General features: G+C 28.0%; 140 protein-coding genes and 2 tRNA genes (1 of these 142 running past the window's edge). 54 read left to right on the top strand and 88 right to left on the bottom strand.

Annotated features, from left to right (window positions below):
- Window positions 1–828: the beginning of an endonuclease gene (locus tag DAD81_RS12445; RefSeq protein WP_111708595.1), read on the bottom strand. 2,982 nt of this gene lie to the left of the window's left edge; only the first 828 of its 3,810 coding nucleotides appear in the window; its start codon is at window positions 826–828; the stop codon falls past the left edge of the window.
- A gap of 264 nt (window positions 829–1,092) precedes the next feature.
- A complete protein-coding gene (locus DAD81_RS12450) occupies window positions 1,093–2,301 on the bottom strand; it encodes an RsmB/NOP family class I SAM-dependent RNA methyltransferase (RefSeq protein WP_111708596.1) in 1,209 nt (402 codons plus the stop codon).
- A 93-nt stretch (window positions 2,302–2,394) separates the two neighbouring features.
- Between DAD81_RS12450 and recG the strand changes: the two genes are divergently transcribed.
- The 5 genes from recG (at window position 2,395) to DAD81_RS12475 (ending at window position 10,630) form a co-directional block, all read left to right on the top strand.
- Window positions 2,395–4,500 (top strand): ATP-dependent DNA helicase RecG, encoded by a 2,106-nt coding sequence (gene recG, locus DAD81_RS12455; protein WP_111708597.1) that lies wholly within the window; start codon window positions 2,395–2,397, stop codon window positions 4,498–4,500.
- A gap of 67 nt (window positions 4,501–4,567) precedes the next feature.
- Window positions 4,568–5,686, top strand: coding sequence for an SPFH domain-containing protein (locus DAD81_RS12460; RefSeq protein ID WP_111708598.1), 1,119 nt, complete (start codon window positions 4,568–4,570; stop codon window positions 5,684–5,686).
- Between the two features lie 183 nt (window positions 5,687–5,869).
- Complete coding sequence (locus DAD81_RS12465; protein ID WP_111708599.1) at window positions 5,870–6,973, top strand: DNA helicase PriA; 1,104 nt, start codon at window positions 5,870–5,872, stop codon at window positions 6,971–6,973.
- A 77-nt stretch (window positions 6,974–7,050) separates the two neighbouring features.
- Complete coding sequence (gene pheT / locus DAD81_RS12470; protein ID WP_111708600.1) at window positions 7,051–9,477, top strand: phenylalanine--tRNA ligase subunit beta; 2,427 nt, start codon at window positions 7,051–7,053, stop codon at window positions 9,475–9,477.
- A 115-nt stretch (window positions 9,478–9,592) separates the two neighbouring features.
- Window positions 9,593–10,630 carry a quinone-dependent dihydroorotate dehydrogenase gene (locus DAD81_RS12475; protein WP_111708601.1) on the top strand — a complete coding sequence of 346 codons (1,038 nt, stop codon included), beginning with the start codon at window positions 9,593–9,595 and terminating at the stop codon, window positions 10,628–10,630.
- On the opposite strand, the gene DAD81_RS12480 is transcribed toward DAD81_RS12475, so the two are convergent.
- Window positions 10,627–11,121: a GNAT family N-acetyltransferase gene (locus DAD81_RS12480; protein WP_111708602.1), complete on the bottom strand. Its 495-nt coding sequence runs from the start codon at window positions 11,119–11,121 to the stop codon at window positions 10,627–10,629. The two genes, DAD81_RS12475 and DAD81_RS12480, sit on opposite strands and share 4 nt — an antisense overlap.
- A 114-nt stretch (window positions 11,122–11,235) precedes the next feature.
- Between DAD81_RS12480 and DAD81_RS12485 the strand changes: the two genes are divergently transcribed.
- From DAD81_RS12485 to bshC, 7 genes are all read left to right on the top strand, one after another.
- Entirely contained in the window at window positions 11,236–12,099 is an 864-nt protein-coding gene (locus DAD81_RS12485) for a hydroxymethylglutaryl-CoA lyase (protein ID WP_111708603.1), read from the top strand.
- Window positions 12,100–12,446: 347 nt separating this feature from the next.
- Window positions 12,447–13,589 carry a hypothetical protein gene (locus DAD81_RS12490; protein WP_111708604.1) on the top strand — a complete coding sequence of 381 codons (1,143 nt, stop codon included), beginning with the start codon at window positions 12,447–12,449 and terminating at the stop codon, window positions 13,587–13,589.
- 108 nt (window positions 13,590–13,697) lie between these two features.
- A complete protein-coding gene (locus DAD81_RS12495) occupies window positions 13,698–14,312 on the top strand; it encodes an FMN-binding protein (RefSeq protein WP_111708605.1) in 615 nt (204 codons plus the stop codon).
- The gene (locus DAD81_RS12500) at window positions 14,312–14,803 is read left to right on the top strand and encodes a hypothetical protein (RefSeq protein WP_111708606.1); all 492 of its coding nucleotides are present in this window, start codon (window positions 14,312–14,314) and stop codon (window positions 14,801–14,803) included. Before DAD81_RS12495 ends, DAD81_RS12500 begins: the two co-directional genes overlap by 1 nt.
- A 57-nt stretch (window positions 14,804–14,860) precedes the next feature.
- Window positions 14,861–16,369 carry a bifunctional metallophosphatase/5'-nucleotidase gene (locus tag DAD81_RS12505; protein WP_111708607.1) on the top strand — a complete coding sequence of 503 codons (1,509 nt, stop codon included), beginning with the start codon at window positions 14,861–14,863 and terminating at the stop codon, window positions 16,367–16,369.
- 68 nt (window positions 16,370–16,437) lie between these two features.
- Window positions 16,438–17,907 (top strand): IMP dehydrogenase, encoded by a 1,470-nt coding sequence (gene guaB, locus DAD81_RS12510; protein ID WP_111708608.1) that lies wholly within the window; start codon window positions 16,438–16,440, stop codon window positions 17,905–17,907.
- Between the two features lie 315 nt (window positions 17,908–18,222).
- A complete protein-coding gene (bshC, locus tag DAD81_RS12515) occupies window positions 18,223–19,812 on the top strand; it encodes a bacillithiol biosynthesis cysteine-adding enzyme BshC (protein WP_111708609.1) in 1,590 nt (529 codons plus the stop codon).
- Here the strand turns inward: bshC and DAD81_RS12520 are convergent.
- The 6 genes from DAD81_RS12520 to DAD81_RS12545 form a co-directional block, all read right to left on the bottom strand.
- Window positions 19,809–20,078 (bottom strand): EF-hand domain-containing protein, encoded by a 270-nt coding sequence (locus DAD81_RS12520; RefSeq protein WP_111708610.1) that lies wholly within the window; start codon window positions 20,076–20,078, stop codon window positions 19,809–19,811. The genes bshC and DAD81_RS12520 overlap by 4 nt on opposite strands.
- Before the next feature lie 14 nt (window positions 20,079–20,092).
- The gene (locus DAD81_RS12525; RefSeq protein ID WP_111708611.1) at window positions 20,093–20,518 is read right to left on the bottom strand and encodes a hypothetical protein; all 426 of its coding nucleotides are present in this window, start codon (window positions 20,516–20,518) and stop codon (window positions 20,093–20,095) included.
- A 20-nt stretch (window positions 20,519–20,538) separates the two neighbouring features.
- Window positions 20,539–20,961: a hypothetical protein gene (locus DAD81_RS12530; protein WP_111708612.1), complete on the bottom strand. Its 423-nt coding sequence runs from the start codon at window positions 20,959–20,961 to the stop codon at window positions 20,539–20,541.
- A gap of 168 nt (window positions 20,962–21,129) precedes the next feature.
- Window positions 21,130–22,518 (bottom strand): dihydrolipoyl dehydrogenase, encoded by a 1,389-nt coding sequence (lpdA, locus tag DAD81_RS12535; RefSeq protein ID WP_111708613.1) that lies wholly within the window; start codon window positions 22,516–22,518, stop codon window positions 21,130–21,132.
- 134 nt (window positions 22,519–22,652) lie between these two features.
- Entirely contained in the window at window positions 22,653–24,428 is a 1,776-nt protein-coding gene (gene argS, locus DAD81_RS12540; RefSeq protein WP_111708614.1) for an arginine--tRNA ligase, read from the bottom strand.
- A gap of 53 nt (window positions 24,429–24,481) precedes the next feature.
- Window positions 24,482–26,005: a serine hydrolase gene (locus DAD81_RS12545; protein WP_111708615.1), complete on the bottom strand. Its 1,524-nt coding sequence runs from the start codon at window positions 26,003–26,005 to the stop codon at window positions 24,482–24,484.
- A gap of 71 nt (window positions 26,006–26,076) precedes the next feature.
- Between DAD81_RS12545 and DAD81_RS12550 the strand changes: the two genes are divergently transcribed.
- The 3 genes from DAD81_RS12550 to DAD81_RS12560 all read left to right on the top strand — a co-directional run bounded on the left by DAD81_RS12550 (window position 26,077) and on the right by DAD81_RS12560 (window position 30,135).
- Window positions 26,077–26,574 carry a YkgJ family cysteine cluster protein gene (locus DAD81_RS12550; protein ID WP_111708616.1) on the top strand — a complete coding sequence of 166 codons (498 nt, stop codon included), beginning with the start codon at window positions 26,077–26,079 and terminating at the stop codon, window positions 26,572–26,574.
- Window positions 26,575–26,641: 67 nt separating this feature from the next.
- Window positions 26,642–28,873, top strand: a complete 2,232-nt coding sequence (locus DAD81_RS12555; protein WP_111708617.1) for an amino acid permease — start codon at window positions 26,642–26,644, stop codon at window positions 28,871–28,873.
- A 62-nt stretch (window positions 28,874–28,935) separates the two neighbouring features.
- Window positions 28,936–30,135, top strand: a complete 1,200-nt coding sequence (locus DAD81_RS12560) for a hypothetical protein (RefSeq protein ID WP_111708618.1) — start codon at window positions 28,936–28,938, stop codon at window positions 30,133–30,135.
- A 1-nt stretch (window position 30,136) separates the two neighbouring features.
- On the opposite strand, the gene DAD81_RS12565 is transcribed toward DAD81_RS12560, so the two are convergent.
- Window positions 30,137–30,928 carry a 3-keto-disaccharide hydrolase gene (locus DAD81_RS12565; protein ID WP_111708619.1) on the bottom strand — a complete coding sequence of 264 codons (792 nt, stop codon included), beginning with the start codon at window positions 30,926–30,928 and terminating at the stop codon, window positions 30,137–30,139.
- Complete coding sequence (locus DAD81_RS12570) at window positions 30,921–32,150, bottom strand: exo-beta-N-acetylmuramidase NamZ family protein (RefSeq protein ID WP_111708620.1); 1,230 nt, start codon at window positions 32,148–32,150, stop codon at window positions 30,921–30,923. The genes DAD81_RS12565 and DAD81_RS12570 overlap by 8 nt, the downstream gene beginning before the upstream one ends.
- Before the next feature lie 8 nt (window positions 32,151–32,158).
- Here DAD81_RS12570 and DAD81_RS12575 point away from each other — a divergent pair, with 8 nt between their 5' ends.
- Both DAD81_RS12575 and DAD81_RS12580 read left to right on the top strand, forming a co-directional pair.
- Window positions 32,159–33,394, top strand: coding sequence for an FtsX-like permease family protein (locus DAD81_RS12575; protein WP_111708621.1), 1,236 nt, complete (start codon window positions 32,159–32,161; stop codon window positions 33,392–33,394).
- Between the two features lie 18 nt (window positions 33,395–33,412).
- On the top strand, window positions 33,413–33,865 hold the full coding sequence (locus tag DAD81_RS12580; protein ID WP_111708622.1) for a GNAT family N-acetyltransferase: 453 nt from the start codon (window positions 33,413–33,415) through the stop codon (window positions 33,863–33,865).
- A gap of 50 nt (window positions 33,866–33,915) precedes the next feature.
- On the opposite strand, the gene DAD81_RS12585 is transcribed toward DAD81_RS12580, so the two are convergent.
- Window positions 33,916–35,505 (bottom strand): peptide chain release factor 3, encoded by a 1,590-nt coding sequence (locus tag DAD81_RS12585; RefSeq protein WP_111708623.1) that lies wholly within the window; start codon window positions 35,503–35,505, stop codon window positions 33,916–33,918.
- Window positions 35,506–35,648: 143 nt separating this feature from the next.
- Between DAD81_RS12585 and idi the strand changes: the two genes are divergently transcribed.
- Both idi and DAD81_RS12595 read left to right on the top strand, forming a co-directional pair.
- Window positions 35,649–36,167 carry an isopentenyl-diphosphate Delta-isomerase gene (idi, locus tag DAD81_RS12590; protein ID WP_111708624.1) on the top strand — a complete coding sequence of 173 codons (519 nt, stop codon included), beginning with the start codon at window positions 35,649–35,651 and terminating at the stop codon, window positions 36,165–36,167.
- A gap of 5 nt (window positions 36,168–36,172) precedes the next feature.
- A complete protein-coding gene (locus DAD81_RS12595; protein ID WP_111708625.1) occupies window positions 36,173–36,583 on the top strand; it encodes a 6-pyruvoyl trahydropterin synthase family protein in 411 nt (136 codons plus the stop codon).
- A 72-nt stretch (window positions 36,584–36,655) separates the two neighbouring features.
- Here the strand turns inward: DAD81_RS12595 and DAD81_RS12600 are convergent, their stop codons facing one another.
- From DAD81_RS12600 to dapF, 8 genes are all read right to left on the bottom strand, one after another.
- On the bottom strand, window positions 36,656–37,246 hold the full coding sequence (locus DAD81_RS12600; protein WP_111708626.1) for a coiled-coil domain-containing protein: 591 nt from the start codon (window positions 37,244–37,246) through the stop codon (window positions 36,656–36,658).
- 22 nt (window positions 37,247–37,268) lie between these two features.
- The gene (locus DAD81_RS12605) at window positions 37,269–38,282 is read right to left on the bottom strand and encodes an adenosine deaminase (RefSeq protein ID WP_111708627.1); all 1,014 of its coding nucleotides are present in this window, start codon (window positions 38,280–38,282) and stop codon (window positions 37,269–37,271) included.
- 108 nt (window positions 38,283–38,390) lie between these two features.
- Window positions 38,391–38,864, bottom strand: a complete 474-nt coding sequence (locus DAD81_RS12610) for a hypothetical protein (RefSeq protein WP_111708628.1) — start codon at window positions 38,862–38,864, stop codon at window positions 38,391–38,393.
- 124 nt (window positions 38,865–38,988) lie between these two features.
- Complete coding sequence (locus tag DAD81_RS21145) at window positions 38,989–39,120, bottom strand: hypothetical protein (protein WP_262511276.1); 132 nt, start codon at window positions 39,118–39,120, stop codon at window positions 38,989–38,991.
- Window positions 39,121–39,958: 838 nt separating this feature from the next.
- Window positions 39,959–40,576, bottom strand: a complete 618-nt coding sequence (locus DAD81_RS12615) for a peptidoglycan-binding protein LysM (RefSeq protein WP_111708629.1) — start codon at window positions 40,574–40,576, stop codon at window positions 39,959–39,961.
- 205 nt (window positions 40,577–40,781) lie between these two features.
- Window positions 40,782–41,816 (bottom strand): endolytic transglycosylase MltG, encoded by a 1,035-nt coding sequence (mltG, locus tag DAD81_RS12620; protein ID WP_111708630.1) that lies wholly within the window; start codon window positions 41,814–41,816, stop codon window positions 40,782–40,784.
- A 1-nt stretch (window position 41,817) separates the two neighbouring features.
- The gene (locus tag DAD81_RS12625) at window positions 41,818–42,339 is read right to left on the bottom strand and encodes a GNAT family N-acetyltransferase (RefSeq protein WP_111708631.1); all 522 of its coding nucleotides are present in this window, start codon (window positions 42,337–42,339) and stop codon (window positions 41,818–41,820) included.
- A complete protein-coding gene (gene dapF, locus DAD81_RS12630; protein WP_111708632.1) occupies window positions 42,339–43,118 on the bottom strand; it encodes a diaminopimelate epimerase in 780 nt (259 codons plus the stop codon). Before dapF ends, DAD81_RS12625 begins: the two co-directional genes overlap by 1 nt.
- Before the next feature lie 164 nt (window positions 43,119–43,282).
- Here dapF and DAD81_RS12635 point away from each other — a divergent pair, with 164 nt between their 5' ends.
- Window positions 43,283–44,692, top strand: coding sequence for a trypsin-like peptidase domain-containing protein (locus DAD81_RS12635; RefSeq protein ID WP_111708633.1), 1,410 nt, complete (start codon window positions 43,283–43,285; stop codon window positions 44,690–44,692).
- Window positions 44,693–44,795: 103 nt separating this feature from the next.
- Here the strand turns inward: DAD81_RS12635 and DAD81_RS12640 are convergent, their stop codons facing one another.
- From DAD81_RS12640 to DAD81_RS12650, 3 genes are read right to left on the bottom strand one after another with little or no spacing between them, the layout of a single operon-like run.
- Window positions 44,796–45,953, bottom strand: coding sequence for a C1 family peptidase (locus DAD81_RS12640; RefSeq protein ID WP_111708634.1), 1,158 nt, complete (start codon window positions 45,951–45,953; stop codon window positions 44,796–44,798).
- Window positions 45,953–47,146, bottom strand: coding sequence for an alpha/beta hydrolase (locus DAD81_RS12645; protein WP_111708635.1), 1,194 nt, complete (start codon window positions 47,144–47,146; stop codon window positions 45,953–45,955). The genes DAD81_RS12640 and DAD81_RS12645 overlap by 1 nt, the downstream gene beginning before the upstream one ends.
- 18 nt (window positions 47,147–47,164) lie before the next feature.
- Window positions 47,165–50,863 carry a metallophosphoesterase gene (locus DAD81_RS12650; RefSeq protein ID WP_111708636.1) on the bottom strand — a complete coding sequence of 1,233 codons (3,699 nt, stop codon included), beginning with the start codon at window positions 50,861–50,863 and terminating at the stop codon, window positions 47,165–47,167.
- Between the two features lie 72 nt (window positions 50,864–50,935).
- Between DAD81_RS12650 and DAD81_RS12655 the strand changes: the two genes are divergently transcribed.
- On the top strand, window positions 50,936–52,141 hold the full coding sequence (locus tag DAD81_RS12655) for a Pycsar system effector family protein (protein WP_111708637.1): 1,206 nt from the start codon (window positions 50,936–50,938) through the stop codon (window positions 52,139–52,141).
- Window positions 52,142–52,153: 12 nt separating this feature from the next.
- On the opposite strand, the gene DAD81_RS12660 is transcribed toward DAD81_RS12655, so the two are convergent.
- The gene (locus tag DAD81_RS12660; RefSeq protein ID WP_111708638.1) at window positions 52,154–54,541 is read right to left on the bottom strand and encodes a GAF domain-containing protein; all 2,388 of its coding nucleotides are present in this window, start codon (window positions 54,539–54,541) and stop codon (window positions 52,154–52,156) included.
- Between the two features lie 235 nt (window positions 54,542–54,776).
- Between DAD81_RS12660 and DAD81_RS12665 the strand changes: the two genes are divergently transcribed.
- Window positions 54,777–55,616: a 1,4-dihydroxy-2-naphthoyl-CoA synthase gene (locus tag DAD81_RS12665; protein ID WP_111708639.1), complete on the top strand. Its 840-nt coding sequence runs from the start codon at window positions 54,777–54,779 to the stop codon at window positions 55,614–55,616.
- 476 nt (window positions 55,617–56,092) lie between these two features.
- Complete coding sequence (locus tag DAD81_RS12670) at window positions 56,093–56,704, top strand: fumarylacetoacetate hydrolase family protein (protein WP_111708640.1); 612 nt, start codon at window positions 56,093–56,095, stop codon at window positions 56,702–56,704.
- Between the two features lie 2 nt (window positions 56,705–56,706).
- On the opposite strand, the gene DAD81_RS12675 is transcribed toward DAD81_RS12670, so the two are convergent.
- Window positions 56,707–57,123, bottom strand: a complete 417-nt coding sequence (locus tag DAD81_RS12675) for a hypothetical protein (RefSeq protein ID WP_111708641.1) — start codon at window positions 57,121–57,123, stop codon at window positions 56,707–56,709.
- Window positions 57,124–57,225: 102 nt separating this feature from the next.
- Between DAD81_RS12675 and DAD81_RS12680 the strand changes: the two genes are divergently transcribed.
- From DAD81_RS12680 to ftsY, 5 genes are all read left to right on the top strand, one after another.
- Complete coding sequence (locus DAD81_RS12680) at window positions 57,226–58,470, top strand: competence/damage-inducible protein A (RefSeq protein WP_111708642.1); 1,245 nt, start codon at window positions 57,226–57,228, stop codon at window positions 58,468–58,470.
- 80 nt (window positions 58,471–58,550) lie between these two features.
- Window positions 58,551–58,790, top strand: a complete 240-nt coding sequence (rpmB, locus tag DAD81_RS12685) for a 50S ribosomal protein L28 (protein WP_111708643.1) — start codon at window positions 58,551–58,553, stop codon at window positions 58,788–58,790.
- 7 nt (window positions 58,791–58,797) lie between these two features.
- Window positions 58,798–58,983 (top strand): 50S ribosomal protein L33, encoded by a 186-nt coding sequence (gene rpmG / locus DAD81_RS12690; protein WP_111708644.1) that lies wholly within the window; start codon window positions 58,798–58,800, stop codon window positions 58,981–58,983.
- A 9-nt stretch (window positions 58,984–58,992) separates the two neighbouring features.
- Window positions 58,993–59,145 (top strand): DUF4295 domain-containing protein, encoded by a 153-nt coding sequence (locus DAD81_RS12695; RefSeq protein WP_111708645.1) that lies wholly within the window; start codon window positions 58,993–58,995, stop codon window positions 59,143–59,145.
- Window positions 59,146–59,327: 182 nt separating this feature from the next.
- Window positions 59,328–60,281 (top strand): signal recognition particle-docking protein FtsY, encoded by a 954-nt coding sequence (ftsY, locus tag DAD81_RS12700; RefSeq protein ID WP_111708646.1) that lies wholly within the window; start codon window positions 59,328–59,330, stop codon window positions 60,279–60,281.
- Between the two features lie 20 nt (window positions 60,282–60,301).
- Here the strand turns inward: ftsY and DAD81_RS20885 are convergent, their stop codons facing one another.
- The 3 genes from DAD81_RS20885 to DAD81_RS12715 all read right to left on the bottom strand — a co-directional run bounded on the left by DAD81_RS20885 (window position 60,302) and on the right by DAD81_RS12715 (window position 62,886).
- Window positions 60,302–61,339: a response regulator transcription factor gene (locus tag DAD81_RS20885; protein ID WP_111708647.1), complete on the bottom strand. Its 1,038-nt coding sequence runs from the start codon at window positions 61,337–61,339 to the stop codon at window positions 60,302–60,304.
- A gap of 98 nt (window positions 61,340–61,437) precedes the next feature.
- Entirely contained in the window at window positions 61,438–61,818 is a 381-nt protein-coding gene (locus DAD81_RS12710; RefSeq protein ID WP_111708648.1) for a DUF1573 domain-containing protein, read from the bottom strand.
- 135 nt (window positions 61,819–61,953) lie between these two features.
- A complete protein-coding gene (locus DAD81_RS12715) occupies window positions 61,954–62,886 on the bottom strand; it encodes a glycosyl hydrolase (RefSeq protein WP_111708649.1) in 933 nt (310 codons plus the stop codon).
- 109 nt (window positions 62,887–62,995) lie between these two features.
- Here DAD81_RS12715 and rimO point away from each other — a divergent pair, with 109 nt between their 5' ends.
- On the top strand, window positions 62,996–64,306 hold the full coding sequence (gene rimO, locus DAD81_RS12720) for a 30S ribosomal protein S12 methylthiotransferase RimO (RefSeq protein ID WP_111708650.1): 1,311 nt from the start codon (window positions 62,996–62,998) through the stop codon (window positions 64,304–64,306).
- Between the two features lie 85 nt (window positions 64,307–64,391).
- On the opposite strand, the gene DAD81_RS12725 is transcribed toward rimO, so the two are convergent.
- The 6 genes from DAD81_RS12725 to DAD81_RS12750 all read right to left on the bottom strand — a co-directional run bounded on the left by DAD81_RS12725 (window position 64,392) and on the right by DAD81_RS12750 (window position 74,583).
- A complete protein-coding gene (locus DAD81_RS12725) occupies window positions 64,392–64,715 on the bottom strand; it encodes an EF-hand domain-containing protein (RefSeq protein WP_111708651.1) in 324 nt (107 codons plus the stop codon).
- Window positions 64,716–65,160: 445 nt separating this feature from the next.
- Window positions 65,161–66,159: an L-glyceraldehyde 3-phosphate reductase gene (mgrA, locus tag DAD81_RS12730; protein WP_111708652.1), complete on the bottom strand. Its 999-nt coding sequence runs from the start codon at window positions 66,157–66,159 to the stop codon at window positions 65,161–65,163.
- Between the two features lie 125 nt (window positions 66,160–66,284).
- Window positions 66,285–69,194, bottom strand: coding sequence for an FAD-binding and (Fe-S)-binding domain-containing protein (locus DAD81_RS12735; protein ID WP_111708653.1), 2,910 nt, complete (start codon window positions 69,192–69,194; stop codon window positions 66,285–66,287).
- A gap of 68 nt (window positions 69,195–69,262) precedes the next feature.
- Window positions 69,263–69,604, bottom strand: a complete 342-nt coding sequence (locus DAD81_RS12740; RefSeq protein ID WP_111708654.1) for a tRNA-binding protein — start codon at window positions 69,602–69,604, stop codon at window positions 69,263–69,265.
- Window position 69,605: 1 nt separating this feature from the next.
- Window positions 69,606–74,108: an OmpA family protein gene (locus tag DAD81_RS21025; protein ID WP_157961124.1), complete on the bottom strand. Its 4,503-nt coding sequence runs from the start codon at window positions 74,106–74,108 to the stop codon at window positions 69,606–69,608.
- Between the two features lie 13 nt (window positions 74,109–74,121).
- Entirely contained in the window at window positions 74,122–74,583 is a 462-nt protein-coding gene (locus DAD81_RS12750) for an Mpo1 family 2-hydroxy fatty acid dioxygenase (RefSeq protein WP_111708656.1), read from the bottom strand.
- Between the two features lie 136 nt (window positions 74,584–74,719).
- Here DAD81_RS12750 and DAD81_RS12755 point away from each other — a divergent pair, with 136 nt between their 5' ends.
- Window positions 74,720–77,425, top strand: coding sequence for a TonB-dependent receptor domain-containing protein (locus tag DAD81_RS12755; protein WP_111708657.1), 2,706 nt, complete (start codon window positions 74,720–74,722; stop codon window positions 77,423–77,425).
- On the opposite strand, the gene DAD81_RS12760 is transcribed toward DAD81_RS12755, so the two are convergent.
- From DAD81_RS12760 to DAD81_RS12805, 11 genes are all read right to left on the bottom strand, one after another.
- Window positions 77,422–77,964, bottom strand: a complete 543-nt coding sequence (locus tag DAD81_RS12760; RefSeq protein ID WP_111708658.1) for a YfiT family bacillithiol transferase — start codon at window positions 77,962–77,964, stop codon at window positions 77,422–77,424. The genes DAD81_RS12755 and DAD81_RS12760 overlap by 4 nt on opposite strands.
- Window positions 77,961–78,656, bottom strand: coding sequence for a tetratricopeptide repeat protein (locus DAD81_RS12765; RefSeq protein ID WP_111708659.1), 696 nt, complete (start codon window positions 78,654–78,656; stop codon window positions 77,961–77,963). The genes DAD81_RS12760 and DAD81_RS12765 overlap by 4 nt, the downstream gene beginning before the upstream one ends.
- Before the next feature lie 84 nt (window positions 78,657–78,740).
- Window positions 78,741–79,436 carry a Crp/Fnr family transcriptional regulator gene (locus DAD81_RS12770; protein WP_111708660.1) on the bottom strand — a complete coding sequence of 232 codons (696 nt, stop codon included), beginning with the start codon at window positions 79,434–79,436 and terminating at the stop codon, window positions 78,741–78,743.
- Window positions 79,437–79,959: 523 nt separating this feature from the next.
- Window positions 79,960–80,892, bottom strand: a complete 933-nt coding sequence (locus DAD81_RS12775) for a peptidylprolyl isomerase (RefSeq protein WP_111708661.1) — start codon at window positions 80,890–80,892, stop codon at window positions 79,960–79,962.
- A 128-nt stretch (window positions 80,893–81,020) separates the two neighbouring features.
- Entirely contained in the window at window positions 81,021–81,170 is a 150-nt protein-coding gene (locus DAD81_RS20715; RefSeq protein ID WP_157961125.1) for a hypothetical protein, read from the bottom strand.
- Window positions 81,171–81,219: 49 nt separating this feature from the next.
- Window positions 81,220–82,092, bottom strand: a complete 873-nt coding sequence (locus DAD81_RS12785; RefSeq protein WP_111708663.1) for a nucleoside phosphorylase — start codon at window positions 82,090–82,092, stop codon at window positions 81,220–81,222.
- Window positions 82,093–82,094: 2 nt separating this feature from the next.
- Complete coding sequence (locus DAD81_RS12790) at window positions 82,095–82,445, bottom strand: translation initiation factor (protein ID WP_111708743.1); 351 nt, start codon at window positions 82,443–82,445, stop codon at window positions 82,095–82,097.
- Window positions 82,446–82,488: 43 nt separating this feature from the next.
- Window positions 82,489–82,659: a hypothetical protein gene (locus DAD81_RS20720; protein ID WP_157961126.1), complete on the bottom strand. Its 171-nt coding sequence runs from the start codon at window positions 82,657–82,659 to the stop codon at window positions 82,489–82,491.
- A complete protein-coding gene (locus tag DAD81_RS12795) occupies window positions 82,656–83,603 on the bottom strand; it encodes an isopenicillin N synthase family dioxygenase (RefSeq protein WP_111708664.1) in 948 nt (315 codons plus the stop codon). Before DAD81_RS12795 ends, DAD81_RS20720 begins: the two co-directional genes overlap by 4 nt.
- A gap of 33 nt (window positions 83,604–83,636) precedes the next feature.
- Window positions 83,637–84,335: a DUF6048 family protein gene (locus DAD81_RS12800; RefSeq protein WP_245949253.1), complete on the bottom strand. Its 699-nt coding sequence runs from the start codon at window positions 84,333–84,335 to the stop codon at window positions 83,637–83,639.
- Window positions 84,301–84,759: a DUF6452 family protein gene (locus DAD81_RS12805; RefSeq protein WP_111708665.1), complete on the bottom strand. Its 459-nt coding sequence runs from the start codon at window positions 84,757–84,759 to the stop codon at window positions 84,301–84,303. The genes DAD81_RS12800 and DAD81_RS12805 overlap by 35 nt, the downstream gene beginning before the upstream one ends.
- A 474-nt stretch (window positions 84,760–85,233) precedes the next feature.
- On the opposite strand from DAD81_RS12805, the gene DAD81_RS12810 reads away from it, so the two are divergent.
- Window positions 85,234–86,166, top strand: a complete 933-nt coding sequence (locus DAD81_RS12810) for a hypothetical protein (protein ID WP_111708666.1) — start codon at window positions 85,234–85,236, stop codon at window positions 86,164–86,166.
- Window positions 86,167–86,183: 17 nt separating this feature from the next.
- On the opposite strand, the gene DAD81_RS12815 is transcribed toward DAD81_RS12810, so the two are convergent.
- A complete protein-coding gene (locus tag DAD81_RS12815; protein WP_245949255.1) occupies window positions 86,184–87,908 on the bottom strand; it encodes an RluA family pseudouridine synthase in 1,725 nt (574 codons plus the stop codon).
- Window positions 87,909–88,063: 155 nt separating this feature from the next.
- Between DAD81_RS12815 and DAD81_RS12820 the strand changes: the two genes are divergently transcribed.
- On the top strand, window positions 88,064–89,884 hold the full coding sequence (locus tag DAD81_RS12820) for a DUF5060 domain-containing protein (RefSeq protein WP_111708667.1): 1,821 nt from the start codon (window positions 88,064–88,066) through the stop codon (window positions 89,882–89,884).
- 81 nt (window positions 89,885–89,965) lie between these two features.
- Here DAD81_RS12820 and DAD81_RS12825 read toward each other — a convergent pair whose 3' ends face one another.
- Complete coding sequence (locus DAD81_RS12825; RefSeq protein ID WP_111708668.1) at window positions 89,966–91,264, bottom strand: hypothetical protein; 1,299 nt, start codon at window positions 91,262–91,264, stop codon at window positions 89,966–89,968.
- 164 nt (window positions 91,265–91,428) lie between these two features.
- Between DAD81_RS12825 and DAD81_RS12830 the strand changes: the two genes are divergently transcribed.
- Window positions 91,429–94,770 carry a DUF5107 domain-containing protein gene (locus DAD81_RS12830; protein ID WP_111708669.1) on the top strand — a complete coding sequence of 1,114 codons (3,342 nt, stop codon included), beginning with the start codon at window positions 91,429–91,431 and terminating at the stop codon, window positions 94,768–94,770.
- Between the two features lie 125 nt (window positions 94,771–94,895).
- Here DAD81_RS12830 and DAD81_RS12835 read toward each other — a convergent pair whose 3' ends face one another.
- The 13 genes from DAD81_RS12835 to rlmD form a co-directional block, all read right to left on the bottom strand.
- Complete coding sequence (locus tag DAD81_RS12835; RefSeq protein ID WP_111708670.1) at window positions 94,896–96,557, bottom strand: MutS-related protein; 1,662 nt, start codon at window positions 96,555–96,557, stop codon at window positions 94,896–94,898.
- 48 nt (window positions 96,558–96,605) lie between these two features.
- The gene (locus DAD81_RS12840) at window positions 96,606–97,322 is read right to left on the bottom strand and encodes a VIT1/CCC1 transporter family protein (RefSeq protein WP_111708671.1); all 717 of its coding nucleotides are present in this window, start codon (window positions 97,320–97,322) and stop codon (window positions 96,606–96,608) included.
- 77 nt (window positions 97,323–97,399) lie between these two features.
- Complete coding sequence (locus tag DAD81_RS12845) at window positions 97,400–97,696, bottom strand: chaperone modulator CbpM (protein WP_111708672.1); 297 nt, start codon at window positions 97,694–97,696, stop codon at window positions 97,400–97,402.
- A 1-nt stretch (window position 97,697) separates the two neighbouring features.
- Window positions 97,698–98,567 carry a DnaJ C-terminal domain-containing protein gene (locus DAD81_RS12850; protein ID WP_111708673.1) on the bottom strand — a complete coding sequence of 290 codons (870 nt, stop codon included), beginning with the start codon at window positions 98,565–98,567 and terminating at the stop codon, window positions 97,698–97,700.
- Window positions 98,564–98,875, bottom strand: coding sequence for a phosphoribosylpyrophosphate synthetase (locus DAD81_RS12855; RefSeq protein ID WP_245949257.1), 312 nt, complete (start codon window positions 98,873–98,875; stop codon window positions 98,564–98,566). Before DAD81_RS12855 ends, DAD81_RS12850 begins: the two co-directional genes overlap by 4 nt.
- Before the next feature lie 275 nt (window positions 98,876–99,150).
- Window positions 99,151–100,644: a sensor histidine kinase gene (locus tag DAD81_RS12860; RefSeq protein WP_111708675.1), complete on the bottom strand. Its 1,494-nt coding sequence runs from the start codon at window positions 100,642–100,644 to the stop codon at window positions 99,151–99,153.
- A 310-nt stretch (window positions 100,645–100,954) separates the two neighbouring features.
- A complete protein-coding gene (locus DAD81_RS12865; RefSeq protein ID WP_157961127.1) occupies window positions 100,955–102,592 on the bottom strand; it encodes a serine hydrolase domain-containing protein in 1,638 nt (545 codons plus the stop codon).
- Between the two features lie 112 nt (window positions 102,593–102,704).
- A complete protein-coding gene (locus tag DAD81_RS12870) occupies window positions 102,705–103,715 on the bottom strand; it encodes a helix-turn-helix domain-containing protein (RefSeq protein ID WP_111708677.1) in 1,011 nt (336 codons plus the stop codon).
- Window positions 103,716–103,919: 204 nt separating this feature from the next.
- Complete coding sequence (locus DAD81_RS12875; RefSeq protein WP_111708678.1) at window positions 103,920–105,299, bottom strand: family 43 glycosylhydrolase; 1,380 nt, start codon at window positions 105,297–105,299, stop codon at window positions 103,920–103,922.
- 308 nt (window positions 105,300–105,607) lie between these two features.
- Complete coding sequence (locus DAD81_RS12880) at window positions 105,608–106,516, bottom strand: SMP-30/gluconolactonase/LRE family protein (protein ID WP_111708679.1); 909 nt, start codon at window positions 106,514–106,516, stop codon at window positions 105,608–105,610.
- Between the two features lie 180 nt (window positions 106,517–106,696).
- Window positions 106,697–107,653 (bottom strand): CorA family divalent cation transporter, encoded by a 957-nt coding sequence (locus DAD81_RS12885; RefSeq protein ID WP_111708680.1) that lies wholly within the window; start codon window positions 107,651–107,653, stop codon window positions 106,697–106,699.
- Window positions 107,654–108,123: 470 nt separating this feature from the next.
- Window positions 108,124–108,834, bottom strand: coding sequence for a TMEM175 family protein (locus tag DAD81_RS12890; protein ID WP_111708681.1), 711 nt, complete (start codon window positions 108,832–108,834; stop codon window positions 108,124–108,126).
- A gap of 666 nt (window positions 108,835–109,500) precedes the next feature.
- On the bottom strand, window positions 109,501–110,913 hold the full coding sequence (rlmD, locus tag DAD81_RS12895) for a 23S rRNA (uracil(1939)-C(5))-methyltransferase RlmD (RefSeq protein WP_111708682.1): 1,413 nt from the start codon (window positions 110,911–110,913) through the stop codon (window positions 109,501–109,503).
- 107 nt (window positions 110,914–111,020) lie between these two features.
- Between rlmD and glmM the strand changes: the two genes are divergently transcribed.
- Complete coding sequence (gene glmM / locus DAD81_RS12900) at window positions 111,021–112,406, top strand: phosphoglucosamine mutase (protein ID WP_111708683.1); 1,386 nt, start codon at window positions 111,021–111,023, stop codon at window positions 112,404–112,406.
- 94 nt (window positions 112,407–112,500) lie between these two features.
- Window positions 112,501–113,331 carry a hypothetical protein gene (locus DAD81_RS12905; protein WP_111708746.1) on the top strand — a complete coding sequence of 277 codons (831 nt, stop codon included), beginning with the start codon at window positions 112,501–112,503 and terminating at the stop codon, window positions 113,329–113,331.
- 255 nt (window positions 113,332–113,586) lie between these two features.
- On the opposite strand, the gene DAD81_RS12910 is transcribed toward DAD81_RS12905, so the two are convergent.
- On the bottom strand, window positions 113,587–114,474 hold the full coding sequence (locus DAD81_RS12910; RefSeq protein WP_111708684.1) for a lysophospholipid acyltransferase family protein: 888 nt from the start codon (window positions 114,472–114,474) through the stop codon (window positions 113,587–113,589).
- 104 nt (window positions 114,475–114,578) lie between these two features.
- Between DAD81_RS12910 and DAD81_RS12915 the strand changes: the two genes are divergently transcribed.
- Entirely contained in the window at window positions 114,579–115,220 is a 642-nt protein-coding gene (locus DAD81_RS12915; RefSeq protein ID WP_111708685.1) for a rhomboid family intramembrane serine protease, read from the top strand.
- A 35-nt stretch (window positions 115,221–115,255) separates the two neighbouring features.
- Here the strand turns inward: DAD81_RS12915 and DAD81_RS12920 are convergent.
- From DAD81_RS12920 to DAD81_RS12930, 3 genes are all read right to left on the bottom strand, one after another.
- Window positions 115,256–115,328: transfer RNA gene (locus DAD81_RS12920), tRNA-Gly, on the bottom strand.
- A gap of 322 nt (window positions 115,329–115,650) precedes the next feature.
- Window positions 115,651–115,723 (bottom strand) — tRNA-Gly (locus DAD81_RS12925).
- A gap of 58 nt (window positions 115,724–115,781) precedes the next feature.
- A complete protein-coding gene (locus tag DAD81_RS12930) occupies window positions 115,782–116,207 on the bottom strand; it encodes a GNAT family N-acetyltransferase (RefSeq protein WP_111708686.1) in 426 nt (141 codons plus the stop codon).
- Window positions 116,208–116,242: 35 nt separating this feature from the next.
- Here DAD81_RS12930 and DAD81_RS12935 point away from each other — a divergent pair, with 35 nt between their 5' ends.
- From DAD81_RS12935 to DAD81_RS12950, 4 genes are all read left to right on the top strand, one after another.
- Window positions 116,243–116,749, top strand: coding sequence for a GNAT family N-acetyltransferase (locus DAD81_RS12935; RefSeq protein ID WP_111708687.1), 507 nt, complete (start codon window positions 116,243–116,245; stop codon window positions 116,747–116,749).
- Complete coding sequence (locus DAD81_RS12940) at window positions 116,733–117,170, top strand: GNAT family N-acetyltransferase (protein ID WP_111708688.1); 438 nt, start codon at window positions 116,733–116,735, stop codon at window positions 117,168–117,170. Before DAD81_RS12935 ends, DAD81_RS12940 begins: the two co-directional genes overlap by 17 nt.
- Complete coding sequence (locus DAD81_RS12945) at window positions 117,167–117,877, top strand: M15 family metallopeptidase (RefSeq protein WP_111708689.1); 711 nt, start codon at window positions 117,167–117,169, stop codon at window positions 117,875–117,877. Before DAD81_RS12940 ends, DAD81_RS12945 begins: the two co-directional genes overlap by 4 nt.
- 109 nt (window positions 117,878–117,986) lie before the next feature.
- Window positions 117,987–120,047 (top strand): tetratricopeptide repeat-containing sensor histidine kinase, encoded by a 2,061-nt coding sequence (locus DAD81_RS12950; protein ID WP_111708690.1) that lies wholly within the window; start codon window positions 117,987–117,989, stop codon window positions 120,045–120,047.
- Window positions 120,048–120,112: 65 nt separating this feature from the next.
- On the opposite strand, the gene DAD81_RS20830 is transcribed toward DAD81_RS12950, so the two are convergent.
- From DAD81_RS20830 to DAD81_RS12965, 4 genes are all read right to left on the bottom strand, one after another.
- The gene (locus DAD81_RS20830) at window positions 120,113–120,277 is read right to left on the bottom strand and encodes a hypothetical protein (protein ID WP_179950056.1); all 165 of its coding nucleotides are present in this window, start codon (window positions 120,275–120,277) and stop codon (window positions 120,113–120,115) included.
- 276 nt (window positions 120,278–120,553) lie between these two features.
- Window positions 120,554–122,596: a hybrid sensor histidine kinase/response regulator gene (locus tag DAD81_RS12955; RefSeq protein ID WP_111708691.1), complete on the bottom strand. Its 2,043-nt coding sequence runs from the start codon at window positions 122,594–122,596 to the stop codon at window positions 120,554–120,556.
- 8 nt (window positions 122,597–122,604) lie between these two features.
- The gene (locus DAD81_RS12960) at window positions 122,605–123,027 is read right to left on the bottom strand and encodes a response regulator (protein WP_111708692.1); all 423 of its coding nucleotides are present in this window, start codon (window positions 123,025–123,027) and stop codon (window positions 122,605–122,607) included.
- Between the two features lie 18 nt (window positions 123,028–123,045).
- Window positions 123,046–127,290, bottom strand: coding sequence for a PAS domain S-box protein (locus DAD81_RS12965; RefSeq protein WP_111708693.1), 4,245 nt, complete (start codon window positions 127,288–127,290; stop codon window positions 123,046–123,048).
- Window positions 127,291–127,538: 248 nt separating this feature from the next.
- Here DAD81_RS12965 and DAD81_RS12970 point away from each other — a divergent pair, with 248 nt between their 5' ends.
- The 8 genes from DAD81_RS12970 (at window position 127,539) to DAD81_RS13005 (ending at window position 136,938) form a co-directional block, all read left to right on the top strand.
- A complete protein-coding gene (locus DAD81_RS12970; protein ID WP_111708694.1) occupies window positions 127,539–128,213 on the top strand; it encodes a response regulator transcription factor in 675 nt (224 codons plus the stop codon).
- A 3-nt stretch (window positions 128,214–128,216) separates the two neighbouring features.
- Window positions 128,217–129,464, top strand: a complete 1,248-nt coding sequence (locus DAD81_RS12975; protein WP_111708695.1) for a sensor histidine kinase — start codon at window positions 128,217–128,219, stop codon at window positions 129,462–129,464.
- A 66-nt stretch (window positions 129,465–129,530) separates the two neighbouring features.
- Entirely contained in the window at window positions 129,531–131,939 is a 2,409-nt protein-coding gene (locus DAD81_RS12980) for an outer membrane beta-barrel family protein (RefSeq protein ID WP_111708696.1), read from the top strand.
- A gap of 257 nt (window positions 131,940–132,196) precedes the next feature.
- Window positions 132,197–134,083 carry an LTA synthase family protein gene (locus DAD81_RS12985; RefSeq protein ID WP_317047325.1) on the top strand — a complete coding sequence of 629 codons (1,887 nt, stop codon included), beginning with the start codon at window positions 132,197–132,199 and terminating at the stop codon, window positions 134,081–134,083.
- 1 nt (window position 134,084) lies between these two features.
- Window positions 134,085–134,966, top strand: coding sequence for a diacylglycerol/lipid kinase family protein (locus DAD81_RS12990; RefSeq protein WP_111708698.1), 882 nt, complete (start codon window positions 134,085–134,087; stop codon window positions 134,964–134,966).
- Between the two features lie 88 nt (window positions 134,967–135,054).
- Window positions 135,055–135,273: a hypothetical protein gene (locus DAD81_RS12995; protein ID WP_111708699.1), complete on the top strand. Its 219-nt coding sequence runs from the start codon at window positions 135,055–135,057 to the stop codon at window positions 135,271–135,273.
- A gap of 269 nt (window positions 135,274–135,542) precedes the next feature.
- A complete protein-coding gene (locus DAD81_RS13000; protein WP_111708700.1) occupies window positions 135,543–136,217 on the top strand; it encodes a GDSL-type esterase/lipase family protein in 675 nt (224 codons plus the stop codon).
- The gene (locus DAD81_RS13005) at window positions 136,198–136,938 is read left to right on the top strand and encodes an esterase family protein (protein ID WP_111708701.1); all 741 of its coding nucleotides are present in this window, start codon (window positions 136,198–136,200) and stop codon (window positions 136,936–136,938) included. Before DAD81_RS13000 ends, DAD81_RS13005 begins: the two co-directional genes overlap by 20 nt.
- A gap of 83 nt (window positions 136,939–137,021) precedes the next feature.
- Here DAD81_RS13005 and DAD81_RS13010 read toward each other — a convergent pair whose 3' ends face one another.
- Entirely contained in the window at window positions 137,022–138,629 is a 1,608-nt protein-coding gene (locus DAD81_RS13010; RefSeq protein ID WP_111708702.1) for a tetratricopeptide repeat protein, read from the bottom strand.
- Between the two features lie 274 nt (window positions 138,630–138,903).
- Between DAD81_RS13010 and DAD81_RS13015 the strand changes: the two genes are divergently transcribed.
- From DAD81_RS13015 to DAD81_RS13040, 6 genes are all read left to right on the top strand, one after another.
- Complete coding sequence (locus tag DAD81_RS13015) at window positions 138,904–141,222, top strand: agarase (RefSeq protein ID WP_111708703.1); 2,319 nt, start codon at window positions 138,904–138,906, stop codon at window positions 141,220–141,222.
- Between the two features lie 33 nt (window positions 141,223–141,255).
- Window positions 141,256–143,079 (top strand): metallophosphoesterase family protein, encoded by a 1,824-nt coding sequence (locus tag DAD81_RS13020; protein ID WP_245949262.1) that lies wholly within the window; start codon window positions 141,256–141,258, stop codon window positions 143,077–143,079.
- A gap of 73 nt (window positions 143,080–143,152) precedes the next feature.
- Window positions 143,153–143,929, top strand: coding sequence for a sugar phosphate isomerase/epimerase family protein (locus DAD81_RS13025; protein WP_157961128.1), 777 nt, complete (start codon window positions 143,153–143,155; stop codon window positions 143,927–143,929).
- A gap of 13 nt (window positions 143,930–143,942) precedes the next feature.
- Entirely contained in the window at window positions 143,943–145,820 is a 1,878-nt protein-coding gene (locus DAD81_RS13030; protein WP_111708748.1) for a sulfatase-like hydrolase/transferase, read from the top strand.
- A gap of 9 nt (window positions 145,821–145,829) precedes the next feature.
- On the top strand, window positions 145,830–146,669 hold the full coding sequence (locus DAD81_RS13035; protein WP_111708705.1) for an SDR family NAD(P)-dependent oxidoreductase: 840 nt from the start codon (window positions 145,830–145,832) through the stop codon (window positions 146,667–146,669).
- An 81-nt stretch (window positions 146,670–146,750) separates the two neighbouring features.
- Window positions 146,751–147,449, top strand: a complete 699-nt coding sequence (locus tag DAD81_RS13040) for a ThuA domain-containing protein (RefSeq protein ID WP_157961129.1) — start codon at window positions 146,751–146,753, stop codon at window positions 147,447–147,449.
- 180 nt (window positions 147,450–147,629) lie between these two features.
- Here DAD81_RS13040 and DAD81_RS13045 read toward each other — a convergent pair whose 3' ends face one another.
- The 19 genes from DAD81_RS13045 to DAD81_RS13145 all read right to left on the bottom strand — a co-directional run bounded on the left by DAD81_RS13045 (window position 147,630) and on the right by DAD81_RS13145 (window position 167,504).
- Window positions 147,630–148,883: a hypothetical protein gene (locus tag DAD81_RS13045; protein ID WP_111708707.1), complete on the bottom strand. Its 1,254-nt coding sequence runs from the start codon at window positions 148,881–148,883 to the stop codon at window positions 147,630–147,632.
- A gap of 242 nt (window positions 148,884–149,125) precedes the next feature.
- Complete coding sequence (locus DAD81_RS13050) at window positions 149,126–150,235, bottom strand: alpha/beta fold hydrolase (protein WP_111708708.1); 1,110 nt, start codon at window positions 150,233–150,235, stop codon at window positions 149,126–149,128.
- A 462-nt stretch (window positions 150,236–150,697) separates the two neighbouring features.
- On the bottom strand, window positions 150,698–152,089 hold the full coding sequence (locus DAD81_RS13055) for a NosD domain-containing protein (RefSeq protein WP_218939706.1): 1,392 nt from the start codon (window positions 152,087–152,089) through the stop codon (window positions 150,698–150,700).
- A 133-nt stretch (window positions 152,090–152,222) separates the two neighbouring features.
- The gene (locus DAD81_RS13060; protein WP_111708710.1) at window positions 152,223–152,630 is read right to left on the bottom strand and encodes a hypothetical protein; all 408 of its coding nucleotides are present in this window, start codon (window positions 152,628–152,630) and stop codon (window positions 152,223–152,225) included.
- A gap of 116 nt (window positions 152,631–152,746) precedes the next feature.
- A complete protein-coding gene (locus tag DAD81_RS13065) occupies window positions 152,747–152,992 on the bottom strand; it encodes a DUF6090 family protein (protein ID WP_111708711.1) in 246 nt (81 codons plus the stop codon).
- 870 nt (window positions 152,993–153,862) lie between these two features.
- Window positions 153,863–154,555, bottom strand: coding sequence for a hypothetical protein (locus tag DAD81_RS13070; protein WP_111708712.1), 693 nt, complete (start codon window positions 154,553–154,555; stop codon window positions 153,863–153,865).
- Between the two features lie 169 nt (window positions 154,556–154,724).
- Window positions 154,725–155,243 (bottom strand): GNAT family N-acetyltransferase, encoded by a 519-nt coding sequence (locus tag DAD81_RS13075; RefSeq protein WP_245949264.1) that lies wholly within the window; start codon window positions 155,241–155,243, stop codon window positions 154,725–154,727.
- Between the two features lie 153 nt (window positions 155,244–155,396).
- Entirely contained in the window at window positions 155,397–156,698 is a 1,302-nt protein-coding gene (locus tag DAD81_RS13080; RefSeq protein WP_157961130.1) for a hypothetical protein, read from the bottom strand.
- A 170-nt stretch (window positions 156,699–156,868) separates the two neighbouring features.
- Entirely contained in the window at window positions 156,869–158,521 is a 1,653-nt protein-coding gene (locus DAD81_RS13085) for a serine hydrolase domain-containing protein (RefSeq protein WP_111708714.1), read from the bottom strand.
- Between the two features lie 258 nt (window positions 158,522–158,779).
- Window positions 158,780–159,670, bottom strand: coding sequence for a DMT family transporter (locus DAD81_RS13090; protein WP_111708715.1), 891 nt, complete (start codon window positions 159,668–159,670; stop codon window positions 158,780–158,782).
- A gap of 576 nt (window positions 159,671–160,246) precedes the next feature.
- Window positions 160,247–161,113 (bottom strand): DUF2911 domain-containing protein, encoded by an 867-nt coding sequence (locus tag DAD81_RS13100; RefSeq protein WP_111708717.1) that lies wholly within the window; start codon window positions 161,111–161,113, stop codon window positions 160,247–160,249.
- A gap of 143 nt (window positions 161,114–161,256) precedes the next feature.
- Window positions 161,257–161,721 carry a hypothetical protein gene (locus DAD81_RS13105; protein ID WP_111708750.1) on the bottom strand — a complete coding sequence of 155 codons (465 nt, stop codon included), beginning with the start codon at window positions 161,719–161,721 and terminating at the stop codon, window positions 161,257–161,259.
- 7 nt (window positions 161,722–161,728) lie between these two features.
- A complete protein-coding gene (locus DAD81_RS13110; protein ID WP_111708718.1) occupies window positions 161,729–161,971 on the bottom strand; it encodes a redox-active disulfide protein 2 in 243 nt (80 codons plus the stop codon).
- Between the two features lie 176 nt (window positions 161,972–162,147).
- Complete coding sequence (locus DAD81_RS13115) at window positions 162,148–162,636, bottom strand: AAA family ATPase (RefSeq protein WP_111708719.1); 489 nt, start codon at window positions 162,634–162,636, stop codon at window positions 162,148–162,150.
- A 10-nt stretch (window positions 162,637–162,646) separates the two neighbouring features.
- Window positions 162,647–163,018 carry a hypothetical protein gene (locus DAD81_RS13120; protein ID WP_111708720.1) on the bottom strand — a complete coding sequence of 124 codons (372 nt, stop codon included), beginning with the start codon at window positions 163,016–163,018 and terminating at the stop codon, window positions 162,647–162,649.
- 128 nt (window positions 163,019–163,146) lie between these two features.
- Window positions 163,147–163,884, bottom strand: coding sequence for a VOC family protein (locus DAD81_RS13125; RefSeq protein ID WP_157961131.1), 738 nt, complete (start codon window positions 163,882–163,884; stop codon window positions 163,147–163,149).
- Window positions 163,885–164,029: 145 nt separating this feature from the next.
- The gene (locus tag DAD81_RS13130) at window positions 164,030–165,277 is read right to left on the bottom strand and encodes a glycosyl hydrolase family 18 protein (RefSeq protein WP_111708722.1); all 1,248 of its coding nucleotides are present in this window, start codon (window positions 165,275–165,277) and stop codon (window positions 164,030–164,032) included.
- An 817-nt stretch (window positions 165,278–166,094) separates the two neighbouring features.
- Window positions 166,095–166,613 (bottom strand): hypothetical protein, encoded by a 519-nt coding sequence (locus DAD81_RS13140; protein WP_111708724.1) that lies wholly within the window; start codon window positions 166,611–166,613, stop codon window positions 166,095–166,097.
- Window positions 166,614–166,721: 108 nt separating this feature from the next.
- On the bottom strand, window positions 166,722–167,504 hold the full coding sequence (locus DAD81_RS13145) for a hypothetical protein (protein ID WP_111708725.1): 783 nt from the start codon (window positions 167,502–167,504) through the stop codon (window positions 166,722–166,724).
- Window positions 167,505–167,759: the final 255 nt, after the last annotated feature.

Consider the following 167,759-nt stretch of genomic DNA (forward strand, 5'->3'; position numbering starts at 1 on the left):
TGCTTCTGTATCAGGAGTTGTACTCCAAATTAGGGCAACATACTCAGGATGATCAATAAATGGGTTGGCATTCCCTTGTCTATTGTATATTGCTTTATTTCTTTTTGTTTCTGTATCACTAACAGGGTCATTTGTATGCCAGGTCATCAAAAGAGTTAGAAAAGAATCTGTAAATACCTGATCAGTTGTTCCATTAAACATACCATAAGATACTCCCCAAGTTGTTAAAACATTTTCATACCGAGTTGCAAAGTAAAAATACATTCTTGCAATATCACCTTTAAATTCATCTATTGGCTCAAAAACAGTTCCTGTATATCCACTAACAGATGAGGTACCCCATTTTGATCCATTTTTAGAAGGAGAAGAAGATGCTTGTGTTCCAACAGTACCATGCGGGTAGTTGGAACGATTACTATTTACTTTACCATCTGTAGGTACTACAAAATGAGCATCATTACGCATTGGTGAATTTTCTTTAAAAACAGATTGCGGAATTATATGTTCTCTGTTATAACAATCGCCTTCATCTGCATATATACCACATTTTTTTACTCCAAATGCATAATTATAGAGATCAGTACCAGAAGGGTTTTCAGAATACATATCTAAAATAGTATTGTCATTTTCATAATAAGTATCTCTATCAGAAGTTTCATAAGTATCATATAAACCATCATATCCAAAATCTGTATGATCTTTAATTATGTTATAAAGTTGGGTCTTTAATATATATCCACTATCTGTAGCAGCATCATAGTAATCTGCTGGAATTTGACTGTAAAGAGAAAATGATGTAAAAAAAAATAGGAGTAGTAATTTTTGCATATAAATGGGGTTTTACAAAAACAATAAATGTATTTAATTATTGTGGGATTAAACTAACTTTTACACTTATGAAAATATATAAAAAACCGAGCGGACCTATTTTAAATAGTTTATTTATATAAATTGGGGAATTGTAAAATTAGTTTATTTTTCACAAACTATTTACTTAATTCTTAATTTTTTTAAGGTATAAATAAATAGTATGCAAACATAATAATTAAATAGATTTTCATGATGTTTAAAACCTATTGTTTATGTGAAAATTTAACTGTCACATTCTAGTAAAGCCATATAAAAGCCATCATAACCTGTTTTAAATGGAGATACTTTATGATCTTTAATAATTCTAAAATTAGGATTATTCTTTAAAAAAGTTTTTACTTGTTTTTCATTTTCAGAAGGTAAAATAGAGCAAGTAGCATATACTAATTTACCTCCAACTTTTACAAGTTGAGAATAACGTTGTAATATATCGGCTTGTGTTTTAATAATGTTTTCAACAAACTCAGGTTGTAATTTCCATTTACTATCAGGATTTCTTCTTAAAACACCAATACCACTACATGGCGCATCAATAAGAACTCTATCTGCAGTGCCTTTCATTTTTTTAATTACTTTGGAGTTTTCAATTACTTTGGTAGTAATATTATGAGCTCCAGCTCTACGAGTTCTAATTTTTAGTTTCTTTAGTTTACTTTCGTAAATATCAGTAGCAATTATATTTCCTTTATTTTCCATTAAAGCAGATAAATGCAATGTTTTACCTCCAGCACCAGCACAAGTATCAATAACACGCATTCCTGGTTTAACATCTAAATAAGCTGCAACTAATTGAGATGAAGCATCTTGCACTTCAAATAATCCGCTTTTAAAACACTCAGTTCTAAATACGTTAGCACGTTCAACTAATCTTAAAGCGTCTGGATAACCATCAATAAATACAGTCTCTATACCTTCATCCGCTAATTTTTTTCGTAAAATAGCCTTATTGGTTCTAAGTGTGTTTGTACGTAAAATAACTTCAGCTTGCTTGTTTAGAGCTGTCATTTCTTTAGACCAATGTTTTTCGCCTAATTCTTTTATACATAATTCATCTAACCAATCTGGAATAGACTCTTTAAAAACACGTATTTTCTGAAGTTCATCAAATTTGCCTTTAATTCTTCTTTCAGGAACACCGTGTAATTGAGGCCAATCAGGTAAATCATAACCTTTTAATGTTGCAAAAACGGCAAAGTTCTTCCAAACATTTTCAGTAGAATAGTGATCTTTCGTACCTGCAATTTCATTGTACAATCTTTTCCAACGAACCATTTCATAAATGGTTTCGGCAACAAACTTTCTGTCTCTTGCTCCCCAACGTGCATCACGTTTTAACGCTTTTTGTACAACTTTATCGGCATATTCACCTTCATTAAAAATAAGTTTTAATGAATCCACAACCGTAAACACTAAATTTCTATGTAATCTCATATAAAAAAAATAAGTGTGCAAATATACGAAATTAGATGATAAGAAATTGTTATTTCCCTTTGAATTATTATCTTCGTTTTATTAAAAAAATGAATGCCTGTTTATAGCTTAAATACTTCAATATCATATTTAAAAGGTGTAGGCCCAAATAGAGCAGATTTATTAAAATCTGAACTAGGGATCTTTACATTTGGTGATTTGTTGAATTTTTTTCCAAATAGATATATTGATAGAACACAATTTTTTAAAATTAGTCAGTTACAACAAAATTCGGCTGAAATACAAATAGTTGGAAAAATCACTAATATAAAAACGGTAAAACAGAAGAGAGGAAGTAGGTTGGTTGCCACTTTTAGAGATGAAACAGGAGCAATGGAACTTGTTTGGTTTAGAGGAGCTAAATGGATTAAAGATACTTTAAAAATTAATGAACCTTATGTGATTTTTGGAAAAACAAATCATTTTAATGGCTTATTTTCTATGCCACATCCCGAAATGGAATTGGTGGTAGATTACAAAAAAAACTTAAGATCTGCTATGCAACCAGTGTATCCATCAACTGAAAAGTTAGTAAATAAAGGGATCTCTAACAGGGTAGTTTCAAAAATGATTCAAAGTTTATTTGAAGAATTAGGAGCTAAGTTTCTTGAGACGTTATCAACCCCAATGGTGGAAGAATTAAAATTAATTTCTAAAACGGAAGCTTTATTTAATATTCATTTTCCAAAAAATCAAGAACTTTTAACTAAAGCACAACGTAGGTTAAAATTTGAAGAACTGTATTTTATTCAACTTCAGTTAATACGGAAAAAATTAGTAAGAAAGGCAAAAATTAAAGGTTTCAACTTTACAGAAGTTGGCGAAAAATTTAATGGGTTTTACACTAATAATTTACCGTTTTCATTAACAAATGCTCAAAAAAGAGTATTAAAAGAAATTCGAAAAGATTTAGGTTCTAATGCTCAAATGAACCGATTATTACAAGGAGATGTAGGTTCTGGAAAAACAATTGTAGCTTTATTAACAATGTTAATTGCTTTAGATAATGGTTTTCAAGCAGCTTTAATGGCTCCTACAGAAATTTTAGCTGCGCAACATTTTAATTCAATTGAAGAATTGTTAAGTGGTTTAAATATTAATGTGAAATTACTAACTGGTTCAGTAAAAACAAAACAACGAAGAATAATTCATTCAGAATTAGAATCTGGTGAATTAGATATTTTAATTGGTACTCATGCATTAATTGAAGATAAAGTAAAATTTAAAAATTTAGGTATTGCAATTATTGATGAACAACATAGGTTTGGTGTAGCACAACGTTCTAAAATGTGGCAAAAAAATACGTTGCCACCACATATTTTGGTAATGACAGCAACTCCAATTCCACGAACTTTGGCAATGAGTGTTTATGGAGATTTAGATATTTCAGTTATAGATGAATTACCACCAGGTAGAAAAGAAATAAAAACGGCTCATAGATATGATTCAAATAGATTATCTGTTTTTAAATTTTTAAGAGAAGAAATTACAAAAGGGCGTCAGGTATATATTGTATATCCATTAATTAATGAATCTGAAGCAATGGATTACAAAGATTTAATGGATGGTTATGAAAGTGTTGTACGTGAATTTCCTTCACCAAATTATCAGGTAAGCATTGTACACGGAAAAATGAAACCTGCGGATAAAGAATATGAAATGCAGCGCTTTATTAAAGGTGAAACTCAAATTATGGTTGCTACTACGGTAATTGAAGTTGGTGTAAATATTCCCAACGCAAGTGTTATGGTTATTGAAAGTGCAGAGAGATTTGGATTATCTCAATTACACCAATTAAGAGGAAGAGTAGGGCGTGGAGCAGAACAAAGTTATTGTATTTTAATGACTAGTTTTAAATTATCGTCTGATGGGAAAACACGTTTAAATACAATGGTAGATACTAGTGATGGATTTAAAATAGCTGAAGTAGATTTAAAATTAAGAGGTCCTGGTAATTTAATGGGAACGCAACAAAGCGGGGTTCTTAATTTAAAAATTGCAGATATTATAAAGGATTCAGGAATTTTAAAAACAGCAAGAAGAATTGCTATTGAAACCTTAACTATAGACCCTGCATTAAATTCTTCAGAAAACTTACCAATAAGGCGAGCATATCAGAAAATTAGTAAAAACAGTACAATTTGGTCTAACATTAGTTGATACTACTATTTTTAAATATGTAACTATTTTGTAGATTTGAGTACTAACAAGTAAAAACAGAATTATTATGGGAATATTTGATGATATAAAGAAAAAGTTAAGTCACGAATTTATTGATATAATTGAATGGTTGGATTTTACTGATTCTACAATTGTTCATAGATTTGAACGTTATCAAAACGAAATAAAAAACAATGCTCAGCTTATTGTTAGAGAAGGGCAAACCGCAGTTTTTATTAATGAAGGTCAACTCGCTGATGTTTTTACACCTGGAACATATACGTTAAACACAAAAAACTTACCAATTTTAACAACTTTAAAAGGTTGGAAATACGGGTTTAATAGTCCGTTTAAGGCCGAAGTTTATTTTGTAAATACTCATTTGTTTACAGATGAAAAATGGGGAACAAAAAATCCAATTACTTTAAGTGATGATCGGTTTGGGTTGGTAGAAATTAGAGCTTTTGGAACTTATGCTTTTAAAATAAACGATGCCGGAAAATTTATTATTGATATAGTTGGAACAGATGCCAATTTTACAAATTATGAAATTAATGAACATCTTAAAAGTTTAATTGCAACTAGATTTACTGATACCGTTGGAAGCGCAAACCTACCTATAGAACTGTATGCAACCAATATAACTGAACTTTCAGAAACGTGTAAAGAAGTTATGCAACCCGAGTTTAATTCCGTTGGGATTTCATTGGAGAAGTTTTTTATAGAAAATGTTTCAATGCCAGAAGATTTAAAAAAGGAAATCTTTGAATACAGTAGAATTGATAAATTAGATTTAGATAAATTAACTAAATTTAAAACAGCCAAAGCAATTGAAGTTGCGGCAGCAAACGAAGGAGGAACAGCAGGAGCAGGAATGGGAATGGGAATGGGGTTTGCATTGGCTCAGCAAATGGGAGGAATGATGAATCCTGCAGCAACGCAGCAACCAAATATGGCTACTCCACCACCAATGCCGGTTCAAGTTCAATATTTTTATGCAGTAAATGGTCAGCAAATGGGACCTGTTTCTTTAGAGCAGTTAAAAGGTTTTTTTGCAAACCGAACAATTAATAAAGATTCATTAATTTGGAAACAAGGAATGTTAAATTGGACGGCTTTAAAAGATATACCAGAATTACAGTCCTTTTTAGGTGGTAGTATGCCGCCTCCATTACCAACAGTTTAAAATATATAGTATACCTAATTTATTAAAGTCATACAATTGGTCTTGCTGAACTTGTTTCCGCATCAATTAATAGGTGAAACTCAATAAAATTTTGATGAGACCCTTAAACAAGTTCGGGGTGACGATTGTTAAATGATTTATTACATACATTTTGAAAATATCTAAAATTGTTATTAGCAACAAATGGAAGAACTTAAAAAAGCAACTTTAGAGAATAAAAAATCTTGTTCCCAATGTGGGGCCGAATTATTATATAAACCCGGTTCTACCGTTGTACACTGTGATTATTGTGGAAATGATGAGGAAATTATAGTTAATGAAAACGGATTTGAAGAATTAGAACTCAAACCTTATTTAGAAGAGATGGGATCTTTATCCCATTCAGAAGAAATTTTAATGTTGCGTTGCAATAGTTGTGGAGCAAATCAACATATTCAAGATAATTATAAATCTTTGAATTGTGTGTATTGTACCATGCCGTTAATTCGTGATGATGCTAAATTGGAAAGCTGGATTTTACCCGGAGCTATAGTTCCATTTCAGTTAGAAGTTGAAAAGTCTCACAGTATATTTTCAAACTGGGTAAAAGGATTATGGTTTGCGCCAAATAATTTAAAAAAGGCAGCTTTAGATTTAGAAAATACCAAAGGATTGTATTTGCCTTATTGGACATTTGATGCTCAATTAAATGCGCAATATGAAGGTGAAAGAGGTGATTATTACTATGTAACTGTTTCGTATACTACTAATGAAAAAGGAAAAACAGTTAGAAAAACTAGACAAGAGCGCAGAACTCGCTGGACATATGCTTCAGGAACTATAAATGGATTTGTAGATGATACATTGATAAAAGCTTCAAACCAAAAAAAGAATACAATCCCTGCAAAAATTTCTAATTGGAATTTAAAAGAACTAAAGCCATTTAATTCTAATTTTTTATCTGGTTTTATTACTGAAAAGTATACAATCCCTTTAAAAGATGGTTATTTTACAGCTACAAAAGAAGCAAAACAAATAGCAAAAAGATGGGCTTGTAGAGATATTGGAGGAGATACTCAACGAGTTAGTAATTTAGATATGAAATTGAGTGAAGAGACATTCAAACATATTTTATTACCAATTTATATTAGTTCTTATAAATATAAAGGCAAAATTTATCAGTTTTATATAAACGGTCAAACAGGAAGTTATACAGGGTCAAGGCCTTATTCTTACTTCAAAATTGCGATTTTAGTACTATCTATTATAGTTGTAATTGCAATTATTGCAATGCTTAGTAAACAATAAAGAACTTTTAACTTCAAACTTTTAAGATTCAACTTGGTTTGATTATCTTTGCCATTCGAAAAAAATAATCATATAAAATGAAGATATCATACAATTGGTTAAAACAGTTTTTAAAAGTTGATTGGGAAGCTGAAAAAACAGGAGAATTGTTAACCGATTTAGGTTTAGAAGTTGAAGGAATTGAAACTGTTGAATCTATAAAAGGAAGTCTTGAAGGAATTGTAATTGGTAAAGTTTTAACTTGTATTCAACATCCTAATGCAGATAGACTTAAAATAACAACTGTTGATTTAGGCGATGAAGCACCAATTCAAATAGTATGTGGAGCACCAAATGTGGCTGCAGGACAAACTGTTCCTGTTGCAACTGTTGGAACGGTTTTATATGATGATAATGGTGAAAGCTTTAAAATTAAGAAAGGTAAAATTAGAGGTGAAGAAAGTCACGGAATGATTTGTGCCGAAGATGAACTTGGATTAGGAAAAAGTCATGATGGTATTATGGTGTTGGATGAAGCTTTAAAAGCTGGAACGCCTGCTGCTGAAGTATTCAATATTGAAAAGGATGAAGTTTTTGAAATTGGATTAACACCAAATAGAGCTGATGCAATGAGTCATTTTGGTACGGCAAGAGATTTACGTGCTGGACTTATTCAAAATGATGTTTCTTTAGAATTAATTTCACCTTCAGTTTCTAGTTTCCATATAGATGATAGAAGTTTAAGATTTGATGTTGTAGTAGAAGATGTTGAAAAAGCACCTAGATATGTAGGGGTAACTATTTCAGATATTACAGTAAAAGATTCTCCAGAATGGATTCAAAATAGGTTAAAAGCAATTGGATTAAAACCTATAAATAATATTGTTGATGTAACTAATTATGTATTACACGAATTAGGACAACCATTACATGCTTTTGATGCTGCTAAAGTAAAAGGAAACAAAATTATTGTTAAAACATTACCGGCAGGAACAAAATTTGTAACTCTTGATGAAGTTGAACGTGAATTACACGAGGAAGATTTAATGATTTGTAATGGTAATGAAGAGCCAATGTGTATTGCAGGTGTATTTGGAGGCTTAAACTCTGGTGTTACAGAAAATACAACTACAATATTTTTAGAAAGTGCTTATTTTAATCCAGTTGCAGTTCGTAAAACAGCAAAAAGACATGCTTTAAATACTGATGCTTCTTTTAGATTTGAAAGAGGAATTGATCCAAATATTACTGAATATGCTTTAAAGCGTGCGGCAAATTTAATTATTGAAATTGCTGGAGGGAAAGTTTCTTCTGAAGTAATGGATTCTTATCCAACTAAAATTGAACCAAATCAGGTTTTTCTTTCTTTTGAAAAAATGGATCGTTTAATTGGAGCTAAAATTCCAAGAGAAATGGTTAAAAATATTTTAGCATCTTTAGATATTAAATTTAATAGTGTAACTGATGGAGGTATTGGATTAACAATTCCTGCTTATAGAGTTGATGTTACAAGAGAAGCAGATGTTATTGAGGAAATTTTACGTGTGTATGGTTATAATAATGTTGAATTTTCACATAAATTAAATACATCAATTGCATTTTCAGATTTTGATAATGTAAAAATAGAAAATGTAATTTCTAACCAATTAGTTTCTCAAGGTTTTAATGAAACTATGGCAAATTCATTAACAAAAGCGGATTATCTTTCTTTAACAACAATGTTAAATGAAGAGCATAATGTAGCTATGTTAAATCCTTTAAGTAATGATTTAGGTGTTATGCGCCAATCAATGTTATTTAGTGGTTTAGAATCTGTTATTTATAATATTAATAGAAAAAACAGCTCAGTAAAATTCTTTGAATTTGGTAAAACATACCACAAATTTGAAAGTGGATATTCAGAAGATAAACATTTAACTTTATTTGTTTCTGGTAATAGAACTAAAGAACGATGGAATGTAGCTTCAAAAACTTCAGATTTCTTTTATTTAAAAGGAATTGTAGTTACTATTTTGCAGCGTTTGGGAATTCAAAAAGTAAAAACTACACCAACTAAAAATGATGTTTTCTCTGAAGGAATTACATTAAGCCTAGGGAAAATTAAATTAGTTGATTTAGGTGTTGTTAAAAAATCTATTAATAAAGAATTTGGAATTAAACAAGAAGTTCTATTTGCAGATTTTAATTGGGCAAACCTTATAAAAGTTGGAGGGAAATCTTCAATAAATGTATCAGGTTTACCTAAATTTCAAGCTGTTAAACGTGATTTTGCGTTGCTTTTAGATAAAGAAACTACTTTTAGTGAAATTTACAGTTTGGCATTTCAAGCTGAAAAGAAATTATTAAAAGATGTTGATTTATTTGATGTTTACGAAGGTGATAAATTAGAAGAAGGTAAAAAATCTTATGCCGTTAGCTTTTTATTGCAAGACGAAAACAAAACCTTAAATGATAAACAAATTGATAAAATAATGCAAAAGTTACAACAAACATTTGAAAAGAATGTTGGAGCTAGTTTAAGATAAACAATTAAAAACTGCCTAAAAAGTAAATTTACGTCTACCTGAATTTATTTCAGAATGACGGGCTTCAAAACTTTTTAGGCAGTTTTTTTTACTAATTTTGCACAAATATTACCATATGTACAAAAGTATTATTCGTCCTTTATTTTTTCTTTTTGATCCAGAGAAAATCCATCATTTTATATTTTCATTAATAAAAACGCTTTCAAAAATCCCTGGTGTTTCTTCAATATTTAGAAGTTTATTTCAAATAAATGATAAAAAATTAGAACGTAAATTATTCGGCTTAACATTTAAGAATCCTGTTGGTTTAGCTGCTGGTTTTGATAAAAATGCAGTTTTATATAATGAATTGGGCAATTTTGGATTTGGATTTGTAGAAATTGGAACTGTAACCCCAAATGCACAAGAAGGAAATCCTAAAAAAAGAATATTTAGGTTAAAAGCAGACAATGGCTTAATTAATAGAATGGGTTTTAATAACGGTGGTGTAGAAGCAGCTATTGAAAAATTAAAACAGAATAAAGGCAAAATTATTATTGGAGGGAATATAGGTAAGAATACGGCTACAATGCCTGAAAATTATACAAAAGACTATTTAGAGTGTTTTAAAGCACTTCACCCATATGTTGATTATTTTGTTTTAAATGTTAGTTGCCCAAATGTTGGTAGCCACGCAAAACTTAATGATAAAGATTATTTGTTAGAACTGATTACGGCAGTTCAAAAAATGAATAAAACTTTTGATATTCAAAGACCAATTTTATTGAAAATTGCACCAGATTTAAATGAAATTCAATTAGATGAAATTATAGATTTGGTTGATGAAACTAAAATTGACGGTATTATAGCCTCAAATACCTCAGTAAACAGAGAAGGATTAATAGCATCTAAAGAACAATTAGAAACTATTGGTAACGGAGGTTTAAGTGGAAAACCAGTAAAAGATAGAAGTACAAAGGTTATTAAATATTTAGCTGAAAAATCGAACAAAGCATTTCCTATTATTGGTGTAGGTGGAATTCATTCAGCTGAGGATGCTCTTGAAAAATTGAATGCAGGAGCAGATTTGGTTCAAATTTATACTGGGTTTATTTATGAAGGCCCAGGATTGGTTAAGGAAATTAACAAGGCTATTTTAAATGATTTAAATTAGTTAACAGTTAATTCTAAGATAAAATCATCCATAATAAATCCATTTCCAATATCAGTTTTTACAGTATCGGTTTTAATAAATCCAAATTTGTGATACCATTTTATGGAATTGGAATTATACCTATTTACAGTTAACCATATTGTTTTAAAACCATTTTCTTTAGCAAACTTTATTGTAAAATTTAAAAGTTGTGCTCCAAAACCAGAACCTTTTTTATTCTGGTCCACATAAATTTTACTAATCATTAATTTTTTAGATTCAGGATTAGGAACTATACCTATATAACCAACAGGTTTAAGATTATTAGAAATTATATAATAGTCATATCCTGTATTTAATTGATTGGAAATGGCTTTAAAATTTTGAAATTTGTTAAGCATATAATCAACTTGTTCTTGTCCAATAATAGGAGTGTAGTGTGCATTCCAAATTTCAAAAGCTAGTTTTTCAACAGCTAATATATCAGTTTTATTAATTACTTTTTTTATCATGTAAAAACCTTTTTTGAAGAATTAAAAGTAAAAAGTAAATCCCAAATATAATAGCATTAATGTATTTAAATTGAAAGTAATTTATATCTATTCAATTTGTATATTTGGAGTTGTATGAATAAGGTGAAAATCATAGAATGTCCTAGAGATGCTATGCAGGGAATAAAAACTCATTTTATACCTTCAGAGGCAAAAGCGCAATATATAAATGCCTTATTAAGAGTAGGTTTTGATACTATAGATTTTGGAAGTTTCGTTTCTCCAAAGGCTATTCCTCAGATGAGAGACACATCTAAAGTACTTTCTTTACTAGATTTATCTAAAACAGAAAGTAAATTGTTGGCTATAGTTGCTAATTTAAGAGGGGCTCAAGATGCTTCTAAATTTGAAGAAATTAATTATTTAGGATATCCGTTTTCTATTTCTGAGATATTTCAAATGCGTAATACAGGAAAAACTATTGCGGAATCGGTAGTTATATTGAACCAAATTTTAGAAATAGCAGATAAAACTTCAAAAGAGGTAGTTGCGTATTTATCTATGGGTTTTGGGAATCCTTATGGAGACCCTTGGAATGTTGAAATTGTTTCTAAATGGACAGAAAAACTTTCAGAAATGGGAGTTAAGATACTTTCATTATCTGATACAATTGGAAGTTCTACACCAAATGATATAGGACATCTTTTTTCTAATTTAATTCCAAAATACCCAAATATTGAATTTGGTGCACATTTACACACAACACCTAATTCTTGGTTTGAAAAAGTTGATGCAGCTTACAAAGCGGGTTGTCATCGTTTTGATGGAGCTATTAAAGGGTATGGAGGTTGCCCAATGGCAAAAGATGAACTAACTGGTAATATGCCTACAGAAAAGTTAGTTTCTTATTTTAATCAACAAAAAGCCTATACAAATGTAAATGCAATGTGCTTTGAAAGTTCTTATAATGAGGCTTTAAAATTATTTAATTCTATTTAATAATCTAATCTTTTTTATTATCAAATTTAGGATTAAAACCTTGTAACTACATAATAGTAACTTTAGTTTCAAAAACTTTTTTCATTATTCTTGTTATTTCTGTAAAAACGGAATCCATTTTTTTGTGAGTACTCTTCCTAAGTTTGAATCACAACCGTTTATCTCTATAGAACTCTATTCTTTAAAAAAATATACACTTCAAATTTAAAAAGTTGTTTAATTATTGAATATATGACATCTGTCATACTATTTATAGTAATTCTAAATAAGCTATTGTTATGTTACTATAGTTACATATATTTGCTGCGTAATTTAAAATAAGTCTAAATAAGAATAACTAAGTAAACATGAAAAATTTAAAATTATTAGTAGTAGCATTATTAATTGCAGTAGTAGGTTACTCACAAGATCAACAAACAAATTTATATCAAAATTCGGGAAATAGATTATTAAACAACCAAACACAAAACGGAATTACAATTGGTGGTTATGGTCAGATTGATTATAATGAGGGAGATGGTTCTAAAGCTGGAAATTTAGATGTACATAGGTTAGTTTTATTGTTTGCCTATAAATTTAATGATAAGGTTAGTTTTTTAACTGAAGTTGAATATGAACATGTTAAAGAAGTTTATGTTGAACAAGCTTTTGTAAAATATAGAGCTACTGAGAGTTTAAATGTTTTAGCTGGTTTAATGCTTGTACCCATGGGAATTGTTAATGAATTTCACGAGCCAACAACTTATTATGGTGTGGAACGTCCAAATGTTGATAAGTATATTGTACCAACAACATGGAGAGAATTAGGAATTGGGGTTTCAGGAAGAATTGATAATGCCTCTTTAAAATATCAAGCATATTTATTTAATGGATTTAAATCTTTTGGTGATGGAGCAGGAGTATTAAGAGGATCAGATGGTTTAAGAAAAGGTCGTCAAAAAGGAGCAGAATCTGTAATTAACTCTCCAAATTTTTCTGCTAAATTAGATTATTATGGAATTAGAGGATTAAGGGTAGGTTTGTCCGGTTATTTTGGAAATACGCAAACAGATGATGCTTTAGTAGATGATTCTACTGTTGGTGTTTCTATGATTGGATTAGATGCCAGATATAAATATAATAATCTTGAATTAAGAGGCCAATATATAAATACAAGTTTATCGGATACCGAAGAATATAATTTGTTAACTGGTAAAGATTTAGGTTCTAAAATGAATGGTCTTTATGGTGAAGTTGCTTATAGTTTTGATTTGAAAGGTGTTGAAAAATTAACTCCTTTTTTAAGATATGAGAAACACAATACACATGCAGAAACTGAAGGAAGTTTAGTTGCAAATGAAGCATATGATAGAGATGAAATAATTTTTGGATTAAATTATAAAGTTGCAAACGGTGTAGCCTTTAAAGCTGATTATCAATTAATGAACAATGCTCTTTCAGGAAGTGATACATCAAAACAGTTTAATGCAGGTGTTGCAATTTGGTTCTAATTTAATATTCAGTTTTATGTCATATTGAGTTTATTGAAATATTTTAAGTTCGATAAGCTCAATTTGACAATTATTTATTTAAAAAATAGTATTATTACATTTCAATTTATGAAACGAGCATGCGAAAAAGTTTATTCTTCAAAAGAAACGATAAATAGTAAACAAGATGTATTTGTTGGGAAAAAAATATATGAACACATGAAAAAAGTAATTTTTATAGCGGTTTTATTGGTTGTTTTTTCTGGATTTAAATCTTTAAATAGAGTAGATAAAATAATAGCTAAGGAAATTAAAGAGGTTTTTGAAATTGAGAATTTTAATAAAGAGATAGTTGAAATTCCAATTGAAGTAAATTCTTCTTTACCTGTAAAAATATCAGAAACAAATTTTTATAAACTGACTGCAAATCAAGAATATATTGGTTATTATTATTTCGGGCAGGCATATGGAAAAGCTGATTTTTTCGATTTTATTGTAATTTTGAATAAAGATTTAATAGTTTCAAAAGTAAAAATTATTACCTACAGAGAAGACCATGGAGGAGAGGTTGGAAGTAAGCGTTGGCTTAAACAATTTATAGGTACAGATTATAATCAAGAGTTAAAATATCAAAAAGATATTGCTGCAATATCAGGAGCAACAATATCGGCAAAATCAATGACAAATCAGGTAAACAGATTTCTGAAGACAATAAGTATGTTACATAACAAAGAGCTTTTATAATGGAATTTCATGGTTTAATTCACTTATTTCCAAGAGAAGTAAAAGTTGTTATTGCTGCTTTTATTTTAACACTTAGTATTGGGTTTTATGGAGGTTTAAGTTTTGTAAGATCAACAACATCAATGTCTTCAGACGGAATTGAAACCCGCTACTTGGGTAATGAAGATGATGAGAACGCTGATGTTATGAAATTTAAAAAAAGTAAAGGAGAGATTCTTACTGTAGTTCATAATCATATTCTTTCTTTGTCTGTAATTTTCTTTTTATTATCATTAATTCTTTCAACAACTTCAATAAATAAAAAGCTTAAGTACTTTTTAATGATTGAGCCATTTTTTTCATTGGTACTTACCTTTGGAGGTATTTATTTATTATGGAGTGGTATTATTTGGTTTAAGTATATAGTTGTTTTTTCTGGTATATTAATGACACTTAGTTTTGTATTGGCTACTATTTCAATATTACACCAGCTTTTCTTTTCAAAATCATAAAGTAATTTTTAGTTTTCTAGAATTATCTTGTATTTTTAAGGTTCAATAAATTGAATCATGAAAAAAATCACTTTTTTATTATTTTGGGTTTCACTTATTTTGATTTCTTGTACAAAGAAATCTGAAACTATCAATTTTACTTTTATTCAGCTAAATGATGTTTATGAAATAGCACCTTTAGAAGGAGGGAAGGTTTGTGGAATGGCTAGAGTTGAAAAATTACATAAAGATCTTTTAAAAGAAAATCCAAATACGTTTATGTTTCTTGCAGGTGATTTTTTAAATCCGTCGTTATTAGGAACTTTAAAATATAAAGGAGAACGCATTAAAGGACGCCAAATGATTGAAGTTATGAATGCTATGAACTTTGATTTAGTGGCTTTTGGAAATCATGAGTTTGATTTAAATGAAAGTGATTTACAAAAAAGATTGAATGAATCAACGTTTCAATGGATTGCAACTAATCAAGTTCATAATGTAGGAAATTTGACAGAACGATTTGCAGTTATTAAAAATGGTAAAAAAGTTGAAATACCTAAGACTGTTACTTTTAATGTTAAAAACAAAAGTGGGAATTCAATAAATATTGGTTTTTTTAGTGCTTGTTTAAATTCAACACCTAAAGATTATGTTGATTATGGAGATTTTTATGAGTCAGCAAAATTTGCATACAATAGTTTAAAGCCAAAAACAGATATTGTTTTTGGACTGACTCATTTGGCAATTGAACAAGATAAATTGGTTGCTCAAATGTTACCAGAAGTACCCCTAATTATGGGAGGTCATGAACATTTAAATATGTCGGTTCCTGTTGGGAAAGGCAAAATAACAAAGGCAGATGCAAATGCAAAAACTGTTTATGTTCATAGAATTTCATTTAATACCAAAACCAAAGAAACTACAATAAATTCTGAATTAGTTCCTATAACTCCAGAAACAGGTGAGGATGAGAAGGTTGCAGGAATTGTTCAGAAATGGAATATACTTTTAGATGATAAAATTAAAGAAATTTTACCTGATCCTAATGAAGTTATTTATGTGGCAAAAGAACCATTAGATGGTAGAGACACTCCTGTAAGAAGTAAACAAACTAATTTAGGTGCAATTATTACAAAAGCAATGGCTTATAGTTTTAATAATGATGTTGATTGTGCTATTGTAAATGGAGGTTCCATAAGAATTGATGATCAATTATTTGGAGATATTACTGGGATTGATATTTTTAGAGTATTACCATTTGGAGGTGAAGTATTAAAAGTAGAACTTAAAGGAAGTCTGCTAAAAAAAGCATTAAATTATGGTCGTTTAAAAGCAGGTAAAGGGGCTTATTTACAAATGTATAATGTTAATTATGAGAAGGATAATAAAAAATGGTTGGTAAATGAAGTTGAAATAGTTGACAGTAAAATTTACAAAGTAGCAGTAAGTGATTATTTAATGAAAGGATTTGATATTCCATTTTTAAAGCCAAGTAATAAACAAGTTATAAAAGTTTATAAAAATAATGGAGGTGATTTAGCTAAGGATATTAGAAAGGCTATAATCAGTTACTTACAAAACTTATAAGATAATTTTAGGTATTTAATTTAAATAGTCTAAATTTGCACGCAATTAATTTCTAAGTTGATTGCACCATGATTTCAGACACTTCAAAATTTGTAGGAGAAGGATTAACCTACGACGATGTACTATTAATACCAGCATATTCGGAAATACTTCCAAGAGAAGTAAATATTCAAACTAAATTTTCAAAAAACATAACTATAAACGTGCCAATTGTTTCGGCAGCGATGGATACTGTAACCGAATCGGAAATGGCAATTGCTATGGCTCGAGAAGGAGGAATAGGTGTTTTGCATAAAAACATGACTATTGAAAAACAAGCCAATGAAGTTAGAAAAGTAAAACGTTCAGAATCAGGAATGATTTTAGAACCTGTTACAATAACTAAGGAGGCTACTGTTTCGGAAGCTAAAAGTATCATGAAGGAGTATGGTATTGGAGGTATTCCTGTTATAAATGGAGAAGGAACACTAATAGGAATTGTTACAAACAGAGATTTAAGATTTGAAGGTAACAATTCAAGAAAAATAGAAGAAGTAATGACTTCTAAAAATTTAGTTACTGTTTCTAAAGGAACTTCTTTAAAACAAGCCGAAATTATATTACAAGATAATAAAATTGAGAAATTACCTGTAGTAGATAAAAACTATAAATTGGTTGGTTTAATTACTTTTAGAGATATTATAAAAGTAAGTGAAAACCCAAACGCAAATAAAGATACTTACGGGCGTTTAAGAGTTGCAGCAGCTTTAGGAGTTACGGGTGATGCTGTTGAACGCGCAGAAGCCTTAATTAAAGCTGGTGTTGATGCATTAATAATTGATACAGCACACGGACATACAAAAGGTGTGGTTTCAGTATTGAAGAAGGTAAAAAGTAAATTTCCTAATACAGATATTATTGTAGGAAATATTGCTACAGGAGCTGCCGCTAAATATTTAGTTGAAGCAGGAGCAGATGCCGTAAAAGTTGGAATTGGACCAGGTTCAATTTGTACAACACGTGTAGTTGCAGGAGTTGGGTTTCCGCAATTATCTGCAATTTTAGATGTTGCTGAAGCTTTAAAAGGAAGTGGAATACCTATAATTGCTGATGGAGGTATTAGATATACCGGTGATATTCCAAAAGCAATAGCAGCTGGAGCAGATACAGTTATGTTAGGTTCATTATTAGCTGGTACAAAAGAATCTCCAGGTGAAACTATTATTTTTGAAGGTAGAAAGTTTAAATCTTATAGAGGAATGGGATCGGTAGAGGCTATGAAACAAGGTTCTAAAGATCGTTATTTCCAAGATGTAGAAGATGATATTAAAAAATTAGTACCTGAAGGAATTGTGGGGCGTGTACCTTACAAAGGCGAAATAGGTGAAACAATGCATCAATTTATTGGTGGTTTAAGAGCCGGTATGGGATATTGTGGAGCTGTAAGTATTGAAGCTCAAAAAGAAGCTCAATTTGTGAAAATTACTTCAGCAGGGATGAGAGAAAGTCATCCGCATGATGTCACTATTACCAAAGAAGCGCCAAATTATTCAAGATAGTATTTGAAACATATTATAATAAAAAAATCCAGTGTTATACTGGATTTTTTGTTTTATGAAACCTTAAATGTTCTATAGTTTGTTTTATTTAAAAAATTAAACTAAAAATATATAAGTCAAAATAAATTTTCCTTTAAGTTGAAGTTTTAGGTCCTAAAGTTTAATGTAAATAAAAAAATAGTTAAAAATTTGTTAGATGTTTTAGTTACTACCGACGAAGCATTTAATTTTACTATTTTTATAAAATAATAGGAAGTTACTATAATTAGTAAAGAAACATATTTAAATCTTATTTAAAAGAATTAATAAATTTTAATGAAAATACATACCATACCATTTCAAGAAACAGGTTATTTTTCTAGTTTAATAGGTGATTATTTAAATAAAGATGGAAAAATAAGTGATTTTTACGGAAATTTTCCAGACATAGTAGGTTTTAAAAATCAAATAAAACTTAAAGAAAATTTTCTTTCTGAAAAAAGGGAACAATTGGTTAATACACTTAATAAACAATGCAAAAGCATAAATTTAAGTGAGAAATCGCAAAATAATATAGACGCTTTAATAAGTAGTAATACATTTACAATTACTACAGGGCATCAATTAAATATTTTTACAGGGCCACTTTATTTCTTGTATAAAATTGTTTCTACAATAAATTTAGCTGAGCAATTAAAAACTGAATTTCCTGAAAATAATTTTGTCCCAGTTTATTGGATGGCAACTGAAGATCACGACTTTGAAGAAATAAACTACTTTAATTTTAAAGGTAAAAAAGTTGTTTGGGATAGAGCTAGTAGTGGAGGTGTAGGAAGGTTAGATACAGAAGGTTTTGATATTGTATTTGAATCTTTTTCTGAAGAATTAGGAAACTCTAACAATGCGAAGTTTATTAAAAATTTATTTAAGGAAGCTTATCTTCAACACAAGAATTTAACTGAAGCTACACGATATTTGGTAAATAAACTTTTTGGACAATACGGTTTAGTAATTGTTGATGGAGATGAAAAAGAATTAAAAAAACAATTTTCTCCAATTGTAAAAGATGAATTATTAAATAAAACCTCTTTTGCAGAAGTATCTAAAACTAATGAAAGGTTAGGTGAAAATTATAATATTCAGGTTAATCCAAGAGAAATTAATTTATTCTATTTAAAGGATAATCTTAGAGAACGTATAGTTTTTGAAAAAGAATTATATAAAGTTAATAATACAAATCTTGTATTTTCAGAAGATGAAATTATTAATGAATTGAATAAATACCCAGAAAGGTTTAGCCCTAATGTAATAATGAGGCCAGTTTATCAAGAAACAATTTTACCAAATTTATGTTATATTGGTGGAGGTGGAGAATTGGCTTATTGGTTTCAATTAAAGGATTATTTTAATAAAATTGACACTCCGTTTCCTATATTGTTACTTCGTAATTCTGTGTTGTTGGTATCAGAAAAACAAGTAATAAAATTAAAAAAGCTGAATGTTTCAATATTTGAGTTATTCAATAAACAAGAGTTATTGGCTGATAAAAAAGTAAAAGAAATTTCTAATATTAAGATAGATTTTTCTGAACAGAAAGAAGCTTTAAATAAGCAATTTGAAAAATTAAAACAAATAGCAAAGTTAACTGATGCTTCTTTTATTGGAGCCGTGTTGGCACAAGAGAAAAAACAAATTAATGGCTTAGAAAAATTAGAAAAAAGACTTTTAAAAGCTCAAAAAAGAAAATATATTGATACACTAGACCGGTTAAAAATAATTCAAGATGAATTGTTCCCAAACCAAAGTTTAGAAGAGCGTACTAGAAATTTTTCAGAGATTTATTTAAATTTAGGAGAAAAATTAATACCAATGATATTTGATTCTTTAGAACCATTAAAATTGGAATTTACAATAATAGAATATTAATCTTTAATCTCTGCAACAGCTTTTTTAAACTCTTTCCAACTAATTAGCCCGTCGCCATCTTTATCATATCCCTCAATTAATTTTGTAGAGACAAAACCTCGTATAAATCCATTAATTTCTGCTTGTTTTAATAAATTTACAATTTCAGTTTTAGATAACTTTCCACTTCCTTTTTTATCAAAAAAGTTAAAAGCATCTTCAGGAGAATCAAATTGATTGGTTATTAATATTTGAATTTTCTTTAAAATTTTCTTTTTAGAAGCCATTTTATAAATGTTTATTAAATTGTTTTAAGAGGTAAAGAAAGCGTATTTAAGTTAAAAAGAATTGTTTCAACCTTTATAGTTTTAATTTTATCTGCTTCAGATTCGTTTAGTTCAAAATCAATTTCTGTATAATATATATTAGTACCTTTTATTTTATTTGATTCAATATCTGTATTATCAGAATTTAATTTAAGAATGTCATTTTTATTAAAATTAAAGGAAAGGGTACATCCAATTCTTTTAATTTTAACAGAAGTATCACCAATAATTATAGTTTTTAAATAAGGGAATCCTCCAAGTTCTTCAATATCCACATATGCTATATTACTTTCATTTAATGCATATTTTGTACCACCTTGAAAATCGAGTTTATCTAGTGTTTCTAAATTTACAATAGTTGGAGTTTTTGATTTAAATAATTTTGAAATTGAGAATGCCATTTTATTTTATAAAATTAAAATTAGTTATTATGATATGCTGAGTTGTGGGCTAATTCATTTCCACATGCTTTGCATTTTTCAGCCGATCCAGCACCTCCTGGGCAACCATTACTACAAGTATAATGAAATACTCCTTGAGCATTCTGAATTGGTGAAGGAGCTGTTGCATTTAGGTTTTCATTTTCAATTGGTATGTTACTTTTCACTTTTAACGGACCATTTTTTAATAAATCGTTATTGTGAAAAGCTTGATTGTGCACATACGGTGTTTTGCAAGTAGGACAAATTGCTTGAACATCTCCACCGCTATTTTCACACTTATTGGCACAAATATAATGTTTTTCTTTTTTTACAATTTTTCTAGAATTTGTTTTAGGTTTTTCCTCTTTACAAGAAATAATTAGAGTAAATACAAGCAATAAAAATATTTTAAATGTTTTCATAAATTGTTGTTATAATTTATAGGGAAAAAAAATTATGTTCAAATATAATAAATTAATTTTTTTATCTATACCAACTTTATATATTCTATAAAGTTACTTGATTATTCACTTTAAATAAAAAAGCTCAAACAACTAAGTTTGAGCTTTTTAATGTATGTTTAATTAATTTTATAAGTGAATTACTTCATCATATGCGGCAGCAACAGCTTCCATTACAGCTTCACTCATAGTTGGGTGAGGGTGAATAGTTTTTAACACTTCGTGTCCTGTAGTTTCTAATTTTCTACCTAAAACAGCCTCAGCAATCATATCAGTTACACCAGCACCAATCATATGACAACCTAACCATTCTCCGTATTTTGCATCAAAAATTACTTTAACAAAACCGTCTGGAGTTCCAGCTGCTTTTGCTTTTCCTGAAGCAGAAAAAGGAAATTTACCAACTTTAATTTCGTAACCAGCTTCAATCGCTTTGGCTTCAGTTAAACCAACACTTGCAATTTCTGGAGATGCATAAGTACATCCAGGAACATTTCCGTAATCTATTTTTTCAGTATGTAAACCTGCAATTTTTTCTACACAAGTAATTCCTTCAGCAGAAGCAACATGTGCTAAAGCTTGTCCAGGAACAACATCACCAATTGCGTAATAACCAGGTATGTTAGTTTGGTAATAATTGTTTACTAATATTTTATCTCTATCAACAACAATTCCAACATCTTCTAATCCAATGTTTTCAATGTTAGATTTTATTCCAACTGCAGATAAAAGGATATCTGCTTCTAAAATTTCTTCTCCTTTTTTTGTTTTTACAACAGCTTTTACGCCTTTTCCTGAAACATCAACTGATTCAACAGAAGAATTGGTCATTACTTTAATTCCAGATTTTTTTAGTGAACGTTCAAATTGTTTTGAAATATCAATATCTTCAACAGGAACAACATTTGGCATAAATTCAACAATAGTAACATCTGTTCCCATTGAATTGTAAAAATGTGCAAATTCTACACCAATTGCACCAGAACCTACAACAATCATTTTCTTTGGTTGTTTTGGTAAATTCATTGCTTGGCGATATCCAATAACTTTTTTACCATCTTGTGGTAAATTAGGTAATTCACGTGAACGAGCACCTGTAGCAATAATAATATTGTTGGCACTATATTCAGTTACTTTTCCATCAGCATCAGTAACATCAACTTTTTTACCATTTTTAATTTTTCCAAAACCGTCAATAATATCAATTTTGTTCTTTTTCATTAGGAATTGAACTCCTTTGCTCATTCCTTCAGCAACACCACGACTACGTTTAATAATAGCTTCAAAGTCTTTATCAATAGCTTCTGCTTTTAAACCATACTCATCAACATGTTTTAAATAATCATAAACTTGAGCACTTTTTAATAAAGCTTTTGTAGGTATACATCCCCAGTTAAGACAAATTCCTCCTAAATGCTCTTTTTCTACTACTCCAACTTTAAATCCAAGTTGAGATGCTCTAATTGCAGTAACATATCCTCCAGGACCACTTCCAATTATTAAAATATCGTATTTCATGTTTTAAATTTTATTTTTTATAAATAATTGCTGATTTAATACAGCAAATTTAATTATTTTTTGCGTGAATTAGTTTGAATATATCTCAATTCTTTGACTGTTAAATTTTTAATTCTTTAAAATTTTCACAAATCCTACATTCTTTCAGGTACATCAATACCTAATAGACGAAAAGTTGTTTTAATAATTACAGAAACTTTTGAAGAGATTTGAGTTCTAAATATTTTTTCATTTTCATTTTCACATCCTAAAATAGGAACTGTTTGGTAAAATGAATTATATGTTTTTACTAATTCATAAGAGTAATTTGCAATAAGTGCAGGACTATGATTTTGAGCTGCATTTTGAATTACTTCAGGAAACAATTGTATTTGTTTTATTAATTCCTTTTCTTTTTCGTGTAAAGAGAATTGATCAGAATTTAATGTAATGCTATAATCAAAATTAGCTTTTCTTAAAATAGACTGTATTCTTGCATATGTATATTGTATAAAAGGACCAGTGTTTCCAGCAAAATCTACAGATTCTTCAGGATTGAATAAAATTCGTTTTTTAGGATCTACTTTTAAAATGTAATATTTTAAAGCACCTAAGCCAATTGTATTGTAAAGTTTTTCTTTTTCTTCGTTAGAATAACCTTCTAATTTTCCTAGTTCTTGTGAAATATCACGTGCGGTATTTGTCATTTCAACCATTAAATCATCAGCATCTACAACAGTTCCTTCTCTCGATTTCATTTTACCGCTTGGTAAATCTACCATTCCGTAAGATAAGTGATATAAGTTTTTAGCCCAATCAAAACCAAGTTTTTCTAATATTAAAAATAGAACTTTAAAGTGGTAATCTTGCTCATTACCAACAGTATATACTAGTTCTTGTAATTCAAAATCTTTAAAACGTTCAATTGCAGTACCAATATCTTGCGTCATATAAACGGCAGTTCCATCTGAACGTAAAACAATTTTCTCATCCAATCCTTCATCGGTAAGATCTATCCATACAGAGCCATCTTCTTTTTTATAAAAGATGCCTTTTTCTAAACCAGTTGCAACAACATCTTTACCTAATAAATAGGTGTTACTTTCAAAATAGTTTTTATCAAAATCTACGCCTAAGTTTTTATAAGTTATATCAAACCCATCATAAACCCATTGGTTCATTGTTTTCCATAAAGAAACAACTTCATCATCTCCAGATTCCCATTTTCTTAACATGGCTTGAGCTTCTAATAAAATTGGAGCTTCTTTTTTAGCTTCTTCTTCTGTTTTTCCTTCTGAAATAAGTTGAGTAATTTCTTTTTTATATTCTTGATCGAATTTCACATAATAATTACCAACTAATTTATCTCCTTTTAGTCCGGTACTTTCAGGAGTTTCTCCATTTCCAAAACGAGACCAAGCCAACATACTTTTACAAATATGAATACCACGATCATTAATAATTTGAGTTTTGTATACTTTTTTACCTGAAGCTTTAATAATTTCAGCTACAGAATAACCTAATAAATTATTTCTAATATGGCCTAGGTGCAAAGGTTTATTAGTGTTGGGTGAAGAATATTCAACCATTACGGCTTTATCATTTTCATTTGGTGAAATAATTCCAAAATCTTTTTGATTATTTATTGAATTAAAGTCATTAATAAAATAAGAATCAGAAATAACTAGATTTAAAAAGCCTTTTACAACGTTAAAATCGGCAATTTCTTCAACATTTTCTTTTAAATATTCTCCAATCTGAGTTCCAATCTGTACTGGATTTCCTTTTACATATCTCAAGAATGCAAAAACTACTATGGTAATGTCTCCTTCAAAATCTTTTTTAGTTGCTTGAAATTCAACAGATTCAATGTCGGTTTTAAAAATTTCTTTAAAAGCTTTTTTAACCGCTATTTCTAAATTGGTTTGCATATTTTTTCGCTAAATTATTTCGAAGTGCAAAAATACTAAATTCAATATTATTTTCACTGCTTTATAAACTCAAATTCTGAGAAGTCAAAATCTGGATTGGGAACATGAATATGAAGTTTAGATACTAAACCATTTTTATTTAAATCAAACCATAATTTACCTTGAGGTAAAGAAGTTAAGTTTTTGTCAAATCTAAATGTAAATATATTGTTATTCCAATGGTATAAATCTGCATTATAAATTGGAGTTTTATCCATTGAAAAATGAAGTTGATTATTTTTAATACTTACTGAAACCGTACCGTATATTTTGTCTTTAAAAATTCCTGTATAATTTTCTAATTTTAAATGATTTGGGTTTAATTTACCTCTTAATTTATTATTTTTGATCAACTTTATGTTTTGAATACTATCTTGTTTCTTTTTAAAAGTATAGTAATCTGCCGACCAATCTTTTCCTTCCAAATTATTGGTTAACAAAACATCTAATATTTTATTTTTTAAAATACCAGCTAGCCAGTTTAAGTTATTAGTTAAAATAACTACACCTATTCCTTGTTCTGGTAAATAAAAAGTCTTAGAAATCATACCATCATATCCACCTCCATGAGAAACTACTTTAGCACCATAATAATCTTGTATGTACCAACCTAATCCATAAGATTTGAAATGTACATTCTCATTTTTACTAGGGAAAGGTATATTTATATGAGGAGTTGTAATTGTTTCAAAACTATTTTCAGAAAAATATTCTTTATCATTTAATTTTCCTTTATTAATATTTAATTGAAGCCATTTTGAAAAATCATTTACTGAAGAAATAAGTGCGCCTGCAGGAGCAATATTATCCCAATTAAGCCATTTTAACTCATTATTTTTTCCATTTTCATAATAATAAGGTGTAGCAATATTATCAGTTTTATTAAGTTGGTTAGTACTTGTTAGCGTTCTATCCATTTGTAATGGATTTAAAAATGATTTTTGAATATAAGTTGACCAATCTTCTCCTGTAACTTTTTCAATTATCTGTCCAGCAGCTAAAAATGCTATGTTTGAGTATCCAAAAGTGGTTCTAAATTCTGTTTTGGGAGTTAAATATTGTTGTGAATTAATAATTTCTTCTGGGGTTTTTGTTGTACCAAACCATAATAAATCACCACTAAAAGTCGGTAATCCACTTCTGTGGCACAATAAGTCTTCAATAGTAAAATGATTGGTTACATAATCATTATACATTTTAAAATAGGGTAGGTAATCAATAACTTTATCGGTCCATTTAAGCCTGCCTTGTTCAACTAATTTAGCAATTGAAGTAGCTGTAAATGCTTTTGAATTAGAAGCTAAAGCAAATAAAGTGTTTTCATCTACTTTTAGTTTTTTTTCAATATTTGCAAACCCATAACCCTTGCTAAAAACAATAGAATCTTTGTTAACAATTGCAATTGCCATTCCTGGAATATTCCATTCTTGTAAAGATTTATTAAAATAAGAATCTAAATGTTTTAATTGCTGAGCATTTTGACCAAAACTAATTGATGTAAATAAAAATAGACCAATTAGAATTTTGATAAGTTCCATATTAATTTTTTTACGAATTTAATAATAATTAAACATTACGCATAAAATAATTAACATTTATATATTTGCATATGGAAAAATTTCTAAAAGAATTACCAGAATTAGCTGAAGAAAAATTAATTGAAAATAAAAAATACTTTCAAAAATTAAAGAAAAGGACTCCAAAAAAATTGGATCTTATAATGAAAGAATTACATGATAAAGAATTTAAAAAAACAGATTGTTTAACATGTGGTAATTGTTGCAAGACAACTAGTCCAATTTTTACGGATAAGGATATTGAACGAATTGCTAAACACTTAAAAATGAAGGTTGTTAAATTTATAGCTCAATTTTTAGAGCGAGATGCAGATGATTTTTACATTTTAAAATCGGCACCTTGTACATTTTTTGATTCAAATGATAACACTTGTTTTATTTATGACGTGAGACCAAAAGCTTGTAAAGAATATCCTCATACAAATAGAAAAAAGTTTATTCAAATTACAGATTTAACCATTACAAACGCAAGTATATGCCCTGCTACATTTAATATAATTGAGGCTTTAAAAGAAAAATTACCTTTATAATTATTTTTATAAAAGGTAATAATAATAGTTGTACTTTCGATATAGAAAAAATATAGATAATTATACTATGAGTAAATCATTAATTTCTACAAAGGCAAACTTTGGTACTTTGCCGGTGTTTTTAACAGCTATTTCAACTATTTTGGGGGCTGTAATGTTTTTACGGTTTGGTTTTTCTGTTGGGTCTGTTGGGTTTTTAGGTACGCTAGCCATTATTTTTATAGGTCATTTAGTTACTATACCAACAGCTTTAGCATTGGCTGAAATTGCTACCAATCAGAAGGTTGAAGGAGGAGGGGAATATTTTATTATTTCTCGTTCTTTTGGTATTAATATTGGAGCAGCAATTGGTATTACATTGTATTTATCGCAAGCTATTAGTGTTGCTTTTTATGTAATTGCATTTGGAGAAGCTTTTGAAGCAATAAAACCTTGGGTAGCTGAAACTTTTGGTTACGAATTATACGATAATCGTTTATTTACAATTCCTGCATTATTACTATTAATATGGTTAATGGTTACTAAAGGTGCTGATTTAGGTATGAAAGCCTTATATATTGTTGTTGCTATTTTAGCTATTTCATTAGTATTATTCTTTTTTGGATCAACTTCATATTCTGAAGTTTTTGACTCAAGTCTTTTATTTAAAAAGGCAGCTTCAAATAAAGATTTCTTTTATGTTTTTGCCATTATATTTCCTGCATTTACGGGAATGACAGCTGGTGTGGGATTGTCTGGGGATTTAAAAGACCCTAAAAAATCTATTCCATATGGAACATTGTCTGCTACTATTATAGGAATGGTTATTTATGTTTTTATTGCCTTGAAATTAATTTCATCTGCAAGTCCAGAAGATCTAGTGAACGACCAATTAATTATGAGTAAAATAGCACTTTGGGGACCAATAATTCCTATTGGGTTGGCTGCTGCAACAATATCATCAGCTTTAGGGTCTTTAATGGTTGCGCCAAGAACTTTACAAGCTATTGGTGGAGATGGTGTTTTTCCAAATAGTAAATTAAATTATTGGTTATCAAGAAGTACTTCAAAAAATAATGAACCTAGAAATGCAACTATTTTAACTAGTTTTATCGCCTTATTTTTTGTTTTAATGGGAGATGTAAATGCGGTAGCAGAAATAATTTCAATGTTTTTTATGGTTACCTATGGTTCTTTATGTTTAATATCTTTTATGCAACATTTTGCTGCGGATCCATCCTATAGACCTTCATTTAAATCAAAATGGTATTTTTCATTATTGGGAGCCGTTATGTGTGTGTTTTTAATGTTTAAAATTAATACAACGTATGCTTTTTCAGCCCTTATTTTAATGACATTAATTTACTTTTATATAACTATAAAAAGTAATACAGAAAAAGGAATGGCTACTATTTTTCAAAGTGTTATTTACCAATTTAGTAGAACTATGCAGGTGTTTCTTCAAAAAGCAGAAAAAGAAAAAGTATTAGAATCATGGCGCCCAGGTGTGCTGTGTTTATCTAAAGATAGTTTTGAAAGATATGGTGCTTTTGAAATGATGAAATGGATTTCTTATAGATATGGTTTTGGTTCATTTATTCATTTTGAAAAAGGTTATTTTTCTAAAGAATCTAAATTGATTGCAGAAAATAAATTGAATAAATTAATAAAGAAAGCCTCTGAAAGTAATTCAAATGTATTTTTACAAACAATCATTTCACCTTCAAATACAGCCGCAATTGTTCAGGCAATTCAGCAACCAGCTATTTCTGGACAGGCAAATAATATGATGCTTTTTGAATATAAAAGAGGTGAAAATGAATGGCTTTCTACAATTATAGATAATTATAGTTTGTTAAAAACTGCAAATTATGATTTATGTATTTTAGATAGTTCAGACAAAGGTTTTGGCTTTAAAAAAGATATACATGTTTGGATAAGAAAACAAGATTATGAAAATGCAAATTTAATGATTTTACTGTCCTATATTATTTTAGGCCATCCAGATTGGAAAAAAGGTAAAATTAAAATATTTGCTACTTTCCCTAAAGAATCTATGGCTATTGAAGAGAAAAATTTAATAGATTTAACAGCTTCAGGAAGGTTACCAATTTCGCCAAATAATATTAGAGTATTACCATTGGATCATGATAAAAGTTCAAAAGATTTAATTAATGAATATTCAGCAGATGCAGATTTAACATTAATTGGTTTTCATGAAGCTGCTTTAAAAGCTGAAAATTCTATTGAAATATTTGGAGGATATTCTATTGGAAATATACTTTTTGTAAATACTTTAAAAAGTAAATTTATTAAATAGTATCCAAATTAAAATTGAATAAAAATTAAAATTAATTTAGATAGAATAAAGAATAAAAAGAGATGAAAAAAATTAATAAAAGTAACAAGGGTTTAAATTCACAAAAAATTATTTATTTAATAATGGTACTATGTTTTCCGTTATTTATAAATGCTCAATCTGTACTTTATGTATATGGTGATGTTTCTGCAGATGGAGATATACCTTCAGGAGATAAAGCTCCGTTTCAACAAATGCGTTTAAATGACAATGGAAATGAAGGGATGAGTCAATTTTTAGAAGCTTTGGAAGAAGTGAAATTAAAAGTTTCGGAAGTTTACGATCAAGAAATTGAATTTACTTCAAAAAGATTAAAAAATGTTGATGTGTTAATTTTAGCGTCAAATCAACGAATGTTTTCTAAAGACGAAGCCAAAGCTGTATATAATTGGGTTAAAAAAGGAGGAGGATTGGTTTGTTGGTCCGATAGTGCTTTTGGAGGGAAATATGATGTTGTTGGAGTTGATAATCCTTTAGGAAGAGATTCGGACAATATAATTATGGAACAATTTGGAATGCATTTTTTAGTAGATAATGGCGCTGGAAATTATTTAGTAAAAGATTATACTCAAAATCACTTTTTAAATGCCAATAATAAAGATGGTGGAGTTAGGTTTAGAGGAGAAGGTGTAAGTTTTGTACGTGTTTCGCCTCCAGCTATAGTATTAGCAAAAGCCCAAGAAGGAGGGTTAGGTGGCAAATTATGGGTAAATAAGAAAGACGGTAAATTAAATATTGAAACGGACGCTGCATTGGCAATTGCAAAAAAAGGAAAAGGTAGAGTAGTGGGTTTATTTGATAGAAATTTATTTTGGAATGCAGGAGGTGGAACGCGTATAAGTCATTCAGATAATAAAGAATTTACACAACGTTTAATGTTATATGCAGCGGGAATTGAAGATGAAAATAGAATTCCTTCAAGAAAGAATAAAGAAAATACAGGAGTTAATAATCCGCCAGAAATTTCAATTGATTATGATTTAATTGAAAATACTTTTGTAAAGGTGACAACTATTATTAAAGATAAAGATACAGATCAAATTACTCCTGAAATTAATTGGAAACAAATTGAAGGACCAGCTGATGGAATTTTTGAAAATAACAACCCAAATACATTAACACCAGTTATTGAATTACCTGAAAATGGAATGTATAAATTTCAGGCAACCATTAATGATGGTGAATTTCATTTTACAAAAAACATTAAAATAGAAAGGAATTAATTTAGTTTAATTCCTTAATTTTTATATTTTTAAAAAGTACTCCTTGTCCTTCAGATTGTAAACCAATATAACCTTCTGTTAATGCTTTTCCATCAATTTTTATAGCTGGATCGAAATTTTTAACCACTTTTCCACCAATAAAAGGTTTACTGTATTCTAAAACTACTTTGTCATCTACCAAGTGTTTTATTATTGAATCTTTATAAACAATAATTTCACCTTTTACCCATTGTGTACATGGGTATGTTTTAGAAGAAGAACTAATACAGTGTCTAGGTGAAATTTCACCTTTATAATATACTTCAGTTGCAGGAGAACACATATTTCCCGTTGGTCTATCTCCTTCATCAGCATCAGCTAATAGTTGATATTCTATAGAAATTGGCCAGTTCTGATTTTTTAATATAGTTTTAGGATCTTGAGAATGAAACATAACACCACTATTTCTAAAAGTATGAATTGGACCATCTTTTAACCATTCATCTGTAAATTTATATTCAAATTGTAAATGAAAAGAAGAGAAAGATTTTTTATAAAATAAATGTCCAAATCTATCTTCTAATTTCCCATTGTAACCGTCATAATTAACTTCTATTACTCCGTTATTTACTCTAAATGTATTGGCAAAATTAACTCCTAAATCATAATTGTAGATTTTTGCAACCCAACCATCTAAATTTTTACCATTAAATAAATTTTCCCATTCAGATTTTTCTTTTTTTGTTGAAACCGATGAACAAGAATTTAGGATTAAGGCTAGGCCTATTATAAATGCAATTTTAAGATTATTCATATAGTAAATATTTTTTTCTAATTAATTTGAAATTTTCAATTTTAGGTTGCCAAGACTTTCTAATTTCTTCAGCTGACTGTCCATTTTTTATTTGCTGTTCAAGTTTAGTGTTTCCTGCGTGAATAGTAAAAGTATTTCCAAAGAATTTTTCGTTTTTTGGTGTTTTATTATGGGCATCAATTAAATAATCTAAATTCACAGCATTTAAATAGTTGGTGTTATTTAAATTAACACCATAACACAATTTACCATTATGCTTTGGGTATTTAGAGCCAAAATTAGGTTTTGGAGTAAATTTAAATTCACTTTTAGGAAAAAAAGGTGCACCATATTGCTGAAATTGATTTTCAGTTCCTCTTCCTGCGTTTATAGTTGTTCCTTCAAAAAAACCTAAACTGGGATATAAATTTATAGCAATCTCATTGGGAAGATTAGGTGAAGGTCTAATAGGTAATTTGTATTTACTTTGGTGAGTGTAGTTTTTTAATGGAATAACTGTTAAATTACATTGAACGCCATTTTTCAGCCATTTTTCACCATTTATCATTTGTGCATATTCACCTATTGTCATTCCGTAAACTAGCGGTACCGGATGCATTCCAACAAAACTTTTATGCTCTATTTCTAAAGTAGGACCATCTATATAATGTCCGTTAGGATTTGGTCTGTCTAAAACTAAAACAGGAATATTGGCTTCTGCGCAAGCTTCCATAATATAGTGCATTGTAGAAATATAAGTGTAGAAGCGCACTCCAACATCTTGAACATCAAAAACTATCAAATCTATTCCATCCAATTGTTCTTTTGTAGGTTTTTTGCTTTTTCCATATAAAGATATTATTGGTATACCTGTTTTTAGATCAACACCATCTGCAATTTCTTCACTGGCATCAGCTTCTCCTCTAAATCCATGTTCAGGGGAAAATACTTTTGAAATATTAGCATTTAGTTTAAATAAGCTGTCAACCAAATGTGTATATCCATTTTTGTTAAATATTACTGTTGTTTGGTTTGCTATAAGTGCAATTCTTTTATTTTTAAAAAGTTTTAAATAAAGTGATGTTTGTTGTGAACCAGTAAGAATTTCGTTTGAAATTTTTTGAGTTTTATTTGTTATAGTTTTAGTTTTATTTGTGGGTTTAGGTTGACCACAGGAAATGAAACTAAAAAACAATAAAAAAACCAATAAGAAATATGTATTTTTGAACGATATTGAAATCATAAATTAAATTGAATTACGAATTATTTATTGCTAAAAGGATTATTGCTGCTAAAGAATATAAAAGTAGTATATCATCACCAATAATAAAAATTGCAATTATAGCTATTTCATTAGGAATTATAGTTATGATGATTGCAATTGCTACTGGTTTTGGATTACAACAAAAGATTCGTGAGAAAATATCAGGTTTTAACGGCCATATAAAAATTACAAATTTTGATAGTAATAACTCTAAAATTACTTTAAGTCCAATATCAAAAAATCAAGACTTTTATCCAAGTTTTAAGAATATCAATAATATTAAAAATGTACAAGTATTTGCTACAAAAGGTGGGATTATTAGAACCCCTACAGATTTTGAAGGCATTATTTTTAAGGGAGTTGGGAGTGATTATGATTGGACATTTTTTAAGGAATACCTTGTTGAAGGTGATATTCCAAATTATAAAAATGAAGTTTCTAATGAAGTTTTAATCTCAAAAGAAATTTCAAACAGATTGAATATAAATTTAGGAGATAAGTTTAATATTTTGTTTGTAAAAGACCAACCAACAAAAGCGCCTTGGTTAAGAGTAGTTACGGCTGTTGGTATTTATAATTCAGGTTTTCAGGAGTTTGACGAGAATTTTGTAATTGCAGATATTCGTCATATTCAAAAAATGAACAGATGGGAAGAAGATGAAGTAGGAGGGTTTGAGGTGTTGTTAAATAATTTTGAAGATATAAATACTAAAAGTAGTGAAATTTATTCTGAAACTGCATCAACCTTAAATAGCCAAAGTATTATTGAAAGTTATCCAGGAATATTTGAATGGATTAGTCTTTTTGATACCAATATTTATCTGATTATTGTAATAATGATTTTGGTTGCAGGTATAAATATGATTACGGCTTTATTGGTGTTAATTCTTGAACGGACCCAAATGATTGGTATTCTAAAAGCTTTAGGAAGCTCCAATGTTAGTATTAGAAAAGTATTTTTGTACAATGCAGCTTATTTGGTATTGAAAGGTTTATTCTGGGGGAATTTAATAGGATTAGCCATTTTATTTATTCAAAAGTATTTTGGGGTAGTTACTTTAAATCCAGAAACTTACTATGTTAATGAAGCTCCAGTATATATTGATTTTTGGTATATTTTTATACTAAATGTAGGGACCTTATTATTATGTTTATTAATGTTAATTATTCCATCATTAATAATTTCTAAAATAAACCCTGCAAAATCTATAAAATTTGAATAACTACTTTAACAAAAACAAATGAAAATAAGAAGAGCAACAGAGAATGATCTTTTTAAAATAGTTGAAATTCTTGCTGATGATGAACTTGGTAAAAAAAGGGAAGTATTAAAAACACCTTTGCCAACCACTTATTTTGAGGCGTTTAAAGTAATTAATTTAGATAAAAATCAGGAGTTACTTGTAGTTGAAGATGGCAACCTTGAAATTATTGGAACCTTTCAATTAACATTTATTCAATATATTAATTACAATGGAGGTTTAAGAGCACAAATAGAAGCTGTTCAAGTAAGGGAAGATAAACGAGGTTTAGGAGTTGGAAAGTTAATATTTGAATGGGCCATTAATAAATCTAAAGAGAAAAATGCTCATTTATTACAATTAACTAGTGATAAAAAAAGGCCAAAAGCTATCAAATTTTATGAGAATTTAGGATTTATAGCTTCACATGAAGGAATGAAATTACATTTATAAAAAAATAGAGTAAGAATTTCTTACCCTATTTTTTTTATAAAATCTTACAGCTATTTAAATTCACTAGTAAAGTGCAATTTAACTGTAGGATATTTACTCTGTGTCATTTGAATTGTAAATGCTGAATCTGCTAAAAACACTAATTGACCTTGTTTGTCTTTGGCCATAAAACGTTGTTTAACACGTTTAAATTCTTTAAATTCTTCGTTTTTAGGGTCTTCAGGTTCAACCCAACAAGCTTTATGTACGGGTAAGTTTTCGTAACTACATTTAGCACCGTATTCATGTTCTAAACGGTATTGAATAACTTCATATTGTAATGCACCTACTGTTCCAATAACTTTTCGTCCATTTAAATCTAAGGTGAATAATTGAGCCACACCTTCATCCATTAATTGATCTAAACCTTTAAATAACTGTTTAGATTTTAAAGGGTCTGCATTATTTACATAACGGAAATGTTCTGGAGAGAAACTTGGGATCCCCTTAAAGTTTAAATTTTCTCCTTCTGTTAATGTATCTCCAATTTTAAAGTTTCCAGTATCTTGAATACCAACAATATCACCAGGGAAAGATTCATCTACAATCTCTTTCTTTTCTGCAAAAAAGGCATTTGGACTAGAAAACTTCATTTTTTTGTTTAAACGAACGTGTAAATATGGTGAGTTACGTTTAAAAGTTCCCGACACAATTTTTATAAAAGCTAAACGGTTACGATGATTAGGATCCATATTAGCGTGTATCTTAAATACAAAACCAGATAATTTTTCCTCTTTAGAATCTACCAATCGCTCTTCAGATTTTTTTGGTTGTGGAGAAGGAGCAATTTCAATAAAACAATCTAGCAATTCTTTAACACCGAAGTTATTTAATGCAGAACCAAAAAATACAGGTTGTAAATCTCCATTTAAATATTCTTCTTTGTTAAATGGCGGGTATACTTCTAGTACTAATTCTAATTCTTCTCTAAGTGTTTCGGCTGCTTTGTTTCCAATTATTTCATCTAATTCAGGAATCGAAATATCTGTAAATTCAACTCCTTCAGAAACAATTTGTTTTTTATCACCTGAAAAAACATTTAATTTTTTTCCGTAGATATTATAAATACCTTTAAAATCGTACCCCATTCCAATAGGAAAACTTAATGGGGTTACTCTTAAACCTAGTTTTTGTTCTACTTCATCTAATAAATCAAAAGCATCTTTACCTTCTCGGTCTAATTTGTTAATAAAAACAATCATTGGTATTTTACGCATTCTACAAACTTCTACCAATTTTTCAGTTTGTGTTTCAACACCTTTTGCAACATCAATAACAACAATTACACTATCTACTGCAGTTAAAGTTCTAAAGGTATCTTCAGCAAAATCTTTATGTCCAGGAGTATCAAGAATGTTTATTTTTTTGTCTTTATATATAAAAGCTAATACAGAAGTAGCAACAGAAATACCACGTTGACGTTCTATTTCCATGAAATCGGAAGTAGCTCCTTTTTTAATTTTATTATTTTTTACAGCTCCAGCTTCTTGAATAGCACCACCATAAAGTAATAATTTTTCAGTAAGTGTTGTTTTACCCGCATCAGGATGTGAAATAATACCAAAAGTTCGTCTTCTCTTTATTTCTTCTAAAAAATTCATTTGTCAAATTTTGAGGTGCAAATATATGGTATTCTAATTAAAAGATTAAAGAATAACACAATTCAAAAGTGTTGTAGATTTCAGTTTTTAAATTATTAAAAATTGAATAATCTTTTTGTAAATTTGTAACAATTGAAAAAATAATGAAAGAAGAAAAGGTTATATTAGTAAACGAAAACGATGAGCAAATAGGATTAATGCCAAAAATGGAAGCTCATGAAAAAGCGATGTTACACAGAGCCTTTTCAGTTTTTGTATTTAATAATAAAAATGAATTAATGTTGCAGCAAAGGGCAGGAGATAAATATCATTCTCCTTTGTTATGGACAAATACATGCTGTAGCCATCAAAGAGATGGAGAAAGTAATTTAGAAGCAGGGAAAAGACGTTTACAAGAAGAAATGGGTTTTGTTTGTGAGTTAGAAGAAAAAACTTCATTTATTTATAAAGCACCATTTGACAATGGTTTAACAGAACATGAATTGGATCATGTTATGGTTGGTTTTTATAATGAAAATCCAATTATAAATAGAGATGAAGTTGAAAGTTTTAAATGGATGACTTTAAAGGCTGTAAAAAATGATATTGAAAATAAGCCTGAAATTTATACAGAATGGTTTAAAATTATTTTTGATAAGTACTATGAATTTATAAATAAGTAATTGCAATGAAAGTAACAGTTAATAGAAAAGCACATTTTAATGCTGCCCATAGATTATACAATGCAGATTGGACAGATGCTCGTAATGCAACTGTTTTTGGAAAATGTGCAAACCCAAATTATCACGGTCATAATTATGAATTAATAGTTTCTGTGAAGGGAGAAATACATCCAGATACTGGGTTTGTTATGGATATGAAGGTTTTAAAACAACTAATTGAGACTGAAATAGAAGATCAATTTGATCATAAAAATTTAAATGAAGAAGTTGAAGAGTTTAGAAAATTAAACCCAACGGCTGAAAATATTTCAGTAGTAATATGGAATAAATTACGTTCTAAAATAGATGCTAATTTGGAGCTCTCAATTACATTATACGAAACACCAAGAAATTTTGTAGTCTATTCAGGAGAATAGACGAGAGTTTTATAGACATAAAAAAGCCTATTCAATTTTGAATAGGCTTTTTTATGATATATAAGGAAGAAATTAATCTTTTTTCTGCTTATTTAATTCATCTTGTAATTTACGCATTGCTTTTTGTTCACGTTCTAATGCTTTTCTTCGGTGATCATCATATTCTACTTCTAATTCTTTAAAATCTTTTTGAGATTGTTTAGTTACAGTATTACTACTTTTAAACTTTGAAATAAACAATGCCAATAACAATATTAAAACACCTATTATAGAAAACATAATTGTTTTAAAAAGATCTTTTTCTACTTGAATCCCAAGCAAAGAAATGCTTTCAATTTTACTGTTTAAGGTTGTTATTTCATTTTTTGAATCAGCTAAAGAAATATTTAAACTGTCAATTGTTTTTAATTGGCTGTTTATGGTATTGGCTGAACTTAAAATTTCTTTTTTAGAAGCAACTAATGAATCATTAATGTTCCCTTTTAATTTTAAAAGAGAGTTAAGTTTTATAACTTTATAATCTTGATATTTGTTTGAACTATTAATTAAGCTCTCAAACTGATCGTTTACTGTGCCAGTAGGATTAAATTTATTTTTAGTTTGACAAAATGTAATATTCGATATGAATAGAAAAATTGTAAAGATTAATACAGGTATTTTCATTGGGTTATAATTTGTTTTGGGTTCAAAGGTCTATATTTTTATTGTAATAAACTTCTAAATCATTTAAATATTGTTCTTTTTTATCATCATTTAAAAAAGAATATTTAAATGAATTTTGAGCCATACCATATATATCAAGCTTAGACAGGTTTAAAGCTTGTTGAATTTTCTGATAATTTTTATTAATATGTCCACCAAAATATGCTGGATCATCAGAATTTATGGTAATATTAAGTCCTAATTGAAGCATTTCTTTTAAAGGATGATCTTCTAAGTTTTCAACAACTTTAAGTGAGATGTTTGATAGCGGGCATATTGTTAATGCTATATCTCGTTTAATTATTTCATTAACTAAGTTAATATCTTGTAAGCAATTATTACCGTGGTCAATACGTTTAATCTCAAGTAGATTAAGTGCTTCCCAAATATAATCGGAATTACCTTCTTCACCAGCATGAGCTACAGGTATATATCCTTCCTTTACAGATGCTTTAAATACATTTTGAAATTTTGAAGGAGGATTGTCTTTTTCTGAAGAATCTAAACCTACAGATGTAATTAATTCTTTGAATGGTAATGATGATTGTAATGTTTTAAATGCTTCATTTTCACTTAAATGGCGTAAATAACTCATTATTAAAATAGAAGTTACACCTAGTTTTTCTTCAGCCATATCACAAGCTCTTGAAATTCCACTTATTACAGTTTCAAACGTAACTCCACGATTTGTATGAGTTTGTGGATCAAACATTATTTCAAGGTGTTTTACATTTTGTAAAGCACTTTTTTCAAAATAAGAATAAGTTAAATCAAAAAAATCATTTTCTGTTATTAAAACTTTAGCTCCTTGGTAATAAATGTCTAAAAAATCTTGTAAACAATTAAAATCATAAGCATTTTTAATCTCATTTATAGTTTTATAAGGTAATTTAATGTTATTTCTGGTAGCTAGTTTTAGTAGTAATTCAGGTTCTAGGGTTCCCTCAATATGCACGTGAAGCTCAGCTTTTGGTAGGTTATTTATAAATGTATCCATCGGGTAAATATAAACTTTTGAATAAATTTTAGCTTATAATTTTTAACAAAATCTATTTTTAGAAAAAAAATCGAAAAATAGAGAATATTTTTTGTATTTAATATAGTGTTAGATTTTATCAGTAAAATTCATATTCTCATCCATTTCTTTTTTTAGATCTACTGCTTGAATATAAATTGACATTTTACTTCTAAGAAAATATAAGATTACCATTATTAAAACAGCAATTGGAACAGTGTAAATAAATTCAATTTCATCAACATATAGTTCACTATCATTTATAACGGCTATTAATTGAAATAGGTAAACTGAAATAGGGATTATTAAGACATGTACCCACCAATGCTTATTGGTAATAAACCAAATTATTAAAAATAAAAAAGGAACAAATTTTCCAAAAAAAGTATATAAAAAACTTTGTACATCTCCATAATATCCGCCTTTTAAGGTGCCGAAAAACATATCATATGTTTCAATATTAGGAGGGATTGCTCGGTATAGATATAAAAGATATGGGGTTGATATTATTAAAAGAATAATGAAACTTCCTAATAATAAAGATTTTCTCTTTTGATTTTTCATTATTAAATTTTACACTTTTTATTTGAATCAAATATAAATAAAAAAACTAGATTTAAAAGATAACAACAAAAAAACCATAATATTAATATATTATGGTATATGATTTAAAAGAGATTAAGTAATATTATCCTTGTCTAGGTATAATTATTTTATCTTTTCTAATTGCTTGATTGTCTGAAGAATTATTAGTCATTGCAATAGTTGCGAAAAATCCTGCAACTAGTAATATTCCGAAAATTAATTTTATGTTTTTCATTTTGCTAAGGGTTAAATAATTAATAATAGTTCAAATATATAAATATTTTAGATATAAGCATAGAAAATCCTACTCTATTTTTAAAATTTTTTAAAAATAAAGACACTAGGGCTTTTAAAAAACTGTAATACAGTGATTTAAAGCGGTGAAATTTTATTTAATAAAATTCCTATTTTGGAGAACTTTAAAAGCAATACTAAATTTTTAAAAAATGAATGATATTTATGTTTTTTAGCGAATTACAAATTCTCTCCGTAACAATTTGTAATTATGGGGAAGGCTTTTAATAATGCAAAGATATTGAAAAAAATAAATAAAAAATCTATTCTTTTGGGTAAATTATGCGTTTTATTTCAAAGCTAAACCTTATGTTTTCTATTTATTTTAGTATTATTAGGTGAAATGTGATTGGATTTAGTAAATTCATATTAGTTTATTTAAGTTTTTCTAATTTATTAACTTTTTGAGTAGTTTTATAAAGCGAGAATGTTTCTCTTTCAATATTTATAGCTTTTTAATATAGTGTAGGAGCGTAGTGAAAGTAAAAGTAGCACTAGCATAGAGAAAACTAATTGTAATAAAACAATAGTTATAGGTTAAAATGAAAAAAACCACAATAGTAAGTATTGTGGTTTATGATTTATGAGACTTAAAAACCAGCCATTTCCTAAATGGATGATTTTTATAATAGCTTAATCACTTAATATGCTGTTGCTTAATGTAATTATTGAGATAAATTTAACAATAAGTCTAATTCCAAAAATTAATTTGGTATTAAAAAAAGCAACTTTTATAAAATAAATTAGCTGCTATAATAGCTACATTATATAAATAAAGGTTAAACTACTGGTTTTTGATTTGCTTCAATAAAGCTAGTATCAAAACCAGAGAATTCTTTTAAATAATGTTGAAGCGAAGAGCCGTAAGCATCTTTAAATGTATTTTGTCCGTAACTTCTCAAATATTTTTTCACATTACCAGCGCCTGCTAAGTGAGCTGCAGCTAAAATACCAGATTCTGTAATTTCTACTCCGTTTATTTTTTTTCCAACACTTCTCTTAATGTCTTTTCTTAATATCCATTTGTTTAATGAACACAAAGCAACAAACGCCTCTTCTTGTAATTCAGGATTGTTAAGAAATGTTGTTGTGTTGTAAATTTTGAAACGTTCTAATGTAGATTTTCCAAATTGATACTTTCCTAAATAGCCTAATGTGTTTACTGTTTCATATTTACCTTGTGATTCTTTAAAGCCAACAGCTTCTCTAAAACCATTAAATGAATTTCCGGTAAATGGTATGTTAATAGATTCTGAATTACTTTCGTCTTCGCTAGGAACTGAAGATTTGTAAAAATGAACATTTTTTGAATTCAAATTAAAAGTTTTGCTTTCTGAAAAACTAGAAACAAAAACAATTAATAGAAGTAAACTTAATAATATTTTTACTTTTTTCATAATTTAAAGGTTTTAATATCCTTGTAAATTTAAGCCTGCAAAATTAACATAAATATTAATACCTGCAACAAATACCTGTTAAAATATTTTTTGTTAATACATATTTAACAAAACTCCTTAGTTATTGTGAATTATTTAACATATTGTGGTTGAAAATTAAAAATTTCAAAAAAAATATAAATTATTTATTTGAGAAAACTATAATTTATCTATTAACACCTTGTTTGTTTAACCAATTTTGATATTTAAACGCATTTTTGTTGTGTTGTGATAACGTTTTCGCAAATTCATGTTTACCTATATTGGTAACGCTTGCGCACATAAAATAGTATTGGTGTATTGCAGGATTTAGAACTGCATTTATAGATGAAATATCTGGCATTGAAATTGGGCCAGGAGGAAGACCTTGATTTTTATAGGTATTATAAGGGGAGTCTATTTCTATATCTTTTGTTAAGACTCTTTTAATAACAACAGTATTGCCTAATTTTTTTTTCAAAGCAAAAATTATTGTTGGATCTGCCTGTAAAGGCCATTTACCTTTAAGTCTGTTTAAATATAAACCAGCAACTATAGGTCTTTCGCTTATATCTGCTGTTTCTTTTTGAACTATAGAGGCTAAAGTTATTACTTCAAATTTAGATAAATTTAGTTTTTTTGCTTTTTGTAATTTTGAAGGACTCCAAAAATGATTAAACTCTTGAAGCATTTTTTTTCTAAATTCATTAGCAGATGTATTCCAATAAAACTCGTAAGTATTAGGAATATACATGCTTAAGGAATTATTTTTATGAAACCCATTTTTAATTATAAAATCAGTTTCTGTGAAAGAATTTAATAATGAAATTGAATCAGCTTCAATTTGCTCAGAGATTCTACCTGCTAATTTTTCAAAAGAGTCTTGATTGTTGAATGATAATTTAACTGTTGTTTGTTTTCCGCTTCTTAAAAGGTTTACTAAATCATTATTATTCATTCCTTCCTTAATGTGATATTTACCAGGTTTTATAACATTATGGTAATTTTTTTTATTTGCAACCCACGTAAATGGTTTTACTCTTTTAAGAAAAGGACGTAGTATATTTTCAATATCTTGGTAATTACTATTGGTAGGAATGTATACAAAACCATCTTTTACAGTATTTGGTTTGTATATTTTAGTGTAATAATTAAAAGCTAAAACTCCACCAATAATTAGTAATAGACTAATTATTAAAATAATAATTCTTTTTAAGTTCATTTTATTTTTTAATTAATTGGTAAAGGATTTCATCTTTATAGGTTGAATTAGAGAATATCCAATCTTTTTTTACACCTACTGGTTTGAAATTAAATTTTTCAAAAAGGGTTATGCTCGTTTTATTTTCAGAAGTAATATTAGCAAATATTTGATGAACATTTAAATACACAAAAGCATAGTCAATTATTAGTTCTAAAGCTTCTTTACCAAACCCGTGGTTTTGATAATTAGGTAAAATTAAAATTCCTATACCAACTCTTTTATGCTGAGGGTCAAAGTCAAACAAATCAATCATGCCTACAGAATTGCTATCAGTATCACAAATTACAAAACGTAATTGTTTGGCTTCATAAATATCTTGATGTGCATTTTCTAAATATCTTTTCAGAATATATCTAGAAAATGGTGCTTGAGTACTGCTAACTTCCCAAAAGTCCTCATTATTTTCAGTTGAAAATAAGAAGTCAATATCTTCGGGCTCTAGAGCTCTTAAAACAATATTTTCACCAACTAGTATAGACATTAAATATTGATTTCCGCTTCAAAAACAAATTTTGCAGGTCCTGTTAAATAGACATTTGTATAAGTGTTTTCATTTACATCAAATGAAACCTCTAAATTTCCACCTAATACTTCAAGTTTTATTTGATTATTAGTTGTTATGTTTGTTTTGTGAGCTGCAATTGCAACTGCCGTTACTCCAGTTCCACAAGCTAACGTTTCATCTTCAACACCTCTTTCATAAGTTCTAACTTTAAAAGAATTTGAATTAGTTTTTTCAGCAAAATTTACATTTGTCCCTTCCTTAAAATAAGGAGCACCATATCTTATTTGAGCGCCTAATTCTTTTACATTAATATTAGAAACGTTATCACAAAAACTAATGTGGTGTGGTGAACCTGTATTTAAAAATGAATATTCTTCTGATACTTGAATGGTGTTTACATCAATCATTTTTAAACTTACAATGCCGTTTTTAATTGTTGCGTGATGTAATCCATCAATAGCATCAAATGTGGTATTCTCGTCTATGATATTAAGCTGTTTTGCAAAAGCAACTAAGCATCGTCCGCCGTTACCACACATACTACCTTCATTCCCGTCAGCATTAAAGTATACCATCGTAAAATCTTCTTTTTTAGAAGGTTCTAATAAAATTAAGCCATCAGCTCCTACACCAAAACGTCTATCACATAAACTATTTATAAGATTTACGTTCTCTTTTGGAAATGACAAATCTCTATTATCAATCATGATAAAATCATTTCCTGTTCCCTGGTATTTATAAAAATGTACATTCATTGTTGCAAATGTAATAAATTCAACTAAATTATTTTAGGTAAATTATTAAGAGAAATCTATTGGTGTTAAAATCAGTTAAATGAGCGTTAACAAAGAGTTAAAGCAGTTTTGTGAATAGAATAATTCTTTAATTTTGAGTGTTAATTTATAAAAAAACCATAACAATGAAAAAAATATTAAGTATTGTGCTGTTTTCGGCACTGGGTGGAGCTTTAACTTTAGGGTCTTATAAATTATTTATAGAAAAACCTCAAGTTGTATTAGAAAATACTATGGAAACAAGTCCGGTTACTGTAGCAACTAATTTCACAAATACAAGGGCAACATCAATTGAAAATACGGATTTCACTGTCGCTGCAGAAAAAACTTTAAATGCAGTTGTTCACGTAAAGAACACTTCTTATAAAACTGTAAGAGATCCTTTTGCAGAGTTATTTTACGGGCAGGGGAGTGGAGCTAAAAAATATTCACAGGTAGGAACAGGAAGTGGAGTAATTTTCTCTTCAGATGGATATATAATTACAAATAATCATGTTATTAAAGGAGCTACAGATATTGAAGTAACTTTAAATGATAAAAAAGTGTACAAAGCTAAATTGGTAGGTTCAGATTCTAATAATGATATTGCATTGTTAAAAATTGATGAAGATGATTTATCATATATAACTTTTGCAAATTCAGATAATGTAAAAGTAGGTGAATGGGTATTAGCTGTTGGAAATCCTTATAATTTAACTTCAACAGTAACAGCTGGGATTATAAGTGCAAAGGGTCGTGATTTAAAAGGAAATGGAAATATTACAGATTCTTTTCTACAAACAGATGCAGCCGTTAATCCAGGAAATAGTGGTGGAGCACTTGTTAATTCAAAAGGAGAATTAATTGGTATAAATACTGCAATTTCTTCAACTACGGGATCATTTGTGGGGTATTCTTTTGCAGTACCTTCAAATATAGCTAAAAAGGTTATTGAAGATTTAATGGAATTTGGAAATGTTCAAAAAGCAATTTTAGGTGTTCAAGGAGGAGAGTTAAATGGTAAAGTTGCTGAGAATTTAGATATTGATTTAGCTGAAGGATTCTATATATCAAGCGTAATTGAAGAGTCTGGAGCAGAGAAAGCAGGCTTAAAGAAAGATGATATTATAATTAAAGCAAATGATGTGAAAATTACTTCATATGCAGATTTAACAGGTTTTTTAAACACAAAAAGACCGGGAGATTCAATTAAGGTAACTTTTGTGAGAGATGGAGCGGAGAAGAGTACTAATGTAGTTTTAAGTAAAAACGAAATGAGCAAGGTATCTTCTTTAGGTTTAGAATTGAAAAATTTAAATAAAAAAGAATTAAATAAGTTAGATATTGAAAATGGAGTGAAAATTTCTGATATTACAAATAAAGAGTTATTGTATTATGGAGTTGAAAAAGGATTTGTAATTATAGCTATAAATGGAGAAAAAGTTCATACTGTTGATGATGTAAATGATATGATTACTGGGAAATCTGATGGTGATGTTTTAAGAATTGAAATGTTAAATAATGATGGAGAATTAGAACGCTATATTTTTAGATAAATCATAATTTATAATACACTACGTTTATTAAAATAAAATAACTCAGGATTGAATTCAATCCTGAGTTATTTTTATTCAGACATTTTATGTGATAATTTAGAAGTTAAATATTTAACTCTTTTTTTAAACTCTTTTTTAATCCATTTTTATGAACAAATATTGAGATGGTTTTTAACTTAAAGAAGGCTTTACTCATATAAACATAACCATTGTTCCCAATGCGTTCACTATTACCTCCCCAAGAGTTTTTAACCTTATAGTATTCATTCCCTTTTTGATCTTTTACCATACCAACAATATGCATTAAATGGTCATCTGTAGTATTATAATTTTCAAATTCATGTTGTCTAAACTCCGGAGTAATTTCTTTTTCTTTTACAATATAAGTCAATCCTTTTTTATTGTTTTCTGGATTATTTGGAATTATAGCAATACCATTTTTTGGAGAAAATGTTTTTTCTGATACATCACAATCTAAAGCAATAGTAAATCCTTTTTTTAGAGCTCTATCAGTAATTGATACCAATTCATTTAAAGGGATATTGTAAAACATTCCGTTTGAAAAATTATCAGGAATATTTAGAATAAAGCTACTATTATATGGTTGGTGTAAAAAAGAAGTTAACGTAACATAATCAGTTGTTTTTACTTTAGTTTTTTTAAGGAATGATTCAGGGGTATAAGTAATACCATTGTAAACAAAAGATTTAGGTACGTTTCCTAAGTGGCTATTTAAAATAGAATCTACAGATGATTTCCAATCAGGGTATTTAGAATTACTACCATTTTTTATGTAAGCATCTAACACCTCTTTTATTGCAGGTACAATTAAAGAATGGTCATATTTTGTTGCATTATTTTTTAAACCTGTAAAAGCATTTTGAGGAACTAAACCATAATTTTTAACAGAATTAAGAACATCATGAGCTAAACCTCCTTCGCTAAATTGAATTTTTCCTTGGCGCATTACATAATCCCAAGCTTTTGTTGGGTAGGTTTGTCTTACAGTATACATTTCTGAAAGATCAATTAATTCACCTGTGTTTCTAAAAATTTCAGATTCTAGAAAGGATGAACCAGAAAAACTCCAGCAAGTTCCCGTATTTCCTTGGCTTTTTACGGCAGATGCTTCAATATCTACAACAGTAGTAAAATTATATTTTTGTGCTGATGGTAAATTTACAGTTACTGCATTGTCTTCTTGAGCGTAAAATAAAAATGAGTTTAAAAATAAAGCGAGTGTTAAAATAGTATTTTTCATTAGTTTTCGTTTGGGGTTTCTTCAATATAAGTACCATCTCTTTTTTGCAGTACTCTTTCAATGTTTTCGTAATAGCCATCAGAATTTGGATCTCCTTTATGAAGTTTCATATATCCACTTTTAAAATAACGTAAGGCCATTTTATATTTTTTACCTGTTTCATAATATCTACCAATATAATAGTCTCCAATGGGAGAATCTGGATGGAGTCTATTAATCATTTCTCCAAAACTTTTTAGATAATCACCATTTTCTTTATCTAAAATAATAGATTCTATTACAAATATATCCTTTTCTCTAATTTTTAAATTACTTCCGAACAAGTAATCTATTTCAACATATTTTTTTTCTAAATAAGCAATTGCATCGGCAGGGGAAAGGTCTTTAATGTTCTGATCAAATTCTTCTTTTGAAATAGAAGAGTACATTTCAAAAATAAATGCCAAGGCTCCGGGTATTGATTTTCCAATAGATTCTGTTTTAGTTGAGTTTTCAAATTTTTCGTATTTGTATCTGAAATTTTTATTATTTAAAGAATCTAACAAAGAGTTTGCATCATCAATAATGGTACTGTATTTTTTAGGATTGTATTCTCCATTACTTAAATAATAGTAAAAATTTTCATTTTTTATTGAATTTGCTTTTCTGTTAAGCATTAACGGAATATCCAATCCATAATATGGGTTTATATTTATGAAAGCATTAAAAGTAGGATACTCTTCAATAAAAAAGTAATTTGTGTAATTAGCTGTTAAGGTATTACCAACAATGGTTTTAAAAGGAGATATTCTATAATTTTCTTCTAAATAATCCATTAATTCAAGTTTAATAAACTGATAAAAGGCTTCTCCATCACTTGTTGGTAAGCTATTTTCATCATTGTATGAGCAATCTTCATAGCGTTCGTTATTTTGGTTTTGATTTATCCCAACAATTATTTGCTCAGGTGCGTTGTCCTTGGCTGAAAAAAGGATTGAATTACCAACATAAAGATTAAATAAAAGTTCTGCATCCATTACAATTGTTAGCGGATACATTTCCGATCCTTCACTAGAATAACCAGGTGGAACATATATTTTTAAAGATCGTTCAGTTTGCAGTATTTCAGAATTAATTTTTCGCGTTTTAATATTCTGAGAGAATACTTGAGTTGAAATAAATACAAATAGAGATACTAAAATAAAATTTTTCATAAATTAATTTTCAAGTTTTTAAAAACCAAAGCCCAAACCAAATTTAAAATAAGGACCTTCAGTAGAGTTAAATACACCTATATTAAGGTTAATCATATCAGCGCCAACCATCCATAAGCCGCCACCATATGAAGTTTTCCAATCATTAGATTTTTCATTATCTAACCATACTCTTCCATAATCAAAGCCACCATAAAAACCAAGTTGAAGAGGTACTAATTCGGTTTTTACTTTTCTTAAATCAAATCTTAAATCAGTATTTTGATAAAAAGATTGATTACCAATAAATCGTTGATTTCTATATCCTCTTAAGCCATCATTTCCTCCAATACTTGCCGCATTATAAAACTCAAAAGTATCACCAATTATTATGTTACTTTTTAGTTTAGTTGCTAAAACAAGTTTTCCGCTAGGAATTAATTTATAATTAAAGCTTAAAGAGGGGGTAATATATCCATTATTTTCTTTAGAATTGTTGATGTTTGTTTTCCATCCTGCTTTTAGAGAAATACTCATTCCTAAGGTTGAAAATGCTTTATTATTGCTGTTTTCAAAAAGATAGGAAGTGTACAATCCTGCATATGTTTTATGTTGTTCAATAAAATTAGGTATTATATTAATGTATCTATTTTTGGTGTTTTCAGGTTCAATATCTTTAATTGAAGCTCCTATTTTAATTTGAGCTCCCATTCTACCTGTCCATTTGGCAGACATTTTTATTTCTTTTTGACTGATTTTTACACGGTGGTAATTATCATTAAAAATTTCTTCATAATTTATAGTTTCATTTCCAAAGCCATAATGATTAATACTAAAGTTAGGACTTGTGAACCGAGATTCGAACAATAAGTTCCAATTTTTAAATACGTTTGCAATTTCAACATTGTAATTTAGATCAAACCCACTTGTTGCAAAGTAATATTGAGCATTTAAGGTGTGTTGTTGTGTAAACGGATTTCGATCAAAACCATACACGGTATAAATATTGTTAATTCCAATTTTAAATCCATCATCTGGATTTGAACCTATAGAAGGAATTAGTTGATTTTGACTGTATTTAATTTTTTTATAATCGTAAATATTCGTTTTATAGTTGTTTGTTAATCGTTGTTTTGCGTTATTAATTTTAAACGTATTTTGTTTTGATTTGTAATCGTAAATTGTTATACGTTTTCCATTTTTTATTTGGTAAACATCATTGTTTTGACCGCCAACAATTTTTATTGGTATTAAATTGTTTTTAACTCCAGTAGCAATAAAAGTATCTTCATCATCAAGACCATAAATCCAAATTTCGTTAGTTTCTTTTTTGAAATAATCTTTTTCAAATGTTTTAGTGCCTTTTTCTCCTTTTTTAATATTAAAAATTTTAACGTTTGTTACTCCATTTTCAAGTCTTGTTATTTCAAACCAATTATCCTTGTCATTTCCTTTAACAACAGCATACTTAGAAAAGTATTTATAATATGTCTTTGCTGTTTTTTTAAGGTTTTTTAAACGTCCTTTTAATTTTGTTTTAATTTCAGTTGTTGTTTTGCCAATAACCTCAGGTGGCATTTGATTTATGGCATTATTAATAACTTCATCAGTAATATTTTTTTGAATATACTCAGCTTCTTTAAGCCAATCTTTATAGGTAGATTTGTTAATAAGTGAAATATCTAATGGATAAGGTTCTAAATTAAACCACTTTACATTTCGTATTTCACTATCATACACCTGCATTAATTTTAATGCAGGAATAGCTCTGGTTAAAAAGCCTAAAATTAATCCATCATTTTTAGAGAATGCCTGATCTCTATCTCTAGGAACTGGTTTGTAAATAGTTTTTTTACCATCTTTAAATTCAGCCCAACGCCATTGATCTTCATGTCTGTCCCAATCACCAATTACCATATCAAATAAGCGGGCTCTTATATATGTTTTTTCATCAACACTATTATCGTCAGATTTTCTTAATTCTTTAAGTAAGTCATCAGTACTTATTAAATCTTTAGAATACCCAAAACTTGCTAAATCACTATGCCCTTTAGTTGTTCTTTCTTCAATCATATATAACTCGTTTCCAAACTCATTATTAAATTGTTTTAAGGCATTTTGCTTTGGAATATAATATAATTTAGGGTTGGTATGGTAAATATCAATGGCATCTGCTAAAGTACCAATGGTAAAAGGAGCGTAAGGATGTGCAGCTGTGTAAATATCCAACAATAAACTTTCGGCATAAGTATCATCAAACTGACCTTCAATATATTGGTTTTTAAATGCAACGGCTTGCATGTATTGTGTTGCGCTTTTTCTTAAGGCTCTCATTACATATTCCTTTCCATTTTTATCTTCTAAACGTATTGATCTGGATTGGTTTCCTCCTCCTTTTCGAGTTGGTGTTAAGCCTCCCATTAATGTATCTAAGTTAACCGTTTTTGCAGAAATTTTTGAACCATAATAATTTCGGTAATGATCTCCCCAAAAGAATTTGTGAACGGCACTTTTATTAATTTCTTTTGTTGTGTAAATTGAAGAATTAATAGTATCTGAAAATTGTTTTGGGTAATTTATAAATTCAGTGTCCTCTGAAGGAGGGAAAATTTCAGTTTTGTAGATTATTTCTTGTTTGTTGTTATTTACGGCATAAAATAAAACTTGTGAAGCGCCATTTTTATACTTTACTAATTTAGCATATCCTTTTCCTCCGTAAGAAAATAAACCACCATTTATAGTTCTAGCAGCATTTATTTTAGAGCCACTACCACTTATAATTTGTGGTTTTCCGTCTTTTTTAATATACTGTAAGTTATGATCATGCCCAGATATAAAAATAGTTTTTGAGGCTTTTTGAGATATAGTAACCAACCGTTTTTTTAATTCTTGATAAATAGGATTGTTTATGTCTTGAGGTGAAATACCACTCGTTTTTCTTATAACGTTTATTAAAGAACCTATTATAGGTAATACTATTTTGTTATTTATTGGGTACAAGTGTTTTTTTATAGAATATTGTCCGCCATGTGCCCCATTTGTAAACATTGGATGGTGTAAAGCAATTAAAACAGTTTTTGATTCATTTTTTTTAATTAAACTTTCAAATTCATCAAAAAAGGCAGCTCTAGATTTAATATCACAATCATCGTTTATTGTAGGGTTTTTGTCCCAATCTTCTAAATACCATTGAGAATCAACAATTATTAGAACTGTTTCATCAGATATTTCTACTTTTTTTAAGGGACATCCATCTTTTGGAAGAAACGTATTTTTGCCAAGATGCTTAGTTATGTACTCTTCTTGTCGTTTTAATCCTTTAATTCCATTTGAATAATAATCATGATTACCAGGGATAAAAATTGTATTTCCTTTATAATTTTTAACTAAATCAAATTGAACATTTAATCTGTGTTCTGCTAACTCTCTATTAGGGTTGTCTTTTTTTACAAGCCCATTTGGGTATAAATTATCTCCTAAAAATAATACAGTTGAGTTTTTAGAAGCTTCATTTAATTCATTTTTAAGAATGTGTAGATGAGAAAGTTGTTCATTAAAACTAACATTACCAGCATCACCAATTAAATAAAAAGTATGTTCAATATCTGAAGAATAAGAAGGGGTGTTGGAACTCCAATTTATTTCATTTTTATTATACTGTGCATCATAGGTAGCGCACCCATATAACAAGATAAATAATGTTAAAATTGAAAGTTTATCAATAAAATATCGACTCATGTTTTACTATTCATTTAAAAAATTTAAAAGTACATAAAATTATGTACTTTTGAATAATACTATTTTTGAAATATGTTAGAAAATAATTTTTTTAAGGAAGTAAAAACATTTGTGTTTAATACTTTTAAAAAGGAACTGCCCGTTGAAGCAGTTTATCATAATTATAATCATTCTGTAGAAGTTGTAAAAGCTGCAAGTGAAATAGCAAACGCATTAAATATTTCTGATGAGGATAAGGAAGTTTTGTTTCTTGCTTGTTGGTTTCATGATATTGGAATTATAAATGGAGCGGAAAAACATGAAGAGGTTAGTAAAAAAATTGCTTCAAAATATTTAAAAGAAATTAAATTTTCGGAGACTAAGATAGCCAAAGTTTGTTCTATTATTGATGCTACAAAAATGCCTCAAAAACCAAAATCTCTACTTGATGAAATTATTTGCGATGCAGATTTGTTTCACATAGGTACAAGTGATTTTAAAGAAAAAACAAGTTTATTAAGAGTTGAATGGGAGCAGTTTTGTAATAAATCGTTTACAGATGTTGAGTGGTTGCAACAAAATCTTAAATTTATTGAAGAGCATAAATATTTTACAGATTATGTTTATAATAAATTAAATAAGCAAAAGATCTCAAATTGGTTAAAAATAAAAAAAGATCTTAAAAGAGAAGAAGATCTGAAAAAGAAAAAGAAACAAAAAAAGAAAGAGATAAAACGTAAAAAAGAGAAAGATGAGCGTCCTGAAAAAGGGATAGAAACAATGTACAAGGTTACATTAAGAAATCATATTAAACTTAGTGATATTGCAGATACAAAGGCAAATATATTACTATCTGTAAGTGCGATTATTTTGTCTATTGCTCTTTCAAATTTATTTCCAAAACTTGATAAACCTGATAACGCTTATTTAATAGCTCCAACTTTATTGTTTTTGGTTATAACTGTTATAACAATGATATTTTCAATTCTTTCAACAAGGCCAAAAGTAACTTCAGGAGAATTTACTAAAGAAGATGTTGCAAATAAAAAAGTGAATTTATTATTTTTCGGAAACTTTCATAAAATGCCAATTGAAGAATTTCAAGATGGTATGAATGAATTAATGAAAGATAAAGAATACCTATACAAATCACTAAATATGGATTTATATTATTTAGGATTGGTATTGCAGAGAAAATATAAATTACTAAGAATTGCTTATAATATTTTTATGGTAGGTATTGTGTTATCAGTAATTTCATTTATTATTTCTTTTGCATATTTAAATAGTGCTTTATAACCTAATTACTATTTAACTTTTAGGTTCAGAAATAGTCTCTATTAAATCGTCAATTGAAGTTTCACTTTTATTTACTTGATTATAATTTACATTAACACGTATTGCTTTTAAACCTGTTATACCTTGTAGGTCTTGTAAATCTAAAAATTCAATAGGATCGGATTTTAAGAAATTATTTGATTGTAAGTAGTTAATGTACTTCAAATATTCTTGAACATCTTTATGCTGGCTGTAAACAATTGCAATTTTACCAGGCTGGGTTAAACGCTCTTTTGTTCCTTTTATTAATGCTTTATCAATACGTTTTTTAATTATTTCGTAACGAATATTGTAAGCGCCATCAACATCAAAACGTTTTTCATCCATTCTAAATTTAATAGCTAGTGGTGTGCTATGTATTAAAATTAAACTAGCTACTTCTAAAGGGTGTTGTAATTTAGATTGTAAATTAAAGGCAACATTTTCTAGTTCGCACATCATTTGTAATTGCCACAAACGAAGGTTTTCTAAATATATAGGATTATAGGTTTTATCTTTAACTAATGATTGGCCTATGTACATATTATAATCTACACCATCGGTTTTATAACGTTCAAAATAATGAGGGAACATTTCTTGAGCTTCATCCTGCTTTTGATCAATAAATTTAGCAAGTTCCTCATTTAATTTATTTACGCTTTTTTCATAATCTTTTCGTTTCTCATAAACAACATGGATATCAGGATCTATATGAGACATATAATCGTTAACAACATCTTTAAATTTAGGGTCTAAATCTTTTAAATGATTAAAAGCAGGATAAATATCTCTTTGTAAAAAATCGGTTAATGAAACTTCATCACCAGAATTTAATCCTTTTCTTATGTTTTGTAAACACTCATTTATTCTAAACAATAAATCATTATAAATAGGTAGGTTGTAAGTTATTTTAGCTTTTTCAATAACTTTTGAAGCTAATTTTAATTGTTTAACTAAATCAAGTTGAATTGCTTCATTTCTTGCTGTTGATGAACCTTTAATATCTGATTGACCATATAAAGGCACAACATTTTCAAAAATAATATCTTTTAGGTTAATTTCTGCCTTTGGATTAGAATCTAATTTATTAAGGTAATCTTCAACTTCTTCAAAAAACTTCCATTTTACTGAAGGATGTAAAGAAGTATAATTTTCTTGAATTATAGATTCCAATTTATTCTCATATTCCTCCATATAGCGTTCAACCGCAATTTTAAAAACAGGAACAACATCTTCTAATTTATTGGCATTTATAGAATTTAATTCATATTTTTTGGTAGAAACTAATTCTAAAATTCCCATAGTATTATATTTTAACTTAATGGGAACTAAAATAATGCTTTCAATTAATTGGTCTTTTAAACTTTTATAAAATTTATTGTAATTAGTACTTTTTCCGTAAGTTTCAATATTAGAAATAGCAAGAATTTCGTTTTTTTCAAAAACATTACCAATAATAGCATCACAGAAAAATTCTTCACATAAATCACTACATTCATTATGCTTTATAAAACTTTTTTCGGTTTTATGATGGTCAAAATTCACTTTATTCTGACCAATACTATAAGTAGAAAAACCTAATTGAATAGTTTGAGAATTATATAGCTTTGAAATACTTTTTTCAAGTTCTAAAAATGTATTTTCATCAACACGTAATAAATCTTCCTTAATTTTTGAAATGGATTGATCGGCTGAAACATCAAATAAATTCATAATTCCAAATCCTTCAAATAAATAACTATCAGGAGGGAATTTTTCTAACCATAAATCAATATTGTCAAAATTATCCATTAAAAGTGCAATATCCTCTTTTGTGATTTTCGGAGCATTTTTAAGCGGTGTTACTTCAAAAAAATCTCCATTATAAAGTGATCTATAACATTTTTCTATTCCGTTTTTATCTGGAATTTCATAATAAAACGGTCTTCTAAAATCTATATTTGTATCGTAACAATAGGCTAAAATAAAAGTACAGGACATGATAAATACCTGAGATTCATCATAATTTTTAACTTTAAATTTATAATTTTCACCAGCTTCATTAATTATATTTTCAAAACGTTTAGAAAGTTTAAAAGAAGTAAAGTCAAAAGGAATGGTTACAGCCTTTATTTCATTTGTTTGTAAAATATCTGGAAACAAAACATCTAATAATCTGTCAATTTGGCTGTTATATTTTTCTAAAATAGATATATCTTCAAATCCCTCCTTTAAGATAGGGTAGGCTTCCATTTCTTCTAATAAGTTTTTAGCTGATGCTTGTAGGTAATGTTTTTTATCTTTAGAAATAATTTCTAAATAATTAAAAACAGCCTTAAAACTTACTTTCATTTTTAAAGGTAACTCCCAATCACGGTTATATGCAGACTTTAATACTTTCATTCAAATGTGTTGTAAATAACAGGTTAGTCGTATTTATTCGACAAAGTTACTATTTTATTTTTTTTTCTTAGTTTCCATCTAATTTATTGGTCAAAAAAGAAGGGCTAGAAGCGTTTATTTTACTTATAGATTCCCTTTTTTTTAATTGGTTGCTTCTCATTTTTTATTTTTTCAAAAAAATTGACTTTGTTAAAGAATAAATTAGATTATTTTTACATCTAAAATTATACCAAATATGAGCGATATTAAATGGAAAATAGTTAAAGAATTTGAAGATATAACTTATAAAAAAAGTGGAAATGTTGCACGTATAGCATTTAATAGACCAAATGTTAGAAATGCATTTAGACCAAAAACAACAAGTGAATTGTTAGAAGCCTTTCATGATGCGCAAGAAGATTTAAATATTGGAGTAGTATTGTTAAGTGCTGAAGGGCCAAGTACAAAAGATGGTGTTTATAGTTTTTGTAGTGGAGGAGACCAAACAGTAAGAGGTCACCAAGGTTATGTAGGTGAGGATAAATATCACAGATTAAATATTTTAGATGTACAACGTTTAATAAGGTTTATGCCAAAAGTTGTAATTGCTGTGGTACCAGGTTGGGCCGTTGGTGGTGGACATAGTTTGCATGTAGTTTGTGACATGACATTGGCAAGTAAAGAACATGCTATTTTTAAACAAACTGATGCTGATGTAACTAGTTTTGATGGTGGTTATGGGTCTGCATATTTAGCCAAAATGGTTGGGCAGAAAAAAGCACGTGAAATTTTCTTTTTAGGTAGAAATTATTCTGCACAAGAAGCTTTTGAAATGGGAATGGTAAATGCAGTTGTGCCCCATGATGAGTTGGAGGATACAGCATATCAATGGGCGCAAGAAGTTTTAGAAAAATCACCAACATCTATTAAAATGTTGAAATTTGCTATGAATTTAACTGATGATGGTATGGTAGGGCAGCAAGTATTTGCGGGTGAAGCAACACGTTTAGCGTATATGACAGAAGAAGCTAAAGAAGGTAGAAATGCCTTTTTAGAAAAACGAAAACCAAACTTTGAAAAGAAATATTTGCCGTAGGGTAGTTTGTTTATTATGAAAAATTAATTGTTAAAAGAGAGGATTATGATTGTACAATTAGTTGATTAGTAGAAAAGAAAAATGAAGTAGGTGCCGAAATTTTAATTAATAAAATTAGCAAAAAAATATAAAATTTCATAAGAGTATTTAAACATATAATATAATTTATCATTGCGGTAAAGTGCCTATTTCTATTAATTTAAGCCATTGCAGCTCTCAATAACTTAAAGTAACAAATTTAAATTTATTGAAAAAATTAAAGATTTTAACATAAGCCAAATTCCAAAAAATTAGAAAGAGACATAGAATAGAAATAAAGTTGAAAGCAATTTAAAATTTATATTGAGGTTTAGCATATTTATAAATTTCATGAGTTGTTTTTTAGTAAATATTTTATTTACTAATTTAGATGTTTAAAACTTTTTAAACAAAACAATTAAACTTTTTCCCTTCGGAGAAATTAAAAAAAGTGAATTATGAAAATAATTTGTATTGGTCGTAATTATGCCAAACATATAGAAGAATTACAAAACGAAAAACCAGAAAACCCAGTTATTTTTTTAAAGCCAGATTCGGCAATTTTAGCAAAAAAACAACCATTTTTTATACCTCCATTTTCAAATGAAATTCATTTTGAAGTAGAAGTATTGGTAAAAATAAATAAAGTAGGTAAATATATTGATGAACGATTTGCACATAAATATTATGATGAAATTGGTTTAGGAATTGATTTTACAGCTAGAGATTTGCAAAATCAACTTAGAGAAAAAGGATTGTCTTGGGAAAAATCAAAAGCTTTTGATGGCAGTGCAGTAATAGGTGATTTTTATGCTAAAGAAAACTTAGGAGATTTAAACAATTTAGAATTTACATTGCATCAAAATTCAACTTTAGTGCAGGAAGGAAATACAAATGCAATGCTTTGGAAAATAGACGAATTAATAGCCTATGTCTCTCAATTTTTTACATTAAAAAAAGGAGATATATTGTTTACCGGAACACCAGCAGGTGTTGGAAAAGTTTATGAAAATGATATATTAACTGGAACTATTTCAAAAAATGAAGCGTTTTCAGTAAAAATTAAATAATCTTAAAAATTAAATAAAATAGGACCATTATATTCAGGAGTTTTTTCACGATGCTCTTTCAATATATTATAACCATAATGTGTTTTTACTAAGTTTTTAAAATTATATCTTAACCTTGGAAAATCACGTAATATTTTCTCAAAACTAGCATTCTTAGTTGTATTTTGAATGAAATAATATAATATCTCAGTGTAGGCCTTAGTTAAAGTGTAGTTAAATTTATCATTATGAAGGGCATTTTTATAATAGTTTTCTTTAATTTCAATGTTTTTATTTATGGCTTCTTCAATGCCATATTTTTTAATTAAAATATAAGAAAGTCTTAAGAGAACTTCGTGTGTTAAATAAGTAGGGCTCAAGGAGCAATCAATAATATTTTCAAGCAGTTCATTGTCAGATAATTCATTTGGTGAAATCATAGCGGTATCAATTTTATAATTAGTCTGTTATTCATTAGATGTTTATGAAGGCAAAAGGTTGCGTGAAAAAAGAAATAATTAATAAAAAATATTTATATAATAATGCAGGCAGAAATAATTACAATAGGAGATGAAATTTTAATTGGTCAGATATTAGATTCAAATTCAAAATGGATAGCCGAAGAATTAAATAAAATTGGTGTTTCCGTTTATCAAATAACTTCAATTCAAGATAATAAAGAGCATATTATTAGCGCATTAACTCAAGCACAGTTAAACAGTGATATTATTATAATTACAGGAGGTTTAGGACCTACAAAAGATGATATTACAAAGCTAACCTTGGCTGAGTATTTTAATGATCACTTAGTTATAAATGAAGAGGTAATTGAAAATATTAAAGCTATGTTTGCTAAGTTAAATTATCCCTTTTCAAAATTAAATCGTGATCAGGCATTGGTTCCCTCAAAGTGTATTCCTTTAAAAAATAATTGGGGAACTGCTCCAGGAATGTGGTTTACAGTTAAAAACAAAGTAGTAATTTCATTACCTGGCGTACCAAATGAAATGAAAGGGTTAATTAAAGATAGTGTCTTACCTAAAATAGTTAAGACATTTAAATTGCCTTATATAATTCATAAAACCATTTTAACCTATGGTATGGGGGAGAGTTCACTTGCTTTAAAAATTGAAGATTGGGAAGATCAACTTCCTTCAAATATTAAACTTGCGTATTTACCAAATTATGGAAGGGTAAGATTGCGTTTATCTGCTAAAGGGCAAAATAAAAGTATACTAGAAAAAAGTGTTGAAGATGAAGTTGAAAAATTAAAAAAAATTATTCCAGAATTAATTATTGGTTATAATGAACATGATACAATTGAAGTAGCAATAGGCAAGTTATTACAAAGTAAAAATGAAACATTAGCTACAGCAGAAAGTTGTACGGGAGGTAATATTGCTAAACTTTTAACGGCAATTCCGGGAGCTTCAACATATTTTATAGGTTCTATTGTAGCTTATAATTCAAGAATTAAAGTTTTAGAATTGAATGTAGATGAAAAATTAATAGAAAAATATTCAGTAGTTAGTGGAGAAGTAGCTGAGGCCATGGCGAAAGGAATTCAACAAAAATTTAATACAGATTATGCAATTGCTACCACAGGTAATGCAGGCCCAACCACTGATTTAACAGATAAAACAGTAGGCGTTGTTTTTATTGCAATTGCAACACCAACTAAAGTTTTTTCTGAAGAATTTTATTTTGGAAAACCTAGAGAAAGGGTAATAGATAGAGCTTCTGTGAAGGGGTTGGAAATGCTTAGAAAAGAAATTTTAAAAAACTAGTAAAATAAGTTTGTTTATTTAGATTTAAAGAATTAATTTTGCATCTCGTTTTGAGAATACATTAAAAAAGGTACAGAATTATGTCTAGAGTTTGTGAACTTACTGGAAAAAAAGCAATGGTTGGGAACAATGTTTCTCACGCCATGAATAAAACAAAAAGGAAATTTGACGCGAATTTAATAAAAAAGCGTTTTTACATTCCTGAAGAAGATAAGTGGGTTACTTTAAAAGTATCTACATCTGCTTTAAAGAATATTAATAAAAAAGGAATCTCTGCAGTTGTTAAAGAAGCAAGAGAAAAAGGTTTCTTAAAAAAATAATTAGGTAATGGCAAAGACTAAAGGAAATAGAATTCAGGTAATTTTAGAGTGTACAGAGCATAAAGCTTCTGGTAAAGCAGGAACTTCTAGATACATTACTACAAAGAATAAAAAGAATACTCCTGATAGAATGGAAATTAAAAAATTCAATCCTATCTTGAAGAAAATGACTGTTCATAAAGAAATTAAATAATATAGGATCATGGCAAAGAAATCAGTAGCATCATTGCAAACAGGAGCAAAAAGATTAACAAAAGCAATAAAAATGGTTAAGTCTCCAAAATCTGGAGCTTATACTTTTGTTGAATCTATTATGGATCCTGCCAACGTAAAAGCTTTTTTGAGCAAAAAATAAATTTTGCTTTCAAAATAATTTATAAAGCTACTTTCAATTGCATTGAAAGTAGCTTTTCTTTTATATATTTACAATGCTAAATTGTATGAAACATCTTTTATCAATATTTTGAAAACTTTAATAAGTTTAATTTAAGATGTTCTATGTGACATTAAGGGAAAAATAAAAAATTGACACATAAAATGAGTTTATTTAAAAGAATATTTTCAAAAGAAAAAAAAGAAACATTAGACAAAGGTCTTGAGAAAAGTAAAACTTCATTTTTTTCAAAGTTATCAAAAGCAGTTGCGGGTAAAACTAAAGTTGACGATGATGTATTAGATAATTTAGAAGAAATATTGGTTTCTTCAGATGTTGGTGTTGAAACAACTTTAAAAGTAATTGATAGAATTGAAAAACGGGTTGCTAAAGATAAATATTTAGGAACTGATGAATTAAATTCTATCCTTCGCCAAGAAATAGCAGGTTTATTAGCAGAAACAAATGTTGGTAATGATACCGAATTCACAATTCCTGAAGGTAAAAAACCTTACGTTATTATGGTTGTTGGTGTTAATGGAGTTGGTAAAACTACAACAATTGGTAAGTTGGCTTCTCAATTTAAAAAGGCTGGTAAAAAAGTTGTTTTAGGTGCAGCAGATACATTTAGAGCTGCCGCAATTGATCAATTACAAGTTTGGGCAGATAGAGTAGATGTGCCAATAGTTCGTCAAGAAATGGGAAGTGATCCTGCTTCGGTTGCATTTGATACGTTAAAATCTGCAGTAACACAAAACGCAGATATAGTTATTATTGATACAGCTGGAAGATTGCATAATAAAGTTAATTTAATGAATGAATTAACTAAGATAAAACGAGTGATGCAAAAAGTTGTTGACGATGCGCCTCATGAAGTTTTATTGGTGTTAGATGGATCAACCGGACAAAATGCATTTGAGCAAGCAAAACAGTTTACATTGGCTACAGAAGTAACTTCGTTAGCCGTTACTAAATTAGATGGAACCGCTAAAGGTGGTGTTGTAATTGGTATTTCAGATCAGTTTCAAATCCCTGTTAAATATATTGGAGTTGGAGAAGGAATAGATGATTTACAAGTTTTTAATAAAATAGAATTTGTAGATTCTTTTTTTAAGTAAAAACTACAATTAAGTTGTTTCTAAAAGAATTGACTAATATCCTTTCTTGAATTTATTTTTAGTTTTGTGTAAATATTATTTATATGAGTTTTAACGGTACTTATACTAATAAATAAGTTTTCTGCTATTTCTTTATTAGCTAAACCTTTATTCATTAATTCAAATATTTTTTGTTCTTGTTTAGAAAGTAATTTTCTATAATCTATAGTGTTCTTTTTATTTTTTCTTAAAATTAAAACTATAAAGGCTATTAAAATTGCTATTAAAAATACAAGTAAACTCACAAGATAAGAACTTTTCTTAGCAATATGGTAATGTTCATCCAGTAACAAATCATTTTCAAATTGAGAAGTGTAAATTGAAGTTGGGTATTGTTCTTTAAGTCTGCTTAGTAAACTATTGTAATAATTAGAATTTTTTAAATCCTTAATGTATAATTCTCTTGAAAAAGAAGTTCTACTAGCGTATAATTGATATGCATAAAGTTCTGTAAGTGGTTCATTTAGTGAGAAGCTAAAATTTTGAATTTTTTTAATAAATTCATTAAATAAGATTTCTCTTTGTTTTTCATTTCTAGAATCTTGTAAATTGTATAGAAGTACCTCTTTTACTGAATCAATTTTTTTTATTGCAATATTTTGGGTTCTGGAGAACTCTAAAGAGCAAAACATTTGATCAATATTATTTAAAGGAAAATAAATAGTATCGGAATTATTTGCAATAAAAATAATAGAACTACTATCAGCACAATTATTTAATAAATGTTTATAATCACTAATGCTATTATTGCATTGATCAATATGAATTTTATAAAATTTATTTTGATTGGATAGAAAATTACCTGAAAATTGAAAAAATCCTAAGCTATCAACATTTGTTTCTTGAATAATTTGATCAGTTAAAAAAAGATTACCTTTTTTATAATCATCAATTAGAATTAAGTAGGCTTTTGTTTCAAAGAAATCATTATTTACCTGACCTTTAAATTTAAACTGGCTAAATGTGTTTAAACTGAAAAGGAAACAACAAAGAAAGATTATTCTATATTTTTTAAACATTGATGTAGCAATTTAAACAAAAATAATTGAGTAAAAACCAGTTTAAATAAAGTGTAGATAATTAAAGACATTTAAACTGGTTTTTAATGTTAAAGACACTACTTTGTTGAAGCAATTACATTACCTTTTATTCTTAATACTTTTACCTTCTCTGTTGCATTTGAGTATAAGGAAACAGATTTTGAAAACTTACCAATATTTTTTGTGGCATATTTTACATCAATTTTAGCACTTTTCCCGGGAAGTATTGGTTCAGATGGTTTAGTAACAACTGTACATTGGCAACTTCCCTTAACCTTATTAATTGTAATAGGTGTTTTACCAATGTTTGAAATTGTAAATGTACGTTCACCGTTAGAGTTTTGAGCAATGTCTCCATAATCTATAATTTCATTCTCAATTTTTAAAATACCTTTTTCTTCTTGAGCAAATAAAACAAAAGTTGAAAGGAAAAGTGTAATCATCATAAATTTTTTCATAATTATAATATTTAAAGTTAATAGTGATTCAAATATCAATTATTCAAAGGATAAAATATTTATTTAGGGAGTGGAATTAGGGTCTAGTACTAGGTTGAAATAATATTTACCCTTGATTTCACAATGTCTTTGGAATCATTTTTTAAGTCTAGATAGAAATAATTGACCTTCAGTTGTAAATGAATTTCCATCTGAAGTGATTTTATTTTTAGCATTTCCTACTATATTATGATTTAATGAAATAGTAACTTTAGGATGATTTTCAATGAAATTCGCTAAACTATCAAGTGCCGAATAATAATTTATTTGTGAACTATGATTTTGATTTCCATATTCTGTAATCCATAATTCCTTAGATCCTGTTCCGGCAGTATTGATAATTTTATTAAATTCTAATTTTCGAGATTTAAAAGTACCATTTTTGGCAATATAAACATGGTAAGTGTAGGCGTCAATCACATCTTCAGTTCCATTTATCACTTTTAAGTTCCATTCATTAAATCTCCTGTTTTTGGATTTAGAGTTTCTACATTGTAATACAGCAGAAATTTTAGCATTTGGGTACTTTTCTTTTAATTGTAATGTCCATTTTTTAGCTTTTTCGGCATATTCTTTTCCAGAAGGAAATTTTTGAACGTAATTTTCATCTTTTGAATAAAGCTCATTTCCTAATTCAATATATTTAATTGCCAAGCCTAATTCTTTAATAGAATTTAACATTAATAATTGATCATCAATAGTACTATGTACAATATCTAAAACATAAATCATTTCAACATTTGTGGCATCAACTAACTTTTTTATATCTTCTATAGGATGCGTGTTTGAATTATTAAGCCCTTTCTTTTTACCTGTTTTCCAATTCCATTTATGAGTAAGCGTTCCTCCAGGATATCTTATCATTTCAGGTTTTAAACTTTTGATGTTTAATAGTAGATTGTTATCTAATTTTGGTAAAAAAGCCCAGTTTTGATTAAAGCCAATAATTGAATTTTTTAATGCATAATTTTTAAAACTAAGAAATGATAGAATTATAAAAAGTACTATAACAAAAGCAAATTTTTTCATTAAGAGTATATTTAATTGATATTATGAAAGATAGTATTTTATTTAGACTCTGTTGAATTAAAATGGTTTAACTACTTTTGCAGAAATTAAGAATTCAAAATTATTATTTGTGCGTACAAAATCAAAAAAAGAAAATAAAATTAATGTTGTTACCTTAGGTTGTTCTAAAAATATATACGACAGTGAAGTTTTAATGGGGCAATTAAAAGCAAATGACAAAAATGTTGTTCACGAAGATGAAAATGACGATGGAAATATTGTTGTGATTAATACTTGTGGTTTTATTGGAGATGCCAAAGAAGAGTCAATAAATACTATTTTGCATTATGTAAATAAAAAGGAGCAAGGTGAAGTGGATAGAGTTTATGTTTCAGGTTGTTTAAGCGAACGATATAAACCAGATTTGCAAAAGGAGATTCCTAATGTAGATGAATATTTTGGAACTCACGATTTACCAAACCTTTTAAAAGTTTTAGATGCTGATTATAAACATGAGTTGGTAGGAGAGCGTTTAACAACTACACCAACACATTATGCTTATTTAAAAATTGCAGAGGGTTGCGATAGACCATGTTCATTTTGTGCTATTCCATTAATGCGAGGAAAACACGTTTCAACACCAATTGAAGATTTAGTTATTGAATCTACAAAGTTGGCTAAAAAGGGTATAAAAGAACTTATTTTAATTGCTCAAGATTTAACCTATTACGGATTAGATATCTACAAAAAAAGAGCCTTGGCAGATTTACTAAGAGAATTGGCTAAAGTAGAAGGTATTGAGTGGATTCGTTTGCATTATGCATTTCCAACAGGTTTTCCGTTAGATGTGTTAGAAGTTATACATAATGAGCCAAAGGTTTGTAATTACTTAGATATTCCATTACAGCATATTAATGACGATATTTTAAAGTCAATGCGAAGAGGAACTTCTCATAAAAAAACAACTAATTTAATTGCTGAATTTAGAAAATCAGTTCCAGATATGGCCATTAGAACAACCTTAATAGTTGGTTATCCTGGTGAAACTGAAGAAGCTTTTCAGGAGTTAAAAGATTGGGTTAAAGATATGCGTTTTGAACGTTTAGGTGCATTTGCATATTCTCACGAAGAAAATACACACGCAGCAAATTTAGAGGATGATGTTCCAGAAGATGTAAAACAACAACGTGTTAATGAAATAATGGATATTCAAAGTCAGGTTTCTTTTGAATTAAATCAAGAGAAAGTAGGTAAAACTTTTAAAGTTTTAATTGATCGAAAAGATGGAAACGAATTTGTTGGAAGAACAGAATTTGATTCTCCAGATGTTGATAATGAAGTTTTAATTGATGCTACCAAACATTATGTACAAATTGGTAAGTTTGCAAATATTAAAATTATATCAGCTACAGAATTTGATTTATACGGAGAACCAGTGTAATTTCAAATTTTATTTTATATAAAAAAAGGCTGTTTTCAAAGTGAAAATAGCCTTTTTTATTTAAGCAAAAAGTTAAAAAACTATATTATTCTTGTACTTTTTTAGCTTTTTTGCCTCCTTTTTTTTGATTGTTTCTTTTGTCAATCATTGTTTGTAATTCAGATTTAGAAATCTCACCATTTTTATCAGCATCAACTTTATCGAATTTTTTAAAAATACTTTGGTTTTTATTTGCTTCTGCTTCCGCTTTGTTAATTGAACCGTTTTTATCAGTATCAAAATTTTTCAATAATTTTTCAGGTGTTGGAGCTGGTTTTACTTTTTTTACAGCATCTTGTGCGTTTACAGAAATAGCCATTGAGAAAACTCCTGCAAATAAAATTCCTTTAATTAAGTTTTTAGTCATCATATTTATTTTTTTTAATTCAGTTTTTTAATTCAACGTATTTGAATTTGCATTTAGACCATTCTGAAATTAAAAGGTTTAATTTAAGTTTAAAAATATATTAAAGTAAATTAAATAATTTTTTATATAATTGATAATCAGTGTGTAATAATTCAAAATAATTAATAAAAACTTTTGTTAATTTTTATGTTTTAAACTTATTATTACCTCAGATTGAGAAATATTGAGTGAAAAATAGTATTTAGAACTATCTCTTTTAACCAAAAACTATTTTAGGTTTTATTTTTTTGTCTAAAACAACTGAAATTCACTATAATTAACATAATACCAGTGGAATAACTAATAGTTAACTAAAGAAATATTTAAGCTTTTGTCATAAAAATAAAAAACCTAACACGTTTTTAAAACGTGATAGGTTTAAATAAATATTTGAGTTAGGAGAAGACTTTTATTTTAAGATACCTTCAATTTTTTGTAATTCTTCTTTATTGAATTTAGTGTTTTCTGTAGCTTTTAAACTATCTAAAATTTGTTCAGTTTTACTGGCTCCAATTAATACCGAAGTAATTCTATCGTCTTTTAAAATCCAAGCTATTGCCATTTGAGCCAAACTCTGTCCTCTTTCTTTTGCAATTTCGTTTAATGCTCTAATTTTATCTAATTGGGTATTAATTTGGTCAGTTTTTAAATAACGACCATCTTTTACGGCTCTAGAATCTTCAGGGAAGCCATTTAAATATTTATCAGTTAACATTCCTTGTCCTAAAGGAGAAAAAGCAATGGTACCAACACCTTCATTTCCTAATAAATCTAACAAACCACCTTCAACCCAACGATCTAGCATACTATATCTTGGTTGATGAATTAAACAAGGAGTTCCTAAATCTTTTAAAATTTTAAAAGCTTCAGCAGCTCTTTCAGGTCTGTAATTTGAAATACCAACGTATAAAGCTTTTCCTTGACGAACAATCAGGTCTAAAGCTCCCATAGTTTCTTCTAGAGGAGTATCATTATCTGGACGATGGTGATAAAAAATATCAACATAATCCAATCCCATTCTTTTTAAACTTTGATCTAAACTAGAAACCAAGTATTTTTTAGAGCCTAAATCGCCATAAGGTCCAGGCCACATATCGTAACCAGCTTTTGAAGAAATAATTAACTCATCTCTATACTTTTTAAAGTCCTTTTTTAAGATTTTACCAAAAGTAGTTTCTGCAGAACCATAAGGAGGACCGTAATTGTTGGCTAAATCAAAATGTGTAATTCCATTATCAAAAGCACATTTTAATAAGTTTCTAGCGTTTTTAAAATCATCATTTCTACCAAAGTTATGCCATAAACCTAGCGAAAGTTCAGGTAATAATAAGCCGCTATTACCAGTTCTACGGTAATTCATTTTCTCGTAACGAGATTCGTTTGCGATGTATTTTTTCTTTTTACTCATATTCTATATCTTTTTACAACGTCATGCTGAAATCGATTCAGGATCTCATAAACTCAACTATGATATAGTGAGATACTGAAACAAGTTCAGCATGACGTAGGAATTATTTTTATTTATAATATTCATTATTTTAAAGCCTCTTTTAACAAAGTAATTGGGTGTTTGCTCTGTTTTTTTGTTCCATCTTTAATTTGATGTCTACAACTTGTACCTGCAGCTGAAATTTCAATTTCTTCAGTTAGATTTCTAATTTTTGGAAACAGTGTGTCTTCACCAACTTGCATAGAAACGTTGTAATGTTCTTTTTCGTAACCAAAACTTCCTGCCATTCCGCAACAACCTGTATTTAATATGGCAGGTTTGTAGTTTTTAGGAATATTAAGCATTGTAAAAGTAGCTTCTGTGGTACTTAGAGATTTCTGATGGCAATGTACGTGAATTTTAATTTCTTTGGAATTATTGTTGAAATCAGAACTTTTAATTTTTCCTTTTTCAAATTCAGCTTTTATAAACTCTTCAAAAGTAAAAGTATTTTTAGAAATATTTTTTGCTGCAATTTTATCATCAGCCAATCGAATATATTCATCTCTAAAGCCTAAAATAGCTGAAGGTTCAATACCAATTAGCGGTTTTTCTTCTGAAATTAAATTCTTGAAAACTTCAATATTTTTATCAATTACTACTTTTGCCTTGTCTAAAAAACCTTTTGAAATTGCACTTCTACCACTTTCTTCGTGATTAACAATTATTGCTTTATAACCTAATTTGGTTAATAGTTCAATGGCGTCAATTCCAATAGTAACATCATAATAATTAGTGAATTCATCACAAAATAAATATACTTCACCATTTTTAAAATCTTTGGAATGCAATTGATTTACATGCTGTTTGTACCATTTTTTTAGTGTGGTTTTATATAATTTAGGAATGCTACGTTGTGTTGCAATTCCTAGTGTTTTTTTAGTCACATAATTATCTAAAGCAATATTAGTTAGGGAAGGGAATATGCTTCCTAGTTTGTTGTATTTAACATTGTCTGCAAAAAGCTTAGTTCTTAAAGAAGGATTATTGGTTTTGTAATATTGGTGTAAGAATTCAGCTTTTAAAGCTGCAATATCAACATTGCTAGGGCATTCACTAGCACATGCTTTACAACTTAAACACAAGTCAAAAACATCTTTTAGTTCTTCATAATCAAACTTATTAATTTTATCAGAATTTGTTAGAAACTCACGCAAAGCATTTGCTCTGGCTCGTGTGGTGTCTTTTTCATTTTTTGTTGCTCTATAACTAGGGCACATAGTTCCTCCGGCAGAAACTGGCTTTCTGCAATCTCCAGAGCCGTTGCATTTTTCGGCAACACGTAAAATACCTTCACTATCAGAAAAATCTTGAATGGTTTCAATTTCAGGTTCAGTTCTATCAATTTTATAACGAAAGCTTTTATCCATAGGAAAAGCATCTACAATTTTTCCTTGGTTAAAAATATTGTTCGGATCAAAAGTTGCTTTTATTCGTTTTAGCAATTCATAATTGTTTTGGCCAATCATTAATGGTATAAATTCAGCGCGCAGAATTCCATCTCCGTGTTCACCACTAAAAGAACCTTTGTACTTTTTCACCAACTTGGCAACTTCGGTAGTTATAGTTCTAAATAGTTCAACATCTTCATTCTTCTTCAAATTTAAAATAGGGCGTAGGTGAATTTCGCCAGCTCCGGCGTGTGCATAGTAGACTGCATTTTGACCGTATTTTTTCATCATTTTAGTAAATTCTGAAATGTAATTTGGCAAGTCGCTTACAACAACGGCTGTATCTTCAATACAAGCTACGGCTTTTTTATCGCCAATAATATTACCTAATAATCCTAAACCAGCTTTTCTTAGGTTTACAGCTTTTTGAATTTCGTTGCCTTTTAAAATAGGGAAAGCATATCCAAAATTGTTGTTTTGTAAATCGTTAATTAATTCTTGAGCAAGATTTTCAACTTCTTTTTTTGTAGCGGCCTTAACTTCTAACATTAAAATTGCAGCAGGATCACCTTCAACAAAATCTCTGTTTTTAAGTTGTTCTCGGTTATTTTTTGTGCAATCTAAAATGGTTTTATCCATTAACTCGCACATATATAAATTGTGTTGTATAGTTACAACAACAGCTTTCATACTTTCTTCAATACTGTTAAAATGAGCAGCAACCAATATACTTTCAGCAGGAGGTAAGTTGTCTAGTTTTAGAGTGATTTCAGTAGTAAAAGCCAAAGTTCCTTCACTTCCACATAGTAGTTTTCCAATATTTAATTTTTTTTCAGAATTTCCAAAAACATTGGTTTCAATTAATTGGTCAATAGCATAACCTGTATTTCTTCTGTGAATTTCAGGTTTTGGAAATTCGTTTCTAATTTCTTGTTGAACGGCTTCCGAAGAAAGCTCCTTATAAATAGTTTTATAAATATTACTTTCTAATGAATTACCTGCTTTTTTAAGATTGAATTCATTTTTGGAAACTTCATTAAAAATAGCTTCAGAACCATCACTTAAAATGGTTTTTAGCTGAATAATTTTATCTCTTGTTACTCCATAATTAATAGAGGTTGTTCCTGATGAATTATTACCAACCATACCGCCAATCATACACCTATTGCTAGTTGAAGTATTTGGACTAAAAAAGAATCCGTATGGTTTTAGAAATAGATTTAACTCATCTCTAATTACTCCTGGTTGAACCGTTACTGTTTTATTTTTCTTGTTAAGAGTAATAATTTTTGTGAAGTGTTTTGAAACATCAACCACAATTCCATCACCAACACATTGTCCGGCTAATGAAGTTCCTGCAGTTCTTGGAATGAGTGTAATCTTATTTTTGGTTGCAAATTGAATAAGGGTTTTTAAATCTTCAATATCTTTTGGAAAAGCAACGGCTAAAGGAATTTTTCTGTATACAGAAGCATCTGTTGCGTAAATAGTTTTATGTAAATTATCGAAAACTAACTCACCGTTTAGTTCTTTAGAGAGCGTTGTTAATTGTTGTTGAATCACAAATTTTATTTTAGTAATTCAAATATAAAGAATAGGTAGAAAAAAAACTTCTTTTTGGTTAAATCTATTTAAGAAACTTGTTCACCATTTTTTATTTCAATTGTTGAAGATTGCAATAAAACAACTTCGTTTTTAGAATTATAAATTCCTAAGACCAAACATTCACTAAAAAAGTTAGCTATTTGTTTCTTTTTAAAATTAACAACTGCTGTAATCTGTTTGTTTACTAATTCTTCTTTGCTATATAAGTTTGTTATTTGCGCACTTGAATTTTTTACACCAAGCGCTCCAAAATCTATTTTAAGTTGATAAGCAGGAAATTTAGCTTTTGGAAAATCATTAACTTTAATAATTGTCCCAATTCTAATATCTACTTTTTGAAAATCTTCAAATGTGATTTCTTTTTTCATTTTAAGGAATAACTATAAATTCTGTTCTTCTGTTTAATTGATGTTCTGCTTCAGTACATCTTACTCCATTTGAACACTTATTTAATAATTTAGTTTCCCCAAAACCTTCACCTGTAATTCGGCTTGAATCTATACCTGTTGAAATGATGTATTTTACAATTGATTGTGCTCTGTCTTCTGAAAGTTGTAAATTGTAACCATCTGGAGCTCTACTGTCTGTATGTAGATTAACCTGAATTTTTAAAGTTGGATATTTTTTTAAAGTTGCAATTACTTTTTCTAATTCAACCGTTGCTGCTTCTGTAATATCTGAATTATCAAGGTCAAAATAAATTGGTTTTGTTTTAATACTTTTAATGTTTTCTGCTAATTCAAAAACTTCTTCAGCAACTAAAAGAATAGTTTTGCTAGATGTAATATTAAACTTAGATACTTTATTTATATTCCATACAAATGTTTTATAATTAGTTGCTGAAATTTTTATAGAATATGAAAGGTTACACTCAAGCTCAGTTTCAAAACTTCCATTTTCATCTGCAGAAATTGATTTTATTTTATTTTCTTCATTGAAAATGTTAATTTTTGTATTCGGAATAGGTAATTTAGTAAGGTTATCAATTACTTTACCTTTAGCAATTTGCGAACATTTAAGAGGTGTAAGGATAATAGATTTTTCTATTTTTTGATTTAGAGTTTCAGAAGTTGTTATTTCTATTTTAGAGCTTTTATAATTAGCTTTTTCTACCAAAAGATAATAGTTACTATTGCATTCTAAAACAAAATTAAATTTTTTGTTGTTTACGGTTAAACTTTTTGTTTTAATATCATTTTTAAATAGTGAAACTTGTAAGTTATTTAACTGAATATTAGTTTGTTCATCAATAATAACTCCTGAAATAAATTGATTACAAATAATAGGTTTTAAAAGTATATTTTTAATACTTTTATTTTTATCTGTTGAATCTGTACTTACTTTTATTTCAGCGTTTTCAAAACCATCTTTTTCAGCAACTATTTTATAGTTTTCATTGCAAACAACATTAAAGTTATATTTATCTTTAGAATTTATGATTTGCGAATTAATTTCTTCATTATTTTTATATAGTATAACTTTTACATTACTTAATAATTCTGTTGTAGTACTGTTTTTAACAGTCCCAGAAATAAATTGATTACAAGGAATTGGTTCTAAATTAATCAATTTTTCAAATTCTAAATCACGTTCTTTTGAAGTGGTCAAATCAATTTGTACAGTTTTAAAACCATCTTTTTGTGCTGTAATTTTATATGGTTTATTACACTCTAATTTAAAAATGCTCTTTTGAGCACTTCCAATATTTTGGGTTTTAATTGCTTTACCATTTAAAAATAATTTCAATACTACATTAGTTAATGCAACATCTGTTAATTTATTATTAGCTGAAATAGAAATTTGTTGATTACATTCAAAAGGAATAAGTGAAATATTCTGAGTATTAGTAAAATCAGGTTTATTTTTTGTTGAGAAACTTATTTCTGAAGATTTAAATTCATCTTTTTCAGCAACTATTTTATAGTTTTCATCACAAACTACATTAAAACTATATTCCCCTTTTGAATTAATGATTTGAGAATCAATTATTTCATTGTTTTTATAAAGTATAATTTTAACGTTATTTAATAATTCTGATGTATTGCTATTTTTAATTGTTCCGGTAACTAATTGATTGCAAGAAATTGGTTCTAAATTAATTAATTTATCAAATTCTGAATCATGCTCTTTTGAAGTGGCCAAATCAATTTGAGCAGTTTTAAAACCATCTTTTTGTGCTGTAATTTTATATAATTTATTACACTCTAACTTGAAATTGATCTTTTTAGAACTTCCAATATTTTCGGTTTTAATTGTTTTATCATTTAAAATTAATTTCACCAATACATTTGTTAGTGCATCATTTGTTAATTTGTTATTCGCTGAAATAGAAATTTGTTGATTACATTCAAAAGGAATAAGTGAAATATTTTGAGTATTATTAAAATCAGGTTTATTATTTGTAGAGAAACTTATTTCAGCAGATTTAAATTCATCTTTTTCAACAATTATTTTATAGTTTTCATCACAAGACACATTAAATTTATAAATGCCTTTAGAATTAGTATTTTTAGAATCTACTATTTCATTGTTTCTGTAAAGTGTAACTTTTACATCTTTTAAAACGTTTTTTGTATTACTATTTATAATAGTTCCAGAAACTATTTGATTGGAAGTACAAGGTGCTAATTCAATAGATTCTGAAAATTTTAAATAACGTAAAATGGAAGTGTTAATTTCTAAGTTAGTTGATTCAAAACCTCTTTTTTCAGCACTAATTACATAGATCGAATTACATTCAAGTTGAAAGTTTATTTTTTTACTATCGGTAATGTTTTCAGTTTGAATTACTTTTCCCTTTTGACTTAATTTTAAAGTGATATTATTTAATGATTCTTTAGTTAATTTATGAATTACAGTAATAGTGACTAATTGGTTGCAATCTAAAGGATCTAATGCCAGGTTTTGTGAAATTGTGAAATTGTTTTTATTATCAGTATTAAAATCCTTTTCATAGGGTTTATAATCTTTATTGGTAGCCATTATTTTATAAGTTTCATTACACTTAAGTTTAAAACTATATTTATTATTACCCTCAATAATTTGAGTTCCAACTAATTCATCATTCTTATAAAGAGTTACTTTTACATTTGAAATAGACTCATCGGTTTCCTTATTAAAAACCGTACCTGTAATTAATTGATTGCAGTCTACAGGAGTTAATTCAATAGTTCTTGTCAATTCTAAATTGTCTTTATCTTTAGTGGTAAATTCAATTTCAATTGGCTCAAAATCAGTCTTATTAATTAATAATTTATAAGTTTTGTTGCAATTGAGTTTAAATTTAAAAGTTGAAGTATTGTTTAGTTTTTCGGTTCTTATAATTTTATCATTTTCAATTAATTTAATGGTAGAATTAATTAAAGGTTCTCCATTATTTTTATTAACTAAATTGGTAATTAAGAACTGAGAACAAGTTTGAGGTGTTAATTCAATATTTTGTACTTGTGCTTCTCCAAAATTGCTAGTTGTTTTAATTTTTATTTCTGAAGGTGAAAAACCAATATTGTCTGTAACTAATAAATACTGACTAAAACATTCTAAGTCAAACTTAAAACTTCCATCTTCAAGAGATTTAATTGTCTTTACAACTTTACCTTTTTTTAATAATTTTATAGTTTTATTTTTTAAAACTTCTTTGGTATTTATATTTGTAACAAGCCCTTTTATTGTTTGATTACATTCTAACTCTTTTATTTGTAGGTTTTCATCTATTTCAAAACCATCTTTATCATTAGTATCAAAATTATATTCTAAAGAAGTAAAATGTTCTTTCTCTACAATTATTTTATAGTTTTTATTACATTCTATTTCAAAAATATATCTTCCATTTTTAAGTGTAGTAATAGAAGATATTAACTTATTTTCATCGTTGTATAATGAAACTGAAGCATTACTAAGTTTCATTTTTTTATTTAAAACTAAACCACTAATAAATTGAATACATTTAATTTCTTTTTCAACAAGATTAAAACCATAAATATCTGCATCACCTTTTCCACCTCTGCGGGCTGAAGTAAAAAAACCCGATTTTTTATTTGTATCTATTACAAAAGCAAAATCATCAGATTTTGTATTTATTGGAGATGGTAAGGTAGTTGCTTTTTTAAAATTACCATTTTTAAATTCACTTTTAAAAATGTCAAAACCACCTTTAGAGTTATGACCGTAAGAAGAAAAGTAAAGAGTATTATTAGAATCAATAAAAGGAAACGATTCTGTTTTATCAGTATTTACATTAGGGCCTAAGTTTCTTGGTTTTCCATAGGTTCCGTCACTATTTATATCAACAACATAAATATCGGTATAACCATAACCGTTAGGCATATCCGAAACAAAATAGAGCTGTTTACCATCTGCACTTATTTGAGGTTGCATTACAGAATAATCATTACTATTAAAAGGTACATTTTTAATGTTTGAAACTTCTAAGTTACTATTAACATTAGCTTTTACAATATGTAATGTTTTCCATTCTTCAGAATCTTTTTTACTTGTGGAATTGTAAAAATTATTCCAAGTAAAATAAGTTGATTTTAAATTTTTAGAAAATGTTATATCTGAAACATAAAACATATTGTCTATGTCATTTGTTAATCGTTTTGATTGAATAATATCACCGTCTTCATTTATAACTCCCTTATATAGATCAACATATAGTTGTTGGTTGTTACTTTTGGGATTTTTATTAAAGTTTTTTTCTTGATTTGTTTTTTTAGATGAAGCAAAAATCACATTGTTTGCATCAATATAAGTAACACCTAATTCTGCATACCTAGAATTTATAGATGTATTAAATGTTTTGTATTCATATTGCTGTGAAAACATATGAATAGTTGATATTAAAAAAAGAAATAAAATATTTTTTTTCATAGTATAGTAAGAACTATTTTTTTGATATTTTTTCAAACACCCAAGCTGGGCCAATTAATAAAAATTGTAAATCCTTAAGAAAGGACGGTTTTTTACCTTCTAATTTGTGGCCATAAAATTGGCCTATCCAGGCTACAATAAAAATTATTAATGAAGTGTAAAATAACGGAAATAAATTGGATATAAAGTAATTACCAACTAAACAAATAATTGAAAATGTAAGCATTTTTACAAAGATTGAAAATGACAGACGAATGTAAAAAATCATTATAATAAGTAATATTAGAGCTGCCCAATTTTCAATAAAAGGATTATTAATATTTAAAAATGTTGAAATTATTTTTGAAGGAATACTCATAAAAAGTCCAACAATACTAAAAAATATTGCAGGTACACAAATATAATGAATCAGTTGATTCGTTTCATTCTGGTGACTTTCAGAATATTCATTAAACCATTCTTGTTGTTTTTTCATGAATTAAGGAGTGTTAACAAACGTTAACTAAAATCATTTAAATTTATTGTTTTTTTATTGCAAATTTGCGGTTAGATAATTAAGAATAAAATATAAATATAACCTTTTATTTATTGTTTAAAGAAAACGAAAAACCATGATTAAATATTGCAAAGAAATAAAAATTATTTTCCATTTTTTTATGTTACTATTTTTAGTACAAGTATCATATTCTCAAAATGTTAAAGGAATTGTTGTAGATGAAGATAAATTACCTTTAGAATTTGTTTCTGTAGCACTTTTACAACCATCAGATTCTTTATTGGTAAAATATACTTCAACTGATGCAGATGGTAAGTTTGATATTTCAGGTTTTAAGGAAGGTAATTATATGCTTCAAATATTTTTAATGACCTACCAAACAAGTCAGAAAGTATATTCATTTTCAAAGGAAATGAAAGATTTAGGAACTATAGTGTTAAAAAAAGATGTGAATCTTTTAAATGAGGTAACCATAAACGCAGTTATTCCAATAAAAATAAAACAAGATACTGTGGCTTTTAATACAAAAGCTTTTAAAGTAAAGCAAGATGATAATGTTGAAGATTTAATAAAAAAATTACCAGGAATTCAAATTGGAACAGATGGAACTGTAAATGCTCAAGGTGAAGATGTAACAAAAATTTTAGTAGATGGGAAAGAGTTCTTTAGTAATGATATGGCTATTGCTTTAAAAAACTTAAATGCAGATGCAATTAAAAGTGTTCAAATAATTGATGAGGAAAGTGATGATACTAGAACAACCGGAATTAAAGATGGTGAAAAAAGTAAAATTATTAATTTGGTTTTAAAAGAAGGTAAAAAGTCTGGATATTTTGGGAAAGTTGGTGCAGGAATTGGTACAAATGATAGGTATTTATCGGAATTTGATATAAATAGATTTACTAAAAACACACAATTAGCCGTTTTTGGAAAATTAAATAATATAAATAATACCGGAGCAACTGTTTTTAGAAGAGATGGAAGTAGAGGTGGAAACAGTGGGTTTTTAACAACTGGTACTGCAGGGGCAAATTATAATTATGAATTTAAAAAAGATTTAAATTTTAATTTAGATTATCATTATGGTTATTCAGATAGGGAGGAACAGGAATCTTCAACAAGAACACAATTTACTCAGGATAAAATTTTCACTTCAAAAAAGGAAAATGATAACCAAAATATATCAAACAATCACAATATAAATTTTAGTTTACGAGATAGATCACAAGAAGGAAAATATTTGGTTTTAAGAGGTAATTTTAAAAATGATTCAAGAGAATCGGATAGTAATGCTTCTACCAAGTATTTTGATGAAAATGAAAATTTAGACACCAATAGTGATAGAACTACCAGAAGTGAAGATTTGAGAAATAACGGAAGTTTAGCACTTTATTATAGTAAGAAATTAAATGAAAAAGGACGAAATTTTAGGGTGAAAAGTGGAATTTCATTTTCTGATAATTCAGATTCAAATTTTCAAAGGTCATTAAATAAATACAATCTTTCAGATAGTTCTAGTATTTCAGAATCTAATGAGGAAACCAAAAGAGAAGAGGATAATAAAGGATTAAACTATAATGTTTCAATTAGATATATGGAACCTATAATTGAACATCATTTAGTTAGTTTTTCAACTGAATTTAAAAACCAAAATAGTGATGAAAAATTAGATCAAACTAAAAAAATTAATAGTATTGACCAAATTCCTTTTATCTATCAATTAGATTATAACAAGCAATTTATTGAAAATCAATTAGGCTATGTTTTTAGCAAGGATAAAATTCAACTTTATGTTTCTGGAAAATTGGAAAGTATTAAGCAAGAATTGGATGTAGATAATACGTCTTATATTAATAATAAATTTGATAATGTTTTACCTAGAGTATCTTTTAGTTATGAATATAAAAAAGGGAAAAGGTTAAGATTTAAATATGAAAAGGAAATTTCTTTACCAAGTTCTAACCAAGTTACTCCAATAGTTAATGACTTTAATCCGTTATTTATTACTGTTGGTAATAGCAATTTAACACCAGAAAAAAATTCTGAATATTCTGTGATGTTTTATTCTCATGAATTTAATAAAGCAACTAGTTTCTTCTCATATTTAGGATTTACTAAAACTACCAATGCTATAATAACAAATAGAAGTATAGATGATAATTATGTACAACTTTCAACTTTTGAAAATTATGGAGATAAAAGCAGGTTTAGAGGACATTTAAATTTTAGTAAAAAAATAAGTACTATTGGATTACGTTATAATTTAAGACTAGGAGGAGAGATTAACGAATACAATACTATTATTGATAGTGATTATAATGAAACAAATAGCAAAGGTTATAATTTTGGATTAAGTTTTAGTAATGAAAATAAGAATAATGTTGACTTAACAATAGGTGCAAAATACGATGTTAATAAAACAACGTATTCTTTACAAAATACAGATAGAGACTATTTTAAGCAAAATTATTATACAAAATTTGGATTGGATTTAACCAATAGTTTAACATTTAATACTCAGTTTGATTATTCCTTATATACCGATAATAATTTTGATTCTCAAAATGTACCTATTTGGAATGTTTCGTTAGATTACGCTTTTTTAAAAGGGAAAAGAGGGAATTTAAAATTACAAGTCTTAGATATTTTAGATAAAAATGTTGGGATAGAAAGAACTAGCTCAGATAATTACTTTGAAGAAACAATTCAGGAAAACCTAGGAACTTATGCTATGTTAAGCTTTACATACAGCTTAAAACCTCCTACGGGTAAAAGTAGTAAAAGAGGAGGCGATAGCGGAAGAAGACGTTATCATCATTAAGAATTAGTAATCCAGTTTTTACTTTTCATTAAGTTGTAAATATGTGCATAATGGTGGTTGCAATGCCAAGCATAAATACCAATATTTGTTTTTAATGAAATATAGTTATTTCCTTCTGGATGAATAAATTCTTTATTTAAATCTTGGTCTGAAAGACCTCTTAACAAATAAACCCATTTAGCGTGTAATGCTGAAAGCATATTAATAGAAAGATTAATAGGACCGGATTTACCATCAAATAATTCGGCCCACCTTTCTTCATAATATGCTTTTATTACAGGAGTATCTTCTGTTAATGTCCATTTAAATCTTGAATAACTATTATGGTGACTGTCTGCACAATGATGAATTACTTGTCTAATTGTCCAACCATTTTGTCTATATTTTGAGTCTAATTGTTCGTTACTTAAATCTTTAACAAGGGTTTCAAGCTTAATTGGAAATTCCTCAATTGTACTAATCCATTCTTTAATGTGAACTTCTGAAATTTTTGTAGGAATATTAGCTTGGCCTATTGGATATTTTAGTTTTTCAATCATTTAGTAGTGATGCTGTATTTATTAATAAATTTTTTAGCCCTTTTATTTCCAGAATCTATAGCTAAAGATTTTTTATAATATTCTATAGCTTTAATTGTATCGCCTGACTTTTTTAGCGCATCAGCATAACTATCATAAACATTAGAGCTGTTAGGATGTAATTTCATGTTAATTTTAAAAATACCCAACGCTTTAGTGAAATTATTGTTATTTAAAGCTCTATAACCAAGTTTGTTGAAGTTTTTTTCACTTACGGACTTATCTAATGAATCATTTTTTTGAATGGTTAAATAACCTTCAAGTGCTTTATTAAAATTACCTTCCTTTAAAAAATCATTGGGAATTTTTTCATCCTTTTTTAGCTTTCTAAATTTAAATTTAATGGAATCATTTTCTTTTTTAGGAACTAAAATTATATAATTTTCTTCAGTTTCATAATTTATTGAAAATTGAATTTTTTCATTCATTTCTTTAATAAAAAAAGTATTTTCATTAATTATTAGAGGTTTTATTTTTGTTGCACCTCGCCATTTTAAAAACATATCATTTTCAATAAAGAAAACTTCTAATGTTTCATCAGAATTGTATAAGTATTTACCTGTTACAGCATTTATAAATTTGGGACTATTAGTAGGAGAGGAACACGAAATAAGATAAAATGAAAATATTGAAAGTAATAATTTTAGTCTCATAGTATTAAATTTCTAAATGTAAATATAGAAAAAACGTATAAATGAAAGCATTTAGACGTTGTGAAATGATATTTTAAACAGTAATTATCCCAATTTGCTAATTTGCTGTAGTTTATTTAGATCTAGAATCTCAATATGTCTATCGGAAACTTTAATTATATTTTCTTTGTTAAATTTAGACAAGGTGTTAATTACACTTTCTTTAGAATATCCCAGCATATTAGCAAGTTCTTTTCTAACCATTGGAATTATAAAAGAATTTGAATTGTAAATTTTAGCAAAATCTAATAAAATAATTGAAAGTGCCCCATCAATATTTTTCTGTGAAAGTGTTGTAATTCTATGAAAAATAGCATTGGAAACTCCAGACATATGCTTCATTAGATCCAAAGCAAAATCCCCATTAGTTTTAATGAAGTTTTCAAATACTTTTTTATCTATAAAACTCACTTTTGATTTTTCTAAAGCAGTGGCAGTAAAATCAATATTTTCAAAAGCGAAACAGCATATTATACCAATAAAAGAATGAGGCTCTATTAAGCCTAAGGAACAAGGAGTACCATCATTAGAAATTTCTAATTTTACGAGACCTTCATTTAAGTATAGAATGTTATTCACGTCCATACCGCGTTTAATTATAGTTTCACCAGATTCAAATTCAATATCAGATTTATGCTTTACCAATTCATTCTTTTCTTCAATGGTTAGCTTATTTAAACAGCCTTTTGCATTTAGTAAAGTATATTTAAGATGGTTCTCTTTATTTAAAAAATCTGGCATAGAATTTAATTTAAAATAAAACTACATTTTTAGTAATGTAAAATTACATCATAAAGAATAAAAAATACCTTTATAAAGTTGTTTTTTAAACAAAAGAGTGTAACTACATTTACATAAGAATTATAGTTGGTTTGTACTTTGAAATATAAATAGAATTAAATTAGAGGTTTAATTTTTAAATTGAATTATTAGATAAACATTATTAAAATTATTGATTGTACTTTCACTTATAATATTTGTTGATATATTATTTAAGTTGTTTTTGTTTGTACAAATTGTTTGGTTGGGTTTTAAAATGAATTTCACCAATTTACTATTGGTAAAGTTGTGATGTTTTCTTCAATCTTAACAATTATGTTTTTGTAAGGTTATAAATTAAAGTTCGTTTAATTATAAAAAAATTCAATATTAAAAGTTAATATTTATTAATCGATTCTATTTATATTTTTAAGTATTTATTATTCAAAAAAAAAGCATTGAAATTATTTCAATGCTTTTTTACTTTTATATGTTTAGAGAATTTTTATTTAACTCCCACTAATTCTACATCAAAAATAAGTGTAGCATCTGGAGGGATAACTCCACCAGCACCTTGTGAACCATATGCTAAGTTAGAAGGGATTACTAATCTGGCTTTTTCACCAACTTTTAATAATTGAATTCCTTCGTCCCATCCTGGTATTACTTGACCAACACCAATTGTAAAATCAATAGGTTCTTTACGTTGGTATGAAGAATCAAAAACTTGACCATCAACTAATTGCCCTTTGTAGTGTACAGAAACCTTACTTCCTTTTGTAGCAGGTTTTCCCTCAGCAGTTTGTAGTATTTTATAACGTAATCCGCTTGGAGTTTCATCATAACCAGCAGCTATTTTATCCATAGCTTCTTTTACTGCATTTTTAGCTTCTTCTTCACGTTTAGCTCTAGATCCTTCAAAAACTCTAAAAGCTTCTACAGCATTAAAGTTTTCAGCATCAGCACCAACTCTTACAATTTCTAAAGTTTCAAGTATATCATCTTGAGCTATTGTATCAACAATGTCTTGACCTTCAACAACATTTCCAAAAACTGTATGTTTGTTATCTAACCAAGGAGTAGCAACATGAGTAATAAAAAATTGACTTCCGTTTGAAGCAGGTCCAGAGTTTGCCATTGATAAAATACCAGGTCCACTATGTTTTAAATCTGGATGAAATTCATCATCAAAACTATAACCAGGAGAACCAGTTCCAGTTCCTAGAGGACAACCACCTTGAACCATAAAATCAGCAATTACTCTATGAAATTTTAAACCATCATAATAAGGTGTACCTTGTGGTTTAGATTTGTTTTCTAAATTTCCTTCAGCTAAAGCAACAAAGTTACCAACTGTTCCAGGAGTTTTTTCAAATTCTAAGTTTACTAAAATAACACCTTTTGAAGTGTTAAATTTTGCGTATAATCCGTTATTCATTTTCTTAAATTTTATTGAAGGCAAATATACATACTTTCATTTGAAATAAAAGCATTATAATATTTTTGTATAAAACAAAAAAAAATCTGATAAAAACCAGATTTTTAATAATTTATGAAATTTATTAATTATTCAGCTTCAGCTACAATAATTGATTCATTTGTAATATTTTCAATTTTTGAATTATCACTTGTTAATCCACAACCTTTGACAGATTTGCAAGAGGTACATAATAATGTAAATGTAATTGCTAGTATGGTAAAAGTTATTTTTTTCATTTTATTAGGGGTTATTTTGAGATTTATTAAAGGGGAAATATACAAAAAATTATGAACAAAGTTTATTTAATGTATAGATAATTAGTTCTTCTACAGGTTTATAAGGGTCTTCGCTAAAAGTTCCATTTGCTCTGTTAGCTATAATTGCATTCATAGAACAAGCCTCATGTCCTAGTAATTTAGATAAACCATAAATTGCTGAAGTTTCCATTTCTAAATTAGTGATTCTAAGTCCATTATATTCAAAACTATCAATTTTATTGTTTAATTCTGGATCTTGAATTGGTAATCTTAAAACCCTACCTTGTGGTCCATAAAAACCTCCTGCAGTAGCAGTTACACCTTCAAAAACCCCATTTCCAGATAATTTCATACCTAATGTTTTACTATTCTTTACAATATAAGGTCTTGCTTTTCTTGGGCTCCAGTTTGTATGTTTAATTAGCGCATCTTCAAAATCTGGTTCTAATATGTGTTCACATTTATAAGAGTGAAGCATACCATCTAATCCTAAACCATATTTTGCAAGTACAAAACTATCTACTGGAATATCATTTTGAAGTGAACCAGATGTTCCTATTCTAACAATGTTTAAGGAAGTGTGATTCTTTTTAATAGTTCTGCTTTCCAAATCAATATTTACCAAAGCATCCAATTCATTCATAACAATATCTATATTGTCTGGTCCTATTCCGGTAGAAATAACTGAAATTCTTTTTCCTTTATAAACACCTGTAATTGTTCTAAATTCTCTTTTTTGAGTTTCAAATTCAATAGAATCGAAATAATTAGAGATTTTTGGAACTCTATTTTGATCACCTACAAAAATAATATCTTGAGCAATATTTTCGGGTTTTAAATTTAAATGGTAAACACTACCATCAGGATTTAAAATAAGTTCTGATTCTGCTATTTTTTTCATATTTATCCGCCAACGCGTTTTACATTATAACCATCCTTTTTAAGGATTTCCATTATTTTATCTCTAAATTTTCCTTGAATAATAATTTCACCATCTTTAACACTTCCTCCAACTCCACATTTTTGTTTCAACATTTTCCCTAAAGATTTTAATTCATCTTCAGAGCCTTCAAAACCAGTAATAACAGTTACTGTTTTACCTCCTCTTGCTTTATTTGAAAAATGGGCTTCTAAATGCTGTTGGTTGGGTTTAAGGTTTTCTTGTTGATTTTCTTTTTCGTATTCAAAATCATTATTGGTTGAAAATACAAAACCACCTAAACTATCTAAACTATTTAATTTTTTTTTACCCATTGTTAAATTGCGAATTATTAGTACAAAGCTACTTAAAATGTATTTATTTTTTAAGTTTATTCCAGATAAATACAAGGGCAGCCAAAAGTTCAAAAACTAAACCAATTGCCATAATTAAATTTGCTTGTGGATTGTTTGAGAATTTTAAAATTGCACCTGCTATTAATAAAAAAACACCAAATGTAAATATTGATATAACTTTTTTTGAGATCATTTAATAAGGCCTAATTCTTTTAAACGTTCATTTAAAAATTCACCTGCAGTAATATCATCGTATACTTTTGGACGCACATCATCAATACATTCTTTTAAACAATTTAAAGGCATTTCACTTATAGGATGTGTGAAAAAAGGTATTGAATATCTTGGTTTATCCCATTCTTCTCTAGGAGGATTTACAACTCTATGTATAGTAGATCTTAATTTATTGTTTGTTAACCTTTCTAACATATCTCCAACATTTACCACTAATTGTTCTGGTAATGCGGTAACAGGAATCCATTCACCTTGTTTATTTTGTACTTCTAGGCCAGAAGCTGAGGCTCCCATTAAAAGAGTAATTAAATTAATATCTCCGTGGGCTGCAGCTCTAACAGCACCTTTTGGTTCTCCTTTTATAGGAGGGTAGTGGATTGGGCGTAAAATACTATTTCCGTTAATTACATAATTGTCAAAATAAAATTCATCTAAACCTATATAAAGGGAAAGTGCACGTAATACGTATATTGCTGTTTTTTCCAAATTTTTATATGCTTCCATTCCTATAGAATTAAAACCGGGAACTTCATTTACAATTACATTTTTTGGATATTCTGCTTTTAATTTATCATTACCAACTACTTCTTGTCCAAAATGCCAAAACTCTTTTAAATCTCCTACTTTTTTTCCTTTAGCACTTTCTTTACCAAAAGATGTATATCCTCTTTGACCTCCAATTCCTTCTATTTCATAAGATTCTTTAATCTCATCTGGTAAATTATAAAAATCTTTAACTTTAGCATACAAATTGGCAGTTAAGTCATCTGATAAGAAATGACCTTTTAAAGCAACAAAGCCAATTTCTTCATATGCTTGACCGATTTCTTTTATGAATTTTTGTTTTTTTTGTGGATCATCAGATAAAAAATCTGATAAATCTAAACTTGGAATATTTTTCATTTTCTAGGTTTTGGAACCTAAAATTAACAAAATTTATTTGAATTTATTAATTAAAGGTATGTTATAGCTTAAAGTATAAATAAACCCAATTCCCAAATCATTTGAAAATACACGATTAAAGCCAGGAACATATAAGCTTTTAAAGTTTTCAGGATCATCTGCACTCATCATTTTATTAATACTTACTTGAGCTCCTAAATACAAGTTGTTAAGGGTTTCAACCTTCATTCCAAATACAAATTCAAGCCAATGGGCATTTAAGTCTTTATATTCTGTTCCAACTTCAATTGGTGATGAAGTAAAATAAGTTCCATCTGCATTAGGAGTATAATCAATAAGTGTTTGTTCATAAAAACTTAAACCGTAACGTAAACCAAAAAATATTTCGTTATCCATTCCTTTCCAGTTTTCATAAGCATTATAATTAACCCCTACCTTTAAATAAGATCCTTTAGCAGAAAAATTGAAATAATCTTCTTCTCTGGTTACATCATCAAATCCAAATTCAAAGGCAGCATAATAATTAGTAGCAACTTTTAAATCACCTACCAAAGCAAATCCTTTTGAATCTTCATCAAAAAAAGAAATTACAGGTTTGCTAATATCGGCACCTACTCTTAATCCATAGCTTACTTTTGTTTTAATTGTATCTTTAGTTTTTTCTTCTTGAGAAAATGAAGAAAAACTAAGTAATAAACTAATGGAGAATATTAATATGCGAAATGGTGTCATTATCTATAGTTGTATTATTAATATTAAATCCTTTAATCCAATGGTTTGTTGTGCTTTCTATTTCTAAATCTTCAAAAATGGTAATATAACCACAAGATCTTGAAACAAAAACATCATTTCTATGATAGTTAAATACAATAGTGTCTGAAGTACCATTAGATGAAATTTTATAAGTTGTTGTGTTTTCATTAAAGTCTAGCGGAATGCTAATAGAATCCAACGAAGAAGCCTGAAAAGACTCAATATCGTAGGAGTTTAAAGCTCTAATACTATCAATAGTAATCTCTTTAATAATAGTGTCATTTTCAAAACTAACAAATTTCAACACTAAATTTGGTGTTGTGTCTTCTAAACATATATCATCTTTATCACAACTAATAACTAGAGTGAAAGATAAAATTATAACTAAAATATATTTTTTCATATTGAGTTAACTCAAATTAAATTACCTTTTTATAAGGTATGTTTCAAACATTAAAAACAACAATTTATTGCTTATTAAACTGATTAAATAGGATTAAGACTGTTTTATTTATTAAGTGTCTTAGGTTATTTTTTATTTGAGCAAATATAGGAAAGAAAAAGTAAAATTTATAAGTAGAAATTTAATAAATAAACAACGTTATTTTTTATGGTTAAGGTTCATTTTTAATACCATTTTCATTGTTTTTTAAAGAATAGTTATTATTGAAAATAGATTAATATTTGAAGATTTAGACTTTCTTATTTAGTCTTTATTTGGTGAAGAGTTTGTAATATTTAATAGTGATTTGGTTTTATATAAATAAATTCATTATTTTTTATTTAGCTATATATTAGTATCTTATGAGTGTGTTTGTTGGTGGGGATCTAAATTAACTGATTTTTTGTATTTAATTCATATTAAAAAGAATGTCGTATGAAGCATAAATTGAAAGAGCAAGAGGTGGCAGACCGAAGTCGTCCTGCAATGGTGAAAAGTACGCGTTCACGTGGAGTTTTATATCGTAAGATTAGTAATTTACTTATGATCTTTTTTTTCATATTTCTTATTAATTCAACGTCATTAATTCCCTTTTTTAATGTGCAAAATCCACTTTATGATTTGGTACCTATACCCAAACCTTTATTTATTTTATTAGCAATACTCAGTGTTTTAGGAGTTATTATCTTAAGAAAGAAGGCACGTAGACACAAATCGCCTCGTTTTGTTAAACTTGAATCTGCACCAGGAGTTCTTTTTTTACGCCCATTTTCTGAAGACACAGATTGGAAAGTTTATTACAGTTGGGGAAGAGATCGAAGACCAACAGCTTTTTTGGAGCTATTAAAAGTTCAAAAATTTGAGTTAAAATTATGGTTAAGAGGTCTCCGAAGACAAGAAAATTATGAGTTTGGAGAGATTTTGTCAGAACTCACACTTAGTTTTGGTAATATAGCTGCTATTGGAGAGCCAGGATCACCACCTATAATTGGAGCAGATAATGTTTATGTCTCAGATGATAACTGGAAAGAAGAGGTTTTACAAATGGCCAGAAATGCAAATCTAGTTATTTTAACAGTTGGAATTACGCCAGGTGTTATTTGGGAAACAGAAAATATGATTCGTTTAATTCCTCCATCTCGTTTATTGCTAAATATTCCGGGAGGAACTCCTTCAAAAAGAAGAAAAAATTATGCAGAGTTTCAATCTGTTGCGGGAGATTTATTTCCTGCTGGATTGCCAAAAAAATTGAAAACTCGAGCAATCTCATTTAAAGAAGATTGGTCTACTATTGAAGATACCAAGAGGCAGCCACTTGTGGGTAGTTCTGCTCATGTTGCTTGGTGGATGTCTCGTGTATTACCTTAGAAAAATTAAATATTCTATTAGAATTCAGCTTCTTTATAGAATGTCATTTTTTCTTTAGTTATTGGATGTTTAAATTCTAATGTATCAGCATGTAAATACAATCTATTAGATTTTTTACCATATAAATCATCACCAATAATAGGAATATTTAATCCTAAAGAATGGGAAGCATGTACACGTAATTGATGTGTTCGCCCAGAAATAGGGTAGAAGTGTATTTTTGTTTTTCCGTTTTTCCGTTCAACAACTTCCCAATTTGTTTCAGCTGGTTTTCCATGTTCAAAACAAACCAATTGTCTTGGCCTATCATCTAAATCAACCCGAAGTGGTAAGTTAATTGTTCCATTATCATCAGTTACAATACCATCTAATAAAGCCGTGTACCTTTTTTTTACGGTTTTATTTATAAATTGACTTTGTAAGTTTTTGTGTGCTTTTTTGTTCTTTGCCAAAACTAATAATCCAGAGGTAGACATGTCTAACCGATGCACAATAATTGGACCGGTAATATTTTTAACTTGTTGTTTAATTCGTGTATAAACCGAGTCTTGAATGTGAATTCCAGGAACCGATAAAAATTCGGCAGGTTTGTAAACCACAATTAAAGATTCATCTTCAAAAATAGTTTCTAGCTCCTTACCAATTGCCGGATTTTGTAACATCGGGTTTGTATCCATTTCAATTCTAGCCAACATATGAGTTAATATTGGTTTGCACTTTCCTTGACAAGCAGGATAAAATTGTTGGTGTTTTCTTATTTCTTTGTTTGGTGATTGTCCCCACCAAAATTCAGCCATTGCTATCGGTTTTAAATCGTGTAAAAATGCATATTGCAATAATTTTGGAGCTGTACATTCTCCAGAGCCTGCAGGTGGTTTTTGTTCAGTAGTATCAATAAATAATTGAGATAAATTTTTGACTTCTTTTTTTGAATTGAGAAACTGATATTGTTCAAATAAATATTGTTGTAATGCTGCTGATTTTGTTTTACGTTTATCTTTTAATAGTTCTATTTTATTGGTGAAAACTGATAGTTTTTCTTTAACAGATTTTAAGGTATGTTTCCAATAACGATTTACATTATTAAAAAAATATTTTGTTTCTAAACTCTCTTTGCTTAAAGTCTTTTCAAAAAGAGTATAATCTTCTAATGATAATTCTAATTTTGCTTTTTCTCTACGTGAATTCCTGTCTTTTTTAGCAGCTTTTAAGGCTTCTTTTTTTTCTTGAATATCAATATTTGCTTTTTTATTTTCTAACTTTTCTTGTGCTAGCAATACTAAATATTCAGTGTTATTTTCTAATTTTTCTATTTCTAAATTAATGTTATTTAAAATCGTTTCTTCTTTTAGGAAATAAGAATCCTTTGTAAGCATATCATAAACAGGAGGGACAAACTTTTTATGCTTATTTTTTTCTGCCAACTTGCCTGAAACTGCTGTAATATATCCAATTTCATTTTGCTGGTTTTTCACTACCAATACACCAAACATTTTTCCAATAACCAATCCTTTTTTAGAAATGTCTAAGCCAAAATTATGTTCAAAATCGGTTTGATTTTTTAAGTAATTTTGAACTTCAGTTGCAGCTAATTCACATAATGGGTGAGGCTCATAGTAAAAGGGGAATGTAAATTTACTTGGTAATTTTATATGGTTTATGGTAGTTGAGAAGTGTTGAAAATGTGTTTGCACAATAAATTGGGTAAAATTTTGAGCAAATATACTTTTTTTGAAATTCACTTTTTTAGAATAAGAGTCAATTTATATAATCATATAGAATACAATTAGTTTTTGTTTATTATTATTCAAATTACTTTTTGGAGCACTAAAATAATTTGTAAATCATAAAAAGTATTATCTTTCGGAGAGAAAAAATAAACCGAAATATTTTAATAATGAAAAAACAAATCTCTTTACTAATTCTTTTTATATTAACTGTATTTATTACTGAATTGCAAGCTCAAAAAATAGATGGAGAATTAAAAAAATGGCACAAATTAACATTAGTTTTTGATGGTCCGGAATGTTCTGAAAATGATGAGTTTAATCCGTTTTATAATTACAGATTAGATGTTTCTTTTAAACATAACAAGACAGGGAAAACATATTTAATTCCTGGTTATTTTGCAGCCGATGGAAATGCAGGACAAACTTCAGCAACTTCAGGGAATAAATGGAAAGTTCATTTTTCACCAGATGAAATAGGAGAGTGGTCTTATAGTGTGAAATTTATTAAAGGTAAATGGGCTGCAGTTAGAACTCGTGAAAAAGGTGCCCCATCTGGTAAATTTATGGACGGTACAAAAGGAAATTTCACAATTAAACCTACGGATAAAGTTGGTAGTGATTTTAGAGGGAGAGGTAGATTGAAATATGATGGTACCCCATATTTAAAACTAGCAGAAAAGGGAGAGGTATTTTATAAGTGCGGATCTGATGCTCCTGAAAATTTCTTATCATATTATGCTTTTGATGGTGATTTTGCATCGGATGGACATAAAGATAATTTGGTAAAAAAATGGTCAGCGCATCTTAAAGATTGGAAAAATAATAATCCTATATGGAAAGACGGTAAAGGAAAGGAAATAATTGGAGCAGTAAACTATTTGGCCTCAAAAGGTATGAATTCAGTTTCCTTTTTAACAAATAATATATCTGGAGATGATCAGAATGTGTTTCCATATATAAACTATGATACTTTTGATCGTTTTGATTGTTCAAAATTAGATCAATGGGAAATTGTTTTTGAACACGCACAGGAATTAGGAATATTTTTACATTTTAAAACCTTAGAATATGAAAATCAAGGATTGTTAGATGCTGGAGCAATTGGAGGTTTAACTAAACTATATTACCGTGAATTAATAGCGCGATTTGGACATCATTTAGCTCTAAACTGGAATTTATGTGAAGAAATTGGAGATTGGGGTAATTATGATAAAATCCCTACAATGCCATTAGATGATTATCAGCGAAGAGCTTTGTCTGAATATATTTATAGTGTTGATGCTTATCACCATCATATGGTAATTCACAATGGTAATTGGTATGATGCTATGTATGGAAATAAATCAAAACTAACAGGAGCTTCATTACAAACTAATAAAGCTGATTTTAGTAAAGTTCACGAACAAGTTATTAAAGTTTTAGCAGAAGCTAAAGCAGCAGGTAAAGTTTGGGCGGTTGCTTGTGATGAGCCTGGTGATGCACAGCATTCATTAATAACAGATGAAGAAGATCCTGAACATTATTTTGCTAGAACCAATGGATTGTGGGGAGCAATGTTAGCTGGTGCTTGGGGAACAGAGTGGTATTTTGGTTATAAGCACCCACATTCTGATTTGTCTTGTGAAGATTATCGTTCACGAGATAAGTTTTGGGAAATGGGTAAAATATGTTTAGATTTTTTCACTAAGAATAATTTACCTGTAGATAAAATGACAAATAATGATAGTTTAATTTCTAACAAAAATGATTATTGTTTTTCTTTAGAAGGTGATACTTATGTAATACTTTTAAAGAAAGGTGGAGAAGCCAAGTTGAATTTAAAATCTTATTTAGGTGAATATTCTATACAATGGTATAACCCTAGAATTGGAGGTGAACTTCAAAATAGTAACATAAAAACCGTAAAAGGTGGAAATTTGCAGTCCTTAGGAAATCCACCAAAAGATATGGATAAAGATTGGGTTGTTTTGGTAAAGAAAATATCCTAATCAATTAAATAAATTCAAAAAAATAACTGTTTAGAATTATCTAAACAGTTATTTTTTTTGTGTAAAATGTAGACTAATAATTTATGGTGTTGATGAAAAATCATAAACGTAAATAGGTCCCTTATTTAAATCTTTTAATTCAATAAAATCTAACATTCCACAACCTTTAAAAATATTTTCAATTCCTACAATTTTACCATTTGTGGTATTGTAAATATATTCAAAAATTAATTTATTATTTATATAAATTTTTACTTTTTTGTTTTTAACAATAACATTAAATAAATTCCAATTTTGGGTGTCAAGTTTAAAAGAAGAAAGGTTAGTATCCATTCCGTTTATTACTTTTTCACCAATTTTAACTCCAGAATATTGCGAACAACCATTTTCCATTAAACTGAAATAATTTGTTTCATTGGTACAAAAAAGTTTCAAATTAAAATTATAACAAGTTATCCCTCCAATATCTTCGGTGTTTTTAAATCTCGCTTTTAATTCAAAATTATCTCCATCAATTTCAAATTGTTTAAAGAGTCTATTTACAACATAAAATACAGGATCATTAAAACCATTGTTTCTAATTCTTTGAGGGCTGTAATACAATGAACCATTTTCAGAATGCGATTCAATTTTACGATTTATCCAAAATGTTTGAGAATCTTTTTCAGGCATTATATAACTATCCCAACCATCGGATAGGGCAAGAACTTTTTTTGAATTTATAGTTTCACCATCAACTTTTAAATCTACCTGATAATAACCTGGTATTTGATATGTGAAATTGTTTATAAACTTAGATTTATTTAATTTGGTTGTACGAGGGCCTCTAATTGGGTTTTTAAAATTATAATCAACAATTATACTATCTGTGTTTATTTCGCTTATATTATAATTTATAGATATTGTATAGGGTGTTAAACCAATTGAGTCTTTTAAATCAAATTTAAAATTGTTATTTATTTTAAAAGCTTGGGGAGAAATAAAAACCATATATAAAAATGCAATAACCAAAATACTTACAGAAATTAAAACGAGTTTTAACCAATTTTCACTTAGAGTATATCTTTTCGGGTTGTTTTTGTTTTTAGAATTATCACTATTAATAGAAATTCTTGTTTCTATAAAATCATCCCAATTTTTGAATCCAATAAAAATAGACAAAGCATCTTTTGTAGCCTGTTGTGGGTTATAGGATTTTACATATTTTATTTTACCAAAAAGACGTTTTAATGTATGTGAACTAATTGAAATATTAGATTCAGCTGAAATGATTTCAGATAATTTTATAAAATCTCGATCTTTCCATAAGTTTGGTTTATCCCAGTTAAGTTTTTTCTCAATTTCAATTAAACAATATTTTAGATAATCCTTATCATTCATATGAGGTTAAAAATAGAAAAACTTTAAATAAACTTTGCACAAAGTTTGCAAAAACTTTGAACATAAGTCTGTGGAAGGAAATTAAACTTTAATTGCTAAATTGAAAAAGCAGTTAGTCTTCTGCTTTTAATTTTAAACTAATTATTTAACCAAATATAACTTTTATGAAATTTATTAAACCATTAACAAGTTTTTTAATGTTGCTTTTTATAAGCACATTATTTGCACAAAAACAATCTGTAAAAATTAAAGTTTTTAAAAAGAATATTCCTACTTATGATATGGGAGCAGATGATCCTAATGCTTATTTAAAGGATTTTAAAATTGAGGGCTTAAAATATTTTAGGGATAAAAGATCTACGTATCCATATTCATTTCAGAATGATTATAAACCAACAAAAAAAGAGGTAGAATATGAAGTTGTTCGTTTAGAAAATGATTATATATATGTGGATATAATTCCGCAATTAAGAGGAAGAATACAAGGAGCTGTTGATAAACGAAACGGGTGGGATTTTTTATATTATAATAATGTTATTAAACCAGCAGAAATTGCAGTGCGCTCGGCATGGTTATCAGGAGGGTTGGAATACAATCATCCTGGAGGTCATGGATATACTCAAATGAATAAAATAACTTATGATATTAAAGAGAATTCAGATGGTAGTAAAACTGTGATAGTTGCAGAAATAGAACCTGTGAGAATGATGAAATGGGAGTATGAAATTATTTTAAGACCAGATGCATTGTTTGTAGAAACTAAAGGAAGGTTTATAAGTACGGTTCCTTATATGGTACCATTTGTATCGTCTAATAATGCGGCGATGCATGCTACAGATGAGATGGAATTAATCTATCCTCAAGAAACATATGCAACTGGACATGGAATTAGTAATTTAAAAAAATGGTCTGAATATTCAAAAGATGGTACAGATTGGAATTGGGTAAAAAATGTAAAACATTCACTTTCTGCTTTTACTGATGGTACAGGAACGGTTATGGATTATTGGGGAGTTTATTCCCATGATAAAGGTATTAATGCTGGTTCAGTTGTTGTTGCAGATCATAGAGTTGCTCCAGGAAAAAAATACTTTACTTGGGGAACTTCAGAAAGTGGTAAACAATGGGATACTTTTTTAAGTGATAATGATGGTGGTTATATTGAGCTGCAACATCAGGCTTTTAATGAAAGAATGAATCACGGATACGGTGTGTTACAGCCATTTGAAGTTAAAGAATTTTCTATTTTTTGGTACCCTATTAAAAATACTTCAGGATTTATAAAAGCAACAAAAGAAATTGCCGTTAATTTTAAAAGAATTAATGATAATAATTATAGATTGGATCTAGCACCAACACTTAATTTGCCAAGCTCAGTAATTACTATTTTGAAAAATGGTAAAAAGATTGAAGAGTTGAATTATGATTTTAAGGTAGGTGAAATTTATAACAAAAATTTAAATCTGAAATCAATAGAATCAGATACTTTAGAATTGATAATTGTAGACAATACTAAAAAACCATTTTTTAAATATGTAAATAAAATTAAATCAGAACTACCTGTTCATCATAAGATTTTAGAAATAGATAAAAAAGAATTGACTATAGATCAGCTTTATACAAAAGCAATGTCTAATTATTTTGATTTTTATGGTACAGATGCAGATGAATATATTGAAGAAATTTTATTAAGAAATCCAACAGAATCAAGAGCTCTTAGGTTAAAAGGAACTATTCAAGTTAAGAGAGGTGAGTATAAAAAAGCCAATGAAACATTTGCAAAGTCATATATAACGGGTCATTTTTACGGTCGTTCAAGAGCTGATTTTTTAAATGGTTATGCATATATTCAGTTAGGTGAACTTGATAATGCTCATAAATATCTTGCTAAATCTTCTAGAAATAGGGGAGATTTGGATAATTCATTGTTTTATTTGGCGCAGGTTGAGGTTTTAAAAGGTAATTTACATGAGGCATTGAGAAGGTTAGAGGAAGTTCCTTTATCATATCTTACACATCCTAATATTTATAATCTTTTCACTTATGTTACAAGAAAATTGGGTGATAAAAATAAAGCTCAATTTTATCTTGCAAAATCATTTGAAAGAGACCCACTTAATTTTGTGGGTTATATAGAAAGAATGGAATTAGAAGGAGCAACCGAGCAGCTAATTGATAAAATTAATTTTTTATTCGATAGAAAAGATAAACTTTTTCTTGGTTCACAAAATTATATGGAGACTGCAATATTCTATATGAATTTAAACGATTACACTGAAGCCTTGAAAGTTTTAAGAATTGCAGAAGAAAATTATGCTTCACAAAAATCTATGTATCCAATGGTAAATTACTATTTGGGATATTGCTTAATGCAAATGGGGGGAAACACAGAAGCTTTAAATTATTATAAAAAGGCATCAGCAACAAATACTAATTATGTGTTTCCGTTTAGGGTAAGTTCTGTTCCAGTTTTAAAAGATGTTTTAAAAAACAATCCTGAAGATGATATTGCAATGATGTATTTAGGAGACTTGTTATATCATTTAAGACGTCATAAAGAAGCCATAACATTATGGGAAACTTCAAATAAATTAAATCCGAATAATAGTAGAGTAAATCGAAATTTAGCAATAGGTAGACATGTTGAGAAAGTTGATGATGTTGATGCTACAATTTATCTAATGGAGAAGTCTTTTGCAAATTCAAATAATAGTTTAAGAACGTTTAGTGAATTAGAGTTTTTATATATAAAAAAAGGGAATAATAAGAAACTAGAAGAGCATTATGATAATAATCTAGAGTTATTGTATCGTAAGGGGGAATCTGCACTTAATGCTGTTGATTTTTATAATAAAGTTGGAAGGTATGTTGATGCTCAAAATATATTGAAAAATTCATATTTTAGTGCGGTTGAGAAATTATTGGGTATACCGTTTCGTCATGTGCGTTATTCAGAAGCATTAATTGGGAACGGTAAAAAAATGATGGAAGAAGGTAATTATAAGCAAGCAATTGAAGAATTTCAAAAATCTTATTTATACCCAAAATACTTAAATGAGGTTATTGTAAATCATCCAGTTTTCACTCGAACAGATTATTATGTTGGGTTGGCTTATAAGTTGGATAAGCAGACCGAAAAAGCAAAAAAGTATTTTAAGAAAGCTATAAATCAGAATATGAACCCTATTTCTGTTGCTACAGTTTTTAAAGCAAAAGCATTAAAAGAGCTAGGGCGTAAAAAGGAAGGTGATAAAATTGTTAAGAAGCTGATTAGTGAAATAGAATCAATGATTAAATTGAATGAAGAAGAAACCCTTTTAAATGAACGGGGAGGTAATAATGCTGCTGTTAATGATTATATTTTATCATTGTCTTATAATTATTTAGGTGAAAATGATAAAGCCCAAAAAATTATGGAATTAGCTTTAGAAAAGGATTATAATGTAGCATATAATGCTATGTTGGCTTCAGTTCATATATATGCAAGAAAATTCACATTAGAATAATTTTACTAGTGAATTAATTTAAAATTATTTCTAAATTATTCTAAGGTTTAAAGTAAAATTTCAGTAGTGAAGACTTTAAAAAAAAGGTTTTTATTACTGGAGTTTTCTTTTTTGTTTATTGAATATTAACCAAAATTATTTTGAACTGTTTTTCTAGCATCAATGATAATTTCATCTGGATAATCATATAATTCTAAAATTTTAATAGCATTTCTAGTTTTTAGTTTACCCGGTTTTAATTTGTGATCAAAAATTAGTTTTCCGTTTTCAATACTTTCGTTAAAATGATATAATTCGTAACTATCGTTTTTAAGTAGTTCAGTTAATTCTACATCATGAGTTGAAACTAATACAATGTGATTTTTTTTATTTATAAATGTTAAAATTGCTTTTCCACCAGAAATTCTTTCAATTGTATTTGTTCCTTTAAAAATTTCATCAAGCACAAATAAACAAGGATTTTTATCTTCAGAAGCTTTAATAAGTTCTTTAATTGTTAATACTTCTTTTAAATAATAACTGGTATCATCCAGTAAATCATCAGTTATTCTAATTGAAGAATATACCTTTAAAAAAGGAGCTGAATATTCTTTAGCAAAACAAATATTTAATGTTTGAGCTAAAATAGAATTTGTTGCAATGGTTCTAATAAAAGTAGTTTTACCAGACATATTTGAACCCGTTAACAGCAAACTTTTATTAATTAGATTTAAATTATTTGGAATACAATTTTTAATTAAAGGATGTTTAATTTCTTTGGTAGTAATTTGTTTGTTTAAAGTGAAATTAGGAGCGCAAGTTTCTACCTGGTCTGCTTTTAATGATGCCACTGAAATTGCAGCGTCAATTTCTCCAATAAATTGAAATAGTTTATCAATACTTTCTTTTTCTTTTGAAATATCATCAACAAAACTATAAAAAACAAGATATTCAATCATAAATAGAATTTTCAACAATTCAATAACAAACCAAAAGAACAATGCATATTCATTACTTATTTGTTTTTCAAAAGCAATAAATTCAGTTTTATTTTTTATTGTACTTACTTTTTTTAGAAAGGACACATCTGAAAAATAGTTATTTATTTCTTCAATTTTAGAAAGTTTTTTACCAACTGTTAAAGCTTTAGAAAGTTGATTTACGGCACTAATATAATAAGTTATATTTTCTTTATTTTTATAATGAAAAACGGTATTTATAAAAAATACGGGAATTAAAAAAAGGAAAAATATAGGATTAAAAAAGCCAGAAATAATTAAGAGAATTGATGTTAAAGAAGAAACGTAAATAAGTTTTAAATAGGTAGGTTTTTCAATTGGTTTATCATTTATTAAATTTTCCAAATCATAAGCATTGTTAGAATTTAGTTTAGATAAAATTAATTGACTTTTAATTCTTAATGTTTTATTATTTAAGAACAAATTACTTAATGTGTCAAAATTTTTTAATTTTTCAATAGTACCAATTGTTCTAATTTTATAATAAAGATATTGTTGACCAATTTTAGAAGTTGTTCGGTCTATAAATTTAAAAATTTCATCTATATCTAAATCTTTACTTGTTGGTTCAGTTATTAAGTGGAATGATTTATTTTTATGAATACTATTTTTAAAGTATTGTTTAATACTATAAAAATTAAAATATTCGTTTTCTTTTGGCTTTCCCCAATTTATTAGGAGTGTATTTTTTAATCTTTTAATTCTTTTTTTTCTTGAATAACTACTAATTATTGAAATTAAAACAAGAATAAAAATTATTATAGTTAAAATAAATATTTTATTTTCCATTGTTTGTTTAAGGGAATGGTTTGATTGAGGATTTAAAAGTATGGTTAATTAACCAATATTCACATTAAACAAATAACCAACTGCAGCTGTTAATCCCATTGCAATTGTTCCCCAAAAGGTAATTCTTATAATTGCTTTTCCAATATTTGATCCACCAGTTTTAGCTGATAATGCTCCTAAAATTATAAGAAAGAATAAAGAAAAACCATAAAGTGAAAATTCCATGCTTTTTAAAGGTAAAAAGATTGTGACTAAAAAGGGTAGGAGTCCTCCAATAGTAAATGCTGCACCTGAAGCCATTGCCGCTTGAATGGGATTTGCTTCATTTATCTCATTAATTCCTAATTCATCTCTAACATGAGCTGCTAAAGCATCTTTTAAAGTAAGTTCTTTAGCAACAATTAAGGCAGTTTCTTTTTTTAGGCCTCTTTTTTCATAAATGTCTGCTAAACGTTGTAATTCAATTTCAGGCATTTCTTCTAATTCTATTCGTTCTCTTTCAATATCTGCCTTTTCTACATCAGTTTGCGAACTTACCGAAACGTATTCTCCGGCTGCCATGGATAATGCTCCGGCAACTAATCCTGCTAAGGTTGCTAAAATAATAGGTTCTCTTATATCAGTTGCCGCAGCAACACCAATAGCAATACTTGCAGTAGATAAAATTCCGTCATTTGCTCCAAGAACTGCAGCTCTTAACCAATTGCTTCTATGTATGTAGTGATTATCTAAATAATTATCTAATTCTTCTGAATTTTCGTTCATTTATTTCTTTAATTGTATTAAAAATCTAATTAAAAGTAACGTTTTGTTTTTGATTAGTACCTCCATAAAAACAGAATTTAAATATTTTCATATAAGCCTAGTCTGTTTTTTAAAGTCTTAATTTCTTCTCGCAGTGCTTTTTCGTTTTTTAAAAGATTAAATACTACATCAATACCTTCTATATTTACATTTAACTCGTTATGAATTCTAATTATTTTTTCAAGATCTCTTATTTTATCTTGTTGAATGAATTTATTATGTTCATATATTTCAATTTTTATAAGCCCTATTTTATCTAAAGCATCAAAAAATGAAAGTTCTATTTTATACTGTATACAAAGTTTTTCTATAAGTATTAAATCTTGTAAAGCCATTTTATTGTAATTTTTGTAATTCAACAAACAATTCTTTTTCCTTATCATTTAAATTGGTAGGTATTTTAAGCTGATAAGTGATTATTAAATCACCAAATTGATTGTCTTTTTTGTAAATAGGAAAACCTTTTCCTTTTAATTTTACTTTTGTAAGATTAGCGGTTTCGGGGGCAATTTTTAATTTTACTTTGCCTTTAAAACTATCAATAGTAATCTCTCCTCCTAAAATAGCAGTGTATAAATCTAAATCTACAAATGCATATAAATTGTTTCCTTCTCTTTTAAATTTAGTATGATTTTTTATAGAAAATTTAATATATAAATCTCCATTAGGTCCTCCATTTATTCCTTCTCCACCTTTTCCTTTTATTTTAATAACCTGGCCATTTTCTACTCCAGCAGGTATTGTAAGTCTTATTTTTTTATTATTAATAGTAAGTACTTGTTTATGAGTTTCAAAAACATCTTTTAAATTTAAGTGAAGCTCAGTGTTAAAATCTTGCCCTCTATATTTTCTATTTCCTTGTTTATATGATGAGCTATTTCCACCAAACATAGAGCTAAAATAATCAGAAAAATCTTGTTCTGAATATCCTTGCTGTCTTTGGGAGCTTTGGCGTTGTTTTTCTTTTTCAAACTGTTCACTATGTTTCCAATCTTTACCGTAATTGTCGTATTTTATTCTGTTTTCAGAATTACTTAACACTTCATTAGCCTCATTAATTTCTTTAAATTTTTTTTCGGCTTCTTTATTGTCGGGATTTAAATCGGGATGGTATTTACGCGCTAACTTTCTATATGCTTTTTTAATATCTTTATCAGTTGCGGTTTTTTCAATACCTAATATTTTATAATAATCTACAAATGTCATTTAGCAATTTGTTTTATGGTTCTTATTAATTCAACATTCTGATTATGTTTTGCACTATAGGACATTACCATTGTTCCTTTTGTACCATCATTAGCAATTATAGCAAAAAGTTCCGTATCATCTTCTGGACTGTCCATGCCGTCAAAACGATAGGTTTGGGTAATTTTAAGTTCTTTTGGTAAATATTCTTTTTTAGAATAGAGAGCTACAATAGTTTTCTCTTCAGCTTTAAAATCTTCAGTAAATCCATTGTTGGTTAAAGAATCAACAGCTTGTGAAAGTGTATCAAAATTTATAGTGCCCATCATTTTTAAATTTAATTCAATAATTACGCTTAAAACTAATGAATAAGTAATACCACAGTTTTTTTGAATAATAAAATTAGTTTGTTATGATACTTGTATTATTAATAACATATTAAAGTTACAAATAAATTATAACTATTGAAGTTAATTATTATTCAATTTTTAAAGCTTTTATTTGCTTTGTAAACTCTTTATTATTGGGTAATATTTATATTAAATTAATTTGAAAAAGATAATTGAGTATTAATATTATTAATTATTTTTAAAAGTAGTTTTAATCATTTTAAAGGTAAAGTGAATTTAAAATTACTTCCCTTGCCTAATTCACTCTCAACCCAAATTTTCCCTCCTTGGTTTTCTATAAATTCTTTGCAAAGTATTAAGCCTAAACCAGAACCTTTTTCATTTGCTGTTCCAACTGTTGTTTCATTGGATTGAAATTCAAATAATTTATTTAAAGTTTCTTTATTCATTCCAATTCCATTATCTGATACCGTAATTTCAATAAAATTATTTTTTTCCAAAGCACTAACTTCTATGCAACCTTCTGAATTAGTGAATTTTATAGCATTAGTAATTAAATTTCGAATTATTATTTTTAGCATATATTGATCTGCAAAAACCTCAAGACCATTACTTTGAAAATGTTTTAATGTTATGTTTTTAAGTTCTGCGGCTGGATTTAAGACCTCAATTATGTGCGTTATTAATGGTTGTAAATTTAATTTTACAGGATTAAACATAATTTGCCCCGTTTGTGATTTTGCCCAATTTAATAAATTATCAAGTAAGGTAAGTGTGTTTAATGCTGCGGAATTTATATAGGAGCTAAATTTTTCAACTTTTTCAGAATCATAATTTTGTGTATTGTTAGCTAACAAATTTGAAAGACCTAAAATTGTATTAAAAGGGCTTCTTAAATCGTGCGCAATAATGGAGAAAAGCTTGTCTTTTGTAGCATTTAGTTCTTTTAATTTTTTTTCACTTTCTTTTAATTCTTCTTCTTTTAATTTTTTTGAAGTAATATTCTGAAAAGAACCTTGAAGCATAACTATATTCCCTTTATAATCTCTTACAGCTTTGCCAGTAGTACGTACCCATATTTTATTTCCCTTAGCAGTTGAAATAATCATTTCTTCATCGTAGGGAATTCCTAATTCTAAACAATCTTGGAATACTTTTGAGATTTTATCACGATATTCTGGTTCGTAAGCTGCGATTCCGCTTTTTAAATCAGGAGAAAAACCTAATGGTTCTTCTCTCATAATTGCAATTTCATCACTCCAATGTATTTTTTTTTCTGCTACATTATAATTCCAGCCTCCAAATTTTGCAGTTTCACCTGCAATTCTAAGCAAAGAATAATTAAATTTAAGTTTTTCTTCTGCTTTTTTCCGTTGAGTAATATCACGTACATTAAGAACTATAGATTTTATTGCAGTATTTTTTAATTGATTAGTCCCAAAAGCTTCTAGATAAACCCAACTACCATTTTTATGACGATGGCGGTATTGCTCACCACCATTTGTTTTATTTTTAACAATATTTAAAAAGCCTTTTAATGCGGACTCCCGGTCATCTGGATGAATCATTTTCTCAATAGCAGAAATATTGATTAACTCTTCTTGCTTATAACCCAGTATTTTCTCACATGACTCACTAATATATTGCTGAACTCCTTCTGAATTTAAAAGAACAATCATATCAAAAGAATTTTTGATAAGTTGTTTAAACCTTTTGTCTTCACCAAATAAATGGTCTTCTTTTAACATTTTGATTTTTATTTATTGTTCAAAATATAGAGCTTTCACGTACTATGTGAATGTCATAAAGGGTAAATATAATTCTTTTGATTAATAAATTACAAAAAGGTTGAGTTGCTTTAGTTTTATGATAATATTTATGTTAGAAAGTGCTTTGTTTATTCTTAATGTATTTCTTAAAAATTTTGGTGTAAAAAGATTATAAAATAAATCTTTAGAAGAGAATTTATTAAAAACTAGGGATACCTTTTTAAAATAATTATTGATATAAATGAGTTTTTAATAAATTCGTTAAATGTGTTAGTTCTTTGTATGAGTATTATTTTTTAAATATTATATTCTTAAAGTTTTGTCCTGATAATTTAAAACCTTCAACAAGGCCTTTTTCGTTATAAGTAAAATCTAATTTTCCTAATTCTGAAGAATAAAAGCTTTTTAAAGTAAGTGGATTTAAAATAATAGTATTTCCAAAAGTACGCTTAAGGTTAAGTTTGTTTTCTACTATAAATAATTCGTAAATTATATTGTGTTCTTTATTTATAAATACTCCTGTTAAATTAGTTAAGTCTATTTCATCTAATTTTGGCTGTTGTATTTTGGTTTTAAAACATTCATAGGTGAAATCTGCAATGCGAAAATCAAATTTATTATCAGAAAAAATAAATTTAGAATATGGAATGTATGGAAACTCAAAAGTGTTTTTATCTAAAGAAGGTAGTGGGCTTTTGGTTTTTGAACCAAATTCCTGAAAATATAGAGTGTCTTTTTCTGCAATGATATTAAAATAAACTCCTGGTTGAAACTCATAAGTTCCTTCATATTTTTTTAGTTGTTTTATACTAGGTATTGTTACTTTTTTAGAAGCTTCTATTGTGTAATCTTTTAAAAGGATATCTATTGTACGGTACACTAAATCTAGTGCTGAAAAATCGTTTGTATTGGCTAAAATTATAATTGAAAGTTTGTGTTTTGGTACATGTAAAATATAAGAGCGGTAAGCAGCTGTTCCACCTCCATGAAATACAATTTCTACCCCTTTGTAAGAATCAAATTGAAGTCCTAAACCATAATTAATTATTTTACCTGAATTAAGTAATGTTGCTTGCTCCATTTTGTTATAAAATGATCTACTACCAATAATTGGGTTTTGATAGTTTTTTGCCCATATAATCATATCATTAATAGTTGTATTTATGCCAGAAGAACCTATTGTGGATAATTTCACAGGATAATTTTTGTAAGTGTTATTTATTAATTGATAAGAGTAAGCTTTATTAGGAACTACTATATTTATATCATCAATTGCTTTTGAATGATTCATACCAAGAGGTGCAAAAATTCTTTGTTGTAATTGATCTTTAAATGGCTTTTTTTCAATACGTTCTATAATTTCAGAGAGTAAAATATATCCTGTATTATTGTATTCATATTTGTCCCCAACTTTAAAATTAGTCTGTTTAATGTTTAATAACATCCTTACTACTTGTTGATGAGTCATTTTTCCATTGGGTAAAATACCTTTAAGATATGCCAACTCATCAGTATTTGGCAAACCATGTGTATGAGTAGTTAAATCTTTGATTGTTATTTTGTTGGGTAAGTGATTTAATTCTGGTAAATAAGTTTTAATATCATCAGAAAAAGAAAGTTTGCCCTCTTGTTCTAAAAGAAGTGCTAAATAGGTGGTGAATTGTTTGGATATTGAAGCAATATTAAATACTGTAGAATCAGTTATAGGTAAATGATATTCTACGTTTGCCAATCCCTTAAATTTTTTATAGGTAGTTTCTCCATCTTTAATTATAGTAAATGCAGCACCTGTTGTATTAGATTTGTAATGTGAATTGAATAATGAATCAATTTTAGAATAAGATTGTTGTTCTAGACTATTTGTTTGACCCGAAACAAATATTGATTGGATAAATAGAATTGAGATAATAACGATTTGATGTTTCATTTTTATTATTTTTTGTTCCAGACAAAAGTGAAACATAAAATCAAGTAAAGAGTTTGACAATAGGAAATCGGACTGATTTTATAGCTAAAAATGTGTTCGACTTTAAATCGGACTATCCTAGTTCTGCTGATTTTCTATATGCGGTAGGCGTTTGATGGGTTTCTTTTTTAAAAGCTGTATAAAACGATGATTTTGAATTAAAACCTATTTTATAAAGTATTTCTAAAACGGTTAAGTGAGGTTGATCTTTTAAAAGAGTTTTAGCATCATTAATTCTAAATTCATTAATATAATCAAAAAAATGTTTTCCAATATGTTTATTAATGAGTTGCGAAAGTTGTTTTTCTGGAAGGTTTAAACCTATTGCTAATTTTTGCAAACTAAGTTCTGGGTCTAAATAGGGTTTTTCGGTAGTTAGATATTCAGAAAGTAATTGTAATGTTTGTTCCGTTTCTGCAGTTAAGTTTTTAACAGTTTTAATTGTGGTTAAATTTTTGTCAATTCCTAAAAATAATTTTGGTTGATATAAAGCTTTTAAAACAAACCAACAAATAACAAATAAAGCAAAAATACTTATTAGTAAGTTTATGTTTGCCAACATAACGCTGTTTTGCTCTGGAAGCAAAAAAGATCTGAATAGTACAAAACAATTTCCTATTAAAAATAAAATGGTAATTTGAAACAACCATTTATGGATTATTTTATGGTTGGTGGCATAATTTTCTTGATACAGTTTTTTAAAATGACTCAATGTAAAAAAGACAGCGATTATATAATAGTAATATTGCACTTTAGCTATAATTTGAAAAATATCATAGCTTTTTTCAGAAACTTGGGTTACAAATAGTACAATAAATAAACCGATAAACAGAAGTGTATGTAAAAGGTGCTTTCTTTCTAGTTTAAAATTAAAATAACAAACTGATTTTACATATAAATAGTATAATGGCATTTGAAGTAAAACAGATGCTATTTTTAAGCTATTTAAAGTGTTATTAGGAATTTTTAATAGAAACATTCCTGAAAAATGAAAAGCTGTAACTAAAAGAAATGCAGCAAATAAATAGTTAGATAGTTTCTTGGTAGATTTTACAGTAATTAAAAAAATGGATAATAATATCATTAAAAAAACAATGATTTTTCCAATGTCATTAATCAGTAATGTAGTTGTCAAATTAGTTTAATTTTTTATGATCCAACGAGTTTTTGTATTGTTAATATAAATTTTTAAAAAACCAATTTAGTAAATAAAAACCATATAGAAAATCTCCTAAGTATTTTTACAAGTTTGTTAAAAGAAAAATGTAAAATAGAACCAGTTTTTTAGCTATTCAACAATTACACTTTTAATTATCCAATCTGCATTTGTTTTACTAGGTACAGGTTGAATAGCTAATTGATGAAGATGTTTTTTTCGTGTTTTAAATTGTGATAAAGGAATGATAATTTCTTGCCATTCATCAGTAACTTCAACTTTAGAAGAAACCCATTCTTCGGAGCTCCAATCAACTTTCTGAGGTGCAACACGTGTAAAGCGGGTTGGATCATCGTATCCGTTTAAGGCTAATTTAATAGAATTAGTTCCACTTATATTTTTAGTAACAATTTTTACCTGATTACATAAATAAATTGGAGTATGAATAAATGGTGTTGTAGCAATAATAGCTCCTTTAGACTCTGATTTACCATAAATATAAACAGGTTCTTCATTTCGTATTAGGTCAGTTCCTTTTTCACTTCTCCAACCTTGTGTAGTATATTTAAAGTTATATGTACGCCCAGGTAAAGGGTATTCAAAATTATTTTCAGGAATATAAACTGTATTATCATTGTTAAAATATAGAGGTCTTATTTGTACACCACGATAAAAGGCATTGGTTTCGTGATTTTCCTGAATGCTATACCATTGATCTTTCCAAACAAACGCACTACCATGACCACCATCTATATAATCACCTTTAAATGTGTAAGGTCCTTTTAAGTTCTTAGACATAGAATATTTATTACCCCAAAATAGATAATACCATTCACCACGCTTAAAAATTGCAGGTTTATCTCCAGTTGGTTTTCTGGAGCCATCATCATTTAGCACCATTAGTTTTTGTGGTTTATCTGCTAAGGAAACCATATCATCTCCCAGTGTGGCAATGTAATATTGTCCAGCACCAAAAATGATATTATATACTCCGTTTTCTTCGTAAACTTCTGGGTCGTAAGACTTTGTAGGGGTAAGGGAATCAGGTAAAAGAGGTTTTCCTAAAGCATCTTTCCAAGGTCCATTCATTGTAGGAGCTTCCATAACCCCAGTATTAAAGTTACGATTTGAAAAGTACCAGTAATATTTACCATCTTTAGTAGCAAGGTCGCCTGCCCAACAATTGTCTTGATTTCCAATATAGGTTTGAGTTGGTAAAATATTTAGTTTGTGATCCCAATCTGTAAGGTTGTTAGAAGCCCAAAGTTCCCAATGATCCATTCTACAAAAATCAACAATATTCCAATCACGATCGTGTCCACACATAGCGTATATACTATCACCTACAATAATAACATGTGGATCAGCAAGTCCTCGGTCCGGAGCAATAGAGTTAACTGAAATAGCACTTGGGTTGTAACCAGGAATCTTATTTTCAGCTGTTTTTTCTTTAGTGCTACAGGCGTAAAATAAAATGATTGATAAACTCAAGGTTATTAAAGAATGTTTCATATAAATTGTTTTATAAGTTAGATAAAATATACTAACTATTTTGCGTATGGTTTTCAATGATTTTTAAACTACTAATTTAGCAAATAAAACATTTGTAGATACTTAAATTTAGCGAAAATATTTATCGAAAAAAATTACATTAGCAAGATAACTGAACTTTAAAATTAAAAACTAATGAGTAACCATTTGTTAATAACGGATTGATTTTAACATATGATGAAATATTTTTGAAGGAAAAGGAAAGCTTTGGAATACTGAAAACCTTCAATGGAATTGTTGTTGTAGACGGCAGGTTTTTAGAAATGTTTTTATTTTGAATTTATTATAGGGACATTGACCCGTTTCAATTTTTTATCGGCAGTAATATAAAGTGTTTTTCCATCGGCTGCTAAAATACAATTAGACGTAAGTGGTCCAGTAGAGATGGTACCTATAGCGCTTCCATCGGAGCTTAAGACCAACAAAAGATCTGATTTGTATAAAGCTAGAAAAACCTTTCCATCTTTTGCTATAGCCATACCATCAGGACTTTGAAATCCCATTTTTCCAATATCGGCAAAGAGTTTTAGCTTCCCTATCTTTCCCTTTTTAATTTTTGCATGGTAAAGTTTATTGCTTCTATCCCCAATAAAAAGTCTACTCCCTTTTGGAGAAATTGCTATACCGTTTGGGCTTATAAAATCGAATTTAAGGGTATCTAAGTGTTTGTTTTTCATATTAAAAGAATAGACACGGTTTTGAAAAATCTGACGTGTTGTTCCTGTATCTTTATGAATGTTTTGTAGCCAAAATTCGCTAAAAAATATGGTTTGATCTGTCACTGTAATATCATTGGGAGAACCTAAACTGTCTCCTTTATAGGTGCTAACTAATACTTCTCGTGATTTTGGACCTAATTTAAGATTGTATCTGACTATAGATCTTCCAAGAGCCTCACAAGCGTAGAGATAATTATTTTTTATAAAGAGTCCATTTGATCTACCACTTTGGTTTTGCCAAACCTTAGTATTGTTGGTAAGGGGATTAAACTTGATGATTTTTCCGTTGTCCATATCTGAGAAAAAAAGTGTTCCATCAATTGCTAAAGCCGGACCTTCTGTAAAGCCATAACCTTCAGATACGGTTTCTATGGGCCAGTCCAATTTGGGGATTTGTGCTCTTAAAAGCATAATAGAACCCAAAAAACAAGCAACAAACATAAAGACAATACGATTCATATTTATATGGAATAGATTTTTTAAAATTAAATTATGCTATAAAGTTATATTAAACTAAATATAGATGGAACTTTTTAGTTGTTTTAGAATTGTAATTTTCCGATTGTAAGTTTTGTGTAATAAAGTTAATTAATTATAGTTTTATGGAACAAATTTAGTTGTTACAATTTTTTTATAATCTCATTTAATCCATTTTTTATTTTTAAAATAAACAATTGCAATTATGAAGCATAATATCATTAATCCTATAGCTATTGGATATCCAAACTTCCATTCTAGTTCAGGTATGTTTTTAAAATTCATTCCGTAAATTCCAGCAATAAGTGTTGGTAAAGAGATGCATACGGTAATAATTGTTAATGTTCTAAATATACTATTTTGTTCTAAATCAATTTTACTATTTATATTTTCCTTTAAATCATCTAGCCTATTAAAATTAAATTGAATGTGGTCTGAAATTACTGAAATATCATTAAGTTCTAAATTTATTTTACTTGTTATTGTCTTTTCTTCAAATTTGTTTTGTTTTAGTAAAACTAGGATTCTTTGAAAATTACTGATTGATTCTTTTATCAATAGATTATTATAATTTAAAATCATTATTAAATTTAAATCTTTTGAAATAAAATCTTTTGAATTTAAAATATCTTCATAAAATTGTTTTATTTCTTTCGTTATTATTTCTGTCAAATCTGCATAATAATCTGAAATAATACCTATTTGAAATACAAAATGTTCTAAATGAGAATTAAAATTTATACTACTTAAGTCATATCTAGTTTTTGATAGATTTATGAAATTTTTATCAATGTATGAAGTTAAAAAGTAATAGACTACTTGGTTTTTTATTATTATAAATATTTCCTCTTCTTTAAATAATGTATTTGAATTGTAATTGGGTATTGAAAAATTAAAAGATAATTGGTCGGATAATTTTAAGTAATGAGAACTTATTTCAATATCTCCCTTTTGATTAAAAATTGATAAGTCAATACCAAATTTATCAGAAATATTATTTAATTCTTTTTCAGTAAAATCAATTATACGAACATTAAATATGTCTTTAGCCTTATACTTGATTTCGCTTACTAAATTTAGTTTTTCTAATTTGTTACTTTTCAAATATAATTCTATCATAATCTTTACAGTTGTTTAAAAATGGTTAGTCTTAAATTATGACTACAATTTAATATACTAAAACAAGCGTTTTTTAAAACACCTTTTTTGTATATCTAAATATAATGTGTTTGTATTTCCAATCTTTTGTGTAAAATGTTTTTTTGTGAAAATCCTCAGGTCTAGGTTAGAAATTGTTTTTTTATCTTTTACTAATCACTAAATTTTATATTTAGCAGACTTTAATTAATATCACAGAACTTTTGTTTAGAACAAACGAGCAATGTTTTTATATGTTTTGCATACCCAATATGGATTTATTTTCCTTACGAAAATAAGGAATTAATCAATAGGGGCAAGTACCTAATAAACATTAGTAATGGCTAAAACCTTTAATAATTTACAAGATTACAACTCGTACGCTTGAATTGAATATGGCTAAAAAATAATCATACAAGGTATTGGTGTTATTTGTACTCCTAAAATAAGTATTATTTATTTTTTTTATAAAACCGATTGATAAAAGTAACAGTTATTGGAATGGTGAGATAGGTTAAAACAGACCATAAGGCTAAATTTTCAGATAATATAAGGGCTAAAAAAGTAGCAACTAACCCAGTAAAGGAAACCGCTGCCAATAGGGTAATTTTATTTTTTGTTTTATGAACTTCAAATTTATTCAATTTCAGAAAAATTCTTTTAGAGTATGCGCGTAAGTACAAAAGTGATATTATTCCTGCCATTGCAAAAAGGCCAATACCGTAAATAACAAATAATCCAATTAGTTCACTTTTGCTTTTAACTTCAAATGTTGAAGGAAACCACCCATTACTTAACCAAGCAAAAAGATTGGAGAAAATTAACCGAAGTGGATACATATATATAAGTAAAATAAATATTAAACTAATACTTAAAAAAATGGTATTCTTATCTTCCAAACCATATCTTCTGCTCCAGGTTCTATGGCTTAACCAAAAAGTCATTATGATAAAAAAGCTACACACAAATGCCGGAATTTCTTTTAATGAAATTATTAATTCGGGATAATTTTTAGGTATTGTTCCCACAGAAATAACTAACATAGTCATTGCAAAAGCAAATGCGGCATCCATAAATGTTTCTAACCTAGTAATTTGAGTTCCACGCATCTTAAAATCTTCACTACTCGAGAGATTTGTTTGTTTACTTTCAGATTTAGTCATAATTGTTTTTTGAATTCTATAAACTCTAAAATATTTAAACTTCAATATAATAAGATTTAGGTTAAGTTTTATATAAATCTAAATTTTGAAAAGATTATTTCTTTTAATATTAACATTGTAGGGTAAGTTCCTCTGTTGTTTTGAGTATAAATTTTTCAATGAAAGATTAAGTTAGAGTAGGAGCTTTTTTGAAAACGTAATTTTCAGGTGTATAAAATATTGTTTAAAAAAATCAATTTATGCTCTCGCATTTTCGTAACTTTTAAATGGTGTTTTTCTTTTGAATTAATTGTAAAAGATATAAATATATTAAAGTTAAAAGCGTGAATAAGTTCTCATAGTTTATTTTGTAAGTATTTAACTTTCTATATCCTAATAAAATAAACTTTTGCCTTTTTAAATTTGTAGAGTAAAAAGTAGTGAAGGTCTTATTCCATAAGGGCAAATTGAAAATAAATTCAATAGTATAGCCCTTTTTGGAATAAAATTGTAATAACACGTAAATTTAATTATTTCGATAAATATGATTGATGATTTTTTGTATAATTAACAGAACTTATTAACAAAAATATAAGGTGATTTAAACAGAATTATTAAACCTCAATCTCTCAGTAAATTATGAGAAATTGAGGTTTATTAAATAGTTTTTTAATATAAGTGATTTGTTTAAGCTTTTAGCTCAAGTAAAACAACATTCTCTACATGGTGTGTTTGTGGAAACATATCAACAGCTTGTGTTTTAATAATGTTGTATTGGTCTTTCATTAAAGATAAATCACGTGCTTGGGTAGCAGAATTACAACTTACATAAACAATACGTTTAGGTGCAATTTCTAATATTTTGTTAACCACATTTTTATGCATTCCGTCTCTTGGCGGATCTGTTATTATTACATCTGGCTGACCGTGCTTAGCAATAAAGGCATTGTTAAAAACATCTTTCATATCACCAGCATAAAACTCAACATTATCTATGTTATTAAATTTTGCATTTAATTTTGCATCTTCAATTGCTTCAGGAACAGATTCAACACCAATTACCTTTTTTGCTTTTTTAGCAACAAACTGAGCAATGGTTCCAGTTCCTGTATAAAAATCGTATACAGTTTCGTTTCCAGATAAATTTGCGAAATCACGTGTTATTTTATACAATTCATATGCTTGGGTAGAATTTGTTTGATAAAATGATTTTGGTCCAATTTTAAATTTTAACCCTTCCATTTCTTCAAAAATATGATCTCTACCTTTAAATAATATAATATTCTGATCGTATAAAGTATCGTTTCCTTTTCCGTTAATTACATATTGTAAAGATGTGATTTCAGGGAATTTAGCTTCAAGAGCATTTAATAAACCTTCTCTTTTTTCTTTATCTTCTTTAAAAAATTGAATTACCACCATTATTTCTCCTGTTGAAGAAGTTCGTAACATAATAGTACGTAATAAACCAGATTGTTCTCTTGGATTGTAAAATTCCAATCCGTTTTCAATTCCGTAATTTTTTATAAAATTACGAATGTCGTTTGAAGGATCTTCTTGTAAATGACATTTAGTAACATCTAAAATTTTATCCCACATTCCAGAAATATGAAAACCACAAGCATTTCGGTTATCAATTTCTTCATCTGAATTTATTTCTTCCAACGTTAGCCATCTACTATTTGAAAAAGAAAATTCCATTTTATTTCTATAGAAATATTGTTTTTCACAACCTAAAATAGGTGTAACCTTTGGCAATTCTAAATGTCCAATTCTAATTAAGTTATTGGTAACTTCCTTTTCTTTATAAGCTAATTGGTGTTCATAGCCCATATTTTGCCATTTGCAACCACCGCAGTGTTCAAAATGTTCGCAAACAGGTTCAGTACGTTTGTCTGAAAGTTTATGAAATTTTATGGCTGTACCTTCAAAATAAGCTTTTCTCTTTTTTCCGGTTCTAATATCAACAACATCACCAGGTACAGTGTTTGTTAAAAAAATAACACGTCCGTCTGGGGCCTTCGCTACAGTTTTACCTCTTGCTCCTGCATCTATTACTTCTATATTCTCAAAAATGAGTGGTGTTTTTCTTCTTGCCATTTTGCAAATGTACTATTTATATAGAAAAAAACACATCTTAAATTGGATGCCTTTTTTATTTTAATAATGAGCAATATAAATTAACTTTGGCACACTTAAATTTACATATGGCTTTAATAAAATCAATTTCAGGAATAAGAGGAACAATAGGAGGGACAGTAGCAACAAATTTAACACCAATTGATACTGTAAAATTTGCAGCAGCATATGGTATGTGGCTTAAATCTCAAACAAATAAAGAAAAATTAACGGTAGTTGTAGGTAGAGATGCTCGTATATCGGGTAAAATGGTTAGTAGTTTAGTTTGTAATACACTAGTTGGATTAGGCATTAATGTAAACGATATTGGCTTATCTACCACACCAACGGTTGAAGTTGCGGTGCAAATGGATGGTGCTGATGGAGGTATAATTATCACAGCGAGTCACAATCCAAAACAATGGAATGCGCTAAAACTATTAAATGGTAAAGGTGAATTTTTAAATGGAGAGGCAGGAGAAAAAGTATTAGAAATTGCCAAAGATGATGCTTATTTGTTTTCTGAAGTAGATGATTTAGGAAACTATAGAAAGAAACAAGGATACATAAATAAACATATTAAAGAAGTTTTAGCTTTAAAATTAGTGGATGTTGAAGCTATTAAAAAAGCAAACTTTAAAGTGGTTGTTGATGCGGTAAATTCTACAGGAGGAATTGCCATACCAGCTTTGTTAGAAAGATTAGGGGTAGAATGTATAGAATTGTATTGTGAACCAAACGGACAATTTCCTCACAATCCAGAACCTTTAAAAGAACATTTAACTGATATTTCGGAATTGGTAGTTAAAGAAAAAGCCCATTTAGGGATTGTTGTGGATCCTGATGTAGATCGTTTGGCAATTGTAAGTGAAGACGGATCTATGTTTGGTGAAGAATATACATTGGTTGCTTGTGCAGATTATGTGCTTGGTAAAACTAAAGGGAATACAGTTTCTAATTTATCATCTTCAAGAGCTTTAAGGGATATTACTGAAAAACACGGTGGCAACTATCAAGCAAGTGCAGTAGGAGAGGTGAATGTGGTTGAATTAATGAAAGCTTCAGATGCTATTATTGGTGGTGAGGGAAACGGTGGGATTATTTATCCAGAATCGCATTATGGTAGAGATTCATTGGTTGGTGTTGCATTGTTTTTGTCACATTTAGCAAATCTTAAAATAAGCTGTAAAGAATTAAGAGATAGTTACCCAAGTTATTTTATGAGTAAGAATAAAATTGAATTAACACCAGAAATTGATGTAGATGCTATTTTAGAACAAATGGCTGCTAAATATTCAAATGAAGATGTAATAACTATAGATGGTGTTAAAATTAATTTTGAAAGTGAGTGGGTACATTTAAGAAAATCTAATACTGAACCAATTATTAGAATATATACAGAAAGTACATCTCAAGTAAATGCAGATGAATTGGCTGTTAGGGTTATTAATGAAATTAAAGAAATTTCAAAATAAAGTTTTATGAAACGGGCATGTCTAATTTTGGCACGTATTGGTATGGCTAATAATAAACAAAATGTGTCACCTTATTAAAATAAAATTTAAACAAATGAAAAATATATTTACAACACTTTTAGTGTTGTTATCAATTGCAGGTTATTCTCAAGAAGAAATTAATTATAATGATGCGGGCGCTAACAAAGGGAAAATGTTTGCTTATTGGGGTTGGAATAGAGGTCATTTTAGTAATTCGGATATTACATTTAAAGGAGATAATTATAATTTCACATTATCTGATGTTGCAGCAAAGGATAAGCCAAAGCCTTTTGGAATTTATTATTTTAAACCAGATGAGGTTACTATTCCTCAAACAAATTTTAGAATTGGTTATTTTTTCAAAGAAAACTATACTGTTGCTATAGGTGTAGATCATATGAAATACGTAATGACAAATAATCAAACTGTAAAATTTAATGGAGATTTACCATTAGGAAGTAAAATTTATACTTCAACAGGAAATAATATAAATTTAACAGAAGATTTCTTAACCTTTGAACATACCGATGGTTTAAACTATGTAAATGTTGAAGTGAGTAGATTTGATAATTTAGATAACTGGTTAAAATTTCCAATTAAAAATATTGATATTAACTTAACCGAAGGAGTAGGAGTTGGTTTATTGTATCCAAAAACAAATACAAAGTTGTTAGGAAAAGAACGTCATGATGATTTTCACGTTTCTGGTTATGGAGTTTCTGCGCACGTAGGATTAAACTTAACTTTTTTCAAATACTTTTTTATTCAATCTAATTTAAAGGTTGGATATATAAATATGGGTGATATTAGAACTACAAAAAGTAATAGTGACTCAGCTTCTCAGCATTTTACTTTTTTAGAAAATATGTATGTATTTGGAGCTAGATTTAATATTTCAAAATAATAATTATATAAGCTATTATTTTAATCAATAATGAAGAATCTTACTGATTGCTAAATCTAAGATTCTTCATTTTGTTATAGAATACATTCAGAATTACAGATTACACGAGTCTTTTTGAAAGATTGTTCCAAAGATTAATATAAGTTGGTTACAACGAAGTGTTTCCACATTAAAGTAAATAGATGCATAATTTTGTAAAAACTGCATTTATAATAAGTTACAATTGTCATTATATGAATAGCAGGGCAGAAGAAATTAAACTTTAGGAGCTTTATCTTTATGTTTAAAGCGCTTGTGTGTCCAAAAATAATATTCAGGTTGATTTCTTACTTGTTTTTCAACCAAATCTGAAAATATATCAGTTAGCTTATAATCATCATACGCAGTGGCATTATCAGTAATTAAACTAAAAGTAGTTTCATAATAGCCTCGTTTTACTTTTTTAGTGTTCATAAAAACAACATTCATATCAAAACGTTTGGCTAGCATTTCAGAACCAGTATGAATTGGAACATTTTTTACACCTAAAAATTCACCCCAATAATAGGTTTTTTTAAGTTGAGGTGATTGATCACTAAGCAAGCCATATATAGATTGAATATTATTTTTTTTGTTATTTTTCATTTCAGAAATAATTTTTGAAGTTTGAACTAAACTAGTACCAAATTTAATTCTAGACTTTAAAATAGTATTGTTGAAATAATGGTTATTTACTTTAGTAAAGGCTGCATATCCTTTATACTTAACAAAAGCCTCTAAACTCATAATCCATTCCCAATTAGCATAATGTGCACCAGTTAAAATAACACTCTTACCATCTTTAAACAACTCTGTAAAAAAATCTATATTGGTGAATTTATAACGTTTAAAAACTTCTTCTTTGGAAACCGTAAAAGATTTAATCATTTCAATAAAAACATCAACAAAATGATGATAAAATTTCTTACGTATTAAAATATTCTTTTCTTTTGAGTTTTCAGGAAACACAAGCTCTAAATTATGTAGAACAACTTTTTTACGATATCCTATTACATAATATAATAACAAATAAATTATGTCAGATATAAAATATAAAACACGAAATGGTAGTATTGACAAAAACCAAATTAAAGGGTAAACAAGTATGTAGACTAATAAATTCATAATATAGATTGCAAATATCGTATTTAATTTTTGAATGATTATTAAACTTTAAAATCATTATCATCATTTTTTTATACATTCGCTACAACAAAAAATAGTAATAAATGAATATTGATAAAATACTTTTAATTATAATTGTTGCAAACGTAATAGCATCTATTAAAGGATTTAGTGATCGTCTTTTTTTTGATAAATATAAATTTCAAATAGGCGCCATAAATAGGGGAGAGAAAATAAGAATGTTAACTTCAGGTTTTTTGCATGTAGATTATATGCATTTAATTTTAAATATGTACGTTCTCTTTATATTTGCACCAAACATTATTGCAAAGCTTGGAATTGTAAAGTTTTTAATAATTTATTTTGGAAGTTTAATTACAGGTAGTTTATTAACACTTTTTTTTCATAAAAAAGAATTGTACTATACAGCAGTTGGAGCATCTGGAGCAGTTGCAGGAATAATTTATGCTGCAATATTACTGGAACCAAATATGAGTTTATTTATGTTTCCATTACCATTTCCAATTCCTGGTTATATTTTTGGAATAGGGTATTTATTATATTCAATTTATGGAATGAAAAAGCAACTTGGCAATGTTGGTCACTCAGCTCATATAGGAGGTGCTATTGGTGGTTATACACTAATTTTATTAGTATATCCTCAAGTATTTACTATAAGCTTATCTACGGTTATTATTCTGGGAGTTCCAATAGTACTTTTATTACTGTTTGGAAATAAATTATAATAAAAAAAGCCAAACAAATGTTTGGCTTTTTTTTGAGCGAGAGACCGGGCTCGAACCGGCGACAGTCAGCTTGGAAGGCTGAAGCTCTACCAACTGAGCTACTCTCGCAATTGGTGCTGCAAATATACAATCCTTTTTCACTTCTGCAAGACTTTATTGATGTTTCTATTACTATTTTTAATTATTGGTTTTGTTTTTGTAATTTAAAAAGAACTTAGTAATGTTGGTTATCTATCGTATTTAGTTGGGTAATTGAAGGTTAGGCGCCCGTTTTGTTATTTTTTCGTCTGGAATTTTTTTCAAGTATGTTTACCGTAATTATTTTTGTAGTTTAAATAGTATTTATTCTTGATAAGAAATAAGTTAAAATAACTATTAAATAGAGAGTGTAGAAATAAAAAAAGCCAAACAAATGTTTGGCTTTTTTTTGAGCGAGAGACCGGGCTCGAACCGGCGACAGTCAGCTTGGAAGGCTGAAGCTCTACCAACTGAGCTACTCTCGCAATTGGTGCTGCAAATATACAATCCTTTTTTACTTCTGCAAGACTTTTTTACATAAAATTAAAAATATTTTATGTAGTGATAACCTAGCTTTTTGTAACCCTCATTTTCATAGAATTCATGTGACTTCACGTTAGAGATATAAGTGTTTAATTCAGAAGCTTCATAACCAATACTTTGTGCGTAATTATAAATCCAATTGAACAAGATTTTACCCAGTCCTTTGCTTCTATATTGTGAAGTAATTATAACATGATCTGGCTCTAAAATTTTTCCACAATAAAGTCTTGTTAAAAACCAAAGTCCCGAAATTCCAACTAATTTATCAAAATGATAGACTCCAACACACTTATAATTTTGAGATGTCATATCTAATAATCTAATTTTAAGTATATTTTTTTCAATTTTCGGATTCAATTCTTCTAAAAGAGGAAGAATAATTTCAATTTTATCAGATGGTATAATTTTAATTTCAATATTTTCCATTTAAATAGTAAATTAGCATTGCAGAGCTCAATATTATGAAAATTATTTTAGAAACGAAGCGGTTGTATTTGAGAGAATTTGAATCTTTAGATGGGGTTCATTTTTTTCATTTGAATAATAATCCTGAAGTTTTAAAGTATACAGGTGATTCTGCTTTTAAAAATATTGATGAAGCAAACAAGTTTATAAATAATTATTCAGATTATAAGTTAAATGGATATGGTAGATGGGCAGTTTGTTTAAAAGATACAAATGAATTTATAGGTTGGTGTGGTTTAAAGCTTGATAATTATGAAGTAGATTTAGGTTTTCGGTTTTTTCAAAAATATTGGGGGCTAGGGTACGCTTCCGAATCTGCAAAAGCTTGTGTAGAATATGGATTTTCTAAACTAAAGATTAAAAAAATAATTGGAAGAGCTTATATAAAGAATAAAGCTTCAATAAAAGTATTACAAAAATGTAATTTAGTATTTGAAAAAGACTTTGTATATGATGGTAAACCAGCAGTTTTATACAGTATAAAAAATGATAAGAATAGTTAAAATAGAGACTAAAGATACTTACGCTATAAGAAAGGAAGTTTTAAGAAAAAATATTCCATTACCTTTTATGTTTAATGGGGACGATGCAATTGATACATTTCATCTTGGAGCATTTAAAAAGGATAAATTAATAGCTGTATCAAGTTATATGAAAGTTGAAAACAAAAACTTTAAAGGCAATCAATATCAATTAAGAGGAATGGCTACTCTAGAAAATTTTCAGGGTTTAGGAGCTGGGAAGTTAATGCTGATAGAGGCTTTTAAAATTTTAAAAGAATTAAATATTGAATGTTTTTGGTGTAATGCTCGTTTAATTGCGGTAAAGTTTTATGAAAAACAAGGATTATCAACTTTTGGTGAGAAATTTGATGTAAAGCTTATTGGTGAACATTATGTAATGTATAAATATTTAAATGAATGATTAAAAAATTTATTTGCTTTTTGTCTGCGATTCTTGTTTTTGGAATTGCCTTTTCTCAAAAAAAATATTCTGTTAATGCTTTAACAGGACAAGGAGACATTGAATTTATTGGGAAAACTGTAAAGTTGCAAAAGGAAACGTATAATGCTTTTGAAAAAATGAAAAAAGCAGCATTAAAAGAAGGAATAAATTTAAAAATTGTTTCAGGATATAGAAGTTTTAATAGTCAGAAAAATATTTGGAATAGAAAGTATAATAGATTTATTTCACAGGGTTTTTCTCCTAAAAAATCAATAGAAAAAATAGTAGAATATTCAACATTACCTGGTACGTCTCGTCACCATTGGGGAACTGATATTGATATTATAGATGGTTCAATAAAAATTCCAAAATCAATTTTAGTTGAAAGTAATTATGAAGGAAATGGAGTTTATTCTAAATTAAAAAAATGGATGGATGATCATTCACAAAGTTTTGGGTTTTACTTGGTTTATACAAAAGATAAAATTAGAAAAGGTTTTAAATATGAACCTTGGCATTATAGTTATAAGCCGTTATCTAAGAGTATGTTATCTCAGTATAAGGAAATAAAATTAGATGATTTTTATAAAAAGACTAAACTTAACGGGAAGAAATATATTGATGCAAAATTTTTAAATATTTATACTGCAGAGAATATATCATCTATTAATCCAGCACTAGATTAATTTAATATTCTAAAAAATAGTGTTACGTTTGTAGCGTAAATATTTGAAAATCTGAAGAGAAGGAATTTCGAACACTTATTAACCCCAGTTTAACCCCAATTTACCCCCTATGAAAAGAATTATTCTTTTTTTTCTATCGGTGTGCTTTTCCTTTGCAGTCTTTTCGCAGACTAATAAAACATTTCCGGATGAAAAAACATCCAAATTACTCATTAAAAGAATTGATACTTTACAAGTTGAAATATTATTAGAAAAAGCAAAAGTATTTTTTAATAATAAAGAACTAGACTCTGCAAATATTTATTATAAAAAGGCATTAGTAGTAGCGAAAGGCACTAAATCTAAATTACATATTGCAAATTGTTTGTTTTGGATTGGTGATTTTTATCAGGGCATAGACAGCTATAAAGAGGCAATAATTTATTATATTAAAGCTATTGAGGTTTATAGTGAAATAGGAGATGTAAAAGATGTGGCAGAGGTTCAAAATAAAATTGGGTCGAATTATATTAGTTTATATGAAGAAAATAATGCCATAACATATTTTTTTAAATCTTTAAAAAATTATGAAAGTCTTAATGATATGAATGGAATTGCAGTTAATTATATTGACATAGGAAATTTATATTACGAAATTGAAAATTACGAGTTTGCTAAGAGATATTTTACTGACGCTTTGAAGATATGTGAAGAATTAGATGATAAATATGGTATTTCAACTTGCTATACAAACCTAGGTAATGTTAGTGCAGATTCTGGAGATAGATTAAATGGCGTAAAATTCTATTTAAAATCTATTGAAATTGAAAAAGAACTTAATAGAAAAGATGCTTTTGCTGCAAATTATAATAATATTGGTGATTGTTTTTTAATTATGGGTAAGCTAAATAAGGCTAAAACTTATTTTTTTAAATCATTAAAAATTATTAAAGAAATTGATGATGCAGAGTTAGAAGAAATAGTTTACTTAAACTTAGCTGATTTATTTATTAGAAATAAAAATTTTCAAAAATCCATTCATTATGCAAAAAAAGGATTGGAGTTAGCAAGAATTAAAAAGTCTTTAGATATTCAATTAGAGTTATTAGATTTTTTAGCTTTGGGTTATGAAAAACTGGGAGATAAATCTATGTCTCTTCAATTTTTAAAAGAATGTAAAAAATTAAATGATAGTATTAATACTGTAGATAAGATTAAAAAGGTTCAATTGTTTAATACATTAAATGAATTAGAAAAGTCTAATTTTAAAATAGATGAACTTTCAGAAAAAAGTGAGTTAGCAGAATTAAGGTTGGAAAATGAAAAGAAATTTAATTATTTTCTGGTTATTTCAATGGTGGGGTTTGCGGTGCTAATAATTATATTATTATTTCAGCATACTTCTATAAAAAAGGCCTATAATTTGTTAGAATTTAAAAATCATCAAATAAACAAAATGAATGATGAAATTAAAACTCAAGCAAATAATTTAGCGAAAATCAATCAAACAAAGGATAAGTTTTTTTCAATTATTGCTCATGATTTAAAAAACCCATTCAATTCTATTATGGGGTTTACAGATTTGTTAATGGAAAACATAAGAAATTATGATGAAGAAAAAAGATTGAAATTTTTAAAAATCATTAAGGGATCGGCTACTAAAGCTTCAGATTTATTAAGTAACTTATTAATTTGGGCAAATTCTCAATCTGGTAATTTAAAATTTAGTCCTGAAAAAATAGAAATTGTTAAACAAGTAGCTGATGTTATTTCGCTTTTAGAAATTCAGGCAATTAATAAGGATATTTCAATTTATAATAATGTGCATCATAATATGTTTGTTGCTGCAGATAAAAATATGCTTAGTACAATTTTAAGAAATTTAATTTCAAATTCAATTAAGTTTTCCAATCCTGGAGATAGTATTACTATTTCTACTTTTTTGGATAAAAATAGTGTGAACGTTTTAATACAAGATCAAGGTGTAGGAATGAGTGAAGAAACTATAGGTAATTTGTTTAATGTTGAAAGTAAAGACTCTAAGATAGGTACGGCAAATGAGCAAGGGTCTGGTTTAGGGCTTGTTTTATGTAAAGATTTTGTAGAAAAACATGGAGGAGAAATATCGGTAACATCTACAATAAATAAAGGGAGTTTATTTAAGTTTTCATTACCAAAATATGAAGAGTAAAGTATTATATATTTTTTAATATTAGATTATTTTGAATTAGAAAAAATACTTATACTAAGATAATACTATTCATTAGATTTAGCTTTTAGCTCATGCATCTTTTTAACCATTTCTTTTAAACGGTTCTCACGAGCAATTTTATCATCACGTAATTTGTTGGTTTTTCTAGCCATTAATTTAGAATGTTTTGCCTTGTTTTTTGTGTTTTTGGGAGACCCTTTTTTAGCCATAAAGAAATTTTAATTTTAAAACTATAAAAATACTAAAAATAAAAGAATATGAATTTTATTTATTACGTTAAGTTATTGAGTAAAGTATTCTAATTAAGAAAGAGTTAAAATGTTTTTTGAATAAGGTTTACAAAACTTAATTTTATTTACAGATCAATATTTTCAATGCTTTTTTTATAATTTAAAAAATTAGTTATTTAAATATAAAATTAGAAAATTGTATGATGAGATTTTTAGATAAAAAGGCGATTTATTGCTTTTTAGGATAATATTAATTTAGTTGATTGGAACAGTAAAATAAAATGAAGAGCCTATATTTTCAGTAGATTCAATCCAAATCTCTCCTCCAAACATTTTTACATAAGATTTTGAAATAGATAAACCTAAACCAGAACCTTGATGTACCTGCCCACAGGGTAAATCTACTTGAATAAATCTATCAAAAATTGAGGATTGTAGAACTTTAGGAATTCCAATTCCGGTATCAGATACATTAAAAATTAAATAACCGTCTATTAATTTTACCCCAAGTTCAATACTACCAGTATTTGTGAATTTTATAGCATTTTTAATTAGATTACTTAATATGGCAAACAATTTATCTCTATCTATATTAATTATTATTTTATTTATCTCTTTTGGTTTTATTAATTTTAGTTGCAAGTTTTTATTGGATGCTTCTGGCAAAAAGAATGAATGTAAAATTTCTAATTCTTCATTAATATTAGTGTCAACATAATTTAATTGTACTTGTCCGGTTTCAAGTTTAGAAATATCCATTAAATCATTTAATGTATTTAACATACGTTCACCGCTTTTTACAATAATATCTATAAAAGATCGTTGTTTTTCTTCAGATAAATTTGGGTTTTTTAACAAATTTGAAAAACCTAGAATACCATTCATAGGTGTTCTAATTTCATGACTCATATTGTGTAAGAAAGCGGTTTTTAATTTATCGGATTCTGTTGCTTTTTCTAACGCTAAAATTAAATCTTGTTCTATTTTTTTATTTTGAATAGAAAGTCCAATTTGATCTGATATAAAAACTAATAAATTTTTATCATCCTCAGTGAAAACAACATTTTTATTATAGCTCTGTACAACAATAACTCCAGTAATTAGTTCTCCAATTTTTATTGGAACACCTAACCATTGTTTTGGTAAAGTACCTGAGATTTTTAATTTTTTATCATTTTCTAAAGCTTTTAGCTCATCACCAGAAACTAACAAAGGTTTTTTACTTTTTACTATATATTCTGTTATTGAATTTTCTACAAGAATTGTGTTAAAACCATCCTGTTCATCTTGAAAAAATGGAAGTTGTATATGTTTTTCATCAGCATCAAATAAAGCAATATAAAAATTTGTAGTATCTATAATGCTATTTAGTTCATTTTTAATAAATTTAATTAGTTGTTGTATATTTTTTGTAGAATTTACAGCATTAGATATTTGATATAATACATTTTGAATTTTTTGATTTTTAAGTCTTTTAGAAATATCACGTTGAATAGATATAAACCCAATTAGTGTATCATTAGCATTAATAATTGGTTCAAATGAACTTTCAATTTGAATTAAAGATCCATCTTTACATTTATTTATATGATTATATCCAGAAACACCTTTTTTATTTAAAAGTGCAGTCCATATTTTATTAAAGTCAAAATTATTAGGACCATCAAACTTTAAAATACGAGGAGTAACTTTGTCTATAATTTCTTCAGGTGAATAACCATACAGTTCAGTAAATTTAGGATTTATAAAAGTTATAATTCCATTTATATCAGTCATAAAAGTTGCATCATTTGAATTTTTAAAAATCATATTCATTTTTAAAAGATCTTCTGAAGTTTCTTTGTTGATTCTTATTTCTTTTTTTAATTCGGCTGTACGCTCATCAACTAATTTTTCTAAATTTTCATGGTATTTATTTAATTCTTTTTCAGACCTATAACGTTGTAGCGTGTTTTTTACGGTCATTGGAAGCATTTTTAAATAAAAGCCATCAATATCTTTAATTAAATAATCGTAGGCACCCATTTTTAAGGCATTTACGGCAATCTCCTCGCTTCCTGTTCCTGTTGTAACAATTATTGGAATATCTATTTTTAATTCAAGAATTTCAAAAGCATTCCCATCACCTAAAAAATAATCGGAAATTATGGCATCAAAGTTTGTAGTTTTAATAGCATTTTTTGCATCTTTTATTGAATGCACTAATTCATATGTATAATTAAACTCAGATTTTTCTGCAAATCGTTTAATGGCCATTTGATCTACTTCGTCGTCTTCAATAAATAAAAGATGCTCCATATAAAAAATTAATTTCTATTAGCTAATTCACTCAATGTCCAATACAAGTCTATTGTTTTAATTACTTCAACAAACTGTAAATAATCAACAGGTTTAATCATATAACCTGCAACGCCTAATTTATAACTTTCAATTTTATCTTGTTCGGCTTTAGAGGTTGTTAAAACTATAACGGGAATTAATTTTAACCAATCTATTTTTTCACGTTCTTGTAAAAATTCTAAGCCATTCATTTTTGGCATATTTAAATCAAGTAAGATAATACCAGGAGTTTTATTACTAGCATTATTAAGGAAATCTAAACCTTCTAATCCGTTTTCACATACAGTTAAAGGGTTTAATATTTTTAGCTCTTTAAAGGCTCTTTTAATTGTTAATACATCAATCTTATCATCTTCAAGTAATAATATTGATAGTTTAGAGTTTTTCATAGAGTTACAATTTATAAATTATTTATTAATTGGTAAAGTAAAAAAGAAAATTGTTCCCTTGTCTATTTCAGATTCAATCCAAATTTTACCTCCATAAATTTGTAAAATTCTTTTAACTAAAGTAAGGCCTACACCAGTTCCTTCTTGATTATCACGAGATTCTAATCTTTGAAATATTTGAAATATTCGGTCAAAATATTTTTCTTCAATTCCTGGTCCATTATCTGAAACATAAAATTGCCAATTTTTATTTACTTGCTTGCATCCAATATTTATTATTCCTTTTGGCTTGTTGTTAAATTTAATGGCATTATTAATTAGGTTTTGAAATAATTGACCAAAACGTGTAGGATCTCCTAAAATTTGTGGTAATGTGTTTTCTAAAGTAATGGTGATATTATTTGGAGGGTTAAGATCTGTAATTACATCATTTACAATAGTATCTAAATTAATTGCTATTTCTTTTTCACGTGCTTTACCGGCTCTAGAATATTGAAGTACGCCTTCAATTAAATCGTCCATTCGTTTTACTCTGCTAACTAACATTTTTAAATATTCTTTTCCTTCAGCATCTATTTTATCTGAATAGTCTTCGGAAACCCAATAGCTTAATTGACTAATGGCACGAAGAGGAGCTTTTAAATCATGTGAAACAATTTGAGCAAAATCTCGTAATTCACCATTTGAAAATTCTAATTGTGCTGTTCTTTCTTTTATTTTTTCTTCAAGATCTTCAGTATATTTTAAAATTTCACTTTTTAAGTTATTTTGTTGAATAAGAATAGCAAGTTGGTTTCCAATTTCTCTAATTATTTGAACATTACTGTCTGTAAATATTTTCATTGATTTTGAAAAAACAGCAAGTGTTCCAACCATAATATTTTCTGAAATAAGAGGGAATATCATAAAAGATTTTAGTCCAAAATCTACGGCTTTTTTCACTAAATCCGATTCAATATTGTGTTTACTTAAATCTTCAATAATTTGAGTTTTACCTTTAAATAAAATGTTGAAATCTAAAAAATTAAAATTAGACGCTGGTATAATATGTAGAGGAAGTTTAAAATCAGGAATAATTGTATTTACACTAATAAATTTAAAAGCATCAATATCTTTAGAATATTCAGTTATTGAAATATGGCTAAACGGTATAATTTTTTTTAATTCATTTAAAACATTATCAGCAATCTGATTAATGTTGGTTACATTTAAAATGGCCGAATCTATATCATGTAATATTTTAAGTCTGTTATTATATTCAATTAATTTTTCTTTAGCAATTTGTTTTTCGGTAATATTTTGAAAAAAGATGGATATTCCATTTTTAGAAGGAATAAGTCTATTTTCTACCCAAATATTTAAAGTTTTAGAATAAGCTTCAAAAACTATTGGTTTTTGAGTTTCTAATGCTTTATGAATATTTTTATGAATAGGTTGGTTAATTGCTTCAGGAAAAACGTCCCACATATTTTTATTTAGAAGATTATTTGAGTTTTTCCCTAATAAATTAGACGCTTTTTTGTTTACAAAAATATAATTGCTATTATAATCTAAAGAAACAAAACCATCATTCATGTTTTCTAAGGTGTTTAATAACATGTCTTTAGTTTTGTTAAGATCATTTTCTGTCTTTTTCTTTTCTGTAATATCTAGCCCAATTCCAATTTGTGTTCCATTTTTTAATTTAATATTTGTCCATTCAACATTCTTTATTTTACCAGATGTGCTTGATACAGGAAATTCTTTCCACTCATTAGGTGCTTTATCCATAAAGTCTATAGCTTGTTCTCTAATTATTTTGTCTGGATAAAACAGTTTCATGAAATCTATTTGAGAAGCTTCTTTTGCAGTAATTTCTAGTTTTTTTTCAAATTCCTTATTTAAAAAAAGTAGATTAATTTCTGGATTATAAAGTGTTATTAAAATCGGAATATTATCAATAATAGCTTTTAACTGCGTTTTTTCATTAAGTAATTCTGTTTCAAGTTCTTTGCGTTCGGTAATATCTTTTACCAATGCTAGTAGGTTACCATTGGGCATTGGAGTAACACTTACTTCAGCGGAAAAGATAGAGTTGTCTTTTCGTTTAAATTGCCAAACTCTAAAATAAGAATTATCGGAGTTTATAATATCAAGCGCTGGTTCTATATGTTCAATTTCTGTTGGAATTATAATATTAGAAGCATTTAAACCAATTAATTCTTTGTGGGTTAAGCCTAACATTTTACATATGGCAGTATTTGCATCAATATAATTACCATCTGCATTTGCAATTAATATTCCTTCAGGAGCATACTCAAACAGTGTTCTATATTTTGCTTCATTTTCTATCAGAATTTCTTCAGTTTTTTTACGCTGTGTAATATCTTCACCAGAACTTAATATTGTTTTAATATTTCCTTGGTCATCTAAAATTAAAACATTGGTCCAAGCAATTAATCTTTTATTCCCATCTTTGGTAAGTATTTCATTTTCATAGTGCTTTAATTCTTCAATATTACCTTTTTTTATTTTTTTTAAAACTTCTTTAATATTATTTGAGTTAAGTTTAGGAATAAAGTTATCGAACCAATTTTTCCCAACTATTTCATCTTCGTTATAACCTAGTATTTCACATCCTTTAGGATTTATCATTTGTATAATCCCTTCAGTATTAATACTAAGTAGCATTACTCCAGCTACATTTAAATAATTTTGAGCTTTATTTTTTTCCTCCTTTAATTTGTCTTGAATTATTTTAGAATCAGTAATATCACGAACATTTACAATAAAACCGGTAATTTTTTTATTTTCATTATAAAATGGAGTATATCTTGCATCCATATATTTATCTTCAGAAGCAGGAAATTTAACCCATTTTTTAGATTTTACATATTCCCCATTAAGGCAGCGATCAGCTTCTGGTTTAATAATATGTTCAAAAAAATCTTTCCCAAATACATTTAATGCATTAAAACCGATAATTTTATTTTTGGTTAAATTAAAAGCTTTAGCATAGGCATCATTTACAGTTAAGTAGTTGAAATTCTCGTCTAAAAAGGCTATCATATCTAAAGATGATTCAACAATTAAAGCATATCTTTTTATGTCTAATTCTTTTTGTAAACGAATTGTAATATCCCTAGCCTGAGCAAAATATAACATTTCATTTTTCCAAGAAAATACTCCAAAATTAATTTCAACGGGGAATGAAGAGCCATTTTTATTTTTATGATTACCATAAAAAATAGAGGGTGCGTTTTGCTTGGTTTTTGCCCATTCTAATTGCGCCTTATTTAAATTAAAATTTGTTTCAATATCGGCAACATTCATTGTTAATAGTTCTTGTCTTGTATATCCCAAGCTTTTACAAGCACGTTCATTTACATCAACAAAATTTCCATTATAATTATGTACAAAATAAGCGTCAGAAGCTTGTTCTACAAGTGTTTTAAATCGTCTTTCATTTTCTTTTAATTCTTTTGATTTAGAAATATTTTCTTCATAAATATGTTCATATTTTTGTCTAAATGTTAGCGTGTGAAAAATATCTTTAAAAGCATTAACATGATTGTTAATTAATAGACTTTCTTTTTTTTCATTATATTTTAAATAAAGCGTAAAGATTATAGTATAAATAATTGCTGCTATATTTTTGGAAACTAATCCCGCAATTAAGATTCTTTGAGCTTTTCCAGTACCATAAAAAGCAAGAAAAGCAAAAGCTATGGAATCTAAACTTAATATTGTTATTGTAGTAATTAGAATTCTTAAAAAAAGGAATTTTGTATATTTTGAAACAAATTCATAAATAAAAATAATTAGAAAGGCGTCTATAAATAAAAGTAAGGCACCAGAAACTGAAATTCTAAAATTTTGAGTAAAAAGATCTCTAGGTAAATTATAAATGTTTAAAATTCGGTCTTCATTAAACCCTAAACTAATAGTTCCTTGTAAAATTATTAATGCAATATTTGCTGAAATAATTGCATAAATTAATTTTCGAGCTTCTTGTGTATCTTCTTTAATATATACCATTAAAATAGCAAATAAACTACCTGTGAATAATATGGATGATCCTGATGATACATAAATTCCTTCAATAATTTCAAAATACAATGTATTGGCCAAAAATACTTGCATATATTGAAAAACCCCTAATACTGTAAGTAATAAACTCAAGCCAAAAACTGTACGTAATCTAAATAAGGATAGTAATAAAAAAGCGACAATTACAGATTGAAATATTAAAAAAAGAATCTGATCAAAATATATATTTGGCATAAATTTGGGGTATTCTTAGAATTATTATTTAATATAAGATAAAATTAGTAATTATTTGGCTAAAATTATCATAGTTATTTAACTCTTAATAAATGTAAATAATACAATCATAGGTAATAAGAGTATATTTATTGGTAGTAAAGAACAAAAAATAGCTACACTTAATTTGTTTAAATTAAATGGTTTTTTATGATCTTTAGATTAAATTAAGAATCTTATTATACTTTTATTGTATTAATTTTATAGCGATGAAATATCTAATAGCCGAAGACGAATTTGATTTACAACAATCAATTGTAACATATTTGCAGCGAGATGGAAATGTATGTGAAGTTGCTTCAAATTTTGAAGAAGCATTTGAAAAAGTTAGCATCTATGATTATGACATCATTGTTCTTGATATAAACCTTTCAACCGGCAGCGGACTAGATATTCTTAAAACTATTAAAAAAGAAAGAAAACGAGCGGGAGTAATTATAATTTCTGCAAACAACTCTTTAAATGATAAACTAGAGGGGTTAGATTTAGGAGCGGACGATTATATTACAAAACCTTTTCATTTGGCTGAACTTAATTCAAGAATTAATGCAGTGTTAAGAAGAGGTAAGTATGGAGGTGAAGAGGTTATTGAGTTTAATGAAATTAAAATAAACACAAAAGCAAGAGAGGTTTATATAAATGATAAGTTAATAGCACTTACTCGAAAAGAGTATGATTTGCTTGTTTTTTTTATTTCAAATAAAGGCAGGGTATTATCTAAAGAAATTATAGCAGAACACCTTTGGGGAGATAATAGCGATTTATTGGATAATTTTGATTTTATTTATGTGCATATTAACAATTTACGAAAAAAATTGACTGCCGAAGGTTCTAAATATATTAAAACAACTTATGGTAGTGGTTATAAATTTATTGAAGAATAATACATGGCTAACAAAATAAAACTTATAAAAAAAATGTCTAAAATCTTTCTTGTAACAGGGTTGGTTTTGGCAATTTTAAGTGTTGTTTTACTTTATTTTTATACTAAAAATTTACTTCAAGATGAAGTTGAAGAAGAGTTGTTTTCAACAGAAGCAAGAATAGTAAGTGCATTAGAAAATGGAGAAATTGAGTATTCATTGCAGCCAGTAACAGAGGTGAAAAGAGTATCTGTACTGAAATCTCTTATCTTAAAAGATACCATAATCTATGATCCCAGTCAAGATGAAATGGAACTTTTCAGGGAGCTATCTACATTTAAAAATATTAATAAAATAAATTATAAAATTACAGTTAGAACACTTGTTGTAGAATCTGAAAACATACTTATAGCTGTGGTTGTAGCTTATTTAGTGGTTTTTTCATTGGCTTTTTTATTTTTATATTATTTAAATACATCACGAAATTTAAAATTATGGAATCCTTTTTTTCAGAATTTAGAGCAAATGAAATCTTTTTCATTATTATCAAATAAACCTTTAAACTTGGTTGAAAGTGATATTTTAGAATTTTCTGAATTAAAAAATGAAATAGTAACCTTAACAGAAAAGGTAAAAGCAGATTACGAAACATTAAAACAATTTACAGAAAATGTTTCGCACGAAATACAAACTCCATTAGCAGTTATACAAGCCAAAATAGATAATATTATTAATGGTAGTTCTATAAGTGAAGTTCAGTTTAAGCAAATAACTTCAATACAAAAAGATATACAACGTTTAAAATCATTGAATAAACGGATTACTTTGTTATCTAAAATAGATAACAATCAATTTGTAAAACTGGAGCAAATAAATTTAAATTCATTCATTAGCAATAGTGTAGAAAATTTTAAAGAGTTACATAACTCTAATATTTCGTTTGATTTTAATAACGATTTAATTGTTTCTATGGATTCTTATTTGGTTGAAATTCTTTGTAATAATTTAATTTCAAATGCAATTAAATACAGTACTAATAAAGATTGTATTTTAATTAAAATTAAAAATCAGACACTTACCATTTCTAATTTTGGGGAGGAGCCTTTGCATAACCCAGAAAAATTATTTCTTCGTTTTTATAAGGAAACAAACAACAAACAATCTACGGGACTAGGACTTGCAATAGTGAAAAAAATTTGTGATTTGTATGGTTATAAACTTACTTATTATTACAAAGAGCATAAGCATTTCTTTTCTGTAAAATTTAAGTAGTAAAATTATTAAAACTTAAGATTAACTTAAGATTTTAAAGGTATTTTAGTCGAAAATTTAATTCAAATGCTAAAAAAGATACTTTTAATAATAACGGTTATATTATTTTCTACAACCGTATTTTCTCAAAAAAGTGTAGCCATTTCTGGAACTGTAATAGAAAAAAACACTCAAAATTCAATCCCGTTTGCAAGTGTGGTTCTTAAAACAAAATTAGAAAATGTTTTTGTAACAGGTACAGCAACTAATGAAAACGGACTTTTTATTTTAGAAAACACAAAACCGGGAAACTATATTTTAGAAATATCTAGTGTGGGTTTTATTACCCACAAACAGCCACTTTTTGTAGGTAGTTTGTCTAATTTTTTGGGTATAAAAACCATTGAACTTAATGATGATGTAGCGAGTTTAAAAGAGGTGGTTATAAATACAAAGCAAGAAGAAGTAAGTGTAAAAATGGATAAAAAAACGTATTCATTAAGAGATAATATCAATCAAAGTGGAGGTTCAGTTTTACAAGCCATGCAAAATTTACCAAGTGTAACGGTACAAGATGGTAAAGTTAAATTACGAGGTAATGATAAAGTAGTTGTACTTATAGATGGTAAACAAACAGCACTTACGGGTTTTGGGAATCAATCTGGTTTAGATAATATTCCGTCTTCTGCAATTGATAGAATTGAAGTAATTAATAATCCATCTTCTAAATATGATGCCAACGGAAATGGTGGTATTATTAATATAATTTACAAAAAGAATAAAACGCAAGGTTTTAATGGGAAGGTTGGTTTTACAGGAGGTTTGGGTGCTTTATGGGAACGAAAAGAAAACCTACCAACTATAAGACCTCAATACACGGCAACACCAAAATTAAATCCATCGTTGTCTTTAAATTATAGAAAAGATAAAATAAATGTCTTTTTTCAAGGAGATTATTTATACACCGAAACCTTAAATAAAAATGAGTTTGTAACTAGAACTTATAATGACGGAACTGTTATAAAACAACAATCTAAACGAAATAGAGATACAAAATTTACAACACTAAAATCTGGAATAGATTGGAATTTAGACGAGAAAAACACTATTAATATTTCAGGATTGTATGGTACTGAAGTTATTATAGATAATGGAGATCAACCTTTTTTTAATGAAGATTTAAGTGAACGTTTACGTCTTTGGAAATTTTTGGAAGACGAAGTAAAAATAACAGCGATGGCAACGGCTAGTTATTTGCATAAATTTAAAGAAGCTGGACATAATATTACTTTTGGCTTTAATTATACATTTCATAGAGAAGATGAAAAGTACTTTTTTGATAATATTTTACCTAACGAGCCAGTTAGCGAAAACTCATTTAAATTACTTTCAGATGAACAGGTTTATGATTTTAATATTGATTATGTGAAACCATTAACCTACGGAAAACTTGAAACAGGTGTAAAACTTAGAAAAAGAAATATTCCTATTAATATGCAATTCTTTCCGGGAACAAACACACCGTTAGATATAGATGCAGGTGGTGAAGCAGAATATAAAGAAATTATACCAGCAATTTATGGGAATTATATTTTTGAAAATGAAAAATATGAAGCTGAAATTGGTTTACGTGTAGAATATGTGAATTTAGATTATTATGTAAATCCTGACCACAACACATACAAAAGCGGAGGTTATGATTATTTTGAACCTTTTCCAAATGTTAGATTAGCCAAAAAGATTGATGAAAATAATAAAATTTCTATTTTTTATAACAGACGTGTTGATAGACCAAACGAAGTTGATATTCGTATCTTTCCAAAATATGATGATGCAGAAATTATTAAGGTTGGGAACCCAAATTTACGTCCGCAATTTACTAATTTATTAGAGCTAGGTTACAAAAATAGTTGGGATTCGGGGAGTTTATATTCCGCTATTTATCACCGTTTTGCAGATGGTACTATTACAAGGATTTCTAGTACGGTTGGTAACGATCCTTTAATTTATGCTATTTTTCAAAATGCGGGTAAAAGTTATAACAGTGGTGTTGAGATGGTTTATGAGCAAGAAGTATCAGATATCTATTCCTTCAACTTAAATGTCAATGCTTATAGGAATAAAATAGATGCTTTTTCTGTAGTGAATTTATATCCTAGTGAAAATACTTTTTCAGCAGATGAACAAAAAATAACTTCAGGAACTATAAAATTAAATAATACATTTCATTTTATTAAAAAGTTTGATGCGCAACTTACTGCAAGTTATTTAGCGCCAGATATTATTCCGCAAGGTAAGCGGGAATCTATGTTTTCTTTAGATTTAGGTCTTAAAAAGTTAATTCAAAAAGGTAAAGGAGAATTGTTTTTTAACGCTACAGACTTATTAAATACTATGGTTGTTAAAAAAACAATTGAAGGAGAAACGTTTAATTATACAAGTAATAATTATAATGAAACACAAGTAATTCGATTAGGTTATACTTATAAGTTTTAAACATGAAAATCACTATTTTGAGATTGGATTATTAATGAAAATAAAATAAAGAATGGATAATTTTATTCATTTTTTATTTTCTAATAAGATGTTGAGAATACTTTAAAATTTCTTTAGAATTGAATACTAATTTTGTAAGGTTCAATAATTGAATTTAATATTTGATGATCATAAAATTATTTCCTTCTCGTTTTAAATTGTTAAAGATTTTTATAATCTTATTTTTACTTATATCGTTTTTAGTAAGATTGAGTTTCTTGTTTTGGAACTTTTCAGAAATAGATAAAGGGGTATTTAAATTAGGTAATACTTTTTTTATAGGTTTCCTTTTTGATATTGCAACTATTTCCTTTTTTACCGTACCGTATCTTATATATCTTTTAATAATTCCTAAAAAATTATATGGTACTTTATTAGACAAGGTGCTTACTTATTTTGGGTTTTCCCTTGGAGTGCTCATTTTATTCTTTTCTTTTTTTGGTGAAGTTACTTTTTGGGATGAATTTGAAAGGCGTTATAATTTTATTGCGGTAGATTATCTAATATATACCTATGAAGTTGTAAAAAATATAAATGAGTCGTACCCTTTGCCATTACTTATTTCTGCAATGTTAGCTCTAGTATTAGCTAGTATTTTTATTTCCTATAGATTAGGTTATTTTCGCAAAACATTTACAAGCGAAACAGGTTTTATGGCTAAAGCTATTGCTTCAATTCCTTGGTTTGCAATGGTAATTATTTGTAGTTTATTTATTACCAATAAACAAGCTGATTGGTCTGGAAATAGATATAATAATGAACTTTCAAAAGCAGGAATTTACTCATTCTTTGCTGCATTTAGAAATAATGAATTACCGTATAAAGATTATTATAAAACCATACCCAAAGAGCAAGCTTATAAAACGGTTAAGTTTAGTTATGAAAATACGGAAAATACATTTTTAAAACCTAGTGAAGATAAGATTTATAGAAGCGTTATAAATTCAGATAGTATAAAAAAACAATTAAAACCAAATGTTGTTTTTATTTGTATAGAAAGTTTAAGTGCTAAATATTTAACAACATTTGGAAGTAAGGCTAATATAACTTCCAATCTTGATGCATTAGAGAAAGAGAGTTTGTTTTTTACTAATTTGTTTGCAACAGGTACACGAACCGTTCGTGGTATGGAAGCTATTACTTTATCAATTCCACCAACACCAGGACGAAGTATTGTTAAGAGAAAAGATAATCAAGGTTTATTTACAATTGGTGAAGTGTTTAAACAACAGGGGTATAGCCGTAATTTCTTTTATGGTGGTGACGGTTATTTTGATAATATGAACTCTTATTTTGGAGGTAATGGTTTTGATATTATTGATAGAGGTCGTGGATTTTTATTAGATGCTAGTATTAAAACAAGCCGAACAAATATTGAAGATAATGAAGTAACCTTTGAAAATGCTTGGGGTGTTTGTGATACAGATATTTATAATAAAGTTTTAAAAGAGGCGGATAAAGCTCACGAAACTGGAAAACCGTTTTTTGATTTTGTAATGACAACATCTAACCATAAACCATATACATATCCAGAAGGTAGTATTGATATTCCATCAGGAAGTGGTAGAAATGGAGCAGTAAAATATACAGATTTTGCAATTGGTGAATTTATAGCAAAAGCAAAGAAAAAACCCTGGTTTAAAAATACTGTATTTGTTATTATGAGCGACCATTGTGCTAGTAGTGCTGGACGTTGGGAACTTGATATACAAAACTATCATATTCCAGCATTAATTTATAACTTACCAAATATTAAGCCAATGAGAGTGAATAAATTATGTTCACAAATAGATATTTATCCAACGTTATTTGCATTATTAAGCTGGGATTATAATTCTAACCTTTTTGGTTTAAATATTATGGATTTAAAGCCAAAAGAAGAACGAGCTTTTATAGGTAATTATAGAAAATTAGGTTACTTAAAAGATAATAAAGTTATGGTGCTTGATGAACAATCTAATGCTAATTTTTATGATTGGAATCCAATAGATAATAGCTTAAAGACAAGAGAAATTGACAATAGATTTTTAAATAAAAGTATTTCGTTTTACCAAGTAGCTGATGATTTGTATAGAAATAACGGATTAAAAATTAAGAACAAATAGTTTGATAGATATTCATTTTATTGTAAACCCAATAGCTGGTTCAGGAAACCATAATTTTTCAGAAACTTTTTTTCATAATTATTTTGAAAGAGATACTTATAAAGTAACAGTAAAAAGTTCTAAATATAAAGGTCATGCAATAGATTTAACAAAGGAATCAATTAATCAAGAAGCAACAATTATAGTTGCTTGTGGTGGAGATGGTACTATTAATGAAGTTGCATCAACCTTGGTTGGTATTAATATTCCAATGGGAATTATTCCTGTTGGTTCCGGTAATGGTTTAGCTTCAAATTTAAAAATTCCTCAAAAAATTAATAAAGCGATTGAAGTTGTAAAAAATAATGTTCAAACTAAAATAGATGTTGGCTGTTTAAATAACCATTATTTTTTCAGCAATACAGGTTTTGGTTTTGACGCCAGTGTTATTGAAAACTATGAAGCTTCTACTAAAAGAACATTATATTGTTATTTAAAAGCTACCTTAAAATCTTATAAATATTTTTATAATAAAAAGGTTGTAGCCATTGAGATAGATGAGGTTGAAACTATTTTTAATCCTTTTTTAATTTTTATTTCTAACTCTAATGAAATGGGGTATGGTATAAGTTTAACTCCAAAAGCGTTATTGCAAGATGGTTTGCTAGATGTTGTTATTGTGCCTAAATTAAATAAGGTTAAAATGTTGTTTTTTGGAATTTCAATGCTTTTTAAAAAACCTGATTTATTAAATAATGTTAGGTGTTATCAAACAAAAAACATTAAACTTTATAAAAAGAAAGGTGATTTTTTACAATCTCAAATGGATGGTGAGGTTTTAAAAATTAAGGATGATTTTGTAGCTATTTCATTAAAAGAAAAATCGTTATTAGTTATTGTTTAGTAGGTTTTAAATAGATGTTTTTACTTAAAGATTTCTTTAGAATTCAATATTAGTTTTGAGGTTTTAAAATAAATTCTATTAATTACTTATGTATTTAAAAAGCCTTTTAATTTTCTTTATAGGTTTAATTTATTTAAATACTAATTTGGTAAAAGCACAAAAATCTACAATAGAAACAATGGGTGATATTGGGCTTATTGTAGTACCTCTAGCGGCAGTATCTACAACCTTCATTAAAGGTGATAGGCAAGGTTCTTGGCAATTTACAAAAGGGTTTTTATTGAATCAAGTACTTACCAATCATTAGTGAAATTAGGAATTTCTACAATTTCATCGGTTTTAAAATTATAGTAGGAGTTATTTCCGCAATTAAGATTTTCTGCAATTTCTATAATTATACTTGACTTCAAATTTGTTTTTATTTATCATTATTAAATTAAAATTAATAACTTTTTTGGTTAAAGTAGCAATTTGTAGTTTAAAGTTAACTCTTTGTTGGGGTTTTCTTTCGGTTTATTAGTATTTAGTAATTTTAAAATTTTATATTTGGCTAATAATTTAAAGAAAATTTAATTCATGTTTTGGTTTCATCAAGATTTAAAAGGGTTAGAAAATCAAATTCAAGAATTAGAATATGATCCTAAATTGGTTTTTTATGGTAGTTCTACATTTACTTTATGGAGTGAATTAACAACTATTTTTAAAAAACACAAACCTATAAATTTAGGTTTTGGAGGCTCAACTTTAGCTGCGTGTACTTGGTTTTTTGATCGTGTTTTTAAAAATATAAAAGATATAGATGCTATAATAATTTATGCTGGAGATAACGATTTAGGAGATGGAAGACACCCTGAAGAGGTGCTGTTATTTTTAGAGAATTTATTATTAAAAATAAGAACAAAATATGGAAACATAAAGTGTACTTATATTTCTATAAAACCTAGTATTGCTCGTGAAAATCTGCTAGAAAGTATTCATTACACAAATTCAAAGATAAAAGAATTAGTATTTAAAGATGATAATTTTTATTATGTAAATATTTACGATGCTTTATTAGATGAAAATGGAAATCCGGATATAAAATATTTTAAAGAAGACGGACTACATTTTAATACTAAAGGCAACCAAATATTGGCAAAAGCACTTAAATTACACCCTGAAATTTTCCCTGAAAAAAATGCTCGAGAAGATCTAAAAAAACAGTATCTTACTAAAAAGAATTGTTTTTTGCATGAAAAGAGAGTATCATAAATGGTATAGTCATAATCTTGAAGAAGAAATGGAACTTCTTGTATTTGGGTTTGCAGGTGAAAAAGTTTTATTTTTCCCTCCAAGAATGGGACGTTTTTTTGATTATGAAAACTGGAATGTTATTGCAGCTTTAAAAGAGGAAATTATAAATGGAGAATTGCAAATATTTTGTGTAGATAGTGTAGATTTGGAATCTTTTTATAATAGTTTTAAGCATCCTGGATATCGTATTTATAGACATATTCAATACGAAAATTATGTTCTTGAAGAAGTGCTTCCGCTTGCCAATTCAATTAATTCAAACAAAAATGTTATATCTGCAGGTTGTAGTTTAGGCGCATATCATGCAGTAAATATAGCAATGCGGCACCCTCATTTATTTTCTAGAGTTGTGGGAATGAGTGGTCGTTATGATTTAACTAAATCTAGTGGCTATTTTGAAGATTTATTAAGTGGTTTTCATAATGATTTTGTTTATTTTAATATGCCAAATCAATTTTTAAAAAATTTAAATGACCCTGTTCTCATTCAAAAATTATGTAATATGGATATAATATTAGCTATTGGGAAAGAGGACACATTTTTAGATAGTAATTATGAACTATCTAATATATTTAATGAAAAGGGAATTCCTCATCAGTTGTTTGAATGGGATGGTGAAGCACATAAAGCATATTATTGGAGGAAAATGGTGAAAATCTATTTAAAATCCAATTATTAAAAACATAAGTGCCTTCCTTATAAAGTGGTAAACATTTAAAAGCTTAAGAGTATAAAATTATTTTAGTTGCAAAAAAACAAGTATTATAGTGTTGCCATAAATTTTGAAAGATTTATAGAGTTATCTAAATTCATTTTTTTTCGTAGACGATACCTCGCAGTATTTACACTTTCCATTGATATACCTAAAAGTTGAGATATTTCTTTACTTGAAAAGTTTAGTTTTATTAAGGCGCATAATTTATGATCTCTCTGTGTTAGCTCAGGATATTGTTCAGATAATGTTTTATAAAACACTTTGTTTGTAGATGTAAACCGAGCATTAAACTCAGTCCAATCCTGAGTTTTATTAATTCTTATTTTGGTTAAAATTTGATTGATTATTTTGTTTTCAGAACTTTTTAACTGAATTAAATTATCTTTTATGTTAAGTATTAATTCATCTTTTTGAATTAATTGGAGGGCAGAAGTAGTTAGTTCCTTGTTTTTAAAGTTTAATAATTCTTCATTTTTTTCCTTATTTAGTTTTTGTTTGTTTTTAAAAAAAAGTTGCTCAGATTTTCTTCTTTTGTACAAGCCCCATATAATTATTCCTGATATTATTAATAAAGAAATAAATGAAATAGTTAGTAACATATTTCTTAAAAAAAGATTTTCTTGTTTTTGTTTTAATTCGTTAATTTTAGTTGCATTTAAAACCTTTTTTTGTTCTTCTCGTTCAATTCTGTAGGTATCTTTTATTTCAAGAATACCACTGTTTTTTTTACTTCTAGCGCCAAAAAGTTCATCATTTAAAATCTTTGAAATTTTAAGGTTTTTATAAGCCAAGTCCATTTTATTCATTTTAATCTGTACGTCTCCTAATTTTTCATATACATTAGGCACGTAGTTTTGATGACTTTTAAATTTGTCTGAAATTTTGAGCGATTTTAAGTAACTTTTTTCGCTGTTAATGTAATCACTTTTCTTAAAATAAATATCTCCTAAAAATGAATAAAAAATTACTAGATATGTGGGGTTTTTATTTATAAACTGTCCTTCAAGACTGAGTAGAATTTCCAGAGCTTGGTCATTTTTGCCAAGATGATGTAATATATATGCTTGTTCTGCATCTTTAAAATGGAAATTACCAGATCCATATTCTTGTTGTCTAATAATTGTACAGCTATCCAAATATTTTTGAGCTATACCATAATTTCCATTCTCCCTATTATGACTTGCTAATAGATGATAAGTATTACTCAGCGCTTCGTATTGTTTTTTAGAAGTAATTGGATGTTTTTTTTGAAGTGATAATGATAGATTAAAATACTTTTCTGCTTTCAAGTTTTTTCTGAATACACTGTAAAGCATACCTAACTCCGTATAAATGCGATGAGCATATGTATTGTCTTCAATATTATTAGAATAAATTAAAGCCTCCCAGTAACCGTCATACGATTTAGAGTAGCTACCCGTATTGGCAAGCGCTCGTGATATTTCAATAATTGAACTTATAGCCTTTAAAGTATCACCATTCTTTAGATATTTTAGTTTTTCTAGTTGAAGTTTTGATATTGAACTGTCAGAGTATTTTAAAATAAATTGCTTGGGAATTTCTTTTTTGTAAGTGCTATTTTTAATGTTTTGAGCATTAACACTAGTAAAGTAAACGGCAAATAGGATAGTCAATAATAAAAGGTATTGTTTCATTCTGTTTTAAATTAAATCCATGTATCAAAAGTAGGTATAAATTAATTGTTGAAGTTGATTTGTTTTTAAATAGTTGATATACATAATTATATATGTTTTGTTATATAGCTTTGTCTATATGTAATCTATAGGTTTTACTTGAATGTCTATATTATAGCTATACGGAAATTTAGTTTTTTTTGATTTAAATTCTCAATTTTGATTTAAATTATTTTACAAGAATAGTCTTTATAAGATTAGTGAATGTTTTTGTTTAACCAAAAAAATATAAAATATGAATTATAGCTTGAGAATTATTTTAATTACTAGCCTTTTATTAATTGGGTTAGTAACTAAAGCTCAAAACAATGAATCAATCTGGGATGGTCAAAAACAGTTGGTAGTAACTGATTTTGAAAAATCAAATTCATTGTCAATTATTCAAGAAATTTCTTCAGAAGTACAAATAATAACAAAGAGAGGAGTTACTAAAGGTAAAAAAGCTTTGAAAATTAATTTTAAAGAGGACATTGAATTTTCTGGAATTGAGATTAAACCAAGAAAACCTTGGGACAACAAAAATCTTGATAATTATTGTTTAGTTTTTGAAGTTACCAATCTTTCAGATATTTCGGTACATTTAAGAGCAAGTGTTAATAATGTTAAAGGTGTTGGGTTTTCACGAGGAACTTCAATTGCTGCAGGAATAACAAAAACTTGTTTTTTTGAAATAAAAGGTGAAAATGTTGGTATAGATAGAGGTTTAAGAGATGATCCTTCACCTTGGGTTACTGAAGATAATCGAATGATTATTCAAGGAGGGAAAAGTTCTGGAGATTTCAGTGTAATTTCAAAATTAAGAATTTCTGTAAAAAATCAAGATAACCCTAAAACTGTTGTTATAGATAATATTCGTTTTGTTAAGAATCCAGAATATAATGCAAATTACTATAAAGGAATTGTAGATAAATTTGGGCAAAATAATAAAGTTGATTTTGCAATAAAAGTTCATTCAGATAAAGAATTGAAAGAAATTGCAGAAAAGGAATTACGTGAGTTAGCAGTTTCAAAGCCTATGGCAGACCGTAGTTTATTTGGAGGTTGGAAAAACGGACCAAAATTGAAAGGAACTGGATATTTTAGAACAGAAAAAGTGGGTGATAAATGGGCAATGGTAGATCCTGAGGGTTATCTTTATTTTTCTACGGGGATCGCAAATGCGCGTATGGCAAATTCAACAACTTTCACCGGAATTGATTATAAAGATGAATCTATAAAATATCGTGACCCTGAAGATTTAACTCCCGAAGATTCAAAAAATTTGGTAACGTTGTCTAAAGAGGTAACCAATACCGCTTTTAGAGCTTATCCTAAGCGTGCTGATATGTTTGAAGGTCTTCCAACATATGATGATCCTTTGGCAAATCATTACAGTTATAGAAGAGAATCACATAAAGGACCAGTGCCAAATGGAGAAACATATAGTTTTTATCAAGCAAATTTAGAACGCCGTTATGGAGAAAGATATCCGGGTTCTTACATTGTAAAATGGAAAGATGTTACCATAGATCGTATGTTGGATTGGGGATTTACTTCCTTCGGAAATTGGGCAGCGGAAGATTTTTTTCAAAATAAACGAATTCCATATTACGCGAATGGTTGGATTATTGGTGATTTTAAAACAATGAGTTCTGGTTATTGGGGACCAATGCCAGATCCTTTTGATCCTGAATTTAAGCGTAGAGCTAAACAATCTATTGATGTAGTTGCAGATCAAGTTAAAAATGATCCTTGGTGTGTGGGGATTTTTATAGATAATGAAAAAGCTTGGGGAAATATTAAATCAACACAATTAAGATTTCACATTGTAATAGATGCTTTAAAGCATAATGCTTCAGCGTTACCAATGAAACGTGAAATTGTAAAAATGTTGAAGAATAAATACAACAGTGTAAATGAAATTTCTAAAGCTTGGAATGTGAAAATTGCATCTTGGGAATCTTTTTCAGAAGGAGTTGAAGTAGATAAATCAAAAAAGTTCAGTAAAGGACTTAAAGATGATTTAGCTGATATGACTGTTATGTATGCAGATAAATATTTTAGTATTGTTAATACAGCATTAAAAGAAGTATTACCAAACCATATGTATATGGGGGTTCGTTTTACAAAATGGGGAATGACACCAGAAGTTCGTAAGGCAGCAGTTAAATACATTGATGTGTTTAGTATTAATTATTATGAAGAAACCATAGGTGAAAAAAACTGGGAGTTTTTGAAAGAGTTGGATATGCCTGCTATTATTGGAGAATATCATATTGGCGCTTTAGATTCTGGATATTTTAATCCAGGAATTATTCACGCTTCAAATCAAGTTGATCGAGCAAGAATGTACAAACGTTATACGGAAAGTGTTATAGATAACCCATATTTTGTTGGAGTTCATTGGTTTCAATATACCGATTCACCTATTACAGGTCGCGCTCACGATGGTGAAAATTACAATATAGGTTTTGTTTCTTCAACAGATATACCATATCCTGAAATGGTAAAAGCGGCAAAGGAAGTTCACAAGAACTTATACCAAAGAAGATTCGGGAATTTAAAAAAAGATTAGTTTACAAATTTATAGAATATGAAAACATTTAGTATGAGATTAATATGCGTTATAATTGGCGTTATTTTTTTTCAAACTGTTTCAGCACAAAGAGAAGAAATTCTGAAACTACCAGAAAATATTAAGCCTAAAGATAGAATTGCATTTGCGTTATATACTGTTCATGAAAACACAGTAAAAATTACTGCACAGTTTTATCCAATTCATAATATGGAGCCTTTTGAGGCAATATTAGAGATAAAAGAGAATGGAAAATGGATGGTTAAAAAAACTTCAGATATTCTTTATCCCGGTTATACAGCTCATTTTAGAATAGATAATTGGGATGATACTAAAGATCAACAATATAGAGTTGTTCATAACCGGAAGGCGTTTTTTGATGGGATTATTAAAAAAAATCCAAAGAATAAAGAAAACTTTGTAATGGCATCATTTTCTTGTATGTCCATTTACCCAAAACACGGAGGACAAGAATCTACAGATGATATTGTTGAAAATTTGAAAAAATTAAATCCAGATTTACTATTTTTTGCAGGTGATCAAGTGTATGATCATAGTCAACATTATTTGTATTGGTTAGAATTTGGTAGAAGATTTCGTGATGTAATGAGAAATACACCAACTATAACAATTCCAGATGATCACGATATAGGTCAAGCAAATATTTGGGGAGCAGGAGGGAAAAAGGCTACTGCACGTAATGGAATGTCTGGAGGTTATTATATGCCTGTTGCTTATGTGAATGAAGTACAACGTGCACAAACTTGGCATTTACCTGATGCTTATGATCCAACACCTATAGAACGTGGAATTACTGTTTATTATACAGATTTAAAATGGGGAGGTATGAGTTTTGCTATTTTAGAAGATCGCAAGTTTAAATCAGGTTTAGAAGGCGTTATAGAGCAAGTTGGACCCCAGTTAGATGCTGTTTTAATTCCAGGAGTAGACCCAAAACAATTTGATGTAGAGGGAGCAACACTTTTAGGTGAACGACAATTAAAGTTTTTGGAAGATTGGACAACTGACTGGAAGGATGCTAGTATGAAATCTGTTTTGTCACAAACCATTTTTACGTATGCAAGTACGTATTCTGGAGTTTACGGTAAACAAGTTTATGCAGATTTTGATACAAATGGTTGGCCTCAAACAGGAAGAAATAAAGCATTAGCGGTTATTAGAAAAAGTTTTTCTACTATGGTAGCTGGTGATCAACATTTAGGTTCTGTTATTCGTCATGGTATTGATGATTGGGGTGATGCTGGTTATTCTTTTGCTACACCTGCAGTTGCAAGTTATTGGGTGCGTTGGTGGGAGCCAAAGCAACCAGCCATAAAATCGATAAAAGGGAAACCTAGTTATTGTGGAGATTATTTAGATGGTTTTGATAACAAAATTACAATGTTAGCAGCTGCCAATCCAATATCAGCAGATAAAAGCAGTAAAACTGAATTGTTGAATTCACGTGGAGCAGGTTGGGGTATTGTACGTTATAATAAAAAAGAACGTACTACTACTTTTGAATGTTGGGAACGTAATGTGGATGTTACAGCACCAGATAGTAAACCATATGAGGGCTGGCCTATTACAGTTAATCAATTAGATAATTTCAATATAAAAAAGGGATATCAACTACCTAAATTAACTATTTCAAAAGAAAACCAAGTAGTTACTATTCGTAAGAGCAGTGATAGAGCAGTGATTTCATCTATTAGAATTAAGGGAATATCTATTCAACCTAAAGTACTTACAGAAGGAAACTACACTGTTGAAATTGGTGAAGGAGATAATAAGCAGTTATTTTACAATGTTAAGGCTCTAAAAAAGAATAAAAATAAATTGGCAGTTAGCCTATAAAATATATCATATTAATATGAAAAAAACACTTTTAATAGTTTTATTAGTCTCTCAATTTGTATCAAATGCACAATTGAAGAACGGAGCGGAAAAACTTGGGTGGACTCTTTCAGTTCATACGGTCAGTTTTTCAGAAAAAAACACCATTGAAAAATCACTCGATAGTATTAAAGCTATTGGGCTAACTCAAGTTGATACTTATCGCGGTAATCAGTATGTGGGAGGTGACATTGACACCCTTCATTACTGGTTGGATAAGAAAAAACTGGATAAAGTGAAAATGCTTTTTAAAGATAAAGGTGTTGAGTTAAATCATTTTGGTGTTATTCAAGGTGAAGACGAAAAAGAATGGCGTGAGATATTTGAGTTTGCAAAATATATGGGTGTTAAAATGCTGATTAGCGAACCTCAATACGAGCACTTAAAACTAGTGGATAAACTGTCGCAAGAATATGGCATACCGGTAGGTATTCACAATCATCCAGCACCAACAAAGTATTGGCATCCTAACACATTTATGACCTATGCAAAAAACCTAAAACTCAGCAAAAACATAGGAATATATCCTGATATTAACAATTGGGTTTATTCGGGTTTAAACCCAGTTGAAATGTTGAAGTTATGTGAAGGTCGGATTATTGGAATTCAGATTAAAGACCATATTGATGGAATTGGAATGGTGCAATGGGGAACGGGAACGGTAAATGTTCCGGGAATTTTTCACGAGCTGAAACGTCAAAATTTTAAAGGTAATATCTCTTTTGAGTATTTTGGAGATTTCAGCAAGGTAGATTACATATCAAAATCAATTGATTACCTCAATTTTTTCAGTAAACAATTCAATAAGTAAAATATATTTAGATATGAAAAAAACACTAGGTTTAATTTTGACACTTTGTTGCTTTCAAATTATTCAAGCTCAAAAGAACCAAAAGTCTGTAGCGAGCAGCTTATCCAACCCAAATATTTTATGGATAATTACCGATGATCAAAGAGCTGATGCTCTAGAAGTATACAATAGAGAAACCATAGGTAAAAGTGAAAGTAGTTTAGGGTATGTAATGTCTCCTAATATTGATAAATTGGCTTCCGAAGGAACCTTATTTACAAATACGTATTGTAATTCCCCAATGTGTGCAATTTCAAGACCATCAATGCATATGGGGCGTCACGCCTTTCGTTCAGGACACTATAAGTTTTTTTCTCACCAAGAAGCTGATATTTCAAAACCATTTCTTTCTCAAATTTTAAGAAAAGAAGGTTATGGAACTGCTGTATTTGGTAAAACCCATTTTGCAACACAAAGTAAATTGAATCCTAAAGAGCGAAAACCAAATGATATGTTTGATTTGGTTGTTGAGTTTAAAAGAGATTTAAATAATAAAGGTTTTGGAAGTATTTTTACAAGTGGTGCAAAACAAATATTTATTGATGGTGTTTTTCAATTAGTTAACAAGCACGAAACAGCTACGTATCCTGATGGAACTAAATATGTCTATATGACAAATAATAGTGAAGGTGAAATTCCAAAGGAAGATAAAAAAATGTTTGACAAGGTGAATAAAGATTTTAATATTTTGCGTGCCAGAACACGTTTACATAATACCTTGATTATTGGAGGAGAAAATCCTAAAAAAGCTGGTGAAACAGTAGATGGTTATATAGTTAAAGAGTTCAAAAACCACCTTTCAAATGCTAATAAAAAATATAAAACATATGGAGGAAGAACTGTAAATGGAGTAGATACAACTAAACCAGCGTTTTTAAATTTGAGTTTTCATTTACCTCATACACCCGTTTTACCTCCTAAAAAGTTCCGTGATATTTTTAAAAATAAAAAGTATAAATTACCAGAATTTACTACAGATGAACTTTCAAAATTTCCTCCACAATTAGTAATACTTTATAACGAATGTAAAGCAGATAGATTAACAAATGAAGAAAAACAGCAGGCTATTAGAGATTATTATGCCTTTTGTGCATATGGAGATTCATTAATTGGTGAGTCTGTAGAGGCTTTTAAAAAATATTGTAAAGAGAATAATCAGGAATATTTAATTCTATTCACTGTTGGAGATCACGGTTGGCATTTAGGTGAGCAAGGAGTAATGTCTAAATTTGGTCCTTGGAAACAGTCTGTGCACAATGCTACTATTGTAGTTTCTTCTAATAAAGATGAATTTCCGGCAGGAGAAGTGTGTGAAGAAATTACAGAATATGTAGATTTTGCACCAACTATGTTAGCTGCCGCAGGAGTAGATATTAACCAAAAAGAATATGATTATTTAGATGGTTACGATTTAAATAAAGTACAAAAGGGTACAACTACACTTCGTGAATATGCGTTAGGAGAACAAAATATTGTGTGTGGGCATAGAGCATTTATGCGTAATGGTGTTTTTGCTTTTTCAATGCGTACACGAGATGAATGGGATTATTTTAAAGCACCAGATCTAAATAAAAACATTACGTGGGCATTAACTTGCGATCGTCCAAAAGCAGATATGGCTTTGTATGATTTAAGAGTAGATCCGCTTGAGAAAAATAATGTAGCTAATGATAAAGATTATGTAGCATTGGCAGATTGGTTTCGAAACAAGTTAGGAACAATTGTTTTAGGAGATAGACGTGTAGAAGCAGATTGGACAAAACTAAACAGTTATAATGTTAGTAGTTTTGCTAGGGGAGCGGATGATAAAAAATTAGATATTCCACAAGAAATTATTCCTAACGTAAAATAGTAATATAAAATGGCAAAAAAAATAATTGTAATCACAGGAGCATCGGGTGGAGTTGGAGGAATGTTAGCACTAGGTTTAGCTAAAAAAGGAAATCACATTGTTTGCTTAGGTCGTTCTAAAGAGAAATTGATTAAAATTTACAATAAAATTAATAGTGAATTAAAAGAATTTGGTGGAAGTGCCTCATATGATGTTGTTGATATGATGGACGATAATAATGTAATAGCTATAGGTGAAAAAATTAAAGAAGAATTTGGCAAGATAGATGTTTGGATAAATAATGTAGGTGTAAATAATCACAATGCCATTGGCCCAACATGGGAAATTGAACCGAAAAATTGGAGAACTGAAGTTAAATTAAATTTTTATACAGCCTTTATTGGTACTCATACAGCAATTAATTTGATGAAACAAAAAAATTATGGTTACATTATCAATTTAGGTGGTGGAGGAGTTCAGGAACCTAAACCGTATGGGTCGTCTTATGGTGCTGCGAAAACGGCTATTGTGAAATTTACAGAAACTGTGAATATTGAATTAGAAGAAGAAGGTTTGAATATTAAAGTTTTTTCATTCAATCCAGGTTTTATAAAAAATGATCGTACTGAAATGCTTGTTGAATCTGATGTAGCTAGAAAGTATATGCCAAAATTGGAGCAGATTTTAAAATATGGTAAAATGTCAGAAGCCCAAGATTCTATCGATTTGATTGACGCTTTAATTAGTGGTAGGGCAGATAATCTAGCAGGAAAATACTTTTTCTCGGATGATAAAAATATAGAGGATGCCATTAAAAATAGTAAAGATTTTATAAAACAAGAAAGAAATTTATTAAGAGTTAAGTTATAAATTATTCAGAAGAATATGAGAGAAAAGAAAATAATTTATTTTTTGCTATTGACCTTTATAATGGTATTATTAACTTCCTGTATGTCCAGGGAACAAGAAGATTTATCAGTGTTGGTAGTTCGTGGAGGACATCCATATGATACTCCAGAATTTGAGGAAATGTGTTTAAGCTTGGAAGGTATTAAGGCAGATCTAGTTCTTACTTCCCATATGGAAAGAATGAAGGCTGCTGAAATTAGTAAGAAGTATGATGCTATTTTATTTTTAAATCAAAATAAGCATTATACATCGTATGATTGGAATAGAAAACAATATATGGATCTGGCAAAACTAGGTGTTGGAATGGTATTTTTACATTTTACATTGTCGTCGCAACCAGAATGGGATGAATATCATAAATTAGTAGGAGGTAAGTGGTTTTTGAAGAATTATACAGAAGATAAAAGTTTACACTCTACTTATTTTACAGATCTTACACTTGATATTGAAGTAAAGGATGTAAATCATCCAGTAACAAAAGGATTGAAAAATTTTAGAATGACAGATGCTTTTTATGGGAATATTTACATTGAACCAAACGTACATGCTTTGCTGGGTACAAATCATGCTGGTATTTCAGAAACAATTGCTTGGACACACAAATATGACAATTCGAAGGTAGTTTATGTAATGCCTGGATATACAAAAAAAGCTTATAAAAATAAACATTATAGAAGGTTGATTACCAACTCGTTAAATTATGTTGCAACAGGTGTATATCTTGAGCAAAAAGTGAACTGATTTAATAATGTTTACCAGGGAAAAATAATGTATTCATTCGTTTAAATTGAAACCAACTTTTGGTTAAAATTGTGCAGCTCTAATGTCAAAATTTAGATTTGCTTTTACAACTATAAAATCAGCTAATTACAATTTTTTAAATGATTTGTTGAACGGCGTTTTTACTGATTTCAATTTTATTTAGCTAAGAGCTATTGTTTCCCACTCTGGTATTGTTTCATTATTCAAAATGTTTATTAGTTCTTCAAAGGTTTGGGCTGATTCTTTAGTCTTATCAACATTAAAGTAAATAACCTTCTCTAAGTTGTCTTGCTCTCTTAAATTAGCTATCCATTTTTTAGCTTCCTGCGCATAAAATCTTAGGGCTTCAGTGGAAGTTGGAATCTCTGACGCTGCAAAAACTGATAATGGCAGGCCACCTCCAATTACCCAGAGACGGTCATCCATATCATCTGAATCGGGTAAAATTTCAAAAGATAATACTACAAGGCTTTCAGAACTTCTTTTATCTAAGTATACATTCTTTATTTTATTAACCCAATGGGCTTTAAGTATAAAGGAAATTCCCGTCTCAATAGCGACTCTAAATTCGGGTGGTTGTATGTTGGGAATATTTTCGGGGCTTAATTGTACAAATACACTATCATTATTAGGAGGCATAAATAAGTGGTTGTTTTCTATTTCTTCAAAAATTTCTTTTGAAGCAGAGTTCATTTTCTTATTGGTTGAATTTGCAATAATCAAGTCCTTCCCTTCGTAAAAAATATCCCATCCCAACATTTGAAATAATTTACGATTTGGCAAAAATAAAGAAGCTATAATGCGATCTATACTCTTATGATAAAATTCAAACGGTTCATCTAAATTATTATAATAATCCCAATTTTTTTTTAATATTGGAATATCAGATCTCTTTTGGAATTTAAGTAGCTGTTTTTTAATTTTTATTTGAGTTGGATACGTATCAAGCAGGCTCCAAGAATTATTAACAAGCTGTTTAAATTTTTTAGAATGCAATAGTTCCTCCTCCGGAAGCGTCAAGGTTTCTCCCATTTTAAATAGAAGTTCTTGTTTGGCATTGGCTTCCTTCCTTTTCTTGGCCTTCCTATTAAATATATCGTATACCATTTTAAAATTATTACCTACACCAGTAATCGTGTCTTTGATTTCATTTAGTTCACTTATACCAGGAATTGATCCAAATACAAATTTTTCAAAAAAACCACTTCTTGACGTTGTTTGATAAATAATAAGTCTCTTATTACTCAGTACAATCAAACCTTCGTTCTGATAAATATTTATATGTGCCGTTAACAACACTTTTTCAGTATCTGATTGCAAATACGTTTCTAATTCACCATTAATCAATTCAGGATGGATACATAAAAAAGGAAAGAAAGGATTGATATCTTTATTGTAATTTATTAGAGACATATTCGATTGTATTTATAGATTATTAAATGAGTTGCAATTGAATGTTGAAATATATACCGGTTACAGCGGTTTCATAGCGGTTTTATAGTTAGTTATTAGTTTTTAATTAGAAAAAACGCACTTAAGAACTATTAATTACATTGTTTAATTATGTAATTGAGTAAATAAAAATCGAATATAAAATCTGTTAGTATTTTGTAAGTGGTCTACAACCAATTAATAAATGGGGTTGGTGGTTGTAATTAGTTTTTTAGTATTTCATTAATATATATTGAACGGTATTTTTCTGGGTATTCAATTTGTACTCCGTGCGTTCCATTTTTAAATAAAAACCATTTTTTAGATGGTGCAACAATTGAATCAAAATATGCCTTTGCAACAGACGTTTCTGTAAAGTGGTCATTGTCTCCTTGCAATATATAAACGGGTACTTTCCATTCCGGAATATCGCGTATTAGGTTTATATTGATAGCTGTAGATTCTAAAATTTTAGAAGCAGGATAATAGGATTCAGGATTGTTTATCATATCAGTAAATTTTTCCTTAAACGTTAATCCATTATTCAAAAACATGTTCTTAATAAATTTAAAATCGGTTTCTAATTTTAGCGGTGCATATTTAAGTACAATGGTTCGTTCTATTTCAAAGGCTTCAGTTATTCCATTACTTGAATTATTAGAATAAGGCGGTTTACCAATTTGTTTTAATTGATTGATGGAAACAGTATCATTTCTTTTTTGTGCTTCTGTCATTACAAAATTGTAGGACAATTTTCCAGAAAGTGATTGATTAGCCATTAAACCACTACCAATAAAGGCATGAAATAATTCAGGTTTTTTCTGAACCATTAATGCGCCTACAGCAGTACCCCAAGATGTTCCTTCAATATAAATTTTATCCTTTTTGAATGTCTTTTTTAAGTAATTTGAAAGTTCCAAACCGTCATCTACAATTTGGTTTAAGGTAATTGATGAATCTGGAATGCTATCATTATAGGCAAGTCCAGAACCTCTTTGCTCCCAATAACAAACCGTAAATAAATCTTCTAAATCCACATTCAAAAGTTTATAAAACACAGGTAAAATAGGAGCGCCTGGTCCACCATGTACCATTAAAAGTATAGGGTTATTCATGTCTTTTCCTCTAATTGTAACCCTTTGTGGAACTCCATTTAAGGTCATATTCTCATGCATAGCTATACTATTTGGAAGTACATTACCTTGCCCATCTAAAAAAGGCTCTTCATTTCCAGAACTATTGATTTGGATTATTAATAAAAGAATTAAAATAATCCCAACAATTGCTCCCAAAAAAATCAGAAGCCATTTTCTTATCTTTTTTAATATTTTCATGTGCTCTTAATTAGTAGTTTCTTGTTTTTCTTATTACCGCTAAATTGATTGTGTATTATTAGTTACATTTTTTATGTACCTAATTTAGCAAAAAAAAGTTGAATATAAAATTCGTGATAAATTTTGTAAGTTGTCTATAACCAGTTAATTAAATGCACATGGATTAAGTTTATATTTTTTAAAATTTAAACAATAAATAGAAAAAACAAAAGAGTGAGATATTCCGTTCAGATTTGTGAAACACTAGATCTTGATTTTAAGTTTTTAAAATGTGAGTAGTTTTGTTCATTCCAAATTTCAGTTTTTATGGATAATTATGAAGAAATTTATGTTATCTACATTAGTAAAGCTAAGTAAATAGTAACAAAAAAAGTTTATTAATAAGAATAATAAATTTAGAATTATTATTCATATTATTATTTCAAAAATAAAGAAGAATTTACTTGTTTTTCCCCACAGTACTTAATATTTATACTTATTAAAAGGTGCTGAGTTTTTTGGATTAATAGGCCGATAAAAATTATTGCTGCAATCTCCTGTTTCAGCTACCGCATTACCACCATCTCCAAATGTTATAATGTTATCTGCTATAACACAGCTACTACTATTGTGTAATCTAACAACCGTTTGACTAATAAGTGTATGTATTATGTTATTGGAAAACATTAACTGCTTTGCGTTGTTAAACTGAATAAAAGATTGACCATTTGGTTCTGTATCTATAGTTCGTGTTCTTTTTCTACTATCTATATACTGTGTAATAGAGTTTCCTGATATATTCAGGTTTGTTGAGTTTTTTACATAGCAAAAAGAGCCATAGGCTGCAGCTCCAGTTGATATCTTCCAATTATAAATAGCATTACCCGTAATAGTTGAATTTACGATATTGTCAATTTCAAAACATTTGCTTAAATAGGCAAAAGTATTATTATGAAACGTTGAAAAAATAGGTTTTGCGAGCACCAACGCTGTTTCCATATCTGCAAATAAATTGTTGCTAACCATCATTCCTTGACCATTGCCATGCAGTCGTATTCCATAAGTAAGCTGTCCAAACCAGTTTTTATCAATATAACTAACATCACAATTAGCAATATCTATAGCAACATATAACTCCGTAAAATAGCATCCTGTTACTCTTAAAAGTTCACATTTCGAGACGCCTTTTCCTTTGGGTGCTTTTGGTAAAACTATGGCTTTCTGACCTTCTGTTTCAACTTCTTTATATCTATCTTTTGCAGGATACCAATGTAATCCTCTAAAGTTTGGTTCATCCCCTCGAAAACGGCTATACCCATCTGCTGTATTCACTCCTGTATTGTTATAACCAACAAAAGACAGGTTTTCTAATTCTACCTTTAGGTTTTGATTGTGCCATGGAGATTCACCCGAAGGGAAAGCTTTACTTCGTCCTGCATAGTCAAATGTTATACAATTGGGAGCACAGTTTTTTCCGAGTCGAAAAATAGTACCGCTTTCAATATTTGCACCATGAATATCAATACCTCCATGCCCATTTCCTACTAATTTTATGCTTGCCATTTTAACTACAATGGGGGCGTCTAAAAAATATACTCCAGGTAAAAAGGTAATAGTTGCAGAGACATCTTTTAAAGAGCAAAGTTCATCTAAAATAGTCTGTAACGCTTCTGAAACATCAATATCTCCTTTATTATTAAGGTGATAGCTGAATTTTCCGTGATTTGTTAAGGCCTCAACTGTTGCAAACCTTTCAGTTGTTACTTTTAATGTTGAAGGTTGTTGTTTCTTAAATTGTTGCCCAATAGCACTCATACTCATAACTGAAAGGAATAGGGCTATCAAACCATTTTTTTTTATTTTATATAAATTCATTTGCTTAAAATTATGTTACATTCTATTTTTATGAATATCCTACAATGAGTTTTTATAAGATTTGTTAGAGTGTTTGTTGTTTGTATTATTTCAAATTTAAGAATATATTTTATGAGGTGTTTAGATTTCGTTACTATTTCAAATCCAATTTTAACTGATCAATCATTATGTTAGTTTTATAAAGTCGCATATCGTTAAAAAATTTTGTTTTTAAATTTAGCTCATAATAGGTATTTAATAAAGTAATAAATTGAATTTGAACACTATTCCAGTCAACATTATTCCAAATTTGGTCATATATTTTAGAGTTAACTACGTTAATTTCTGATTGTTTATAAGGAATAGATTTTATGAAATCAAAATATAATTCATTTTTGTTGTTTATAATTTCGTTTATCATAAAGGAATACTTTTTAGTATATCCATAAAAACTAATTAATTCTTCTTGTAATTTGTTATCGAGTAAAGTAATTTGACCGGAATTTTGCATTGTTAAGAAGGTATTGTTGCTAACAATAGGGTATTCTGTAGACGCTACCATAATGTAAGGTTCTTTTCTAATAAAAGTTATTCCTTTTTTTATGAGGTTATTTAAAGAGTTAATATTATAATTTGGTTTTTGAATAATTGTTCTAAGACTGTCAATACTTTTGTTTTCTACTGAGCCAGAGATAAATGATATTCGAAATGGTAAACGTCTAACTCTAAATCATTTAGTAGCTCAGATTTATAAATGGAAACTAATTTTTGGTTATTTCCGTTTTTATTCCAATTATTGATTGAAAGTGCTATTAAAATTCCAATAACCACGAGTATAATTTCTCCTATTGCATAAAGCAAGTATTTTCCAAACTTACTTTCAGTTAGGTTTTTATAACGAATTTTTCTAAAGAATTTTATCATTGGTTAGTAGTTTGTTATTTAATCTAAATTTAAAAATAAATTTTAGGAGTTGTTTGAAGTTGACTTTTTAATCATAATAATTATAAATTTTTGAATGTGAGATTTTATAAAGATAGGTTTTTGTTATCTTCGTATAGAATAGATTGTATTTTTTAATTATTTAAAAACTTAAAGTTACATCTCTTATTCTATTTTTTAGGGAACCATGAAACTATAACATTCCAAGAAGGAATTACTTGATTACCTTGAGGTTTCAGCATTAGTATTTCTATGAAAAAGAGGAACGACTAAGAAGTTTACTATGAGTGGACTAGTACAATAAATTGTTGAGTAAAGTTGTTACGTTTGTCCTTGTCACAACTATCACCGTGAAAATTGTCTCACGCTAGAAAACAATAACTTTAAATACAATGGTCAATCGAAAAGTGCACTTTTTTACAAAGGACAAACTTCCGAGCTTAATATGGTTATTTATGGAGGGCAGGATTATAGAATATCTTTTTGTGCCGAACCTGAATTGGGTGATAAAATTGAATTCAAATTGAAGGATTCTAAGACGAATGACGTTCTTTACGACAATACGATTGATGAGTATGTTCAAAAGTGTTTGAATTCTCTTGTGCAAAAACTCGGCGTATTATTGTTGAGGTAACTGTTCCTGGTGATAAAGCAGCAAAGCTTAAACCTAGAGATATGGTATGTCTCGGTGTACTTCTTGAGCAAATGCCTACTCCGGATAGCAGTTTTCCTAATTAACTTTTATCATATTTACCAGCACTAAGTTTGGCTAAAATTTTTAATTTATATGGTTAATTGTAACGTATAGTTACTCTGTCTTTTTTATACGTAATGTTTAAAATTATACAACCTTTATTCGGGATAAATTACTTTCCATTCATTTCCATCAATGTCATTGAATTGAACAATTCCAAATTCATAATCATAAAAAATTTTGTTTACGTTTTGAAGAAGAGGGCCAAAAGAAAAATTATTTTGACTTTCATTACTTTCAGAATCAATAACAACTACTTCTTTAAATAAATGGTTGTTGATGCTAATTTGTGTTTTTTGAATTTCATTAAAGTCTGACAAAAAAACATTAACATTATCTTGTAATTCATTAATGCTATAAAATAGAGTGATATTCCACATTGGAAAATTCAATCCATTAACAAATTCGTTATTGTTTTTGGAAAACACATAGTTAACTTTTGAATAATCTCCAGAACTTGAAGAGTTACCTTGGTTCTCCATAATTTCCAGTCTAACTATTTTACTATCGTAATAATTTCCTAATATTCCACCACCCCCAGAAAAAGTACCATTTGAATAAGAACCTCTTTTTTCAGTAATATTAGAAATTACTCTAAAATTAAGTTTTTCATTAAACTGATTTTCATAAGTAATTATTTGATTAGGAGTATAATTGTATTTAATTAATAGTGTTTTGTCTTCATTATTAAATCTATAGTATGGATCTATTTCTTCATTATGATCAATTTCACATCCTGAAAAAATAAAAATTCCGATACATAGAATTAGAAGTCTCAATAAATTTTTCATAGTTAAAGTCTTTATACTATTAACGAATTTTCTTTCAGCTTGTTGCCAAAGAGTTTTTATATGAAGTATGAAACTAAGAAATTTGAAGGTTTTAGGACATAGAAAATTAGTTTTTTAGAGTGTTCGTAGGATTGTTATTTAGCATAAATTTTATACATGGTGGGGCATGTTATTCGTATTTAAGATACATTATGTGATTTGGATTTGATCGCGTTTCCGATATTTTGAAGTTATATTTTCCTGCAATCTTAAATCCTAATTTTGTGTAAAAATTTATAGCTCTTTTATTTTCTACCCAAACTGCCAGCCAAATTCCTTTCTGATTTTGCTTTTTTGACAATTGAATATTAAAATCAAATAGAGATGAACCTAATCTTTGTCCATAAAATTCTTTTAAAAGATATAGTCTGTCAAGTTTAGTTACGTTTAACTCATTTATATCTTTGTTAGAAGTGCTCAATTCAATTTTAGAGAATCCAGCAACTTTATCATTGAAATGGATAATATGGTATTTAATTTTCGTGTTTTTAAACTCTTTAGATATATTTTCTTTATTGTACGTTTTAGAAATAAAACTATTAATATCTTCGGTAGATGCGCTGTTTCCGTGAGATTCTAAAAATGATTTTTTTCCAATTTCAGCAATTAATTCAGAATCTTCAATATTTGCTTTTACTATTTTAATCATTGGTTTAATCATTCATTATTTTTTACTAGAAATCTGTAAAATTAATATTTTTAATTCGCTTACCTTGGGTTTTTTAACTTGCTATACTGTGAATTAGAAATAAAGTTTTGAAGTTAATGGTAGTGTGGCAATTAATTATTTCTGGTGTTAACTTTAGTTTATTTCTATTTCATTTTTTAGCATAATAGTAAGTCTAGCAAGGGCAAACATTGATGCTGCTTTACTTTCTTTAGGAGGGAAATTTAAGTTATCACTTTTAGTATATAATTGGCCAGTTGTAGAGCGAGATTGCATCCATAACATATAGTCTGCACGTGTATTGGCCCATTCATATGCTGATGTTTCCGTTAAGTTGTCTAACCCCATTATTGAACATTGAATATCAAACATGAAAAAATTATCTACAAGGTTAACTGACCAATCAGTGCCATTAGGATAATAAACTGTAGCATAAAGTTTGTTTGCATCTTTACGGTAAATTGTTCCTCCAGGGGCATCATAAGTTGGGCTTTTCCATTCAAATTCTACAAGTTGTTTGTAGATATAGTCCATATTCCAAAATGCTGCCTGTAAGCCTTTTTGTTTGGATAAAGCAAAAACTAATGGATTCCATAAATTTATATTTGCTGCAGCAGTGTAGTCCGGATGTATGCGATTGTGATTATAAACATATCCATCTTCATGCATGTTCCATCCCGTTATCCAATTATTTATTGGTTTTCCATCAATAATAGTTTTTCTTTCTAAATCAGATTTGCGAGCATATGCAGAAAGCATCCACTGGCTTGCTCTATCTTTCCACCATTTGGTATTCTCATGTTTTGGCATTGTAGCTAATGCTAAGGATAAAATATTGGCATTCCAGGCATTTTCTTCAGCTTTTGTATCATTGGTACAATTGTTACAATACGGAGGTTCTTTATTGAAATTATCAGCTTCCATAATGATCATTTTATTTAATTGTAATTGTGTCTCTTTATCCAATAGATCTATAGATATCCAAGCTCCAAAGCCACTATAAAATGCCCAATGTGCGCATTGCCAACAATTCCCCCAATTTCCTCCATTGGCTTTATGTTTTTTTAAAAGTGATTTAATTAATTTTTTTTGTATTTCTTTTGCTTCAGAATTCGATATTCCTACAATTTCCTCATCATAAATATCTAAAGATAATGCAATTCCTAGCGCTAAAACTGTTTGAGCTGGTGGTCGAATAGAATGTTCATTAATTCCATTAAATTCGTATAAACCAAGAGAATCTTTTTTTAGGGTATTTATCTCATTATGAAGTACAAATTTTAATGCATTATTTGTCAGGTTGTTAATTTTTAAAGTTAAACTGTCTTCTGTTTTTTCTAAATTTAATCTATTCCATTGAGGTGGTATTTGTCCAAAAACATTCATTTGGAACATTGATAAAATAGACAAAACTATGATCATTATTACACTTCTCATATTCAATTATTTTCTTTTTTCACTTTAATTAATACTAACGGAATTTTATAAGATTTATGGCGTGTTTAAGCATCTAATTTAGCAAATAAAAACCGAATAGAAAATTCATTAATATTCTTGTGAATAGGCGAGAGGCAACAATTTATCGCGCAGAATATTAACCTTAGGAGTTATGTTTTTTTAAATAATAATCCCATAATTTTAAATCCTTTAATTTCATTATTGTTATTTCTAATAAATTCAATTGGACTTATGGATATTTCAAGCAAATCTTTTGAGAGGGAATTCATTTCTTTTTTCCAAGCACCATTTCTGTAATAGTAATTAAGTTTTCCATTTTCTAATTGAATTTTTTTACTAATTTGAAACTCTTTATTAAAGTATTGTCCTTCATATTCCTTTAATTCTTTTTCTGAATGTTCGTAAGGATGAAACGTTTTAAATAACCAAGGTTTTTCATTTTCAAATTCATTGTAGGTGAATTGTTTTTCGTTTTCGCTAAAATTGAATTTAATAATGGCATTGCCATCTTCTCCAAATAAAAATTTATTATTTCCTAGTGGAATTAATTTTGCAATTTTATCACCATCTAAAGTGAAAACTTGTAGCTGATCGTCTATTAGCTTTATATTGTTAATTTTTCGATCCACATCATTGTAATAGTATAAATAAGAACCTTCGTATTTTTTTAATTCTTTGCTTGTTAGTTTTATTTGTTTATTATTAGATGGTTTTATTTCAGTTTCTTTATTTGGAGTAATATATAAATCAATCAGCTTAAAAAAACGGTCTTTAAAATCCCAATTAAAGGTATTTTGGGTTGTGAAAAAGGCAAGGTCTAATTCTGGGAAATAAAGGTATTTTGATACAAAACCGCTACTAATCATACCGTCAAATCCCATTGCTTTGTAACCGTTGTGTGTTTCAAATTCTACACCTAAACCAAAATTGATGATAGTTCCATCATTCAGCTTGGCTTTTGTAAACATTTTCTTCCAAATTTTAGGTGTTCCTATGGTTGAATTTTTAATATTCTGATGCCATTGAAACATATCTTCAGGATTTGTTATTATTTGTCCATCACCAGCAAAATACAATCCGTATTGATGTGTTTTATAAAACTCACATTCGTCTTCTGTATAACCAATAGCCCTATTTGGAATTGTTCTGTAAACGTCTATATTTAAAATAGTATGTTGCATATTAAGTGGCTTGAAAATATGGTCTTGCAAGTAGTTTTCAAACGACATTCCAGATGCCTTTTCAACTATTGAAGCCAATAAAATATAATTTGCATTGGAGTAGTAAAAATAGTCACCTGGTGTAAAGTTAAGTTCTTCAATATTTGTAATAATATTAACGAGCATTGAATGTCTTATATAATCTCTCCAATGAATATCGCACACTTCAAGATAAGGATCAATCTCTTTTATACCACTTGTTTGGTTTAATAAATGCTCAATGGTTGGGTTTCCTTTTTTATAGCGAGGCAAGTTTTCAATGTATTTGTATGCAGGATCTTTAATAGATAGTTTTCCTTCTTCTTCTAATAATAAAATAGCTGCAGATGTAAATTGTTTTGCTATTGAGCCAATGTCGAAAACTGTTTCACTTGTTATAGGAATACTGTAATCAAGGTTAGCATTTCCATATTGTTTTTCAACAATGATTTTATCTCCTTTAAATACTGCAACAGAAAACCCGGGTTCGTTATTATTAACTTTATATAATTTGTCAATTTCAGCATCTAAATTTTGGGAATTTACAAAGTTGGTTAGTAAACAAAATGATATTAAGGTGAAAATAAACGCGGTTTTATTCATATTGCTGGTTTTCTTTAAAAGACTATATTATTTTTGGATTGTTACAGTTGAGTAAGTTTTTATTACGGCTAACGTGTTTATGTATATTATAATTAGTATTCCTGTTTTAATCCTTGTTACATAGTTTGTTTCAAATTATTGCAAAAGAGTTTTATATGGTTTGTTGAATGGTTAAGCAACTAATTTAACAAATTAAAACCGAATAGAAAATTTGCTAGAATTAGTTTTAAACTAGATATTACTTAAGTTATATACAGTTTAGTATTTTTTTTCAATTTTTTTTACCTGTTCTAATATTATTCCAATCAGAATAAAAACTAAACCTACAATTGTTGAAATTAAAATTTTTTCTCCTAAAACAAAGAAAACAATAACTAAAGAAAGAAATGGAACCAAATATATGAATTTGCTCACTTTTGCAGTTGTTACAGATAACTGAAGAGCTTTAGACCATAAAACAAAAGTAATTCCCATTTCAAAAACACCAATGTAACTTGCTCCAAGCAATCCTTTTAAATCTGGGATTATAAGTTTAGAATACGATAATGTTGCAATAAAAATATAAATAAGTCCAAAAGCAAAATTCAGGAATAGTTTTGTGGTTTCATCTCTTTTATCTTTTGTATTATATATCCAAAAGAAAGCCCAAATTACAGCCGTACTTAAAGCTAAAAAAGCACCAAATAAATTTGTAAAACTGAAACCCAAAATATCTCCTTGAGTAGATATTATTAAAACTCCAAAAAAACTAACAATAATTGCTACAATACTTTTTATGTTAACTTTTTGATTAAGTATGGGTATTGATAGTAATATTAACATTATAGGCCAAGTATAATTTAAAGGTTGTGCTTCTTGTGCGGGTAAGAGGGAGTAGGCCTTAAATAATAATATATAATATAAAAAAGGATTTAAAAATCCTAAAAGAGCAGAATGTAGGTACTCTTTTAAAGAATATTTCATTAAGCTTTTCATTTTATTCTGAGTAATTAATATAACCATAAGAGTTATGGTTGAAACAAAAGCAGAAATTAATAACAGTTGTAAAAAATCTAAATATTGTAAAGTTAATTTAAAGGCAGAAGCAACAGTAGACCAAATTAGGACGGCACAAATTGCATAAAAATATGCCATTTTTTGATTTTTCATTATATACCTTATTTTTAGTCAAACATATAAAATAAAAGAGTACAATATATGTGTAAATTAAAAAAGTACAAATTTTACAATGGCCTCAACTTAATAGGAAAAATGAATACTTTATTTTCTAAATATATTTTTTAGAAACTAAAGTTTAAAAATATCATATTTTAAATTTTAAGTTAGTAAGTTATGATAGTTGCGCTTAACAATTTTGTATGATAATTGTGCCATTGGGAAATAAAAGTTTTTAATTAGAAAAAAACAAGTAATTTGAAGAACTAAAGAGATTGCAAAAATATCCATTCCACTTTTAAAGCTATCCTCAATTAATTTAAATTCTAAATGGTTTTTGTTAGGTGTTTTATTCATTCTTAAATGCAGTACAACTATCTATAATATCTTCGGATATCCCAAAATTAATTAGGGATAACAATTATTAAATACTAATATTTTAGCAATTTTATAGTAGTAATTCAAATTTAAATAAAAAAGTTAATTTACTAATAGGTGATTAGTGGATAAGTTAATTGAAAATTTAGGTGGCTTCTACTTTTTTTTGCCACAGTACTTTTTTTTGTGTAGTTATTTCTTCAATTTATTTATTCTTTCATATTCAGATTCCATTTTTTGAATTTCAGTACTTCGGTCTTCTTGGTTTCTTTTTAGTATAATTAATAATTGATTAATTTCTTTAATTGCATTATCGTAAAGTTTTAGGCTTTCATATATTTCAATTTTTATTCCGTAAATCCATTCATTGTTTTGGTCAAGTTCTTTGGCTTTGTCCGCTAATTTTAATGCATTTGCTAAATCAATTCCTCGATAAGCTAAATAACCAGAAGCACCGGCGTAATTGTCCGATACTTTGTTTTTTCCACTTATTAATTCCTCCCTAATTAGTTTTTCAATGTTTTCGTTAGTTGATGTTTCAATATCAAAATTAATTTGAATATTAGCCCAAGAAATATACATTCTTGCATTATGTTGGTTTAATTCAATATCGAAATTTAATGTCTCGTAGAAACGGCTTGATTCTGATGGAATTACTACGAAGCGTGCAATGTCATTTTTGAAATCATAGTTGTAGCTTCCATATAGTGAAGTATCCTTATTAATAATTACAATCCATTCCTCTAGGTTTGGTATGGTGAATATTGAGTAATTTCCAGCTGGTACTTTCTGACCTTCAATTTTAACATCTTTGTCAAATTTGATTTTAGTACAATTTCCAGCTCCAGTCCGCCATACTTTATTCCACGGAACTAATTCACCAAAAATTTTCCTTTTTCGAACAGATGGTCTTTCGTATTCAACTTCTATCAGAGTGTTCCCTACAGTTTGAGAAATATTCCCTTTAGGGCTAAATGAAGGGTAGTTGAAATCTGTTTCCTGTCCGTTAATTTGAAAACTTATTAATACTAGGCTTAAACTTATTATAAAATTTTTCATTTATAAAGATTGGTTTTTAATTACGCACAACGAGTTTTTATATGATTTGCGCGACTGGAAAATCTGAGATTTTACGGTTGTAGCAAATCGGTTTGTTAGAATGTTTGTCGATTTGTAATTTAGTTTAAATGTAAGCATAAACTTTATAAGTTGTTGCTGGGAGTATTTTTATCATTTCTATGATTATCAAATGTTTCAACTGCAGTTTTTAAAAATCCTATAAGACCAATTCCTAAAACTATAGCTCCAAAAGATAACTCATTAATATTCTCGTTTTTTGTAATAAAATAACCGAAAATTCCGAAAGATAATATCAAAAAGGTTGTCATTGAAATCATAATAATTATTATTTTTCCTTTTTTCGGGTTTTCCCATATTTTCTTTTCGAATTTGAGCGATGTTTTTGAAGTGTCTTGAAGTGTTGAAAAGCTAATTGCTAATCCAAAAAAAATGAATAAATAATTATAGTTTTCAAATAGAATGCTAATATTTTCAATTAAATACTCCATTCCATTAAAATAGGGTTTAATTGAAAAATATATAGCAAGTATTAACAATGGATATTGTAAATAACTTAAAATATGGAATATTTGTCTAGTACTTTTCATAGAGTAATTATTTTCTTGATTCAATTTCAGATTTAATATCATTCAGGTTATTATAAAAAAGAATTAAAAGAGGAAGTAATGTAATTGGTATAATAATTATTGCTGTAATTCCTTTTTTTACAATTGAATAAATAATTACTCCAATAAGGAAGCATAAAACTCCAATAAATGCAAAAAGAATCATTTTAAGATTTTTTTCATTTTTCTTCAATTCTTCAAAGCTTAATTTACTCAATTTATTTTCTTTCATAGTTTTTATTTTTGAAATTAGATTTTTTTTAATCCTATTACAGTGGAATTTTATAAGAATTTAGGGAATAGAAAATCTCTGATTTTTCCATTGTTGCTAATTGTTAATTAAATGTTTATCGTTAAAATTTAGTTTAAAAGTAAGCATAAATTTTAGGAATTGCTGCCTAACGATTTTTATTCCGTAATGATTATACCTTCAATCATTTCTTTTTTATTTGGTTTTTCGAACCAGTTTTCCATAAAGTTAAAATCTTCTTTGCAGACTTCAAATTCAAAAGTTTCTCCTTTTTCTGTATTTCTTTTAATAACTCTATTCAACCTAGTTTCTTTTGATATATCTAAAAAATGTATTTTTAATTTGTAACCGTTCAAATCTGCATATTTTCTAAATTTTTCACGATGTTCAAATTTTGAGAGTCCTAAATCTAGAATAGAATCAGTTTTTGAGTTTTCGAGCTGACTAACTATATCCATAATTATTTTTTCAGATCGTTCTATTCTTTCAAGAAACCATTTTAGTCCATCAGTCGGTTTTTTGTCATCAAGAAAAAGTGTTTTGTTCCACTTGTCAATTGAAAAAATAATTCCTTGAGTTTTTCTTTTCAATTCTAATGAATATGTTGTTTTCCCAGAGCCTGTATTTCCAACTATTAAATGTATCATTTTGTTTTTTCTAATGTTTAACGAAAGCGGTATATCCTAGTTTATTAAGCCATTCAGCTATCTCATAACCTTCTAAATCAATAGCCAGTATATTATACCCACCACTAGGGAAAATGATTATTCCGACATCGGAATTATTTTGTTTAATAGGTTCATAAACCACTAAAGCAGGGTTTGTAATATTGGTTAATCTAACCACGTTACCTTTTGTATTATCTATTTGTACAGGTGCACGTTTTTTTTCTTTTTCTCCAGGTACTTTATCTGTCCATAAAAAAAATGTATCTCTTGTTTGAGCTTGAATTATTGAAAAGAAAAAAAGCATAATAACTGTTAAAAAAAACAGTTTATAATTTCCCGAATATTTTTCTAATAAGTTCATATTTTAAATTTCTAGTTGAGCTTTTTGTAAGCGGTTTAGTGTATTAGTAGTAGCAATTTTGCACCAACCTTTGTTTTATGATTATACTTTAATCACTTATATACAATTTTAGCACACGTTTTTATTCGTCATAAATGTACAATTAATGGTAATTCAGGTCGTAAATCATATGATTTTCCCTGAATATTATTATCAAAAAAAAGCTCCATCAAATGTTCTTTTCCATTTTTAACTGTTACATTTTCAATTCCGTTTACTACTTTAATTGTTTCTGTATTTAAATTTAAATCGTTTGAAGTAATTATAATATCAGTTATCTTTTGTGCTCCGTTTGGATGCTTGTAAAATTCTCTCCAAAGTGCATATTCTTCTGGAATATTCTTTAAGGCAGATAATGTTTCAAATCTTTCCGATTCAATTTTAGGATAGACAACAAAAATGGAAGGTTCTTTAAGGTGCGTTTTTGAATTTTCTGCGGAATATATGTTTGCGTTTTCTTCCATCCAATCTTGATGGTAACGAATTTTTTTAAATGGTATTTTTTCTACGTTATAGTCATTTACTTTTAAAGCAATGCTAAATGGGGAAGCTCCATTTTTTTGAAAGTTGGCTCTTTCAATAAAATCTAACTTGTTATTTTTCTTATTATTTTCCTCCAACTCGTTTTGGCCATAAACAAAAATTAGTTCGAGATAACCATTTAAAAAATTGAAATATCGTCCTGCTGTTCCTTGTCCTTTATGAACTTGCGAAAGTGAGTCGGGAACAGAAGTAAATCCAATGTTGTTTAATCGTTCTTTTGCTTTTTTAGGATTTGTAACCCAAATATTGAAATGGTCAACCTCTAAATCGGATGAAATATTCAAAGTCGTTTGGTTTGTTTTGAATTCGTTTTTTTTTTCGTTTTTACAAGAAAAGAGTCCGATAAATAGAATTAAAATTATTATGTGATTATGTTTGTTCATACAAATGTGTGTTAGCGGTTTGAATAAACGCCCGTTTTAATAGCATTTATTTATTGTTATACAAAGTTGTATTTTGTTTTTTTGAAAATTTTTCAGTTAATAAATCCCATAGCTCAGGGTAACCATTATCATATCCTAGCGCCCAGATTCCAACCCCACTTATTTTGTTCTTTTTTATCCAATCGTATTTAATTGATAGTGATTTCACGTCTTCAAAAAACAATTGTCGATAGTCTTTAACACTATCTTTAATGACAATATAACTTGAAGAACTTTTAGAGTCAAAGTGTAGTGGAATATTTAAAGAATCAATATAATACTCCCTTATTGACTTATAAGTTGGATGAGATTTGAATCTTGTAACAATTGCTCCCATTTCAGAATTTTTGGTGTACCATTCAGCTCCGTAATAAGGTAAGCCAACAATTAATTTATTGAGATGAACGCCTTTATTTTCATAAGCATTAACGGATTCTTCTATACCATTACCAAATTTCATACTTTTTTTAAGAGGCGATACAGGTCCAGTAGTTTTACTAAACCCTCCATAATAGTCATACCCCATTAAAGTGTAAAAATCTACATGTGAATCAATAGTTTTAATATCAAAAATATTGTTCCAATCTTCTGCATAGAGGCAAAGAGAAATCATATATTTTGGATTAACTTGTTTGAGCTTCTTTGAAACTTCAAGAATAAATTTTGTAAAATCCTTTTTATTTTTTTTTGATACTCCTTCAAAATCAATATTTATACCATTAGCATCTCTTAAAGCTAACAAATTTGTTAAACTATCAATTAGTGTTTTCTGAGCCTTTGAGTTTTTTAGAAAAATAGAATTATTATCACTTCCAAAATTAGAAACGGAAAGAAATACTTTACAACCATTCACTTTTGCACTGTCAATTAAGGCAGTTGTTTTCCACTGATGTATGCTTTTATAATTACCAGTTTCTGGTTGTATTGCGTATGAAAAGTAGGATAGCCCCCATAACATAGGGAAATTGTAATTTTTCCATGAAGAACCGTTAGAGTAAATGTGCCAGCCAAATGTGCGGATGTCAGGGTGAACTTTCCCTTTTTTGTAAAGTACTTGTTCAAGAGAAATATTATTTAAACTATCCCATTCCTGCTCATTCTTGAATTTAAAATCGCTCATTTTATTTTCGTGTAAATGGCGTTGACTTATAAATTCTTTTTTGTCTGATATACCTTTTGAGTTTTCATCTTTGCTCGTATTAATACAACCTGTTATAAGAATTGATGAAGTAAGTATGATTATTAATTTTTTCATCTAAATTTTGTATAGCGGGTTTTGTAAGGTTAGTTGCGTCTGGAAAATCGGAGATTTTTCTGCCGTAGCAAATCGTTAGTTGAATGTTTGTCGGTTTGTTATTTAGTTTAAAAGTAAGGATAAATTATTCTTATTGTTGGTTAAAGGTTATTTTAATCATTTTGTCGAATTGTTTTTGTTTCTCAATTTTCATAGAATCAATTTGTTTCATTAAGACATCATTTTGTTTTTTTATTGAATCGAAACCTTTTATCAGTAAAATATTTTCCTTTTCTATTATTGAATTATCTTTCTTTAAATCGTAATTTAAATTAGCAAAATAAAACATTGTTACAAATGAAAGTAAAGCAATAACTATCGGAATAATTTTCAGCTAAGGCGTTTTTGGTTTTAATGATTTTTTATATTTCAAATTACCTCCAAAGTTTTGTGCTTTTCTTCCTTCCTCTGTCAGTTTAAACCAATCATTTTCTTTTGTTGTAGCCTTGAAGTAACCTAACTCTTTACCATATATTTTACAGAATCAACTACTTTAAAAAAAATATTTTTTCTCTTCAGTTGTATTTATATTCAAATGATTTTCAGCGAGTATATTATTTAAGCTAAAAGGACTCATTCTTGAAACATCTTTTAGAACTATATCTAAATATTTCTCATCTATTTTCTTTTCTATCTACTTTTTACAACGAGATTTTATGTGTTTAAGTGCGACTTAAACACTTGTTATTTTTCTTTTAATACAAATATAGTTAAAGCACTTGTTAGTTTGTTATATAGTTCGAATGTGAGAATAAATTATATGAGGTGTTGTAAAGCGTTAATCTATTCCTTTTATTTTATTCAATGTTTCAGTTTTCATTATGTCTAATTCCATTTCATAATTATATTTAGGTAAAAACACCCAATATTTTTCTGCGTTATTAAAATCTCTTTCTAATTGGATATTTAATGTGTCATTTTTTGAAATTATACTTACTAAATATTTTGTCTCTGGATGAGAATGATTATTAAAATAAAAACTATTCACATTTGATAAATCTGTTAAAAGTTCTTTCTTATTCAAGTTTTTTTCTTCTTTTCCATTTATTAATATTCTTGAATCGTTTTTAAGAGCAAATTCTGATTTTTCAATTATTTCATTTCTCAATGTAGTACTTATTATCATATTCAATCCAATTATCAAAAAGACCATAAAAATTATAAATGCTATTCCAAACAACGTATTGTTCTTTGGTTTTGAATGAAATAAGAAAGCTATTCCAAGTAACCCAATGAAAAATATTGATAAATATATAAACAATAAATTTTCTCTTACTTCTATCAAAAACTCAATCATATTAAGAATGCTGCATTCAAGGTTCTAACGCATCAAAAGTTGCTTTTTTTTAGCGATTTTAAGCAACCAATTTAGTAAATAATATTCATTTTTGCCACTAGTTATTTTTTATAGATATTGTTGTGTCAGAAAACTCTGATTTCCATTTCCATAATAATATATTCCAATCAGTAATTTAGTTTCGTGCGGAATTATAATTTCTTTACCGCTTTCATAGCTTGTCCATTTTGTTTTACTTAAAATACTTATCAACTTATTGTCAATCTCATTTTCAAATCCGCTTACTGTACTTATACTTTTTATGTTAAAATTATTGGAAAAATTTATCTCATATAGACCAAATCTTTTATTAAGTTTTACACCTTTAAAATTTTCCAAATCCTTGTATAGATTTGATTTTTCTTGATATCTAATTTTGTTAACGTATTGAATGTTTTTACTTTTTAATGTATTCAGTATTTCAAGTTCTCTATTTTCTTTTTCTAATTCTCTTTTACCTTTAAGAGTCTTTTTTTTGAAAAATTGAGAATAATTTAGATACATAATTCCTGAACACATTCCAATACCATAATTTCCGTCTTTGTTTTTTCTGGCATATGCTATTAATTTTGTTTTTACAGGAATAAAAATATCACACGAAGTTCCAAATCCATTATCACTTCTCCCGTAAATATAAATTGATTTTAGTACATTTCCTTTATATAATTCGTTAATTTTTATATCAGCTTTATATCCAAGTTCATTTTCTTTATTTGGATAAATTTTCACTATTGTTATGTTTGCAACAAAATCTGACTCAATATATTTCTCTGTAATCTTTGGAGGATCGCAATCACAAGCAAAAGCTCCGCTTGAAAATAGAATTATCGTTAATAGCAAAATCTTTTTCATAATTAGTGGCAACGGTTTGGAGCATGATAAGTTACGAGTTTGAAAACGCAATTTTCCGATGTTTAAATTTAAGTTTTTATGTTTTAGAAACATTCTGTTTTGTTGGATTTAGCATTTTTTTCACCCATTGTGCCTGTTGCACAAACACGAGTAAATATAGCCAAAAAGTTGTAAAAAAGGGTTAAATTTTGTACTTTCATGGTATGCAAGGCAAGAAAGAATATCAAGAAAAATTGTTTGCAAACTTTCAATTAA

Source organism: Lutibacter citreus (assembly GCF_003260195.1).
GTDB classification, from domain to species: domain Bacteria; phylum Bacteroidota; class Bacteroidia; order Flavobacteriales; family Flavobacteriaceae; genus Lutibacter; species Lutibacter citreus.

What these genes read in the sequence shown, in the direction of transcription:
- DAD81_RS12450 (WP_111708596.1), bottom strand. Translation starts at nt 2,301, where the DNA reads ATGAGATTACATAGAAATTTAGTGTTTACGGTTGTGGATTCATTAAAA.
- recG (WP_111708597.1), top strand. Translation starts at nt 2,395, where the DNA reads ATGCCTGTTTATAGCTTAAATACTTCAATATCATATTTAAAAGGTGTA.
- DAD81_RS12460 (WP_111708598.1), top strand. Translation starts at nt 4,568, where the DNA reads ATGGGAATATTTGATGATATAAAGAAAAAGTTAAGTCACGAATTTATT.
- DAD81_RS12465 (WP_111708599.1), top strand. Translation starts at nt 5,870, where the DNA reads ATGGAAGAACTTAAAAAAGCAACTTTAGAGAATAAAAAATCTTGTTCC.
- pheT (WP_111708600.1), top strand. Translation starts at nt 7,051, where the DNA reads ATGAAGATATCATACAATTGGTTAAAACAGTTTTTAAAAGTTGATTGG.
- DAD81_RS12475 (WP_111708601.1), top strand. Translation starts at nt 9,593, where the DNA reads ATGTACAAAAGTATTATTCGTCCTTTATTTTTTCTTTTTGATCCAGAG.
- DAD81_RS12480 (WP_111708602.1), bottom strand. Translation starts at nt 11,121, where the DNA reads ATGATAAAAAAAGTAATTAATAAAACTGATATATTAGCTGTTGAAAAA.
- DAD81_RS12485 (WP_111708603.1), top strand. Translation starts at nt 11,236, where the DNA reads ATGAATAAGGTGAAAATCATAGAATGTCCTAGAGATGCTATGCAGGGA.
- DAD81_RS12490 (WP_111708604.1), top strand. Translation starts at nt 12,447, where the DNA reads ATGAAAAATTTAAAATTATTAGTAGTAGCATTATTAATTGCAGTAGTA.
- DAD81_RS12495 (WP_111708605.1), top strand. Translation starts at nt 13,698, where the DNA reads ATGAAACGAGCATGCGAAAAAGTTTATTCTTCAAAAGAAACGATAAAT.
- DAD81_RS12500 (WP_111708606.1), top strand. Translation starts at nt 14,312, where the DNA reads ATGGAATTTCATGGTTTAATTCACTTATTTCCAAGAGAAGTAAAAGTT.
- DAD81_RS12505 (WP_111708607.1), top strand. Translation starts at nt 14,861, where the DNA reads ATGAAAAAAATCACTTTTTTATTATTTTGGGTTTCACTTATTTTGATT.
- guaB (WP_111708608.1), top strand. Translation starts at nt 16,438, where the DNA reads ATGATTTCAGACACTTCAAAATTTGTAGGAGAAGGATTAACCTACGAC.
- bshC (WP_111708609.1), top strand. Translation starts at nt 18,223, where the DNA reads ATGAAAATACATACCATACCATTTCAAGAAACAGGTTATTTTTCTAGT.
- DAD81_RS12520 (WP_111708610.1), bottom strand. Translation starts at nt 20,078, where the DNA reads ATGGCTTCTAAAAAGAAAATTTTAAAGAAAATTCAAATATTAATAACC.
- DAD81_RS12525 (WP_111708611.1), bottom strand. Translation starts at nt 20,518, where the DNA reads ATGGCATTCTCAATTTCAAAATTATTTAAATCAAAAACTCCAACTATT.
- DAD81_RS12530 (WP_111708612.1), bottom strand. Translation starts at nt 20,961, where the DNA reads ATGAAAACATTTAAAATATTTTTATTGCTTGTATTTACTCTAATTATT.
- lpdA (WP_111708613.1), bottom strand. Translation starts at nt 22,518, where the DNA reads ATGAAATACGATATTTTAATAATTGGAAGTGGTCCTGGAGGATATGTT.
- argS (WP_111708614.1), bottom strand. Translation starts at nt 24,428, where the DNA reads ATGCAAACCAATTTAGAAATAGCGGTTAAAAAAGCTTTTAAAGAAATT.
- DAD81_RS12545 (WP_111708615.1), bottom strand. Translation starts at nt 26,005, where the DNA reads ATGGAACTTATCAAAATTCTAATTGGTCTATTTTTATTTACATCAATT.
- DAD81_RS12550 (WP_111708616.1), top strand. Translation starts at nt 26,077, where the DNA reads ATGGAAAAATTTCTAAAAGAATTACCAGAATTAGCTGAAGAAAAATTA.
- DAD81_RS12555 (WP_111708617.1), top strand. Translation starts at nt 26,642, where the DNA reads ATGAGTAAATCATTAATTTCTACAAAGGCAAACTTTGGTACTTTGCCG.
- DAD81_RS12560 (WP_111708618.1), top strand. Translation starts at nt 28,936, where the DNA reads ATGAAAAAAATTAATAAAAGTAACAAGGGTTTAAATTCACAAAAAATT.
- DAD81_RS12565 (WP_111708619.1), bottom strand. Translation starts at nt 30,928, where the DNA reads ATGAATAATCTTAAAATTGCATTTATAATAGGCCTAGCCTTAATCCTA.
- DAD81_RS12570 (WP_111708620.1), bottom strand. Translation starts at nt 32,150, where the DNA reads ATGATTTCAATATCGTTCAAAAATACATATTTCTTATTGGTTTTTTTA.
- DAD81_RS12580 (WP_111708622.1), top strand. Translation starts at nt 33,413, where the DNA reads ATGAAAATAAGAAGAGCAACAGAGAATGATCTTTTTAAAATAGTTGAA.
- DAD81_RS12585 (WP_111708623.1), bottom strand. Translation starts at nt 35,505, where the DNA reads ATGAATTTTTTAGAAGAAATAAAGAGAAGACGAACTTTTGGTATTATT.
- idi (WP_111708624.1), top strand. Translation starts at nt 35,649, where the DNA reads ATGAAAGAAGAAAAGGTTATATTAGTAAACGAAAACGATGAGCAAATA.
- DAD81_RS12595 (WP_111708625.1), top strand. Translation starts at nt 36,173, where the DNA reads ATGAAAGTAACAGTTAATAGAAAAGCACATTTTAATGCTGCCCATAGA.
- DAD81_RS12600 (WP_111708626.1), bottom strand. Translation starts at nt 37,246, where the DNA reads ATGAAAATACCTGTATTAATCTTTACAATTTTTCTATTCATATCGAAT.
- DAD81_RS12605 (WP_111708627.1), bottom strand. Translation starts at nt 38,282, where the DNA reads ATGGATACATTTATAAATAACCTACCAAAAGCTGAGCTTCACGTGCAT.
- DAD81_RS12610 (WP_111708628.1), bottom strand. Translation starts at nt 38,864, where the DNA reads ATGAAAAATCAAAAGAGAAAATCTTTATTATTAGGAAGTTTCATTATT.
- DAD81_RS21145 (WP_262511276.1), bottom strand. Translation starts at nt 39,120, where the DNA reads ATGAAAAACATAAAATTAATTTTCGGAATATTACTAGTTGCAGGATTT.
- DAD81_RS12615 (WP_111708629.1), bottom strand. Translation starts at nt 40,576, where the DNA reads ATGAAAAAAGTAAAAATATTATTAAGTTTACTTCTATTAATTGTTTTT.
- mltG (WP_111708630.1), bottom strand. Translation starts at nt 41,816, where the DNA reads ATGAACTTAAAAAGAATTATTATTTTAATAATTAGTCTATTACTAATT.
- DAD81_RS12625 (WP_111708631.1), bottom strand. Translation starts at nt 42,339, where the DNA reads ATGTCTATACTAGTTGGTGAAAATATTGTTTTAAGAGCTCTAGAGCCC.
- dapF (WP_111708632.1), bottom strand. Translation starts at nt 43,118, where the DNA reads ATGAATGTACATTTTTATAAATACCAGGGAACAGGAAATGATTTTATC.
- DAD81_RS12635 (WP_111708633.1), top strand. Translation starts at nt 43,283, where the DNA reads ATGAAAAAAATATTAAGTATTGTGCTGTTTTCGGCACTGGGTGGAGCT.
- DAD81_RS12640 (WP_111708634.1), bottom strand. Translation starts at nt 45,953, where the DNA reads ATGAAAAATACTATTTTAACACTCGCTTTATTTTTAAACTCATTTTTA.
- DAD81_RS12645 (WP_111708635.1), bottom strand. Translation starts at nt 47,146, where the DNA reads ATGAAAAATTTTATTTTAGTATCTCTATTTGTATTTATTTCAACTCAA.
- DAD81_RS12650 (WP_111708636.1), bottom strand. Translation starts at nt 50,863, where the DNA reads ATGAGTCGATATTTTATTGATAAACTTTCAATTTTAACATTATTTATC.
- DAD81_RS12655 (WP_111708637.1), top strand. Translation starts at nt 50,936, where the DNA reads ATGTTAGAAAATAATTTTTTTAAGGAAGTAAAAACATTTGTGTTTAAT.
- DAD81_RS12660 (WP_111708638.1), bottom strand. Translation starts at nt 54,541, where the DNA reads ATGAAAGTATTAAAGTCTGCATATAACCGTGATTGGGAGTTACCTTTA.
- DAD81_RS12665 (WP_111708639.1), top strand. Translation starts at nt 54,777, where the DNA reads ATGAGCGATATTAAATGGAAAATAGTTAAAGAATTTGAAGATATAACT.
- DAD81_RS12670 (WP_111708640.1), top strand. Translation starts at nt 56,093, where the DNA reads ATGAAAATAATTTGTATTGGTCGTAATTATGCCAAACATATAGAAGAA.
- DAD81_RS12675 (WP_111708641.1), bottom strand. Translation starts at nt 57,123, where the DNA reads ATGATTTCACCAAATGAATTATCTGACAATGAACTGCTTGAAAATATT.
- DAD81_RS12680 (WP_111708642.1), top strand. Translation starts at nt 57,226, where the DNA reads ATGCAGGCAGAAATAATTACAATAGGAGATGAAATTTTAATTGGTCAG.
- rpmB (WP_111708643.1), top strand. Translation starts at nt 58,551, where the DNA reads ATGTCTAGAGTTTGTGAACTTACTGGAAAAAAAGCAATGGTTGGGAAC.
- rpmG (WP_111708644.1), top strand. Translation starts at nt 58,798, where the DNA reads ATGGCAAAGACTAAAGGAAATAGAATTCAGGTAATTTTAGAGTGTACA.
- DAD81_RS12695 (WP_111708645.1), top strand. Translation starts at nt 58,993, where the DNA reads ATGGCAAAGAAATCAGTAGCATCATTGCAAACAGGAGCAAAAAGATTA.
- ftsY (WP_111708646.1), top strand. Translation starts at nt 59,328, where the DNA reads ATGAGTTTATTTAAAAGAATATTTTCAAAAGAAAAAAAAGAAACATTA.
- DAD81_RS20885 (WP_111708647.1), bottom strand. Translation starts at nt 61,339, where the DNA reads ATGTTTAAAAAATATAGAATAATCTTTCTTTGTTGTTTCCTTTTCAGT.
- DAD81_RS12710 (WP_111708648.1), bottom strand. Translation starts at nt 61,818, where the DNA reads ATGAAAAAATTTATGATGATTACACTTTTCCTTTCAACTTTTGTTTTA.
- DAD81_RS12715 (WP_111708649.1), bottom strand. Translation starts at nt 62,886, where the DNA reads ATGAAAAAATTTGCTTTTGTTATAGTACTTTTTATAATTCTATCATTT.
- DAD81_RS12725 (WP_111708651.1), bottom strand. Translation starts at nt 64,715, where the DNA reads ATGATGACTAAAAACTTAATTAAAGGAATTTTATTTGCAGGAGTTTTC.
- mgrA (WP_111708652.1), bottom strand. Translation starts at nt 66,159, where the DNA reads ATGAGTAAAAAGAAAAAATACATCGCAAACGAATCTCGTTACGAGAAA.
- DAD81_RS12740 (WP_111708654.1), bottom strand. Translation starts at nt 69,604, where the DNA reads ATGAAAAAAGAAATCACATTTGAAGATTTTCAAAAAGTAGATATTAGA.
- DAD81_RS21025 (WP_157961124.1), bottom strand. Translation starts at nt 74,108, where the DNA reads ATGAAAAAAAATATTTTATTTCTTTTTTTAATATCAACTATTCATATG.
- DAD81_RS12750 (WP_111708656.1), bottom strand. Translation starts at nt 74,583, where the DNA reads ATGAAAAAACAACAAGAATGGTTTAATGAATATTCTGAAAGTCACCAG.
- DAD81_RS12755 (WP_111708657.1), top strand. Translation starts at nt 74,720, where the DNA reads ATGATTAAATATTGCAAAGAAATAAAAATTATTTTCCATTTTTTTATG.
- DAD81_RS12760 (WP_111708658.1), bottom strand. Translation starts at nt 77,964, where the DNA reads ATGATTGAAAAACTAAAATATCCAATAGGCCAAGCTAATATTCCTACA.
- DAD81_RS12765 (WP_111708659.1), bottom strand. Translation starts at nt 78,656, where the DNA reads ATGAGACTAAAATTATTACTTTCAATATTTTCATTTTATCTTATTTCG.
- DAD81_RS12770 (WP_111708660.1), bottom strand. Translation starts at nt 79,436, where the DNA reads ATGCCAGATTTTTTAAATAAAGAGAACCATCTTAAATATACTTTACTA.
- DAD81_RS12775 (WP_111708661.1), bottom strand. Translation starts at nt 80,892, where the DNA reads ATGAATAACGGATTATACGCAAAATTTAACACTTCAAAAGGTGTTATT.
- DAD81_RS20715 (WP_157961125.1), bottom strand. Translation starts at nt 81,170, where the DNA reads ATGAAAAAAATAACTTTTACCATACTAGCAATTACATTTACATTATTA.
- DAD81_RS12785 (WP_111708663.1), bottom strand. Translation starts at nt 82,092, where the DNA reads ATGAAAAAAATAGCAGAATCAGAACTTATTTTAAATCCTGATGGTAGT.
- DAD81_RS12790 (WP_111708743.1), bottom strand. Translation starts at nt 82,445, where the DNA reads ATGGGTAAAAAAAAATTAAATAGTTTAGATAGTTTAGGTGGTTTTGTA.
- DAD81_RS20720 (WP_157961126.1), bottom strand. Translation starts at nt 82,659, where the DNA reads ATGATCTCAAAAAAAGTTATATCAATATTTACATTTGGTGTTTTTTTA.
- DAD81_RS12795 (WP_111708664.1), bottom strand. Translation starts at nt 83,603, where the DNA reads ATGAAAAATATTCCAAGTTTAGATTTATCAGATTTTTTATCTGATGAT.
- DAD81_RS12800 (WP_245949253.1), bottom strand. Translation starts at nt 84,335, where the DNA reads ATGACACCATTTCGCATATTAATATTCTCCATTAGTTTATTACTTAGT.
- DAD81_RS12805 (WP_111708665.1), bottom strand. Translation starts at nt 84,759, where the DNA reads ATGAAAAAATATATTTTAGTTATAATTTTATCTTTCACTCTAGTTATT.
- DAD81_RS12810 (WP_111708666.1), top strand. Translation starts at nt 85,234, where the DNA reads ATGAAGCATAAATTGAAAGAGCAAGAGGTGGCAGACCGAAGTCGTCCT.
- DAD81_RS12820 (WP_111708667.1), top strand. Translation starts at nt 88,064, where the DNA reads ATGAAAAAACAAATCTCTTTACTAATTCTTTTTATATTAACTGTATTT.
- DAD81_RS12825 (WP_111708668.1), bottom strand. Translation starts at nt 91,264, where the DNA reads ATGAATGATAAGGATTATCTAAAATATTGTTTAATTGAAATTGAGAAA.
- DAD81_RS12830 (WP_111708669.1), top strand. Translation starts at nt 91,429, where the DNA reads ATGAAATTTATTAAACCATTAACAAGTTTTTTAATGTTGCTTTTTATA.
- DAD81_RS12835 (WP_111708670.1), bottom strand. Translation starts at nt 96,557, where the DNA reads ATGGAAAATAAAATATTTATTTTAACTATAATAATTTTTATTCTTGTT.
- DAD81_RS12840 (WP_111708671.1), bottom strand. Translation starts at nt 97,322, where the DNA reads ATGAACGAAAATTCAGAAGAATTAGATAATTATTTAGATAATCACTAC.
- DAD81_RS12845 (WP_111708672.1), bottom strand. Translation starts at nt 97,696, where the DNA reads ATGGCTTTACAAGATTTAATACTTATAGAAAAACTTTGTATACAGTAT.
- DAD81_RS12850 (WP_111708673.1), bottom strand. Translation starts at nt 98,567, where the DNA reads ATGACATTTGTAGATTATTATAAAATATTAGGTATTGAAAAAACCGCA.
- DAD81_RS12855 (WP_245949257.1), bottom strand. Translation starts at nt 98,875, where the DNA reads ATGATGGGCACTATAAATTTTGATACACTTTCACAAGCTGTTGATTCT.
- DAD81_RS12860 (WP_111708675.1), bottom strand. Translation starts at nt 100,644, where the DNA reads ATGTTAAAAGAAGACCATTTATTTGGTGAAGACAAAAGGTTTAAACAA.
- DAD81_RS12865 (WP_157961127.1), bottom strand. Translation starts at nt 102,592, where the DNA reads ATGAAACATCAAATCGTTATTATCTCAATTCTATTTATCCAATCAATA.
- DAD81_RS12870 (WP_111708677.1), bottom strand. Translation starts at nt 103,715, where the DNA reads ATGATATTATTATCCATTTTTTTAATTACTGTAAAATCTACCAAGAAA.
- DAD81_RS12875 (WP_111708678.1), bottom strand. Translation starts at nt 105,299, where the DNA reads ATGAAACATTCTTTAATAACCTTGAGTTTATCAATCATTTTATTTTAC.
- DAD81_RS12880 (WP_111708679.1), bottom strand. Translation starts at nt 106,516, where the DNA reads ATGAATCGTATTGTCTTTATGTTTGTTGCTTGTTTTTTGGGTTCTATT.
- DAD81_RS12885 (WP_111708680.1), bottom strand. Translation starts at nt 107,653, where the DNA reads ATGATAGAATTATATTTGAAAAGTAACAAATTAGAAAAACTAAATTTA.
- DAD81_RS12890 (WP_111708681.1), bottom strand. Translation starts at nt 108,834, where the DNA reads ATGACTAAATCTGAAAGTAAACAAACAAATCTCTCGAGTAGTGAAGAT.
- rlmD (WP_111708682.1), bottom strand. Translation starts at nt 110,913, where the DNA reads ATGGCAAGAAGAAAAACACCACTCATTTTTGAGAATATAGAAGTAATA.
- glmM (WP_111708683.1), top strand. Translation starts at nt 111,021, where the DNA reads ATGGCTTTAATAAAATCAATTTCAGGAATAAGAGGAACAATAGGAGGG.
- DAD81_RS12905 (WP_111708746.1), top strand. Translation starts at nt 112,501, where the DNA reads ATGAAAAATATATTTACAACACTTTTAGTGTTGTTATCAATTGCAGGT.
- DAD81_RS12910 (WP_111708684.1), bottom strand. Translation starts at nt 114,474, where the DNA reads ATGAATTTATTAGTCTACATACTTGTTTACCCTTTAATTTGGTTTTTG.
- DAD81_RS12915 (WP_111708685.1), top strand. Translation starts at nt 114,579, where the DNA reads ATGAATATTGATAAAATACTTTTAATTATAATTGTTGCAAACGTAATA.
- DAD81_RS12930 (WP_111708686.1), bottom strand. Translation starts at nt 116,207, where the DNA reads ATGGAAAATATTGAAATTAAAATTATACCATCTGATAAAATTGAAATT.
- DAD81_RS12935 (WP_111708687.1), top strand. Translation starts at nt 116,243, where the DNA reads ATGAAAATTATTTTAGAAACGAAGCGGTTGTATTTGAGAGAATTTGAA.
- DAD81_RS12940 (WP_111708688.1), top strand. Translation starts at nt 116,733, where the DNA reads ATGATAAGAATAGTTAAAATAGAGACTAAAGATACTTACGCTATAAGA.
- DAD81_RS12945 (WP_111708689.1), top strand. Translation starts at nt 117,167, where the DNA reads ATGATTAAAAAATTTATTTGCTTTTTGTCTGCGATTCTTGTTTTTGGA.
- DAD81_RS12950 (WP_111708690.1), top strand. Translation starts at nt 117,987, where the DNA reads ATGAAAAGAATTATTCTTTTTTTTCTATCGGTGTGCTTTTCCTTTGCA.
- DAD81_RS20830 (WP_179950056.1), bottom strand. Translation starts at nt 120,277, where the DNA reads ATGGCTAAAAAAGGGTCTCCCAAAAACACAAAAAACAAGGCAAAACAT.
- DAD81_RS12955 (WP_111708691.1), bottom strand. Translation starts at nt 122,596, where the DNA reads ATGGAGCATCTTTTATTTATTGAAGACGACGAAGTAGATCAAATGGCC.
- DAD81_RS12960 (WP_111708692.1), bottom strand. Translation starts at nt 123,027, where the DNA reads ATGAAAAACTCTAAACTATCAATATTATTACTTGAAGATGATAAGATT.
- DAD81_RS12965 (WP_111708693.1), bottom strand. Translation starts at nt 127,290, where the DNA reads ATGCCAAATATATATTTTGATCAGATTCTTTTTTTAATATTTCAATCT.
- DAD81_RS12970 (WP_111708694.1), top strand. Translation starts at nt 127,539, where the DNA reads ATGAAATATCTAATAGCCGAAGACGAATTTGATTTACAACAATCAATT.
- DAD81_RS12975 (WP_111708695.1), top strand. Translation starts at nt 128,217, where the DNA reads ATGGCTAACAAAATAAAACTTATAAAAAAAATGTCTAAAATCTTTCTT.
- DAD81_RS12980 (WP_111708696.1), top strand. Translation starts at nt 129,531, where the DNA reads ATGCTAAAAAAGATACTTTTAATAATAACGGTTATATTATTTTCTACA.
- DAD81_RS12995 (WP_111708699.1), top strand. Translation starts at nt 135,055, where the DNA reads ATGTATTTAAAAAGCCTTTTAATTTTCTTTATAGGTTTAATTTATTTA.
- DAD81_RS13000 (WP_111708700.1), top strand. Translation starts at nt 135,543, where the DNA reads ATGTTTTGGTTTCATCAAGATTTAAAAGGGTTAGAAAATCAAATTCAA.
- DAD81_RS13005 (WP_111708701.1), top strand. Translation starts at nt 136,198, where the DNA reads ATGAAAAGAGAGTATCATAAATGGTATAGTCATAATCTTGAAGAAGAA.
- DAD81_RS13010 (WP_111708702.1), bottom strand. Translation starts at nt 138,629, where the DNA reads ATGAAACAATACCTTTTATTATTGACTATCCTATTTGCCGTTTACTTT.
- DAD81_RS13015 (WP_111708703.1), top strand. Translation starts at nt 138,904, where the DNA reads ATGAATTATAGCTTGAGAATTATTTTAATTACTAGCCTTTTATTAATT.
- DAD81_RS13020 (WP_245949262.1), top strand. Translation starts at nt 141,256, where the DNA reads ATGAGATTAATATGCGTTATAATTGGCGTTATTTTTTTTCAAACTGTT.
- DAD81_RS13030 (WP_111708748.1), top strand. Translation starts at nt 143,943, where the DNA reads ATGAAAAAAACACTAGGTTTAATTTTGACACTTTGTTGCTTTCAAATT.
- DAD81_RS13035 (WP_111708705.1), top strand. Translation starts at nt 145,830, where the DNA reads ATGGCAAAAAAAATAATTGTAATCACAGGAGCATCGGGTGGAGTTGGA.
- DAD81_RS13040 (WP_157961129.1), top strand. Translation starts at nt 146,751, where the DNA reads ATGTCCAGGGAACAAGAAGATTTATCAGTGTTGGTAGTTCGTGGAGGA.
- DAD81_RS13045 (WP_111708707.1), bottom strand. Translation starts at nt 148,883, where the DNA reads ATGTCTCTAATAAATTACAATAAAGATATCAATCCTTTCTTTCCTTTT.
- DAD81_RS13050 (WP_111708708.1), bottom strand. Translation starts at nt 150,235, where the DNA reads ATGAAAATATTAAAAAAGATAAGAAAATGGCTTCTGATTTTTTTGGGA.
- DAD81_RS13055 (WP_218939706.1), bottom strand. Translation starts at nt 152,089, where the DNA reads ATGAATTTATATAAAATAAAAAAAAATGGTTTGATAGCCCTATTCCTT.
- DAD81_RS13060 (WP_111708710.1), bottom strand. Translation starts at nt 152,630, where the DNA reads ATGGTAGCGTCTACAGAATACCCTATTGTTAGCAACAATACCTTCTTA.
- DAD81_RS13065 (WP_111708711.1), bottom strand. Translation starts at nt 152,992, where the DNA reads ATGATAAAATTCTTTAGAAAAATTCGTTATAAAAACCTAACTGAAAGT.
- DAD81_RS13070 (WP_111708712.1), bottom strand. Translation starts at nt 154,555, where the DNA reads ATGAAAAATTTATTGAGACTTCTAATTCTATGTATCGGAATTTTTATT.
- DAD81_RS13075 (WP_245949264.1), bottom strand. Translation starts at nt 155,243, where the DNA reads ATGATTAAAATAGTAAAAGCAAATATTGAAGATTCTGAATTAATTGCT.
- DAD81_RS13080 (WP_157961130.1), bottom strand. Translation starts at nt 156,698, where the DNA reads ATGAGAAGTGTAATAATGATCATAGTTTTGTCTATTTTATCAATGTTC.
- DAD81_RS13085 (WP_111708714.1), bottom strand. Translation starts at nt 158,521, where the DNA reads ATGAATAAAACCGCGTTTATTTTCACCTTAATATCATTTTGTTTACTA.
- DAD81_RS13090 (WP_111708715.1), bottom strand. Translation starts at nt 159,670, where the DNA reads ATGAAAAATCAAAAAATGGCATATTTTTATGCAATTTGTGCCGTCCTA.
- DAD81_RS13100 (WP_111708717.1), bottom strand. Translation starts at nt 161,113, where the DNA reads ATGAAAAATTTTATAATAAGTTTAAGCCTAGTATTAATAAGTTTTCAA.
- DAD81_RS13105 (WP_111708750.1), bottom strand. Translation starts at nt 161,721, where the DNA reads ATGAAAAGTACTAGACAAATATTCCATATTTTAAGTTATTTACAATAT.
- DAD81_RS13110 (WP_111708718.1), bottom strand. Translation starts at nt 161,971, where the DNA reads ATGAAAGAAAATAAATTGAGTAAATTAAGCTTTGAAGAATTGAAGAAA.
- DAD81_RS13115 (WP_111708719.1), bottom strand. Translation starts at nt 162,636, where the DNA reads ATGATACATTTAATAGTTGGAAATACAGGCTCTGGGAAAACAACATAT.
- DAD81_RS13120 (WP_111708720.1), bottom strand. Translation starts at nt 163,018, where the DNA reads ATGAACTTATTAGAAAAATATTCGGGAAATTATAAACTGTTTTTTTTA.
- DAD81_RS13130 (WP_111708722.1), bottom strand. Translation starts at nt 165,277, where the DNA reads ATGAAAAAATTAATAATCATACTTACTTCATCAATTCTTATAACAGGT.
- DAD81_RS13140 (WP_111708724.1), bottom strand. Translation starts at nt 166,613, where the DNA reads ATGATTGAGTTTTTGATAGAAGTAAGAGAAAATTTATTGTTTATATAT.
- DAD81_RS13145 (WP_111708725.1), bottom strand. Translation starts at nt 167,504, where the DNA reads ATGAAAAAGATTTTGCTATTAACGATAATTCTATTTTCAAGCGGAGCT.